203 protein-coding genes, 4 tRNA genes, 1 pseudogene and 1 riboswitch (1 of these 209 cut by a window edge) are annotated in these 229,606 nt (G+C 59.4%); of the genes and pseudogenes, 108 read left to right on the forward strand and 100 right to left on the reverse strand.

Annotated elements, in window-relative coordinates:
* Positions 1-1,035: 1,035 nt before the first annotated feature.
* Positions 1,036-2,316, forward strand: coding sequence for a hypothetical protein (locus AAHA41_RS02860; protein ID WP_049045575.1), 1,281 nt, complete (start codon positions 1,036-1,038; stop codon positions 2,314-2,316).
* A gap of 3 nt (positions 2,317-2,319) precedes the next feature.
* Positions 2,320-3,429 (forward strand): hypothetical protein, encoded by a 1,110-nt coding sequence (locus AAHA41_RS02865; RefSeq protein WP_323092137.1) that lies wholly within the window; start codon positions 2,320-2,322, stop codon positions 3,427-3,429.
* 164 nt (positions 3,430-3,593) lie between these two features.
* Here the strand turns inward: AAHA41_RS02865 and AAHA41_RS02870 are convergent, their stop codons facing one another.
* Both AAHA41_RS02870 and cysS read right to left on the reverse strand, forming a co-directional pair.
* On the reverse strand, positions 3,594-4,235 hold the full coding sequence (locus tag AAHA41_RS02870; protein WP_323070818.1) for a hypothetical protein: 642 nt from the start codon (positions 4,233-4,235) through the stop codon (positions 3,594-3,596).
* Between the two features lie 118 nt (positions 4,236-4,353).
* On the reverse strand, positions 4,354-5,730 hold the full coding sequence (gene cysS / locus AAHA41_RS02875; protein WP_041208491.1) for a cysteine--tRNA ligase: 1,377 nt from the start codon (positions 5,728-5,730) through the stop codon (positions 4,354-4,356).
* 212 nt (positions 5,731-5,942) lie between these two features.
* On the opposite strand from cysS, the gene AAHA41_RS02880 reads away from it, so the two are divergent.
* The 3 genes and pseudogenes from AAHA41_RS02880 to lpxH all read left to right on the forward strand — a co-directional run bounded on the left by AAHA41_RS02880 (position 5,943) and on the right by lpxH (position 7,878).
* Positions 5,943-6,440 carry a peptidylprolyl isomerase gene (locus AAHA41_RS02880; protein ID WP_033115878.1) on the forward strand — a complete coding sequence of 166 codons (498 nt, stop codon included), beginning with the start codon at positions 5,943-5,945 and terminating at the stop codon, positions 6,438-6,440.
* Positions 6,430-7,086, forward strand: a pseudogene (locus AAHA41_RS02885) (DUF4269 domain-containing protein); the annotation flags it as partial. The gene AAHA41_RS02880 and the pseudogene AAHA41_RS02885, both read left to right, overlap by 11 nt.
* Positions 7,087-7,143: 57 nt before the next feature.
* Entirely contained in the window at positions 7,144-7,878 is a 735-nt protein-coding gene (lpxH, locus tag AAHA41_RS02890) for a UDP-2,3-diacylglucosamine diphosphatase (protein ID WP_323070834.1), read from the forward strand.
* A gap of 118 nt (positions 7,879-7,996) precedes the next feature.
* On the opposite strand, the gene AAHA41_RS02895 is transcribed toward lpxH, so the two are convergent.
* On the reverse strand, positions 7,997-10,075 hold the full coding sequence (locus AAHA41_RS02895; protein ID WP_323070819.1) for a methyl-accepting chemotaxis protein: 2,079 nt from the start codon (positions 10,073-10,075) through the stop codon (positions 7,997-7,999).
* Between the two features lie 358 nt (positions 10,076-10,433).
* Here AAHA41_RS02895 and AAHA41_RS02900 point away from each other — a divergent pair, with 358 nt between their 5' ends.
* Positions 10,434-10,682: a GlsB/YeaQ/YmgE family stress response membrane protein gene (locus AAHA41_RS02900; RefSeq protein WP_042031142.1), complete on the forward strand. Its 249-nt coding sequence runs from the start codon at positions 10,434-10,436 to the stop codon at positions 10,680-10,682.
* Between the two features lie 71 nt (positions 10,683-10,753).
* On the opposite strand, the gene AAHA41_RS02905 is transcribed toward AAHA41_RS02900, so the two are convergent.
* Entirely contained in the window at positions 10,754-12,154 is a 1,401-nt protein-coding gene (locus AAHA41_RS02905) for a sensor histidine kinase N-terminal domain-containing protein (RefSeq protein ID WP_323070835.1), read from the reverse strand.
* A complete protein-coding gene (gene tctD / locus AAHA41_RS02910) occupies positions 12,150-12,824 on the reverse strand; it encodes a transcriptional regulator TctD (protein ID WP_201929896.1) in 675 nt (224 codons plus the stop codon). Before tctD ends, AAHA41_RS02905 begins: the two co-directional genes overlap by 5 nt.
* A gap of 221 nt (positions 12,825-13,045) precedes the next feature.
* Between tctD and AAHA41_RS02915 the strand changes: the two genes are divergently transcribed.
* The 3 genes from AAHA41_RS02915 to AAHA41_RS02925 are packed head-to-tail and all read left to right on the forward strand — an operon-like array spanning position 13,046 to position 16,017.
* Complete coding sequence (locus tag AAHA41_RS02915; RefSeq protein WP_323070820.1) at positions 13,046-14,032, forward strand: tripartite tricarboxylate transporter substrate binding protein; 987 nt, start codon at positions 13,046-13,048, stop codon at positions 14,030-14,032.
* An 11-nt stretch (positions 14,033-14,043) separates the two neighbouring features.
* The gene (locus AAHA41_RS02920) at positions 14,044-14,475 is read left to right on the forward strand and encodes a tripartite tricarboxylate transporter TctB family protein (RefSeq protein WP_041208499.1); all 432 of its coding nucleotides are present in this window, start codon (positions 14,044-14,046) and stop codon (positions 14,473-14,475) included.
* 9 nt (positions 14,476-14,484) lie between these two features.
* Entirely contained in the window at positions 14,485-16,017 is a 1,533-nt protein-coding gene (locus tag AAHA41_RS02925; protein ID WP_042031146.1) for a tripartite tricarboxylate transporter permease, read from the forward strand.
* 280 nt (positions 16,018-16,297) lie between these two features.
* On the opposite strand, the gene AAHA41_RS02930 is transcribed toward AAHA41_RS02925, so the two are convergent.
* The 11 genes from AAHA41_RS02930 to AAHA41_RS02980 form a co-directional block, all read right to left on the reverse strand.
* Positions 16,298-16,384, reverse strand: a tRNA-Leu gene (locus AAHA41_RS02930).
* A 41-nt stretch (positions 16,385-16,425) separates the two neighbouring features.
* Positions 16,426-16,499: transfer RNA gene (locus AAHA41_RS02935), tRNA-Cys, on the reverse strand.
* A gap of 35 nt (positions 16,500-16,534) precedes the next feature.
* Positions 16,535-16,610, reverse strand: a tRNA-Gly gene (locus AAHA41_RS02940).
* A gap of 180 nt (positions 16,611-16,790) precedes the next feature.
* Positions 16,791-17,345, reverse strand: coding sequence for a CDP-diacylglycerol--glycerol-3-phosphate 3-phosphatidyltransferase (gene pgsA / locus AAHA41_RS02945; RefSeq protein ID WP_041208501.1), 555 nt, complete (start codon positions 17,343-17,345; stop codon positions 16,791-16,793).
* 223 nt (positions 17,346-17,568) lie between these two features.
* Positions 17,569-19,422, reverse strand: coding sequence for an excinuclease ABC subunit UvrC (gene uvrC, locus AAHA41_RS02950; RefSeq protein ID WP_323070821.1), 1,854 nt, complete (start codon positions 19,420-19,422; stop codon positions 17,569-17,571).
* Positions 19,423-19,551: 129 nt separating this feature from the next.
* Positions 19,552-20,196 (reverse strand): UvrY/SirA/GacA family response regulator transcription factor, encoded by a 645-nt coding sequence (gene uvrY / locus AAHA41_RS02955; RefSeq protein ID WP_033112896.1) that lies wholly within the window; start codon positions 20,194-20,196, stop codon positions 19,552-19,554.
* A gap of 212 nt (positions 20,197-20,408) precedes the next feature.
* A complete protein-coding gene (kdsB, locus tag AAHA41_RS02960) occupies positions 20,409-21,158 on the reverse strand; it encodes a 3-deoxy-manno-octulosonate cytidylyltransferase (RefSeq protein ID WP_323070822.1) in 750 nt (249 codons plus the stop codon).
* Positions 21,155-21,343 carry a Trm112 family protein gene (locus tag AAHA41_RS02965; protein ID WP_005347033.1) on the reverse strand — a complete coding sequence of 63 codons (189 nt, stop codon included), beginning with the start codon at positions 21,341-21,343 and terminating at the stop codon, positions 21,155-21,157. The genes kdsB and AAHA41_RS02965 overlap by 4 nt, the downstream gene beginning before the upstream one ends.
* Before the next feature lie 121 nt (positions 21,344-21,464).
* Complete coding sequence (gene lpxK, locus AAHA41_RS02970) at positions 21,465-22,460, reverse strand: tetraacyldisaccharide 4'-kinase (protein WP_323070823.1); 996 nt, start codon at positions 22,458-22,460, stop codon at positions 21,465-21,467.
* Positions 22,460-24,223, reverse strand: coding sequence for a lipid A ABC transporter ATP-binding protein/permease MsbA (gene msbA / locus AAHA41_RS02975; RefSeq protein WP_323070824.1), 1,764 nt, complete (start codon positions 24,221-24,223; stop codon positions 22,460-22,462). The genes lpxK and msbA overlap by 1 nt, the downstream gene beginning before the upstream one ends.
* Positions 24,224-24,661: 438 nt before the next feature.
* Entirely contained in the window at positions 24,662-26,878 is a 2,217-nt protein-coding gene (locus AAHA41_RS02980; protein WP_323070825.1) for a DNA internalization-related competence protein ComEC/Rec2, read from the reverse strand.
* A gap of 27 nt (positions 26,879-26,905) precedes the next feature.
* On the opposite strand from AAHA41_RS02980, the gene AAHA41_RS02985 reads away from it, so the two are divergent.
* Together AAHA41_RS02985 and AAHA41_RS02990 are read left to right on the forward strand one after the other, a co-directional pair.
* A complete protein-coding gene (locus AAHA41_RS02985; RefSeq protein WP_042031164.1) occupies positions 26,906-27,424 on the forward strand; it encodes a DUF2062 domain-containing protein in 519 nt (172 codons plus the stop codon).
* Positions 27,418-27,915 (forward strand): DUF2062 domain-containing protein, encoded by a 498-nt coding sequence (locus AAHA41_RS02990; RefSeq protein WP_104014464.1) that lies wholly within the window; start codon positions 27,418-27,420, stop codon positions 27,913-27,915. Before AAHA41_RS02985 ends, AAHA41_RS02990 begins: the two co-directional genes overlap by 7 nt.
* A 77-nt stretch (positions 27,916-27,992) precedes the next feature.
* Here AAHA41_RS02990 and AAHA41_RS02995 read toward each other — a convergent pair whose 3' ends face one another.
* The 9 genes from AAHA41_RS02995 to glpT form a co-directional block, all read right to left on the reverse strand.
* Entirely contained in the window at positions 27,993-29,183 is a 1,191-nt protein-coding gene (locus AAHA41_RS02995; RefSeq protein WP_323070826.1) for an amino acid aminotransferase, read from the reverse strand.
* Between the two features lie 144 nt (positions 29,184-29,327).
* Positions 29,328-30,269: a hypothetical protein gene (locus AAHA41_RS03000; RefSeq protein ID WP_323070827.1), complete on the reverse strand. Its 942-nt coding sequence runs from the start codon at positions 30,267-30,269 to the stop codon at positions 29,328-29,330.
* A gap of 183 nt (positions 30,270-30,452) precedes the next feature.
* Positions 30,453-31,325 carry an HTH-type transcriptional regulator HdfR gene (gene hdfR, locus AAHA41_RS03005; RefSeq protein WP_323070828.1) on the reverse strand — a complete coding sequence of 291 codons (873 nt, stop codon included), beginning with the start codon at positions 31,323-31,325 and terminating at the stop codon, positions 30,453-30,455.
* The gene (locus AAHA41_RS03010) at positions 31,325-31,696 is read right to left on the reverse strand and encodes a DUF413 domain-containing protein (protein ID WP_033112906.1); all 372 of its coding nucleotides are present in this window, start codon (positions 31,694-31,696) and stop codon (positions 31,325-31,327) included. The genes hdfR and AAHA41_RS03010 overlap by 1 nt, the downstream gene beginning before the upstream one ends.
* 300 nt (positions 31,697-31,996) lie before the next feature.
* Positions 31,997-32,479, reverse strand: a complete 483-nt coding sequence (gene eco, locus AAHA41_RS03015) for a serine protease inhibitor ecotin (protein ID WP_033112907.1) — start codon at positions 32,477-32,479, stop codon at positions 31,997-31,999.
* 219 nt (positions 32,480-32,698) lie between these two features.
* A complete protein-coding gene (gene glpQ, locus AAHA41_RS03020; protein ID WP_156853439.1) occupies positions 32,699-33,787 on the reverse strand; it encodes a glycerophosphodiester phosphodiesterase in 1,089 nt (362 codons plus the stop codon).
* A 95-nt stretch (positions 33,788-33,882) separates the two neighbouring features.
* Positions 33,883-35,370 carry a glycerol-3-phosphate dehydrogenase gene (glpD, locus tag AAHA41_RS03025; RefSeq protein ID WP_323070829.1) on the reverse strand — a complete coding sequence of 496 codons (1,488 nt, stop codon included), beginning with the start codon at positions 35,368-35,370 and terminating at the stop codon, positions 33,883-33,885.
* A 294-nt stretch (positions 35,371-35,664) separates the two neighbouring features.
* Positions 35,665-36,423: a DeoR/GlpR family transcriptional regulator gene (locus tag AAHA41_RS03030; RefSeq protein WP_033112910.1), complete on the reverse strand. Its 759-nt coding sequence runs from the start codon at positions 36,421-36,423 to the stop codon at positions 35,665-35,667.
* A 102-nt stretch (positions 36,424-36,525) separates the two neighbouring features.
* Positions 36,526-37,881, reverse strand: coding sequence for a glycerol-3-phosphate transporter (gene glpT / locus AAHA41_RS03035; protein ID WP_323070830.1), 1,356 nt, complete (start codon positions 37,879-37,881; stop codon positions 36,526-36,528).
* A gap of 491 nt (positions 37,882-38,372) precedes the next feature.
* Here glpT and AAHA41_RS03040 point away from each other — a divergent pair, with 491 nt between their 5' ends.
* The 4 genes from AAHA41_RS03040 (at position 38,373) to AAHA41_RS03055 (ending at position 43,354) form a co-directional block, all read left to right on the forward strand.
* Positions 38,373-39,221: an MIP/aquaporin family protein gene (locus tag AAHA41_RS03040; RefSeq protein WP_033112912.1), complete on the forward strand. Its 849-nt coding sequence runs from the start codon at positions 38,373-38,375 to the stop codon at positions 39,219-39,221.
* 54 nt (positions 39,222-39,275) lie between these two features.
* Positions 39,276-40,778, forward strand: a complete 1,503-nt coding sequence (gene glpK / locus AAHA41_RS03045; RefSeq protein ID WP_033112913.1) for a glycerol kinase GlpK — start codon at positions 39,276-39,278, stop codon at positions 40,776-40,778.
* A gap of 196 nt (positions 40,779-40,974) precedes the next feature.
* Positions 40,975-42,951, forward strand: coding sequence for a methyl-accepting chemotaxis protein (locus tag AAHA41_RS03050; RefSeq protein WP_182925727.1), 1,977 nt, complete (start codon positions 40,975-40,977; stop codon positions 42,949-42,951).
* A gap of 184 nt (positions 42,952-43,135) precedes the next feature.
* A complete protein-coding gene (locus tag AAHA41_RS03055; RefSeq protein ID WP_104014458.1) occupies positions 43,136-43,354 on the forward strand; it encodes a hypothetical protein in 219 nt (72 codons plus the stop codon).
* Positions 43,355-43,434: 80 nt separating this feature from the next.
* Here AAHA41_RS03055 and AAHA41_RS03060 read toward each other — a convergent pair whose 3' ends face one another.
* Complete coding sequence (locus tag AAHA41_RS03060) at positions 43,435-44,337, reverse strand: LysR substrate-binding domain-containing protein (RefSeq protein WP_124240886.1); 903 nt, start codon at positions 44,335-44,337, stop codon at positions 43,435-43,437.
* 193 nt (positions 44,338-44,530) lie between these two features.
* Here AAHA41_RS03060 and AAHA41_RS03065 point away from each other — a divergent pair, with 193 nt between their 5' ends.
* The 7 genes from AAHA41_RS03065 (at position 44,531) to AAHA41_RS03095 (ending at position 50,383) form a co-directional block, all read left to right on the forward strand.
* On the forward strand, positions 44,531-44,929 hold the full coding sequence (locus tag AAHA41_RS03065) for a DUF6404 family protein (RefSeq protein WP_323070831.1): 399 nt from the start codon (positions 44,531-44,533) through the stop codon (positions 44,927-44,929).
* On the forward strand, positions 44,916-45,278 hold the full coding sequence (locus tag AAHA41_RS03070) for a VOC family protein (protein WP_323070832.1): 363 nt from the start codon (positions 44,916-44,918) through the stop codon (positions 45,276-45,278). The genes AAHA41_RS03065 and AAHA41_RS03070 overlap by 14 nt, the downstream gene beginning before the upstream one ends.
* 305 nt (positions 45,279-45,583) lie before the next feature.
* Entirely contained in the window at positions 45,584-46,513 is a 930-nt protein-coding gene (locus tag AAHA41_RS03075; RefSeq protein ID WP_104014454.1) for a hypothetical protein, read from the forward strand.
* Positions 46,514-46,684: 171 nt separating this feature from the next.
* Positions 46,685-46,981, forward strand: coding sequence for a putative quinol monooxygenase (locus tag AAHA41_RS03080; RefSeq protein WP_201965955.1), 297 nt, complete (start codon positions 46,685-46,687; stop codon positions 46,979-46,981).
* Positions 46,982-47,027: 46 nt separating this feature from the next.
* Entirely contained in the window at positions 47,028-47,831 is an 804-nt protein-coding gene (dkgB, locus tag AAHA41_RS03085) for a 2,5-didehydrogluconate reductase DkgB (RefSeq protein ID WP_323070438.1), read from the forward strand.
* A 546-nt stretch (positions 47,832-48,377) separates the two neighbouring features.
* The gene (locus AAHA41_RS03090; protein WP_323070437.1) at positions 48,378-49,556 is read left to right on the forward strand and encodes an MFS transporter; all 1,179 of its coding nucleotides are present in this window, start codon (positions 48,378-48,380) and stop codon (positions 49,554-49,556) included.
* Positions 49,557-49,711: 155 nt separating this feature from the next.
* Positions 49,712-50,383 carry an NAD(P)H-dependent oxidoreductase gene (locus tag AAHA41_RS03095; protein WP_005359664.1) on the forward strand — a complete coding sequence of 224 codons (672 nt, stop codon included), beginning with the start codon at positions 49,712-49,714 and terminating at the stop codon, positions 50,381-50,383.
* Positions 50,384-50,509: 126 nt separating this feature from the next.
* Here AAHA41_RS03095 and AAHA41_RS03100 read toward each other — a convergent pair whose 3' ends face one another.
* The 8 genes from AAHA41_RS03100 to AAHA41_RS03135 all read right to left on the reverse strand — a co-directional run bounded on the left by AAHA41_RS03100 (position 50,510) and on the right by AAHA41_RS03135 (position 56,975).
* Complete coding sequence (locus tag AAHA41_RS03100; RefSeq protein ID WP_005347058.1) at positions 50,510-51,106, reverse strand: DoxX family protein; 597 nt, start codon at positions 51,104-51,106, stop codon at positions 50,510-50,512.
* The gene (locus AAHA41_RS03105) at positions 51,103-51,897 is read right to left on the reverse strand and encodes a putative DNA-binding domain-containing protein (protein ID WP_323070436.1); all 795 of its coding nucleotides are present in this window, start codon (positions 51,895-51,897) and stop codon (positions 51,103-51,105) included. The genes AAHA41_RS03100 and AAHA41_RS03105 overlap by 4 nt, the downstream gene beginning before the upstream one ends.
* Positions 51,890-52,747 carry a DUF692 domain-containing protein gene (locus AAHA41_RS03110; RefSeq protein ID WP_323070435.1) on the reverse strand — a complete coding sequence of 286 codons (858 nt, stop codon included), beginning with the start codon at positions 52,745-52,747 and terminating at the stop codon, positions 51,890-51,892. The genes AAHA41_RS03105 and AAHA41_RS03110 overlap by 8 nt, the downstream gene beginning before the upstream one ends.
* Positions 52,735-53,067: a hypothetical protein gene (locus AAHA41_RS03115; RefSeq protein ID WP_323070434.1), complete on the reverse strand. Its 333-nt coding sequence runs from the start codon at positions 53,065-53,067 to the stop codon at positions 52,735-52,737. Before AAHA41_RS03115 ends, AAHA41_RS03110 begins: the two co-directional genes overlap by 13 nt.
* Positions 53,060-54,025, reverse strand: coding sequence for an MBL fold metallo-hydrolase (locus AAHA41_RS03120; protein ID WP_182925737.1), 966 nt, complete (start codon positions 54,023-54,025; stop codon positions 53,060-53,062). The genes AAHA41_RS03115 and AAHA41_RS03120 overlap by 8 nt, the downstream gene beginning before the upstream one ends.
* Positions 54,026-54,137: 112 nt before the next feature.
* Positions 54,138-54,248 (reverse strand): cytochrome bd-I oxidase subunit CydX, encoded by a 111-nt coding sequence (cydX, locus tag AAHA41_RS03125; protein ID WP_043849476.1) that lies wholly within the window; start codon positions 54,246-54,248, stop codon positions 54,138-54,140.
* A 16-nt stretch (positions 54,249-54,264) separates the two neighbouring features.
* Positions 54,265-55,404, reverse strand: a complete 1,140-nt coding sequence (cydB, locus tag AAHA41_RS03130) for a cytochrome d ubiquinol oxidase subunit II (RefSeq protein WP_323070433.1) — start codon at positions 55,402-55,404, stop codon at positions 54,265-54,267.
* Complete coding sequence (locus AAHA41_RS03135; protein ID WP_323070432.1) at positions 55,404-56,975, reverse strand: cytochrome ubiquinol oxidase subunit I; 1,572 nt, start codon at positions 56,973-56,975, stop codon at positions 55,404-55,406. The genes cydB and AAHA41_RS03135 overlap by 1 nt, the downstream gene beginning before the upstream one ends.
* Positions 56,976-57,097: 122 nt before the next feature.
* Here AAHA41_RS03135 and AAHA41_RS03140 point away from each other — a divergent pair, with 122 nt between their 5' ends.
* A complete protein-coding gene (locus AAHA41_RS03140; RefSeq protein WP_323070431.1) occupies positions 57,098-58,516 on the forward strand; it encodes a PLP-dependent aminotransferase family protein in 1,419 nt (472 codons plus the stop codon).
* Positions 58,517-58,585: 69 nt separating this feature from the next.
* On the opposite strand, the gene AAHA41_RS03145 is transcribed toward AAHA41_RS03140, so the two are convergent.
* Entirely contained in the window at positions 58,586-59,224 is a 639-nt protein-coding gene (locus tag AAHA41_RS03145) for a tellurite resistance TerB family protein (protein ID WP_323070430.1), read from the reverse strand.
* Positions 59,225-59,372: 148 nt separating this feature from the next.
* Between AAHA41_RS03145 and AAHA41_RS03150 the strand changes: the two genes are divergently transcribed.
* Both AAHA41_RS03150 and rsmS read left to right on the forward strand, forming a co-directional pair.
* A complete protein-coding gene (locus AAHA41_RS03150; RefSeq protein ID WP_041208541.1) occupies positions 59,373-59,840 on the forward strand; it encodes an acyl-CoA thioesterase in 468 nt (155 codons plus the stop codon).
* Positions 59,841-59,933: 93 nt separating this feature from the next.
* Positions 59,934-60,089 (forward strand): pleiotropic regulatory protein RsmS, encoded by a 156-nt coding sequence (gene rsmS / locus AAHA41_RS03155; protein ID WP_005337582.1) that lies wholly within the window; start codon positions 59,934-59,936, stop codon positions 60,087-60,089.
* 74 nt (positions 60,090-60,163) lie between these two features.
* Here rsmS and AAHA41_RS03160 read toward each other — a convergent pair whose 3' ends face one another.
* Positions 60,164-61,006, reverse strand: coding sequence for a LysR substrate-binding domain-containing protein (locus tag AAHA41_RS03160; protein ID WP_203117750.1), 843 nt, complete (start codon positions 61,004-61,006; stop codon positions 60,164-60,166).
* Positions 61,007-61,115: 109 nt separating this feature from the next.
* Between AAHA41_RS03160 and AAHA41_RS03165 the strand changes: the two genes are divergently transcribed.
* Together AAHA41_RS03165 and AAHA41_RS03170 are read left to right on the forward strand one after the other, a co-directional pair.
* On the forward strand, positions 61,116-61,646 hold the full coding sequence (locus tag AAHA41_RS03165; protein WP_323070429.1) for a nucleoside deaminase: 531 nt from the start codon (positions 61,116-61,118) through the stop codon (positions 61,644-61,646).
* Complete coding sequence (locus AAHA41_RS03170; protein WP_323070428.1) at positions 61,639-62,913, forward strand: cyanate transporter; 1,275 nt, start codon at positions 61,639-61,641, stop codon at positions 62,911-62,913. Before AAHA41_RS03165 ends, AAHA41_RS03170 begins: the two co-directional genes overlap by 8 nt.
* Before the next feature lie 82 nt (positions 62,914-62,995).
* On the opposite strand, the gene rluF is transcribed toward AAHA41_RS03170, so the two are convergent.
* Positions 62,996-64,012, reverse strand: a complete 1,017-nt coding sequence (rluF, locus tag AAHA41_RS03175; protein ID WP_198506003.1) for a 23S rRNA pseudouridine(2604) synthase RluF — start codon at positions 64,010-64,012, stop codon at positions 62,996-62,998.
* 435 nt (positions 64,013-64,447) lie between these two features.
* The gene (locus tag AAHA41_RS03180; RefSeq protein ID WP_040067818.1) at positions 64,448-64,816 is read right to left on the reverse strand and encodes a VOC family protein; all 369 of its coding nucleotides are present in this window, start codon (positions 64,814-64,816) and stop codon (positions 64,448-64,450) included.
* Positions 64,817-65,147: 331 nt separating this feature from the next.
* On the opposite strand from AAHA41_RS03180, the gene AAHA41_RS03185 reads away from it, so the two are divergent.
* From AAHA41_RS03185 to gloA, 9 genes are all read left to right on the forward strand, one after another.
* Positions 65,148-68,291 (forward strand): DUF3427 domain-containing protein, encoded by a 3,144-nt coding sequence (locus AAHA41_RS03185; protein ID WP_323070427.1) that lies wholly within the window; start codon positions 65,148-65,150, stop codon positions 68,289-68,291.
* Positions 68,292-68,441: 150 nt separating this feature from the next.
* Positions 68,442-69,023: an electron transport complex subunit RsxA gene (gene rsxA, locus AAHA41_RS03190; RefSeq protein WP_042031202.1), complete on the forward strand. Its 582-nt coding sequence runs from the start codon at positions 68,442-68,444 to the stop codon at positions 69,021-69,023.
* A 2-nt stretch (positions 69,024-69,025) separates the two neighbouring features.
* Positions 69,026-69,604, forward strand: a complete 579-nt coding sequence (gene rsxB / locus AAHA41_RS03195) for an electron transport complex subunit RsxB (RefSeq protein ID WP_279010801.1) — start codon at positions 69,026-69,028, stop codon at positions 69,602-69,604.
* Between the two features lie 2 nt (positions 69,605-69,606).
* The gene (rsxC, locus tag AAHA41_RS03200; protein WP_323070426.1) at positions 69,607-72,057 is read left to right on the forward strand and encodes an electron transport complex subunit RsxC; all 2,451 of its coding nucleotides are present in this window, start codon (positions 69,607-69,609) and stop codon (positions 72,055-72,057) included.
* A 44-nt stretch (positions 72,058-72,101) separates the two neighbouring features.
* On the forward strand, positions 72,102-73,154 hold the full coding sequence (rsxD, locus tag AAHA41_RS03205; protein ID WP_041208552.1) for an electron transport complex subunit RsxD: 1,053 nt from the start codon (positions 72,102-72,104) through the stop codon (positions 73,152-73,154).
* A gap of 43 nt (positions 73,155-73,197) precedes the next feature.
* Positions 73,198-73,830, forward strand: a complete 633-nt coding sequence (gene rsxG, locus AAHA41_RS03210) for an electron transport complex subunit RsxG (RefSeq protein WP_033113576.1) — start codon at positions 73,198-73,200, stop codon at positions 73,828-73,830.
* A gap of 27 nt (positions 73,831-73,857) precedes the next feature.
* Complete coding sequence (locus AAHA41_RS03215; protein ID WP_182927977.1) at positions 73,858-74,610, forward strand: electron transport complex subunit E; 753 nt, start codon at positions 73,858-73,860, stop codon at positions 74,608-74,610.
* A gap of 16 nt (positions 74,611-74,626) precedes the next feature.
* Positions 74,627-75,268, forward strand: a complete 642-nt coding sequence (gene nth, locus AAHA41_RS03220) for an endonuclease III (RefSeq protein ID WP_323070425.1) — start codon at positions 74,627-74,629, stop codon at positions 75,266-75,268.
* A 56-nt stretch (positions 75,269-75,324) separates the two neighbouring features.
* Positions 75,325-75,738, forward strand: coding sequence for a lactoylglutathione lyase (gene gloA, locus AAHA41_RS03225; protein ID WP_005337610.1), 414 nt, complete (start codon positions 75,325-75,327; stop codon positions 75,736-75,738).
* 84 nt (positions 75,739-75,822) lie between these two features.
* Here the strand turns inward: gloA and AAHA41_RS03230 are convergent, their stop codons facing one another.
* Complete coding sequence (locus AAHA41_RS03230; protein ID WP_041208982.1) at positions 75,823-76,698, reverse strand: OmpA family protein; 876 nt, start codon at positions 76,696-76,698, stop codon at positions 75,823-75,825.
* A gap of 253 nt (positions 76,699-76,951) precedes the next feature.
* On the opposite strand from AAHA41_RS03230, the gene AAHA41_RS03235 reads away from it, so the two are divergent.
* Positions 76,952-77,872, forward strand: coding sequence for a hypothetical protein (locus AAHA41_RS03235; protein ID WP_225628421.1), 921 nt, complete (start codon positions 76,952-76,954; stop codon positions 77,870-77,872).
* Positions 77,873-78,213: 341 nt separating this feature from the next.
* Here AAHA41_RS03235 and katG read toward each other — a convergent pair whose 3' ends face one another.
* Entirely contained in the window at positions 78,214-80,400 is a 2,187-nt protein-coding gene (gene katG, locus AAHA41_RS03240; RefSeq protein ID WP_323070424.1) for a catalase/peroxidase HPI, read from the reverse strand.
* A 401-nt stretch (positions 80,401-80,801) separates the two neighbouring features.
* Entirely contained in the window at positions 80,802-81,983 is a 1,182-nt protein-coding gene (locus AAHA41_RS03245) for a DUF1615 domain-containing protein (protein WP_042031603.1), read from the reverse strand.
* 257 nt (positions 81,984-82,240) lie between these two features.
* Between AAHA41_RS03245 and AAHA41_RS03250 the strand changes: the two genes are divergently transcribed.
* Positions 82,241-83,275, forward strand: coding sequence for a sterol desaturase family protein (locus tag AAHA41_RS03250; protein ID WP_323070440.1), 1,035 nt, complete (start codon positions 82,241-82,243; stop codon positions 83,273-83,275).
* Between the two features lie 124 nt (positions 83,276-83,399).
* On the opposite strand, the gene carB is transcribed toward AAHA41_RS03250, so the two are convergent.
* The 3 genes from carB to dapB all read right to left on the reverse strand — a co-directional run bounded on the left by carB (position 83,400) and on the right by dapB (position 89,262).
* The gene (carB, locus tag AAHA41_RS03255; protein ID WP_033113583.1) at positions 83,400-86,624 is read right to left on the reverse strand and encodes a carbamoyl-phosphate synthase large subunit; all 3,225 of its coding nucleotides are present in this window, start codon (positions 86,622-86,624) and stop codon (positions 83,400-83,402) included.
* A 20-nt stretch (positions 86,625-86,644) separates the two neighbouring features.
* Positions 86,645-87,781, reverse strand: coding sequence for a glutamine-hydrolyzing carbamoyl-phosphate synthase small subunit (gene carA, locus AAHA41_RS03260; RefSeq protein WP_323062800.1), 1,137 nt, complete (start codon positions 87,779-87,781; stop codon positions 86,645-86,647).
* Between the two features lie 668 nt (positions 87,782-88,449).
* Positions 88,450-89,262 (reverse strand): 4-hydroxy-tetrahydrodipicolinate reductase, encoded by an 813-nt coding sequence (gene dapB / locus AAHA41_RS03265; protein ID WP_320656181.1) that lies wholly within the window; start codon positions 89,260-89,262, stop codon positions 88,450-88,452.
* A 333-nt stretch (positions 89,263-89,595) separates the two neighbouring features.
* Here dapB and AAHA41_RS03270 point away from each other — a divergent pair, with 333 nt between their 5' ends.
* The 4 genes from AAHA41_RS03270 to serA all read left to right on the forward strand — a co-directional run bounded on the left by AAHA41_RS03270 (position 89,596) and on the right by serA (position 93,892).
* On the forward strand, positions 89,596-90,921 hold the full coding sequence (locus AAHA41_RS03270; protein WP_041208560.1) for a Na+/H+ antiporter NhaC family protein: 1,326 nt from the start codon (positions 89,596-89,598) through the stop codon (positions 90,919-90,921).
* Between the two features lie 118 nt (positions 90,922-91,039).
* Positions 91,040-91,636: a 5-formyltetrahydrofolate cyclo-ligase gene (locus tag AAHA41_RS03275; protein ID WP_323070423.1), complete on the forward strand. Its 597-nt coding sequence runs from the start codon at positions 91,040-91,042 to the stop codon at positions 91,634-91,636.
* 161 nt (positions 91,637-91,797) lie between these two features.
* Entirely contained in the window at positions 91,798-92,451 is a 654-nt protein-coding gene (rpiA, locus tag AAHA41_RS03280) for a ribose-5-phosphate isomerase RpiA (RefSeq protein ID WP_043849490.1), read from the forward strand.
* Between the two features lie 208 nt (positions 92,452-92,659).
* Positions 92,660-93,892, forward strand: coding sequence for a phosphoglycerate dehydrogenase (gene serA, locus AAHA41_RS03285; RefSeq protein ID WP_323070422.1), 1,233 nt, complete (start codon positions 92,660-92,662; stop codon positions 93,890-93,892).
* Between the two features lie 119 nt (positions 93,893-94,011).
* Here serA and AAHA41_RS03290 read toward each other — a convergent pair whose 3' ends face one another.
* A complete protein-coding gene (locus tag AAHA41_RS03290; protein ID WP_033114340.1) occupies positions 94,012-94,392 on the reverse strand; it encodes a diacylglycerol kinase in 381 nt (126 codons plus the stop codon).
* A gap of 144 nt (positions 94,393-94,536) precedes the next feature.
* On the opposite strand from AAHA41_RS03290, the gene AAHA41_RS03295 reads away from it, so the two are divergent.
* Positions 94,537-95,604 carry a 3-deoxy-7-phosphoheptulonate synthase gene (locus AAHA41_RS03295; protein ID WP_201908035.1) on the forward strand — a complete coding sequence of 356 codons (1,068 nt, stop codon included), beginning with the start codon at positions 94,537-94,539 and terminating at the stop codon, positions 95,602-95,604.
* Between the two features lie 539 nt (positions 95,605-96,143).
* On the opposite strand, the gene AAHA41_RS03300 is transcribed toward AAHA41_RS03295, so the two are convergent.
* The 3 genes from AAHA41_RS03300 to AAHA41_RS03310 form a co-directional block, all read right to left on the reverse strand.
* A complete protein-coding gene (locus AAHA41_RS03300) occupies positions 96,144-96,929 on the reverse strand; it encodes an ATP-binding cassette domain-containing protein (RefSeq protein WP_323070421.1) in 786 nt (261 codons plus the stop codon).
* Positions 96,916-97,923 carry a vitamin B12 ABC transporter permease BtuC gene (btuC, locus tag AAHA41_RS03305; protein WP_323070420.1) on the reverse strand — a complete coding sequence of 336 codons (1,008 nt, stop codon included), beginning with the start codon at positions 97,921-97,923 and terminating at the stop codon, positions 96,916-96,918. Before btuC ends, AAHA41_RS03300 begins: the two co-directional genes overlap by 14 nt.
* Before the next feature lie 102 nt (positions 97,924-98,025).
* The gene (locus AAHA41_RS03310; RefSeq protein ID WP_323070419.1) at positions 98,026-98,760 is read right to left on the reverse strand and encodes a transporter substrate-binding domain-containing protein; all 735 of its coding nucleotides are present in this window, start codon (positions 98,758-98,760) and stop codon (positions 98,026-98,028) included.
* A gap of 112 nt (positions 98,761-98,872) precedes the next feature.
* Between AAHA41_RS03310 and AAHA41_RS03315 the strand changes: the two genes are divergently transcribed.
* Positions 98,873-99,229, forward strand: coding sequence for a DMT family protein (locus AAHA41_RS03315; protein ID WP_005302630.1), 357 nt, complete (start codon positions 98,873-98,875; stop codon positions 99,227-99,229).
* A 59-nt stretch (positions 99,230-99,288) separates the two neighbouring features.
* On the forward strand, positions 99,289-100,428 hold the full coding sequence (gene tapW, locus AAHA41_RS03320) for a type IVa pilus ATPase TapW (protein ID WP_323070418.1): 1,140 nt from the start codon (positions 99,289-99,291) through the stop codon (positions 100,426-100,428).
* Between the two features lie 66 nt (positions 100,429-100,494).
* Here the strand turns inward: tapW and AAHA41_RS03325 are convergent, their stop codons facing one another.
* Positions 100,495-100,944, reverse strand: coding sequence for an isoprenylcysteine carboxylmethyltransferase family protein (locus tag AAHA41_RS03325; protein WP_104014424.1), 450 nt, complete (start codon positions 100,942-100,944; stop codon positions 100,495-100,497).
* A 175-nt stretch (positions 100,945-101,119) separates the two neighbouring features.
* Here AAHA41_RS03325 and alr point away from each other — a divergent pair, with 175 nt between their 5' ends.
* Positions 101,120-102,346, forward strand: a complete 1,227-nt coding sequence (gene alr / locus AAHA41_RS03330; protein WP_104014423.1) for an alanine racemase — start codon at positions 101,120-101,122, stop codon at positions 102,344-102,346.
* Positions 102,347-102,402: 56 nt separating this feature from the next.
* On the opposite strand, the gene AAHA41_RS03335 is transcribed toward alr, so the two are convergent.
* The 7 genes from AAHA41_RS03335 to AAHA41_RS03365 form a co-directional block, all read right to left on the reverse strand.
* Positions 102,403-103,347 (reverse strand): TerC family protein, encoded by a 945-nt coding sequence (locus AAHA41_RS03335; protein WP_041208571.1) that lies wholly within the window; start codon positions 103,345-103,347, stop codon positions 102,403-102,405.
* A gap of 301 nt (positions 103,348-103,648) precedes the next feature.
* On the reverse strand, positions 103,649-104,644 hold the full coding sequence (oppF, locus tag AAHA41_RS03340) for a murein tripeptide/oligopeptide ABC transporter ATP binding protein OppF (RefSeq protein ID WP_323070417.1): 996 nt from the start codon (positions 104,642-104,644) through the stop codon (positions 103,649-103,651).
* Complete coding sequence (locus AAHA41_RS03345; RefSeq protein WP_323070416.1) at positions 104,645-105,625, reverse strand: ABC transporter ATP-binding protein; 981 nt, start codon at positions 105,623-105,625, stop codon at positions 104,645-104,647. It abuts the gene before it with no gap.
* A gap of 99 nt (positions 105,626-105,724) precedes the next feature.
* Positions 105,725-106,636, reverse strand: coding sequence for an oligopeptide ABC transporter permease OppC (gene oppC / locus AAHA41_RS03350; protein WP_041208573.1), 912 nt, complete (start codon positions 106,634-106,636; stop codon positions 105,725-105,727).
* Between the two features lie 14 nt (positions 106,637-106,650).
* Positions 106,651-107,571 (reverse strand): oligopeptide ABC transporter permease OppB, encoded by a 921-nt coding sequence (gene oppB, locus AAHA41_RS03355; protein WP_041208574.1) that lies wholly within the window; start codon positions 107,569-107,571, stop codon positions 106,651-106,653.
* 96 nt (positions 107,572-107,667) lie between these two features.
* Positions 107,668-109,287: an ABC transporter substrate-binding protein gene (locus tag AAHA41_RS03360; protein WP_323070415.1), complete on the reverse strand. Its 1,620-nt coding sequence runs from the start codon at positions 109,285-109,287 to the stop codon at positions 107,668-107,670.
* A gap of 279 nt (positions 109,288-109,566) precedes the next feature.
* Entirely contained in the window at positions 109,567-110,202 is a 636-nt protein-coding gene (locus AAHA41_RS03365) for a YchE family NAAT transporter (RefSeq protein WP_033114327.1), read from the reverse strand.
* 754 nt (positions 110,203-110,956) lie between these two features.
* Here AAHA41_RS03365 and adhE point away from each other — a divergent pair.
* Positions 110,957-113,620 carry a bifunctional acetaldehyde-CoA/alcohol dehydrogenase gene (gene adhE, locus AAHA41_RS03370; RefSeq protein ID WP_071911112.1) on the forward strand — a complete coding sequence of 888 codons (2,664 nt, stop codon included), beginning with the start codon at positions 110,957-110,959 and terminating at the stop codon, positions 113,618-113,620.
* A gap of 453 nt (positions 113,621-114,073) precedes the next feature.
* On the opposite strand, the gene AAHA41_RS03375 is transcribed toward adhE, so the two are convergent.
* The 3 genes from AAHA41_RS03375 to AAHA41_RS03385 form a co-directional block, all read right to left on the reverse strand.
* Positions 114,074-114,814 (reverse strand): YebC/PmpR family DNA-binding transcriptional regulator, encoded by a 741-nt coding sequence (locus AAHA41_RS03375; RefSeq protein WP_005337681.1) that lies wholly within the window; start codon positions 114,812-114,814, stop codon positions 114,074-114,076.
* A gap of 101 nt (positions 114,815-114,915) precedes the next feature.
* Positions 114,916-116,682, reverse strand: a complete 1,767-nt coding sequence (gene aspS, locus AAHA41_RS03380) for an aspartate--tRNA ligase (RefSeq protein WP_005361614.1) — start codon at positions 116,680-116,682, stop codon at positions 114,916-114,918.
* A 32-nt stretch (positions 116,683-116,714) separates the two neighbouring features.
* On the reverse strand, positions 116,715-116,966 hold the full coding sequence (locus AAHA41_RS03385) for a zinc ribbon domain-containing protein (RefSeq protein WP_005337686.1): 252 nt from the start codon (positions 116,964-116,966) through the stop codon (positions 116,715-116,717).
* Between the two features lie 162 nt (positions 116,967-117,128).
* Here AAHA41_RS03385 and AAHA41_RS03390 point away from each other — a divergent pair, with 162 nt between their 5' ends.
* From AAHA41_RS03390 to AAHA41_RS03415, 6 genes are all read left to right on the forward strand, one after another.
* Positions 117,129-117,977 carry a DUF72 domain-containing protein gene (locus tag AAHA41_RS03390; protein ID WP_323070900.1) on the forward strand — a complete coding sequence of 283 codons (849 nt, stop codon included), beginning with the start codon at positions 117,129-117,131 and terminating at the stop codon, positions 117,975-117,977.
* Positions 117,978-118,321: 344 nt separating this feature from the next.
* Positions 118,322-119,068, forward strand: a complete 747-nt coding sequence (gene cmoA, locus AAHA41_RS03395) for a carboxy-S-adenosyl-L-methionine synthase CmoA (protein WP_033114322.1) — start codon at positions 118,322-118,324, stop codon at positions 119,066-119,068.
* Positions 119,065-120,042, forward strand: coding sequence for a tRNA 5-methoxyuridine(34)/uridine 5-oxyacetic acid(34) synthase CmoB (gene cmoB, locus AAHA41_RS03400; RefSeq protein ID WP_323070901.1), 978 nt, complete (start codon positions 119,065-119,067; stop codon positions 120,040-120,042). Before cmoA ends, cmoB begins: the two co-directional genes overlap by 4 nt.
* Positions 120,043-120,094: 52 nt before the next feature.
* The gene (locus AAHA41_RS03405; protein WP_033114320.1) at positions 120,095-120,883 is read left to right on the forward strand and encodes an ATP-dependent zinc protease; all 789 of its coding nucleotides are present in this window, start codon (positions 120,095-120,097) and stop codon (positions 120,881-120,883) included.
* A 3-nt stretch (positions 120,884-120,886) separates the two neighbouring features.
* Positions 120,887-122,425 carry an inactive transglutaminase family protein gene (locus tag AAHA41_RS03410; protein ID WP_042031232.1) on the forward strand — a complete coding sequence of 513 codons (1,539 nt, stop codon included), beginning with the start codon at positions 120,887-120,889 and terminating at the stop codon, positions 122,423-122,425.
* Positions 122,426-122,428: 3 nt separating this feature from the next.
* Positions 122,429-123,394, forward strand: a complete 966-nt coding sequence (locus AAHA41_RS03415; RefSeq protein ID WP_033114318.1) for an alpha-L-glutamate ligase-like protein — start codon at positions 122,429-122,431, stop codon at positions 123,392-123,394.
* A gap of 452 nt (positions 123,395-123,846) precedes the next feature.
* Here AAHA41_RS03415 and AAHA41_RS03420 read toward each other — a convergent pair whose 3' ends face one another.
* Positions 123,847-124,449, reverse strand: a complete 603-nt coding sequence (locus AAHA41_RS03420) for a peroxiredoxin C (RefSeq protein ID WP_033114317.1) — start codon at positions 124,447-124,449, stop codon at positions 123,847-123,849.
* 145 nt (positions 124,450-124,594) lie between these two features.
* On the opposite strand from AAHA41_RS03420, the gene AAHA41_RS03425 reads away from it, so the two are divergent.
* The 3 genes from AAHA41_RS03425 to AAHA41_RS03435 all read left to right on the forward strand — a co-directional run bounded on the left by AAHA41_RS03425 (position 124,595) and on the right by AAHA41_RS03435 (position 126,633).
* Entirely contained in the window at positions 124,595-125,503 is a 909-nt protein-coding gene (locus AAHA41_RS03425) for a hydrogen peroxide-inducible genes activator (protein ID WP_042031235.1), read from the forward strand.
* Positions 125,504-125,684: 181 nt separating this feature from the next.
* On the forward strand, positions 125,685-126,131 hold the full coding sequence (locus AAHA41_RS03430; protein WP_323070902.1) for an NlpC/P60 family protein: 447 nt from the start codon (positions 125,685-125,687) through the stop codon (positions 126,129-126,131).
* Between the two features lie 325 nt (positions 126,132-126,456).
* Positions 126,457-126,633 (forward strand): hypothetical protein, encoded by a 177-nt coding sequence (locus tag AAHA41_RS03435; RefSeq protein ID WP_104014414.1) that lies wholly within the window; start codon positions 126,457-126,459, stop codon positions 126,631-126,633.
* Between the two features lie 96 nt (positions 126,634-126,729).
* Here the strand turns inward: AAHA41_RS03435 and dsdC are convergent, their stop codons facing one another.
* Positions 126,730-127,680: a DNA-binding transcriptional regulator DsdC gene (dsdC, locus tag AAHA41_RS03440; RefSeq protein ID WP_323070903.1), complete on the reverse strand. Its 951-nt coding sequence runs from the start codon at positions 127,678-127,680 to the stop codon at positions 126,730-126,732.
* Positions 127,681-127,902: 222 nt separating this feature from the next.
* On the opposite strand from dsdC, the gene dsdX reads away from it, so the two are divergent.
* Entirely contained in the window at positions 127,903-129,240 is a 1,338-nt protein-coding gene (gene dsdX, locus AAHA41_RS03445; RefSeq protein WP_323070904.1) for a D-serine transporter DsdX, read from the forward strand.
* Between the two features lie 16 nt (positions 129,241-129,256).
* Complete coding sequence (locus AAHA41_RS03450; protein WP_323070905.1) at positions 129,257-130,588, forward strand: D-serine ammonia-lyase; 1,332 nt, start codon at positions 129,257-129,259, stop codon at positions 130,586-130,588.
* Between the two features lie 76 nt (positions 130,589-130,664).
* On the opposite strand, the gene icd is transcribed toward AAHA41_RS03450, so the two are convergent.
* Both icd and AAHA41_RS03460 read right to left on the reverse strand, forming a co-directional pair.
* The gene (gene icd / locus AAHA41_RS03455) at positions 130,665-131,918 is read right to left on the reverse strand and encodes an NADP-dependent isocitrate dehydrogenase (RefSeq protein ID WP_033114311.1); all 1,254 of its coding nucleotides are present in this window, start codon (positions 131,916-131,918) and stop codon (positions 130,665-130,667) included.
* A 170-nt stretch (positions 131,919-132,088) separates the two neighbouring features.
* Complete coding sequence (locus AAHA41_RS03460) at positions 132,089-132,961, reverse strand: AraC family transcriptional regulator (protein WP_323070906.1); 873 nt, start codon at positions 132,959-132,961, stop codon at positions 132,089-132,091.
* Between the two features lie 129 nt (positions 132,962-133,090).
* Between AAHA41_RS03460 and manA the strand changes: the two genes are divergently transcribed.
* The 3 genes from manA to AAHA41_RS03475 all read left to right on the forward strand — a co-directional run bounded on the left by manA (position 133,091) and on the right by AAHA41_RS03475 (position 137,604).
* The gene (gene manA, locus AAHA41_RS03465; protein ID WP_323070907.1) at positions 133,091-134,290 is read left to right on the forward strand and encodes a mannose-6-phosphate isomerase, class I; all 1,200 of its coding nucleotides are present in this window, start codon (positions 133,091-133,093) and stop codon (positions 134,288-134,290) included.
* Positions 134,291-134,516: 226 nt separating this feature from the next.
* Positions 134,517-135,056, forward strand: a complete 540-nt coding sequence (locus AAHA41_RS03470; protein ID WP_323070908.1) for a hypothetical protein — start codon at positions 134,517-134,519, stop codon at positions 135,054-135,056.
* Between the two features lie 907 nt (positions 135,057-135,963).
* Positions 135,964-137,604, forward strand: a complete 1,641-nt coding sequence (locus tag AAHA41_RS03475) for a methyl-accepting chemotaxis protein (RefSeq protein ID WP_104014407.1) — start codon at positions 135,964-135,966, stop codon at positions 137,602-137,604.
* A 151-nt stretch (positions 137,605-137,755) separates the two neighbouring features.
* Here the strand turns inward: AAHA41_RS03475 and AAHA41_RS03480 are convergent, their stop codons facing one another.
* Positions 137,756-137,902 carry a hypothetical protein gene (locus tag AAHA41_RS03480; protein ID WP_165791294.1) on the reverse strand — a complete coding sequence of 49 codons (147 nt, stop codon included), beginning with the start codon at positions 137,900-137,902 and terminating at the stop codon, positions 137,756-137,758.
* A 559-nt stretch (positions 137,903-138,461) separates the two neighbouring features.
* Between AAHA41_RS03480 and AAHA41_RS03485 the strand changes: the two genes are divergently transcribed.
* From AAHA41_RS03485 to AAHA41_RS03495, 3 genes are all read left to right on the forward strand, one after another.
* A complete protein-coding gene (locus tag AAHA41_RS03485; RefSeq protein WP_323070909.1) occupies positions 138,462-140,357 on the forward strand; it encodes a PTS fructose transporter subunit EIIC in 1,896 nt (631 codons plus the stop codon).
* Between the two features lie 241 nt (positions 140,358-140,598).
* A complete protein-coding gene (locus AAHA41_RS03490; RefSeq protein WP_323070910.1) occupies positions 140,599-141,351 on the forward strand; it encodes a DNA/RNA non-specific endonuclease in 753 nt (250 codons plus the stop codon).
* Between the two features lie 282 nt (positions 141,352-141,633).
* Positions 141,634-142,737, forward strand: a complete 1,104-nt coding sequence (locus AAHA41_RS03495; protein WP_323070911.1) for an ElyC/SanA/YdcF family protein — start codon at positions 141,634-141,636, stop codon at positions 142,735-142,737.
* An 84-nt stretch (positions 142,738-142,821) separates the two neighbouring features.
* Here the strand turns inward: AAHA41_RS03495 and AAHA41_RS03500 are convergent, their stop codons facing one another.
* The 7 genes from AAHA41_RS03500 to cyoA all read right to left on the reverse strand — a co-directional run bounded on the left by AAHA41_RS03500 (position 142,822) and on the right by cyoA (position 149,671).
* Positions 142,822-143,196 (reverse strand): DUF805 domain-containing protein, encoded by a 375-nt coding sequence (locus AAHA41_RS03500; RefSeq protein ID WP_323070912.1) that lies wholly within the window; start codon positions 143,194-143,196, stop codon positions 142,822-142,824.
* 60 nt (positions 143,197-143,256) lie between these two features.
* Positions 143,257-144,627 carry an MFS transporter gene (locus AAHA41_RS03505; RefSeq protein WP_201929512.1) on the reverse strand — a complete coding sequence of 457 codons (1,371 nt, stop codon included), beginning with the start codon at positions 144,625-144,627 and terminating at the stop codon, positions 143,257-143,259.
* A 167-nt stretch (positions 144,628-144,794) separates the two neighbouring features.
* Positions 144,795-145,688: a heme o synthase gene (gene cyoE / locus AAHA41_RS03510; protein ID WP_042031260.1), complete on the reverse strand. Its 894-nt coding sequence runs from the start codon at positions 145,686-145,688 to the stop codon at positions 144,795-144,797.
* 11 nt (positions 145,689-145,699) lie between these two features.
* A complete protein-coding gene (locus tag AAHA41_RS03515; protein ID WP_033137864.1) occupies positions 145,700-146,029 on the reverse strand; it encodes a cytochrome o ubiquinol oxidase subunit IV in 330 nt (109 codons plus the stop codon).
* On the reverse strand, positions 146,030-146,644 hold the full coding sequence (locus tag AAHA41_RS03520) for a cytochrome o ubiquinol oxidase subunit III (RefSeq protein ID WP_043849519.1): 615 nt from the start codon (positions 146,642-146,644) through the stop codon (positions 146,030-146,032).
* Positions 146,645-146,648: 4 nt separating this feature from the next.
* Positions 146,649-148,625, reverse strand: a complete 1,977-nt coding sequence (gene cyoB, locus AAHA41_RS03525) for a cytochrome o ubiquinol oxidase subunit I (protein ID WP_323070913.1) — start codon at positions 148,623-148,625, stop codon at positions 146,649-146,651.
* Positions 148,626-148,627: 2 nt separating this feature from the next.
* Complete coding sequence (gene cyoA, locus AAHA41_RS03530) at positions 148,628-149,671, reverse strand: cytochrome o ubiquinol oxidase subunit II (RefSeq protein WP_082044032.1); 1,044 nt, start codon at positions 149,669-149,671, stop codon at positions 148,628-148,630.
* Between the two features lie 614 nt (positions 149,672-150,285).
* Here cyoA and AAHA41_RS03535 point away from each other — a divergent pair.
* Positions 150,286-152,211, forward strand: a complete 1,926-nt coding sequence (locus tag AAHA41_RS03535) for an NAD(P)-binding protein (protein ID WP_323069751.1) — start codon at positions 150,286-150,288, stop codon at positions 152,209-152,211.
* Positions 152,208-153,413 carry a c-type cytochrome gene (locus AAHA41_RS03540; protein ID WP_323069752.1) on the forward strand — a complete coding sequence of 402 codons (1,206 nt, stop codon included), beginning with the start codon at positions 152,208-152,210 and terminating at the stop codon, positions 153,411-153,413. Before AAHA41_RS03535 ends, AAHA41_RS03540 begins: the two co-directional genes overlap by 4 nt.
* A gap of 87 nt (positions 153,414-153,500) precedes the next feature.
* Here AAHA41_RS03540 and AAHA41_RS03545 read toward each other — a convergent pair whose 3' ends face one another.
* The 3 genes from AAHA41_RS03545 to AAHA41_RS03555 all read right to left on the reverse strand — a co-directional run bounded on the left by AAHA41_RS03545 (position 153,501) and on the right by AAHA41_RS03555 (position 155,438).
* On the reverse strand, positions 153,501-153,830 hold the full coding sequence (locus AAHA41_RS03545; protein WP_323069753.1) for a DUF3634 family protein: 330 nt from the start codon (positions 153,828-153,830) through the stop codon (positions 153,501-153,503).
* Between the two features lie 126 nt (positions 153,831-153,956).
* Positions 153,957-154,940 carry a nucleoside hydrolase gene (locus AAHA41_RS03550; protein WP_323069754.1) on the reverse strand — a complete coding sequence of 328 codons (984 nt, stop codon included), beginning with the start codon at positions 154,938-154,940 and terminating at the stop codon, positions 153,957-153,959.
* Positions 154,941-155,144: 204 nt separating this feature from the next.
* A complete protein-coding gene (locus AAHA41_RS03555) occupies positions 155,145-155,438 on the reverse strand; it encodes a hypothetical protein (protein WP_019446630.1) in 294 nt (97 codons plus the stop codon).
* A 212-nt stretch (positions 155,439-155,650) separates the two neighbouring features.
* Here AAHA41_RS03555 and AAHA41_RS03560 point away from each other — a divergent pair, with 212 nt between their 5' ends.
* The 12 genes from AAHA41_RS03560 to AAHA41_RS03615 all read left to right on the forward strand — a co-directional run bounded on the left by AAHA41_RS03560 (position 155,651) and on the right by AAHA41_RS03615 (position 166,432).
* Positions 155,651-157,096, forward strand: a complete 1,446-nt coding sequence (locus AAHA41_RS03560; protein ID WP_215801545.1) for a coniferyl aldehyde dehydrogenase — start codon at positions 155,651-155,653, stop codon at positions 157,094-157,096.
* Between the two features lie 11 nt (positions 157,097-157,107).
* Complete coding sequence (locus tag AAHA41_RS03565) at positions 157,108-157,698, forward strand: TetR/AcrR family transcriptional regulator (RefSeq protein ID WP_215801547.1); 591 nt, start codon at positions 157,108-157,110, stop codon at positions 157,696-157,698.
* A complete protein-coding gene (locus AAHA41_RS03570; protein ID WP_323069757.1) occupies positions 157,679-158,197 on the forward strand; it encodes a hypothetical protein in 519 nt (172 codons plus the stop codon). Before AAHA41_RS03565 ends, AAHA41_RS03570 begins: the two co-directional genes overlap by 20 nt.
* A gap of 17 nt (positions 158,198-158,214) precedes the next feature.
* On the forward strand, positions 158,215-159,399 hold the full coding sequence (locus tag AAHA41_RS03575) for an iron-containing alcohol dehydrogenase (RefSeq protein WP_043849526.1): 1,185 nt from the start codon (positions 158,215-158,217) through the stop codon (positions 159,397-159,399).
* 176 nt (positions 159,400-159,575) lie between these two features.
* Positions 159,576-159,836, forward strand: a complete 261-nt coding sequence (locus AAHA41_RS03580; RefSeq protein WP_323069758.1) for a GNAT family N-acetyltransferase — start codon at positions 159,576-159,578, stop codon at positions 159,834-159,836.
* Positions 159,823-160,413: a nucleotidyltransferase family protein gene (locus AAHA41_RS03585; protein ID WP_323069760.1), complete on the forward strand. Its 591-nt coding sequence runs from the start codon at positions 159,823-159,825 to the stop codon at positions 160,411-160,413. The genes AAHA41_RS03580 and AAHA41_RS03585 overlap by 14 nt, the downstream gene beginning before the upstream one ends.
* 71 nt (positions 160,414-160,484) lie before the next feature.
* The gene (locus tag AAHA41_RS03590) at positions 160,485-162,308 is read left to right on the forward strand and encodes a SulP family inorganic anion transporter (RefSeq protein WP_033114283.1); all 1,824 of its coding nucleotides are present in this window, start codon (positions 160,485-160,487) and stop codon (positions 162,306-162,308) included.
* A gap of 121 nt (positions 162,309-162,429) precedes the next feature.
* Positions 162,430-163,776, forward strand: coding sequence for an MATE family efflux transporter (locus AAHA41_RS03595; RefSeq protein WP_201929504.1), 1,347 nt, complete (start codon positions 162,430-162,432; stop codon positions 163,774-163,776).
* Between the two features lie 11 nt (positions 163,777-163,787).
* Positions 163,788-164,399, forward strand: coding sequence for a hypothetical protein (locus AAHA41_RS03600; RefSeq protein ID WP_323069762.1), 612 nt, complete (start codon positions 163,788-163,790; stop codon positions 164,397-164,399).
* Positions 164,400-164,671: 272 nt separating this feature from the next.
* Positions 164,672-164,887, forward strand: coding sequence for a DUF465 domain-containing protein (locus tag AAHA41_RS03605; RefSeq protein WP_041208625.1), 216 nt, complete (start codon positions 164,672-164,674; stop codon positions 164,885-164,887).
* Between the two features lie 240 nt (positions 164,888-165,127).
* Positions 165,128-165,787, forward strand: coding sequence for a DUF480 domain-containing protein (locus tag AAHA41_RS03610; protein WP_041208627.1), 660 nt, complete (start codon positions 165,128-165,130; stop codon positions 165,785-165,787).
* Between the two features lie 87 nt (positions 165,788-165,874).
* The gene (locus AAHA41_RS03615) at positions 165,875-166,432 is read left to right on the forward strand and encodes a HutD family protein (protein WP_323069763.1); all 558 of its coding nucleotides are present in this window, start codon (positions 165,875-165,877) and stop codon (positions 166,430-166,432) included.
* Between the two features lie 84 nt (positions 166,433-166,516).
* Here AAHA41_RS03615 and azu read toward each other — a convergent pair whose 3' ends face one another.
* Complete coding sequence (azu, locus tag AAHA41_RS03620; RefSeq protein WP_041208630.1) at positions 166,517-166,957, reverse strand: azurin; 441 nt, start codon at positions 166,955-166,957, stop codon at positions 166,517-166,519.
* Between the two features lie 271 nt (positions 166,958-167,228).
* Between azu and AAHA41_RS03625 the strand changes: the two genes are divergently transcribed.
* The 15 genes from AAHA41_RS03625 to AAHA41_RS03695 all read left to right on the forward strand — a co-directional run bounded on the left by AAHA41_RS03625 (position 167,229) and on the right by AAHA41_RS03695 (position 185,959).
* On the forward strand, positions 167,229-168,275 hold the full coding sequence (locus tag AAHA41_RS03625) for an FAD:protein FMN transferase (RefSeq protein ID WP_323069765.1): 1,047 nt from the start codon (positions 167,229-167,231) through the stop codon (positions 168,273-168,275).
* Positions 168,276-168,431: 156 nt separating this feature from the next.
* A complete protein-coding gene (locus tag AAHA41_RS03630) occupies positions 168,432-170,078 on the forward strand; it encodes a response regulator (protein WP_042031275.1) in 1,647 nt (548 codons plus the stop codon).
* Between the two features lie 61 nt (positions 170,079-170,139).
* Positions 170,140-171,102: an ion channel gene (locus AAHA41_RS03635; RefSeq protein WP_042031276.1), complete on the forward strand. Its 963-nt coding sequence runs from the start codon at positions 170,140-170,142 to the stop codon at positions 171,100-171,102.
* Positions 171,103-171,217: 115 nt separating this feature from the next.
* Positions 171,218-172,024 (forward strand): exodeoxyribonuclease III, encoded by an 807-nt coding sequence (xthA, locus tag AAHA41_RS03640; RefSeq protein ID WP_323069766.1) that lies wholly within the window; start codon positions 171,218-171,220, stop codon positions 172,022-172,024.
* Between the two features lie 134 nt (positions 172,025-172,158).
* Positions 172,159-172,590 carry a DUF296 domain-containing protein gene (locus AAHA41_RS03645; protein ID WP_041208634.1) on the forward strand — a complete coding sequence of 144 codons (432 nt, stop codon included), beginning with the start codon at positions 172,159-172,161 and terminating at the stop codon, positions 172,588-172,590.
* An 8-nt stretch (positions 172,591-172,598) separates the two neighbouring features.
* Entirely contained in the window at positions 172,599-173,177 is a 579-nt protein-coding gene (locus AAHA41_RS03650; protein WP_041208635.1) for an ECF transporter S component, read from the forward strand.
* Entirely contained in the window at positions 173,177-173,878 is a 702-nt protein-coding gene (locus tag AAHA41_RS03655; protein ID WP_323069767.1) for an energy-coupling factor transporter transmembrane component T, read from the forward strand. The genes AAHA41_RS03650 and AAHA41_RS03655 overlap by 1 nt, the downstream gene beginning before the upstream one ends.
* On the forward strand, positions 173,875-174,693 hold the full coding sequence (locus tag AAHA41_RS03660; protein WP_323069768.1) for an energy-coupling factor ABC transporter ATP-binding protein: 819 nt from the start codon (positions 173,875-173,877) through the stop codon (positions 174,691-174,693). The genes AAHA41_RS03655 and AAHA41_RS03660 overlap by 4 nt, the downstream gene beginning before the upstream one ends.
* On the forward strand, positions 174,680-175,420 hold the full coding sequence (locus AAHA41_RS03665; RefSeq protein ID WP_323069769.1) for an ABC transporter ATP-binding protein: 741 nt from the start codon (positions 174,680-174,682) through the stop codon (positions 175,418-175,420). Before AAHA41_RS03660 ends, AAHA41_RS03665 begins: the two co-directional genes overlap by 14 nt.
* 129 nt (positions 175,421-175,549) lie before the next feature.
* Positions 175,550-176,812 (forward strand): efflux RND transporter periplasmic adaptor subunit, encoded by a 1,263-nt coding sequence (locus AAHA41_RS03670; protein WP_323069771.1) that lies wholly within the window; start codon positions 175,550-175,552, stop codon positions 176,810-176,812.
* Positions 176,813-176,821: 9 nt separating this feature from the next.
* Entirely contained in the window at positions 176,822-179,932 is a 3,111-nt protein-coding gene (locus AAHA41_RS03675; protein WP_323069772.1) for a multidrug efflux RND transporter permease subunit, read from the forward strand.
* Positions 179,933-180,082: 150 nt separating this feature from the next.
* Entirely contained in the window at positions 180,083-180,583 is a 501-nt protein-coding gene (locus tag AAHA41_RS03680) for a hypothetical protein (RefSeq protein ID WP_323069774.1), read from the forward strand.
* Positions 180,584-180,855: 272 nt separating this feature from the next.
* Entirely contained in the window at positions 180,856-182,388 is a 1,533-nt protein-coding gene (locus tag AAHA41_RS03685; RefSeq protein WP_323069775.1) for an efflux RND transporter periplasmic adaptor subunit, read from the forward strand.
* A complete protein-coding gene (locus tag AAHA41_RS03690) occupies positions 182,385-185,525 on the forward strand; it encodes an efflux RND transporter permease subunit (protein ID WP_323069776.1) in 3,141 nt (1,046 codons plus the stop codon). The genes AAHA41_RS03685 and AAHA41_RS03690 overlap by 4 nt, the downstream gene beginning before the upstream one ends.
* Positions 185,526-185,596: 71 nt before the next feature.
* Positions 185,597-185,959, forward strand: coding sequence for a copper-binding protein (locus tag AAHA41_RS03695; protein ID WP_323069777.1), 363 nt, complete (start codon positions 185,597-185,599; stop codon positions 185,957-185,959).
* A gap of 103 nt (positions 185,960-186,062) precedes the next feature.
* On the opposite strand, the gene AAHA41_RS03700 is transcribed toward AAHA41_RS03695, so the two are convergent.
* The 5 genes from AAHA41_RS03700 to AAHA41_RS03720 form a co-directional block, all read right to left on the reverse strand.
* On the reverse strand, positions 186,063-186,980 hold the full coding sequence (locus AAHA41_RS03700) for an iron-siderophore ABC transporter substrate-binding protein (protein WP_323069810.1): 918 nt from the start codon (positions 186,978-186,980) through the stop codon (positions 186,063-186,065).
* Between the two features lie 85 nt (positions 186,981-187,065).
* Positions 187,066-187,869 (reverse strand): ABC transporter ATP-binding protein, encoded by an 804-nt coding sequence (locus AAHA41_RS03705; protein WP_323069778.1) that lies wholly within the window; start codon positions 187,867-187,869, stop codon positions 187,066-187,068.
* The gene (locus AAHA41_RS03710; protein ID WP_323069779.1) at positions 187,869-188,906 is read right to left on the reverse strand and encodes an iron ABC transporter permease; all 1,038 of its coding nucleotides are present in this window, start codon (positions 188,904-188,906) and stop codon (positions 187,869-187,871) included. Before AAHA41_RS03710 ends, AAHA41_RS03705 begins: the two co-directional genes overlap by 1 nt.
* 7 nt (positions 188,907-188,913) lie before the next feature.
* Positions 188,914-189,930 (reverse strand): iron ABC transporter permease, encoded by a 1,017-nt coding sequence (locus AAHA41_RS03715; RefSeq protein WP_139434447.1) that lies wholly within the window; start codon positions 189,928-189,930, stop codon positions 188,914-188,916.
* Between the two features lie 176 nt (positions 189,931-190,106).
* Positions 190,107-190,910 (reverse strand): siderophore-interacting protein, encoded by an 804-nt coding sequence (locus AAHA41_RS03720; RefSeq protein ID WP_323069780.1) that lies wholly within the window; start codon positions 190,908-190,910, stop codon positions 190,107-190,109.
* A gap of 322 nt (positions 190,911-191,232) precedes the next feature.
* Here AAHA41_RS03720 and AAHA41_RS03725 point away from each other — a divergent pair, with 322 nt between their 5' ends.
* Positions 191,233-192,750 (forward strand): HD domain-containing phosphohydrolase, encoded by a 1,518-nt coding sequence (locus AAHA41_RS03725; protein WP_323069811.1) that lies wholly within the window; start codon positions 191,233-191,235, stop codon positions 192,748-192,750.
* A gap of 79 nt (positions 192,751-192,829) precedes the next feature.
* Here AAHA41_RS03725 and AAHA41_RS03730 read toward each other — a convergent pair whose 3' ends face one another.
* Entirely contained in the window at positions 192,830-194,095 is a 1,266-nt protein-coding gene (locus AAHA41_RS03730) for a TIGR03503 family protein (RefSeq protein WP_323069812.1), read from the reverse strand.
* Positions 194,092-194,826 carry a DNA polymerase III subunit epsilon gene (gene dnaQ / locus AAHA41_RS03735; protein WP_041208654.1) on the reverse strand — a complete coding sequence of 245 codons (735 nt, stop codon included), beginning with the start codon at positions 194,824-194,826 and terminating at the stop codon, positions 194,092-194,094. Before dnaQ ends, AAHA41_RS03730 begins: the two co-directional genes overlap by 4 nt.
* 52 nt (positions 194,827-194,878) lie before the next feature.
* Between dnaQ and rnhA the strand changes: the two genes are divergently transcribed.
* A complete protein-coding gene (rnhA, locus tag AAHA41_RS03740; protein ID WP_219270864.1) occupies positions 194,879-195,343 on the forward strand; it encodes a ribonuclease HI in 465 nt (154 codons plus the stop codon).
* Here the strand turns inward: rnhA and AAHA41_RS03745 are convergent.
* Positions 195,331-196,053 (reverse strand): methyltransferase domain-containing protein, encoded by a 723-nt coding sequence (locus AAHA41_RS03745; RefSeq protein WP_041208657.1) that lies wholly within the window; start codon positions 196,051-196,053, stop codon positions 195,331-195,333. The genes rnhA and AAHA41_RS03745 overlap by 13 nt on opposite strands.
* 72 nt (positions 196,054-196,125) lie before the next feature.
* Here AAHA41_RS03745 and gloB point away from each other — a divergent pair, with 72 nt between their 5' ends.
* Both gloB and AAHA41_RS03755 read left to right on the forward strand, forming a co-directional pair.
* Positions 196,126-196,890 carry a hydroxyacylglutathione hydrolase gene (gene gloB, locus AAHA41_RS03750; protein WP_043849546.1) on the forward strand — a complete coding sequence of 255 codons (765 nt, stop codon included), beginning with the start codon at positions 196,126-196,128 and terminating at the stop codon, positions 196,888-196,890.
* 70 nt (positions 196,891-196,960) lie between these two features.
* The gene (locus AAHA41_RS03755; RefSeq protein ID WP_043849547.1) at positions 196,961-198,511 is read left to right on the forward strand and encodes a LysM peptidoglycan-binding domain-containing protein; all 1,551 of its coding nucleotides are present in this window, start codon (positions 196,961-196,963) and stop codon (positions 198,509-198,511) included.
* A 383-nt stretch (positions 198,512-198,894) separates the two neighbouring features.
* Here the strand turns inward: AAHA41_RS03755 and astE are convergent, their stop codons facing one another.
* Both astE and AAHA41_RS03765 read right to left on the reverse strand, forming a co-directional pair.
* The gene (gene astE, locus AAHA41_RS03760; protein ID WP_323069781.1) at positions 198,895-199,920 is read right to left on the reverse strand and encodes a succinylglutamate desuccinylase; all 1,026 of its coding nucleotides are present in this window, start codon (positions 199,918-199,920) and stop codon (positions 198,895-198,897) included.
* Between the two features lie 272 nt (positions 199,921-200,192).
* Positions 200,193-200,402, reverse strand: a complete 210-nt coding sequence (locus AAHA41_RS03765) for a DUF1127 domain-containing protein (RefSeq protein ID WP_005337823.1) — start codon at positions 200,400-200,402, stop codon at positions 200,193-200,195.
* A gap of 527 nt (positions 200,403-200,929) precedes the next feature.
* On the opposite strand from AAHA41_RS03765, the gene AAHA41_RS03770 reads away from it, so the two are divergent.
* Complete coding sequence (locus AAHA41_RS03770) at positions 200,930-201,823, forward strand: DNA replication terminus site-binding protein (protein WP_323069783.1); 894 nt, start codon at positions 200,930-200,932, stop codon at positions 201,821-201,823.
* Between the two features lie 110 nt (positions 201,824-201,933).
* Here AAHA41_RS03770 and AAHA41_RS03775 read toward each other — a convergent pair whose 3' ends face one another.
* Together AAHA41_RS03775 and AAHA41_RS03780 are read right to left on the reverse strand one after the other, a co-directional pair.
* A complete protein-coding gene (locus AAHA41_RS03775) occupies positions 201,934-205,770 on the reverse strand; it encodes a DEAD/DEAH box helicase (RefSeq protein ID WP_323069784.1) in 3,837 nt (1,278 codons plus the stop codon).
* A gap of 513 nt (positions 205,771-206,283) precedes the next feature.
* Positions 206,284-206,373, reverse strand: a tRNA-Ser gene (locus tag AAHA41_RS03780).
* A gap of 379 nt (positions 206,374-206,752) precedes the next feature.
* Between AAHA41_RS03780 and AAHA41_RS03785 the strand changes: the two genes are divergently transcribed.
* Complete coding sequence (locus tag AAHA41_RS03785; protein WP_323069786.1) at positions 206,753-207,664, forward strand: L,D-transpeptidase family protein; 912 nt, start codon at positions 206,753-206,755, stop codon at positions 207,662-207,664.
* Positions 207,665-207,688: 24 nt separating this feature from the next.
* The gene (locus AAHA41_RS03790; protein WP_323069788.1) at positions 207,689-208,675 is read left to right on the forward strand and encodes a DUF481 domain-containing protein; all 987 of its coding nucleotides are present in this window, start codon (positions 207,689-207,691) and stop codon (positions 208,673-208,675) included.
* 65 nt (positions 208,676-208,740) lie between these two features.
* Here the strand turns inward: AAHA41_RS03790 and AAHA41_RS03795 are convergent, their stop codons facing one another.
* The 4 genes from AAHA41_RS03795 to AAHA41_RS03810 all read right to left on the reverse strand — a co-directional run bounded on the left by AAHA41_RS03795 (position 208,741) and on the right by AAHA41_RS03810 (position 212,933).
* Complete coding sequence (locus AAHA41_RS03795) at positions 208,741-210,156, reverse strand: DASS family sodium-coupled anion symporter (protein ID WP_323069790.1); 1,416 nt, start codon at positions 210,154-210,156, stop codon at positions 208,741-208,743.
* 224 nt (positions 210,157-210,380) lie between these two features.
* Complete coding sequence (locus AAHA41_RS03800; RefSeq protein ID WP_041208669.1) at positions 210,381-211,106, reverse strand: MaoC family dehydratase; 726 nt, start codon at positions 211,104-211,106, stop codon at positions 210,381-210,383.
* Positions 211,107-211,349: 243 nt separating this feature from the next.
* The gene (gene rlmF, locus AAHA41_RS03805) at positions 211,350-212,294 is read right to left on the reverse strand and encodes a 23S rRNA (adenine(1618)-N(6))-methyltransferase RlmF (RefSeq protein ID WP_323069791.1); all 945 of its coding nucleotides are present in this window, start codon (positions 212,292-212,294) and stop codon (positions 211,350-211,352) included.
* Between the two features lie 150 nt (positions 212,295-212,444).
* Positions 212,445-212,933 (reverse strand): NlpC/P60 family protein, encoded by a 489-nt coding sequence (locus AAHA41_RS03810; protein WP_033114246.1) that lies wholly within the window; start codon positions 212,931-212,933, stop codon positions 212,445-212,447.
* 275 nt (positions 212,934-213,208) lie between these two features.
* Here AAHA41_RS03810 and AAHA41_RS03815 point away from each other — a divergent pair, with 275 nt between their 5' ends.
* Both AAHA41_RS03815 and AAHA41_RS03820 read left to right on the forward strand, forming a co-directional pair.
* A complete protein-coding gene (locus AAHA41_RS03815; RefSeq protein WP_323069792.1) occupies positions 213,209-213,928 on the forward strand; it encodes a 4'-phosphopantetheinyl transferase superfamily protein in 720 nt (239 codons plus the stop codon).
* Positions 213,928-214,776, forward strand: coding sequence for a tetratricopeptide repeat protein (locus AAHA41_RS03820; protein WP_323069793.1), 849 nt, complete (start codon positions 213,928-213,930; stop codon positions 214,774-214,776). The genes AAHA41_RS03815 and AAHA41_RS03820 overlap by 1 nt, the downstream gene beginning before the upstream one ends.
* A 132-nt stretch (positions 214,777-214,908) precedes the next feature.
* On the opposite strand, the gene AAHA41_RS03825 is transcribed toward AAHA41_RS03820, so the two are convergent.
* Together AAHA41_RS03825 and ribB are read right to left on the reverse strand one after the other, a co-directional pair.
* The gene (locus tag AAHA41_RS03825; RefSeq protein ID WP_033115038.1) at positions 214,909-215,151 is read right to left on the reverse strand and encodes an Lpp/OprI family alanine-zipper lipoprotein; all 243 of its coding nucleotides are present in this window, start codon (positions 215,149-215,151) and stop codon (positions 214,909-214,911) included.
* Between the two features lie 225 nt (positions 215,152-215,376).
* Complete coding sequence (ribB, locus tag AAHA41_RS03830; protein ID WP_321149268.1) at positions 215,377-216,030, reverse strand: 3,4-dihydroxy-2-butanone-4-phosphate synthase; 654 nt, start codon at positions 216,028-216,030, stop codon at positions 215,377-215,379.
* Between the two features lie 106 nt (positions 216,031-216,136).
* A riboswitch (FMN riboswitch) is annotated at positions 216,137-216,292 on the reverse strand.
* Between the two features lie 229 nt (positions 216,293-216,521).
* Here ribB and purU point away from each other — a divergent pair.
* Positions 216,522-217,358 (forward strand): formyltetrahydrofolate deformylase, encoded by an 837-nt coding sequence (gene purU / locus AAHA41_RS03835; protein ID WP_323069794.1) that lies wholly within the window; start codon positions 216,522-216,524, stop codon positions 217,356-217,358.
* 67 nt (positions 217,359-217,425) lie between these two features.
* On the opposite strand, the gene AAHA41_RS03840 is transcribed toward purU, so the two are convergent.
* Together AAHA41_RS03840 and cls are read right to left on the reverse strand one after the other, a co-directional pair.
* Complete coding sequence (locus AAHA41_RS03840; RefSeq protein WP_323069795.1) at positions 217,426-218,688, reverse strand: DUF945 family protein; 1,263 nt, start codon at positions 218,686-218,688, stop codon at positions 217,426-217,428.
* Between the two features lie 103 nt (positions 218,689-218,791).
* Positions 218,792-220,273, reverse strand: a complete 1,482-nt coding sequence (cls, locus tag AAHA41_RS03845; RefSeq protein WP_041208679.1) for a cardiolipin synthase — start codon at positions 220,271-220,273, stop codon at positions 218,792-218,794.
* Between the two features lie 95 nt (positions 220,274-220,368).
* Between cls and AAHA41_RS03850 the strand changes: the two genes are divergently transcribed.
* On the forward strand, positions 220,369-220,911 hold the full coding sequence (locus tag AAHA41_RS03850; RefSeq protein ID WP_323069796.1) for a DUF1439 domain-containing protein: 543 nt from the start codon (positions 220,369-220,371) through the stop codon (positions 220,909-220,911).
* An 8-nt stretch (positions 220,912-220,919) separates the two neighbouring features.
* Here AAHA41_RS03850 and AAHA41_RS03855 read toward each other — a convergent pair whose 3' ends face one another.
* Positions 220,920-221,360: a GNAT family N-acetyltransferase gene (locus AAHA41_RS03855; protein WP_042058211.1), complete on the reverse strand. Its 441-nt coding sequence runs from the start codon at positions 221,358-221,360 to the stop codon at positions 220,920-220,922.
* Positions 221,361-221,631: 271 nt separating this feature from the next.
* On the opposite strand from AAHA41_RS03855, the gene AAHA41_RS03860 reads away from it, so the two are divergent.
* The gene (locus AAHA41_RS03860; RefSeq protein ID WP_323069798.1) at positions 221,632-222,372 is read left to right on the forward strand and encodes a lytic transglycosylase domain-containing protein; all 741 of its coding nucleotides are present in this window, start codon (positions 221,632-221,634) and stop codon (positions 222,370-222,372) included.
* Between the two features lie 80 nt (positions 222,373-222,452).
* On the opposite strand, the gene aqpZ is transcribed toward AAHA41_RS03860, so the two are convergent.
* Together aqpZ and AAHA41_RS03870 are read right to left on the reverse strand one after the other, a co-directional pair.
* Entirely contained in the window at positions 222,453-223,142 is a 690-nt protein-coding gene (gene aqpZ, locus AAHA41_RS03865; protein ID WP_139396534.1) for an aquaporin Z, read from the reverse strand.
* Positions 223,143-223,416: 274 nt separating this feature from the next.
* A complete protein-coding gene (locus AAHA41_RS03870) occupies positions 223,417-223,626 on the reverse strand; it encodes a DUF1653 domain-containing protein (protein WP_043851261.1) in 210 nt (69 codons plus the stop codon).
* 387 nt (positions 223,627-224,013) lie between these two features.
* Here AAHA41_RS03870 and AAHA41_RS03875 point away from each other — a divergent pair, with 387 nt between their 5' ends.
* Positions 224,014-225,228: a pyridoxal phosphate-dependent aminotransferase gene (locus tag AAHA41_RS03875; protein ID WP_043851260.1), complete on the forward strand. Its 1,215-nt coding sequence runs from the start codon at positions 224,014-224,016 to the stop codon at positions 225,226-225,228.
* Between the two features lie 63 nt (positions 225,229-225,291).
* Here the strand turns inward: AAHA41_RS03875 and AAHA41_RS03880 are convergent, their stop codons facing one another.
* On the reverse strand, positions 225,292-226,767 hold the full coding sequence (locus AAHA41_RS03880; protein WP_042031335.1) for a YfcC family protein: 1,476 nt from the start codon (positions 226,765-226,767) through the stop codon (positions 225,292-225,294).
* A 163-nt stretch (positions 226,768-226,930) separates the two neighbouring features.
* Positions 226,931-228,124, reverse strand: a complete 1,194-nt coding sequence (fabV, locus tag AAHA41_RS03885) for an enoyl-ACP reductase FabV (RefSeq protein ID WP_323069799.1) — start codon at positions 228,122-228,124, stop codon at positions 226,931-226,933.
* A 299-nt stretch (positions 228,125-228,423) separates the two neighbouring features.
* On the opposite strand from fabV, the gene AAHA41_RS03890 reads away from it, so the two are divergent.
* Both AAHA41_RS03890 and AAHA41_RS03895 read left to right on the forward strand, forming a co-directional pair.
* Complete coding sequence (locus AAHA41_RS03890) at positions 228,424-229,317, forward strand: sugar ABC transporter substrate-binding protein (protein ID WP_225628368.1); 894 nt, start codon at positions 228,424-228,426, stop codon at positions 229,315-229,317.
* An 8-nt stretch (positions 229,318-229,325) separates the two neighbouring features.
* Positions 229,326-229,606, forward strand: the 5' end (the start) of a protein-coding gene (locus AAHA41_RS03895; RefSeq protein WP_323069801.1) for a hypothetical protein. 469 nt of this gene lie beyond the right edge of the window; 281 of the gene's 750 nt are visible here — the first part of the coding sequence; its start codon is at positions 229,326-229,328; the stop codon falls past the right edge of the window.

Below are 229,606 nucleotides of genomic sequence, written 5' to 3' on the forward strand. Positions count from 1 at the left end.
ATGGAGTGGGAACACACGAAACTGGACACCGATAGGAGCCGTGATGCTGAACCCAGAGCGGTCAGAACCAGAAGAAAAACAAGCGGCTTAAAACAGGGTTACGCGACAACTATCTTGAAAAACGCCGCGGGTGAGCGGTAGGGTGCAATAAGCGCAGCGCATTGCACCAAGGTAACCATCCCCTCTCCCCCTGCGGGAGAGGGCTAGGGTGAGGGGTCGCCAACCCCGTTGGCATGACTTCACCAGCAGGCTCGGTAGGGTCGATTAGCGTAGCGTAATCGTCCGCGGTCACCATCCCCTCTCCCTTTGCGGGAGAGGGCTAGGGTGAGGGGTCACCAACCCCGTTGGCATGACTTCGCCAGCAGGGTCGGTAGGGTCGATTAGCGAAGCGTAATCGTCCGTGCTAACCGCACCCCTTGCAGGTGAAGCCCATGGCGCAATCCGCCAAGCCTGACGCTATAAGCAAACCCGCGTCGAATTGAGGTGCAATTCACTTCGTTCATTGCACCCTACGGTATGGGACAAACAGGATCACCTCGGCGAACAACAGGGGGCAACAGCCAACCCGCCGCCCCGAAGCCAGTTAACAGGCGTAGGGTGCAATAAGCGCAGCGCATTGCACTGCGGTAACACTCCCCAGCCTATTCGGGACAAAGATCGGGCGGGTTGTTAGCTCAGAGCCAGCCCCTCGCCCACCCCATGGCGAGAGCTGATTGTCGCACCTATGCAACAAGTGCCATCGACATAGTTGCATAGGTGAAAAAATCATAGCGAATACAGCTGCAAGCGGCAGATATCCCTATCGGGAAACGTCTTTATATTGAAGACCCGATAGTGAGTATTTCAACGTGATAACACCTTATTTTTCGAACGTCCGATTACGCTTCGCTAATCGAAGCTACAGTTCTAAAAACCTTATTTCATGCATAGAGTAGGAATTACAAATTTTAAAAACTCATGAGTTTTTTCATGTAAGACTAAAATCATCTTCAATATATATTAAACACTTCAAGTCACTGAGGGATACAATTAAAAATGAAGGGCGAAAAAATTGCTGAATTTTCATATGATTTACATAGCGCACTCGGAGAATATGAAACACCAGAGTTAGACTATTTGAAACAGCTTGGTATGGCTTCAACACTCGCAGTCCATATCAGAGGATTAGGTGAGATTCAATATGAAACACTAAAACTCGCGTCATATCATTATTTTAAAATACCATCATATGCACTTGATAGTGTTCTTAACATTCTAGCTGAACTAGAGTTCATTGATATTATTAGCGCCAAGAAAAGAATCGTATCAATAATACCTAAGATACCTCACTTTAAAAGCATTTATAGTATAATAGGTGATTATGCAGATACGGATGATTTAAATGAAAATGAACTCACTATGCTTGCGATATTAAATCAACTGTACAATAAGCCCGAAAATAAACAAAAACTAATAAACAGTATATCATCAGATAAGTCAATTATTGACTCATGCTTGAAATACAGTGAGGCAGGTGGATTATCAATAACAAAAAAAGCTAGAGGCAAAGAGATCTTGCTTAGTCCATTCTATTTTGCTGATAACTTGGATGGCTTGGCAGACCTAACCGCTAAATCCGGTTCTGGAAAAATATCACACGTACTTGGCAAGTTGAAAGCTAACCAAGGTTGGCCATTATCTATCCTTCTAAAAAATGGGGAAATTGGTGGTCAGCATCTAGATGCCGTCGAAATGTCTCTAGTACAAGAAATGGCATCGGAAGGTATTTTGAAACCACCATCAATCAAATTCGGCACCTCCCATATTGAACAATTCGTATTCACTCCAAATCCAGGCAAAACTAGACTCAATGCAACAAACCGAGAAATATATGAGCGTGCTATGGCACTTGTTTCTTGTGTAAGAAAGGGACAGTTAATGCCTGACCAGTATCGGATTAGATACCCTGTAGCATTACTAAAAAGTTTACGTTCTAAAGGCTACTTAAACAGTAACTCTGAAGCCAATGAACAATATAAAAATTTAGTATTCATGAAAGTTTGTACATTACAACCTACAACTAGCAACATGTATAAGTTGGTTCTCATAAGAACCGAGGAAAATCTTAACTCATTAGATATTGCCATAAAGTTACTAGAAACCGGTGAGTTGGCAACTTTAGAAGTAAATAAAGATGCTAAGATAGCTTTCTCAAAGGATGAAAGTTACATTCAATCTATTATCTCTTCTTCTATGCTAAGACAACGCAAAAAAATTGATATTGCGGAAGAGGCCAAGTATGAAATGGACCAACTACTACTAAATTTGGATGTATAATTTATGGCCATCTTAGATAAAGACATATTGCAAAAAGAGAAAGCGATTCGTTACTGTATTGCGAACGGAGTACTACCCTACCTTGAAGTTATTGTTAACAACGTCAGAGAAATAACTGATATAAAAACCGTAATTACTGATATCGATGTTCTAGGGGTTGAGGTTTCACGGAGAGGTAAAATAAAGAAAACTTTATTTGACTGTAAAACAGTTGGAAAAATGAGCGCTATTAATAGAGCTTTCTGGGCTAGTGGTGTAATGGCTTACACTGGATGTGATGAAGCTTACGTAATATTAAATAAAAAAGCATCCGAAGCCCATAGATTAAGTGCAAAAACAATTAATGTTCATTTGTTTAAGGAGGAAGATTTTGATGTTTATGCCACATCAGCCAATATAAATTACCTTAATCAGTTCTATTATTCATATAATATATCAAGCTGGCATTCATTTTATGCTTCATTTACCAAAAATGAAGCATTGAAATCCCTCGGTGAATACATCAATGCAAAACTCCCTCTAGAAAATGATAGTGTAAAATCCTTAAGAGAATTATTGGGCATAATGAGAAGTGTTAAAGGAGAGCTTGATCCTAGTAAGCCTGAGCATATGGCCATATACACATCTCTAATTTTAAGTTTTCTATTGGTGATGGCTCCAATATCATCTCAAATGTCCGATGTATTTGATGAAAACATGTCAAAAGCCTCATACGAGCACATTCTAAGGTATTATATTTGGGGGGGGAGAGAGAGTTACATTCAACGCAGAGAATTAAAAAATGCATTTCACGTTGCCACAGGTGCAAGAAGTGGTGAATTAGAACTACCAGGCTGGGATGAATTTGTTCTTGTCTCACGTGGTTTTCTTGATGCTCATTCACAGCTTCGTGATGCACTGATCCCTTGTCGGGAGTTGTCTCTAAGATATTTATCAAAAGAATCTAAAGAGAACGATCGATATTTATCTAGAAAATTGAGAGAATCAAATCGAGTCAAACAATTTATGATGGCCTCATCAGGCTATTTATATAAGGCGACTGGACTTCCCAAAGACTTTCATGAGAACTTGAAAGCATCTCTGTATCTTGTGGATACATCTGAGAGCCAGTGAACTATAAATTGCATTCCAACCTGTACCAAAAGACTATTACTAACGCATTATCCACCCGCTCTAACAATTATATGAAAAAGGGCAAGTAATTAATAAAAAACCGCAGCCTTGAGCTGCGGTTTTTATTTCTATTCCCCAAACACTTTCTCTCTCAAGCCAAAACCCTATTTCCCCAACCCCTTGCACTGCTCTCCCCCTGCGGCGGGATAGGCGGTGAGCGTCTCATAGAGGGCGGCGCGCAGGCTGCCGGATTGGCAGAAATCACAGCTGCCGCCAGCGTCGATATCGGTGATGCGGGCGCCTTGCGGCCCGTCCAGTACCAGATAGGTGCTGACAAAACGGTAGGTGCCGCTGGGGGCGTCGAGCGGGGTGCCCGGCTCGCCAAAGGTGAAGCGCACCTTGACCTCGCTGCGATCCCGGCTGCCGGCGATGGCGCGCGACGAGAGGATCTCCGAGCCCAGCAGGTTATCCCAGGCGTTGGGCAGGAAGGGGTTGCCCTCGACAAAGGGGGGCTTCTCGTCGGGGGCCTCGCGGGTGGCTATTTCGCGCGCCTTTGAGGCGGCATTGAGCAGGCAGAGCAGCTCGGGGGAGACGATAGTGGGCAGCGCGCCGCCAAGATCGCTCTGATAGAGGCCGCTCGGTTTGACTTGGCGCTCCCAGTCGAGAAACTGGGCCACCTTGGCCTTGGCACGGGCACTGGCGGCCGGATCGAGTTTGCCGCTGGTGGTGGTGCCCGCATGGGCCGGGGCGATCAGGGCCGCCGCAGAGAGGGCCAGTGCCAGCACGGGCCCGCTGGATATCTTCATGGTGCCATCTTCCTTATGTTCGCTTGCATGGGCCGCGCCTTGAACAACGCGCCGGGCCCTGAAAAAAAGAGCGCAGCCCAAGGGCTGCGCTCTGCGTCAGATCGTCAACCGGCGGCCCTTAGGCACGGCGCCAGCTGGTCTTGCCGGCGCTGTCTTCCAGCACGATACCCATCTCGGTGAGACGGTTGCGGGCGGCATCCGCCGCAGCCCAGTTCTTGTCGGCACGGGCCTGATTGCGCTCGGCGATCAGGCGCTCGATCTCGGCAACCTCTTCGTCCGCTTCGTCACCCTTGAGGAAAGCCTCGGGATCTTGCTGCAGGATGCCGAGCACGGCGCCCAGCTCGCGCAGACGGGCGCCCAGCGCGGCGGCAACGGCCATGTCTTCACCCTTCTGGCGGTTGATCTCGCGCACCAGATCGAACAGGGCGGAGTAGGCTTCCGGGGTGTTGAAGTCGTCGTCCATCGCCTCTTTGAAGCGCGCCACCTGTTCGTCGCCACCGGCAGCAGCGGCCACCGGCAGATCGCGCAGGGCGGTGTACATGCGCTCCAGCGCGGCGCGGGCTTGCTTCAAGTTATCTTCCGAGTAGTTGAGCTGGCTGCGGTAGTGGCCAGACATCAGGAAGTAACGGACGGTTTCGGCGTCGTAGTGGGCCAGCACGTCGCGGATGGTGAAGAAGTTGCCAAGGGATTTGGACATCTTCTCTTTATCCACCATCACCATGCCGCTGTGCATCCAGGTGTTGACGTAGTCGCCACCGTGGGCGCAGCAGGACTGGGCGATCTCGTTCTCGTGGTGCGGGAACTGCAGGTCGGAGCCGCCGCCGTGGATGTCGAAGTGGTTGCCAAGGTGCTTGGAGTTCATGGCGGAGCACTCGATGTGCCAGCCAGGACGACCCGGGCCCCAGGGGCTTTCCCAGGTCGGTTCGCCGGGCTTCGACATCTTCCACAGCACGAAGTCTAAGGGGTTGCGCTTGGCATCGACCACGTCAACGCGGGCACCGGCTTGCAGCTGCTCCAGATCCTGACCGGAGAGCTTGCCGTAGTCGGCGTAGGATTCGACGATAAACATCACGTCGCCGTTATCCGCCACGTAGGCGTGCTCTTTTTCCAGCAGGGATTGCACCAGCTCGATGATCTCTTCGATGTGCTGGGTGGCGCGCGGTTCGATATCCGGGCGCACCATGCCGAGGGCGTCGAAGTCGGCGTGCATGTCGCCGATCAGACGCTCGGTCAGCTCGTCGCAGGTCACTTGGGTCTCGGCGGCACGCTTGATGATCTTGTCATCCACGTCGGTGATGTTGCGCACGTAGGTGAGGTCGTAACCGGCGTAACGCAGGTAGCGAGCCACCACATCAAAGGCGACGAAGGTGCGGCCGTGGCCGATATGACAGTGATCGTAGATGGTGACACCACACACATACATGCCCACCTTGCCCGGGTGGATAGGTTTGAATTCTTCTTTTTGACGAGTGAGTGTGTTGTATATCTTCAGCATCTTATAACCACTGCCTGTGAGTAAAATGGTTGGTCATGATACCCCGTTCAGGGGCAGAAAACGAGGCAGAAAACGTGGCCAATCCCGCCTGCCAGCACGGTTACGGCGCCAGAGAGACTATGCCGCCAGCCCCTGATGGGCTAGAATTGCCACCACTTTATGCCATACACCTGCGGGCACTTCGTCGTCCGCATCAAATGAAAGGACATATCATGGTCACTCTGCACACCAATCACGGCGACATCACCCTCACCCTGAATGCTGAAAAAGCCCCGGAAACCGTGGCCAACTTCCTGCAATACTGCCGTGACGGTCACTACGACAACACCATTTTCCACCGCGTCATCGACGGCTTCATGATCCAGGGCGGCGGCTATGCCCCGGGCTTTGAAGAGAAAGACACCCGCGCTCCCATCAAGAACGAAGCGGCCAACGGTCTCTCCAACAAGATCGGCACCATCGCCATGGCCCGCACCATGGAGCCGCACTCTGCCAGCGCCCAGTTCTTCATCAACGTGAACAACAACGACTTCCTCGACTTCAAATCCGCCACCACTCAGGGCTTCGGCTACTGCGTATTCGGTGAAGTGACCGCCGGCATGGACGTGGTCAACAAGATCAAGGGCGTCAAGACCGGTAACTACGGCCGCATCCACCAGGACGTTCCGACCGAAGACGTGGTGATCACCAAGGTGACCCTTGCTGACTGATCTCTGCCGACTCGGCACTGACAAAACTGCGGCCCCGGCCGCAGTTTTTCCATCTGCCTCCCCCACTGCCAGTCCAAACTGGCGCCGCCTCGACTATCTGGCCCACGGCAACCCGCGCCAGCGCTCGGCCCATGCCCTGCTCACCGCCGGTTTGTGGGATGAGCTGGCAGCGCAGTGCACCGATCTGGCGCTGGTGAGCACGCTGGCCATCGGCCTCGATCGGCCGGGCAGCGATCTCGATATCCTCTGCCAGCATCCAGCTCCCGCCGAGTTTGCCGCAAGGCTCGAGGCTCAAGGTTGGCTGGCAAGCGCCAAAGGCGACAATGTCTGGCTGCTGGAGCGCACCTTTCCCTGCCTCGACCAGCACAGTGTCGATAGCGATTGCGACAAGAGCGAGGCCAGCTGGCCGGTGGAGCTCTACGTCACCCCCGCCCCCATCGAGACGCAGAATGGCTGGCGCCACCTCACCCTGATGGCGACTTTGCTACAACGCTTTGGCGATGCTTTCTATCAGGAGGTATTGCGCCTGCGCCTTGAAGAGGGATTGAAAGGGGAAGCAGCCATGTGCCGGTTACTGGGGCTGGCGGGCGAACCTTATGCAGCGCTGCTGACACTGGAGGGGCAGGGTCTGGCTCATCTGGTGTGGCCCGCGACTGTCGCGACTCCCGAAGCGGATGCAGCCACCAGCAGCCACGCCCCGGCCATGCGCACCCTCTTTATCAGCGACATTCACCTGTGCAGCGATCGGCCCGATATGACCGCCGCGCTGGTGCACTTTCTGGCCAAGGAGGCGGTGGGCGCCGATGCCCTCTATGTGCTCGGCGATCTCTTCGAGTTCTGGATTGGCGACGATGACCCCAATCCGCTCCATCAGCAGATGGCCGACGCCTTTCTGGCCCTGAGCCAGCAGAATGTGCCCATCTACTTTATCCACGGCAACCGCGACTTTCTGCTGGGCCAAGAGTTTGCCAAACGCGCCGGCATCACCCTGCTGGGGGATCCGTGCGTGATCGAACTCTATGGTGAGCGGGTGGTGCTGAGCCACGGCGATCTGCTCTGCACCCTGGATGAGGGGTATCAGAAGTTTCGTCGCATCACCCAGCTCAAGTGGCTGCGCTGGCTGTTCCTGCGCCTGCCGCTCGCCCGCCGTCAGGCCATCGCCCGCAAGATGCGTGGCCAAAGCCAGATGGAGAACGCCCACAAGAGCCAGCGCATCATGGATGTGACGCCTGCTGCCGTTGACGAGATGCTGCGCCAGCACGGCTGCAAGGTGATGATCCACGGCCACACCCACAGACCCGCCATCCACCACTTCCAGCTCGATGGCGCGCCAGCCCGCCGTATCGTGCTGGGAGACTGGTTCGAGCAGGGCTCGGTGCTGGTCTGCCGCCCCGGTGAGCAGTTGCTGGAGACAAGGCCGCTGGCAGCCGCGAGCTGACAGCAGGTTCACAAGGCATCCGTAAAGAGAGGGGCGCGTCAGCAGTGACGCGCCCCTTGTTGTTTTGTTGCGGCAGCTCTACCGGTGCCCCCCCGAAACGCTGCACGCCGAGGTTGTGTTAGCGGCTGAAGTTGGGCTCCAGCGCATAGTGCTTGAAGCAGGCCTCCAGATTGCTGCGAATGGCAGGTGTCACGTTGATGAACTCCAGCCCGTAGACCTCGCCTTCCGCCTCCTGTTTCGACCACATCACTCTGGCGGTCACAGCCAGCGGTGTCTGGTTGCGATAGAGGTCGATGGAGGGTTTGGGGGTGTAGATCTTGAGCTCGACTTGCGCTTTTTTGGGTAATTCGAGGGACTGTACGGTACGCAGGCGCAGACCGGTCACGCTGAAGTCCTCGGTAATCGATTCATGGAAGCCGCCAGCGGCCTCGACCTTCACCATCATGTGCTGATACATACGGGGGGCGCCGCGCAGCTCGTGTTCGGCGCGATCGACGCTGCTGGCCGCCTCGAAGCGGAACTGCTCCATGATATCGCGCAGCTGGCTCGACTCTTCGTACAGGGTGCGGCTGATGATCCCGGTGGTCTGTACCTTCTCGGTATTCTCGGAGAGGGCGTGCAGCAGATCGTGCAGATGGGTATTGAGAGAGGCGAGCTTGTGCATCTGTTCGTCACTGGTGGTACGGATCTGGTCGGCGGCCCCGACGCTGCGCTCAATCTCGCCCATCAAGCCATTGATGGACTGGCTCGCCTCGTGGGCCTTGTCCATGGTGAGGTGGGTGCGGGCAATCACGCTCTTCACCGTGGTTTCGTTCTCGCCGATAAGCTGGCTCAGGGTGGTGACAATTCCGTTGATCTCTTTGGTCGCCTGTCCGGCATGGTTGGCCAGCTTGCGCACCTCGTCAGCCACCACCGCAAAACCGCGACCATGTTCACCGGCACGGGCCGCTTCGATGGCAGCGTTGAGGGCCAGCAGGTTGGTCTGCTCGGTGATGGCAGTGATGGACTGGGTGATCACCTGGATCTTCTGGCTTGCCTCGCTCAGCTGGCGAGTCTTCTGCTCGGCCTGCTGCGCTTCGGTCACGGCGCGGCGCATCTCCTCGATATTCTCGCTCATCACCCGGGTGCTGTTGTTGGCACTCTGGTAGGCCAGTTCGGCCTGCTGCCCGACCTGAGCGGCCAGACCCGATACCGCCTCGGCCGCGCAGGAGAGATCGTTGCTGGCCCGGCTCACCTCACCGGAGTGGTGCTGCTCGGTCTGGGCCGCATCCGTGATGGTTCTGGAGATATCGGAGATCTGATAGGAAGATTGAGCCAGTTGGCGGGTACGCAGGTCAATCTGGCGCATATGACCGCTAAGCTGCTCGGCCATCATGCGCATGGTGCCCAGTACGCTGTTGCCACCAAAGCGGGTCTCGATCCTGACGGTCAGGTTGCCGGCAGCGATCTCGGCAGCGACCCGGGCGGCATAGTCCGGCTCGCCCCCCAGAGTGCGCATCAGATGGCGGTACTGGAGCAGGTAGGCCATTGCTACAAAGAGCAGGGAGACCAGCCCGGCCCCGAGGCTTATCCAGAGTGACAGGGCCTTGGCCTCGTCCCGACTGGCGATGGCGCTGGCTATACGACCGTCAAGCTCGTGGGAGATGCGATCGAGCTTCCCGGCGCCATTCTCGACCATGGCATCAAACCCGTCCGGACTGGTCATGATGGCGTTGCCTGCCTCCCGCCCCTTCTGGACATAGGCGTTGACCATGACGATCCCTCTCTCCTGCAGCTGCCTGACCACGTCCTGCATTGGCAGGATCTCGTCGGTGAGATCCGGCAGGGTACGAGCCAGTGTATCGAGATTTTTCAACGCATCATCACGATAGGTAGCTGCCTCGGCGATCCCCTCTTCGGTATCGCCGGTCACCGAGGCATCGGTCAGAAACTGCTGGATCTGCACCAGATCAAATCGGGTTGCCTGGAAGGTCGATTGAGCACGCTCCAGGAGGTCAACCTTCTCCTGGGCTCGCAGCTGGGTTTGACTACTCCAGATGGAGACCACAGAGGCCACCAGCAGCGGCACCGCCACCAGTATGCCCCCCTTGATCATCATCCACTTGACGGAGCTCCCTCTCACCGGTTTGTGCGAGGCGATAGCAGCCTCTTTCAGCTCGAAGGTGTTGTTGTGCAAGAGTCCTTGTGCAATGGCCATGGCGTCACCTCATGTGGTGGCAAATGGAAGAAGTCCTGTCAGCAGGACACCCGTAGCAGAGTGCCAAGCTCCTGTTTTCCAACGAGCAAACACCATGCCAGCCATTTTCCGGGCTTGTTTCGGTTATTTATTGTCAAAACGCTAAATAAGCCCCGGCGGTCACTCCCGGGTTCACCATAATGCAATGCAACTTGCAAAAGCGGCGTCAGTGCGTTGCCAATTGAGAGCAAGCTCAGTGATATACCTCCTGCGTCATAACAAGTCCGACAGCTTGTGACCAGCCAAGGGGTTGGAGCCCTTCGCATCGCCAGCCGCATCCCTATAATGTGCCCCTCACATAAACAGAGAGGAGTAACTCATGGGTTTCATCACCTGGATTATTTTGGGATTGCTGGTTGGCATGCTGGCCAAGTGGATCATGCCGGGCCGCGACGGTGGTGGCTTCTTCATGACCGCCCTGCTGGGGATTGTCGGCGCCATGGTCGGCGGCTATGTGGGCACCCTGCTGGGTCTGGGCTCGGTGACCGGCTTCAATATTTCGAGCATTGCCATCGCCACCGTGGGTGCCCTTATCGTCCTGTTTGTCTTCAACAAGATCCGCAGCTGACAACCCAACGCCATCTTATGTGTAGATAAACAGGGCACCGCGAGGTGCCCTCTCTTTTTGTATCACCTTCACTATTTTGCCAGCGGCAAGACCAGCCTCGCCAGCAAGCCCCCCAGCTGAGTGGCAGGCAGCAGCACCACCTCGCCGTGATGGTAGTGGGCGATATCGCGTACCAGCGCCAGACCCAGCCCCGCCCCCGGCTGTTCGCTCCCCTGCTCGAGGCGCTGAAACGGCTGCCAGACCCGCTCTGCCAGCTCGGGAGCAATGCCGGGGCCGCTATCCTCTACCTCCAGCCAGATCTGCCCGTTGCTTCGCACCACCCGCGCCGTCACAGTGCCGTGGGGCGGGGTGTATTTGATGGCGTTGTCGAGCAGGTTGGCACACAGCTCCCCGAGCAGCAGCGGCTCCCCCGCCACCATGATAGCGGACACCTCCCCCTCGTAACCGAGATCGATCCCCTTGCTGCGGGCCTGCGGCAACCGTGACAGACAGGCCTGCTGCACCAGCGCCGTCAATTCGATGGGATCCCGCAGGCGCAGCCCGGAGCACTCGTCCGATTTGAGCCGGGCCAGCAGCAGGAGCCGCTCGGTCAGGGCGATGGTGTGATCGAGCCGCACTGCCATGGCATCGAGACTTTCGCTCATCAGGGCGGGATCGCCACTGCCGCGCGCTACCTCAACCTGGGTTTTCAGGATGGTGAGCGGGGTGCGCAGCTGATGGGCGGCATCAGCACTGAAACGTTCCTGCCGGGCCACCAGCTGACGCAAGCGGGCCAGCTGGCGATTGAACGCCTGCACCAGCGGCCGGGTCTCCTGCCAGGGGAGCAGATCCGGCAAGGGGGCGAGCGTGGCGGCATCGCGGAGCAGGATCTCCCGCGATAAACGACGCATCGGGGTGAGCAGCCGCTTGAGCAACAGATAAGCGAGCAGCAGGGTAAGCACCACCAGCGCCCCCTGGGTCAGCACGGCCGACCAGAGCAGCTGCTGTGCCAGTTGCTGGCGGCCGAGCAGGGTCTCCGCCACCGTGATGCGGGCCATGCCGGTGACGCCCCCCTCGCCTACCGGTTGCAGCAGCATCACGGCGCGGATTGGCGCCTCCTGATAAATTTCGTCATAGAAGTAGGCGAGCGCCGGATAGCGGTCGGTCAGCGGCGTACCAACAGGCATGGGGGGCAGGTCATCAAAGCCGGAGATGACCCCATCGTCGATGCCGCGCACCTGATAGAAGAGGCGATCGCGCATGTTGCGCTCGAAGCTGTCGAGCACCACGTAGGGCACATCCACCTTGAGAACACCATCGTTTGCCGTCAGCCGCTCGGCGACGGTGCGGGCCGAAGCGAGCAGGGTGCGATCATAGGCCGAGGTGGCCGCCGCCAGCGCACCGTAGTAGCTGTACCAGGCTGAGGCGGCCCAGAGGATCAGCAGGGGGCCCCCCAGAAACAGCAGCAGCTGATGGAGCAGGGAGCGACTAATGGGAGGCCTCCGGCGCCGCTTCCAGCAGATAGCCCAGCCCGCGCAGGGTGGTGATCACCACCCCGCTACCCACCAGCTTTTTGCGCAGCCGGTGGATATAGAGATCGATGCTGTCGAGCCCTACCTCGTCATCGAGATTGAACACCTGCTCGAACAGCTGCCCTTTGGCGACGGGGCGCCCGTGGCGGTACATCAGCGCGGTCAGCAGCGCCTGCTCGCGCGGAGTCAGAGCCAGCCGGGCATCGGCCAGCAGAAAATAGCCGTCGGGGTGCAGGGTCAGGCGTCCCAGTCGCAGCTCGGCGCCGCCACTTTCGCTGCGCCGCAGCAGGGCCCGCAGCCGGGCATCCAGCTCCCCCAGATCGAATGGCTTGGCCAGATAGTCATCGGCACCGGCATTGAGGCCGCAGATCCGCTCCTCCACCGCGCCGCGGGCGGTGAGCAGCAGCACCGGCACCCCCTGCCCCCGGCTGCGCAACCGGCCGAGTACCGCCAGCCCGTCGAGCTTGGGCATCTCGATATCGAGCACCGCCAGCGCGTACTTTTCGTGGCGCAGCAGATGATCGGCCCGGGCGCCGTCAGCCACCCAATCCACTGCGAAACCGGCGCTGGTGAGCGCCCGCGACAACCAGTGGGCCAGTTCGTGATTGTCTTCTGCCAACAGCAAGCGCATCCCTATCCCCTTGTTCTTAACGACGGCGTGCAACCACAGTGCTGCAACTGCATCCATTCACTCTGCCTGAGCGGAACAAGGTGCGATCACGGTCACACTCCCGCCAATTGGTCAGCGATTGAAAGGTGAATGAAAGGTTGTTGTTTTAACAATTTCGCATCACTTCGTCCATCGACGGAGTCACACCGAGAAAAAACAACGACAAGATGGAGCACACAACCATGAAGCAACGCACACGTCATGCCCTCGCCCTGCTGACCCTGCTCGGCGCCCTGCCGCTGCAGGCGGCCGAGAGTGTCACCGCCCCGAGCCGTACCGAATGTATCGCACCGGCCAAACCGGGCGGTGGTTTCGATCTTACCTGCAAGCTGCTGCAGGTGAGCCTGCAGGAGACAGGCACCATCGACAAACCGATGCGGGTCACCTATATGCCGGGCGGGGTCGGTGCCGTGGCCTACAACGCCATCGTGGCGCAGCGCCCTGCCGAAGCGGGGACTGTGGTCGCCTTCTCCGGTGGCTCCCTGCTCAACCTCTCCCAGGGGAAATTTGGCCGTTACGGGGTGGATGATGTGCGCTGGCTGGCGGCGGTGGGTACCGACTACGGCATGATCGCGGTGCGCCATGATGCCCCCTATCAGAACCTCAAGGATCTGGTGAATGCCATGGCAAACGACCCCAACAGCGTGGTCATCGGGGCGGGAGCTTCCATCGGCAGTCAGGACTGGATGAAGACGGCGCTGCTGGCCAAGCAGGCGGGCGTTGATCCGCACAAGATGCGCTACGTCGCCTTTGAAGGGGGCGGCGAGCCGGTCACTGCACTGCTGGGCAACCATGTGCAGGCGGTCTCCGGCGATCTGAGCGAGATGGTGCCCTATATCGGTGGCGACAAGCTGCGGGTGCTGGCGGTGTTCGCCAAAGAGCGGCTGCCCGGCAAGCTGGCCACCATTCCTACCGCCAGGGAGCAGGGTTATGACCTGGAATGGCCGGTGATCCGCGGCTTCTATGTCGGCCCCAAGGTGAGCGACAGCGAATACCAGTGGTGGAAAGAGACCTTCGATCAGCTGGTGAAGACCGACACCTTCAAGGCGCAGCGGGATCTGCGCGGCCTGTTCGAGTTTGACCTGACCGGGGATGCCCTCGACAGCTACGTCAAGACCCAGGTGGCGCAATATCGCGAGCAGGCCAAGGCCTTCGGTCTGGCCAAATAGGAGCCGCAGCCATGAGCGATCGCATCTTCGCCGCCATCTGGCTGCTGCTCTGTCTGGCGGGGGCCTCCCTCGCCTGGCAGTACCAGAGCGAATACAGCTATGAGCCGCTGGGGCCACGTCCCTTTCCGCTCGGGATCCTCGGCCTGATGGCACTCTGCGCCCTGCTCCTGCTGCGCCGCCAGCCGGACACCGTCAGCTGGCCGCCGCTGCGTACCCTGCGCCACCTCGCCATCATGGTGGCGGCACTGGCCGGTTACGGCGCCAGCTTCGAGTGGCTGGGATTCCCACTGGCTACCGCCCTGCTCACCTTTGTGCTGGGGCGCCTGTTTGGCGCCTCGGCCAAAGCCGCCCTGCTCTCCGGCATCGTCGGCGGGCTGGTGCTCTATTTCGCCTTTGACAGGCTGCTGGATGTCACCCTGCCCCTCGGCGTCTGGTTCTCTTAAGGAGTCAATATGGATACCTGGATGTACCTCTCCCAGGGCTTTGCGGTGGCACTCACCCCGGAGAATCTGGTGATTGCCCTGATCGGCTGCTTTGTCGGCACTGTGGTCGGTCTGCTGCCGGGCCTTGGCCCCATCAACGGCGTCGCCATCCTGTTGCCGCTTGCCTTTGCCCTGAAACTGCCCCCCGAATCGGCGCTTATTCTGCTCGCCACCGTCTATATCGGTTGCGAATATGGCGGGCGGATCTCCTCGATCCTGCTCAACGTACCGGGAGATGCCGCCGCCATCATGACCGCGCTGGATGGCTACCCCATGGCCCAGCAGGGCAAGGCGGGAGTGGCCCTCTCCATCTCGGCGGTCAGCTCCTTTGTCGGCTCCATGCTCGCCATCGGGGGGATCATTCTGTTCGCCCCGGCGCTGGCGCGCTGGTCGCTCGCCTTTGGGCCGGCGGAATATTTCGCCCTGATGGTGTTCGCCATCGCCTGCCTTGGCAGCATGATGAGCCAGAACCCGCTCAAATCCTTTATGGCGGCGCTGATTGGGCTCGGGCTCGCTACCGTCGGGGTGGATGCCAACACCGGCATCTATCGCTTCACCTTCGACAGCGTGCACCTCTCGGACGGGGTGCAGTTTATCGTGGTGGTGATCGGCCTCTTCTCGGTGAGCGAGATCCTGCTGATGCTGGAGCACACCAGCGGTGGCGGCAAGCTGGTGCGCACCACCGGGCGGATGCTGTTCAACTTCAAGGAGCTGGTCTATTGCACCGGCACCATGCTGCGCTCCTCCACCATCGGCTTTTTCGTCGGCATTCTGCCGGGCGCCGGCGCCACCATTGCGAGCGCCATCACCTACATGAGCGAGAAGCGGCTGGCGGGGCCCAATGCCAAATTCGGCGAAGGGGATATTCGCGGCGTGGCAGCGCCAGAGGCGGCCAACAATGCGTCAGCCTGCGGCTCCTTTATCCCCATGCTCACCCTGGGGGTGCCGGGGTCGGGCACCACGGCGGTGATGATGGGGGCGCTGACCCTCTACAACATCACCCCGGGCCCCACCATGTTCACCGAACAACCCGATGTGGTGTGGGGATTGATCGCCGCCCTCTTGCTGGCCAACGTCATGCTGCTGGTGATGAACATCCCCATGGTGGGTATTTTCACCCGCATGCTCTCTATCCCGCTCTGGTTTCTGGTGCCCGCCATCGCCAGCGTCTCGGCAGTGGGGGTCTATGCGGTGCACAGCACCACCTTTGACCTGCTGCTGATGGTGGGCCTCGGGGTCTTTGGCTACCTGCTGCGTAAAATGCACTTCCCCATGTCACCGCTCATTCTGGGCTTCGTGCTGGGTGAAATGCTGGAGCAGAACCTGCGCCGTGCCCTCTCCATCAGCAATGGCGACACCGCCATCCTGTGGAGCAGCAGCATCAGCCAGACCCTGCTGGTGCTGGCGATCGTGGTGATCGCCCTGCCCCCGCTGGTTCGCCTGCTGCGCCGCCGCAACACAGTCGTGGCCGCCACAGATGCCAGCGCAGAGCAAAGCTCCTGATAACCGGGGTGTTCTGCACACAAATGCAAGAAGGGCCCCACCATGTGGGGCCCTCTTGTTTCATCTAACAGCACAAAGTTGTGCCAGAGGTCATGACCAAAGAAAGCTGCCAGATAAAGCCCGTCAACAGGCTGGACGATGCCACGTAAAAGGATGCACAGATTGCTGTTCGCAAAAATAGAGCAGCCGAACCGAAAAGCGCAGTGGACACATTGGCGACATTCGGACAAAACAAAAAGGCCGCTATTGCTAGCGGCCTTTCGTAACTCTTTGATTTTAATGGTGCCCGAGGCCGGAATCGAACCGGCACGACGCGAACGTCGAGGGATTTTAAATCCCTTGTGTCTACCGATTTCACCACTCGGGCACCGTAATCGGTATCAAGCTCGCGCCGCGGGCTTGTCAATATGGAGGCACGTTCCGGAGTCGAACCGGACTAAACGGATTTGCAATCCGCTGCATAACCGCTTTGCTAACGCGCCATGCAAAAGAGAGTTGGCTCTCTATTGTCTGAATTTGGAGCGGGAAACGAGACTCGAACTCGCGACCCCGACCTTGGCAAGGTCGTGCTCTACCAACTGAGCTATTCCCGCATCGGTCTGGCTGACTGCCTGACTACGAGGACGCATTCTAGCGATGTTCCCCGTCCAGTCAACCAGAAATATTTAATTAACTGATCGTTCGGGCGTTTTTTGCCCTTTTTGCACACTTTTAGCGCCTTTGACCGTTTCTTGTCTGATATTGCGAGAAACGGCCTGTTACTGCCTGATAACTCAGAAGCTGGAGTGATGGGTCAGATCGCTCCACGCCGCCTTCATGTACTGGAACATGGACCAGAAGGTGAGCACGGTAGCGACATAGAGCAGCACGTAGGCCAGCCACACCATCCAGACGTTGTACTGCCAGATAAGACCGGTCAGCGACACCATCTGGATCATGGTCTTCCACTTGCCGATCCAGCTCACCGCTACCGAAGAGCGCTTGCCGAGCTCGGCCATCCACTCGCGCAGGGCGGAGATGATGATCTCGCGACCAATCATGGTCATGGCGGGAATGGTGACCCAGATGGTGTTGTAGTGTTCGACGATGATGACCAGTGCAGTGGCCACCATGATCTTGTCGGCAACCGGATCGAGGAAGGCACCAAAGGCGGTGGATTGATTGAGCTTGCGGGCAAGATAGCCATCAAACCAGTCGGTGGCAGCGGCCAGAATAAAGACGATGGCAGCGGCCAGATAGGACCACTGGTAAGGCAGATAGAACAGGATGACGAAGACGGGAATGAGCAAAATCCGGAAAAACGTCAGCATGTTAGGTATGTTTGTCATTATTTTCAGCCACTTCTTGTACGTCGCTACATAGTGCGCCAAAGCCGATTTGCGATGCAACCGCACTGACGCCCGTCTTGGTCTTTTTTAATCCATCAACCCTTTCGCAATACCGCGCCATTATGGCATTTACGGCCCCCCTGCGTCACGGCTCTTGTGCATCAAGGAGTTAGCGAACGTTCCCGGTTAATCATCACATGAAAAAAACAGTGTCATTCAACACTCAGGCTGAACGCAGGCCATCGTGGATGGCTTGGGCCAGCTCCTGACTGATGCCGGGCACCTTGGCCAATTCATCCACACTCGCCTTTTTCACCTCCTGCAAACCGCCCAGATATTTGAGCAGTGCCTGACGTCGCTTCGGCCCCACTCCCGGAATATCCTCCAGCGTGCTGCTGGTGCGGGCTTTAGCCCGTCTGGCCCGGTGGCCGGTAATGGCAAAACGGTGGGATTCATCGCGAATATGCTGAATAAGGTGCAAAGCGGGCATATCTGCCGGCAAATGCAACTCTTCGTGGCTCTCCCCCATGATGAGCGTTTCCAACCCCGCCTTACGGGTGACCCCCTTGGCAATGCCCACCAGCAGCGGATATTTGCCGCCGAGGAACTCCAGCTGGCGCGCCAGGATCTCTTCGGCGCGGCGCAGCTGGCCGAGGCCGCCGTCGATAAAGAGCACGTCCGGCACCTTGTCCGGCTCCTGCTGTTTGCCAAAACGGCGCTCCAGCGCCTGCTCCATGGCCGCGTAGTCATCGCCGCCGGTGATGCCATCGATATTGAAGCGGCGATATTCGGAGGAAAGCGGTCCCTCCCGGTTGAACACCACACAAGAGGCAACCGTGCGCTCCCCCATGGTGTGGGAGATATCGAAACACTCCATGCGGGCAATGGGGCGCTCCAGCTCCAGCAGCTCTTCCAGCTGGTCGTAGCGGGCGGTGATGGTGCTCTTGTGGGCAAGCCGCGAACGTAGCGCCGTCTCGGCATTGATGGAGGCGAGCTTGATGAAGCGGGCCCGCTCGGCGCGAGTGCGGCTCACCACCCGCACCTTGTAACCGGCGGTCTGACTCAGGGTCTCGGCGATGACGTTCTCATCCTCCAACGCCACGTCGAGCAGCACCTCGCTCGGGATCTGCCGTCCCCCCTGCCCCGACAAATAGAACTGCAGCAGGAAGGATTGCACCACCTCGTCGAGCTGGGTATCGGCCGGCACTTTCGGGAAGTAGCTGCGCGAGCCGAGCACCTTGCCCTGACGGATAAAGAGCACGTGAATACAGGCCGCCCCCTGTTCGAAGGCGACCCCCACCACATCCAGCTCGTCCAGCACGTTGCCACTCACCGACTGCTGCTCGGTGACCCGACGCAGCGCCAGGATCTGATCCCGATAGCGAGCCGCCTCTTCAAAGCGCAGATCACCGCTGGCGGACTCCATCTTGCCCACCAGCTCGCCAATCACCTGCTGGTTCTTGCCCGCCAGAAACAGCTTGGCCAGCTCCACCTGCTGGGCATATTCGGCCTCGCTCACCAGTCCGGGCACGCAAGGGCCAGCGCAGCGCTTGAGCTGATAGAGCAGGCAGGGACGGGTGCGGTTGGCGTAGACTGCATCCTCGCACTGGCGCACCGGAAAGATCTTCTGCATCAGGTGCAGGCTCTCGCGCACTGCGCCACCGGAAGGGTACGGGCCGAAGTACTCCCCCTTGATCTTGCGGGCACCGCGATGCACGCCGATGCGCGGATGCTGATGCGCGGTGATGATGATCCAGGGGTAGGATTTGTCGTCCCGCAGCAGCACGTTGTAGCGGGGCTGGTACTGCTTGATCAGGTTGTGCTCGAGGATCAGCGCCTCGGTCTCGGTGTGGGTGACGGTGACCTGGATATCGGCGATCTGGCGCACCAGAGTACGGGTCTTGATGCTGTCGACATTGGCCCGAAAGTAGGAGGCGAGCCGTTTTTTCAGATCCTTGGCCTTGCCCACGTAGATGACGGTGCCGCCGCTGTCATACATGCGGTAGACGCCGCTCTGGTGCGTCACGGCGGCGAGAAAGGCTTTGCTGTCAAAAAGGGGCTCGGGAGAGAGGGTCATCGGCAACTCGACTCAACGGATGAAGGCAAAAAGACGGGGGAGAGCATACTGCGCCCACTCATGAAAATGCAAAAGGGGGCTAAAAAGCAAAAGGCGGCAAATGCCGCCTTGGTGACCACACTCCCCCGCTTACAGGGTGTCGGCATCCAGCATGCCGTAGCGAATGGCCAGATGGGTCAGCTCCACGTCACCGTTGATCCCCAGCTTGCTGAACAGGCGGTAACGGTAGCTGTTGACCGTTTTCGGGCTCAGGTTGAGCTGCTCGGAGATATCGGTCACCTTCTGCCCCTTGGTGATCATCATCATGATCTGCAGCTCCCGCTCGGAGAGGGACTTGAAGGGGTTCTCGTCCGCCGAGGCAAACTGGCTCAGGGCCATCTGCTGGGCAATCTCCGGGGAGATGTAGCGTTGACCGGAGTGCACCAACCGGATCGCCTGAATCATCTCGTCCGGCCCGGCCCCCTTGGTCAGGTAACCAGCGGCGCCGGCCTGCATCACCTTGGTGGGGAAGGGATTTTCTGAGTGGATGGTCAGCACTATGATGCGCACATCAGGGCGGATCCGCAGAATTTTGCGGGTCGCTTCCAGACCACCAATACCCGGCATGTTCATGTCCATCAGGATCACGTCCGGATGGTGCTGACGACAGAAAGCAACTGCATTTTCGCCACTCTGTGCTTCGCCTACCACCTTGATCCCGCGAACATCTTCCAGAATGCGTCTTATCCCTGTACGCACCAGCTCATGGTCATCGACCAGGAATACATTTATCACCCAAACACCCCGTTTTTTATCTCGTTTTGGCCGCCCGGTTAGGGTTAACAGGGCGTCTTGCATCATAACCAAACTCGCCGCTTTGGCAAACCATGCACGCCAAAAGTTTGATAAAGCGCATTTATAGTGTTTGTAATCAGATAATTATCGAGATACTCAAAACAAAAAACGGCGTCTTGCGACACCGTTTTTCTTATCTTCAGCCTGCCGGATCAGCCCGCCAGGAAGGCTCGCACCTTCTCCAGATCGGCCTGGGTATCCACGCCAACCGGTGGCGCTTCCAGTGCCTGAGCCACGTGGATCTTCTCCCCGTACCAGAGCACCCGCAGCTGCTCCAGCGCCTCGACCTGCTCCAGCACGCTCGGCGCCCAGTCCACATAACGCTGAATGAAGCCGGCGCGATAGGCATAGATGCCGATATGACGCTGGTAATGATCGCCAATCTGCTCATGGCTGTTGGCAAAGCGCTCCCGATCCCAGGGGATGGTGGCGCGACTGAAGTAGAGGGCGTAGCCATCCTTGTCAGTCACCACTTTCACTGCGTTCGGATTGAACGCCTCTTCGGCATCCTTGATCGGCACCGACAAGGTCGCCATCGGCGCCGTGGCAGCCGCCAGATTGTCGGCAACCTGACGAATGATGGCGGGTGGAATGAGCGGCTCATCCCCCTGCACATTGACGATGATGGTATCGGCAGCAAAACCGTAGTGACGGCACACCTCGGCCAGACGCTCGGTGCCGGACTGGTGATCCGGTGAGGTCATGCACACCTCGACGCCGGTGCTCAGCAGTGCCTGCTGCACCCGCTCGTCATCGGTGGCGACGATCACCCGATCGGCACCGGATTGCAGCGCTTTTTCCACCACGTGCTGCACCATGGGCTTGCCATGGATGTCAGCCAGCGGTTTGCCCGGCAGCCGGGTGGAGGCGTAGCGGGCCGGAATGACGACGACGAAGCTCATGACGGCAGCTCGTCGCTATTGAGCGGACGGGCACGGTTCTCCAGCAGCACCGGGATCCCCTCCTCCAGCGGATAGGCCAGCTTGTCAAAGCGGCAGACCAGCTCATGCACGGCCTTGTTGTAGTGCAGCTTACCCTTGCAGACCGGGCAGGCGATGATGTCGAGCAACTTGATGTCCAAAGCCAAAACGATACTCCTTCAACGATGTCGCGCTGGCGGCTTCATCACGCCAGCGATGGATGTCGAGCAACCAGCTATTCCATACGGGGCATATCAACCCCCTGCTCCCTCGCCGAGGCGAGAGAGATTAATCTTGCGCCTTGATCGCGCCCTTCCCCTTCATCCCCAGCTTGTGCAGCAGGGCATCGAGCAGGGAGGCGGGCAACTCGGCGCTGACCGGCAGATACCACCAGTTATCGAGGGCAAACGGGCGGCACTTGACCGCATCCTTTTCGGTCATCAGCAGCGGCTTGCTGGCAAAGCGACCCACCAGCTCATCCCGATCGAAGGGGTGGTGATCGCCGTAGGCTGCCTGCTGATCCAGCTGATAACCGAGCCCTTCGAGGGTGGCGAAGAAACGGGGCGGATGACCGATCCCCGCCAGCGCATCAACCGGGCCTGCGAGAGGGGCTGCCAGCGGCGCATCATCGCATACCCGACGCGGCGCGTCGGCGACCAGTTGCATGGGGTACTCCCCCTTGCCCGGCTCGCCGCCGTTGCAGATGATGGCGTCCACCCGTTTGAGACGGGTGACCGGCTCGCGCAGCGGCCCCATCGGCAACAGGCAGGCGTTGCCGAAACGGCGCGCTCCGTCCACCACCACCAGCTCGATGTCGCGGGCCAGCGCATAGTGCTGCAGGCCGTCGTCGGTGATGATGATATCCACCTCGCCGCTCTGCTCCAGCAGTCGTACCGCATCGGCCCGTTTCGGGGCGACCACCACGGGACAGCCGCAGCGCCGGGCAATCAGCACCGGCTCATCCCCCGCCTGCGCTGTGGTGCTGGCTGCATCGAGCCGATAGGGATAATGGGGCGCCTTGCCGCCATAACCACGGCTCACCACCCCGGGGCGATAACCGCGTGCCTGCAACTGCTCTACCAGCCAGACCACTACCGGGGTCTTGCCGTTGCCGCCCACCGAGATATTGCCCACTACGATCACCGGCAAGGAGGAGCAATACCCCTTTAGCCAACGGTGGCGATAGGCGTAGCGGCGGGTGCCGCTGATGATGGCAAACAGCAGGGCAAAAGGGGCCAGCAACCAGCGCCAGCCACTTTTGCGATACCAGAGCCGTTCCAGCATCAGGCCTTGTTTCCTGCATTGCCAAACTGAATGGCGCGCAGCTGGGCATAAGTGCCGCGCTGCTCCATCAGTGCTGCGTGGTTGCCACGCTCGACGATATGGCCTTCGTCGATCACCAGGATCTCGTCCGCCTTCTCGATGGTGGAGAGGCGGTGGGCGATCACCAGCGAGGTACGCGCCTTGCACAGCTCATCGATCGCCGCCTGAATGTGGCGCTCGGACTCGGTATCGAGGGCCGAGGTGGCCTCATCCAGCAAAAGAACCGGCGCATCGCGCAGCAGGGCGCGGGCGATGGCCACACGCTGGCGCTGACCACCAGAGAGGGATGCACCGTTCTCGCCAACCACAGTGTCGTAACCGTGGCTCATCTTGCTGACGAACTCGTCGGCATGAGCAATACGGGCGGCCTGCTTGATCTCGTCGAGGCTGTATTTCTCTTCCGCGGCGTAGGCGATGTTGTTGGCCACCGAGTCGTTGAACAGGTGGACATGCTGGGAGACCAACGCGTACTGCTTGCGCAGCTCGCTCAACTTGTATTCGCGGATGTTGACGCCGTCGAGCAGGATCTCCCCCTGATCGATGTCGTAGAAGCGGGTCAACAGGCTGGCAATGGTACTCTTGCCTGAGCCGGAACGGCCCACCAGCGCCACCGACTTGCCAGCCTCCACCTTGAAGCTGACGTTGTGCAGCGCCGGGGTGTCCTTGGTCGGGTAGGTGAAAGTGACGTTGCGAAACTCGATCTCGCCACGAGCACGATCCAGAGTGCGGGTGCCGGTATCCTGCTCCGGCTCGGTGTCGAGCAGGCCAAACAGGCTGTGGCAGGCGGTGATGGCGCGCTGGAACTGGTTGTTGACGTCGGTCAGGCTTTTCAGTGGCTTGAGCAGCATCATCATGGAGGTAACCATGACGGTGAAGGTACCGGCTGTCAGCTCACTGCGCACGCTGTCGATGGTGGCCACATAGAGGAAGGCCGCCAGCGCGATAGAAGCCACCATCTGCACCACCGGGCTGCCGATGGCATCAGCTGCGACCATCTTCATGGTCTGCTGGCGCATGTTGTTGCTGACCTGGAAGAAGCGTTTCTCTTCCACCTTCTGGCCACCAAACATCAGCACCTCTTTGTGCCCCTTGAGCATCTGCTCGGTGGAGGTGGTGATATCACCCACCGCATGCTGGATATGGCGGCTGATCTGGCGGAAGCGACGGCTGATAAGGCCGATGATGATACCCACCAGCGGGCCCACCACCAGGAAGATCACCGACAACTGCCAGGAATACCAGAACATCAGGCCGAGCAGGCCAACCACGGTCGCCCCTTCCCGCACCAGGGTCACCAGGGTGGTGCTCGCCGCCGAGGAGACTTGACTCGCGTCATAGGTCACCTTGGAGAGCAGGTGGCCGGTGTTCTGGCGGTCGAAGAAGCTCATCGGCATCGCCACCAGATGGTTGAACACCTGCTGTTGCAGCTTCATTACCACGTGGTTGCCGACCCAGGCCATGCAATAGTTGGAGAGGAAGTTGGCGACACCGCGCAGGGCCACGATGCCAAGTACGAAGAAGGGCATCCACTTGAGCACGGTCGGATCGTTGCCATTGATCCCCTTGTCGATCAGCGGCTTGATGGAGTAGACGAAGGTGGTGTCGACGGCGGCATAACCCAGCATCCCTATGACTGCACCGATAATACCTAACTTGCGGTCACGGACATAACCGAGCAGGCGCTTGAATACTGGCCAGCTACCTTGTGAAGTTTCTTGTTGCATGAATAGCCGTTGGTAATGGAAATGACGGGGTATTCTAGCCAAACAGTAGACATCCACCAAGCGCCACCATACAGATAGCAGGGATTCGCCCCCCAATCAGGGATAAGATGCCTTCATCACGCCCCGATTATCCCGCATATTCGCCCTTTCATATGACGGCCGGCCGTGCCACGGAGCACGCGGGCTAAGCTTGCACCAACCCGGCCCCCTCACAGCCTCTGGATCCCGGCTCCATAGAGGCCGCGGCCGACCGGCAACATCACTGCGGGGCTATTTGGCCACCCAGTATTGGTCACTCTGGCTCACAAGGCTCGACTCGCTGCCCGTTGATTGTTTCACCAGTAAGACTGCATTCCATTTCAAACATAGAAATTTGCAACAATATGGTCGGTGCAAGAGGGTGCCAGCGGGAAAAACGAGTGGCAGACACAGCTCCGCTCAAGGTGATGGGTCAGGCTTATCTCCCCATACTCTTGGCTGCCACCAGTTGCCGGCTTGCCGGTACCAGGGGCCATGATCCCGCTCGGCTTTGACCTGCAGACCATCTGCGACCGGCTCGATCACCACCTCCCCGCCCAGACCGGTCACCCATTGGGTCGCCCCCTGATAACGAGCGACTACCTCGGGACGGGGAAAGCCCCACTGGTTCATGAAGCCGGCGCTGTGCACCACATAACGAGGCGCCACGGCGGCGACAAAAGGCGGGGTGGATGAGGTGCGACTGCCGTGGTGCGGGCTCACCAGCAAGGAACTGGTAAGCCCGGCCCCCTCGAGCGCCACCAGACGCTGCTCCGCCTGCCGCTCGATATCGGCGCTCAGCAGCACGCTGCGCTCGCCATCGCTGATGCGTACCACGCAACCATCGTTGTTGTGCCCAGCCCCGGGCTGTTCTGGCCAGAGCACGCGAAACTGCAACCCTTGCCATGACCACGCCTGACCGCGCTGGCAGAGGGTGGTTGACGGGGTGAAAGGGTATGAGGATAGCTCGCTGCGCACCGTCAGGGCGCTGAGCAGCCGCTTGCGGTTGCCCGCATGATCCCGATCCTTGTGGCTGATGATGAGACGATCGATGACCCTGATACCGAGGTGGCTCAAGGTGGGCAGGATCACCGCATCCGCCATGTTGTAGCCGCCGGGATAGCGATCGCCGGTATCATAGAGGATGGCGCGCTCCCCCTTGCTGATGAGCACGGCCAACCCCTGCCCCACATCGAGCACCCGCACCTGCCAGCGCGGCGGCGCCGGCCAGAGAAAGAGCGTCAGGGCCAGCAGCCCCGGCAGCGAGAGCCAGCGGGCCGCCCGCCACTGCCAGCAGAACCAGAGCAACAGCAAGAGCGTGCTCACCGGCAGCCACCAGCCCGGCAGTGGCCACCAGAGCTGGACTCGGGAGGCGAGCATATCGAGCAGGGTGAGCACCCACTCCAGACCGAGATTTGCCAGCCAGAACAGGCCGTAGGCGAGCGCGCCAGAGAGCGGCGCCAGCAGCACGCCGATCAGCGCCAGCGGGATAATGACGATGCAAAAGAGCGGTACCGCCAGCAGGTTGATCACCATGGCGAGCGGCGCAATCCCCTCAAATAGCGCCAACTGCAGCGGCAGCAGACCGAGCAGCATCCAGAGCTGGATCTGCCAGAGGGTTGGCTTTTCATGGCAGTAACCGACCAGCAGCAAGATAGCGACCGCCAGAAACGAGAGCCAGAAGCCGGCCGAGTAGAGGGCAAAGGGATCCCAGAGGGTCAGCACCACAAAAGCCCAGAGCCAGATGCGATAGGCCGGCCACTCCCGCCGTCGCCAGCGCAGCACACTCCAGACCAGTACCATGATGAGGGCCCGCTCGGTCGCCACAGCAAACCCCGCCAGCCAGCTGTAAGTGGCGGCAAACAGCAGCGACACGCAGATCGCTCCACGCAGCCCGAACAAACGGCCCAGCCACCAGCCGAGCACCGCCACCAGCGCAATGTGCTGGCCAGAGATGGCGATGATGTGGGTCAGCCCGCTGCCGCGAAACAGGCTCCACTGCTCATCGGTGATGCCACTCTGTTCGCCGAAGGTGAGCGCCGCCAGCAAGGGTCCCTGCGAAAGAGGTCGCCAGCTCGCGTTGGCCGCCGCCAGCCAGCGCTCGCGCAGTCCGGGCGCCACCGGCGCGATATGGATCACCCGGCGCAGGTTGCCGGTAGCCGTAATGCCCTTGCCAAGCAGCAGGCGACGACCATCCATCCCCGCCTCGTTGGCAAGGCCGTGGGCCGGCTTGAGAGTAGTCACCAGCGTCAGTTCACTCCCCGCCGTCAGGGGCGGTAACGACTGATAAGCATTGACCCGGATCAGGGGGGATGGACGGAGCTGCCGACCATCCAGTTCATGGACGCTGAGAGTCAGCCGGACAAATTTCTCCCCTTCGGACTCTGCACTTTGCAACTGTGCGGTTATGATATGGCTCGTTTTTTTGTCAAGCAGCTCCAGCCAGGCCAGATGATACGAGAGAGTGGCCTGCATCCAGAGGATGCCCAGCAGCAGAAACAGCAGCCGCCACGCGCGGCAACAGGCAAGGGGAACCAGCAGGGACAGCAACAGGCCCCCCCATGCAAGTGAAGGTAACCATAGCCAGAGCAGTGAGGAGCTTGCCCCGAGGGCAAACGACAACAGACGCAGATCCATGGTGCAAGTATTTAGCAAGGTTTCAATATGCCCAAACGACTCATCAAACGCTGGATGCCCGACCCGCAAACCCTGAAAGAACACAAGCACTTGCGCCTTTTTGGTCGCCTGCTGCTCGATGCCAATCTCTGGCATCTCAACCGGCGCTCGGCCGCGGGCGCCTTCGCCGTGGGGCTGTTCATGGCCTGGGTGCCGCTCCCCTGCCAGATGTTGCTGGCCGCCGGGCTCGCCATCGCCTGCCGGGTCAATCTGCCCCTCGCAGTGGCGCTGGTCTGGCTCTCCAATCCACTGACCATTCCCCCCATGTTCTATGGCGCCTATCTGGTCGGTTGCCAGTTGCTGGGGCAAACCTCGCAACATGTCGACATCCAGTTCACCTGGGCCTGGCTGGTATCGGTATTTGAAACCGTCGCGCCGCCGCTCCTGCTGGGCTCGCTGGTGCTGGCCCTGCTGAGCTCGCTCATCGGGTACGCCGTGATCCGCACCTTCTGGCGCATCAGCACAGTGCGTCAGTGGCAAAAACGCAAGGTGGCACGCCCATGCTGAGTCGCTGGTTCTCCCGTTTCAAAATCGATCCCGATACCCTGCGCAAGCAGAAGTGGTTTGCCTTGTTTGGTGAGCGACTGCTCGCTCCCGCCCTCTGGCAAGGGGGCACTCGCGCCCTGAGCGGCGCCGTGGCGGCCGGCATCTTCGCATGCTGGTTCCCCATCCCGATGCATTCGCTCATCGCAGTCGGGCTGGCGCTGGCGTTCAGCCTCAACCTGCCGCTGGCGCTGCTGGCGGTCTGGTTCAACAACCCGCTCACCCTCCCCTTCATGTACCTCTATGCCTATCGCACCGGCTGTCTGGTGCTGCACAAGACGCCGGAGCCTTTCCATCTCACCTGGACCCTCCACTGGCTGGAGCAGGAAGCGGCAACTCTTGTTCCCCCCTTCCTGCTCGGCAGCATGCTGCTGGCGGTGCTCACAGCATTGCTGGGTGGCGCCCTCACCTTGCTGGTGCTTCAGCTGCGCCGCTGGTTGCAAGGCGCTCGCTGAGCAGCTCACCCGGCTGGATCAAAAAAGCCCGTCACTGGCGTGACGGGCTTTTTCAGTAGTGCGGTTAACGGCTGGCGTTACAGCACCTTGGCGATGGCATCGCAAAGCGGATCTATGTTGGCGCGGGTGATACCGGCCACGCTGATCCGGCCGGAGCCGACGATATAGATGGCAAACTCGCTCTTGAGGCGCTCAACCTGATCTTTGGAGAGACCGGAGAAGGAGAACATGCCGTTCTGCTCGCGGATAAAGCTGAAATCCTGATCCACACCGCGCGCAGCCAGTTTCTCCACCAGCAGCTCGCGCATCTCGCGAATGCGCACCCGCATGGCCGCAACCTCTTCCACCCACTCGGCATAGAGGGCCGGATCGCTCACCACGGCAGTAACGACGGCGGCGCCGTGTGACGGCGGGTTGGAGTAGTTGGCACGAATGACGGTCTTGACCTGGGTGAAGGCGACGTCGGCGATCTCCTTGGTCGCACTGACCAGAGTGAAGGCGCCGACCCGCTCGTTATAGAGGCCAAAGTTCTTGGAGAAGGAGCTCGCCACCAGCAGCTCGTCGTGGCACTCGGCGAAGATGCGCAGACCTTCGGCATCCTCTTCGATACCGCGGGCAAAGCCCTGATAGGCGAAGTCAAACAGCGGCAGCCAGCCGGCGGCAGCACTCTGCTTGGCCAGCGCGCGCCACTGTTCGGCAGTGGGGTCGATACCGGTCGGGTTGTGGCAGCAGCCGTGCAGCAGCACCAGATCGCCAGCCTGCACTTCAGCCAGCGAGGCCTGCATGGCGGCAAAGTCGAGCCCCTTGGTGGCGGCGTCGTAGTACTTGTACCACTTGACGGTCAGACCCGCGGCCTGGAATACGCTGACGTGGTTGGCCCAGGTGGGATCGGAGATCCAGATGGTCTTGGCCAGACCATTGCGTACCACAAATTCGGCAGCGATACGCAGGGCACCGGTACCGCCCGGCGCTTGGGCGGTCTTGGCGCGGCCGCTGGCGACCAGCGTGGAGTTCTGCCCGAACAGCAGCTGCTGCACGATGCGGCCATATTCGATATTGCCTTCAATACCGAGGTAATTCTTGGTCTTCTCGTCGGTCAGCAGCTTCTGCTCGGCTTGCTTGACGCAGTGAAGAATGGGGGTGGCACCGGTCTCATCCTTGTAGATCCCGACCCCCAGATTGATTTTGTGGCTGCGAGAGTCGGCGCGGAAGGCTTCGGTCAGGCCCAGGATCGGATCCGCTGGGGCGGCAACAACCTTTTCAAACATGGTATTCCCTGTATTCCGTTGAGTTCATTGGGTGGCAAAGCGGCGTGGTAAACAAAAGCGCTCATCCGCGAGCGCTTCGTCAACTCTTTATATCACCGCGTTCCGTGGGGGAAAACCGCTTTTTGGCCTGCTCTGGCGGGGATTTCAACCAACGGCATGCCACTCGGGGGCAAGGGCACACACCTCGGCCGACAAGGCACCATTGGACTCAACCAAACCGTTACAAATTGCCAACAAGGATTTGGGGATCCGGCTCGGTTCCCAGCGGGGAGCTTCCCCGAGCGTAGTAGCGTAGGTGGTGATGATGGGAGCAAGCGTTCTGGGCAGCCACCAGCTCGGCGGACGACTCAAGCGCTGGGCCAGCGCCACCACCCTGTCGACCCCGGCGGGATCGAGCGAGGTCAGGTGGCTCCACTGCACATTGGGCGGCAGGGCAGCGATCACCTGTTGCAGCGCCAGCTGGGCAGTCGCCGGCGCCCACACCAGCAGAGTACCGGCAGGCAGTTGTAGCTCGGCAAAGGCACCGACGCTGTCGGTGGTAACCACCCGCAACAGCTCCCCCTCCCCCCACAGGATCTTGCCAAGGCCGGTCAGGGTACGCTCGGGGAGTGCTATCTCACCGAGGGCCTGCAGCCAGGGAGCGGCATCGAGCAGGGTGCCACCGCTGAAAAAGAGGCTGAACGGCTGGGCTGCGCGCAGGCGCAGCAGCTGATCGGCGCAGAGCCGGATCCCCTTGTCTTCGAAGTCGATCTGCTCGTTGGGGGTGAAGTTCACCTCGCTCTTGCGATAGAGCGCGGCAAGCACCCGTTCGTTGACCAGCTCCCCCAGCTGCCACCCCTGCCCGTGCAGCCACTCCTCCGGCGCAGGCGGCGCCGTGGCGATCTCCGCCAGCATCAGTTCTCGAGTCAAATAGCGGCGCCCGGCCGGGGTCAATTCATAGCTGTGGTTGCCGTGGGCAAGCAGCAGCTGGTTATCCTTGAGCAGACCAAGCAGCGGTTGCCATTGCCGGCCGCGGATCACCGCAGGCGAACACTCAAGCAGCTGTTGCGCCAACGCCCGCCATTCGGGGTGACTAAAGTCGATCATGTGCACTTCATCCCTGTAAATCGCATCCCTGTAACTGGCTGACAGACAAAGAGCCTGAAAAGGTACAATTACCGGCAGATGACGCCAACCTTTCTGCGTCAATTACGTGACCTCTCCCCCGCCTTTGCGCCAGAAATAGACAGCCCACCGGAAGGTGGGCTGTAACGGAAGATAAAGCAGAAGCTATTCGGCGGTGAGCCGCAGTTCGGCATCGTGCCAACCGAGCGGCAGCGTCAGCAGCTGATCGATCAGTTCGCGGCGATCTGATTTCTCCAGATAGGCGAGATAGAGTGGACGGCTCAGCGGCTGCCCCCCTTCTACCAGATGCAACGCCCCTTTCTCGAGGAAGGGGCTGACCATGCGCCGTGGCAGATAGGCGGCACCGCCGTTGGCCAGCACAAATTGCAGCGCCATGCTGGCAGAGCTGGAGTGCAGCACCGGGGTCTTTTGCAGGCTCTGCAGCCGGCTCGGCTGCGGCTCAAAGCTGGTACCCCAGTCGAGATGGATGTGGGGCATCTGCATCAGGTTGTCGGCATTGGCCGCCGGATCCCGGCTCACCAGCTCGAACACCAGCTCCCCGATGGGATGCAGGGCGATCTCGTCGATCTTGGTCGGCTCGGAGAGCAGAGCCAAATCGAGGGAGCGCTCCAGCAACTGACGGCAGAGGTGTTCGCGGGAAGCCGTTTCCAGCCGCACCGCCAAGCCGGGCGCCAGCGCATAGATGTGGTTGAGCCAGTCATTGAAATCGAGCTCCCAGAAGACGGCGGGAGCACCGATAGCAAGCTGCTGGCTGAAACCGGGCGAGAGCGCCACATCCTGTTTGGCACGACCGAGGGTATGGAGGATGGCATCTGCATAAGGCAGCAGACGCTCGCCGGAGGCGGTCAAACGGATGTTGTTGCGATGACGGGCAAACAGACTGACCCCGAGTTGCTGTTCAAGCTGGCGGATCCTGAAACTCACCGCCGACTGGGTCAGATAGAGATTTTCAGCAGCCCGGCCAAAGTGCCGGGTCTTGCTCACCTCGATAAAGGTCCGAAGCAGCTCGGTATCCATTAATCGATGGACTCGTCACTGCCACCGCCGCTGCCACCGCCGACATCAAAGCTGCCGCCACCGCTGCTCTCTTCGCTGGCGCCGCCAACGACGGTGCAGAGACGGTGAACACGCTTGGGCCCGATCACCTTGAGGTACTTGAACCATACCTTGGCGTGGGGGTTGGCACCGGCAGCACCGGATTTAACCTGCTCGATGAAGGCTGCCTCTACATCGTCACGGGGGGCAAGGGTGCCCTGATAGAGTGACAGCATGGCTGTGCCGTATTTTTCCAGACTATCCGCTTCGGCCACAGTGAATTCGCCACTGCGACGCAGGCCACGGGGAAAATGTTTGAAGTCGTTGAAACGCTTGTCTGATTCGAAGCTCATAATGCTCTTTTTTTCTGGTTAGTTTGACCTTTGCGGGCAAGTATCATCAGGCCATCGCCGAGTGCAAAATCAATTTTCTTACTATGTTAATAAATATCTTTCATCGAAGCTGCATTATCCGTCAGACAGGGCCGATTTTGCGGGGAAGCACACAAAAATCGTTGATAAATAACAGGCTTATGTAAAATTTCGTAAACATTGCCGGGCTGTTTTCAGATAAATCGGGCAAAAAATAAAGCGCCATACGGCGCTTTATTTGTTTCGTCAGGTGAACCAGCTGAACGTTTGGTGCAAAGATCGTTACTCGATCATGGCCGGCTGTGCCAGGTTGTCGGCACGCCACAAACGGTAGCGCACTTCGTACTCCTGCGGCACATAGATCACGAACGGCAGCTTGGAGTTGTAGTTCACAAAGAAACCCTGACCATAGATTTGGACGAAGGTCTCTTTCTTCTGACCATCCGGGCAAGCCATCAGGGTGCTGATGGGGTCGGAGACCTGACCCAGTTGCAGATAGTTGTAGCCCCAGCCCTTGACGCTGTGCTGTTCCAAGTTGCCCGCAAAACGCGGCACGTTGCAGTCAACCATCATCTTCTTGCCGACCTGCAGCTCGACCATCATGTCGGCTTCGTTCTCGACTTCAGGCAGGCGGATCACCACACGTTCCTGATTCACGTCAGCGGCTGGGAACATGCTGATATCGAATTTTTTCGGCTCGGCGGCGAAGGCATGGCCACCCAGCAACAAGGCGCCCAGCAGGCTAAAACGCAATACGGTTTTCATCTGTACCTCTTGGGGTTGGTTCAACGCCGCTAGACTAACCGCTCTGCCGATTTCATGCCAGCGCTCTGCAACGTAAAAAGCACGTAAAATGATGCAGATCCGGCACCCGATGACGTGATTTGGCTATTTTCTGACACCGCGCACACTCCCTTGCTGCTCCCGCTAAATAAAAAGCGAGGCCATCTGGCCCCGCTCTGAATTCAAATGGCACTTTGCCAACTATTTCCGTGTCCCTTCATGGGCTTGGATAACGGCAACCGCCTTGTCGGGGAAGTCGCTGAACACCCCGTCCACATCGGCCTGATAGAGGAAGATGTTGAGCAGATCGGTAAAGTCCTTGGCATAGGCTGGGATCTGTCCCTCATCCTGACGGAAGGTGTAAGGATGCACCTTTAGGCCGGCCGCGTGAGCCTCTTTTACCATGCCGGTGAAGGTCGGTTTGCCCAGGGTACCCGGCTCCGGCACTATCATCGGCTTCCACGGGCCGATCCCCTCGGCGTAGCTGGCGATCTCCTTCATGGCGCCCGGCTTGAACATCCAGTCATAGCTGTAGGGGGTTGCCTTGCCCTTGGCGTCATAGACCATGGTCTCGTTCCAGTCGGTCTCGGCCATCAGCTGCACCAGTTTGAGATCCATGCCCATGGCGGGCATCAGCTCGCTGTTGATGCGCTTGAGCTCGTTGGTATCGAAACACTGCAGATAGACCTTGTCATCCTTGCTGGTGTAGCCGTACTCCTTGAGCACCTTCAGCACCGCCTTGGAGATGTCCTTGCCCTCGTGGCGGAACAGCCAGGGCGCTTTTATCTCCGGATAGATACCGATGTTCTTGCCGGTGCTCTTGTTGAGCCCCTGGATCATCTCGATCTCTTCCTGGAAGGTATGGATCTTGAAGCTCGACTTCCACAGCGGGAAGCGGGCCGGATAGACCGGCACCTGCTTGCCGTCCACCAGCTGGAACGGCTCGGTCATGCGCAGGGAGCGCACTTCATCCAGGGTGAAATCCACCACATAGTAGCGCCCATCCGGGCGTGCCCGGCCGGGGAAGCGCTCGGCCACATCGGTGATGCCGTCTAGGAAGTGATCGTGCATCACCACCAGCTGGTCATCCTTGGTCATCACCAGATCCTGCTCCAGATAGTCAGCTCCCATGCCGTAGGCCAATGCCTTGGACTCCAGGGTGTGCTCGGGCAGGTAGCCGGAGGCGCCCCGGTGAGCAATCACTATCTTGCCTTCATCGGCAGCCAGAACAGGTAATGAGAGGGATGCCCCAAGGCTTAGCGCAATGAGGGAAACGGTGAGTTTTTTCATATGTGACACTCTTTATTATTGTGTGTAGGTAGTTGTTATATCAGAGGTTTATTGCAGTTATAGGAAGGGCGACGCAGGGCCGCCCTTCAGAGGATTCAGCTTGCTTTGCGCAGGCCGTGGTGATGGTGTGCCAGCCACTCACCCAGTTGCTGTTGCTCGGAATCGGACAGGCGCAGCCCCAGCTTGCTGCGACGCCAGAGGATATCTTCCAGAGTGCAGGCCCACTCCCGCTCGATAAGGTAACGCACCTCAGATTCGTATAGTCCGGCACCAAAGTGCTGGCCACGGGGCTCCTTGAGCCAGAGCCGGGCATGGGCGCCATAGGCTTCGGCGATGCGCAGGGCGCTGCGATCATCGAGCCAGTCAAACTCCAGCGCAAAGGCGCGTGCCAGCTCGCGAACCGAGCAGTCGAACTCACCACCGGGCAGCCGGCTGTTGGCGGTCCAGTCATCCCCCATCTGGCTGAACCAGGGTTTGAGCTTGTTGCAGGCAGCCTGCGCCAACTTGCGATAGGTGGTGAGCTTGCCGCCAAATACCGAGAGCAGCGGCGCGCCGTCGGATTCACCGGAGAGTTCGAGGGTGTAGTCGCGGGTCACCGCTTGCGGCGAGTCGGATTCGTCATCGCACAGCGGGCGCACCCCGGCGTAAGTCCAGATCACATCTTTCGGGGCGATCTGGCGGGTGAAGTGGGCGTTGACCACCTTGCACAGGTAGTTGATCTCGGCGTCGCTGATCTTCGCCTCGCGCGGACTGCCCTTGTGCTCCACATCCGTAGTGCCGATGAGGGAGTAGTCCTGCTGATAAGGGATAACGAAGACGATGCGGTTGTCCTCGTTTTGCAGGATGTAGGCCTCTTCGCGCTCATGGATGCGCGGCACTATCATGTGGCTGCCCTTGATGAGGCGAATGCCGCGCGGGGATTTCTCGTGCAGGCTCTCGTCATAGAAGGTCTTGACCCAGGGGCCGGCCGCATTGACCAGACCGCGGCAGGTGACGCTGAACTGCTCGCCCCCTTCCCGTTCCAGAGTCAAGGTCCAGTGCTTGGAGCCGCGCTCCGCCTTGACGCAGCGGGTGCGGGTCTGCACGTCGGCCCCCTTGTCGCGCGCCATCATGGCATTGAGCACCACCAGCCGGGCGTCGTCGACCCAGGCGTCCGAATACTCGAATCCCTTGTTGATTCCGGAGGTGAGGCCATCTTGCGGTAGGAAGCGCACGCCACAGCTGCCCTTGAGCTTGTCGCGCTTGGCCAGATTGTCATAAAGGAAGAGGCCGGCGCGGATCATCCAGGCCGGACGCAGATGCGGGCGGTGCGGCAGACGAAAGCGCATCGGCCGAGCGATATGGGGTGCCATGCCGAGCAGCACCTCCCGCTCCGCCAGCGCCTCTTTCACCAACCGGAATTCGTAATGTTCGAGATAGCGCAGACCACCGTGGATCAGCTTGCTGGAGTTGGAAGAGGTGGCTGAGGCGAGATCCTGCGCCTCGAACAGGGCCACTTTCAAACCCCGTCCTGCCGCATCAGCTGCAATGCCTACCCCGTTGATGCCGCCACCAACGACGACCAGATCATAATGTTCGCTCATGTTCACCTACTTTCATTTTTATGATTGCTATAACAGTAATGTTTGATTTCGCTCATTTTAGAACATAAAAAAACATCAAACGAACATTTAGTTGTAAAAGTGTGATCACAATGTGCAGCCAAACAGTCTTGGCGCTTCGCGTTGGGCAATGAAAGGAGGTGTTGCCAATACCATGGCAATGACATTCAAAAAACGAAGGGGAGAAGAGCAGGAAGGCAATACCCCAAAGGGGGTGAATAACGAAAGGGAGGCCGCCCGACAGGGCGACCTGAACTCCACAACACAGGCGCTATATCAGCAGATATGGCAGGCGACCTGATGCTGGGCCATCAACCTTGTCAACTTCTCGGGCGGCTCCTGATCGGTAAAGAGCGCGTGAACCTGATTGATGTTGCCGAGGTTGACCATGGCGTTGCGACCAAACTTGGTGTGGTCAGCGGCCAGAAAGACCTGGCGGGAGTGGGCGATGATGGCCTGGGCAATCTTCACCTCGTGATAGTCGAAATCGAGCAGGGAGCCGTCGTTGTCGATACCCGAAATGCCGATGACGCCATAGTCCATGCGAAACTGACCGATAAAGTCACGGGTTGCCTCCCCCACGATGCCACCATCCCGGTTGCGGATCTCGCCACCGGCGATGATGACGGTGAAGTCATCCTTGGCCGTCAGAATGCTGGCCACGTTGAGGTTGTTGGTGACAATGCGCAGCTCGCGGTGATCGAGCAGGGCGCGGGCAATAGCTTCGGTAGTGGTGCCGATATCGATAAAGAGGGAGGAGCCATCGGGAATATTGGCGGCGACCTCGCGGGCGATACGCTCTTTCTCCTTGAGCTGCATCACTTTACGGGCGCTGTAGGCGGTATTGACGGTACTCGAATGCAGGGAGGCACCGCCATGATGGCGCCGGATCTTGTTCTGCTCGGCGAGATCGTTCAGATCCCGGCGAATGGTCTGGGGACTGACATCAAAATGGGTCACCAGATCGTCGGTCGAGACAAATCCCTGCCGCGTCAGGACGTCCAGGATCTCCAGATGTCGTTGGGTTTGCTTCACGCTTGCACTCCGATGATGAGACGAAAAAAGGCCCCGGCAGGTACGGGGCCTTTTGGCAGTTTACCCGATCCCCTTGGGGATCAATAAGCTGAGGATCACGTTTTATGCCTTATGAGCCTCGGCTCTGGCTGCCACGGCAAGGTTCTCGTGCTTGAGGGTCATCGCCAGCAGGATGATGGAGAGCACGCAGGATACGGTCAGCACCATAAAGCCGCCGTCCCAGCCAAAGTGGTCAACGGTGTAACCCAGCATGGCGTTGGCCGCCACGGCACCGCCCAGATAACCAAACAGACCGGTGAAACCAGCTGCAGTACCGGCCGCCTTCTTCGGTGCCAGCTCCAGCGCATAGAGACCGATCAGCATGACAGGGCCGTAGATGAGGAAGCCGATGGCCACCAGTGCCAGCATGTCGACGGTCGGGTTGCCAGCCGGGTTGAGCCAGTAGACCAGCACGAACAGGGTTACCAGCACCATGAACAGGATACCGGCCGGCGCACGACGGCCCTGGAACATCTTGTCAGAGATCCAGCCGCACAGCAGGGTGCCCGGAATACCGGCCCACTCATAGAGGAAGTAAGCCCAGGAGGATTTGTCGACGCTGAAATCCTTGGCCTCTTTCAGGTAGGTTGGCGCCCAGTCCAGCACACCGTAACGAATGAGGTAAACGAAGGCGTTGGCAATCGCGATGTACCACAGCAGTTTGTTGTGCAGCACGTACTTGACGAAGATCTCCTTGGCGGAAAACTCCTGCTCATGGCTCTCATTGTAATCCTTGGGAAAATCGTTCTTGTACTCTTCGATGGGCGGCAGGCCGACCGATTGCGGGGTATCGCGCATTACGAGGAAGGCGATCACCGCGATGGCCGCCGCAGCGGCTGCCGGGACATAGAAGGCACTGCGCCAGTCGTTGAACCAACCCATCCCCAGAATAAACAGCGGGCCAATCATGCCGCCACCCACGTTGTGGGCCACGTTCCAGACCGAGACCACTTCGCCCCGCTCTTTCTGTGACCACCAGTGCACCATGGTACGACCACAGGGCGGCCAGCCCATGCCCTGTGCCCAGCCGTTCAGGAACAAGAGCACGAACATGATGCCGATGCTGGAGGTGGCCCAGTGCATGGTACCCATCATGAACATCAGCGCAGCTGACAGCAGCAGGCCGGCAGAGAGGAAGTAACGGGCGTTGGAGCGGTCAGATACGTTCCCCATCAGGAACTTGGAGAGACCATAGGCGATGGACACCCCGGAGAGGGCAAAGCCGAGATCTCCGCGGGAAAAACCCTGCTCGACCAGGTAGGGCATGGCCAGACTGAAGTTTTTCCGCACCAGATAGTAGCCGGCGTAACCGAAGAAGATCCCGAAGAACACTTGCCAACGCATGCGTTTGTAGAAGGGGTCGACCTTGTCGGCCGGGAGCCTGTCGATGTGCGCCGCAGGCCTGAAGAGACTAAGCATGTTCTGCTTCCTTATTGTTGTTATGGGCTGTTGAGGGTGCCCTTGAACAGTCAGACGAATCAGGTGAGTCCATTGATTCGTAAGCGAGCCAATTGTGCTCATATGCGCTCATAAGTTCTGTGATGCATGCTCAAATATTGCAGTTTTATTACAAAAAAAAGCTCCAAATGAGAAAACGCTCATCAAGCGTCATCCCTTGTACAGCAAGGGTTAGCGACTACCTCATAGGGGGTATTATGGAGATTACATATTGCTTTACGTCACATTTTCTTAGCAATGAGTGGGATCTTGTCCACATTTCCCATGGCGGGGGGATGGTGAAATTTATGGGAAGGTTTATTTTCTCTCACGTCCGAGAACGAGCGAAAACGAACATAACGTTTGCGCAAGAAGAATAAAGAACAAGGAAACGTTTTCGGTCGCAATGGATAGCCACAATAAAGATAAAACGGAACATCAAACCTCTACGGGTGGATACCTAAGGAATACTTATGAGCATACAAAGACCCAATACCCTGCTTGGCGAGTGCATCGCCGAGTTTATCGGAACCGGCCTGCTGATCTTCTTCGGCGTCGGATGTGTCGCCGCACTGGTACTGGCGGGAGCCAACTTCGGGCAGTGGGAAATTTCCATTACCTGGGGTCTGGGCGTTGCCATCGCCATCTATGTGACCGGCGGTATTTCGGGGGCCCACCTCAACCCGGCCGTCACCCTGGCGTTGATGACCTTCGCAGGTTTTGACAAGCGCAAAGTCGTGCCCTACATCATCGCCCAGATCGCCGGCGCCTTCTGCTTCGCCGCGCTGGTCTACTTCCTCTATAGCAACCTGTTCACCCAGTGGGAAGTGACCCACAACGTGGTGCGCGGCAGCGTCGAGAGCCTCGGCACCGCCGGGATCTTCTCTACCTATCCCAATGGCGCCATCTCCAACCTGCAGGCCTTCACCGTCGAGCTGGTGATCACCGCCGTGCTGATGCTGGGCATCATGGCGCTGGGTGACAACAACAACGGCGCTCCCAAAGGCTTTGCCGCCGCCCTGCTGATCGGTATCCTCATCGCCGTGATCGGTGCCTCTCTCGGCCCGTTAACCGGTTTTGCCATGAACCCGGCTCGTGATTTTGGCCCCAAACTGTTCGCCTTCCTGGCCGGCTGGGGTGATGTGGCCATGACCGGTGGCCGTGATAACCCCTACTTCTGGGTCCCCATCCTTGGCCCTATCGTCGGTGCCCAGATTGGTACTGCCCTCTATGTCAAAGTGCTGGCTCCCTGTGTACCGGGCAACCGTGTTGCCGCCACCGAGCAAGCTGCCCAAACCGCCAAAGAAGAGGCCGCCGCCTAAGAGCGCCCCTCCCCAACGTGTAAAAACGTGGAAAATAAAAACGTGGAGAACATCATGTCTGCTGAAAAGAAATATGTCGTCGCTCTGGACCAGGGTACTACCTCTTCCCGCGCCATCGTCTTTGATCAGGATGCCAATATCGTTGGCACCTCCCAGCGCGAATTCACCCAGCACTACCCGAAAGCGGGCTGGGTAGAGCACGACCCGATGGAGATCTGGGCAACCCAATCCTCCGTCTTCACCGAAGTGCTGGCCAAGACTGGCCTTCGCAGCGAAGAGATCGCCGCCATCGGTATCACCAACCAGCGTGAAACCACTGTCGTGTGGGAAAAGGCCACCGGCAAACCCATCTACAACGCCATCGTCTGGCAGTGCCGCCGCACCGCAGCCATCTGTGAAGAGCTGAAAGCGCGTGGTCTGGAAGAGTACGTGCGTGAAAACACCGGTCTGGTACTGGATGCCTACTTCTCCGGTACCAAGGTGAAGTGGATCCTCGACAACGTGGAAGGTGCCCGCGAGAAGGCGATGAACGGCGAGCTGCTGTTCGGCACCATCGACACCTGGCTGGTGTGGAAAATGACCAACGGTGAAGTGCACGTCACCGACCCGACCAACGCCTCCCGTACCATGCTCTACAACATCCGCGACCTGAAGTGGGATCAGCGCATGCTGGACGAGCTGGGCATCCCCATGTCCATGCTGCCGGAAGTGAAACCCTCTTCCGAGGTGTATGGCTACACCACCCGTGGCGGCGGCTCCCGCATCCCCATCGCCGGTATCGCCGGTGACCAGCAGTCCGCCCTGTTCGGCCAGCTCTGCTTCGAAAAAGGGATGGCCAAGAACACCTACGGCACCGGCTGCTTCATGCTGATGAACACAGGTACCGAGCCGGTTCGCTCCAGTAACGGCCTGCTGACCACAGTCGCCATCGGCCCGAAAGGGGAAGTGAACTACGCGCTGGAAGGTGCGGTGTTTATGGGCGGCGCTACCATCCAGTGGCTGCGTGACGAGCTCAAGATCATTCACGATGCACGCGACACCGACTACTTCGCCTCCAAGGTTGGCGATACCAACGGCGTCTATCTGGTACCGGCCTTCGTCGGTCTGGGCGCGCCCTACTGGGATCCGTATGCACGCGGCACCATGGTCGGTCTTACCCGCGGCGCCAACCGCAACCACATCATCCGTGCCGCACTGGAATCCATCGCCTATCAGAGCCGCGATGTGCTGGATGCGATGCAGCAGGACTCCGGCATCAAGCTGGCAGCCCTGAAAGTAGACGGCGGCGCGGTAGCCAACGACTTCCTGATGCAGTTCCAGTCCGACATGATGCACACCCCGGTGGTGCGCCCGACCCGTATCGAGACCACCGCCATGGGTGCCGCCTTCCTGGCAGGTCTGGCCGTCGGCTTCTGGAAAAGCTCGGACGAGCTGGAAGACAAGTTCAGCGTGGACCGTGAGTTCATCCCGCAGATGGACCGCGACGACCGTGCCAAACGCTACAGCGGTTGGAAGAAAGCGGTCGAGCGTTCACGCCGCTGGGCTGAAGAGGAGTGATCGGATAACCGCGCCCCGTTGACCTGAAAAACAAGAGAGGCCGACACTCATGTCGGCCTCTCTTTTTAGCTCTATCTCCCCTCTCCATCCCCTGTCGATATTCACTTATGCACTCGGCACAACTTAATTGAGTTGTTTATCTATAATTTGCTTCTGGGTCGCATCTGCGACCTGTTTTTTACAGGAGCTAGGGATTATGGACAGAGCGATAAACCGATTTTCACTTAACTTCCTCTGGTCAGGACTCGGGATCAGAACCCGGATCCTCTCCGGTGTCGCCATACTGATGGTCATCGCCATCAGTTGTATCACCCTGATCCTGGAACAGATCTCCCACACTCAGGCGCAGCAGCGGGTCGAGCGCTATGAGCTGCCAAGCAGCGTGGATCGTATCGCCAACCAGCTCACTGCCGAGCTGACCCACCACTTGACCGAAGCACAGGCACTGGCCAGCAACAGCTTCGTCATCGACTGGCTGGCTCAGGGTATGCCGGCAGCAGAGTGGCCCAAGATGGAGCACTACTTTCAGGCACTGCAGCAGCGCATTGGCGGCAATGTCTTTATCGCGCCGCTCCAGACCAATACCCTGATCAACTTCAGCGGCGGCCCCACCGCCCAGAAACAGCTGCATGAGTCAGATCTGAAAGATGACTGGTTCTACGGCTTTCTCAAACGTAAGCACCCCTACGAGCTGAACCTCGATATCTCGGACTTTGACAAGCGCGCCTCGCTCTATATCAATACGGCTGTCACGTCCGAAGGCAAGACGCTGGCGGTGGCGGGCACCTCCATCAATATGGATTCACTGCGCAAGCTCATCAGCAGCTACCGGATCGGCAAAAGCGGTCAGGTCTATCTGGCCGACATGAACGGCTCCATCGAAATCCACCCTGATCAGGAGCAGGAGGATGCGGCCCACCATCAGGCTGCGTTTCTCGACACCGTCAAACAGCTCATTCCCAACGCCCATGAACAGGTTGCCGTCCAATCCCTTGCGCAGAATGGTGAAACCTACCTTATCGCGGTGCGTTACATACCGGCGCTCAACCGCATACTTATCGGCGAGATCAATGGTGCTGAACTGGAGGAGGGACTGCATGAATCCCGTCAGCTCATCATCATTGTCTCGCTCGCCATCGGCACCCTGGCGATGCTGGCGTCGGCCTGGCTCGCCCACTCCATCAGCCGCCCCATTCGCCAAGCCGCCGATGGTATGCACCACATCACTGCTGACCGGGATCTGGCAACCCGCCTCGACTTCTCGGACGAGTCGGAGCTCGGGTTGATGGCCCAGAGCTTCAACCGGCTGATCCAGAGCCTGAACCAGAGTTTCTACCGCTTCCAGCAATCGGGCAGTGCCCTGTCGGCCCAATCCTCCCAGTCACTGCATCAGGCGCAAGCGCTGGCGGGTGAGGCGTGCCAGCAGGCACAGAGCATTCAGGAGCTGACCAACGTGGTCGCTCTCATCGGGGATAATGCCGAACAGATAGCCAGCCGCTCCATGGGGGTCAACGAGGTGACCCACCATATCGCCGGCCATATGCGCACCATCGAGCAGGATGTCACCCAGAGTGCCAACCGGCTTGAGACGCTGCGCAGCAGCATCAGCACCTCCTCAACCCTGCTCGATGAAGTGGTCAAGGACAGCAACGACATTACCCAGATCATGAACCTCATTCGCGACGTCTCGAACCAGACCAACCTGCTGGCTCTTAACGCCGCCATCGAAGCGGCCCGGGCGGGCGACATGGGACGCGGTTTTGCCGTGGTGGCCGACGAGGTGCGCCAGCTGGCAGTGCGCACCCAGACCGCAACCAAGGATGTACAGGATCTGATCCTGCGCCTGCAGGAGGGTACCCGGCAGGCCAGCAACTCGATGACCGACTCGCGCACCTTGAGCGAAGAGGGATACAACCGGATGAGTCAGGCCAAGGAGGTACTGATCGATGCCACCAGCCAGATCAATCAGGCGGCACTCGAGATCAACGAGATAAGTGCGCTGGCCCAATCCCAGCATCAGCAGATGGGGCAGGCCAAGGCCGCCCTCGACGAACTGGCCATGGTGGCTGAGCATCAGCGCGAGCATGCAGAGGAGAGCAATGCCGCCAGTCGCGAGCTGTTCGAGCTGGCAAAAGCGATTGATGAGCAGATCCGTCAATACCGCATTCGTTGACCTGCCAGCCTCTCATGCAAATGAAAACGCCACCGCAAGGTGGCGTTTTCATTTTGCGAATCATTTTGCTAGCGCTCTCATAACAGGAATAACGATAAAAACTACAACCTATTGATTATTAACATGAAAAAAGATGGAACAGCGGTTGCTTAGTGATATCAGGCTCAATAAGAGGAATGAGATCATGAAACCGACCAGCACCCGCACCACCCAAGAAGAGAATGCACTGACCCCCCGCGAAGGCACCTTTCTGATGATGGTCGCCCAACTGGTGGTCCTGACCACCATCGTTCTGGCCGCTACCCTGGGCGGGCTCTCATGGCAGTGGACCCTGCTGCTGGCCGTTCCCCCCGTCATCGGCGGCGCCCTGCTTAGCCGGGTCTTTGGCAAGCTGCCGCGCTAAACCGGTCCCCCCACCTTCCCGCAAAACGGCCGACCCTATGTCGGCCGTTTCTCTATCCGGCCATAAATGCCATTCATCGGCTAGAGGGTATGGCTGCCCAGCTGCTCTTTGAGAAAATCGAGCCAGACCCGCAGCCGGATATCACGCTGGGCATCGGAATAGAAGACCGCATTGATGGGGCGCGAGGCGCCGCTGTTGCTGCGTGCCAGCACCTCCACCAGCGCCCCGCTCGCCCGATCCGGCCCGGTCATAAAGTCCGACAGACAGACGATACCCTGCCCCGCCAGCGCCAGCTGACGCAAGGTTTCCCCGCTGCTTGCACGCAGGCTGGGAGTAATGGGAAAGCGATCCCCCTGCTCGGCACTCAATAGCGGCCAGTGGTTGAGGTGATCGGGATGCAAAAAGCCAAGCAGCTCGTGGCCGCTCAGCAGATCTGCCGGTTGGCGCGGGGTGCCGCGCTCGCTCAAATAGCCGGGAGAGGCCAGCAAGCGCAACCGAGAGCGGCCAAGGGGCAACGCGCGCAAAGAGGAGTCGCTCAGCTCGCCGATACGGATGGCCATGTCTACCCGCCGCTCCATCAGATTGATAAAGCCCTCCGAGCTGTGCAGTTGCAGCTCGATGGCAGGATAACGACGTCGAAACTCGCCGATAATGGGCACCAGCCGATGGAGGATAAAAGGCGTGGCCGCATCGACCCGCAATATGCCCTCCGGCTGTTCGCGGCGCATCAGTAGCAGCCCCTCCGCCTCGCTCATCTCGGTCAGGATCTTCACCGCCCGCTGATAAAACCAGCTCCCCTCCTCGGTCAGGCTGACCCGCCTCGTGGTGCGATTGAGCAAAACGGTTGAGAGCTTCTCCTCCAGCCTTTTGATGCCGCGGCTCACCACCGAGTTATCCATACCGAGGTTCTCCGCCGCCTGGCGAAAACTGCCCGCCTCCACCACCGCCACAAACAGGGTCAGTTCATCAGAATGGGTCTTCATTGCTGTTATCCGGACAAGAGTAATGGGCCTTTATAGGCGTAGCCGCTCTGTATTGGCAAGCGTTGCCTGATGTATTCGGGCTGCCACAACCGAGAGATAACGTGATGGCCAGCTCAAACTCTGCTCGGTGTTTGCCGGTAGAATGGGACCATGTTGGTTCGTATGAAACCGAATAGACACAAGGACGAACACGATGACATTTGAAGAGCGGCTGGCCGCTGCCCATCAGGAACTGGCAAGCAAAGGGGTATGGCATGCCAACTACAATCCCCCTTTGTGCAGGCTGCTGCGCAGATTTGGTTATCCCGTCAAACCGCCTCAGTATGAAGGTTGGCTAACCAACTTTCTGGTATTCGGGGTCGGCGTTGGTCTGGTATGGGGCACGATGATGTGGTTTTTTAGCTGGCAACCCATGGCAATGGATCTGCTATTTGCCCTGCGCCAAACAACCCTGTTCGCGGGATTCTTCGGCTTGACCATGGCATCTTGGCTCTGGCTACGGCACAAGCAGCTGAAACTGACTCCGTGGGAGCAACTGACTAACCCCGCCGATGCTGATGATGAGGAAGAAGAGCTGAATGAAATCCCATGAAAAACTGAACTATGTGGAGTTTGCTGCGCGAGATCTTGCCGCGACCAAGGCCTTCTTTCAGACCGTATTTGGCTGGCAATTTGTCGATTACGGCCCCGACTACTGCGCCTTTGCCAATGAGGGGCTGGATGGCGGCTTCTATCGGGCAGATCAGTGCAACCTGACAGCTCAGGGCGGCGCTCTGCTGGTCTTCTACAGCGCCGATATTGAAGCGACTCAAGCCAAGGTGAGCCAACACGGAGGCACCATCAACCGCCCTCTTTTCGATTTTCCCGGTGGCCGTCGTTTCCACTTCGTTGAGCCCAGCGGCAATGAGTTTGCCGTCTGGTCCGAGACTGCCAGCGCCTGATACCATAGGGCGAAGAGTAATTAATCTCCGCCCCCTATCCATTCGCCAAACCAGCCGTTATCTCTTTCAGCCACCTAAAAACGACTAAAAAACCACCAGCTCTGTGAGCTTGCTACTGTTTATCAAGGGGAAAAAATGGATTACCATTTAGTATCGAGAGTCACGACAAAGATATATGTAAAAGGACACATTAGACATAATATTACAACTCAGGACGTATATTTTTTGAGTTATCAAACATTGCTAGTGCTGATTACTAACAAAGATGAATAACTACTAATAAAAAACGGGAGAATTATATATCAATGTCAGAAGTTAAAAAAATAATTCTATACGCTATTCTACCTGCACTGATTGCAGGCTTATTTGCTGTTGCACCTAAAATATATGATGAGATAAGCGAACCAAAGGCACAGCTTAGTTACTCCATCATTCAGGGGCCACTGCTTGAAGTGAATGGTGTGTTTAAGTCGATCGCATCAATACAAGTAGAGAACATAGGAAAAAAGGTTCTATCCAATGTCGAAACACATATTAAAACCAGAGCAAACATTGATGCCCTTAATTTAGACAAAACTACAGGCTTAGAACCTAACATATCAAAATCAGAAGATACAATCATCAGATTTAATAAGATGCACCCGAATGATCACTTTACATTATCCCTAATGCTATCTTCTAAAGACAAGATTATGAACCCAGAGATAGCTTTACGTAGTGATGAGGTTTTGGGAAGTTTGAGTAATAAAAAAAGAGAGGATTCAACTCTAGGATCTATTTTAAGTGGTTTTTTAGCTGCTTTATCAGTATTTGTAATGTCGATTCTGCTAATAGTAAAATCTAAATCTAGCTCTTCTTTCTCTATGTTAAATGAAAAGTCACACACCTTGTTTTATATAGCAGCGAAACTCGGTTTGTCACAGTTAATAAACAATGTTACCGTATCCAACAATGAACTGACTTACTTAAGATTTTCCGACCTACTATTCTATTTAGCTACGCATGACAATGAAAAAAGAAATCTTGTAATAAAAGGATTAAAAGCGCTACTGTTAATCGATGGAATGTCTACGTCATCCCGCAGGCAAATCGAACGTCATTTGAAAAATCTCGAAGGAAACTTATATAACAGCGAAGAGATAAATGATATTTGTAGTATGTCAAAAGAAATAAATGACCCTATATCCTTAAGAAATAAGATCGACATCGTGATTGACAAAGTCAATGTAGTCTGAAATTAATTCAGCCTTAATGTATAGATCTAGTTATTCCCTGACACCGACTTTGTCGGTGTCATTTATCTTCCCATTGCTGCTCTTATCTCAATACTGTTTTGCGACCAGCGCCCTGTTTCCAGCACGTCACGGCAGGCATACTGACCCTTCGTTTTTGCCAAGGAGGTTCAGATGTCATCACCCGTGATTGTGATTGCCCAGCTTGAAGCCAAACCCGAATATGCCGAGCAGTTTCGTGCCGCCCTTGAGCCGCTGATTGCGGCCACCTTGCTGGAGAAGGGCTGTCAGCACTATCAGCTGCATCAGGATCTGGACAATCCCCACAGCTGGATGCTCTACGAGGTGTGGGAGAGCGAAGCGGCCCTTACCACCCATCAGGGCCAGCCCCACTTTACCGAGTTTGTCGCCAAGGCCGAGCCCTGGTTTGCCAGCAGCACCATTCGCCGCTATCAGCCGCTGGACGCCTGATCCGCCGCGCCACTGAGCGCCCTTTGCAACCCGTTTGAGGAGTAGCATGATGAAGATGCCCAACCTGGGTCTTGGAACCTTTCGCCTGACCGGCCAACCCCTGCGCGACTCTCTGTTGCAAGGGCTGGAACTTGGCTACCGCCATATCGACACCGCCCAGATCTACGCCAACGAGGCCGAAGTGGGCCAGCTGATGCGAGAGAACGGCGTGACCCGCCAGGATATCTATCTGACCACCAAGGTGTGGACCAGCGAATTCGGGCCGGGCAAGGTGATCCCGAGTCTTGAGGTGAGCCTCGAAAAACTGGGCACCGACTATCTGGATCTGGCGCTGATCCACTGGCCCTCCCCCAAGGATGAAGTGCCGATGGCGGTCTATCTGGAGCAGCTGGCCGAGGCCAAAGCACAAGGCCTGACCCGCGAGATCGGGGTCTCCAACTTCACCGTGGCCCAACTCAAACAGGCCATCGAGATTTTGGGGCCGGGCGCCATCGCTCACCAGCAGGTGGAGATCCACCCCCTGCTGCAAAACCGCAAGGTGGTGGAGTTCTGCCATGCCAACGGCATCGCCATCACCGCCTATATGCCGCTCGCCTATGGCAAGGTGCTCACCGAGCCGCTGCTGATGGAGATCGGCCAGCGCCACGGGGTATCGGCGGCGCAGGTGTCGCTGGCCTGGCTGCTGGCGCAGGAGATGACGGTGATCCCGAGCTCCACCAAGCGGGAGAATCTCGCCGCTAACCTTGCAGCCCTCAAGGTTAAACTCACAGCCGAAGAGATGGCCGCCATCGCCATCCTGGAGCGGGGCGAGCGCTGCGCCAACCCGGACTTTGCGCCGGATTGGGATTAAACAGGAAAAGATACATAGGCTCTCTCGCTTCGACGGCGGGTACCGGCAACCCTCACAAACCTATTGCAACCACAAGCTATCCCCTCTCCCTACGGGAGAGGGTCAGGGCGAGGGTAAGCGACCTCCCCCTCATCCCCAACCCTTCTCCCGCAAGGGGAGAAGGGAGCAAATCACGCTCAATGACATTCTTCAGCACCAGCGGGAGGCATCATGCCTCCCGTTTTTTTGCCCTTTAATCTCACTCGTTGCTCACTCCCGCACACACAGCAGGTTCAGCCAACCCTGTCGCCTTCCATTGCTCCTCCACCATTCCCTATTTGTGCCCTACTCGCTCAGCACGCTTTATCTCTGCTCTCCAGTCACTTCGCACTCCACTCTCTTCCCCCCTCTTTGCGGCCACTTTTGTCTCTCCCATTCCCCTCCTACTCATCGCCATTGCTGCTGATTTGGCAAAAGTAATTTGCTGTCACCATCATTTTTGCCAACAAACCGCCTAGGCATACTGGCGCCATTCTCCCGTCGGGAGTCCCTAACCAAGGAGTTGTTATGCCACTGGCGTTATTTGCCCTTACCTTAAGTGCCTTTGCGATCGGCACCACCGAATTTGTGATTGTGGGGCTTATCCCCACCATCGCCGAGCAGCTCATTGTCTCGCTCCCCTCGGCGGGCCTGTTGGTCAGCCTCTATGCCCTTGGCGTAGCCATCGGCGCCCCTGTGCTCACGGCGCTCACCGGCAAGGTGCCGCGCAAGTGGCTGCTGGTAGGGCTGATGGCACTCTTTACCGCCGGCAACTTGCTGGCCTGGCAGGCACCGGGTTACGAGAGCCTGATTGTGGCCCGTATCCTGACCGGATTGGCGCACGGGGTCTTCTTCTCGGTGGGCAGCACCATTGCCACCGGCTTGGTCGCCAAAGAGAAGGCGGCGAGCGCCATTGCCATCATGTTCAGCGGCCTTACCGTAGCGCTGGTGACCGGCGTACCGCTCGGCACCTGGATTGGTCAGGTCTTTGGCTGGCGTGAAACCTTTCTGGTAGTAAGCCTGCTCGGCCTCGTCGCCATGGTGGGCAGCCTGCTGCTGATCCCGAACAACTTGCCCAAGGGGGCGGCCTCAACCATCCGCGAACAACTTTCGGTACTGACCAAAAAGCCGCTGCTGCTGGTCTACGCCAAAACCGCCCTCGGTTACGGCGGCGCCTTCACGGCTTTTACCTTCCTCGCCCCCATCCTGCAGCAGGTGAGCGGCTTTAGCGCCGGTGCGGTGAGCCTGATCCTGCTGGTCTACGGGGTATCGGTCGCCGTCGGCAATATCTGGGGCGGCCAGCTGGCCGACAAGATAGGCCCTCTGCCTGCACTGAAGTTGCTGTTTGCCGGTCTGGCGCTGGTGCTGCTGGCCCTCACCTTCACCGCGCCGCACCCGGTGCTGGCGGTGCTCACCGTGCTGGTGTGGGGCGCCTTTGCCTTCGGCAACGTGCCGGGTCTGCAAGTACTGGTGGTGAAGCAGGCCGAACTGCACACCCCCAAGGCGGTGGATGTGGCATCTGGCCTCAATATCGCCGCCTTCAACGTCGGCATTGCGCTCGGCTCCGTCGTCGGTGGCTTGGTGGTGGAGCACCTCGGCCTGATGCACACCCCCTGGATCGGCGCCCTTATCGTGCTGCTGGCCTACGGGCTGACCCATGTCAGTGAGCGCCGCGAAGCCGTCCGGCTCGCCGCCTGTCAGGCATAAGCTGCGCCAGCAGGCGTCACGCAAGAGCGTGGCGCCTGCTGCAATCGGCGCGGCAGGCTTCTATGCTGTGACACAGCGTTAACCCGGCAACCATTTCAGCAACTGTTTCAGCAACCAAGCCTGTCACCCTCGCATCATTTGCCACGGAGTCTGTTATGAAGGTGCTTATCGTCTATGCCCATCCCGAACCCAAAAGTTTCAACGGTGCCCTCTTCTGCCACGCCATCAGGGCGCTGGAGCAGGCGGGCCACACAGTGATGACCAGCGATCTCTATGCCATGGGCTTTGATCCCGTCTCGGATCGGCGTAACTTCACCGCCGCCAGCGATCCCGATTTTCTCAAGCTGCAGCTTGAAGAGCTGGCTGCCACCGAGCAGGGCAGCTTTGCCCCGCAGCTGGAGCAGGAGATGCAAAAGCTGGAGGCGGCCGACCTGCTGATCTTCCAGTTCCCGCTCTGGTGGTTTGGCCTGCCCGCCATTCTCAAGGGGTGGGTGGACCGGGTCTTTGCCATGGGGCGGGTTTATGGTCAGGGCCATATCTACGAGAGCGGCAAGTTTCGCGGCAAGCGGGCGTTGCTGAGCCTGACCACCGGCGGCCCTGCCGAGACCTATCTGCCCGACGGCTTCAACGGCGATATCGACGGGGTGCTGCGCCCCATCCAGCGCGGGATCCTGCAATTTGTCGGCTTTGACGTGCTGCGCCCCCATATCTGCTATGCCCCGGTGCGGGTCTCGCAAGAAGAGCGGGAAGCCTGGCTCGCCCAGTGGGCCGAGCGCCTTGGCCAGATTGAGCAGGAGTCCCCCATCGCGGTTGGCCGCTACCAGTAACGGCTGACGCAGCTGACACTCCCCCCCACACAGCACAAAAACAGCGAGCGGCCCCCGGCCGCTCGCTGTTTTTCACGCTCTGTCGTTATGGTTTTTGTTATCCGTGGGCAAGCCTTATGCCGCCTGTTACACGCCTGCTTTGCCGGTCACGGCACGCTTGAGCCAGTAGTCGAGGCTGACGTAACGGCCCCCGCCGTAAACCAGCAGCACCAGCAGCATCACAAAGTAGGTAGCGGCAAACTCCATCCCGTTGTTGAGCATCACGGGATCCCCAAGCTCGGTGATGTAGTTGTAGCGACCGGGGAAGTTGGCAGCCAGCCACTCGATAAAGCCGTTGAGGCGCAAGGTGGCCTCCATGCTGCCGGTGGCGATGGCGTCCCAGCCGTGCTTCCAGTGCACCATAGCGCTCGCCACGCTCATCAGGAAGATGGTGGGAATGGCCATGATGCGGGTAAAGAGGCCAAGGGCGATGCAGATGCAGCCCAGCACCTCGGTGCCCGCCGCCAGAAAGGCGAGCAGGGTCGGGAACGGCAGGTTGAGTCCCCCTTCCGAGACCGGCGCACCAAACCAGGCGACGGTGCCGGCAAAGCCCATCACCTTGGAGTGGGCCCCCACATAGATGACCGGAATGAGATAGAGACGAATGGCCAGCAGGGCCAGAAAATCGAGCCGCTTGCACTGGGCCACCGCCCGCTCGTACCACTGGATCAGGGTGTTGTTCATGGGAATTCTCCTTGGTGTTTGCTAAATGAGGGCAAGGGAGTGCCGGGCTGGCGCTCACCGACGGGCAGGGTAAGCAGTCCCAGCCGGTGAAAATGGCGTGCCCACTTGATCAGATCAAAGTCGCTGCGAACCTGTTGCACCTGTTGCTGGAACGCGGCTTGGCTAATCCCCGGCTGCTGTTGCAGCAATTGGATCAGCGCCACGTCCCATTCGCGCAACCGCTGGGTCACCACCTGATGATCCGGACTGCGAAACAGGCCATAGAAGTGGTTGCCCTGCCGGGTCGGCACCACGCCGCTGCGACGAATGGCAAAGGGGAGCTCTAGCAGTTGCAGGGTAGGGTTGAGCACTAGCGAACTCTCCGCCGTCACCTCCTCCCCCGGCAACACTTGCGGCACCACCCCTTGGTCAATCTCGACACAGAGGCAGGCCCACTCATACTCCAGCAGCGCCAGCCGCTGCCTAGGCCAGTTGAGGGAACCCTCGCCGTGGCGATGCTGCACAAAGCGGACAAACTCGGTGGCGATATGGTGAAACTCGGGGGCCTCGGCGCCGTGCGCGATAACAAAGCCCTCCACCAGCTGCCCTCTGTCCACCGGCGCCCAGTGAGCGTGGGTGAGCGGAAAAGCGCTCTCCAGCACCGATTCAACATTGGCGCGCACACTGCGGGCATAGTGGCTGGCGATGCCATCCTGCGGCAGCCGCACCCGGCTCGCCAGCCAGGCGGTCTGCTGCTGCATCCGCTGCGGGGCCGTTTTGGGTGCGCTGATAAGAGATAACCGTCTATCCATAGCGCACCTCCCGCACCTGACTGTCGATCGCCTCGCAACAGGCGCCGTGCACCCGCGCCAGCTCGGCCTCCAGGTCTGCCAGCGGTGGCAGATGGTGATCCCGCTCCAGCAGCAGAGGGCGCAGGCCGTGGGTCTGTACCGTATAACGGGCCAGCGCTACCACCGCCTCGCACACCGGTTTGCCATGGGTATCCAGCAAGGTGCCGTCTGCCTCTTCCAGATGACCTGCGATATGGAAGTAGCGGATCGCGTGACTCGGCAGCCCGGCGATCATCCGCTTGGGGCAGTAACCGTGGTTGCGGCTGTTCACAAAGACGTTGTTGATATCGAGCAGCAGCTCGCAGCCGCTGCGCGCCACCAGCTCGGCGAGAAAATCCTCCTCCGGCATCTCGTGGTCATAGCCGTGGTAGTAGGAGATATTTTCCAGCACCAGCTGGCGGGCCAGCGCCTCCTGCACCTGCGCGATCCGCTCTGCCAGATAGGGGATGTTCTCCCACTGGCGCGGCACCGGCAGCAGTTCGTAGAGATAACCCTGCTGGTCGCGGGAAAAGCTCAAATGCTCGCTGTAGATATCGATGCCGAACTCATCCAGAAAGGTGCGGATCTGGCCGAGCAAGGTGCGATTGAGGGGCTGGCAATCACCGAGGGAGAGGCTGAGGCCGTGGGCCACCAGCGGGTAACGCTCGGCCAGCTGATGCAACTGCGCCCGCCTAGCGCCGCCGATAGCCATCCAGTTCTCCGGCGCCAGCTCGAGAAAATCGATGCCGGGGCGGACGGGGCCGGAACAGAGCGCATCCAGATGCTCCTGCCGCAGCCCGATCCCCCGACTGCGGGAGCTTATTGGCCGCATACCCCCTCCGTCATCTTGCTGCCGTTGTTGGAACCGGATCTGTCGCTATCAATCCCCTCTCCCCCTACGCCACACTTGCCGTCGCGAGCGCGCACCAGCCGCCCCTGTGGGTCACTGTCGAGGGCTTGCTTTTCAAAGCGCTTCTCGGTGCCGCACTTGCCCGCCGCACACTTGCCGCCGTGCTGTTCGCTGGGGGCGGCCTTGACCGGCGCATCGCTCGGGGTGGCCGCCAGCGCCAGTCCCGGGGTCAAGGCAATCAGGCTGGTCATGGCGATGGAGAGGGTCAGTTTGTTGGTTTTGTTGCTGCTTGGGTTACTCATGAGTGGACTCCTTGACGGATGAAACTGGGTAGCTGGAGAGATCGCGGGCAGCAATCACCTGACCGCGGAACTGCGACTTGACGATGTCGAGCGCCTCGCTCTTGCGGCTCAGCCCCAACCCCATCCAGTGGTTGAGCACCAGCAGCTTGGGATTCACCTCGGCGGCAATCTTGGCCACCACCGATGGCTTGGCATGAAGCGAGGCGGAGACCGGATCGGCCCCCTCGTGGATGGCGAGCGGCATCACCAGAATGTCGGCGCCCCGGGCAAAATCGAGGAAGGCGGGGTTGGAACCGTTCTGATCCGCCGAGATGACGATGCTCCCCTCGGCACTCTGGATCCGGTAGGCCAGACAGGGCACGTCACCGTGGGGGATGCCGAGCGCGGTGATGGTCAAGCCATCCTGCTGATAGACGGTGTGGGGTTTTGGCCCCCGATAGGGGACATCAATCAGGGTGATGGGGAAGAGGCCATCGGTGCCATCCTTGAAGCCGCTCAGGTAGGCATAAGCTCCCTTCTCCTTGTTGAAGAGGGCGTCAAAATAGCCGCTCATGCTGGGGAAGGCCGAACCTGCCTCGGGCCCCGCCAGATCCAGCGGATCGCTGCGCTCGAAGAAGTAGGCCCCCTTGAGCAGGGCGGGCAGGTCGGTCACATGGTCGGTGTGAAAGTGGGTAATGCCGATAAAATCGACCTCTTCGAGCTTGGCCCCTGCCTGACCGAAGCGCAGGTAAACGCCGCCACCGGCATCGATCAGGATGCGGGATTTCCCCTTCCACCAGATCACCTCGCTGGAGGAGGCACGCTGATCGTCGGAGATGGGGCCGCCGCTACCGAGCACCTGCAGGGTGAAGTTCTTGTCCAGTGGCGTTAGTTGTACGCCCTGGCTGGCGGCACCCGCCGGCGCGGCGGCAAGGGCGCAGCCGATGGCCAGCGCCACCGCTTTCAATGTCTGTTTCATATTGATTACCTGTCGGTTGAGTGACAGTCCGCGACTGTCAGTGAAGTGGCAGGGTGGGTGATCGGGCTGCGCCACTGGCAGCCCGACCGGGCATGCGGGTCAACCCCGCAGATCAGCTCTGGTCGCGGTCAGCCGCTTCCCAGCGCGCTTCCAGCCAGAGCAGATTGCACAGCCCCAGCAACAGGGCAAAGCCGAGCCCCAGTATCCAGGTGAAGTACCACATGGCGTCCTCCTTATGGTCAGTAGAGTTGATGGCCGTCGCGCTTGATGCGGGCGCGGTCGAGCTTGCCGCGCACCACCCGATAGACCCAGCCGGTGTAGCCGAGGTTGACCGGCATCAGCACCAGCACGATGCCGAACATGATGGCCAGGGTCTTGTAGCTGGAGGTGCCATCCCACAGGGTCAGGCTGCTCGCGGCATCAAGGGTTGAAGGGAGCACGAAGGGGAAGAGCGAGATGGCCGCCGAGCCGAGCATGGCGATGCAGGCCATGGCGCTTGCCACCAGAGCCAGCCGTCCGCGCTCCAGCCAGGCGGCGATGCCGCTCGCCAGCGGCGCCAGCGCGCCAATCACCGGCACCAGCCAGAGCAGTGGCTGCTCGTGGTAGTTGCGCAGCCAGCCGGCGACATGGGGGGTGACCCCTTTCATCAGCGGGCTCAGCACCGCATTGCCGTCAAAGGGCTGACCCGCCAGACCGCTCAGCTGATAGCCCTGCAGATCCACCAGATGCCAACCGGCCAGCAGGTAGAAAAAGGTCACCAGCGGGGCCAGCAGGATGGCGATACCCCGTGCGCGCAGGGCGGGCGTCCCCGTTACCTTGGCCTGCAAGAAGCTGGCGCCGTGCAGCAGCAGCAAGGTGATGGCGGTGGCCAGCACCGAGAGCAGCCAGCCCCAGTGGAAGGTGAACGCGCCGTAGTGCAGACGCAGCGCCGTGTCGAAGCGAAACGGCAAGCCCTGCATCACCAGACCGATGGCGGCGCCGAGGATCAGGGTCGGTATCAGGCCCCCCGCCACCAGCGCCCGATCCCACCAGCGGCGCCATAGCGGGTCGGTCAGCTTGCTGCGGTAGTCAAAGCCGACCGGGCGCAGAAAGAGGCCGAGCAGCAGCACCACCATGGGGATGTAGAGCACCGAGAAGGCGGCGGCATAGACCAGCGGCCAGGCGGCGAACAGGGCGCCGGCACCGGCGATGAGCCACACCTGATTGCCCTCCCACACCGGCCCCACGCTGTTGATCACCAGCCGCCGGTCGTCGTCATCCTGCGAGACCACCGGCAGCAGCATGGCGATGCCGAGATCGAAGCCATCCATCACGATAAAGCCGACCATCATGAAGAGCAGCAGCGCCCACCAGATGAGTTTCAGAGTTGCGTAATCCATCAGGCGATCCTCGCAAGTTCGGGTTGTTCACCGCTGTAGCGGCCGGTATGGAGAATGGCGGGCCCCTTGCGGATCACCCGGCGCAGCAGGAACAGCTCTACCACCAGCAACAGGGTGTAGATGGAACAGATGGCGATGAGACTGAACCAGAGCTGGCCCGGGGTAAGCAGGGAGACCGAGGCCGAGACCGGCAGCACGTCGCTGATGGTCCAGGGCTGGCGACCGAACTCGGCCACAAACCAGCCCGCCTCGATGGCGATCCAGGGCAGCGGAATGCTCCAGAGCAGGGTCTTGAGCAGGCGTGGCGAGTCTTGCAGCCGGTTGCGGCAGAGCTGGACAAAGCTCACCACCATCAGCCCCAGCATCACGACGCCGAGCCCCACCATCAGGCGGAAACCGAAGAAGAGCGGCGCCACCTGCGGGATGGAGTCCTCCACTGCTTTGGCAATCTCCGCCTCCCCCGCCTTGGCGATATTGCTGGCATAGGGGGTGAGCAGCAGACCGTAGCCGAGATCCTTGCCGTGCTTGGCAAACAGCGCCCGGTTTTCGGCCGAGTCGTTACCGGCACGGATCTGTTCGAGCGCACCGGACGCCACCATGCCGCTGCGAATGCGCGCCTCGTGCTGCACCTTGAGATCCTTGATGCCGGTCACCGCCTCATCGAGGGATCGAGTGGCGATGATCCCCATCAGATACGGGATCTTGATAGCGGCGTGAGTGGTCTCGGCAGCCTGATCCGGGAAGCCAAACAGGGTGAATGACGCAGGCGCCGGCTCGGTGTGCCACTCCGCCTCGATGGCGGCGAGCTTCACCTTCTGCACCTCACCGGTGCGATAGCCAGACTCATCCCCGAGCACGATGACCGAGAGGATGGCGGCCAGCCCGAAGCCGGAGGCGATGGCAAAAGAGCGCAGGGCGAACTGCACCTCGGTTTTGCGCAGCAGATACCAGCTGCTCACCCCCATCACGAACATGGAGGCGGCCACATAGCCCGCCGCAACGGTGTGAACGAACTTCACCTGCGCCACCGGGTTGAGCAGCACGGCGGCGATATCCACCAGCTCCATCCGCTGGGTCAGCAGGTTGAACTCGGCCCCCACCGGGTTTTGCATCCAGCCGTTGCCGATCAGGATCCACAGTGCCGAGAGGTTGGAGCCGAGCGCCACCAGCATGGTCACCAGCAGGTGCTTGCCGCGAGAGAGCTTGTCCCAACCGAAGAAGAAGAGCCCCACCAGGGTCGATTCGAGGAAGAAGGCCATCAGCCCCTCGATGGCCAGCGGGGTGCCGAAGATGTCCCCCACGTAGTGGGAGTAATAGGCCCAGTTGGTGCCGAACTGGAACTCCATGGTGATCCCCGTGGTGACCCCCATGACGAAGTTGATGCCAAACAGTTTGCCCCAGAAGCGGGTGATGTCCTGATAGATCACCTTGCCGGTCATCACATAGGCCGACTCGGCGATCACCAGGATCCAGGACAGCCCCAGGGTGAGGGGGACAAACAGGAAGTGGAACAGGGCCGTGGCGCCAAATTGCAGGCGCGACAGGCTGACCACGTCATCCGGATTGATCATGCGTCACTCTCTTTTGTTGTATTTGCCTTGCACGTTTCATGCAGGACAAGTACACCACGGGTCATGACACCTATAACAGATGCAGTTATAGTGAATAGCACCTATAACAGTTGATCCAGATCATGCCTCTTTACCAACAACTGGCCGAACGCCTGAGCCGCGAGATCGATGACGGTATCTGGCAACCGGGGGAGCGCATCCCCTCCATTCGCCAGAGCTGCAAGACCCACAACCTGAGCCCGATGACGGTGCTGCAGGCCTATCAGTTGCTGGAGAGTCAGGGGCGGATCCTCGCCCGTCCCCAGTCCGGTTACTACGTCAAGGCTGCCTCGCCAAAGGTGGCGCGCCACACCCCGAGCCAAACCCACTACAGCGGCTCGGTGGATATCAACGATCTGGTGTTCGAGGTGTTGCAGGCGAGCAAATCGCGGGCACTGGTGCCCCTTGGCATGTCGGTGGCCGACCCGACCCTGTTCCCCCATCCCCAACTCGGGCGGGCGCTGGCCAGCTGTATGCGCAAGCTCGACCCCTTCAGCACGGTGGCCGACCTGCCCCCCGGCAACGAGGCGCTGCGCCGCGCCATCGCCCAGCGCTACGCCAGCGACGGGGTTGCCATCAACCCGCAGGAGATCATCATCACCACCGGCGCCATGGAAGCGCTCTCCCTCAGTCTGCAGGTGCTGACCGAGCCCGGTGACTGGGTGGTGGTGGAGTCCCCCACCTTCTATGGCGCCCTGCAGGCCATCGAGCGGCTGAAGCTCAAGGCGGTGGAGATCCCGGTGATCCCCGGGGTGGGTATCGATCTGGCGCTATTGGAAGACGCCCTCAACCAGATGCCGATCAAGGCGTGCTGGCTGATGGGCAATGTGCAGCACCCGCTGGGCCACACCATGCCAGATGCGCACAAACGGGGGCTGATGGCACTGCTCAACGCCCACAAGGTGCCGCTGGTGGAGGATGACGTCTATGCCGAGGTCTACTTCGGCCGCGAGCGCCCCAAGCCCATCAAGCACTGGGATCAGCGCGGTGACAGCCTGCTCTGCAGCTCCTTCTCCAAGTGTCTGGCGCCGGGCTTTCGGGTCGGCTGGGTGGTGGCGGGGCCCCATGCCGAGCGGATCCAGCGGCTGCAACTGATGTCCACCCTCTCCACCAATGTGCCAAGCCAGCTGGCGCTGGCCGAGATGCTGCGTCAGGGCGGGGTCGATGCCCACTTTCGCCGCCTGCGCCACACCCTGGCCCAGCGCCAGCAGCAGATGCGGGCGGCGCTGCAGCGACTGTTGCCCAGCGAAGTGCGGATCTCCTCCCCCGATGGCGGCTACTTTCTCTGGCTGGAGTTCCCGCCCCGCCTCGACAGCCGCACCCTCCACGCCATGGCGCTCGACTGCGGCTTCTCCATCGCCCCCGGCGCCCTCTTCTCCAGTCAGGGGCAACACAACCACTGCCTGCGCCTCAACAGCTCCCATCCCTGGAGCGAGCAGCTGGAGCAGGCACTCCACCAGCTTGCGGGCCTGATAAACCGGCAGCTGGAAACAGAGGGGTGATCGCCAAAGCGCAGAAACAACAACGCCCCTTGAACGGGGCGTTATCGGCAATCCATGGCGGTGAGGGTATCAGGCGGGGGCGTTAAGCTGGGCCACCTGCCGCTCGATGCTGCTCTTGAGGTTATCATCGAGCTTGAGGGCGCGCGCCAGTTCGTCGAGATAACCGCGCTCCATAAAGTGATCCACCTCGATGGCGAGCAGGGAGGCAAGATAGACCTCGGTGGCCAGCTCCATGTCGGTCACTTCCCGTGCCAGCGCGTGGGGATCGAGGGGGCGGGCCAGCTCGGCGTCAATCCAGCGGGCAGCATCGCTCTGGCCCTGCTCGGTCAGGTACTCCTGAATCTTCTGGCGCTCGGCGCCGTCGATATGGCCGTCGGCCCGGGCTGCCGCCACCATGGCGCGCACCAAGAGAGCCGAGCGGGCATCCAACGCATTGCCTGCCAGAGTGCTGACGGGATGGGTCGGCTGGGCGGGCGCCGCCTGCTGGGCCTGCCAATCCTGATAGAGCTTGTAGGCCAGTCCGCCAAGGGCCGCAGCGCCGCCCACGGCAGCGGCCTTGCCGCCATATTTGCGCATCTTCTTGTTGCCCAGCAGCAGACCGAGCGCACCACCGGCCAGCGCCCCCTGCATCTGCCCCTTGCGCTTGTCACCGCCTTCGTTGAGCCAGCCTTTGCCAGCCCCCAGCAACTGTTCCAGCATCTGTTTCATGGTGTCACTCCTGCGGGTCAAAAAAGTGAAATCGGGATGAATAGAGCCAGATAGTGACCCCGCCCCCCTGAATCGGGGATGAACCCTTGACCGGGCAGGCCGATGGGGCAAAGCTCAGGGAAACTCTTCAGGCAATAAGGATGTGACTGTGCCCAATCGCGAACTGACCCTGCAATTTCTGGCCGAACCCTCCGACGTCAATTTCGGCGGCAAGGTCCACGGCGGCATGGTGATGAAGTGGATCGATCAGGCGGGCTATGCCTGCGCCGCTGGCTGGTGCGGCGGCTATGCGGTGACCGTCTATGTGGGGGGGATCCGCTTTTTGCGCCCCATCCAGATTGGCCAGCTGGTGGAGGTGCACGCCCAGGTGATCCACACCGGCACCACCAGCATGCATCTGGCGGTGGATGTCTACAGCCGCCACCCCACCGAGACCGAGCGCCACAAGACCACCCACTGCATCATCATCTTCGTGGCGATGGATGAGCAGGGCAAACCGACCCCGGTGCCCCAGTGGCAGCCGCTGAGCGAGAGCGATCTGCAGTTGCAGCAGTACGCCAAAAAGCTCATCGCCCTGCGCGAGGAGATCGACAAGGAGATGCGCCAGCACCTCTGACCCTGATGCCTCACAGCCCGACAGAACGGGCGCTTTCGGCCAACGGCGGCGCCCCTGTATAATCCCCCTTTTCCCGCAACCGGAACCCTGCCCATGTCACTGGAAACTGCCCCGCCCGAGGTAAAACTCGCGGTGGATCTGATTGAACTGCTGGAAACCAATGAGCTGGCCCCCGAGCTGGTGCTGGCGGCGCTGGCCATCGTAAAAAATGACTACGAGCGCAAGCTGGCGGAGGGGAAGGATCACTGATCCCTCCCCGTTCTTTTCTGCCTTATCTTTCCGACGTCAGTTGTTCCCCACAGAAGTTTTCCCCACATAGCCACTCACTGCGGCCCCATCACCTCGTCACAGAGGGCGATCAGGGCCGAACTCAAGCGGCTGAGCGGTTCACCCCCCTCCTTTGCCGCATGGAGCGCCAGCTCCACCGATGCAACCTTGGGCCACTGGGTCAGGGCCAGCTGATCGGCGGGCATCAGCCGTTTGGGCAGCAAGCTCACGCCAATGCCTGCGCTCACCGCCCCCTGCAAACTGGCGAGACTGGCGCTGACATAGGCGATACGCCAGCGCCGCCCCAGACCATCGAGCGCCTCGGTCATCTGCTGGCGATAGAGCCCTTCGCTCGGGAAGGCGACCAGCGGCAGCGGATCACGCCCCTTCGCCGGCCAGTCGCGACTATCGACCCACACCAGCGGCTCACTCCAGCTGGCGAGCGGCGAGCCCTGTCCGCGCACCTGCTTGACCAGCGCCAGATCCAGCTCCCCCGCCGCGAAGCGCTGCCAGATGTGATGGCTCAGGCCGCTCTCCACCTCCAGCCGCACCTCGGGGTAGTCGCGGGCAAAGGCGGCCAGCACCGGGGTGATGGCACCGGCGGCGAAATCCTCCGGCACTCCGAGGCTGAGGGATATGCTCCCCTCGCTCACCTGCTCCTCGGCCTGCGCCAGCAGCGCCAGAATGCGGCGGGCCAGCCCCAGCAGCTGCTCCCCCTCGGCCGTCGCCACCACCTGCCGACCGGAGCGGTCCAGCAGCGGGCAACCGATCTGCTGTTCGAGCCTGCGCATCTGCTGGCTGATGGTGGATTGGGTCAGATGGACCCGTTCACCGGCCCGGGTGAAGCTGCCGGTGTCGATAATGGCGACAAAACTGCGCAGTAACAGGGGATCCAGCATGGGTTTCTCCATTTATAAAACCACTGAAACTCATTTTATCATTTAATTTCCAAATGATTTATTTCGCCGCTAGGCTGGCATTTGTTCAGTCAAATCAGGGTTTTTCATCATGTCTGCGCCCCTTGTTGCCTCTGCCAACGCCCGCCCGATCCCCTCATCAACCACTCTCCCGACTCATCAGCGCTGGCTGGAGCAGGCGGTGCAACTGGCCAGAGCCAATCACCGGCAGGGTGGCCGCCCCTTCGCCGCCCTGCTGGTGCGCGATGAGCAGCTGGTGGCGAGCGCGGTCAACGGCATCCATCTGGATGGGGACCCGACCCGTCACGCCGAGCTGGAGGCGCTGCGCAAGGCAAGCCAGAGCGGGCCGCTCGCGGGCAGCATCGTCTATGCCAGCGGTCACCCCTGCCCCATGTGCCTCGGCGCGCTGGTGATGAACGGCATCGCCGCCGTCTACTACGCCTTTGATAACGCCGATGCAGCGCCGTTCGGCTTTGACAGCACTGCCGCCTATCAAAAGCTGGCGCTGCCGCTGGCACCGCCTCCTCTGCCGCTGGTCAAGCTGGCCGTCACCATGACAGCAGCGGATCTCTACGGATCCCAGTTAAAACAAGCCACACAAGCAGCGCCTGATCATGAGTAAGGGGACAAGCGAACGCCCGGCAGAGGCGAGCCGCCAGCAGTTTGCCCTGCTGGTGCTGGTGATCCTGACTGGCCTTAACCTGCGCCCCTTTCTTACCGCCATCGGCCCGCTGAGCGGCGAGATTGGCCGCGCCCTGTCGCTCGGGATGGATACCCTGGCCTGGCTCACCCTGCTGCCACTGTGGCTCATCGGGGTCGGCGTGCTGCTCACCCCGCGCCTGCGCAGCCTTGCCAGCGCTACCACCCTGCTGGGGCTGGCCCTGTTGCTGCTCGCGGCGGGCAGTGCCCTGCGTTTTGATGCCCAGAGCGGCGCCCTGCTGATCACCACCGCCGCGCTCTGCGGCCTGGGTTCAGCGCTGGTGCAGGGGGTGCTGCCCGCCCTTATCAAGCAGCACTTTGCCCGCAAGGTGCCGCAAGTGATGGGGCTCTTCTCTGCCTGCATGATGGGGGGCGGCGCGCTTGGTGCCAGCCTCACGCCACGGTTGGCGGCGAGCCTCGACTGGTCGCAGGCGCTGGCGCTCTGGAGCCTGCCGCTGCTGCTGGCCCTCGGCTGGCTGATCGGCAAGGTGCGCCTGCCGCACACGGCCACCAGCCACGCGCCTCACGGCGAGCAGCGGCTGATCACTCTGCCCCGCAGCTGGTTGCTGATCGTCTGCTTTGGCATCATCAACAGCGGCTACGGCATAGTCGTGGCCTGGCTGGCCCCCGCCTATATGGCGAATGGGTGGAACGCTGCGCAGGCTGGCGAGCTGGTCGCCTGGTTGGCACTGGCGCAGACTGCCAGCGGCCTCGGCTTGCCGCTGCTGGCCGCCCGCAGTCTGGATCGGCGGCCATGGATGGGGCTGGCGATTGCCATGCAGCTGGCGGGATTTGGCGGCCTCTGGCTGGCGCCAGCCAGTGCCCCGATCCTCTGGTGCATGCTGTGCGGCGCCGGTCTTGGCGGCAGCTTTTCGCTGATCATGGTGATTGCGCTCGATCACCTGCCCGACCCGCGCCGCGCGGGCACCCTGAGCGCCCTGATGCAGGGCTTCGGCTTTATGCTGGCGGCCACCGGCCCCTGGGTGGCGGCACTGCTCTATCACTATGTGGGCGACTTTGCGGCCGCCTGGCAGTGGCAACTGGGAGGATTGCTGCTGATGAGCCTGCTGGTAGTGCGCCTCGACCCACGCCACTATCCCCGCGTTATGCGGTTACCGACCACCAGCGAGCCTACCCTTTCGGCGTCCCTCCCGGCCTGCGCTGCGGCCCAAAGCAACACACCGGCCTGAGGCCGGTGTGTTGGAGATAATAGTGTTGGGGATAACCGTATTGGGGATAACAAGATAGGCTGACGCTACTCAGGGGAGCAACTCAGCGCCCCTTCTTCTGCCGTCCGCTGTTAGCGGTGCGCGGCTTGCCTGCGGCCGGTTTGCCACCCTTGGGTGCCCCTTTGCCAGCACCGCCCTTGTTGGCAGCCCCTTTGCCCGCGCCACCCTTGCCCACCGGCAGCTTCTTCTCGAAGGCTTCCGGGCCCGGCACATTGGGACGCCCGCCAATCTCGTGATCGTCATCGCGGCGCGGCTTCTTGCCTTGGGCCGGCTTGGCGCTTGGCGCCGCAGGAGCCTTGGCCGCCTTGGGTTTGTCGCCTTTGGCCGGTTTCACCTCGGAGGAGGAGTCCTCAATCAGCTTGAACAGATCGATCAGCTCGTCGTCGGTCAGATCGCGCCACTCGCCCACCGGCAGACCCTTGAGGCTGACGTTCATGATGCGGATGCGCTCGAGCTTGGTCACTTCAAAACCGAAGTGTTCGCACATACGGCGGATCTGGCGATTCAGCCCCTGCACCAGGGTGATGCGAAAGACGAACGGCGCCTCTTTCTTCACCTTGCACTTCTTGGTCACAGTACCGAGGATCGGCACCCCGGCCGCCATGCCGCGCACAAACTCGTCGGTCACCGGCTTGTCGACGGTCACCAGATACTCTTTCTCGTGATCGTTGCCCGCCCGCAGGATCTTGTTGACCAGATCGCCGTGGTTGGTGAGAAAAATCAGCCCCTGCGAATCCTTGTCGAGACGCCCGATGGGGAAGACCCGGGTGCTGTGGTTGACGAAATCGACGATGTTGTCCTTCTCGCCCGCCTCTGTGGTACTAACGATGCCCACCGGCTTGTTGAGGGCGATCAGCACCAGACTGTCCGCCTCGCGCGGCTCGATCACCTGACCGTTCACCTTGACCAGATCGCCAACCTGCACCTGATCACCGATCCCGGCCCGCTTGCCGTTGATAAAGACATGGCCCTGCTCGATAAAGCGGTCGGCCTCGCGGCGCGAGCAGATACCGCTCTCGCTGATGTATTTGTTCAGGCGCATGGATTCGTTAGCCAGCATGAGTCACCTGCCAGAGGGGCTGAACCCCATCCTGTTGTACGGTTGCGTGCGTCGGCCATGCCGGACACATGATCTGCGGCATCACCCTCTCCACTACGTCGATTTTTTGCATACGGCTCCAATTTCAACGAGGCCAATGCCGGCCCATCCGGCAAAAAAGTGCGACACATTACCACATCGCCCGCCACAGCACGCCGGATTATCGCCAACTCCGACGCACCGGCGACACAATTGCGGGCCAGCTCACAGCACAAGGCCCCGCATCAGGGGCGATGGGGCAAACGGGGTTTGCCCGATTTCATGGCCAATAAAAGAGTCAGCAGTGGCGAGACAGGGGAGTACCGGAAGAGGCAAACGAGGGCATGGTTGCGCCCCGACCAGCGGCCGGGGCCAGCGGTTGATACGCCAACCCAGCTCCCCTCTGCCGCGGCGGACTCAGGGGTAGCGACTGATCTCGATCAGGTTCTGATCCGGGTCGAGGAAGTAGATGGACTCTATCGGCCCGCAGGCGCCACTTTTGGTCACCGGCCCCTCGACAATCTCCACCCCGTGGCAGGCCAGCTGAGTCATCACCTGCTCCAGCGGCCAGCGGGTGATAAGGCAAACGTCCCCCGATCCCACCTGCGCCCGGTTGCGCGGCTCCTGCCCAAGCAGTTGCAGATTGATCTTCTGGTTGCCAAACCCCACCGCCCGGCGCCCCGCACCGAAGGTGATGGCCTCCATATTGAGCACCGAGCTGTAAAACGCCACGGCGCGCTCGATATCACTTACCGTCAATACCAGATGGTCGATATGGCTGATCATGATTCCCTCCTGGTGCTGATGCCGGCAAGGCTGCCGGTGGTGATAAACATGCAGCCAGCCAACCCGGCTGTCCGCCTTGCCAGCTGCATCCCCGCTCGTTTGCCATAGACATCACAGATACAGGAACGCCCCGCTAGCCCCTCCATCATACCGGGCCAAAGCACCCACGACTGTGGTATGGCGCGCAAAGAGAGGCATTAGCTCCCCCTTTATCTGGGCTCCCTACACCAGCTCCAATAAATGCCTATAGGAATAACAGCTTACTGATTTCGCTACAAAAAATGGTACTCTTGTCAGCCTCGTCCCCTATTTCATGCAAGGTCAGAGCGCGATGCAACAATGCGGTATTTATGAACAGCTCATTACTCAACTGCTGACATCTCGACTCGACCGCGAGCGCTTTTACGTAGGGGAACGCCAACTTGAGCCTGCCGAAGCAGCAGTTTGGTTATCAAGATTTCTGAGCCGGGTTTTGGAATATGCGGTGGGCTCGGTTACTGGAGAGGATCAGCTGCAACGGCAGATTGAGCTGGCTAACCAGTTATTGCTTTGGCTAAAGGATCGCACCCAAGACCCAGACTTTATTGGCGAGAACCTCATCGATAGTCAGGGGAAAATTCTGACCGCGCTCTACCAGTTAGATAACCCCATCTCAGCCAATTTAAAGCAATATGCCGAAGATATTTTCCCTCTGACCGGTCTAACGCAAAGTGAGCTGTTCTGCGGCAGCAATGCGGGTTTGTCGATGGAGTCGGAGATTAAACGGGAGATATTATCGGCAGATAGCATCTGCTGGCTGGTCTCATTTATCAAATGGGCAGGTATCCGTATTTTCCGTCATGAGCTGGAAGAGTTCACCCGCAGCGGCCGCCAATTAAAAGTAATTACTACCTCTTATATGGGGGCAACCGACGCCAAGGCAGTTGAATTTTTAGCCAGCCTCCCCAATACCGAAGTCAAACTCAGCTATAACACCCAGCGCGAGCGGTTGCATGCCAAGAGTTATCTCTTTTGCCGAAATACCGGCTTTCATACCGGCTATATAGGTTCATCCAATCTCTCTCACTCTGCCCTCACCAGTGGCTTGGAGTGGAACCTAAAAATCACCTCGCAAGAGATCCCTCATATTATCGAGAAATCCCTGAGTACCTTTGAGACCTATTGGGAATCCGATGATTTTGAGCTGTTTGATGGCAAGCTCGAAAGCCGCAAGAAATTACAACATGCCCTGCAAGAGGCCCGTGGCGATGGGGACAAAAATAACCCGGCCTATTTCTTTGATATCGCGCCGTTTCCCCATCAACAGGAGATCCTTGAGCAATTGGCGATGGAGCGCACTTTACACCAGCGCTTCCGTAACTTGGTAGTTGCGGCCACCGGTACAGGGAAAACCCTGATCTCCGCTTTTGATTTTGCGCGTTTTCTGAAAACCAAACCCGACGCAAAGTTCCTGTTTGTCGCCCACAAAGAGGAGATCTTGCGCCAAGCATTAGCCTCGTACCGCGGTGTGCTCAAGCAATCCAATTTTGGCGAACTCTTGGTCGGCGGTGCCGTGCCTACTCACTACCGTCAGCTATTTGCCTCGGTGCAATCATTGAATAACCAGCTGGCTAATTTACGTCTTAGCCCAGACTATTTCGATTACATCGTCATCGATGAGGTTCACCATATTGCTGCGGTCAGTTATCGTGGTCTGCTCGCCGCCTTTGAACCTCACATTCTGTTGGGATTAACCGCAACGCCAGAGCGCCATGATGGCGGCGATATTCTCGCTGACTTTTGTGGTGTCATCGCAGCGGAGATCCGTTTACCAGAGGCCATCAATCGTCGCCATCTCTGTCCGTTCCAATATTTTGGTATCGATGATGATACTGACTTGCGCCAAGTGACTTGGAAAAATGGTCGTTATGACATCACAGAGCTCACCAATATCTACACCCATAATCAACAGCGGGTGCAGAAAATAGTCCAAAGCCTCTATGAGATCGTCACCGATATTACCAAGATCAAAGCGCTGGCATTTTGTGTGAGCCGCGAACATGCCGATTTTATGTGCAAGGCATTTTTATTGAAGGGCATCAAGGCTGACATCCTCACCAGCGATAACCGAGACGAGCGTCATAGCAAACAACAGGATTTGCGTACCGGCGTTATCAATATTCTCTGCGTGGTAGACATCTTCAACGAAGGTGTTGATATCCCAGAAGTCGATACCTTGCTGTTTTTACGACCAACGGAAAGCCTCACCATTTTCTTGCAGCAATTAGGGCGGGGCCTGCGGCTGGCGAACGATAAAGAGTGCTGTACCGTGTTGGATTTTGTTGGCAATGCTCGCGCAGAGTATGACTTTGCCCAAAAATTCCGGTCTCTGGTGGGTAAAACCAATAAGGCGATCAGCCACGAAATCAAACAAGGCTTTCCCCATGCCCCATTGGGTTGCCGCATCGAACTCTCAAAACAGACCCAAGAGTTAATTCTGAGCAATATCAAGAAGGCGACTCTCAATACCTCGCGCCTCATGGGCCTGATCCGCCGTTTCTCACAGGATTGCGATTTACCGCTGACACTGGCGAACTTTTTGAAGTTCTACCCTCACATCAGCCTTGAGGAGATCTACAAGCGCGGCAATTGGAGCACCTTGGTCAAACAAGCCCGCAACCACACTGTTTCTGAAATGAGCGATGAGAAGCTATCTACCCTCTACACCCGGGCCATCAAAACCCGGCTATTGGGCTGCGATGCGCTCCATTACTTGAACTTCTTACAAACCTTGGTGGAAAGCACCTTTACCTTAACGGCTGAGCAGGATGAGCGGATGGCTTTGATGTGCCATTACGACTTCTGGCAACAAAGCGGACCCAACGCCGGCTTTAGCTCCTTGGCGCACAGCCTGAAACAACTCAATCAACCAGAGTTGAGGGCCGAGCTTGCAGATCTGTTGCCCATGCTGATCAACCGGGTGCAACACGAGCAACTGGCCATGCCTGACCTTCCCGGCAATCCACTGCAACTGCATGCCCGTTATGCCAGAGAGCAGGTACTGGTTGGCTTTGGCGCGACCACCTTCGCGCAGCAACCCACGGCTCGCGAAGGGGTCTATGTCATCGCAGAGCAAAATATCGAGTTGCTGTTCGTGACCTTGAACAAAACGGAGCAGCACTTCTCCCCCACCACCCGTTATCACGACTACGCCATCAACGAGTCGCTGTTTCATTGGCAGAGCCAAAACAGCGCTCGCCCAGAGCGGGGTAAGGGGCTGAGTTACATAAACCACAGGGCAGAGGGTAAGCGCTTGTTTTTGTTCGTTCGTGAGCAGAGCAAAGATGAATTTGGCCGCACCCTTGGCTTTGTGAACTTTGGTGAGGTGGAGTACGTATCCCACAGCGGCAGCCAACCGATGAACATCAAATGGCGCCTAATGACCCCAATGCCGCCGTTTATGTGGAAAGAGGCTGCCAAGCTCGCGATTGGCTAACCGCTATGAGTGGCGAAAAAGCCGACGAGATCTCGCACAGATCCACGCTGATATTGGCCATTTGACTAATAACCATGCGGCCTTGCGGTTGTTTAACGTGCCCTAACATCAGATAATGTTGCGGCCTTCAAACCGGATACCCGACCTTCGATGACTGAATACCTGCTTTTATTGATCGGCACAGTGCTGGTTAACAACTTCGTGCTGGTGAAATTCCTCGGCCTCTGCCCCTTTATGGGGGTCTCGGGCAAGCTGGAAACCGCCATCGGCATGGGGCTCGCCACCACCTTCGTGATGACCCTGGCCAGTGCCTGCTCCTATCTGGTGGAGCACTACATTCTGGTGCCGCTGGAGATCGCCTATCTGCGCACCCTCGCCTTTATTCTGGTGATCGCCGTGGTGGTGCAGTTTACCGAGATGGTGGTGCGCAAAAGCAGCCCGACCCTCTACCGCCTGCTGGGGATCTTCCTGCCCCTCATCACCACCAACTGCGCGGTGCTCGGGGTGGCGCTGCTGAGCATCAACGAGCGTCATGACTTCGTGCAGAGCGTGATCTACGGCTTTGGCGCCGCCACCGGCTTCTCGCTGGTGCTGATCCTGTTTGCCGCCATGCGCGAGCGTCTGGTCGCCGCCGATGTGCCCGCGCCGTTTCGCGGGGTCTCCATTGCCATGATCACCGCCGGTCTGATGTCTCTGGCCTTTATGGGCTTTACCGGCCTCATCAAGATATAACCATGATCCATATTCTTTTTGCCATTCTGGTGCTGACCCTGCTAGCGCTGGCGTTCGGGATTATCCTGGGCTTTGCCGCCGTCAAGTTTCATGTGGAAGCAGACCCCATCGTCGATCAGCTCGATGCCCTGCTGCCCCAGACCCAGTGTGGCCAGTGCGGCTATCCCGGTTGCAAACCCTACGCCGAGGCGGTTGCGGGCGGCGATCAGATCAACAAGTGCGTACCCGGTGGCGAGGCCACCATGCGCAAGATTGCCGACCTGATGGGGGTCGAACCCCAGCCGCTGGGCGGCAGTGACGAGGCCGCAGTGCCGGTCAAAAAGGTCGCCTTTATCCACGAAGATCAGTGCATCGGCTGCACCAAGTGCATTCAGGCCTGCCCGGTGGACGCCATCGTCGGCGCCACCAAGGCGATGCATACCGTGATTGCCAGCGAGTGCACCGGTTGCGATCTCTGTGTCGATCCCTGCCCGACCGACTGCATCGAGATGATCCCGGTGCCCACCACGGTCGATAACTGGAAGTGGGATCTCAATAACGTGCATGTTCCGGGCAAGATTCCGGTCAAGTTGGTGGAGTAACCATGCAGTCTTTACTTGAACGCATCAAAGCCGGGAATATCTGGGACTTTCACGGTGGTATTCACCCCGCCGACAACAAACTGCAATCGAGCCAGAGCCCGGTCGAGCAGGCAGGTCTGCCGCCGCGCCTGATCATTCCGGTGCGCCAGCACGCAGGCGCCGCTGGCGACCTGCTGGTGCAGGTGGGTGACAAGGTCAAGAAGGGTCAACCGCTGACCCGTTACGCCAAGGGGCGGGTGGTGCCGGTGCACGCCTCCACCTCGGGCACCATCACCGAGATTGCCAACCACACGGTCGCTCACCCTTCGGGGCTTGACGATCTCTGCGTCATCCTCACCCCCGATGGCGAAGATGAGTGGGGCGAGCTCGACGGCAAACCCGATTACTGGAATCTGGAGCGGGGCGAACTGCTCGAGCGCATCCAGCAGGCGGGCATTGCCGGTCTTGGCGGCGCCGTCTTCCCCACCCACAGCAAGCTCGACGGCCGCGGCCAGCTCACCGAGATCCTGATCGTCAACGGGCTGGAGTGCGAACCCTATATCACCACCGACGATCGGCTGATGCAGCAGTACGCCGATGAGATAATGGATGGCATTCGGGTGCTCAAGCACCTGCTCAAACCGAAACTCACCCTGATCGGGGTAGAAGACAACAAACCCGAGGCGATCACCGAGCTGACCCGTCACGCCACCGACGAGGATGTGCTGGTCAAGACAGTGCCGACCAAGTACCCCTCGGGCGGTGCCAAGCAGACCATCGAGCTGCTGACCGGCCGTCAGGTGCCCAAGGGCGGCCGCGCGGTCGATATCGGCATCATGGTGCTCAACGTTGCCACCGTGTTTGCCATCAAGCGCGCCATTATCGACGGCGAGCCGCTGATCGAGCGGATCGTTACCCTCACCGGCGACAGCTTCAAGAAGCCCGGCAACGCCTGGGTGCGCCTCGGTACGCCGGTGCGCTGGCTACTGCAGCGCTTCGAGCTGCAACCGGAGGCGGATCAGCGGGTGATCATGGGGGGCCCCATGATGGGCTTTACCCTGCCCCACGCCATGGTGCCGGTAGTCAAGGCGACCAACTGTCTGCTCGCGCCGACGCAAGCCGAACTACCCGCACCCGGCCCGGAGCAGGCCTGCATCCGTTGCAGCGCCTGTGCCGATGCCTGCCCGGCCAGCCTGCTGCCGCAAGAGCTCTACTGGTACAGCAAGGCCAAAGAGTACGACAAGGCCGAGAAGCTCAACCTGATGGACTGCATCGAATGCGGTGCCTGCGCCTGGGTCTGCCCGAGCGAGATCCCGCTGGTGCAGTACTACAAGATCGCCAAGGATGACATTCGCGAAGCCCGCGCCGAGGCCGAAAAAGCCGAGCGCGCCAAGCAGCGTTTTGAAGCCAAGCAGGCCCGTTTCGAGCGGGAGAAAGCGGCCCGCGAAGCGCGCCACGCCGAAGCCGCCGCCCAGCGCCGGCAGGCGATGACTGCCGCTGGCGGGGAAGATCCGGTTGCCGCCGCGCTGGCCCGTATCAAGGCCAAGCAGGATGCGCCCATCACCGCCATTGCGGCCACCGCCGAGGGTGTGCCCGACAACAGCGCCGTGATTGCCGCTCGCGAAGCGCGCAAACGGGAAGCGGAAGCGCGCCGCGCTGCCAAGCTGGCGGAGAGTGCAAACAGCGAAACAGCTGCTGCGCCGCAATCCGCCGAGGCGGTTGACCCATCCAGCGATCCCAAGAAAGCAGCCATCGCCGCGGCTCTTGCTCGTGCCAAGGCCAAGAAAGCGGCTCAGGCTGGCGATGCTCCTGCTACAGATAGCGCGGCCGAAAGCCAGCCTTCAGCAGAGGCCGATCCGAAAAAAGCAGCCATTGCCGCCGCCATTGCCCGTGCCAAGGCCAAAAAGGCTGAGGCGAGTGGCGAGCCGGTAAGCACAGCCAACAGCGCGACAACCGACGCAGACATCCAAAGCGATGCGCCATCTGCGGCCAGCGAAGCGGTCGATCCCAAAAAGGCCGCTATCGCCGCGGCCATTGCCCGGGCCAAAGCCAAAAAGGCGGCCCAGCAGGGTGACAGCGCTGAGGGCTCTCTGACTGCAACCGCAGGCACCAACGAAACGGCTGCAACCCAAAGCGATGAACCATCTGCGGTCAGCGAAGCGGTCGATCCCAAGAAAGCCGCTATCGCCGCAGCCATTGCCCGCGCCAAGGCCAAGAAGGCGGCCCAGCAGGCAGCTGAACAAGGTGAGCCAATGCAGGAAGCAGAAGGGGCTCGCGGTGAGCAAGTACTCGCCGAGCCGGTGAGCGAGGCCGTGGCCGAACCGGCCGTTGCCGAGGCGAGCGTTGACCCGAAGAAGGCAGCCATCGCCGCTGCCGTCGCCCGCGCCAAGGCGAAAAAACTGGCTGCTGAAGCGGCCAGGGCCAGTGGTGCCACCCCGGATGAGGGATCATCATCCGACGCCGAGCCGCGCTGATGCTCGCTGGCCCATCGTTAAACAACGAGGTAATGCACTAATCCATGTTCAATATCGCGACTGCGCCGTTTGCCCATAACCGCAAACAGACCCGAACCCTGATGCTGCTGGTGATCCTGGCCTGTGTGCCGGGCTTGCTGGCCCAGACCTGGTTCTTCGGCTGGGGCTCCTTTATCCAGATCCTGATTGCGCTGGTAACCGCACTGGTGAGTGAGGCGTTGGTGCTCAAGCTGCGGGGCCGCCCCGTCAAACCGGCCCTGATGGATGGCAGCGCCGCCCTCACCGCCGTGCTGATCGGTCTCTCCCTGCCACCGCTGCTGCCGTGGTGGATGATGGTAGTGGGCACTGCCTTCGCCATCATCATCGCCAAGCAGCTCTATGGCGGGCTGGGCCAAAACCTGTTCAACCCGGCCATGGTGGCCTACGTGCTGCTGCTGGTCTCCTTCCCGGTGCAGATGACCAGCTGGCTGCCGCCAGAGAGCGTGCGCGCCTACAGCCTCGGCTTTGGCGATGCCGCGTCGGTCATCTTCACCGGCTTTAGCCTCGACGGCTACAGCATGGCCCAGCTCAAGCAGGGGGTGGATGGCCTCACCATGGCGACCCCGCTCGATACCCTGAAAACCGGCCTGACTCAGGGGCTCACCACCGGCGAGATCCTGAGCGGCCCGCTGTTTGAGGGTTGGGGTGGCATCGGCTGGAGCTGGGTCAACCTCGGCTATCTGCTGGGCGGCCTCTTCCTGCTGCAGCAGAAGGTGATCAACTGGCGCATTCCGACCGCCATTCTGGGCTCCCTGCTGGCGGCGGCGACCCTCGGCTACCTGATGAGCCCGGATGCGACCGCCACGCCGATGTTCCACCTCTTTAGCGGCGCCACCATGCTGGGGGCCTTCTTTATCGCCACCGATCCGGTCAGCGCCTGCACCACCCCGCGCGGCCGCCTGGTCTATGGCGTGCTGATCGGGGTGCTGGTCTACATCATTCGCCGCTTTGGCGGCTATCCGGATGCCTTCGCCTTCGCCGTGCTGCTGGCCAACCTTTGCGTGCCCTTTATCGACAGCCTGACTCGCCCGAAAGTGTATGGAGCCCGTCGCCAATGATGTTTCTGCCCTCTTTTCCCATCACAGCTGACGGAGCCCGGACATGTTAAAGAGCATGCGCAAGAACGGCCTGATCCTGGCCATGTTCGCGCTGGGCTGCACCGCACTGGTGGTGCTGACCAACGAGTTGACCAAGGACAAGATCGCCCACCAGCAGCAGCTGGAGAAGTTGCAGACGCTGGAAGCACTGCTGCCTGCCGGCAGCTATGACAACGATCTGGTGACCAGCTGCAAGCTGGTGACCAGCAGGAAGTATCTGGGCAGCGATCAGCCGCAGGCCCTCTATACCGCCAGCAAGAATGGCGTGGTGACCGGCTATGCGCTGGAGGCGATCGCGCCGGATGGCTACAGCGGTGCCATCCGCATCGTGGCGGGCTTTGATGCCAAGGGCACCGTCAGTGCGGTGCGAGTGCTCGCTCACAAAGAGACCCCCGGCCTTGGTGACAAGATCGAGCTGAAAAAATCCAACTGGATCAACAGCTTTACCGGAAAGTCCCTGACCGCCGACAATGAATCCGAGTGGGCAGTGAAGAAGGATGGCGGCGAGTTCGATGCCTTTACCGGTGCCACCATCACCCCCCGTGCCGTGGTCAAGGCGGTGAAAAACCTGCTGAAACTGCAGCACGAGCACCCGGAACTGCTCAGCAACGCCCCGGCTTGTCCGGCCGCACAATAAACCGGAGTCGACCCCGTCATGACACAGATGGAACAGATTGAAACGGGCACCGCCCCGATCGCCGAGCTGGAAAGCCGCAAGGGCGAGCTCAAGGAGCTGATGGTACAGGGGCTGTGGAAGAACAACCCCTCGCTGGTACAGGTGCTGGGTCTGTGCCCTACCCTCGCCGTCTCCTCCACCTTTACCAATGCGCTGGGGCTGGGCCTTGCCACCATGGCGGTGCTGGTCTGCTCCAACCTCGCCATCTCGCTGGTGCGCAACTGGGTGCCGAAGGATATCCGCATCCCGGTCTACGTGATGATCATCGCCTCGCTGGTGACCAGCGTGCAGCTGCTGATGAACGCCTACACCTATGGTCTCTATCAGGCGCTCGGCATCTTTATCGCCCTGATTGTCACCAACTGCATCATCATCGGCCGCGCCGAGGCGTATGCCTCCAAGAACCCGCCGCTGCTGGCGGCCCTCGACGGTCTGATGATGGGGCTGGGCTTTACTCTGGTGCTGCTGGTGCTTGGCACCATGCGCGAAATCATCGGCATGGGCACCCTGTTTGATGGCGCCGATCTGCTGCTGGGCGAGTGGGCCAAGTCCCTGCGCATCGAGCTGTTCCATTCCGATGCCAGCCTGCTGCTGGCCATTCTGCCGCCGGGCGGCTTTATCGGGCTGGGGCTGCTGATCGCCGCCAAGAACGCCATCAACGAGTGGCGTGACCGCAAGCAGGCGACCACAGTGGCTCACTGCAATGTGCCCCCCGTCCGTGCCCGGGCGACCCAGCTATGACACCACGGAAGGCTGCATGAACAACCAGAAACGCAGAGAGATACTGGAGCGACTGCGGGAGCACAATCCCCACCCCACCACCGAGCTCAACTTCAACTCGCCGTTCGAGCTTTTGATCGCCGTGCTGCTCTCGGCGCAGGCAACCGATGTCAGCGTCAACAAGGCGACCGACAAGCTCTATCCGGTGGCCAACACCCCGCAGGCGATGCTGGATCTCGGGGTGGAGGGGCTCAAGAGCTACATCAAGACCATTGGCCTCTTCAACACCAAGGCCGAGAACGTCATCAAGACCTGCGCCATCCTGCTGGAGCGCCATGGTGGCGAGGTGCCGGAGAACCGCGAAGCGCTGGAAGCCCTGCCCGGTGTCGGCCGCAAGACCGCCAACGTGGTGCTCAACACCGCCTTTGGCTGGCCCACCATCGCCGTCGATACTCATATCTTCCGGGTATCCAACCGCACCGGCTTTGCGGTGGGCAAGAATGTGGATCAGGTGGAGGAGAAGCTGCTCAAAGTGGTACCCGCCGAGTTCAAGCTGGATGTCCACCACTGGCTCATCCTGCACGGGCGTTACACCTGTCTGGCTCGCAAGCCCCGCTGTGGTTCCTGTATCATCGAGGACTTGTGCGAGTACAAAGAGAAGGCCTATCCCGAGAACTGATAGCCTCGCAACCGAGATTGAAAGCAGTACACATCACCAACCCGGAGAACTGAGCAATGAGAATTCTGCATACCATGCTGCGTGTCGGCGATCTGCAACGCTCCATCGACTTCTACACCCGCGTCCTTGGCATGAAGCTGCTGCGCAAGAGCGAGAACAGCGAGTACAAGTACACCCTGGCCTTCGTCGGTTACGGTGACGAGAAAGATGAAGCGGTGATCGAGCTGACCTACAACTGGGGGGTGAGCGAGTACGAACTGGGCTCCGCCTACGGCCACATCGCGCTGGAAGCGGACGACATCTATGCCACCTGCGAAGCGCTGCGCGCCGCCGGAGCCAAGATCACCCGCGAGCCGGGCCCGGTCAAAGGCGGCACCACCGTCATCGCCTTCGTCGAAGATCCGGACGGTTACAAAATTGAACTGATTGCCAAGAAAGATGCCGGTACTGGCCTCGGTGACAGCTTCTAAGCTGCCCTAATCCCGCTGCCGAATGGCAGGATCAAAAAAGAGCGCATCTGCGCTCTTTTTTATGCCTCTTTGCCGGGGACAGCACTAGATCTCGCCATTGCGCCCCATGCTGATGACCACCCGCCGGTTCTTGGCACGACCCTGCTCGGTTTCGTTGGAGGCAACGTGCTGCTTCTCGCCATGCCCCTCCACCGAGATCTTGCCGGGATCGAGCCCCAGATCGACGAACACCTTCTTGATGGCATCGGCCCGCTTTTCCGAGAGTTTCTGGTTGGTCCAGCGCCCGCCATAGCTATCGCTGTAGGCGTCGATCACCACCACATCGATGCTCTTGTCCGCCTTGATATATTCGCCGATCATCGCCAGCCGTCGTTTGGATGAGATGGAGAGCTGATCGCTGTTCTTGTCGTAGGTGAGCACGCTAAAGGCGATATCGTTGAAGCTGTAGGGCAGCAGCCCGCTCTGACAGTCAAGGAACGCCTGATATTTGACCCGGAAGTTGACCGACGAGAGCGACACCCGCACCGGCCGGTTCTGGCGATACCAGTCCCGATACTGGAAAGTTGGCATGTTGCCCCCCTCCAGCTCGTCGAGCATGGTCCAGGCAGTCTGTCCCTCAACCAGCCCATCAAACTGCTGATAGAAGTGGAGCTGGCTCACTTCCCGCCCCGCAATGCCGGGGCGCCAGACCGGCGGCATAATGCCAAGGCTCACCGTCTCGGTTCTGGCCTGTGGCCGTTTGCCCTTGAGCTCGAAATCGAGATTGATCTTGCGCCCGGCGCGGCTGACAAAGGCCCCCGTTCCCCAGTTCGGGATCGGGTGTTCGAGGCGGCACTCAATCTGGGTATCGGAGGTCAAACGCCAGACGGATTGATCCAGACCGGCACCGAATTCGGTCACCCCAGCCTGTACTTGCATACTCACCGATATGCTGATCAACCCCAACTTCCAAGCGTCCAACGGCTTGTCCTCCACACGATCTCATATGGAGTATCGGCCGCGGACAGGCAACCTTTAGCGGCAAAACTGCAAAGGGCTGCCGCTGGCGGCAACCCCTTGCCTCTGCTGAAAAAAATCGGGATAGCAGTGGCAATCGCAGCATCTGATGCGCGCCAACGGCGGCGGATCTCGCTACAGTAGAGCCAGAGTGACAGGATGTCGCCGTGCAGGAGCAAGACGCATGTTCAGACCCTTCCCGACCTTGTGGCCCCTTATGCTGGCCATGCTCGGCAACGCCGCCCAGAGCGCAACTCAGGATGAAGAGTGGGCACAGCAGCGGGCCAATGCCGTGCTCTCCCTGATGAGCTTTACCGTGGTGCCGGATATCACCGCCAGCGATCTCTCCCTCGGCAGCGGCAGTGGCCAGTCGGCCGCCCTCAGCATGGCCCAGCTGGGCGGTGGCGCGACCATGAGCGAATCGTTCCCTATCTATCTGGAAGGAGCCCTCGGCTTTAGCCGCTACGATCCCCAGTTTGTCATGAGCAACGGCAGCGAGAGCCGCACCATCCCCACCCGCTGGAACAGTGCCACCGCCTCGGGCGGCGTTGGCTGGGATATCTCCCTGCACAGGGATAAACAGGGCGGCCACTGGGTACTGCGCCCCATCGCCAATGTCTCGCTGGGCACCATGGCCAGCGATATTCGCATCGGCAACTGGCTGCTCGATCGTACCAAAGGCTACTCCCTCGACTTTCTCGAAAACGGTCAGCTCAATATGTACGGGCTGGGTGGCTCGCTGATGGTCGATTACGAGCTCTTCTCCAAAACTCAGGATATCGATGCCGAGCTGCGTTACTCCTACCAACACCTGCAGAGTTTTGGCAATACCTCGGAGAGTGTGCGTGGCAGCGCCGAGGCGGAGAACCTCGGCCTCTATCTGCGCCGCCGGGCGCCGGTGTTTGACTGGACCCTGCTCGATCGCCCGCTGCGCTATGTGATGGAGGGGGCGCGCACCGAGTACCTCGGCGAGCAGCGTGGCCTGCTCGGCTTCAATGCCCTCAATTCGCTGGGGCTCGGCCTTGAGATAGACAGCAGCAAGTACCACATCATCGTCAGCCGCACTCGGCTGGTCGCCCGCTATATGTTCAGCAACAACACCCGCGGTTATTCGGTCGGACTGGCCATGAGCTTCTGAGCTGAGCGGGATATGCGCGGGATAACAGAGAGATCGGGCAGCCTTTTCCGGGTGGATTCCCGGCCACCAGCATTGCTGTAACACGATTCTGGAGGCGGCAGCAGCCCGGATAGCGCCGAATTAATAAAGTAAAATGTTTATTAATTCTACGCTATTCAGCCTGCAAGGGAGCGACCTGAGGAGCAAACCGGCCTTCATCCGCTCGAAAGGGCTGACAAACCGCCCCTCCGATCTGATGACAAAAGGTGATCGGGCCACAAAATGCCCCTTTTCACTCTCTCTGTTGCCGCCAATAAAAACGCCAGCCTTGCGGCTGGCGTTCTCATTGGGGTTGAAGCGACTTATTTCAGATCGAAACGGTCGTTGTTCATCACCTTGACCCAGGCCTTGACGAAGTCGCGGACGAACTTCTCCTTGCCGTCTTGCTGGGCATAGACCTCGGCGTAGGCGCGCAGCACCGAGTTGGAGCCAAACACCAGATCAACCCGGGTGGCGGTCCACTTCACCGCGCCGCTCTGACGATCCACGATCTGGTAGCTGTTGCGGCCAGTCGGCTGCCAGCTATAGGCCATGTCGGTCAGGTTGACGAAGAAGTCGTTGCTGAGCACCCCGACCCGGTCGGTAAAGACGCCGTGGGCCGAGCCGCCGTGGTTGGTGCCAAGCACCCGCAACCCGCCGACCAGCACCGTCATCTCGCGGGCGGTGAGTCCCAGCAGCTGGGCACGGTCGAGCAGCATCTCCTCCGGCTGCACCTTGTAGTGCCCCTTCTGCCAGTTGCGGAAACCATCGTGAACCGGCTCGAGGAAGGCGAACGACTCGGCATCGGTCTGCTCGGCGCTGGCATCGCCGCGACCCGGCGCAAAGGGGACGACGATATCAACGCCGGCCAGCTTGGCCGCCTGCTCCACCGCTGCGCTACCGCCCAGCACAATCAGGTCGGCAATGCTGACCGGCTTGCTCAGGGTGGCCTGCAGGGCGATCAGGGCATTGAGCACCTTCTCGAGGCGAGCCGGTTCGTTGCCTTCCCACGCTTTCATCGGCGCGAGGCGGATGCGGGCACCGTTGGCCCCGCCGCGATAATCAGAGCCGCGGAAGGTGCGGGCACTGTCCCACGCGGTGGCGATCAAATCGGCTGGCGCCACGCCGCAGGCCAGCAGTTTGGCCTTGAGCTCGCTCACCTCCTTGTCGGAGAGCTGGTAATCCACCGCCGGAACCGGATCCTGCCATACCATGACTTCGCTCGGCACTTCCGGCCCCAAATAGCGGCTGCGCGGCCCCATGTCGCGGTGAGTCAGCTTGAACCAGGCGCGGGCAAAGGCGTCGGAGAAGAGCGCCTGATCCGCGGCAAAGCGCTCGGAGATCTCCCGGTATACCGGGTCAAAACGCAGCGCCATGTCCGCATCGGTCATGATGGGATTGCAGCGGATGGAGGGATCTTCCACATCCACCGGGCGATCTTCCTCCTTGATGGCGACGGGCTCCCACTGCCAGGCACCGGCCGGGCTCTTCTTGAGCCACCAGTCGTGGCCCAGCAGCATCTTGAAGTAGCCGTTGTCCCAGCGGGTCGGGTTGCTGGTCCAGGCCCCTTCAAGGCCGCTGGTCACCGTATCGCGGCCGATACCGCGGCTTTCGTGGTTGATCCAGCCCAGCCCCTGCTCGTGCACATCGGCCCCTTCGGGAGCAGGCCCCAGTTTGGCTGCGCTGCCGTTGCCGTGGGCCTTGCCGACGGTGTGACCACCGGCGGTGAGCGCCACTGTCTCTTCGTCATTCATCCCCATGCGGGCAAAGGTGACGCGCATGTCGTGGGCGGTTTTCAAAGGATCCGGGTTGCCATCCACCCCTTCCGGGTTGACGTAAATCAGCCCCATCATCACCGCTGCCAGCGGGTTCTCCAGATCCCGTTCGCCGCTGTAACGGCTCCCTTCGCTACCGCTCGGCGCCAGCCACTCCTTTTCGGAGCCCCAGTAGACATCTTTTTCCGGATGCCAGATGTCCTCGCGGCCACCGGCAAAGCCGAAGGTCTTGAGCCCCATGGATTCATAGGCGACGTTGCCCGCCAGGATCATCAGGTCAGCCCAGGAGATCTTGTTGCCGTACTTCTGCTTGATCGGCCACAGCAGACGGCGCGCCTTGTCGAGGTTGCCGTTGTCTGGCCAGCTGTTGAGGGGAGCGAAGCGCTGGTTACCGGTGTTGGCACCGCCGCGCCCGTCGGTAGCGCGATAGCTGCCGGCGGAGTGCCAGGCCATGCGGATCATCAGGCCGCCGTAGTGGCCCCAGTCGGCCGGCCACCAGGGCTGGCTGTCGGTCATCAGGGCATGCAGATCGGCCTTGAGGGCATCGTAATCGAGGCTGTTGAAGGCGTCTGCATAATCGAAAGTCTCATCCATCGGATTGGTCTTGCGGTCATGCTGATGCAGGATGTCGAGGTTGAGGGCATTGGGCCACCAGACTTGATGCTCCTGGCTGGCAGAGGTATTGGCACCGTGGGCAAAGGGGCACTGACCGGCCCCGCTAGCGTGTTTGTCCATCTTCAGATCCTCATTGTGGTCATAATGACGGCGAAACCCTTCGCTTCGCAGTTGAGACTAGCCTACCCCCCACCACCCACTTAAAAAACCGAATAAAAAAGTTCAATTCAATCTGGTTTTACGATTGAACTATCTCGTCACCGGATAACAAACAGAACAATGCAGGCACTGGCAGAGTAGTCATTGCATAGATCACACAAGCTTGTTGAACCCACTGTTAACATGTGGCCATTGCACACCAGCCGACAGCGTTGAAATGGACTTCACACCTGTGAGGCGTCCCGTACCTCATGAGGTGGCCATGCTCAGCAAAGTGGCCCGAAATGCCAGCAGATCATCACGCGGTAAGCTGAAGAGCGGAAACAACAAGGGCGGCCAATTGGCCGCCCTTGTTGTGTTTCTTAGCGAATGGTCGCCATCTGCCGCACGCAGCGCTGCTCCCTGTCATCCACCCGCTTGGCAAACCAGGCGGTGGTGAGGTTGCGGGTGATCTTGGGGCTTTTTAGCTGAATACCCGGCAGGATGGCGCGGGGCAACCGCTTGCCCGCTTTCTGGTCTGCCAGCGTGAACACGCGATGATAGAGGTCGCTCTGGCCAAATTCGGCGGTATCGCCGAGTTTGAGGCTCTGGTGGATCGCCTGCTGACTCATGTTGATCCGGCTGGCGATGGTATAGACCGCGAGTTCCGTCTTGCCCGGCAGGTCGGAGTCATAGCGGATCAGATCGCCATCCAGAGCCAGTGTAGTACCGCTCAAACGGCTGACAGCGGCCTGAAAGGCGGCGTTGCGACTGGCATACCAGCCGGCGTTGAAGTCGGCGAAACGGTAGAGGGTATCGGGGTACTCCGCCTCATAGCCGAAGATATGTTTGGTACCAAACCAGATACCACCGCGGCGGGTAAAGACTTCGTGGCGGATGGACTCCTTGACCGGATAGGGATAACCGCGGGTATTGGCCTCGGCAAAGGCGATGCTCACCTGCATCGGGCCGCCGGTGTGCACCGGGTTCATGTTGCCAAACAGGGTCTTGCCCATCGGCAGCATGCTGATCATGTCCTCGAAAATTTCGCTCATCTCCCGCTCGGTACGAAGCGCATCGATGCGCTCGGCATAGCTCTTGCCAGTCGGCGAGTTGATGGAGAGCGCGGCACGCACCATAAACTCGGGGATCAGCAGCTTGGCCGCCCGCGAGTTGATCTCCTTCCAGGCGATCTTGCCAAGGCCCGGCACCACGGGGTCGGCCTGATAGGTCGCCTCCTGCTCCGCCACCGCCAGCACGGTACAGACGTTGTGATCGTTGACTGTCACCCCCTGGGTGGTGAGCGCCGTCACCACGTCGTTGGCCCACCCCTGCTTGTCGACCACATGGCGGGGCAGAAACCTCACGATGCGGCTCTTCATGTCCGCCGGCTTGCGCGGCTGCATGGCTGGCGGGGTCGCCTTTTTGGCGGGCACTGTCGCGCCCGTTGTGTCGCTCGGTGCAGGGGCAGAAGCGGGATCGCTGGCACAGCCGGCCAGCAGCAAGGGGATCAGCAGCGCCAGCGTGCGCATGGCGGGGGAAACAGAAAAGAGAGAGAGCGTCATCGGATATCCGGTACTGAGGCTGGAGGCAAACCCGCCCGGCGGCGGGCGCACACATGATGGCTCATTGTAGAGAATTGATCCACAAGGCTAAAGTCCCATCGCCTCGCCCCTCTCCCTGACCAGACAGGGGTTGCCGCAACAGGAGCGCCCCCATATATGACCAGATAACAGGTATGACCCGACAACAGACATGGGCTTTTATCGAGAGTTGTTTACATTTAGAATGCCGCCGCCAGGATGCTCACGGTATGGACCCTATGGATACGCTCGCCCATCTCTTTGCTTACGTGCAGCAGTGGCTGCTCACTCCGATCTGGCACTGCCTGACCGGACTGCTTGATTTCAACGGGCGGCTTGGGCTCCCCTTCCTGCTGATATCCGGCCTCATTGCCTACCTCCTCTATCGTATGCGCCGGCGCCAGCAAGGCCCGGCAGTGGGCAGTTTCGCCGGTTTTCTCGGCGGCCGGGCCATCTGGCTGCATCCCTCCGCCCTGCTCGATTATCAGTATTATCTGGTGCGCGCCCTGCTCCATGTGGCCCTGATCGTGCCGATCCTGACCCTGCTTAACCCCTGGCTTTTGCAGGCAACAGATGTTACCTCCGCGCTCACCCGTCTGTGGGGTGAACGTCCCCGTCTGGCCGAGGCGAGCTGGCTGATGATGCTTTATGGTCTCGGGGTATTTCTGGTCAGCGATTTCGTCCACTACTGGCTGCACCGTGTCTTTCACAGCCGCTGGCTGTGGGAGTTTCACAAGGTGCACCACAGCGCCACCGTGCTGGTGCCGCCGACCGCCAGCCGCATTCATCTGGTGGAAAAGCTCGCTGAAATCCTGCTCAAGGGGAGCGCGCTCGCCCTCTACTCCGGTGCTTTCTACTGGCTGTGCGGCGGCTCCGTGCGCCCCTACACCCTGTTTGGGGTGGGCTATCTGGTGCTGATCTTCAACTCGCTGGCCGCCAATTTGCGCCATAGCCATATCTGGCTGTCGTTTGGCCCGCGGCTGGAGCATATCTTCAACAGCCCGGCCCAGCACCAGATCCACCACAGCCGGGATCCCCGCCACTTCAACCACAACTTCGGGATCAACCTGTCGCTGTGGGACTGGTGGTTCGGCACTCTTTACGTCACCAACCACCAACCAGAGCCCCTCACCTTCGGGGTCGGCCCGAAAGACAATGTGCGCTACAGCCGTCTGGGTGCGCTGATCCTGCGCCCCTTTCTGGTCACGGCCCGCAAGCTGTGGCATGCCCTGCCCCGTCCTCGCAGTCGCAAGCCGCAGCCTGATTTACGGTAGTTACGCTCTTCGCACCATAAGTCCAGTCCTCGCAGCACCCAACCCGTCGTTATAAAAAAGCCCCCGCCATTGCTGGCGGGGGCTTGTCATCTATGTGGTGCGAGCATGGCTCGCTTGCAGAGCGTTAGCGATTGTTCACCCGCTCGTGCAGCTCCTGCACCGAGTTGACGCTGGCTGTGGCATCAACGCTGATGGCCATGCAGGTCGCGAATGCCTCGTTCATGGTGGTGGTATACGCCACCTTGTTCTGCAGGGCGGCGCGGCGCAGCTGCTTGGAGTCCTCAATAGCCACCCGCCCTTCGGCGGTGTTGACGATGTAGGTGTACTCGCCATTCTTGATGCGGTCGAGAATGTGCGGGCGACCTTCGTGCACCTTGTTGACCAGACGCGGGTTGATGCTCGCTTCGCCCAGCGCGACAGCAGTGCCGTGGGTGGCATCCAGCTCGTAACCCAGCTCCAGCAGCTTGGCGGCCAAATCGACCACCTGCGCCTTGTCACTGTGACGCACAGACAAGAGGGCACGACCCTCTTTCGGTACGGCGTGGTTGGCACCCAGCTGCGCCTTGGCATAGGCCTCGGCAAAGCTGCTGCCCACACCCATTACCTCACCGGTGGAGCGCATCTCCGGCCCCAGCAGCGGGTCAACCCCCGGGAACTTGGCGAACGGCAGTACCACCTCTTTCACCGAGTAGTAGGGCGGGATGATCTCTTTGGTAAAGCCCTGCTCTTTCAGGCTCTGACCGGCCATCACGCGGGCGGCAATCTTGGCCAGCGGCGCACCGGTCGCCTTGGAGACGAACGGCACGGTACGGGCGGCACGCGGGTTCACCTCGATGAGGTAGATGTCATTGCCCTTGACCGCGAACTGCACGTTCATCAGGCCGATAACGCCGAGCTCCAGCGCCAGCTTGCGCACCTGCTCGCGGATCTCGTCTTGAATCTTTTTGGACAAGGTGTAGGGCGGCAGGGAGCAACCGGAGTCACCGGAGTGGATACCGGCCTGCTCGATGTGCTCCATGATGCCGCCGATGACCACATCGGTGCCGTCGCAGATGGCATCCACGTCCAGCTCGGTCGCATCGTCCAGGAAGCGATCCAGCAGTACCGGCGATTCGTTGGAGACGCTCACCGCCTCGGCGAAGTAGCGACGCAGGTCGGTCTCGTCGTAGACGATCTCCATGGCGCGGCCACCCAGCACGTAGGAGGGGCGAACCACCAGCGGGTAGGTGATGCGCTCGGCCACCACGACCGCCTGCTCCAGCGCGGTGACAGTACCGTTTTCCGGCTGCTTGAGACCGAGGCGCTCGACGGCAGACTGGAAGCGCTCGCGGTCTTCGGCGCGGTCGATGGCATCCGGGCTGGTACCGATAATCGGCACGCCGTTGGCTTCCAGTGCGCGGGCCAGTTTCAGCGGGGTCTGGCCACCGTACTGGACAATCACGCCCTTGGGTTTCTCGATGCGCACGATTTCCAGCACATCTTCCAGGGTCACCGGCTCGAAGTAGAGGCGATCCGAGGTATCGTAATCGGTGGAGACGGTCTCCGGGTTGCAGTTGACCATGATGGTCTCGTAACCGTCTTCGCGCAGGGCCAGCGCCGCGTGTACGCAGCAGTAGTCAAACTCGATGCCCTGACCGATACGGTTCGGGCCGCCACCGATGACCATGATCTTGTCGCGGTCGGTGGGGTTGGCCTCGCACTCTTCGTCATAGCTGGAGTACATGTAGGCGGTGTTGGTGGCGAACTCGGCGGCGCAGGTATCGACCCGCTTGTAGACCGGGAAGATGTTGTGGCGGGCACGCAGCTTGCGCACTTCCCCTTCGGCCACACCGAGGATCTTGGCCAGACGGGCATCGGCAAAGCCCTTGCGCTTGAGGGCGCGCAGGAAGTCGGCATCGAGACCGGCCATGCCGCGCTCTTTTACCTCTTCTTCCAGCTTCACCAACTCTTCAATCTGCACCAGGAACCAGGGGTCAATCTTGGTCAGCTTGAAGATGCCGTCCATGGAGAGGCCGGCGCGGAAGGCGTCGGCGATATAGAAGATACGCTCAGCACCGGCATCCTGCAGCTCGTGACGGATGCGGGTCAGGGAGTCCGGGGCGTTCAGATCCACCATGGGGTCGAAGCCCGCCTTGCCAGTCTCGAGACCGCGCAGCGCCTTGTGCAGGGACTCCTGGAAGTTGCGGCCGATGGCCATCACTTCGCCGACCGACTTCATCTGGGTGGTCAGACGGTCGTTGGCACCGGCGAACTTCTCGAAGTTGAAGCGCGGCACCTTGGTCACCACGTAGTCGATGGCCGGCTCGAAGGAGGCCGGAGTACGACCGCCGGTGATGTCGTTCATCAGCTCGTCCAGGGTGTAACCGATGGCGAGCTTGGCGGCAATCTTGGCGATGGGGAAACCGGTCGCCTTGGAGGCCAGCGCGGAGGAGCGCGACACCCGCGGGTTCATCTCGATGATGACCATGCGGCCATCTTTCGGGTTGATACCGAACTGGACGTTGGAGCCGCCGGTCTCGACGCCGATTTCGCGCAGCACCGCCATGGAGGCGTTGCGCATCAGCTGGTACTCCTTGTCGGTCAGCGTCTGGGCTGGTGCGACCGTGATGGAGTCACCGGTGTGAATACCCATGGGGTCGAAGTTTTCGATGGCGCAGACGATGATGCAGTTGTCGTTGCGATCCCGCACCACCTCCATCTCGTACTCTTTCCAGCCAATCAGCGACTCGTCGATGAGCAGCTCTTTGGTCGGTGAGAGATCCAGACCGCGCTCGCAGATCTCGACGAACTCTTCGGTGTTGTAGGCGATGCCGCCACCTGAACCACCCATAGTGAAGGAGGGACGGATGATGCAGGGGAAGCCCACCATCTGCTGCACGCCCCACGCCTCTTCCATGTTGTGGGCGATGCCGGCACGCGGGCACTCGAGGCCAATGCTGCGCATCGCCTTGTCAAAGCGGGAGCGGTCTTCGGCCTTGTCGATGGCATCGGCAGTGGCACCGATCATCTCGACACCGAACTCGGCCAGCACGCCGTGTTTTTCCAGCGCCAGTGCGCAGTTGAGCGCAGTCTGGCCGCCCATGGTGGGCAGGATGGCGTCCGGGCGCTCTTTCTTGATGATTTCGCGCACCACTTCCCAAGTGATGGGCTCGATGTAGGTGGCGTCCGCCATCTCCGGGTCGGTCATGATGGTGGCCGGGTTGGAGTTGACCAGAATGACGCGGTAGCCCTCCTCGCGCAGGGCTTTGCACGCCTGGGCACCGGAGTAGTCAAATTCGCAGGCCTGGCCGATGACGATGGGGCCGGCGCCGAGGATCAGGATGCTCTGAAGGTCGTTACGTTTTGGCATGAAACTCTTTCCTCTTTTCCTTAGGCGCGATACTGCTTAATCAATTCAATAAAGTGGTCAAAGAGACCGGCACAATCGTGCGGGCCCGGGCTCGCCTCGGGGTGACCCTGGAAGCTGAAGGCCGGACGGTCGGTGCGATGGATGCCTTGCAGCGACCCGTCGAACAGGGAGACGTGGGTGGCGCGCAGGCAATCCGGCAGGCTGTTCTCATCTACCGCAAAACCGTGGTTCTGGGCGGTGATCATCACAGTGTTGTCGTCCAGACTCTTGACCGGGTGGTTGGCGCCGTGGTGGCCAAACTTCATCTTGACGGTCTTGGCGCCGGAGGCCAGACCCAGCAGCTGGTGACCCAGACAGATGCCGAACACCGGCGTGTTGGTATTAAGGAAAGTCTTGATGGCGTCGATGGCGTAGTCGCACGGCTCGGGGTCGCCGGGGCCGTTGGAGAGGAAGATGCCATCCGGGTTCAGCGCCAGTACCTCGGCAGCCGGAGTCTTGGCCGGCACTACGGTCAGGCGGCAGCCACGGTCCACCAGCATCCGCAGAATGTTGCGCTTGACGCCGAAGTCGTAGGCCACCACGTGGTATTTCAGCTGGTCAGCAGCCGGGGTGACGTGCCCCTTGCCAAGCTGCCAGCTGCCTTCGGTCCAGTTGTACGCCTCACCAACCGTCACCTCTTTGGCCAGATCCATCCCCTTCAGACCGGGGAAGGCGCGGGCCTGTTCGAGAGCATAGGCTTCATCGACCTGTTTCCCGGCCAGAATGCAGCCAGCCTGAGCGCCTTTCTCGCGCAGGATGCGGGTCAGTTTGCGGGTGTCGATGTCGGCGATGCCAACGATATTGTGAGACTTGAGGTATTCGGAGAGGGATTGCTGATTGCGGAAATTGGAGGCAAGTATCGGAAGGTCCCGGATGATCAATCCCTGAGCATGGATTTGACTGGACTCTTCATCTTCGCTGTTGGTGCCGGTGTTGCCTATATGGGGGTAAGTGAGGGTGACTATCTGACGGGAATAAGAGGGATCGGTGAGGATTTCCTGATAGCCCGTCATCGACGTATTGAAAACCACTTCACCAACGGAACATCCCTCGGCGCCTATCGACACGCCTTTGAATACAGTTCCATCTTCCAGCACTAGCAATGCAGTGTGATTCAAGACAACCTCCAGTTATTTAGCTTTAAATTCAGCAATTTACCTGGGTGTTGCGGGCTCGGTTCCGGCCTTGGACAGGACTCGAACCCGGCAGATTTCTGGCAAATTGGGCGCATTCTACTTAAAAAAAGTGGCATTTCAACGTCTTTTCTCAGACAGAATGCATCTAAATTCAATAAAAAAGCAACATTACCCATTATCTATGCACTCAATTGCTTTTCAAGCCCCTGCAGCAAAAGAAAATTTGAAACCAGACCAAAAAAACTTCGAAAACCACGACAAAATAGACGAGATACAATCTTAAACCCTTTAAAAACAACATATTAAAAAACACCATAAGAACAACCAAAGTGCGAATTCGTGCCTTCTGCGTGTAGTTTTGTTGACGCCAAAAACAGCAAACGTTTTTCTGTGTTTGAATTTTTAGTCCATTTGGAGTGATGTGAAAAAATGGCTGTGGACGCCGTAAACGCACCAAAGATTGTTACCTTGTGATGACATTTCAAGGCAACAAAAGGAGTGGGAAAAATGAAATGACTGTTTTTGCCTGACTGAATCAAAAAAAGCACACTAACCAGTGTTTGTGTAACTTTTTGCTCAGCAAACAGCAAAAACCCCGGCAAGCCGGGGTTTGGTCAGACAGGATAATCAGACAGAAGAAAGCGGAAGAATTACTTCAGATTGAGCACATCCTGCATGTCATAAAGACCGGCGCCCTGCTGACGCAGCCACTTGCCGGCGCGCACTGCACCATTGGCAAAGGTCAGGCGGCTGGAGGCCTTGTGGCTGATCTCCACCCGTTCGCCGATATCGGCAAACATGACGGTGTGCTCACCCACCAGATCGCCGGCGCGGATGGTGGCAAAGCCGATGGTGTTGCGATCCCGCTCGCCGGTGATCCCCTCGCGGCCATAGACGGCGCACTCTTTCAGATCCCGGCCCAGCGTCTTGGCAACCACCTCGCCCATGGAGAGGGCGGTACCGGACGGCGCATCCACCTTGTGGCGATGGTGGCCTTCGATGATCTCGATGTCGGTATAGTCGCCCATCACCTTGGCGGCCTGCTCCAGCAGTTTGAACACCAGATTGACCCCGACCGAATAGTTGGAGGCGAACACGATACCGATCTGCTTGCCTGCCTCTTTAAGGGCTGCCTTACCTGCCTCGTCAAAGCCGGTGGTGCCAATCACCATCTGCTTGTTGTGGGCCTGCGCAAAGGCCAGATTGGCCAGAGTCACCTCGGGACGGGTGAAGTCGATGATGAGGTCGAACTGGTCGCGCACCTTGTCGAGGCTGTCGCTAATCGCCACACCCAGATGACCCAGCCCGTTGAGATCGCCCGCATCCAGACCGATCACCGCCGACCCCGGCCGCTCCAGCGCAGCGCCAACCACCACCCCTTCGGTGTTGGTGACCGCCTCCAGCAGCACCTTGCCCATACGACCATTACAGCCCATCACGGCCACACGGATCGGATTGTCCATCTCCACCCTCTCATCTCTTTTAATTATGGAAAGAGACCGTTTTACCAGCCTGCGTCTGCTTTGAAAAGCCCGCCGTGCGCCAGCTGACCACGCCGACAAATAGACAGATTTTTCTTTTAAATCCGAATATTTAACGGATTTAATCATAACAGCCAAATCGACCGACAAAAAACCTTATCCATCTGGACGTCTATCTTGACCGGGCGGGGTTGACTCACTACTGTGGGCCCCCCGATGCGGCAGGATGCCCGCGCTGTTTTCCCCCTATCCCGATCCGATAAAGGCACAAAGCAGTTCACGACAGGAGGTCATTGTTCAATTTCAGAGGAACACATGATCCAGACCCAACCCAGTGCCAGGGCCTTGCTGCCGCTACTGGTCTTTCTCGCACTCTTTATCGGTACCGGTACCTGGCTGACCCTGCAAGGGGTCGAGTTCGCCTTCTATCAACTGCCCGCCCCTGTTGCCGCCCTGCCAGCCGTGATGCTGGCGCTGCTGCTTGGCAAAGAGGGCTTCAACAGCAATCTGGAGACCTTCTTCAAAGGGGTCGGCCACAGCAACATCATGGCGATGTGCCTCATCTATCTGCTGGCGGGCGCCTTTGCCAGCGTGGCCAAGGCCACCGGCGGCGTTGACGCCACCGTGGCGCTCGGTCTGTCGCTTATCCCCGGCTGGGCCCTGCTGCCTGGGCTGTTCCTCATCTCCGCCTTTATCGCCACTGCCATGGGTACCTCCATGGGCACCATAGGTGCCGTGGCGCCGGTGGCCCTCGGTGTGGCGCAGGCTGCCGGTATCGATCCTGTGCTGATGGCAGGCACCATCCTCTCCGGCGCCATGTTTGGCGACAACCTCTCCATCATCTCCGACACCACCATAGCGGCCACCCGCAGTCAGGGGTGCGAGATGAAGGACAAGTTCCGCGAGAACTTCAAGATTGCCGCCCCTGCCGCCATTGCGGTGATCCTGCTCTATCTGGCGCTCGGCTCCGTCGGCGCGGCGCCCGCCAAGGCCGGTGCCGTTGACCTGCTCAAGGTGATGCCCTACCTGCTGATCCTCGGTCTGGCGCTCTCCGGCATGAACGTGTTCGTGGTGCTGGGGATCGGCATTGTCGCCGCAGGCGCCGTAGGCATGATTAATGGCTACGCCATCGGCCAGTTCAGCAAGGATATCTATCAGGGCTTTACCGGCATGCAGGAGATCTTCCTGCTCTCCATGCTCATCGGCGGCCTCGGCGCCCTGATGGAGCGTCAGGGTGGTCTGGCCTGGATCAGCGATCGCATCGGCGCCCTGATTGCCCGCTTTACCCGCAGCCACCATGGCGAGCAGAACGAGAAAGCGGCCGAACTCGGCATCGCCGGGGTGGTGAGCCTCACCAACCTCTGCACCGCCAACAATACCGTCGCCATTATCGTTGCGAGCAAGGTCGCCCGCGATCTGGCAGAGCATCACGGCGTCACCCCGCGCCGCGCCGCCTCCATGCTGGATATCTTCTCCTGCGTGATCCAGGGTCTCATCCCCTGGGGGGCACAGGCGCTGCTGCTGGGCTCCATCTTCGCCCTGTCACCGCTGGCGGTAGTGAGCATGAGCTTCTACCCGATGGCGCTGGCACTGGCCGCGCTGGTCGCCGTCTTTGTCAAACACCAGATGCGCCAGCGTTGATCCTGTGGGTACCGGCCCTCGTCGGTACCCGCTTTTCACCCCGTCCCCACGAGAGAATATGTTAAGGTAAGGGCCATGTACGCCCTGCCGTCCATTGCAGTCAGCCCGGAGGTTCCCCATGCAAGAGTCCCAGCCCGAACGTCAATCTCTTCGCCAACTGGTACGTCAACGCAGAAAGAGCCTTAGCCCGCTCGAACAGCAGCAGGCAGCCCAACAGCTGCTGGCCCAGTTCAAACAGCACCCCGAGATCCTCGCCGCCAAGCGCATTGCCCTCTATCTGGCCAATGACGGGGAGATCAATCCCCTGCCCGCCATCCACTGGCTGTGGGCCCAGCAGAAAGAGGTCTATCTGCCGGTGCTCCACCCCTTTACCCCCGGTCACCTGCTCTTCTTGCGCTACACCGCCACCAGTCCCATGGTGCGCAATCGCTACGGCATCGAAGAGCCCGAGCTGGATATGCAGCAGGTGGTGCCCCACAGCACCCTCGACCTCATTTGCACCCCGCTGGTCGCTTTCGATGGCGACGGCAATCGCCTCGGCATGGGGGGCGGCTACTACGATCGCACCCTCGCCATCTGGCATGAGCACAGAATGGGCCCCAAGCCGCTGGGGATTGCCCACGACTGTCAACAGGTGGAGGCGGTGCCGCAGGAGGTGTGGGATGTGCCGCTGCCGCAGATCATCACCCCGAGCCGCTGCTGGCGCTTTGAATAAGCTGTTTTTGGCCAGCAGCCTCGGCTTTGTGCGCGCAAACGCAGAATAAACAGGCAAACGATTTACTTTCTGCCCCTTTTTGCCCCGGAACGTGAGCAACATGGTCGCGACGGGCTACGGGGTTGGATATAATGCGCCCGCTTTTTTCTTAAGGAACGATCATGACTCAAGATGAAATGAAGAAGGCGGCCGGTTGGGCTGCGCTCAAGTATGTGGTTCCCGGCACCATCGTCGGGGTGGGCACCGGCTCTACCGTCAACCACTTTATCGACGCGCTGGCGACCATGAAGGACGAGATCAAGGGGGCAGTATCCAGCTCCGTGGCCTCTACCGAACGCCTCAAAGGCTTCGGCATCACCGTGTATGATCTCAACGAGATCGACGCCCTCTCCGTCTACGTGGATGGCGCTGACGAGATCAACGGCACCCGCGACATGATCAAGGGCGGCGGCGCAGCCCTGACCCGCGAGAAGATTGTCGCTGCCGTGGCCGACAAGTTCATCTGCATCATCGACAACACCAAAACCGTCGACGTGCTGGGCAAGTTCCCGCTGCCGGTCGAGGTGATCCCCATGGCCCGCGAATACGTGGCCCGCGAAATCCGCAAACTGGGCGGCAATCCGGTCTGGCGTGAAGGCGTGGTCACCGACAACGGCAACCACATCCTGGATGTGAAGGATATGGCCATTACCGATGCCAAAGGGCTGGAAGTACAGCTCAACGCCATCGTTGGCGTGGTCACCAACGGCCTGTTCGCCCACCGTGGCGCAGACGTGGTGGTGATCGGCACCCCGGAAGGCGTGGTTATCCAGTAATCCCCCTGTGGATGCAAGACGGCGCCTCATGGCGCCGTTTTTATTTATTCCTCAACAAGTTGCAAAGCTCCGTTTACAACAATCGTTGATAACTTCAAAGAATTTGACTTTCGTCACAAATATTCCCTCTCCCAAACGTTTTTGCTACTTTACGGTTTTCTTCGCACACCAAATCTGCACTTACGTTTGCACATACAGAGGGATCGTCATGACCGCCAAGTTTTCATTGGACAAGGATAAAATCAAGGTACTGCTGCTGGAGGGGGTTCACCCCAACACCGTAGAGACCTTTCGTGCCGCAGGTTACAACAGTGTGGAGTATCTCAAGACCTCTCTCTCCGAAGAGGAGCTGATTGAGCGGGTTCGCGACGTCCACTTTATCGGGCTGCGCTCGCGCACCCAGATCACCGAGAAGGTACTCGACGCCGCCAGCAAACTGGTCGCCATCGGCTGCTTCTGCATCGGTACCAACCAAGTCGAGCTGGAAGCTGCCCAGATCCGCGGCATTCCGGTTTTCAACGCCCCCTTCTCCAACACCCGCTCGGTGGCCGAGCTGGTACTGGGCGAGATCCTGCTGCTGCTGCGCGGCATCCCCGAGAAGAACGCCAAGTGCCATCGCGGCGTGTGGGAGAAGCTGGCCAACCGCTCGGTGGAGGCGCGCGGCAAGAAGCTCGGCATCATCGGTTACGGCCACATCGGCACCCAGCTTGGTATCATCGCCGAGAGCATCGGCATGAAGGTCTACTACTACGACATCGAGAACAAGCTCTCGCTGGGTAACGCCATTCAGGTGCCGAGCATGGTCGAGCTGCTCAATATGTCTGACGTCATCAGCCTGCACGTGCCGGAAACCGCCTCCACCAAGAACATGATCGGTGCCGAGCAGCTGCGGATGATGAAACCGGGCGCCATCTTTATCAACGCCGCCCGCGGTACCGTGGTGGATATCGATGCCCTGGCTGACGTCATCAAGAGTGGCCATATTGCCGGCGCCGCCATCGACGTCTTCCCGGTCGAGCCCAAGTCCAATGACGAGGAGTTCCAAAGCCCGCTGCGTGGGCTGGAGAACGTCATCCTGACCCCGCACATCGGTGGCACTACCCATGAAGCGCAGGAGAACATCGGGCTGGAGGTGGCCAACAAGCTGGTCAAATACTCCGACAACGGCTCCACCCTCTCTGCCGTCAACTTCCCGGAAGTGTCGCTGCCGGGCCACAAGGGCTCCAGCCGCCTGCTGCACATTCACCGCAACCAGCCGGGCGTGATGAACCAGATCAACCAGATCTTCGCCGAAGAGGGGATCAACATCGCCGGTCAATACCTGCAGACCAGCAGCCATATCGGTTACGTAGTGATCGACGTGGAGACCGAGCACAGCGAGAAGGCGCTCGCCAAGCTCAAGGAGATCAACGGCACTATCCGTGCCCGGATCCTCCACTGATAGACCCTGATCTGCGCAGCAAAAAGCCCGTCGTGATGACGGGCTTTTTTATGTTGCAGAGCCTAAATCGTGTTCGCTCCCTTCTCCCCTCACGGGAGAAGGGGGACAAGATATGTGCCCTACCACAATCCCAACAGATTGCGCCCCACCAGCGCCCCCCACACCAGCGCATTGAGAGCCAGCGCGATAAAGACGGCGGCAGAGCCCAAATCCTTGGCACGGCCGGAGAGCTCGTGATGCTCGGGGCCGATGCGATCGACCACCGCCTCGACGGCGGAGTTGAGCACCTCGACGATCACCACCAGCCAGCTGATGATGATAAGCAGCAGGATCTGGTTGAGGGAATCGCCAATCCAGAACGCCAGCGGCATCAACAGCAGGATCAGCATCAGCTCCTGCCGAAATGCTGCCTCGTTGATCCAGGCTGACCTGAGTCCTTTCATGCTGTAACCGGCTGCATTGATGATGCGGGTGACCCCGGTTGCCCCTGGCTTTGCCACGCTATCTACCTCATTTGGAATCGATTTTGGCTTCACATCCTATCAGAGCCCCCCAAGGTTTCAATCGGTGGACTTTTGCTTTATTTTATCCCTTTGCATTTTCGCCCCCTGCGGCTGACACCACCCACTCGAGACTTGAGTTGTATGTCCATTCACACAGATGAATTGCGCACCCGTCGCCTGGAGTCACTGATCACTCCGAGCGAGCTTGCCCACGCGTTTCCGATCACCGACACCGTTGCCCAGAATCTGCTGGATGCCCGTCGCGAAGTGGAGGCCATTCTGGCCGGAGAAGATCAGCGCCTGCTGGTCATTGTCGGCCCCTGCTCCATCCACGATCCTGCGGCCGCCCGCGAATACGCCCAGCGCCTCAACGCCCTGCGCGAGCAGTATAAAGAGAGCCTCTGCATCGTGATGCGCACCTATTTCGAGAAGCCGCGCACCATCGTCGGCTGGAAAGGGCTCATCAACGATCCGCGCCTCGATGGCAGCTTCGATGTCAACGAAGGGCTGAAACTGGCGCGCAAGCTGCTGGTCGATATCAATGAGCTCGGCATGCCCACCGCCACCGAATTCCTCGATATGGTGACCGGCCAGTACATTGCCGACCTCATCACCTGGGGCGCCATCGGCGCGCGTACCACCGAATCCCAGGTACACCGCGAGATGGCCTCCGCCCTCTCCTGCCCGGTTGGCTTCAAGAACGGCACCGACGGCAATACCCGCATCGCCATCGATGCGGTGCGCGCCGCCCGCCACAGCCACATCTTTTACTCCCCGGACAAGGACGGCAAGATGACCATCTACCGCACCGCCGGCAACCCCTTTGGTCATGTGATCCTGCGTGGCGGCCACCGCCCCAACTACGACACCGCCAGTATCGACGAAGCGTGCGAAGCGCTGGCCGATGTGGGCCTGCCGGAGCGACTGGTGGTCGATTTCAGCCACGGCAACAGCATGAAGGATCACCGTCGCCAGCTGCTGGTGGCGCAAGATATCTGCGATCAGCTGCGCCGCGGCCGCACCGGCATCGCCGGTATCATGGCCGAGAGCTTCCTGGTGGAAGGGCGGCAGGATGTGGAGAACGGCTGCGCGGCCACCTTCGGCCAAAGCATCACCGATGCCTGCCTGTCATGGAGCGACACCGAAACCTTGCTGACCATGCTGGCCGAGGCAGCGCAGGTTCGGTTGAACAAAGCAAAACTGCGGTAACAGCTGCGGTATCACGCTTTGGCCAGAGCATCACCGATGCCTGTCTATCTTGCATGGAACGACACCGAAACCCTGCTGACCATGCTGGCAGAAGCGGCGCAGGTACGCCTGAGCAAGCTAACTCGCTAACCCGCGTTACCCGAGATACACAAAGGGCCGGATATCCGTGATATCCGGCCCTTCTTTTTTGCCTTGCCAACCTTATCCGTTCGCACAATCCCTCTGGTCAGATCGGGCACCCCGCTCACAGGGCCCGCCACCGCCTGCAAACGGCCGACTCACTGCCAACACGATGGGCATAAATTTAATTTATTGATTTTCCCTACATGACCAAACTTTTGCTTATACCGAGCCATTGACCACTCAGACTGCTCCCGATTGGTCGCTGCGACCCGGCAGAGAGCAACTCCCGCTCAAGGGGATTAATTGGCAACCGGCACAAGGTGGGAAATCGTGAAGCTGGGAGCCCCGGCAACAGGGCAATACAGGCAAACAGAGTGCACACGCCGCAGAGACGCCCTTGTCGGCGCCTGCGTCACTCACAGCGTGGGCATAAACCAGACCCGCCCCGCCGCTTCGATGCGGTCGGTGCGGATCTGGAATACCTGCTCCAGCAGCGCCTCATCCACCAGCTCGACGCCCCCCTCGCGCACCACGGTGCCCTGTTGCAGGCAGAGAATGCGGTCGGCCCAGTCGATGGCCAGATTGATATCGTGGATGGCGAGCACCACCAGCAACCCCTGCCCGGCCAGGGTTTTCAGCAGCCGCAATAGCGCCAGCTGATGATGCAGGTCGAGCCCCGCCAGCGGCTCGTCCAGCAGCAGCACCTTGCCTGCCGGATTAAGGCTCGGCCACACCTGCAGCAGAGTGCGGGCAATCAGCACCCGCTGCTGCTCGCCTCCCGACAACCGGCTGAAATCCCGAGCCAGCAAGCCATCCAGCTCCAGCGCCTGACACAAGGCGGTGATCGCCTCGTTCTGCCTGCTGGCCGGGGTGGTCTCGGCGAGACCCAGACTCAGCACCTGAAACACCGGAATATGAAACAGCTGCGGCTGGCGCTGGGGCAACATGGCGCGCCGCTGCGCCAGCTCCGGCCAACTCAGATCCGCGATCGGCTCGCCGCCGATCTGCACACTCCCGCCAGCTGGCAAGATGCCGGCCAGGGCGCCAAGCAGGGTCGATTTGCCGCTGCCGTTGGGGCCGAGCAGAGCCACCAGCTGGCCGCCCTGCCAGCCGATATCGAGGGGGGCGAGCCGGTTGGCGACGGTGAGCCCCTGCGCGGCCAGCAGGGGAAGGCTTGGGCGCAGTGCATCACGAGGCAGCATGGGCATCTTGTCTCAGCAGCAGATAGATAAAGAGCGGCGCGCCGACCGAGGCGGTGATGACGCCGATGGGCAGCTCGCCGGCATTCAAGGCAGAGCGAGCCACCAGATCGGCGGCCAGCAGCAGGGCCCCGCCGCCGAGCGCCGAGGCGGGCAGCAGGAAGCGCTGATCGCTGCCGCCACAGAGCCGCAGCAGATGGGGCACCACCAGCCCGACAAAACCGATGACGCCGCACAGGGATACCGCCAGTCCGGTGAGCAGGCAGACCGCCAGCACCAGCCGCACCCGCATCCTGTCCACATCCAGCCCCATCAGGCGGGCCTGGGTCTCCCCCAGCAGCAACTGTTGCAGCACCTTGCCCTGGCGGCAGAGCCAGAGCAGGGTGAGCGGCAACAGCAGCCACCACCAGCCAAGCTGCTGGCTGCCATAGGAGAGGCTGCCCATCATCCAGAACATGAACTCACGCAGCGAGCTGTCGTCGGCAAAATAGAGCAGCCAGGTCATGGCAGCATTGGTGAGAATACCGATGGCGACGCCAAACAGCAGCAATCTGGCATGGCCGAGCCGCGCGCGCCGCGCCAGCCGAATGAGCAGTATGGTCACCAGCAGGGCGCCGCCAAAAGCCGCCAGCGACAGCCCCCAGCCGGGCAGATAGACGCCGAGCGCTTTGGCCACCGCCATCGCCACCATGGCGGCCAGTCCAGCTCCGCTCGAGACGCCAAGCAGACCGGGTTCGGCCACCGGGTTGTGCAGCATCACCTGCAGCACGGCGCCACCACAGGCCAACGCCGCCCCTGCCAGCAAGGCCAGCAGGGCGCGCGGCAGACGCAGCTCCAGCAAAATGCGCTGCTCAAGCTCCCCCAGCGGCTGCCAGGGCAGCAGCACAAATTCACCCCAGGCAAGGGAGAAGAGAAAAAGCAGCAGGGTCAGCAGCAAGAGGCCAAGCAGCCAGCGCCGCTGCCAGCGCTGCTGACGTGCAACAAGTGAGAGATACAAGCAGGTTCCCCACAACGAAAGAGGGTTTCTCCCCCGGCTGGCCACTCTGGCCGCGGAGGAGAATCGAGAGGGGGAATAATAACAGCGCCGTGCCACCCGAGGTCAAGGCTGATAGGGTCTGGCGATTTGCTGGATCTCGCCATTTACCACCAGCGTTTGCAATGCCTGCGCCAGCGGCAACTTGAGCTCCTGATAGGGTGAGCGTTTGCTCATCCCCAGATACAGGGTGATGGGACGGGCTGGCCGGTAAGTGGCTTTGGCCAGGGCAAGGGCCGGTTCGCGGCTCAGGGCGTAATCGACCTGACAGTCGGTGCCAATCATCAGCGGCAGGTGGCCGCGCTGCACCATCCGCAGCAGCTGATCTTCGGTAGCGACCCCGTGCTTGTCGAGCCGGATGTCGCTGTCGAACGGTTCAAAGTAGGCGGAGTTGAGCACGAATCCCACCTTGACGCCCAGCAGGTGACTGTATTGATCGAGCCGGGCCACCTGCTCGCGCTTGCCATAGAAGGCGGGCCAGCACTGGTAGTAGGCCGGTTGCAGGTAATCGATAAATTGTGCCCGCTCCGGGGTATGGGCCAGCCCAATCATCAGATCGACCTGTCCGGTCTGCATCTGCTTGAGCGCCCGCCCCCAGGGCACCCGTTTCACCTGCAGCCGGATGCCGCTCTCCTGCTCCAGCCGGTGCAGGATCTCGATATCGATCCCCTGCAGCTGACCATCTGACTGCAAAATGCGAAAGGGGGGCCAGACATCGGTCGCGACCGTCAGCGTCGGCATCGCATTAACCCACCCCGCGGCAAACAACAGTAACAGCACAATCCTGTATAACTTGCCCATTCCGCACCAACCTCGCACGGCTCATCCTGATTGCTTAAAAATACCCTGCCCCACCGCGTATGAAAACTATCGGTTCAGGGATAAAATGCGCCGAATTTGCGAGGAGAACCCAATGAACCCGATTTTCACCAGTATCGGTCTGCTGCTGTGCAGCAACGTCTTCATGACCTTCGCCTGGTACGCCCACCTCAAGAGCATGAATCACAAACCCTGGATCATCGCCGCCCTGGTGAGCTGGGGCATCGCCCTGTTCGAATACCTGCTGCAGGTGCCCGCCAACCGCATCGGCCATACCGTGCTCTCCGTGGGACAGCTCAAGATCCTGCAGGAGGTGATCACCCTCACCGTGTTTGTCCCCTTCTCCATCTTCTATCTGAAAGAAGATCTGAAATGGGACTACCTGTGGGCCGGGCTCTGTATTCTGGGCGCGGTCTTTTTTGTCTTCCGCGAGAAACTGACCGGCGCCTGAGGCTGTACACTCAAGGACATTCGAAGTAATGGCATCTGCTTGATAGACGAGGCAAAACCATGGAATTGCGAGACATGTTACAGACCCTGGCCAAACAGGATGGCTCCGACCTCTATCTGTCGACCGGCGCCCCCCCCTGCGCCAAATTCAACGGGGTGCTGCGCCCCCTGAATGAGACACCGCTCAACCCGGGCGATGTGGCGGCCATTGCCGAGGCCATCATGGACAGGGAGCAGAAGGAGCAGTTCGAGCGGGAGCTGGAGATGAACCTCGCCATCTCACTGCCGCAGATCGGCCGTTTCCGGATCAACATCTTCAAGCAACGCAACGAAGTGTCGCTGGTGGCGCGCAACATCAAGACCGAGATCCCCCGCTTCGAAGATCTGAAACTGCCCCCCGTGCTACTCGACACCATCATGGAGAAGCGCGGACTGGTGCTGTTTGTTGGCGGTACCGGCTCGGGTAAATCGACCTCGCTGGCGGCGCTTATCGACCATCGCAACCGCAATAGCGGCGGCCACATCATCACCATCGAAGATCCGGTGGAGTTCGTTCATCGCCACCGCAAGAGCATCATCAACCAGCGGGAGGTCGGCGTGGATACCCGCAGCTTCCACGCCGCCCTGAAAAACACCCTGCGTCAGGCACCCGACGTCATCCTTATCGGCGAAATTCGCGACCGCGAGACCATGGAGCATGCGCTGGCCTTCTCCGAAACCGGCCACCTCGCCATCTCCACCCTGCACGCCAACAACGCCAACCAGGCGCTGGACCGCATCATCAACTTCTTCCCGGAAGAGCGCCGCCCCCAGCTGCTCAACGACCTTGGCAACAACCTCAAGGCGTTTGTCTCCCAGCGGCTGGTGAAGACCACCGATGGCGGCCGCCGGGCCGCGGTAGAGATCATGCTGGGCACCCACACCATCCGCGACATGATCAAGCGCGGCGAGTTTGGCGGCCTCAAGGAGGTGATGGAAAAATCCAAGGCCCTCGGCATGGTCACCTTCGACAGCGCCCTGTTCGATCTGGTGGTGGAGGGAGTGATCGACGAGGAGGAGGCAGTGAAGAACGCCGACTCGGCCAACAACCTGCGCCTCAAGATCAAGCTATGGAAGGAGAAGGGCCAGATCGCCAGCAGCAGCGATGCCACCGGCTGGAGCCTCGAACCGACCAAGGACGAGAAGGGCGACCATTTCTAACCCCGTTTATCTGCCGGCAACGCTTCCGCTGCGCCGGCAATCCCTCCCCTCAATCTGCTCACCGCCTTAACACCAGCGCCGCACCTGCTGGCAATAGCGAGCATACTCTTCGCCGAACCGGGCACGGAGCAGCCGCTCCTCCGGCATGATCTGGAAACGGGTCAGCCAGAGCGCCAGCAGTGCCGGGCCACCCCAGACCCAGACTCCCCCAAGATAGCAGCCCCAGGCGGCCAGCCAGCAGAACAGCCCCAGATACATGGGATTGCGGCTGATGCGATAGACGCCACCGGTAACCAGATGACGGGTTTCATGCGGCCGGGTGGGACTGACGGTGGTCTTGTGATGCCTGAAGCGAAACAGGGCGCCAAAGCCCATGATGGCCCCCGCAACAAACAGAAGGGCGATGAGGGCCCACATCCCCATTCCGGGGTGTGTCTCTCCCCTGACCCACCACATGGCGGCGGCACAGCAGACAAACACCAGTGGTGGTGGCAGGCGCAACTCCAGATTGACCATTTTTTTCCCCTGAAAAGTGTCGGAACAACCACGCCTGCGGTAGACTCAATCGCTTGTCCAAGTCTGCCGAGAGTGACAAAGATCATAATAATAACAACAAGTTGACGTTGAGCTACAGCCAATGTGGCCAACTCGACCCACACTATCCTCACGCGAACAACAAAAAGGAACCACCATGCACAAGAAAACACTGCTGGCCACCCTGATCCTCGGCCTGCTGGCCGGGCAAGCGGTTGCAGCCCCCTACCTGCCGCTGGCCAGCGATCACCGCAACGGCGAAGTCCAGACCGCCAGCAATGCCTGGCTGGAAGTCGATCTCGGCGCCTTCGAGCACAATATCCAGACCCTCAAGGATCGCCTCGGTGACAAGGGGCCGAAGATCTGCGCCATCATGAAGGCGGACGCCTACGGCCACGGTATCGATCTGCTGGTTCCCTCGGTGGTGAAAGCGGGTATCCCCTGCATCGGTATCGCCAGCAATGAAGAAGCTCGTGTCGCCCGCGAGAAGGGCTTCACCGGTCGTCTGATGCGGGTACGTGCCGCCACCCCGGACGAAGTGGAGCAAGCCCTGCCCTACAAGATGGAGGAGCTTATCGGCAGTCTGGTGAGTGCCCAGGGCATTGCCGATATCGCCCAGCGCCACCACACCACCATTCCGGTGCATATCGCGCTCAACTCCGCCGGCATGAGCCGCAACGGTATCGATCTGCGGCTGGCCGACTCCAAGCAGGATGCGCTGGCCATGCTCAAGCTCAAGGGGATCACCCCGGTCGGCATCATGACCCACTTCCCGGTGGAGGAGAAAGAGGACGTCAAGATGGGGCTGGCCCAGTTCAAACTGGACTCCCAGTGGCTGCTGGAAGCGGGCAAGCTGGATCGCAGCAAGATCACCATCCACGCCGCCAACTCCTTCGCAACACTTGAAGTACCGGACGCCTACTTCGACATGGTGCGCCCGGGTGGCCTGCTCTACGGTGACTCCATCCCCTCCTACACCGAGTACAAGCGGGTAATGGCATTCAAGACCCAGGTTGCCTCCGTCAACCACTACCCGGCCGGCAACACCGTCGGTTATGACCGCACCTTTACCCTCAAGCGCGACTCCTGGCTCGCCAACCTGCCGCTCGGTTACTCCGATGGCTATCGCCGCTCCCTGAGCAACAAGGCCTATGTGCTGATCCAGGGCCAGAAGGTGCCGGTGGTCGGCAAGACCTCTATGAACACCATCATGGTGGATGTGACCGACCTCAAAGGGGTGAAACCCGGTGACGAGGTGGTGCTGTTTGGCCGTCAGGGAAATGCCGAGGTGAAACAGGCGGATCTCGAGGAGTACAACGGCGCCCTGCTGGCGGACATGTACACCATCTGGGGCTACACCAACCCCAAGAAGATCAAGCGTTAAGCTAATCTCTGCCATGAAAAAGGGCTCCCGCGGGAGCCCTTTTGCTTGTTTGCCAATTATGCCGTTTTCTTGCGGGTCACCCAGAGGCTTAACCCCATGGAGGCCAGCAGGATCAGCGCGACCACGCCCAGTGCGATGCCGGTCGGGATCTTGAAGATATCCAGCAGCAGCATCTTGACCCCGATAAACATCAGGATCAGCGCCAGGCCGTATTTGAGCAGGGCAAAACGCTCGGCAACGCCCGCCAGCAGGAAGTACATGGCACGCAGACCCATGATGGCGAAGATGTTGGAAGTGAGCACGATAAAGGGATCCGTGGTCACCGCGAAGATGGCCGGAATGCTGTCTACCGCAAAGATAAGGTCGCTCACCTCTACCAGCACCAGGATCAGCAGCAACGGGGTGGCATAGCGCACACCGTCACGCCAGACGAAGAAGTTCTCCCCCTCCAGCGTCTCGGTCACCTTGAAGCGACGGCGCATCCAGCCCAGCAGCGGGTTGTTGGCCAGATCGGGCTCCTTGTCGGCCGCCCACAGCATCTTGGCACCGGTCAGCAGCAAGAAAGCGCCGAACAGGTAGAGGATCCAGTGGAACTGCTCGATAAGCCAGCTACCCGCAAACACCATACCGGCCCGCATCACGATGGCACCCAGTACCCCGTAGAGCAGCACCCGGCGCTGCAGCTCGGCCGGAATGGCAAAGTAGCCGAACAGCATCAGCCAGACGAAGACGTTGTCCACCGCCAGCGCCTTCTCGATGAGGTAGCCGGTGAGGAACTCCAGCCCCTTCTGGTTGGCAATTTCACGGCCTGCGCTGTGATCCAGCCAGAGCCAGATGGCCAGGTTGAACAAGAGCGCCACGCTGACCCAGATAAGGGACCAGATACCCGCCTCTTTGAGCGACACCTTGTGGGATTTGCCACCACCGACAAAGCGTATGTCTATCCATAACAGGACCAGCACTATGCTGAAGAAACCGGTCCACATCCACCATTCACCCATATTCACTTCTCCCAAAAACGACAAAACCCACGACCGAGAGGCGTGGGTTTGCGTTTTGAGCAGATACACCTTGCCTCTCGGCAAGGTCTCACTTACAGCCAATTTTCATCGACTGCCCGGCTGCCGGGTGCACTGCAGGAAATGGGTGCACCGTAATGACGACAAACCAGCGAGAAGTTACTCCCCTTGTTGCGCGGATATTAACAGCGGTAAAAGATAACGCCAAGAGGCATCTTCACCCTGACAGCAAAAAAACGGGGCGCTGTATGAGCGCCCCGTTTTTCCGTTGCGACCAGCGCAATCAGAGCGGATCCACCTTGAGGCAGGAGACGGCGTGATCGAAGTTGCCCTCCAACACAGGGCGGGTCTTGGCACACTCGGGGCCCGCCACCGGACAGCGGGTGCGGAACACGCAGCCTGACGGCGGATTCATCGGCGATGGCAAATCCCCTTCCAGGATCTGGATCACCTTGTTGCGCTCCAGCTCCGGATCCGGGATCGGCACCGCCGACATCAGCGCCTTGGTGTAGGGGTGCAGCGGATTGGCAAAAATCTCCTTGCGGGTCCCCAGCTCAACGGCGTTGCCCAGATACATCACCAGCACCCGGTCGGAGATGTGTTTGACCACCGACAGGTCGTGGGCGATGAAGATAAGCGACAGCCCCATCTCCTTTTGCAGCGACTTGAGCAGGTTGACCACCTGCGCCTGGATAGAGACGTCGAGCGCCGACACCGGCTCATCGCAGATGATCATCTTGGGCTCGAGGATCAGCGCCCGGGCGATACCGATCCGCTGGCACTGGCCGCCAGAAAACTCGTGTGGATAGCGGTTGACCAGGTTGGGCAAGAGCCCCACCTTACTCATCATGGCGCGCACCTTCTCCTTCACCTCTTCCCGTGGCAGGTTGGGATAGAAGGTGATGAGCGGCTCGGCAATGATGTCACCGATGGTCATGCGCGGGTTGAGGGAGGCCAGCGGATCCTGGAAAATCATCTGGATCTCTTTACGCTTCTCGCGCAGGGCATTCTGGTCGAGCTGGGTAAGATCATCACCCAGCCACACCACCTTGCCCGCCGTCGCCGGCACCAGACCGATGATGGCGCGGGCGAAGGTGGACTTGCCGCAACCGGACTCACCCACCACCCCGAGGGTTTCCCCTTCGTAGAGGCGCAGGGTAACGCCATCGACCGCTTTCAAATCGGATGGCTTGGCCCATGGCCACGCCTTGCCACTCTTGATACTGAAGTGCACCTTGAGGTCAGACACTTCCAACAGCAATTTCTTCTCGGCACCCATTTAGTTGGCCCCCTTGTTCATGGCATCCGATACCCAGTGACAGGCACGCTCCCGGCCGTCATTGAACGGCGTCAGGATTGGCGACTGCTGGCCGCAAATATCGCTCACCCGGTGGCAACGCTCCTGGAAGGGGCAGCCGGTGGGCAGACGCAGCAGGTTGGGCGGATTGCCCGGAATGGTGGGCAGCACTTCCCCTTCGGTATCGAGACGGGGAATGGCGCGCAGCAAACCTTCGGTATAGGGGTGGCTCGGGCGATAGAAGATATCGTCCACCTTGCCGTACTCCATGGTACGACCGGCATACATCACCAGCACCTTGTTGCAGATACCGGCGACCACGCCAAGGTCATGGGTAATCATGATGATGGCGGTGTTGAACTCGCGCTTGAGCTCATTCATCAGGGTCATGATCTGGGCCTGCACGGTCACGTCGAGCGCGGTGGTCGGCTCGTCGGCGATCAGCAGTTGCGGGCGGCAGAGCAGTGCCATGGCGATCATCACCCGCTGGCGCATGCCGCCGGAGAACTCGTGAGGATACATCCCCATCCGCTTGCGCGCTTCAGGGATCTTCACCGCATCCAGCATCCGCACCGACTCCTCGAACGCCGCCGCCTTGTTCATCCCCTTGTGCAGCATCAGCACTTCCATCAGCTGATCCTGCACCTTCATGTATGGGTTGAGCGAAGTCATGGGGTCCTGGAAGATCATGGCAATCTTCTCGGAGCGGATCTTGTTGAGCTTGGACTCGGGGAGGTTGAGGATCTCTTCGCCCTGAAATTTGGCGGAACCGGTGATCACGCCGTTCTTGGCCAGCAAGCCCATGATGGCAAACGCGGTCTGGGATTTGCCGGAGCCGGACTCGCCGACGATCCCCAGAGTTTCACCGGCAGAGAGAGAAAAGTTGAGGTCGTTGACCGCCACCACATTGCCATCCGGGGTCTTGAACTCGACCCGCAGATCTTTTACATCCAGTAATTTCATAAAAACTCCTTATCGATCTTTCGTGACGTTTTCCTGTCGATCCGATTCGCTGTCAGCGATGGGTGGCCGCGCTCTTGCGGCAGCCACTTGCCACCTTGATTAGCGATCCTTCGGATCGAGGGCGTCACGCAGACCATCCCCGAGGAAGTTGAAACAGAACAGGGTCACCACCATGAAACCGGCGGGGAACAGGAGTTGCCAGATGGCCACTTCCATCGACTTGGAGCCTTCATCCAGCAGAGCACCCCAGCTGGTCATGGGCTCTTGTACGCCCAGGCCAAGGAAGCTCAGGAAGGATTCGAACATGATCATCCCGGGCACCAGCAGGGTGGCGTAGACCGCCACGATCCCCAGCACGTTGGGTACGATGTGACGGGTGATGATCTTCCACTTGGAGACGCCGCAGACGTGGGCCGCCTCGATGAACTCCTTGCTCTTGAGGCTCAGGGTCTGGCCACGGACAATCCGCGCCATGTCGAGCCAGCTCACCGCCCCGATGGCGATAAAGATGAGCGCCAGATTGCGGCCAAAGAAGGTGACCAGCATGATGACGAAGAACATGAAGGGGAAGGCGTTGAGGATCTCCAGTACCCGCATCATCAGGCTGTCGACCCGACCGCCGATAAAACCGGAGGCGGCGCCATAGAGGGTGCCGATGATGACCGCCACCATGGCCCCCATGATGCCGACCATCAGGGAGATGCGGCCACCCAAGAGGGTACGCACAAATAGATCGCGGCCCAGACTGTCGGTACCGAAGTAGTGACCCGCTTCGATGTCCGGCGCACTCTGCATGGCACCCCAGTCGGGATCGTCAAAGGTGTACTGGGAGAGGTGCGGCCCGACAATGACCGCCAGACCGATGATGGTCAGGATGATCAGGCTGGTGAGCGCCGCCTTGTTGCGCAGGAAACGACGACGGGCATCCTTCCACAGAGAGCGCCCCTCTACCACTTCCACTTTCTGCGCGAACGCCTCGACGGCTTCGCGTTTTTCTGTTGAAACAACCATGATGCACTCCCGAATTAGTAACGGATCTTGGGATCGATAAAGGCGTAGAGAATATCGACCACAGCGTTAAAGGTGATGGTAAGGGCACCGACCAGAATGGTCAGACCGAGCACCATGGAGTAATCACGGTTAAGGGCACCGTTGACGAACAGCTGACCGATCCCCGGCAGACCGAAGATGGTTTCGATCACCACGGAGCCGGTGATGATGCCGACAAAGGCCGGGCCAAGATAGGAGACCACCGGCAGCATGGCCGGGCGCAGCGCGTGCTTCAGGATGATATGGCGCAGCGGCAGCCCCTTGGCTCGGGCGGTGCGGATGAAGTTGGAGTTCATGGTCTCGATCATGCTGCCACGCATGATCCGCGAGATGGCGGAGATGTAGTACATCATCATGCCAAACACCGGCAGCACCATAAACTGTACGCCACCACCCTGCCAGCCACCGGCCGGCAACCAGCCAAGATGGATACTGAAGATAAGCACCAGCAAGGGCGCCAGCACAAAGCCCGGGATCACCACCCCGGCCATGGCCGACGACATCAACAAATAGTCGATGATCGAGTTCTGTTTCAGCGCCGCTATGGTGCCGAAAGTGACCCCCAGAGTGACGGCAAAAATAAAGGCGAAGGTACCGATCTTGGCGGAAACCGGCAGCGCCTGGCTCACCAGATCGTTGACGGTAAAGTCCTTGTACTTGAAGGAGGGACCGAGATCACCCTGCACAAGGTTGCCCAGATAGGTGAGATATTGCATCCCGATCGGCTTGTCGAGGCCATATTTGGCTTCAATGTTGGCCATTACTTCGGGGGGGAGCGAGCGCTCGCTGCTAAAGGGGTTACCCGGGGCGAAACGCATCATGAAGAAGGAGACGGTGATCAAGACCAGCAGAGTCGGGATCGCTTCCAGTAGACGTTTAAAAATGAATTTCAACATAGACAATTCCTGTCCTGTACTGCTTCCAAAGGGTCGCGGTTGTAATAAAGGCCCGCCGTCTGGCGGGCCTGCTTGTTATGCGACTTGTAACGAAAATCAGTGAGCGATGATGTACATGTCTTTGCTGTAGAGGTTATCCAGCGGGTTGGCCGGGTAGCCGCCTACATAGGGTTTCACCATACGGGCAGTCACGTACTGATAGATGGGGGCAATCGGCATGTCCTTGGCCAGGATCTCTTCAGCCTGAACATAGAGCTTGTTGCGGGCAGCCACATCAACCTGATCGCGAGAGGAGTCCATCAGCTTGTCAAACTCCAGATTGGAGTACTTGCCGTCGTTGTTGCCGTGGGTGGTCTGCATCAGATCCAGCATGGAAGAGGCTTCGTTGTAGTCGGCAATCCAGCCGGCACGACCCACATCAAACTGACCCTGCTTCTTGGTCTCCAGATAGGTTTTCCACTCCTGGTTGACCAGGCTTACCTGCACGCCCAGCTTCTTCCACATGGAGGCAACGGCGACCGCTACTTTCTTGTGGTTGTCGTCGGTGTTGTAGAGCAGCTCGAACTTCAGCGGCTTGCTGGCATCGAAACCGGCCTCTTTCAGCAACTCTTTGGCCTTGGCATCGCGCTCGGCCTGGGTCATCTTCGACCATTCCGGAGCCACCGGCTTGAAGCCATCCACAAAGTCCGGCACCAGGGTGTAACCCGGCGTCTGGCCCTGACCCATCACCTTGTCGGCAATCACGTTACGATCGATGGCATAGGAGAGCGCAGTACGCACACGTACGTCATCAAATGGCTTCTTCTTGAAGTTGTACTGGTAGTAGTAAGTACCAACGTAGCCAGTCACCTTCAGCTCATCCGGCTTCTCTTTCTTCATCTGCTTGAAGCGCTCGATGGGCATCTGGTAAGTCATGTCCACTTCGCCGGCCAGATAGCGGTTCAGATCGGAGTTGGTGGACTGGATCGGCAGGTAGGTCACCTTGTCGATCACGGTCTTGGCGTTATTCCAGTAGTTGGGGTTGCGCACCACATCAACCCGCTCGTTCACGACCCAATCTTTCAGCTGATAGGCACCGTTGGATACCATGTTGCCGGGCTGGGTCCACTTGTCACCAAACTTCTCGATCACCTTCTTGGGTACCGGGTAGGTGGTGGTGTGGGAGAGCATGCTGACAAAGTAAGGAATGGCTTTCTCGAGCTGCACCTCGAAGGTGTAGTCGTCCACCGCTTTCACGCCCAGAGTGTCGGCAGGTTTCTTGCCGGCAATGATCTCGGAAGCGTTGACGATGGTCGGGATCTCCAGATACCAGGAGTAAGGAGAGGCGGTTTTCGGATCGACTGCGCGTTTGAAGGCAAATTCGAAGTCGTGGGCAGTGACCGGATCACCGTTGGACCACTTGGCATCTTTACGCAGATGGAAGATGTAGTGTTTGTTGTCCTTGGTTTCCCAGGATTCGGCTACCGCAGGCAGGATCTCGCCTTTGGGACCGGAGGCAACGAGACCTTCAAACAGGTCGCGCAGGATATTGGATTCGACCGTTCCTTCGGTCTTGTGCGGGTCAAGGGTCGCGGGCTCGGAGCCGTTGCCTTTTACCAGCTGCTGAACATCAGCCAGCTTGGTTCCCGCCGGGACATCGGCAGCTTGTGCCATATTGATGCCACCAAACAGTGCAGCCATCAGCAATGTGTTAATAATTGTTTTTTTATGAGTCATTTCCATACTCCAACAAGAACATTCCATGCGTTCATTTAAGTGGCGGGCATTGACCCCGCTCCCAGCATAATTCCCTGCCAATTCCGATATTGCAATAGATATTGTCAGGACAATCATTACTTTCCGGTCAAAAAACCAGCTGCCAGCCTGTTTTTCAGAATGAAAATGCCAACGACATGTTCATTTTTTAAACAAGCGTCCGATTCTAAAAAACGGTGTCCAAAAAGCAACCAATAAAAAGCCGGTCACGAGGACCGGCTTTCATAAAACAGACCTGGCTCACATCAGGCTGGGGAAGACACCCTTGATACCCGCCACCATGATCTCGATACCGAGCGACATCATGATAAGACCCATGATACGGGTCACCACGTTGATACCGGTATTACCCATGATTTTGAACAGCAGCGGGGCGGCGCGGAAGATTAGCCAGGAGCAGAAGGAGAAGACCACGACAACAACCGACATGCCGAGCAGCTGCTGCCAGTGGCTCTGGCTGGCATAGACGATGACCGAGGAGATGGCGCCCGGGCCTGCCATCAATGGCAACGCCAGCGGAACCACGGCGATCGATTCACGCACTGCCAGTTCGCCCTTCTCCTGTTTGTTGTGCTTCACCTCGCCCAGCTTGCCCTGCAGCATCGACCAGGCGATCAGGGTAATCAGCGAGCCACCGGCGATACGGAACGATGCCAGCGAGATGCCGAAACCGTCGAGGATCAGCTGCCCCATATACATGGAGACCAGCAAGATGATCATCACCGCGATATTGGCGGTGGTGTTGGTCTTCATCCGTTCAGCCTGGGTGTAGTGGCTGGTCAGGCTGACAAAAACCGGCAGCAGACCCAGGGGGTTGATGATTGCGAACAAACCGACAAAAAACTTCAGATACAAAGAGACGTCAATTGCTGCCATAGGCGCCTTCCAAACGTGTGCAGGGCCCATCGGGCCAGTCCATTAATTTCGCGCGTAAATTTACATCATCCCCAGAGCGGGCACCAATCAAATAATCTCACCATTTACAGGGTTTTTTGGTTAGTTTCGCTAATGCATGGTCGCAACGTGGCATAAACTGGTGCCAACTTGCGCAAAAGGGCTCGATTGCCACCCAACACTTGTCTATGCGCCCATATCCTGGCTTATCGTCTTTGCTGCGATGGCAAAGATGGCACCGAACGGCCAGCAGCCATGCCCCAAAGATCGCTGTCACAGCCATCAATTGGATTAGTCATGGATTAAAACAACATGCAATTTCGTAACAATTGGGGTTTCAGGAGAGGTTGGATGGTGACTTCGTAACCACAACGTTCATGTTTTATAACCTGAAGCGCCTCTTTCACCTCCTGCAAGCTGGCTAAACCTTATTTAACCATTTGATACAAAGCGATTATTACCGTCTATTTACAATCCTCTTTGCTTCCTTCAGGATGCACATTCCGATAACATCCATCAAACATGGATCATGAAATAAAATTTCTTTTGTTCTTTTGTTACACATGATCCAGATCAAGTTTTTCTGAGTCAGCCCCGCTCTATAATCGACTCAGAAAGCGATTTAGTAAGGCATGTGAAAAAGCTGTTGCAACGATACCGCCTTGACAGGGCGACTATAATTGCCGGGCATTGCCAACGTCTTACTAAACAGTTTTCAAATAATCAGGAGATAAACATGGCAGTAACCAATTTGGCTGAACTGGATGCACTGGTCGCCCGCGTTAAGGAAGCACAGCGTGAATTCGCCAGCTTCTCTCAAGAGCAGGTAGACAAGATCTTCCGTGCCGCCGCCCTGGCCGCCAACAACGCCCGTATCCCCCTGGCCCAGATGGCCGTGGAAGAATCCGGTATGGGTATCATCGAAGACAAGGTTATCAAGAACCACTTCGCCTCCGAATACATCTACAACAAGTACAAAGAAGAGAAGACCTGCGGCATTCTGAGCGAAGACACTCAGATGGGCACCATCACCATCGCCGAGCCGGTAGGTATCATCTGTGGTATCGTTCCGACCACCAACCCGACTTCCACTGCGATCTTCAAATCCATGATCGCGCTCAAGACCCGCAACGCCATCATCTTCTCCCCGCACCCCCGTGCCAAGAACTCCACCAATACCGCAGCCAAGCTGGTACTGGATGCAGCTGTTGCCGCCGGTGCACCGAAAGACATCATCGGCTGGATCGACCAACCGTCCGTTGAGCTCTCCAACGCCCTGATGAAACACGACGACATCAACCTGATCCTGGCCACCGGTGGCCCGGGCATGGTGAAAGCAGCCTACTCTTCCGGTAAGCCTGCTATCGGTGTAGGTGCCGGTAACGTGCCTATCGTTATCGACGAAACCGCCGACGTGAAGCGTGCCGTTGCCTCCATCCTGATGTCCAAGACTTTCGATAACGGCGTGGTCTGTGCTTCCGAGCAGGCGGTCATCGTTGTTGATGCCATCTACGACCAGGTTAAAGAGCGCTTTGCATCCCACAAGGGCCACGTGCTCTCCAAAGAAGATGCTGACAAGGTACGTAAAGTCATCCTGATCAACGGTGCCCTGAACGCCAACATCGTTGGCCAACCGGCCACCAAGATTGCCGAGATGGCAGGTGTGACTGTGCCGGCTGATACCAAGATCCTGATCGGTGAAGGCGTCAAGCTGTGTGCAGAAGACGAGTTTGCTCACGAGAAATTGTCCCCGCTGCTCGGTATGTTCCGTGCAAGCAGCTTCGAAAACGCCGTTGATATGGCCTGTGACATGGTCAACATCGGTGGTATCGGCCACACCTCAGGTCTGTACACCGACCAGGACCGCAACGCTGACCGAATCAAGTACTTCGGCGACAAGATGAAGACCGCGCGTATCCTGATCAACACTCCGTCTACTCAAGGCGGTATCGGTGACCTGTACAACTTCGCAATGGCACCGTCCCTGACCCTGGGTTGCGGCTCCTGGAGTGGTAACTCCATCTCCGAAAACGTGGGTCCGAAGCACCTGATCAACAAGAAGACAGTCGCAAAACGGGCAGAAAACATGCTGTGGCACAAACTTCCGAAATCCATCTACTTCCGTCGTGGTTCCCTGCCGATCGCTCTGAGCGACCTGGAAGGTAAAAAGCGTGCCATGGTCGTGACCGACCGCTTCCTGTTCAACAACGGCTACGCCGATGAGCTGGTCAGCCTGCTGAAAGCACAGAATATGGAAGTGGAAGTGTTCTACGAAGTAGAAGCTGACCCGACCCTGGCTGTGGTTCGCAAGGGTGCCGAGATGGCCAACTCCTTCAAACCGGACGTAATCCTGGCGCTGGGCGGTGGTTCACCGATGGATGCTGCCAAGATCATGTGGGTGATGTACGAGCACCCGAACACTGCGTTCGAAGATCTGGCCATGCGCTTCATGGACATCCGCAAGCGTATCTACAAGTTCCCGAAAATGGGCGTGAAGGCCGAACTGGTCTGTATCACCACCACTTCCGGTACCGGCTCTGAAGTCACTCCGTTTGCAGTAGTAACCGATGAAGTCTCTGGTCAGAAGTATCCGCTGGCTGACTACGAGCTGACCCCGAACATGGCCATCGTTGATGCCAACCTGGTCATGGGTATGCCGAAGTCCCTGTGTGCCTTCGGTGGTATCGATGCAGTGACTCACGCCATGGAAGCCTATGTTTCCGTACTGGCCAACGAGTACTCCGACGGTCAGGCGCTGCAAGCCCTGAAAATGCTGAAAGAGTACCTGCCGTCCAGCTACCTGAACGGTGCCAACGACCCGATCGCTCGTGAGAAGGTGCACAATGCTGCCACCATCGCCGGTATCGCGTTCGCCAACGCCTTCCTGGGTGTGTGCCACTCCATGGCTCACAAACTGGGTGCCGAGTTCCACATTCCGCACGGTCTGGCCAACGCCCTGCTGATCAGCAACGTCATCCGCTACAACGCGAACGACAACCCGACCAAGCAGACTGCGTTCTCCCAGTACGACCGTCCGCAGGCTCGTCGTCGTTACGCCGAAGTCGCTGACCACCTGGGTCTGACTGCTGCCGGCGACCGCACCGCTGCCAAGATCGAGAAGCTGCTGACCTGGCTGGACGAGCTGAAGGCTACCCTGGGTATCCCGGCCTCCATCCGCGAAGCTGGCGTTGCCGAGGCTGACTTCCTGGCCAAGGTTGACCAGCTGTCCATCGAAGCCTTCGATGACCAGTGCACCGGCGCCAACCCGCGCTACCCGCTGATCAGCGAGCTGAAGCAGGTTCTGCTGGACTCCTACTACGGCCGTCCCTTCACCGAAGCCGCTCCGGTAGCTGCTGCACCGGTTGAAGCCAAAGCCGAAGGCAAGAAGAAGTCCAAGTAATCTCGCCTGAGTAGAAATAGAAAGCCCGCGCACTGCGCGGGCTTTTTTTTATATGTGCTGTCCCCCTGCACTCCCCCACTCTCCTCCCCGACCTGACAACCCGTTCCCACTCTCATCCATCAGGTAATCCATACCACAGCCCCCCCTGGTTCTGGATTGGGCTGCCGGTACAAAATGTGCGAACAATCCCTGCTGTTCTTCTCCATCAGACAAACAACACTGGCCCTGTCGAGGGTATCCGCAAGCCACTGATACAAGAGCTGAATAGAAATAGGAAGAGACAAGAGGGGAAATTCGGAGAACCTGCCGGAGTGTGATAGCCGGGCGTGAAGATGAATGCTGGCCACTAGCTGTTTCACTGATGAAACAAACAAGGCAATGTCTGTTTCACCTTTGCGACAATAAAAAAATGGCAGCCATCTGGCTGCCATTTTCAAGAAGTGCGGGGAGCGATTACAGGGTCGCTGCCACTTCGTCGGAGATGGAACCGTTGTGGTAAACCTCCTGCACGTCGTCCAGATCTTCCAGCATGTCGATGAGGCGCATCAGCTTGGGCGCAGTCTCGGCATCCAGCTCCGCTTCGGTGGAGGGGATCATGGTCACTTCGGCGCTCTGGGCCTTGAAGCCGGCAGCTTCCAGACCGTCCAGCACAGTACCGAAGTCGTTCGGGGTGGTGTACACCTCGATGGTGCCATCCTCTTCGGTCACCACGTCATCGGCCCCCGCTTCCAGCGCGGCGTCCATCAGGGCATCTTCGTCCACGCCCACGAAAGTCAGCAGACCTTTCTTGCTGAACAGATAGGCGACGGAGCCGTCGGTACCCAGGTTGCCACCGCACTTGCTGAAGGCGTGACGCACTTCGGCTACGGTACGGTTGCGGTTGTCAGTCAGACACTCAACCATGACGGCAGAGCCAGCCGGGCCGTAACCTTCGTATACGATGGTCTCGAGCTGCTCGCCATCGCCACCACCGGCGCCACGCTGAATGGCACGGTTGATGGTGTCGCGGGTCATGTTGTTGGTCAGGGCGGCAGTCACCGCAGCACGCAGACGCGGGTTGTTGGCCGGATCGGCATCACCCAGACGCGCGGAGGTAGTGATTTCGCGGATCAGCTTGGTGAAGATCTTGCCACGCTTGGCATCCTGAGCGGCCTTGCGGTGTTTGATGTTGGCCCATTTACTGTGACCTGCCATAGAGACTCTCCGTTATATTTTTGAAATTTCAGTAACACACGTCATTGCTAACGCAAGGGGAACAGGGAGGCCGCTACGCGACCTCCGGTGCCCGGAAGGGCTTACTCATCACCCTTGACGGTGGTTGCAATCGCCAGCTCGCCCAGTTGGGCGGCGTTGGCAAGGCTGGGGGCGTCGGTCATCAGACAGGCGGCCGCAGTGGTTTTCGGGAAGGCAATGACGTCCCGAATGTTTTCAGTGCCGGTCAGCAGCATGCTGAGACGGTCCAGACCGAAGGCCAGACCGGCGTGCGGCGGGGTACCGTACTTCAGAGCATCCAGCAGGAAGCCGAACTTCAAGCGCTGCTCGGCCGGGGTGATCCCCAGGATGTCGAATACGGTGGACTGCATCTCGCTGTTGTGGATACGGACAGAGCCGCCACCCACTTCGTAGCCGTTGATCACCATGTCGTAGGCGTTGGCGTAAGCACCCACCGGATTGGCTTTCAGCTCGGCCGGGCTCATGTTGCTCGGCGCGGTGAACGGGTGGTGCATGGCAGCCAGACCGCCTTCGCCATCTTCCTCGAACATCGGGAAGTCGATAACCCACAGCGGCTTCCAGCTGTTCTCCAGCAGACCCAGATCACGGCCCACTTTCAGACGCAGGGCGCCCATGGCATCGCAAACCACTTTCTTGGAGTCGGCACCGAAGAAGATGATGTCGCCGTCGGCCGCACCGGTACGAGCCAGGATCTCGCGCACGATGGCGTCAGAGAGGAACTTGGCAACCGGAGACTGCACGCCTTCGATACCGTTGGCCGCTTCGTTGACCTTCATCCAGGCCAGGCCCTTGGCACCGTAGATGCCGACAAACTTGGTGTACTCGTCGATCTGCTTGCGAGAGAGCTCGGCGCCGCCCGGCACTTTCAGGGCAGCCACACGGCCTTTCGGATCGTTGGCGGGGCCGGCGAACACGGCGAACTCGACAGCGGTCAGCAGATCGGCCACATCGACCAGCTCCATCGGCAGACGCAGGTCCGGCTTGTCGGAGCCGTAGCGACGCATGGCTTCGTCGAAGGTCATGATCGGGAAGTCGCCCAGATCCACGTTCAGGATGTGCAGCCACAGTTTGCGGATCATCTCTTCCATCACTTCACGCACCTGCGGTGCGGTCATGAAGGAGGTCTCCACGTCGATCTGGGTGAATTCCGGCTGGCGGTCGGCACGCAGGTCTTCGTCACGGAAGCACTTGACGATCTGATAGTAGCGATCGAAGCCGGACATCATCAGCAGCTGCTTGAACAGCTGGGGAGATTGCGGCAGAGCGTAGAACTTGCCCTTGTGCACGCGGCTCGGCACCAGATAGTCACGGGCACCTTCCGGGGTGGCCTTGGTCAGCATCGGGGTCTCGATATCGAGGAAGCCGTGCTCGTCCATGAAGCGGCGCACGAAGGCACTGGCCTTGGCGCGGGTCTTCAGGTACTTGGCCATCTCGGGACGACGCAGATCCAGGTAGCGATACTTGAGGCTGATCTCTTCGCTGTTGACCTGGTTGAAGTCCAGCGGCAGCGGCTCGGCACGGTTGATGATATTGAGCTCGTGAGCGAACACTTCGATGGCACCGGTGGCCATGTCGCTGTTGCGCTGGGACTCGGGACGGGTGCGCACTACACCTGTCACCTGGATGCAGAACTCGCCGCGCAGCTCGGAGGCCAGGGCGAACGCTTCCGGTTTGTCCGGATCGAAGAACACCTGCACGATCCCTTCGCGATCGCGCATGTCGATAAAGATCAGACCGCCGAGATCACGACGACGATGGACCCAACCGCACAATGTAATGGTCTGCCCGGCATGGGCCTCATTGACCTGTCCGCAATAGATAGAGCGCATGGACTTCTTCCTTCGAAATTGTAGAGAGACGGTTAACCTTGGGCCGCCGGGCACGACTGGCAAGCACCGTCTGTCTCACAGCTGGCCAGATTCTTTTTCTTACCCGGTTTGAAATCAGTCTCGTACCATCCGGTTCCCTTGAGCCGGAAGCCTGCCGCCGATATCAGCTTGACCAGATTCGGCTTGCTACAGGCCGGACAGTCGGTCAGGGGGGCATCGGAAAGCTTTTGCAGTTTTGCCAATTCATGGCCACAGACGTCGCAACGATATTCGTAGATAGGCATGGGTCACAAGAAATTGAAAAACAAAAGGGCTGGCATTATAGAGGAAAACCCCCTTTTGGGTAAAATGGCCAGCAGCCTCCTTTCACCAGTTTTTTGCTCTGGATGGCAAAAAGTGGCAAAAAAAGGGGCCCGAATTCACCAAGATCAGAGAGAGACGTCGCCATGAGCCTCTATTTGGGCCTGCCGCAGTGGTCCCACCCCGCCTGGCCCGGCCAGCTGCTGGGTCTGGGCGCCAAGCCCGCCGAGCACCTCGCCCACTACGCGACCGTCTTCAACTCGGTGGAGGGCAATACCACTTTCTACGCCCTGCCGACCCCCGATACGGTGCAGCGCTGGGCTGATGCGGTGCCTGACCACTTTCGCTTCAACTTCAAGTTTCCACAAACCATCAGCCACCAGAGCGATCTGGTGAGCGCAGACAAACAGGTTGCCGACTTTATCCACCTGCTTGCGCCGCTGAACGACAAGCTGGGACTGCTCACCCTGCAACTGCCTGCCCGCTTCGGCCCGGAAGGGCTGCCCCGGCTTGCGGCCTTTATCGAACGGCTGCCGCGGACGTTTCGCTACGCCCTCGAGGTGCGCCATCCCGACTTCTTCGCCAAGGGGGAGGCCGAACGGGCATTGAACCGGCTGCTGATGGAACAAGGGGTCAACCGGGTGATGCTCGACAGTCGCCCGCTCTTCTCGGTACCCGCCACGACAGCGGCCCTGATTGATGCCCAGGGCAAAAAGCCGCGCCTGCCGGTGCATCTGCTGGCCACTGCCAACGCCCCCATGGTGCGCCTGATTGGCCTGCCGGATCCGGCGGCCAACCACCCCTTCCTGCCCAGCTGGATACCCCATTGGCGCCAATGGCTGGCCGAGGGGAAGGATCTTTACCTCTACATCCACACCGCCGACAACGCCCAAGCCCCCGAACTGGCCCGTCAGGTAAGCCGTCTGCTGGGGCAAGAGATGACCCCCTGGCCGGGGGAAAACGATCGCGCGCGGCAGGGAGTGCTGCCCTTTTAACCAGTGGCACAAGCAACCCTCGCAGAGCCCCGAAAACGCAGTAAAAAAAGGGCGATTTTTGTGGTTTGGCGGGGCCCGGCGTCAAGACAAATGGCCGTCAATCCTCTACACTAGCGCCCCATGCAAGGAGCCCTGTCACCGTTACTGTTAATCAGTGGTAACAAATGACTCGGCTCTGGATAAGGGTCCGGAGATGACCCCTACGAACAGGACCGGTCACCAGGAGCTCATGACCGGCCACCCCGTTCGTAAACAGGTGATGAGCCACCCCCAGACGGGTGCCACCCAACGATTCAATTGAACAAAGCAGTCGGCCGATATGCCGGCTGTCAGGTTGCGCCAGCATGCATACCAAAGATCAAATATTTGCCGCCCCCATCGCCCGTTTGGGTGATTTCTGCTTTGACGAACAGGTCGTCGATGTCTTTCCCGACATGATCCAGCGCTCGGTGCCGGGTTACAGCAACATCATCTCCGCCATCGGCATGATGGCCGCCCGCTACGCCCAACCCGAGAGTCGGCTCTATGACCTCGGCTGTTCGCTGGGCGCCGCCACTCAGGCGATGCGCCGCCATATCAGCCAGCCCGGTTGCCGCATCACGGCGGTGGATCTCTCCCACCCCATGATCGAGCGCGCCCGTGCCCACCTCTCCGGTTTCAAATCCGAAGTGCCGGTGGAGCTGGTGGAGGCGGATATCTGCGACATCGAGATCGAGAACGCTTCCGTGGTGGTGCTCAACTTCACCCTGCAGTTTGTCGAGCCCGAGAAGCGGGCTGCCCTGATCCAGCGCATTCACGACGGTCTGCGCCCGGGCGGGATCCTGATCCTGAGCGAGAAGTTCCGCTTCGAAGACGAGCCGGTCAACGAGCTGCTCATCGACCTGCACCTCGACTTCAAGCGCGCCAACGGTTATAGCGAGCTGGAGATCAGCCAGAAGCGCACCGCCCTCGAGAACGTGATGCGCACCGACAGCTTGCCGGTGCATCAGGCCCGCCTGCGCGACGCCGGTTTCGTCCATCAGGATCTCTGGTTCCAGTGTTTCAACTTCGGCTCCATGATTGCCATCAAATCCAGCGACGCCCAGCCATGATCGACTTTGCCAACTTCTATCAACTGATCGCCAAGAACCGGCTGAGCCACTGGCTGCATACCCTGCCCGCCCAGCTGCACGCCTGGCAACACGATAACCAGCACGGCGATCTGCCGCGCTGGAACCGCGCCCTCAACAAGCTGCCGGCAGTCGCCCCCGACCACGTCGAGCTGAAAAGCCGGGTCGAAATCGGCTCGGCCGAGAGCCTGGGTGAAGGGGAGCGCAAGAAGGTCGAGAGCCTGCTGCGCCACTTCATGCCCTGGCGCAAGGGGCCGTTCACCGTGCACGGCATCCATATCGACACCGAGTGGCGCTCCGACTGGAAGTGGGATCGGGTCTTGCCCCATATCAGCCCGCTTGAAGGCCGCTACGTGCTGGATGTGGGCTGCGGCAGCGGATATCACCTCTGGCGCATGGTGGGTGAAGGGGCCAGGCTCGCGGTCGGCATCGATCCGAGCCCGCTGTTCCTCTGCCAGTTCGAGGCGATTCGCCACTTCGCCGGCAACGACCAGCGTGCCCACCTGCTGCCGCTCGGGATTCAGGAGCTGCCGGAGCTGCGGGCGTTTGACACCGTCTTCTCCATGGGGGTGCTCTATCACCGCAAATCCCCCATCGAGCACATCGAGCAGCTGCGCAACCAGCTCAAGGATGATGGCGAGCTGGTGCTGGAGACGCTGGTGATTGACGGCGGTGTCAATGATGTGCTGATGCCCACCGACCGCTACGGCAAGATGCGCAACGTCTGGTTTATTCCATCCAGCGCCGCCCTCAAGCTGTGGGTCGAGCGCTGTGGCTTCACCGACGTGCGGATTGTCGATGAAAATATGACCAGCACGGACGAACAGCGTCGTACCGACTGGATGATTAATGAATCCCTGAGTGATTATCTGGACCCAGACAATCCGGCACTCACGGTAGAAGGACATCCGGCACCGAAACGTGCCGTACTGATTGCCAAAAAGGCCAAAGACTAGCCGATGGCGGCTGTGGAAGTTACACTGACCCAATTCCAGGAAGCACAGTTAAATGAATGACATGAAAAGCAAATTAAAAGGAATGACCCTGCTCTCCCTGCTCAGTCTCGGCGGGTGTGTCAATATGGAAAAAGCGCCCCAGGTTCCTGCACTGACACTGGCCGAGTTGCGTAGCGAGCTGAGCCAGAGCGAGCAGCGCCTGCAAACATCCATGGAGCAGCAACAGAAGCAGTATGTGCAGCAACAGCACCTGCTGGTTCAGCTCAATACAGATGTCACCAATATGAAAGAGTCCGTCAAACAAGTAGATCACAAGATCGCCGCCCTCCCCTCCGAGCCGCCCAAGCCGATGGCGGTACCAGCCGAGAAGTGTCCGGTGCCCAATCAGGGTCACACCATCGATGGCAAGCTGATGGTGGGTGAAGCGGAGTGGATCTGGGTGGATGCCGCCAATGACGCCTTCCAGGCCCGGGTCGATACCGGTGCGACCACCTCCTCCATCAGCGCTCAGGAGATCACCATTTTCGAGCGCAACGGCAAAAACTGGGTTCGCTTCCTGCTGAGCCATCAGGACGCCGACGACAAGATCCAGATCGAAGCGCCGCTGGTACGCCACGTGCGGGTACGTCAGGCCTCTGCCGACGATCTCGACCGCCGTCCCGTGGTCCGTCTGACCGTGCGCATCGGCGACATGACCGAGAAGGCCGAATTTACCCTGAAAGATCGTAGCGACATGGCCTTCCCCGTGCTGCTGGGTCGTGAATTCCTGAAAGATATCGCTGTGGTCGATGTGGCCCGCGAATATATCCAACCCAAACCCAAGCTCAAGGATGTGAAATAATCCATGGTTTCCCGTAAGCCGTTCTATTTGCTGGTAGCCCTGCTGTACATTGTCGGCCTGGGGATGACGATCTATCACCACATCGCGTTGGACGTTCCGCTCACGCCCGGTGAAAAGCGCCAGATCTGGTCTATCGAAGCCAAGCTGGAATTTGAAGCCACCGGTGAGCCGGTGATCGCCTCCCTGGCCATTCCGGGTACCCAGCCCGGCTTTACCCTGATGAACGAAAACGCCGCCAGCCCCGGCTACGGCCTCTCCTTCGTCGAGAAGGATGGCGATGCGCGCGCCGAGTGGTCGATCCGCACCGCCTCCGGCCGTCAGGAGCTCTACTACCGCGTCGACATGATGGCGGATGCCCACGCCAAACCGGCTGCCAACCCGCAGCCGCCCGCCATCGAGAAGCAGATCGAGAGCGAGCCCTACGCCACCGCCATGAAGCAGATCCTGGAACGTGCCCAGGAGCGCTCTGCCGACGGCTACACCCTGACTCGCGAGATCATCAAGGAGATCGAGAAGCAGGAGCAGAACGCCGAGCTGCTGAAAAAGCACAAGAGCCGCGCCAACCTGATCGCCGAGCTGCTCAACAATGCTGACGTACCGGCCCGCGTCGTCCACGCCCTGAGCCTGGAAGATGGTCGCCGTCGTCAGGAGCTGGTCGATTACCTGCAGGTGTTCAACAGCCCGACCGACTACAAGCTGTTCAACCCGCAGACCGGCGAACAGGGCCGTCCTGGCAACCTGCTGCTGTGGGAATACAACTCCGGCTCACTGCTGGATGTGACTGGCGGCCACAACTCCAAGGTAAGCTTCTCGATGATCGAGCAGGAGCAACCGGTGAGCGTGGCGCTGGCCCAGAAGTTTGAAAAGTCAGAGATGATGAACTTCTCCATCCACAGCCTGCCGCTGGAAGAGCAGACCCTGTTCAAGGGCTTGCTGCTGATCCCCATCGGCGTACTGATGGTGGTGTTCCTGCGGGTCATCGTCGGGATCAAGACCTCAGGTACCTTTATGCCGGTGCTGATCGCGGTCGCATTTATCCAGACCCAGCTGATCACCGGTCTGGTGGGCTTCCTGCTTATCGTCGGTACCGGTCTGGTGATCCGCTCCTATCTATCGCGGCTCAACCTGCTGCTGGTCGCACGGATATCGGCCATCATCATCATGGTTATCTCGTTGATCGGGGTCTTCTCGGCGTTCGCCTTCAAGCTGGGGCTGACCGACGGCATGAAGATCACCTTCTTCCCGATGATCATCCTCTCCTGGACTATCGAACGGATGTCCATCCTGTGGGAAGAAGAGGGTCCGAAAGAGGTATTCCGCCAGGGTGGCGGCTCCCTGCTGGTGGCAGTCATCGCCTATCTGGCCATGGATAACGAGCTCATTCGTCACCTCACCTTCAACTTCCTCGGCCTGCAGCTGGTACTGATGGCGACCGTGTTGTTGATGGGTAACTACACCGGCTACAAGCTGAGCGAGCTCAAGCGCTTCAAGCCGCTGGTGGACGAGATGCGTTCCGGTGCCACCCCGGGTAAGGACAAGTAACAGATGTGGTTCTGGGAAAAGTACACCACCCCGTGGAGCCTGTCGCAGGCAGGCATCCTCGGCATGAACAAGCGCAACCACTCCTACATCAGCCGCTACAATCCGCGCAGCCTCTATCCGCTGGTGGATGACAAGCTGCAGACCAAGCGTATCGCGCTGGATGCGGGCGTCACGGTGCCGGAACTGATCGGCACCATCCGCGCCCAGCACGATGTGGGTCGCATCACCGAGCTGGTCAAGGATTGGCCGGGCTTCTGCATCAAGCCGGCGCGCGGCTCCGGCGGCAAGGGGATCCTGGTGATCCTGCGTCAGGAAGATGGCCTCTTCTACAAGCCCAACGGCAGTGCCAGCAACGGTCAGGATCTGGAGCGCCATGTCTCCAACATTCTGGCGGGGCTCTATTCGCTCGGCGGCAAGCCCGACGTGGCGCTGGTCGAAGGCCTCATCAACTTCGATGACGTGTTCGACGGCTACTCGTTTGAAGGGGTGCCCGATGCCCGGGTGATCATCTTCAAGGGCTTCCCGGTGATGGCGATGATGCGCCTCTCCACCTCGGCTTCCGATGGCAAGGCAAACCTGCACCAGGGTGCTGTGGGCGTGGGTCTCTGCCTGCGTACCGGCCGCGCCCTGCGGGCGGTGCAGTTTGGCAATCCGCTGCGCCACCATCCGGATACCGGCCTCGACCTTTATGAGCTCAAGGTGCCCCATTGGGATACCCTGCTGACGCTGGCCGCCTCCTGCTACGAGATGTCGGGTCTGGGCTATATCGGTACCGACATGGTACTCGACAAGTTCCGCGGCCCCATGCTGCTGGAGCTCAACGCCCGCCCGGGTCTGGCCATTCAAATCGCCAACGGCCGTGGTCTGGTGCCCAACCTCAAGACCATCGAGAAGCTGGGTCAGGTGAAGATGAACGTGGAGCAGCGGGTCAACTTCGCCAAGGAGCACTTCGGCGTCTTTGACGAATAGCCGCTGATGCCCGCAAACAAGCGCGCCCATGGCGCGCTTTTTTTATCCTTTGCATTTCTCTGCGGGCAAGCCACTGCGCACCGCCCAACTCTCGCAGCCATGCCGCTTGCCCACGATCCTCTTGCTGATAAGGGCCAACACGGCGCTTCACTATCGCCTATTCCGGCGACGCTTCTGCCCCCTCCCGGACTCATATTGTTGCAAATTAAGATGAGAAATCTTTATATCCGTTGCGTAGGTGAAACAATTTCAGCGCCAGATAGCGGCCCGACGCGCCATGGCCTGCTGGGAACTGCGCCCGATCTCTTGCCCGACACAGTCATTCCGGGCTCCTGCCATGGGCAATGAGCAAGACCCGCATGACCTTGCGCTATGAACATCGGAGCAATGAATTGCAGATATAAAAAAACCGGTGCCTTGGCACCGGTTTTTCAAGCAGAGAGCTAACTCTATTACAGGGAGTCAGCGTTCTCGGACAGGTACTTGGCAACGCCGTCCGGAGAGGCTTGCATACCTTTTTTGCCTTTTTCCCACTGAGCTGGGCACACTTCACCGTGCTCTTCGTGGAATTGCAGGGCGTCGACCATGCGCAGCATTTCGTCGATGTTGCGGCCCAGCGGCAGATCGTTGACAACCTGGTGACGCACAACACCGTTCTTGTCGATCAGGAAGGAGCCACGGAAAGCAACACCGGCTTCCGGATGCTCAACGTCGTAGGCTTTGCAGATTTCGTGCTTGACGTCGGCGATCAGCGGGTACTTGACCTGACCGATACCACCATCTTCCACCTTGGTGTTGCGCCATGCGTTATGGGAGAACTGGGAATCGATGGAAACACCGATCACTTCCACGCCACGCTTCTGGAACTCTTCATAGCGGTGGTCGAAGGCAATCAGCTCGGACGGGCAAACGAAGGTGAAATCGAGCGGATAGAAGAAGACAACGGCAGCTTTGCCTTTGATGTGGGATGACAGGGTGAAAGTGTCAACAATCTCACCATTACCCAAAACAGCTGCAGCGGTAAAATCGGGTGCGGGACGGCCTACCAATACCATATTCAATTCCTCTTTATGTGAAGTGAACAATCCAGTCAGGATTGGGCTACCTAGAGCCAAGTCCGTCTAATTCAAGCGACAAACTATATACCCGGTGGTAGATTAGTAAATCAAATTAAATAGATAGCATTAATCGGGTTTTTCTATGCAACGTTGGCCCAGCCTCAAACAGCTGCAATATCTGGTTGCTCTCGACGAGCACAAAAACTTCAATCGCGCCGCCAAGGCCTGTCATGTCAGTCAATCGACCCTGAGTACCGGGATCCAGACGCTGGAGGACATGATGAACCTGCAACTGGTGGAGCGTGACCACAAGAGCTTCATTATGACCCCGGTCGGCATGGAAATCGTCGAGCGAGCTCGCAATTTGCTCTCCGATGCGCGGGATCTGATGGAACTTGGCCTCAATCAGGGTGGGGTGATGCAGGGCACAGTGCGCCTCGGCTGCATCCCCACCATTGCCCCCTTCCTCCTGAGCAAGCTGCTCAAAGAGTGCAGCAAGGCCTATCCTGATCTCGAATTGTTGCTGCGGGAAGATACCACCAGCAATCTGCTCAAACAGCTTGAGCAGGGTCAGCTCGACCTGCTGATCCTCGCACTGCCCATCGAGATTGGCGGCTTTCACTGCAAGACGGTCGGTCAGGATCCCTTCCACATGGTGATGCCCGCCAGCATGGCGGCCGGTCTGCACACCCCGTTCGACTACAAGGAGCTGCCCAACCAGAGCATCTTCCTGCTGGAGCGGGAGCACTGTCTCACCGAGCATGCGGTGAGCGCCTGCCGGCTGCGGGACAAGAGCAAGATCAACCCGTTCGCCGCCACCAGCCTGCACACTCTGGTGCAGATGGTGGAGGCGGGTCTTGGCACCACCTTCCTACCCCAGATGGCCATCGATGCCGGTATTCTCGACAACTCCGATCTGGTGGCCATTCCGCTACCGGGGGAGCACCCCTACCGCGAGATCGGGCTGGTGTGGCGCCCCAGCACCACCCGGGTGCAGACCTTCTACAAGCTGGCCGAGCTGCTCAAGCCGCTGATCAGCCCCGCCTCCTGACCTGTGACGCCAGACCCCAAACGCCAGCCACCGTGCTGGCGTTTTTTTGCAACAAAACGACCATTTTTGTCACATGTAGCTAGGTATCTGACCAATACCTTGTTTATGATGGAAAAGTTGTCGTGCCGAACGTGTCCTGTCGCACCTGTTTTGCCACGTTTGTTCTGGAGAATGTGCCCCGATGTACCGTCCGTTGCTGCTGATCCTGCTGACCCTGCTGCTGGCCGCCTGTTCCAGTACGCCTGAGCCGCCGCCTCCGCGCCAGAGCAGCGCCTTCGACGGCTTCTATCAGCAGTGGCGCGGTGTCCCTTACCGGATGGGCGGCACCAGCCGCGCCGGGCTCGACTGCTCTGCCTTCACCCAGCTCGCCTACAACCAGGTGCTGGGGGTCAACCTGCCAAGAACCACCGAATCCCAGGCCAATATCGGCCAACACGTCGATCGCTACCGGCTGCAGCACGGCGATCTGGTCTTCTTCAAGACCGGCTGGCAGCAGTATCACGTGGGTGTCTACACCGGTGCCGGGGAGTTTATCCACGCCTCCACCAGCAAGGGGGTGATCCGCTCGCGGCTCGACAATGTCTACTGGAACAGCCGCTACTGGCAGGCACGCCGCCTCACTCAGTAATTTTCCAACCATACAGCCCGCAACAGACAAGAGAGGGGCGCAAGCTTTCTGGCCCCTTCTGTCGCTATCCGGCTCAATTCTCGCCCGTTTTATAACCCAATTGACCCCAAAACCTGATCTTCACATCTTTTTGTGATAAGGTGGTGGCCAATTTTTGACACCTTCGCTCCTTTCTCGACCGCTATCTGTCTGAATTGACACTTATAACGGCGAAAAACAGGGAGATCCGCAGACAAGGCGCAAGGTGCCTGCGACCGGGCCCGTTCAGGGTGTGGAGCCATCGCAGCCGCAGTATCAATCGTCAAATTGATAAGGAGATCGTGCAATGAAACAGTACCAAAGCTGGCTTGGACAATATCTGATGAGCCGCCGCGACGGTGACCACGCCATGGCATCCGAGCTTGCCAGCTCCATCTGCGAGTTCTGGCAGCAGCAAGGGGATGAGACCGAGCTGGACAAGTGGCAGCAGATTTACCAGCACCATCTGGAAAGAACCACCTGATCCTTCGACTATTCGCCTTGCAGCACCGCGCTGCAAGGCGCTTGTTTATCCCCTCCCCCAATAACCCCTGTTTTGTGTTTCCAGCAACCGGCCTCATCAGGCCGATGCGGTCTCTTGCGCCGTTTGCTGCGCCCACTCGATAAACGCCTGGATCTTGGGACACTGGCGATTGGGCAGGGTCGCAATGTAGTAACGCTGCTCGCACTTCACCTCACGACCCGAAAACGGGGTCACCAGTTCGTTGCGCGCCAACCGCTTGCTCACCAGATTCTTACGTCCCATGGCAATGCCCCCGTGGTTCATGGCGGCGATGATGGCGAGATCGGAGCGATCAAAGCCCATATTTAGCCGGCATTCTGCGAGGCTCACTCCGTGGTGGCGTGCCCAGCTCTCCCACTCATCGCCATCGGAGTCATACCCCCAGGCCTGCCGATCGTGCAGCAGCCGACAGTGCTGCAAGTTGCCGGGATTCTCCAGCAAGTTGTGTTGCATGGCATATTCGGGGCTGCAAACCGGCACTATGTACTCATCCATCAGATGGTGGATGGCGAGCCGCTCCGGTACCTTCTCATCGAAGTAGAGGGTCAGATCAATGCCATAACCGTGCAGATTGATGTTCTCGTTGCCGGTCACAATGTTCAACTCGATCTGGGGATGCAGTCTTGAGAAGTCGGCCAGCCTTGGCACCAGCCAGCACTGGGCGATGGAGGGCCGTGAATAGACGGTCAGAGTGCCCGAAAGCTCCTGATTTCTGATCTCCAGGATCTCCTGATTGATGAACTCCAGCGATGACTTGAGCGCCCAGAACACCCGCTGCCCTTCCGCCGTCAACACCACCTTGCGATGGAAACGCTCAAAGAGCTGAAAGCCCAGCTCCTCCTCCAGCGCGCTGATCCGGTGGCTAACGGCGCTGGGACTGAGGGATAGCTCGTCAGCCGCCATGGCAAAAGAGCCGTGGCGCGCTGCCGCCTCGAAGGTGTGCAGCTTGGCCAGCTGGTAGCCATTCAGCAGCTTGTTGCGCGATATGTAGTGATCCGCGATATACATTCAAACTCCTCTCACCGGTTCACGTACATCATACCGCGCAGCCCCCCTTTCCAGATGCAATGAAAAGACCCAATAAACACCATTTACAGAAAATGTGACCAATAAGGCTATTTTGCATCACCTCAGCTCACCCAAGTGGTCGATTTCATCATTTGTCAGCCCCGCCTCATTTTCATTCAATAGCGCATAAACAATCACACACAACAGATGTCGAGGCGCAGTATGAGTTCAGAGGTATGGGTCATCGCTACCTTGCTAAGTAGCATCGTTCTTATCGTGATCACCATAGTGAAGGGCAAGATCCACCCCTTTCTTGCCCTGCTGCTGGCCAGCTTCTATGTGGGCACCCTGATGGGAATGGAGCCCCTCAAGATGGTCAGCGCCATGGAAGAGGGGATTGGCGGCACGCTCGGCTTTCTCGCCGCCGTCATTGGCCTTGGCACCATACTCGGCAAGATGATGGAGGTGTCGGGCGCGGCGGAGCGCATCGGCCTCGCCCTGCAGAGATGCCGATGGCTTTCGCCGGATGTCATCATGGTGCTGGTTGGTCTGGTATGTGGCATCACCCTGTTCGTCGAAGTTGGCGTGGTGCTACTGATCCCGCTGGCCTTCTCCATCGCCCGCAAGACCAACACCTCGCTGCTCAAGCTGGCCATTCCGCTCTGCACCGCCCTGATGGCCGTGCACTGCATCGTACCGCCGCACCCTGCTGCCCTCTATGTCACCAATCAGCTGGGCGCCGATGTGGGATCCGTCATCGTCTATGGTCTGGCAGTCGGCCTCTTTGCCTCCCTTATCGGCGGCCCCCTGTTCCTCAAACTGCTGGGCAACCGGCTCCCGTTCAAGGGGGTACCCGATGCCTTTGCAGACATCAAGGCCCGCGATGAAGCAACTCTCCCGACCTTGAGCGCCTCACTCTTTACCGTGCTGCTGCCCATCCTGCTGATGCTGGCCAAGACAGTGGCCGAGCTCAACATGGATCACGCCAGCCACCTCTACACCGTGCTGGAGTTTATCGGCAACCCCATCACCGCCATGTTTATCGCAGCCTTCACCGCCTACTACGTGCTGGGGATCCGCCAGCAAATGAAGATGGAGGGACTGCTTAACAAGACCGAGGAGTGCTTCTCCTCCATCGCCAACATTCTGCTCATCATCGGTGCGGGTGGCGCCTTCAACGGGGTGCTCAAGGCAAGTGGCCTGGGCGATAGCCTGGCCACCATCCTCTCCCAGCTGGATATGCACCCCATTCTGCTGGCCTGGCTGGTTGCCATCGTGCTGCACGCCGCCGTGGGCTCCGCCACCGTCGCCAGGATGGGGGCCACCGCCATCGTCTCCCCCATCATGGTGCACTACCCGAACATCAGCCCGGAGATCATGACCCTGGCCATCGGCTCCGGTGCCATTGGCTGCACCATGGTGACTGACTCTCTGTTCTGGCTGGTCAAGCAGTATTGCGGCGCAACCCTGAACGAAACGCTCAAGTACTACACCACCGCCACCTTTGTCGCCTCCCTGATGGCGCTGGCCGGTACCTTCCTGCTCTCCTTTATCGTGTAACAAGACCGAGAACACTATGAAAAACATCGACGTACAAAAGCTCACAGCGCAATTTCCACTGGTGCAATCCCTGATCGCGCTTGAGCCAGTCACCTGGTTCAACCCCAACGCCACCACTCTGGCTGCCGGTCTGCCCTATGTGGGGCTCGATAACAACAATGTGGCGGACGCTTCCGCTCGGCTGGCCCGCTTCGCCCCCTACATGTGCGAAGCCTTCCCCGAGACCCGCGCCAGCAATGGTATTCTGGAGTCCGACATCGCCGCTATTCCGGCGATGCAGGCCACGCTCAACCAGCGTTACGGTGTTGAAGTCACCGGCAGGTTGCTGCTGAAAAAAGACAGCCACCTGCCCATCTCCGGCTCCATCAAGGCGCGCGGCGGCATCTACGAGGTGCTGGCCCATGCCGAGCAGCTGGCCATCAAAGCCGGTCTGCTGCGAGAAGAGGATGACTACCGCAAGCTCTTTAGCGACGAGTTCCGCCAGTTCTTCAGCCAGTACAGCATCGCGGTAGGCTCCACCGGCAACCTTGGCATGTCCATCGGCATCATGAGCGCCAAGCTGGGCTTTACCGTCACCGTCCACATGTCTGCCGACGCGCGGGAGTGGAAAAAACGCAAACTGCGTGAACATGGCGCCATTGTGGTCGAATATGCCGAAGATTACGGGGTTGCGGTAGAACAGGGGCGCAAAGAGGCCGAGCGCGATCCCAACTGCTTCTTTATCGATGACGAGAACTCCCGCACCCTGTTCCTCGGCTACTCGGTGGCGGGCGAGCGGGTGAAAAAGCAGTTCGACCAAATGGGCATCAAGGTGGATGCCGACCACCCGCTGTTCGTCTACCTGCCCTGCGGCGTAGGCGGCGGCCCGGGCGGGGTGGCCTTTGGTCTCAAGCTCGCGTTCGGTGATCATGTCCACTGTCTGTTTGCCGAGCCGACCCACTCCCCCTGCATGCTGCTGGGGGTTCACACCGGGCTGCACGATGCCATTGCGGTGCAGGATCTGGGCATCGACAACCTTACCGCAGCCGATGGCCTCGCGGTGGGGCGCGCCTCAGGTTTCGTCGGCCGCGCCATGGAGCGGCTGCTGGCGGGCTTCTACACCCTGAGCGATCAGGAGATGTATGACCTGCTGGGACTGCTGGCGCGCGATGAGCGGATCAAGCTGGAACCCTCTGCGCTGGCCGGCATGGCTGGCCCGTGGCGAGTAGCGGCCGATCCGGCATGGCAAACTGCGCAGGGACTGGACGCGGCAACCATGGCCCGCGCCACCCATCTGGTGTGGGCCACCGGCGGCGGCATGGTCCCGGCCGAGGAGATGGCCAAGTATCTGGCTGCGGCCAACATCTGATCCTCTTCACTCATTCGAGATAAGAAAAACCGGCGCTTCTGGCGCCGGTTTTGTCTTTTCTGGCAAGCAGAAGACATTACATCTGGTCGATCATGTCCTGAGCAAACTGGGAGCAGGAGCGCAGGGTGGCACCTTCCATCAGACGCTCGAAGTCATAGGTGACGGTCTTGTTGCGGATCGCCGCTTCCATCCCCTTGATGATAAGATCGGCCGCTTCGACCCAACCCATGTGGCGCAGCATCATCTCGGCGGAGAGGATCAGCGAGCCCGGGTTAACCTTGTCCTGACCGGCATATTTCGGTGCAGTACCGTGAGTTGCCTCGAACAGAGCCACGCCGTCACCAATGTTGGCACCCGGTGCGATACCGATACCGCCAACCTGAGCAGCCAGCGCATCGGAGATGTAATCACCGTTGAGGTTCATACAGGCGATAACGTCGTACTCGGCCGGACGCAGCAGGATCTGCTGCAGGAAGGCGTCGGCGATGACATCCTTGATGACGATGGTCTTGCCGGTTTTCGGGTTCTTGAAGGAGCACCAGGGGCCGCCGTCGATCAGCTGGGCACCGTACTCGTTCTGGGCCAGAGCATAACCCCAATCCTTGAACGCACCTTCGGTGAACTTCATGATGTTGCCCTTGTGCACCAGAGTCACGGAGTCGCGATCGTTGTCGATGGCATACTCGATGGCGGCACGCACCAGACGCTCGGTACCGGCCTTGGACATCGGCTTGATGCCGATCCCGCAGGACTCGGGGAAGCGAATTTTCTTCACGCCCATCTCGTTTTGCAGGAAGGCGATCACCTTGTTCGCTTCGGCGCTGTCGGCCTTCCATTCGATGCCGGCGTAGATGTCTTCGGCGTTTTCGCGGAAAATCACCATGTCGGTCAGATCAGGACGCTTCACCGGGCTCGGGGTGCCGTCGTAGTAACGCACCGGGCGCAGGCAGATGTAGAGATCCAGCTCCTGACGCAGAGCCACGTTGAGAGAGCGGATACCGCCACCGACCGGCGTGGTCAGCGGGCCCTTGATGGCCACGCAGTATTCGCGAATGAAATCGAGGGTTTCAGCCGGCAGCCAGGCACCTTCGCCATAGACATGAGTCGACTTCTCGCCGGTGTAGATCTCCATCCAGGCGATCTTGCGCTCGCCCTTGTAGGCTTTCTCGACCGCAGCATTCACCACATTCAACATGGCCGGGGTTACGTCAACACCGATGCCATCCCCTTCGATAAACGGAATGATCGGATGGTTGGGAACCTGCAGCTTGCCGCTGGCGTCGACTGTGATTTTCTGGCCCTGGGTCGGGATAACTACTTTGCTTTCCATCGGCATCTCCTAACTTCCGTTTGTTATCAACTTGTTTGTTGCGCGCGGCCATCTTAGCCCATTCATTTTCATAATAAAATGGCGAGCTCGCATGTCAGACCAAAGAGGTAGCCCCTCTTTGACAGTGGCGATTGCATCCCGGCCGCGCCCTGTTTCGGCCCCCGTTTTTATCACGCCAGCTCATGACTCTGGTTCTGGGGCTGGCTCAGGGAACGATACTGGGTTGGGGTCAATCCCGTCTTCTGTTTGAACACCCGGCAAAAGTAATTCACGTCGCTGTAACCGCAACGGCTCGCCACCTCTTCAAGGCGAAAACGGTACTTTTTCAGCATGAATTTGGCCCGATCGATCCGTACCCAGCTGATGTAATCGGCCAGGCGCATATGGCCCTGCTCGCGAAACAGGTGCGAGAGGTGGCTGGCCGAGACGTTGAAGCGGTGGGCGATGGAGTCGCGAGTGATGGGGCGGTGAAAATTTTCCTGGATATAGATGCAGATCCCGTGGAAGAGATCTGCCCCCCGCGGTCGATCTGTGGCAGAGGCGATCAGCAGTTGCCGAGCACTCGACAACAACGCCTGCAGCAGATGGTCGTCGGTGGGGGAGCGACCGGGATCCTCGGCCAGCACGTTGAGCGCAGCCAGTATGTGTTCGATGACGTGGCCGGCCCGGGCCATGATGCTGTGCTTTTGCACATCGAAAAAATCGGGGTCTTCCCGTCGCTTGCTCACCAGACTGAAGCCGAGCTGGCGCTTGCCAAAGAGCAGGCTCAACACCGAGCAGTCGGTGGTCCAGAGCGGCTTGTTCCAGCCGTTGGGGGGAATATAGAGCGCCTGTCCCGGCAATACGCTGATCTCCCTGACCCCCTCCTCCATGTCCCAGATCTGGTTGAGATACTCGCCGCTGAACACCAGTTCGAGGCGGGGAAAATTGACCTGATAGCTGAAACCGGGGGGCACCCCCTGTTCACTGGCGAACCAGATTTGGTCAAATGGAACCTGTTCGCTCAGGGCTCCGTCGAGCAGTTGGTTGAAGATGAGAGACATGGTGATCCTGATCAAGAGAGAGGCAAGCGGTTGCGGCGCGCACGACCGCCCATGTTATAGTCCGGTCCACAGCAGCAATGCCACCCTTTTCTGCACCCGATTTTCTTCAAACTAGACGAGGCGTCCCTTATGAGCAGTAGCGATCTGCCCTCCTTTCTGTTGATGCAAAACCCGATTCAAGGCTATGACTGGGGCAGTCATGACTCCCTCACCACCCTGTTTGGCATTGCCAATCCCGAGGGCAAACCCCAGGCCGAGCTCTGGATGGGCGCCCACCCCAACGGCTGCTCCGACGTAGTCGTGGCGGGCCAGACCCAGAAGCTCTCGACCCTGATCGAGCGCGCCCCCGCCGCCGTGCTGGGTGAGGCTACCCTCGCCCGTTTTGGCAGCCTGCCATTCCTGTTCAAGGTGCTGTGCGCCGAGAAGGCCCTCTCCATTCAGGTGCACCCGAGCAAGGCTCAGGCCGAAGCGGGCTTTGCCAAAGAGGAGGCCGCCGGCATCGATATCAAGGCGAGCAATCGCAACTACAAGGACCCGAACCACAAACCCGAGCTGGTGTTTGCCCTCACCCCCTATCAGGCAATGAACGGCTTTCGCGCCATCCCGGCCATTCTGGCGCTGTTCGAGCGGGTCAATCTGCCGGTCATCGCCGAGCTGACCGCAGCCCTTGCCGCCAGCCAGAATGGAGCGGGCCTGCAGCACTTCTTCCACCAGCTGCTGGTACTGGAAGGGGCGCGCAAGGAGGAGGCGCTGGCGGGACTGCTGGCCTTTGCCAGCGAGCATCAGGATGAGGAGACCTTTGCCCTCATAACCAGTCTGGCGGCCCAGTATCCGGGCGACGTCGGCCTCTTCTCGCCGCTGCTGCTGAACGTGGTGACCCTCAAGCCCGGGCAGGCGATGTTCCTCGATGCCTGCACCCCGCACGCCTATGTACGCGGCACCGGCCTCGAGATCATGGCCAACTCGGACAACGTGCTGCGTGCCGGCCTCACCCCCAAATACATCGATGTGGCAGAACTGCTGGACTGTACCCGCTGCCTGGCCAAACCGGACGACCAGATCCTGCTTGCTCCCCATGTTGAAGGATCGGTGCAGCACTTCGAGGTACCGGTACCTGACTTCACCTTCAGCGTCTATCCGGCTGGCGAGCACCAGCTCACTACCGCCAGCGCCGAGATCCTGTTTGCCATCGATGCCACCGTGATCCTCAAGCGCGGTGATGAGACGCTGCGTCTCGAGAAGGGCCAGTCTGCCTTTATCCCGGCCGCCACCGGCAGCTACCAGCTGCTGGCCGAAGGGCGGGTCGCTCGCGCCGGCAACCGCAGCTAAGGCGCAAACGCCATTACCGAATAAACGAAGGGGCCATCATCGATGGCCCTTTTTCTTGCGAATCAGTTCATTGCGCAGTTTTCCGCAGAAAAGCAGACTCCATTCGGATACGACTTTTACTGCCAAAATTCTTGATGTGCAGCATAAATTCACCACATTCCTCTTTCGCTGCGCCCAGCGTTGACTATGATGCCCGTTTAACCACCCCCTTTTTCCGGAGACCGCCATGACCCTTCCTCGTCAACCGGCACAGGTCAGGAGCCACACCATGAAATCCGGCACTGCACTGCTGCTGGCACTGCTGGGCAACCCGGTTTATGCCGCTTGCGATGACGGCGTTGCCATCAAGCATGCCAAGGCGTTCTGGGAGCATCACCGGAACTTCTATTACACCGATCCAGCCAGGATCAAAGAGTTGCTGACCCCGGACTTTTTCAGCGTGCTGAGCCGCGAGGCCGAGTGCAATGCCGACGGGGAGGTGTGCGCCATTGATGCCGATCCCTGGACCAACGCGCAGGATGGTGATGTGGTTGAGCCCATCACCTTCAGTGCAACCAGCAGCAGCGACAGCACGGTGGCCGTGACCATGCAATATCATCTGGCGATGACAGATACCCGGCAGGAGCCGCAGGAGGTCACCCTCCAGCTGCAAAAATCGGGCGATCAACGCTGCTTTTTGCTCGACGACTTTATCCCCCCGGGCGAAGGCTCTCTTAAAAAGCAGCTGCAGCAGTGGCAGTTGCAAAATGATGGCGGGCAACAATAAATAGCCACGGAAGGGCTGTGGGGTAAGGCCAGCGCTCCCGGCGCTCAATGAAAAGGGGCTGATATTCCCTATCCCTCACACAACATATATGAACTATTTGGCAAGCCGCTCAGTTTTTCGGTATGCCTCTCCTCTGCTTACTCTCTTTTGGCGGCTCGGCTCCGCCATCGCTCCTTGAACCTCACACTAAACTCAACCCTGCTGCGCTTCCCACTGGCCGTCAGTGCTTGATTAACTCCTGATTCAGAAAGCTCACTCTGCTGGAGGAAAATATTGGGCGTCCGCTCAAACAGGAATGATATCCGGATCATCTGGATAATATGAGGAGAGAAAAATAATAGTGCACTCCTTATCTCTTTTATTTATCGGTTCCAATAAGAACCAAAATCACCATGGAGATAGCTCGCCGATGCATTTTTTCATGCCATTTAATAGATGTCGTCATATGTCATGACGGTACAACCACGAAGCAAGCCTCAGTGAAATGAAAGAGTTCTCTTTTGATTTACCAAAACCTGCTCGCCGTCATTTCACTTAGCAGATAAATAGTGTCAAACGGACATGACCAGCCAATGCCCATCAGCAATCCAAAAACACAAAGCCATTGAATTAAAAAGAAAAACCACAACAAAACTTGATAGCCATGACCACGCTGGATTTAAAAATACAAAGTGATTCGACAAAAATAACTAGATAGTTCTATCAAGAATAAAAATGACTACTGATGGATCTGATATTTATTTTTGGCATGTCAGCCAAACACGGTTGATGTCAGAAAATGAACATTTCATTTCCCATGTGATTAATCTCGCTTTTATTTGATTTATTTTTAAGGTATCACATCCCGTGGTCGATATAAAAATTCACATATCGATTTCCTTGAAAAATGATAGATACAAGAGGCCATATGCTGACAAAAATGACAATAGGGCAAAAGCTGATAATGGCGTTTACCACTCTCGCATTGTTGATGCTGGGGTTTGCCTGGTTTGCCACTGCGCAACTATCCAATATTTACCGTGATGCCAGCGAGGTCACTGATAATATTGTCCCCTCCATCCGGGCATCCAGCCAGATGCACGTGGCCTTGCTGGATGCTCGCCGTGCCGAGCTGAACATGGTGATCGATGCACTGGGTAATGATTCCGCCTCCCTCAGCAACAGCACACAGAATTTCGAGGCGGCAAAAAACCAGTTCACTGCCGCCGAACAACGGTATGGATCTATGCCTTTTGTCTCGGAACAAGATCGCAATATCTTCGCCGACCTGCAGGCTGCTGCAGCCAAATACTTCTCCGTCCATGACAACCTGCAAACGGCCATCGTACAGGGCGACATGGTTCGGGTGCAGTCGTTGATCAAAAATGAGTCTCGTACAGCACTTGAACAGGCCGGACAGGATGGTCTGGAACTACGCAAGGAGAACGATCGGGTCGCCAATCAACTGACCAAACAGAGTGAGGCTTCCTATGAGCGAGCCAAACTGCTGAGCACTACGATCGGTGCGCTAACCCTGCTGTTCGTGATTATTGTGGCCTGGCTGCTGATCCGGCAGATCCGCAATCCGGTGATGACCCTGCTGGAGCAGACCCGCCAGGTGGCGGCAGGCAATCTCACCAGCCAGCTCGATATGCAATGCTTCTCCCATGACGAGCTGGGCAAACTGGCCCAGGGATTCAACGAGATGCAATCCAATCTTCGCATGCTGGTCAACGAGGTCTCTGGCTCGGTGGTGCAGCTGGGAGCTGCAGCCGAAGAGATCAGCGCGGTGGCACTGCAATCGGCCAACAACATGGGGGCACAGCAGCATGAGCTCAACCAGCTGGCCACCGCCATGAACGAGATGCAGGCCACGGTACTCGAGGTTGCCCGCAACACCAACGACGCCGCCAGCGCAGCAACCTCCGCCAGCGACACTGCCGCACAGGGCAGCGAGACCGTCAATGACTCCATCGGCAGGATCGAGAAAGTGGCTACCGCCATCGAAGAGACGGCTCTGGTAATCCGCCAGCTGGGTGATGACAGCCGAAATATCGGCATGGTGCTTGAGGTGATCCAGGGGATTGCCGAGCAGACCAACCTGCTGGCACTGAATGCAGCAATCGAGGCCGCACGGGCAGGTGAACAGGGTCGTGGTTTCGCCGTGGTCGCCGATGAAGTACGCACTCTGGCCAAACGCACTCAGGACTCCACCTCCCAGATCAATCGCATCATCTCCGAACTGCAACTGCGCGCCAACGAAGCGGGCGTCACCATGCAGCAGAGTCAGGATATGATGACGGAGACGGTTCATACAGCCCGCGAGGCGGGTGCCGCCATTGGCGAGATCAGCAGCTCGGTCAATAGCATTTCCCATATGAACATCCAGATCGCTACCGCAACCGAAGAGCAGGGAGCTGTCAGCGAGGAGCTCAACCGCAACGTGGTCAATATCAGCAACGCCTCGGAAGAGGTCGCCACCGGCGCCAAGCAAATGGCTCAGGCTTGCAACGACCTCAACCTGCTGGCAAGCCAGCTGCAGGATGTGGTGCGCAAGTTCCGGATCTGACGACCACTCCCCGAGGGCAAGTCAATCTGACGCGTTCCCCAAATAAACAACCCCGCAGCGTACAAGCGCTGCGGGGTTGCGTTATTACGCAGAGTTGCCGATAGCAGAACCGGACTGTGGCTCTTGTCGGCTCACACGATAAATTGAGCGGTTACCCTACCTCTTCTTCCTGATAGTCACCGGAGCGCTCCTGCTGCAGTGCATCGACTCTCGCCTGCCACTTGTTGTGGGCTTGCTGCTGCAGCTGACGCTCCAGCTCCTGGCGCATGGTGTCGACCTCTTGGTCTAGTTTTTCCATCAGAATATCTCCTTGTTTTAGCGAGTCACACATGTTGAACGCGACTCAGGGCTGACGGCACTTGGCCAATGTATCACCTGTTTCGACAACCGGATCCCGCCAACTGCCCAATCAAATAAACGATTGCTTTTAGCTGAACCAATCGAATATTTGGGCTGGTCATCACTCTCTCCCCCTCCCTTTGCTCCTCACTCTCGTCACGACATTGCTCAGCGGGACCCTCACCCAAATCCTGTTTTTTGCCGCTCTCTTCACACTTTTTATGGCTGTCCCACTCACACAAATCTCCATCTGCAGGATTGCAAGAATGGCGTCACTCAAACAGAGATTAATAATGAATGGCAAATCAAGTCATTGTTTATAAATGGTTTTACTGATTCATCATGGTTAAACCCAAGGCTGTGTAAATTGCGAGCAGGGTCACAGGGCGGAGGATGTCACACAAAAATCCAGTAAACGGCACATTTGTCCGATTTCGACGAGGGGGCAACGGGAGAACAATATTCCAGTCAACCCAATCCCCACCCAGCGAGCTCAGGAACGGAGCCAGGAGAGTGCAATGTTACCCACCATAACCAACGGCAGACTTATCTGTCTGGAGCTGAAGGCCACCAGCAAGGAGGCCCTGTTCGACGAGATGGCGCAGATGCTGGCGCGCGATGGCGCCGTCTCTGACCAAGAGCAATTTGTCAAAGATGTCTGGGCCCGCGAGCAACTCGATTGCACCGGGTTCGAGCAGGGGGTGGCCCTGCCCCACGCCAAGAGCGCGGCAGTCAGTCGCCCGGCTATCGCCATCGGTGTCAGCAAGCAAGGGATCGAGTACGGTGCCGAAGATGGCAAACCGACCCAGTTGATATTCATGATCGCCTCCCCGGATGGCGGCGCCAACCACCACATCGAGGTGCTGGCCGAGCTCTCGACCCGTCTGCTGGAGCCGGGCTTTATCGAGCAGATGAAGGCAGCCTCCACCACAGAACAGGCGCTGGCCCTGCTCACTCAAGGCCCGAGCGTTGCAAAACCGGCCCCGACCGCCAAACCGGCAGCCACTACACAGGTTGAACCCACCGAGCGCACCTTCAAGGATCGCCTCAACACCATGAAGCAGCACCTGCTGTTTGGTACCTCCCACATGATCCCCTTTATCGTGGCGGGCGGGGTATTGCTGTCGCTGTCGGTGATGATGAGCGGTAAAGGCGCGGTGCCGGAAACGGGCTTCCTCAAAGACATGGCCACCATGGGTATCGCCGGCCTGACCCTGTTTACTGCCGTATTGGGCGGCTACATCGCCTACTCGCTGGCTGACAAACCGGGTCTGGCGCCTGGCATGATCGGCTCCTGGATTGCCGTTCAGCACTATCAGACCGGTTTTCTCGGCGCCATTCTGGTGGGCTTTATCGCCGGCTTCGTGGTCAATCAGCTCAAACGGATCAAGTTGCCGGACTCCATGAGTTCCCTTGGCTCCATCTTCATCTACCCGCTGATCGGTACCTTCCTGGTGTGCGGCATCGTGATGTGGGGGATCGGCGCCCCGATCGCCGCCATGATGGAAGGGATGAACCACTGGCTCTCCAGCATGGCGGGCTCAGGTAAAGTGATGCTGGGTGCCATCCTGGGTGGCATGACCGCCTTCGATATGGGCGGCCCGGTCAACAAGGTTGCTACCCTGTTTGCCCAGACTCAGGTCAACACCCAGCCCTGGCTGATGGGCGGCGTCGGTATCGCCATCTGTGTGCCGCCGCTGGGCATGGCACTGGCCACCTTCATGTCTCCGAAGCGTTACAAGAAAGAGGAGCGTGAATCCGGCAAAGCGGCCGCCATCATGGGCATGATCGGTATCAGTGAAGGGGCCATCCCGTTCGCCGCCGCTGACCCCGTCCGCGTTATCCCGGCCATCGTGGCAGGCGGCATCGTCGGCAACATCACCGGCTTTATGATGCACAGCATCAACCACGCCCCCTGGGGTGGCTGGATTGTGCTGCCGGTGGTGGAAGGCAAGATGGGCTATATCCTCGGCACCATCCTCGGCGCCCTGACCACAGCCGTCATCGTCAACATTCTGAAAAAACCGGTGAGTGAAGAGGAAGAGGTCACCACCACAGATAGCGACTATCAGGTGATTGAAGCGGAAGGTGAAGCGGACGTACTGGCCATCACCGCCTGCCCGTCCGGCGTAGCCCACACCTTCCTCGCCGCCAAAAGCCTGCAGAAGGCCGCCGCCAAGCAGGGGATCAAGATCAAGGTCGAAACCCAGGGCGCCAACGGCATCATCAACCGCATCACCGCCAAGGATGTCGCCAACGCCCGCTGCGTCATCTTCGCCCACGACGTGGCGATCAAGAACCGCGAGCGCTTCACCGATATCGAGGTCATCGACGTGAAGACCAAGGAGGCGATCCACAACCCGGAAGCACTGCTGGCCCGCACGCTGGCAGACAAGGGAGAGCAGGCGGCCTGAGCCGACTGACCCTCGCAATCTTGTACCCAAACAAGGGGCCCGCTGTGGGCCCCTTGTTTTTAGCCTCAATCAACTCTCCATCATCTCATGGCGAAAGGCGTTGATTTAAAACACATTAGCCATCCACGCGACAGATCTTGGCGAGACGTCACAAATCCGGAAAGTGTCATCAAGCTGCAATTGAAGCTCCTTCTAGATGTGTATCAAATGATGCTGCCTACTAAACTGGAGCATCACAAAAATGATAAAAATCAATAAATTGGTTCTGGCTGTCACCCTCTCCCTCGGCACTGCACCGCTCTTTGCTGCGGGCTTTGTCTGCGGGGAACACATGCGCTTTGGCACCCCCTCCGAAGCGGATCAGAAACTGTGCCGCGACGGCTATGCCGCAGGCTACAACTACGACCACAAGGTCTCCGAGTGGGTGTCTTACCGGATGACCGCCCAGAGCGCACAGGGCAAGATCAAGCGCAAGGATGCCTTTGCCGAGGACAAGGAGGTGCCGGTCGCCTATCGCGCAACCCTGTCGGACTACAAGGGATCTGGCTACGACCGTGGCCATCAGGCTCCCGCGGCCGACATGGCCGCCACCGATATCACCATGAAGCAGAGCTTCCTGCTGACCAACATGACACCCCAGCTGCCAGCCCTCAACCAGAAGGCGTGGCGCATTCTGGAGGAGAAGGCACGCCAATGGGCTATCAGCCGCAAGGATGTACAGGTCATCACCGGCCCCATCTTTACCGGCTCTGAAGAGTCCATCGGTCAGGGTGTGACGATCCCGAGCGCCTACTACAAGATCGTGATGGATCCGGCCAAACTGCAGGCCATCGCCTTTATCATGCCGCAACAGGATATTCCCGTTAACAAGATCGCCGACTACCGGGTATCGGTGCGTGAGGTGGAGGAGCAGACTCACCTCAACTTCTTCAGCGATATGCCCGAAGAGCAGCAGGAGACACTGGAAGCGCATGTCTCCCCGATGTGGAACTAACTCAAAGTTAGATAGATTGAGAATCAACCTATACAGTTAACAGATAGGTTGGGGGGCCAATGCTCCCGATGGCAGGGGGAAAACCGCTCCCCCTGCCCTTCTGGAAGAGCAGCCGGGAACGCGGTTCATCCCCCACGACTCGCCCCGACTCACAGTTTGGCGCCCAGATAACTGCTATATTGCCCGCCTGTTTTGGTACTAACCGACTGAATTGACGCGACTTTGCTTGGCGCTGCCAACTGGCGACGCGCAGTGGCAATCAGCCCGACCGAGGAATCTTCGATGAAACAGACCCTTCTCGCCCTGACGCTGAGCGGCCTGCTGGCTCTCTCCCCCCTCGCCCTGCAGGCGGCCGAAAGCTCGATGCAGATAGAGAGCGACCTCAATACCCTGGTGAGCAAGCGCCAGGTAGTGGACATGCTGCTGGCCGAAGCGCAGCAGATCTACAAATCGCCGGCCAAGATCTCCCACGCCGGCTTTACCGCCAAGATGCCGAGCAACATGGAGCTGGTCACCAACCGACTGCTGGCGGCATACAAACTCGAACCCTATCGCACCGACCTGCTCATCTCGGCGGCCAACGCCCAGATCTACAACGGCAATATCGATCGCGCCATCTCGCTGCTGGAGCAGGCGCAGGCGGTCGCCCCCGATGACCTCGACATCAACAGCTACCTCGCCATCTGGCAGCTGGTGAAGGGCAACAAGGAGGCGTCGCGCACTGCCCTGGCCAAGGTGGCAGATCGCAACGGCGGGCGCGCCGCCGATCTGGACAAGATCATCGCAAGGGTACAGCGGGTCACCACCATGGCGCTGCAGGCCGAGCTGACCGAGGATCAGCTCAAGGCAAGCAAAGAGGGTAAACGCGCCATCGTCACCCTGGGTTATGCCCTCAACCCCGACGGCACCATGGACCGGATCCTGCTGGGCAGACTGCAAGCCACTCTCAAGCTCGCCAAGGCGGATCCCGATTCGCTCATCATCCTGACCGGCGGGGTGCCGCAAAACCACCAGACCGAGGGCAAGCTGATGGCCGACTGGCTGGCCAATCACGGCATCGACCGCAGCCGCCTCATCGAGGAGAACTACGCCACCAGTACGGTGGAAAATGGTCTCTACAGCGCCTATGCCCTCGCCCGCCACCAGATCAACTATGCGGTGCTGGTGAGCTCCGCCAGCCATGTCCGCCGCGGTCAGGCGGTGCTTGAAACCGCCTGCGACCAGACCGGCCCTGCCGGATTGCAGGTGGTGAGCGTCAGCTTCCCCGACAAGCCGCTCGAGGATCTGGCAAGCGTGAGCCAGAGCGAGCAGCTCGGCATCTACCGCGATGTGCTGCGAACCTACGGCATGTGGAGCTACCGCTCGGCGCCGCTGATTGAACGCTAACGAACCTGCAATCAGCCCAAGTCACTGAAACAGAGAGGGAGGCATCTTGCCTCCCTCTTTCGTTTGTACGTTTCACCACACCTGTCAGCTGGCGATAAAGCCCTGCGAGGGGCCCGCTTTGGGATCATCGCCGAAGCGGTTCGGCCCCTGCTGGCCGTTGCAGACCATAAAGTAGATAAGCACCAGGGTGCCGATAACGGGGATAAGGCCGATCAGCAGCCACCAGCCGCTGCGGTCGGTGTCATGCAGACGGCGCACCGCCACGGCGAGGGACGGGATCAATACTGCCAGCGAGTAGATAGAGCTCAGGATCTCCTTGTCGCTGCCAATCAAGCGATCCACCATCCCCACCAGCAGCATGAAGACGACGTTGCAGAGCACGAACATCCAGTATTCGGTGCGACGGGCCCGCCCGCTGAATACCGCATATTGCTTGAGTACCGAGATATACCAGTTCATTTCGCCTCCAGACTGTTTTCAAAAACAAGTAGTTGCAGATCCGAACCGAGCTTAGCGCGATCAGTGCCAGCCGTCGATGACCAGCAGCTCCAGATCCCGACGGCTGATGCGCTTGCTGTCCACCTTGACATAGACAGAGCGCTCGGAAGCAGCCAGCAGCACGTCGCTCACCCCGTCGCAGGCGCGGATCTTCTGCTCCAGAGCCGTATTGGCCTCCACCCCTTCCGGCAGCACGATGCGCAGACTGCTCACGTAAGGGGGCTCCTGCATGGTGAGGCTGACCCCGAGCCAGAGCAGCGCCAGTGCGGCGCAGCCGCCAAACACCAGCGAGGCGCCACCCAGGCTGTAGAGCAAACCACCGAGACTGCCGCCGATGGCCACCCCGATAAACTGGCTGGTGGAGTAGATCCCCATGGCGGTGCCCTTGTAGCCGGGGGGCGACTCCTTGCTGATGAGGGATGGCAGCAGCGCCTCCATCACGTTGAAACCGATGAAGAAGATCTGCAGGCCGGCGAGCAGGCCCCACAGCTGCAGCCCGCTTTGCCAGAGCACCAGCTCGGCGATGAGCATCACCAGCACGCAGATCTGGAACACAAGCTTCATCTTTCTGCGCTTCTCGGCATAGATGATGAACGGCACCACGCTGACGAAGGCAATCAGCATGGTGACCAGATAGGCCTGCCACTGGCTGTCGCGAGGCAAGCCGGCACGCTCCAGCAGCGGCGGCAGCGCCACGAAACTCGACATCAGCAGGGTATGTACGCAGAGGATGCCGAAGTTGAGCTTGAGCAGGCGCGGGTTGGTCAGCACGGTGCGCATCCCCCCTTTCACCATGCCGGACTCGCGATTGAGCAGGTGGTCGCTCGGAGTCGGCACCAGCCAGAGGGTGACGGCGATGCCCGCCAGCGCCAAAAGGGCGATCAACCAGAACAGGCCGGAGAGCCCCAGCGCATGGGTGATAAGGGGACCGGTCACCATGGCGATGGCGAAAGTGATGCCAAAGCTCACCCCGATGAAGGCCATCGCCTTGGTGCGGTTCTGCTCGCGGGTGAGATCCGACAAGAGCGCCATCACGGCAGCGGAGATGGCGCCGCTCCCCTGCAGGGCGCGGCCGAGGATGACCCCCCAGATGGAGTGAGTCAGCGCCGCGATCACGCTACCGAGAGCAAACATCAGCAGGCCGCCGACGATGAGGGGCTTGCGGCCCACCTTGTCGGAAAGCAGGCCAAACGGGATCTGGAACAGCGCCTGGGTCATGCCGTAGATGCCAATGGCAAGGCCAATCAGCGCCTCGGAGGCCCCTGCGAGAGACATGCCGTAGGTGGTCAACACCGGCAGCACCATAAACATGCCGAGCATGCGCAACGAGAAGACGGAGCCGAGCGCCCAGGTGGCACGGCGCTCGCCCCTCGTCATGGTGAAATCATTCATGATGGCCTCGATAGGTCAGAGAAAAAGAAGAGCAACGGGGTGGCAGACAGGTGCCATGCCACACCCGATATACGGGAAAAGTGCCCGACGGGGCGGCCCCATAATAACAGAGCCGGGAAAGTTCCCGGCTCTGGATTTCATGCATTTTAGGGGGGCAAGTCACACTATCAGGGCAGCATGCTCACCAGCACGGGAGCTGCTTCCGGTTGGAAATCCACCGACATCATCACGCTGAGACAAGTGATGGTGACGATGGAGAACATGAACAGCTTGCGGGCCCAGAGTGCATCATCCACCAGCTGCTTGTAGCCAGACAGCGCCATCCCCAGCCACCAGACGCTTACCGCGGTGGCCACCACCAGATACTTGTAGCCGGCATAACCGCCGAGGAACAGCATCAGGGTCGGCACCATAAAGGCCAGGATGTAGAGGGTGATGTGGAGCTTGGCCACCGGGATCCCCTTCACCACCGGCAATACCGGGATGTTGGCCGCCTGATAATCCTTGAAGCGGAAGATGGCGATCGCATAGGAGTGCGGCATCTGCCACAGGCTGAAGATCGCCAGCAGGATCAGCGCCCCCGAGTCGAACTGACCGCTCACCGCACAGTAGCCGATGACAGGTGGCGCGGCGCCGGAGAGACTGCCTACCAGGGTGCCGTAGACCGAGTGACGCTTCATGTAGAGGCTGTAGACCCCCACATAGACAATGAAGCCCAGCACCGCCAGCAGGGCGGCCAACGGATTGGCCGCCCAATAGAGCAGTGCAATGCCCGCAATGCCGAGCGCGGTGGCGTACCAGAGCGATACGCCGGGAGCGATCAGACCCTTCACCAGAGCACGGTTCTTGGTGCGCTCCATGATGCAGTCGATGTCCCGGTCGATGTAGTTGTTGAACACGCAACCGGAGGCGACCACCAGTGATACACCGGCCATGGTCAGAATGAACAGGGGCAAGTCCATGCTCCCCTTGGAGGCCAGCAGGAATCCCCCGATAACCGAGATGAGGTTACCGAAGATGATGCCCGGCTTGGTCACTTGCAGGTATTGCTTCATCATCATTGCCAGCCTGCTCAGTGGACCATCATGTTGATGTTGAGGTTGTACATGATCCACAGGGAACCCACGATCACGATGGCGATGATGAGCACGGTAAAGACCAGTGCCACCAGATTCCAACGCTCCTCGGACGAGGTATTCATGTGCAGGAAGTAGACCAGATGGACGAAGATCTGCACCACCGCCATGCCGACCACAGTGGCCAGCACGGTCCCGTGGGAGGCGGAGCCATCCATCACCATCCAGAACGGGATCGCGGTCAGAATGACTGACAGCACGAAGCCGGTCAGATAGCTCTTGGCGCTGCCGTGGCTGGCGCCGTGATTGTCAACGGAATGACTCATTTACATTGCCCCCATCAGATAGACCACGGTAAAGACGCAGATCCACACCACGTCGAGGAAGTGCCAGAACAGGCTCAGGCACATCAGGCGGGAGCGGTTGCGATCGGTCAGCCCCTTCTTGGCCACCAACACCATCATCACGATGATCCAGATAAGGCCGCTGGTCACGTGGATACCGTGGGTACCGACCAGGGTGAAGAAGGCGGAGAGGAAAGCGCTGCGATCCGGGCCGTAGCCCTCGGCGATCAGGTGATGGAATTCGTAGATCTCCATCGCGATAAAGCCGGCACCCAGCACGAAGGTCACCAGCAACCAGCCGTTGACGGCGGATAGCTGGTTCTTGTTCATCGCCAGCATGGCAAAACCGAAGGTGATGCTGCTAAAGAGCAGCAGCATGGTTTCGCCAAACACGAACGGCAGCTCGAAGATATCCTTGCCGCTCGGGCCGCCGGCGGTGCCGTTGACCAGGACTGCATAAGTTGCAAACAGGCATGCAAACAGGATGCAGTCACTCATCAGGTAGATCCAGAAACCGAATACCTTGTTGGCACCGGCATCGTGGTGCCCATGGTCATGGGCACCGTCGTGAGTGTGATGTAGAACGTCGGTCGCCATTGCTTCACGCCACCTTGTTGATATTTTCAAAATGCTGACGTTCGATCCGCTCGATCTCGTCAACCTGCACGTAGTAATCCACGTCGTCGTTGAAGCTGTGGATGATCCAGCTCGCAATCATGCCGATGAAGCCGACGATGGCCATCCACCAGATGTGCCACACCATGGCAAAACCAAACACGGTGGCAAAGCCTGCGATGATGACCCCGGCCCCGGTGTTCTTGGGCATATGGATCGGGTCGTAGTGCTCGGGTTGCTGATAGGCAGAACCGTCCTGCTTGGCTTCCCAGAAGGCATCCAGTCCCTTGATCTTCGGCTCGATGGCGAAGTTGTAGAAGGGCGGCGGGGAAGAGGTTGCCCACTCCAGGGTGCGGCCACCCCAGGGGTCACCGGTCAGATCGCGGTTCTGCTCGCGGTCGCGGATGCTGACCACCAGCTGGATCACCTGACACAACACACCCACGGCAATCAGCGCGGCACCACAGGCAGCCACTACCAGCCAGCCATGGAACTGGGGATCCAGATGCTGGCTGACGCGACGGGTCATGCCCATGAAGCCCAGCACGTAGAGCGGCATGAAGGCAACGAAGAAGCCGACAATCCAGAACCAGAAGGCGCGCTTGCCCCACACATCGTTGAGCTTGAAGCCGAACGCTTTCGGGAACCAGTAAGTGATACCGGCGAAGCAGCCAAACACCACGCCGCCGATGATGACGTTGTGGAAATGGGCGATCAGGAACAGGCTGTTGTGCAGCACGAAGTTGGCCGCCGGTACCGAGAGCAGTACCCCGGTCATGCCGCCGATGCTGAAGGTGATGATGAAGCCGACGGTCCACAACATGGGCGAGGTGAACTCGATACGACCGCGGTACATGGTAAACAGCCAGTTGAAGATCTTCACCCCGGTCGGGATGGAGATGATCATGGTGGTGATGCCGAAGAAGGCATTCACGTTGGCGCCGGAGCCCATGGTGAAGAAGTGGTGCAGCCAGACGATGAAGGAGAGCACGGTAATGGCGACGGTCGCCCACACCAGCGAGGTATAACCGAACAGCTTCTTCTTGCTGAAGGTGGCCACCACTTCGGAGAAGATCCCGAACACCGGCAGCACCAGAATGTACACCTCGGGGTGACCCCAGGCCCAGATCAGGTTGATGTACATCATCATGTTGCCACCCATGTCATTGGTAAAGAAATGGGTGCCGAGGTAACGGTCGGCGGTGAGCAGGGCCACCGTGACGGTCAGGATCGGGAAGGAGGCGATGATCAGGATGTTGGCGCACAGAGCCGTCCAGGTAAACACCGGCAGGCGCATCATGGTCATGCCCGGGGCGCGCATCTTGATGATGGTGGCGAAGAAGTTGACGCCGGTCAGCAGGGTGCCCAACCCCGAGATCTGCAGACTCCAGATCCAGTAGTCGACCCCGACCCCCGGGCTGTACTCCAGCCCCGACAGCGGCGGATAGGCCAGCCAGCCGGTCTGGGCAAATTCACCAACCCCGAGGGAGATGTTGATCAGCACCACGGCGGCGGCGGTGAACCAGAAGCTCACGTTGTTGAGGAAGGGGAAGGCCACGTCACGGGCGCCGATCTGCAGCGGCACCACAATGTTCATCAGACCGATAACCAGTGGCATCGCCACGAAGAAGATCATGATGACGCCGTGGGCGGTGAAGATCTGGTCGTAGTGATGGGGTGGCAGAATGCCGTCGCTGCCGGCCGAAGCCATCACCTGCTGGGTCCGCATCATCACCGCATCGGCGAAGCCGCGCAGCAGCATGACCATGCCGAGGATGAGATACATGATCCCGAGGCGCTTGTGATCCACCGAGGTGAGCCACTCTTTCCACAGATATTGCCACTTGCCGAAATAGGTGATGAGACCGGCGACAGCCAGCCCCCCCAGAATGATTCCGGCCACCGTCACCATGATGATGGGTTCATGGTACGGAATGGCGTCGAGCGTTAATTTTCCAAACATCGTTATTCCTCGGATCCCGCTTTCACAGAGTTGTCATCCATTGCCATCTTCATATGGCCGGCATGATCCATGTGTTCGTCTTGCGCCATGTCGCCATGGTTCATCTGTGAGTGATCCATCCCCTGATGGGTCATGGTCTCCCCCTGCGCCATGGGCATCTCGTGGGTCATCCCCTGATGCTGGCCGTGCTTCATGTCCCCCATGAACTTGTTGATCAGAGTGACAAACAGTTTCGGATCGGCACTGGAGAAGTACTCCACCGGATGGAACTCGCTCGGTTTGGCCAGCGCATTGAACTGATCCATGGTGATCAGCTGTTTTGGCGACGCCTTTACCTTGGCAACCCAGGCATCAAAACCTGCCTGATCCGGTGTAGCGATGGCATTGAACTTCATGCCCGAGAAACCGGCACCGCTGTAGCTGCTGGAGATGCCGTCATACTGGCCTGGCTCGTTGGCAATGAGGTGCAACTTGGTCTGCATACCTGCCATCGCATATATCTGGCCGCCCAGACGCGGAATGAAGAAGGAGTTCATCACGGTATCGGAGGTGACCCGGAAATTGACCGGCGTATTGACCGGGAACGCCAATTCATTAACCGATGCAATACCCAGTTCTGGATAGACAAACAACCATTTCCAGTCGAGGGAAATAACATCGACCTGAATCGGTTTCACCGTGGAATCCAGCGGTTTGTAAGGATCCAGTTCGTGAGATGTTTTCCAGGTAATGGTGGCAAGAATAACGATAATAATAACGGGAACGGTCCAGACAACCGCTTCAATCTTGTTGGAGTGAGACCAGTCAGGGGTATATTTGGCGTCGGTATTCGAAGCTCTGTATTTACGAGAAAATACCACGGCCATAATAATTACAGGGATCACCACGATTAACATCAGGCCAAGGGCCGTCAGTATCAGTGATTTCTGTTCCAGACCAATCTGCCCTTTGGGGCTCATCAGAGCCATGTCACAGCCAGTCAGCATGCCGGCGGCCGCGAGCAACAGCAAAGCACCCAAACCCCTCTTTAATGCAAAAGGTTTCATGCAGCGTCCTTTATCTTCGCAAGGCTAAAGTTGTAAAAAAAACGCATCATTCTGAACAAAACCTGACTATGTGAACAACATGAAAAATTAATCTCGATGTTGTTCCCAGGTTGGCGTTTGCATGTAACAGTTGTTAACCCGTGACCAATAACCGGCTGCATAAAACAAGCTGATCATTAATTCATCGCATCCTGCTTTTATTTCAATCAGCTTGGCACCAGAGCTAGAGAACCGCACACAATTAACCTTGTACTATTCATGGTCAAATAACGGGATTTGAACTATCTGCATAAAATACATGCACTATTTCCGCACTGTTTTTGTGCCCTCTGGAAATATGAAAAACGTAAAGGAACTCAATCAAAACCATAATTAATCAAACTGAATTCAAATTAATTCCATGAATTCGGCAAGGTTTTGTCTCATAAATATGCAAAGCGGAGACATCTACCCCTGTTTTGGCCATTACAAGCTTCATCATTTTGTTTAATAAGTTATTATCAAAGCCATGGACTCTACCGGGATATGACGGTAGGTTGCGTCCCCTTGCTGCTTGCCAGCTACCATTTCAGCTCTGTGCTTTTTTTTCAACGCTTCAAACAACAGGGATTGCCATGAGCATCACACGCAGAGATTTTCTCAATGGCGTCGCCATCACCATCGCAGCAGGCATCGCCCCCATCAACCTGCTCAAGGCTGCCGAAGGCGGCAGCGCGCTGGCTGACAAGACGCTGGTCTACCCGCCCGCCCTCACCGGCCTGCGCGGCAACCACCCGGGCTCTTTCGAACCGGCCCACAGCATCGCCCGCGATGGCAAACAGTATGACTTTGCCAATGTTCCCCTAGAGGGGGAGTACGATCTGGTGATCGTCGGCGCCGGCATCAGCGGTCTGGCCGCCGCCTGCTTCTATCAGCAACTGCTCGGCGCGGATAAAAAGATCCTCCTGCTCGACAACCACGATGACTTCGGCGGCCACGCCAAGCGCAACGAGTTCACCACTCCCGATGGCCTGCGGCTGGGCTACGGCGGCAGTGAATCCCTGCAATCACCGCGCTCGGTCTACAGCCCGGTGGCGCTCGGTCTGCTCAAGGCACTGGAGGTCAACATCGACGAGCTGGCCGCCGGTTTCCAGCAGAGCTTCTATCCGGATCTGGGGCTCAGCCGTGGCGTCTATTTCGACGAGAAGCACTTTGGCGTCAACAAGATAGTGAACGGTGATCCGGGCCATAACGTGGCGGATGACATCCCGCGCGATCGCCTGAATGGCCGTCCGCTGGCGGAGTTTATCGGTGACTTCCCGCTCGATGATGCCGACAAGGCCGCCCTGCTGGCCTTGCACGAGGAGAAGACCGACTACCTGAGCGGCATGACCCGCGAGCAGCAGGATGAGTGGATAACCCGCAACAGCTACACCACCTTCCTGCGCGACAAGGTGGGTCTGAGCGAACGAGCCATCACCTACTTCCAGCAACGTACCAACGATTTTCAGGCTGTCGGCATCGATGCTACCGCCTGCGCCGACGCCCGCCTCTGTGCCCTGCCCGGCTTTGGCGGCCTCAACCTGACGCCGCTCGATGCCGAGGAGCAGGCTGAGCTGGACGATCCCTACATCTTCCACTTCCCGGATGGCAACGCCGGTCTCACCCGCCTGATGGTGCGCAAGCTCATCCCGCAGGTGGCACCGGGTCACACCATGCAGGATGTGGTGCTGGCCAAGTTTGACTACAGCAAGCTCGATCTGCCGGAGCACAAGGTGCAGCTGCGCCTTGGCAGTACCGCCCTGCAGGCGAAAAACGTGCGCCTCGCCGATGGCAAGCTGGCAGTGGACGTCACCTATATCAAAGAAGGGAAACTGCACCGGGTGCGCGCCAAACAGTCGATCATGGCTGGCTACAACATGATGATCCCCTACATGGTGCCCGAGATGCCGGAGCCCCAGAAAGAGGCGCTGCGCCAGAACGTCAAGGCACCGCTGGTCTACACCAAGGTGGTGATCAAAAACTGGCAAGCCTTCGTCAAGCTGGGGGTGCACGAGGTCTACTCCCCGGCAGCCCCTTACAGCCGGGTCAAGCTGGACTATCCGGTCAGCATGGGTGGCTATGAGCATCCCAAGAGCCCGGATCAGCCAATGTGCCTGCACATGGTCTATGTACCAACCCTGCCGGGCAGCGGCCTGTCGGCCCGCGAACAGTCCCGCAAGGGGCGCGCCATGATCCTCGGCATGCCCTTCGAGCAGCATGAACAGATGATCCGCGAACAGCTGCAAGGGATGCTGGGCAGCGCCGGTTTCAACCATGAGCAGGATATCCTCGCCATCACGGTCAACCGCTGGTCCCACGGCTACTCCTATGTCACCAATACCCTGTTTGATGACGAGGAGCAGTGCGAGAAGTGGATCGAGCTTGGTCGCAAGCCGGTCGGCAACATCACTATCGCCAACTCGGATTCGGGCTGGAGCCCCTACGCCCACGCCGCCATTGACGAGGCGTGGCGCGCCGTCAACGAGCTGGTCGCCATGACCAAGGGAGGTGCCCAATGAGCCGCGCCCTGTCACTGACTGCCAGCGCCCTGCTGCTGGCGCTGCCCGCCCTTGCCGCCCACGCGGCACCCGCCATGTCGGCCGGTGAGTATGTGGCCAAGCTGGGCGATTGCGCCGCCTGTCACACCAGCGAGGCAAGCAAACCGCTGGCTGGCGGCAAAGGGTTCCCGACCCCCATCGGCACCGTGTTTGCCACCAACATCACCCCCGACAAGAGTCACGGCATCGGCAATTACAGCCTGCCGGAGTTCATCAAGGTGATGCGCGAAGGGGTGGCTCGTGATGGGCATCGCCTCTATCCGGCCATGCCCTACACCGCCTACGCCAAGATGAGCGACGAGGATCTCACCGCCCTCTACCACTACCTGATGCAGGATGTGCAGCCGCTGGCGATAGCCAACAAGGAGAGCGACATTCCCTGGCCGCTCAATATGCGCTGGCCGCTGATGGGGTGGAACTGGGTCTATCACGACGACAGCCGCTTCACCCCGGTCGCTGGCAAGAGCAAGGAGTGGAACCGCGGTGCCTATCTGGTGCAGGGTGCCGGTCACTGCGGCAGCTGCCACACCCCGCGCGGGCTTGGCATGCAGGAGAAAGCGCTGACCGAGGCGGATCCCGTCTACCTGAGCGGTGCCGCCCTCGACGGCTGGTATGCCCCCGATATTCGCGGCAGCCGCTACGACAAGCAGGCGCTGATCGACCTGCTGAAAACCGGCCGCAGCCAGCATCAGGCGGTCGCAGGCCCGATGGCGGAAGTGATCACTCACAGCAGCCAGTATTTCAGCGACGCCGATCTGGCCAGCATCGCCACCTACCTCACCGACCTGAAAGAGGAGCCGGCGGTAGCGAAAGGTGCCCGCGCCTATGCCAGTGCCGGCGGCAAGGCGGACTACGCCATGTACTGTTCCACCTGCCACGGGGTCGATGGCAAGGGCAATGACCACGTCATCCCCTCGCTGGTAAACAACCGCACCGTGCTGGCGGACGATCCGGCGAGCCTGCTCAACGTGCTGCTGCATGGCGCCGAAACGCCCGTCACCCGCGGTCATCTCGGCTACCACATGCCGGGTTACGGCTGGACCATGGATGACGAGCGGATCGCCGAGCTGGTCAATACGTTGCGCGCCTCCTGGGGCAACGAGGGGCAGGCGATCAAGGCTGCTGCCGTCAAGGCCCAGCGCGAGCTGCACGGCAAGGAGTAAGGGCAAGCCGCTCTCGCTTGGCCAAGCGCCATAAAAAACGGGCCTCCACTGGAGGCCCGTTTGCTATCTGATGCACTCGGACTGCTTTTACCCTTTGCGCGGCTTGGCGCCCGGGGCGGCGACGTGACGATAGTCGCCATAGGGGAAGATATTGCGAAAACGCTGGGCCACCGGCTCGGGAATGGAGCGGGAGAAGACCAGCTTGACCCCGTCGCCATCGCGATGTCCCACAATGCGCCCACGCACTGTTTCGTGGCGCAGGATCTGCTTGGCATGCTCAATAAAGGCGGGCGATACCTTGCCCTGCTTGACCACCACCTTGCCGGGTGTAAGGCGGATCTCGAACAGGGCACCACGCCCCAGCTTCATCAACCACCAGATCAGGGCTATCGCCACTATCAAGGAAATCCAGGCCATCCCAATCCCTCCTAACGTCTTGATATCAGACAGTATAAGCGCCTGAACGCCGCGATTGTTTGGCGGGGATCACAGCCACAACGCAACGCGCGCCACCAAGGATCACCGCCAGACCGTCGGGGACGTTTAACGGCGCTTGCCCCAGGCCACCAGCGTCTCGCGATAGAGGGCGAGCAGCGCCTCATCACACACAGCCACCCCGACCTGCTGCGGACGAAAATCGGCCCAGCCATCGTGGGAGTGGCGCTTGCCATCGAACTTTTGCAGAGTATGACCGATGGCCGGGCCACTGTTGATCACCCGCACCGGCCCCTCACGCAGGGTAAAGAGAGTCGGGTCAATGACATAGGCGATGGCGGACGGGTCGTGGACATGGCAGCCGGAGAGCCCCAGCTTCTCCGAGTAAAAACGCAGGTAGAAGCGGCTCACATCCCACAGGAACTGGCCCGGCTCGCCCGCTTCGTCACGCAGCGCATCGAGATAGTCGCCGCTGAAAAAGCTCTGCTGGGTCACATCCAGCCCGATGATCACCACCGGCCAGTCGGCAGTAAAGACCCGGTCGGCAGCATCGGGATCATCGTGGATATTGGCCTCGGCATAGGGGGTGACGTTGCCGCGATGACCATTGATACCAAAAGCGCCCCCCATCACCACAACCTGTTTCACCAGTGAAACAATCTCGGGCGCCTGCTGCAGCGCCAGCGCCAGATTGGTCAGGGGCCCGATGGTAACGAGAGTGATCTCCCCCGGCGCCGCTTTGACCGCCTCGACAATGTACTGCCAGGCGGGATGGGGATCGGGCGCAATACTCACCTCTCCCGCCTCCAGGTCACCAAAGCCGCTCGGGCCGTGAACTATGGTGGTGGGGCCGACCGGTTCGCGCAGCAGCGGGGAGGCAGCGCCTTTGGCCACATCCGCTTTCATGCCGTACTTCTGCTTGAGCCAGAGGGCGTTGCGGGTGCCATTGGCGATGGTGGCGTTGCCAAAAACTGTGGTGATGGCGAGCAGCTCGATGGCGGGGTGCGCCTCGGCAAAGAGGATGGCCATGGCATCGTCGATGCCCGGATCGGTGTCGAGAATAATCTTGTGAGTCTGGATCTTGTCAGTCATATGACCTCCCTGCAACGACAAAAGGGGGAGTCTACCGGGCTCACCGTCCTTTATCCCGGCAGGGGATCACACCCTGAACCTTTGTTTGCACTTTCCGGTATCGCATCAACGATCCACAACCCACACAACAAAAAATGGCGCGGCCACTTGGGCCGCGCCAGTACGATTCATTATCTCATTGTGCAGGAACCAGGTTCCCGCCACTCAGCGTTTACGGTGCCAACGCGGCGAGGTGGACTTCTCTCCCCAGGGAGTCACACAGGGGAGCAGAGCCCCTTCAATCACCGCATCGCAGCTGGCCAGCGCCTCGGCAATCTTCTGATGCAGCACCCGCAACACCTTGCCTTCGTGCTCGGCCAGCGAGTGGCCGGCGGCAAAGAACTCCGGCTGATACTGCAGCGCCAGCTTCTGGGCAAATTCGTAAGTGTTGAAGCAATCCGGCATCCGCTCAACCACATCTTCAAGCCGGGTCAACAAGCTGTTCAATTCCCTGGTCATAGTGCTCCCTCCGTGCATGTGAATAGCCAATAACTACCTCTTATTGGATAAGCCACCAACGAGCAAACCACAAAAGTGTGGGGAGGAACACAGTTCTCTCTTGCGTCCAGCTGCCGGTGACAGAGGCAGATGATGCCAGCTTTACACTTGCGCAACAAACGACTAGATTTAGACCGACCAATCAGTCGGTTGTTTTTCAGACGGAGAAGATCATGGGAGTCGCACCGCATCAGCACAGTCCGGAGGATATCCTCGCCATCAAGCTGGCCCTGCCCGAGCAGTTGGAGCGGCTCAAACGGGCGAGCCGGGAACACCCCATGCCGACGCTGGCCGAGCGGCGAACCCAGCTGACCAAACTCAAGCGGGCGCTGCTGGCTCACAAGGAGCAGCTCTGCACGGCGCTGGCGCAGGATTATGGCCAGCGCAGCCACTACGACAGCCAAATCGCCGACATTCTCCCCTGCATCATGCAGATCAACTACACCCAGAAGCGGCTCAAGCGCTGGATGCAGCCCCATCGTCGCCATGCCGGTCTGCTGCTCGCCCCCGCCAAAGTGGAGGTACACTTCCAGCCGCTCGGGGTGGTCGGCATTATCGTGCCGTGGAACTTTCCGGTGATGCTGAGCCTTGGCCCGCTCATCACCGCCATCGCGGCAGGTAACCGGGCGATGCTGAAGCTTTCCGAGTTCACTCCCCATACCAACGCCGTACTGCGAGCCCTGCTCACCAGCACCTTCAATGAGGACGAGATCGCCGTCATCGAGGGAGATGCCCAGATGGCGGCCGCATTCAGCTCGCTCCCCTTCGATCACCTGCTGTTCACCGGCTCCACCATGGTTGGCAAGCTGGTGATGGCCGCCGCCGCGCCCCAGCTCACCCCGCTCACCCTTGAGCTGGGTGGCAAGAGCCCTTGCCTCATCGCCCCCGACATGCCGGTTGAGACCGCCATCGAGCGGATGATCTTCGGCAAGAGCCTCAACGCCGGCCAGATCTGCGTTGCCCCCGACTATGTGCTGCTGCCCCGCAGCGAGGTGGAGAACTTTATCGCCGCCTATCGCAACCACTTTGCCAAGCTCTACCCTGCCGGGCTCGCCAGCCCCGACTACGGCGCCATCATCAACGATCGCCAGTATCAGCGGCTGGTCAGCTGGCTCGATGAGGCCAAACAGGCGGGAGCCCAGCTCCACCCCTGCGCCACTCCGGCGCGGGATGATCAGCGCCGCCTTCTGGCCCCGCATCTGCTGACCGGGGTGCCGGGCCACTGTCAGGTGATACAGCAAGAGATCTTCGGCCCGCTGCTGCCGCTCATCCCCTACGACACCCTGGAGGAGGCGCTCGCCTATATCGCCGAACGGCCCCGCCCGCTGGCTCTCTACCTGATGAGCTTCGATCCCGAGCTGCAGGCGCGGGTGACCCGGGAGACCCACTCCGGCGGAATGGCCATCAACGAGAGCCTGTTCCAGGTGGCGGCCGATGATGTGCCGTTTGGCGGCATCGGCGCCTCCGGCATGGGCCACTACCACGGGCACGAGGGCTTTCTCACCTTCTCCAAGGCGAAAACCGTGCTGACCCGCGGCAAGTTCACCACCGGCTCCCTGATCCATCCGCCCTACAACAGCTGGATCCAGAAGCTGATGATGGCTTTCTTCCTGCGTTGACGGAGCCCGCCATGACCGACAAGCGCCGCCAAATTCTGGATGCCGCCCTCGCCCTCTGCGCCGAAGATGGTCTGCAGGGGGCAGCCACCGCCCGCATTGCCAAGGCGGCCGGGGTCGCCAACGGCACCCTGTTCCACCACTTTCCGAGCAAGGAGGCACTCATCCTCCAGCTCTATCAGGATGTGAAGGCCCGGATGGGCGCTGCCATCTGCGAAGCCGATCCCGAGCTGGCACTGCGCGAGCAGATCCACCACTACTGGCAGCAGGCGATGAGCTGGATGCTGGCCCATCCCAACGAGCTCAAATTTGTGCTGGGTTTCTTTCACTCCCCTCTGCTGGCCCGCCCGGCCCGCAGCCAGATCTTGAACGATGCTCTGCGCTTTCTGCCCACCCTGCTGGCAAAGGGGCAGGCCAGCGGCGAACTGATGCAGGCCCCCGCGCCACTGTTGCTGGAGGTGTGTCAGGGGCAGTTCCTCGCCTGCGCATCACTCTTTGTCGATCAACCCGAGCTTGGGCAGGATGCCCACTGGCAAGCCAGTGCCTTTGCCCTCTTCTGGTCAGCCATCTCAGGAGCCAACCCCTATGACAACTCCGACCGTTGAATCTCTGGCCGCACTGGGCCGCCGCCTCTGGATCACCACTCTGCTCTGGGTGGTGGGCCGTACTCTCTGCCGCGCCGCCCGTATCGACGAGGCGGTGCGCCGCGAACTGGCCCCCTTGCCGGATGGCCTGGCCATTCGCCTCGAGGTGGGGGGGCTTGCTTACGCCATGAACATGCATAAAGCAGGAGGGCGCTGGTATCCCGGTGCGCCAGCTGCACCCCATGCCACCATCCATCCGCTGCGGGTGCGCTTCAAGCACCCCAATATCGCGTTTCGCGCCTTGAGCTTTCGGCTCGGGGTCAATCAGGCGTTCAGTGAAAACCGGCTGCTGGTAGAGGGGGATCTGACCACCGCCATGCATCTGGTGCGGGGGCTTGAGCAGTTGCAGTCCCTGATCCTGCCTGCCTTTATCGCGCGGCCGCTGCTGCGCCACTATCCGGCCCAGCACAACAAGCTTGGCCGTGCCTGCAATATCTATCTGGGTCTGGTAACCGGCTGAGCGCAAGGAGCCTTGATATGAGCCGCTATTACGATTTTTTCTGTCCGGTCAAACTGCTGGCCGGAGAACAGGCGCTGGAGCAGCTGGCCAGCGAACTGGCAAGCCTTGGTGCTCGCCGCCCGCTGCTGCTGACCGACAAGGGGGTCAATGCCACCGGTCTTGCCACCCTGCTGGCCAATGTACTGGCCGAGGGGGAGCTGCCGGTCGCCGCTATCTGGGACGAGATCCCGGCTGACTCCTCCACCGCAGTGGTGGAGCGGATCGCCAAACGCTACGCCGAGCTCGATTGCGACAGTCTGGTGGCACTGGGGGGCGGCTCGGTCATCGACACCGCCAAGGCGGCCAATATCCTGGCATCCATGGGCGGTGAACACCTGCTCGACTACTCGGGCGCGGGCTGCCTCACCCGTCCTCTCAAGCCGCTGGCGGTGGTGCCGACCACAGCAGGCACAGGTTCCGAGGTAACGCTGGTGGCGGTGATCAAGGATGAGGCGAGCGGGCGCAAGGTGCCCTTCACCTCCCCCTTCCTGCTGCCGCAGCTGGCGGTGCTCGACCCGCGTCTGACTCAGGGACTGCCCCTCAACATCACCGCCGCCACCGCCATGGATGCCATGACCCATGCCATCGAGGCATTTATCGGCACCGCCAAAAACCCGGTGAGCGATGCGCTGGCCCTGATGGCGGTAGAGAAGATCGCCAATGCCCTGCCTCTCATCCTCAAGGATCCGCAAAACAAGCAGTTGCGGCTGCAGCTGGCTGAAGGTTCCACACTGGCGGGCATGGCCTTCTCCAACTCCATGGTGGGGCTGGTGCATGCCCTCGGCCACAGTCTGGGGGCGCGCTGCCATCTGCCCCACGGCCTGTGCATGAACCTCTTCCTGCCTACCGTGCTCGACTACAACCGCCCCGAGGTGGATAACGAGTTGGCCCGCCTGCTGCTGCCGCTGGTGGGGGCCGAGCGCTTTGCCGCCACCCCGGCCCACCAGCGGGCCGAGGCGACCATCACCGCCATCCGTACCCTGCGCGATACCCTGTGGCAGGCGGTCAAGCTGCCGCGAACCATGAGCGAGGCGGGGGTAAGCGATCGCTCGCTGCTCGGGGAGATACGGGATCTGGCCGTCAACGACGGTGCCATGCTGTTCAATCGCAAGGATGCCGACCGTGAGCAGTTGCTCACTCTGCTGGAGCGGGCCTGGGCCTGAATCACGCAGACAAAAGATACCCGGCAGAGTGCCGGGTATCTTTTGAGCAGGATCCCGATATGACACAGAGAGGAGACATCAGGGGAGGATATTGACCCCATGCTGCCGTTATCTGTTCTATACCTTGGCTAACAGTTATTGTGCAGACAGCCATCTTCATGCCAGAGGTGCCCACCATGAGCGACATCATTCATCAGGCCAACCAGCAGCAATTCACCTGTATGGTGGAGGGAAAGGAGTCGAGATTGCGCTACCGGCGCCTCGATGCCAAGACCATCGATGCCTACAGCACCTTTGTCCCCCCCGAGCTGCGGGTGCAGGGGATTGCCGATCAGCTGGCCCGCGCCCTCTTCAACTGGACTCAGGCAGAGGGGCTCACTATAGTGCCCAGCTGCAGTTACATTGACGTCTGGTTACGCCGAAATGCCAATAGTTGAGCCATTAGATCCCAAGCAAGAACACGCCTTCCAAGCCAACACCGAAGCGCTGCTGCGGGCCGATCCGCAGCGGATGGCCTGCCTGCAGGCTGCCGCCGAGCTCAATCTGCCCGACTGGGCGCTGGGGGCCGGCTTTATCCGCAACCTCATCTGGGATCATCTCCACCACAAAACCAAGCCCACCCCGCTCAACGATATCGACCTTATCTACCTCGATAGCAGCGACCCGCAAGGGCTGGCCGAAGCGGAGCACGAAGCCTGGCTCGCCAAACGGCTGCCCGGCCAACAGTGGGAGGTGCGCAATCAGGCCCGCATGCACACTCGCCAACTGGTAGCGCCGTTTACCAGCAGCATGGAGGCGCTCAGCCACTGGGTCGAGGTGCCCACCTGCATCGGCGTGCGCCTGACCAAAGATGGCGAGTTCGAGTGGCTTGCCCCCTATGGCTTTGCCATCAACTGGTCGTTGCAAGTGAGTGCCAACCCCAGATGCCGCCAGGACAAACAGATCTTCACCCAGCGCATCAAGGAGAAGCAGTGGCAGACCCTCTGGCCTGACCTTCAGGTAAACTGGCCATAACCTGATTGCAATCTTTCGATAACCTTGGGCACACTAGGGTAAAAGCTGGTTGTAACTCAATGGGTTAAATAATGCGCGACTTCTTCTCTCTCGAACGCTGGCTACCGGGCCTAGCCGCCCTGTTGCAATACCAGCGCGCCTGGTTGATGCCTGACCTTCGCGCTGGACTCTCGGTCGCTGCGGTGGCCCTGCCCGTGGCCATTGCCTATGCCGAGCTCGCCGGGGTCGGCGCCATCGTCGGCCTCTACTCCTGCATCCTGCCCATGCTGGTCTATGCCCTGTTCGGCACCTCCCGCCAGCTGATCGTCGGCCCGGATGCCGCCACCTGTGCGGTCATCGCCGCCGTGGTGACGCCGCTGGCCGCTGGCGACCCGACCCGCCACTGGCAGCTGGTGATGACCATGACCGCTATGACCGGTTTCTGGTGCCTGATTGCCAGTCGCTTCAAGCTGGGGGTGCTGGCGGACTTTCTCTCCCGCCCGATCCTGATGGGGCTGCTCAACGGCGTGGCCATCACCATCATGGTGGGCCAGCTCTCCAAGATCTTCGGCTTCACCTTCAGCGAGCGCTATCTCATCGAGCGGATCGCCAACGGCACCACCTACATCACCCAGACCCATCTGCCTACCCTGGCCATGAGTCTGGTGGCACTGGCCACCCTGCTGCTGGCCAAACGCTTCCGGCCAGCCTGGCCCTCCTCCATGGTGGCCATGGTGATCACCGCCGCACTGGTGTGGGCACTCAACCTCGGTCAGTACCATATCGCCACCTTGGGCAAGGTGGGCTCTGGCCTGCCCGCCTTCCAGATGCCAGAGTTTCCCCCAGGACTGATGCGGGAGCTGGTGTTGCCGGCCCTCAACCTCGCCATGGTGAGCTTCGTCTCCATGATGCTGACTGCCCGCAGCTTTGCCGCCAAGAACGGCTATGAAATCGATGCGGACAAGGAGTTCCGGGCGCTCGGCATGGCCAACCTCGCCTCTGCCATCTCCCAGGGCTTTGCCATCAGTGGCGCGGATTCGCGCACCGCGGTCAACGACGCCAACGGCGGCAAGAGCCAGCTGGTCTCCATCATCGCCGCCGGGGTGATCGCTCTCATCACCTTCTACCTGACTGCGCCGCTGCAATACATCCCGACCGCTGCCCTCGGGGTGGTGCTGGTGATGGCATCCCTGTCGCTCACCGACTTTCGCGGCCTCTGGGCGCTGCGCCACTCCGACCGCGCCGCCTTCTGGCTGGCGCTGGTCACCTTTATCAGCGTGCTCACCATGGGGGTGATCCCGGGGATCACCCTCGCCGTGTTACTGGGGCTGTTCCAGTTCCTGCGCAATGTGATGCGTCCCACCGACCAGCTGCTCGGCATGGATGACGAAGGGGTGGTGCGCACCCTGGGGGACAACGAGCAGGCCAAGGCGATCCCGGGCATTCTGGTCTATCGCTTCAACTCGCCGCTCACCTACTTCAACGCCCCCTACTTCAAGCGGCGAGTCATGGCCCTGCTGGTGCAGGATCCCCACAATCCCAAGTGTCTGGTGATCGATGCCGTCGCCTGCTTTACCCATCAGGACATCAGCGTAATGAGCATGGTGGGAGAGCTGCACAAGGATCTGAAACGACGCGGCATTCATATGGTGATGGCGGGGCGCCACGGCCAGATGACCCACTGGCTCAAGCAGGCGGGAGTGCGGGTGGGCGACGAGGGGATCATCCTCTGCCCGGATATGTATCAGGCGCTGCGCATGACCCGCTGCTACCGCGAGCCGGTGTTCAGGGATGACGACGTGGTCGAAAGCACCACGGATGCCATCCTCTCCCGCTGGCCACAGGATGATGCCCTGCCCGACTCGGCGCGTCTTACCCTCCCCTGCGAGCAGGAGGCGGGCACCACGCCGGCCTGATCCGCCGGCTAGCTCCTCTGGCCGGAGAGTCTCCGGCCAAGGATTGCACCCGCTCCGCGCTTGGTGTTAAATGCCCGACCAGATGGCACCAGATCGTGCCGTCCCAGCTGTTGGACATGCCATGCAAACTCAATCCCACGCAGGCCCGGGCACGCTCTTTGCGCTGACCTGGCCGCTCTTTATCGATCTCGCCCTCCACTTTCTGACCGGCGCACTCAACACCTTCATGGTGGGACATGTCTCCTATCAGGGGGTCGCGGCACTGGCGGTCGGCAATCAGGTGTTCGATCTGGCCATCACCCTGTTCAGCTTCGTCAGTATCGGTACCAGCGTGGTGATCACCCAGTATCTGGGGGCTGGTGACAGGGAGCGCAGCCGGGTGGTGATCCACACCGCCATCGGCTTCAACCTGCTGATCGGTCTGGTGGCGGCTGTCGGCGTGATGGCCGGTGCCAGTACCATGCTGGCGCTGATGAACCTGCCAGCCAACCTGATGAGCGATGGCACCCTCTACCTGCAGATCATCGGCCTCTGCCTGCTGCCGGAAGCGGCGGCGCTCTGTCTGGCAGCGACGCTGCGCGCCCACGGCCATACCCGTCAGGCGATGTATGTGACTCTCATCGTCAACCTCATCACCTTTGTCGGCAACCTGCTGCTGCTCTACGGCTGGTTCGGCCTGCCCCAGATGGGCGTGGCGGGTGTTGCCATCAGCACAGTGGCCGGGCGTCTGGTTGGCGTGGTGATGCTGGTCTGGCTGGTGGCCCGCAAAACCGGCATTCACCTCAAGATCAGCGACATCGTTCACCCCAGCCGGGAGATGCTGGGCAAGGTGCTCCATATCGGCCTGCCTGCCGCCGGCGAGAACCTCTCCTGGATGCTGCAGTTCATGGTGGTGACCGCTTTTGTCGGCCTGCTGGGGGACAAGGCGCTGGCAACCCAGTCCTACTTCTTCCAGATCTGCCTGTTCATCCTGCTGTTTGGCCTCTCCATCGGTCTTGGCAACGAGATCATCATCGGCCATCTGGCGGGCGCCAGACAGTTTGACCGGGCCTATCAACAACTGCTCAAGAGCCTCAAGCTCGGGCTCGCGGTCACCTGCGTCATCGCCGTGGCGGCGGCGCTTAATGGCCGCACCATCATCAGCCTCTTTACCGATGACCCCGACATCATCACCCAGGTGGCGCAGCTCTTTCTCATCAGCCTCATCCTCGAGCCAGGCCGCACCTTCAATCTGGTGGTGATCAACGCCCTGCGCGCGACGGGTGATGCCCGCTTCCCCCTCTACATGGCACTGCTCTCCATGTGGGGAATTGCCGTACCCCTTTCCTATTTCCTTGGTATCATGCAGGGCTATGGACTGGTAGGCATCTGGCTGGCGCTGGCCTGCGACGAGTGGGTTCGCGGTCTGGCCATGTTCTGGCGCTGGCGCAGTCGTCGCTGGCAAAACAAAATCCTAGTTGAAACATAAGCGGAATCAGAATGAAGAAAATCGGACTCTTGCTGACTGCCCTGCTGCTCAGCCCTCTGGCCATGGCGCAAACCGCGCCCGCGGCCCCCAAGACTCAAGCCACCATGACCTGGTATGTGGCCCCCATCGTCATCGATGAGAACAGCGAGGCCCAGAAGGCGCTGACCAAGGATTTCATGGCCCAGATGATCAAGACCATCAAGATCAACGAGTATCAGACCGGCAAGACGGTGGGCAACACCAAAAATCCCAAGTGGCTGATCCGTACCAAGCTGATCCCCGCCAGCAATGAGCCGCTGGTCGGCAAGAAGCACCCGCAGGGGCTCACCTACGGCAAGGGCAACCCGACTCAGGAGATCATCGGTGAGCTGCTGATGAACGGCACTCTGGTGGCCCACATCGGGCAGGGCTGGCGTGAGCCGATTGTTGCCAATACCCCGGTGGCCGAACGCCTCTCCGTGGCCAACTACCGTTACGCCGTTGGCGATCAGGCCAAGTCGCCGGATCTCGAAGAGCTGGCCGCCCAGATCGGTTTCGAAGCGGGCAAGGTGATCCATCGCGACGGCAAGCCATTGCCTGAAAAGAAAAAGAAGAAAGAGCAGACTGACAAGGATAAGGGGTGATTCCCCTCATCACTGAAAAGGGGCCACAAGGCCCCTTTTTGCTCTCTGCCGCTCGCCGACCTCATGCCAGTGATGTGATCCGAACCACGTTTTGGCCCATGCCTTGAATTGAAAACTCATTTATTCCGAATCAATTCAATGCCTTAAAAATAGCCTTTCAAGTATATCCAATCATTGCCCCTAAATTCGATCATGATCACGTTTATCACCGTCGCTAAGGGGTAGCTTGGTCTTACAGGCACAATCAAACGAAACCAAGGAGGCTCCATTACATGTTCCCAGAGTACAGAGAACTCATCTCGAGACTGAAGAGCAGTGATGTCCATTTCCAGAAGAAGTTTGACTTGCACAACGACCTGGATGAGGAGATTAGGAAGCTGGAAAAGCATCACGCCAGTGACTACAGCTCCGAGGTGAAGGATCTGAAAAAACAGAAACTTAAACTGAAAGAGGAGATATACGAGATCCTCAAGCAACATCCACAATAGATGCCTCGACGAATATCAGGATAAGCAACTTATCCTTCAGCCCGGCCAGAGAGCCGGGCTTTTCATTACCCACTCAACCTCACTCCATGCCAAGAAATAGCAATCAAATGGCTCCTCCTGCTGGCGACGCTTTCGCCAACCCCTCTGCACGCTCGCAAAAATGGCGGACAAAACTGGACGGAGCAGAGGTCATGGCTAAGATAGGGGCTCTTGATATCGCGATTTGCTAGGGAGTAGGAAATGGAGTTAGTACTTGGCCCGTTGGAGGCCCGTGTCATCGGGTGCCTGATTGAAAAAGAGATCTGCACCCCGGATCAATATCCCCTCTCCCTCAATGCACTGGTCAACGCCTGCAACCAGAAGAGCAACCGCGAGCCGGTGCTGGAGCTTGCCGAGCTCGACATCCGCGCCGTGGTTGACGAGCTGATCCGCCGGCGACTGGTGGTCAATACCGCCGGGTTCAACGCCCGGGTGCCCCGCTATCAACACAGATTCTGCAACACCGAATTTGGCGAACTCAAATTCAGCGCTCAGGAGCTCGGCATCATTTGCGAACTGCTGCTGCGTGGCCCGCAAACCCCGGGTGAACTGCGCTCGCGCACCAATCGACTGTGCAGTTTTGATGATGTAACCGAAGTGGATGCGGTGCTGACCCAGCTTATCGAGCGCGGCCCCTATGTGGTCAAGCTGCCACGTGAACCGGGCAAGCGCGAATCCCGCTACGCCCATCTTTTTAGCGGTGAAGTGGATATTCAGGCGATGATGGAAGCCGCTCCGGCAGCAGCCTACGCCTCTCCTGCGGCGGATCGCCTGAGCGAGCTGGAGCAGGAGGTGAGCGAACTCAAGAGCCGTCTCGCCGCCATGGAAGCCAGGCTGGCGGCGCTGGATGGTCAGGGCTGATACCCTGCCACGCCAACCGTCTATTTATCAGGGAGCCGGGGCCAATCCCCCCGGCTCCCTCTGTTTTTTCATGCTGAGGAAGTGCCCGTGATCACCCTGATCAAAGAGTCTGACCACCAGAAGATGCCCTGGAAAAACAAGCAGGGTACCACAGCCCAGATCCTCATCTCCCCCAAGGGAGCGAGCCTAGACAAGCTCGACTTTGACTACCGGCTCAGCACAGCCCCCATCAAGGAGGCTGGTCGCTTCTCTACTTTCCCGGGTTATCAGCGCATTCTGCTGCCGGTGAGCGGCGCCGGCTTCGTACTGAACGGCCACCCCTATGCCCCCTTTGAAGCGGCGCATTTTGGCGGTGATGAGGAGACCCACTGCGAACTGCTGAAAAAAGAGGTGACCGACCTCGGCCTTATCTACCACCCGGACAGGATTGCGGCCAACGTACGGGTATTGAACCTCCCCTTTCCGCTGACCCTTACCCTCGAGCCAGAGAAAACCTACCTCTGCCATCTGTTGAGCGGCCAGCTCACGGTGCAGGGGCAAGTGGTCGCTATCAACGAGACGCTGGTGGTGAGTGGCGAGGAGAGCATTCACTTCGACTGCCAGAAGAAGAGCACCATTGCCTTCTTTACCCTGCAAGGGAAGTAGCGGCGGGACAGCAAAAGAGCATGAAAAAGCCGGGCTATCCCGGCTTTTTCTATTCAGACGCCCGGCGCGATGCCGGTCATAGCCTTAGTTCACCTTGAAGGTGCCCTTCATCATGGCAAAGTGGCCAGGGAAGGAGCAGAAGAAGGTGAGATCCTTGCCGGCCAGACCGTCGGTCTTGAAGGTCACGCTGGTGCTCTCGCCACCGCCAATCAGCTTGGTGTGAGCCAGTACGCGGGGGTCATCCTTGGGCAAATAGTTGTTCTCGGCACCAGCGCTCATCCCGGCGGTCGCCACGGCCTGATAGTCGGCAGTAGTGGCCAGCACCCAGTTGTGGCCCATGCCGGTAACCGGCAGTTTACCGGTGTGGTTCAGGGTGACGGTTACCTCTTTGCAAGTCGCAGGTACGCTCATCTCCTTGAGGTTGTACTGCATGGCATCATTGCCCTCGATGACCAATGCGCACTCATCGGCCAGTACCGGGGCAGCCAGGGTACTCAGAAACAGCAGGGTAATCGCCTTTTTCATTATCTTCTCCTTTGATTGGCAATGAATGGCAACAGGTTTGCGCAACACATCTTCAAGAATGCACGCAAAGATGCTGTCAAAATCGACCTTTATTTTACTCGCCTGTATTCAATCGGCTATGAATTTAGCCCGAAGCTGTGGGCCAGCTCACCAGAATAAGCAAAGTCTGTTTAATTTTTTCCGCCATTTTCTCCGGGCAGGGCTCGCCCGTCGCCAACCCCTTGGCTAAGCTAGCGCCCCGACCAGCCCTTCGCCAACAAGAGACCTGCTGATGATGGCCATAACCCCCGCTACCGCCCTGCGCTGCCTGCTGCTGACCCTGCTGCTGGCGCTCACCGGCTGCCAACCCCAGCCCCCGGCCCAAACCCGCATTCAGGGCAAAACCATGGGCACCTACTATGTGGTCACCCTGAGCGATCCCTTCCCCGGTGGCGAACCCGCGCTCAAGAGCGAGGTGGAGAACCTGCTGGCCAGGATGAATAGCGAGATCTCCACCTATGACCCCGACTCGCTCATCTCCCGCTTCAATCAGGGGCCAGCCAACACGCCGTTCGTCATCCCCGCAGCCATGGCCAAAATCGTCCGGCAGGGGATCGATGCAGGTCACCTGACCAATGGCAAGCTTGATGTCACGGTCGGGCCGCTGGTCAATCTGTGGGGCTTTGGCCCGGACAAGCGCCCCGTCAAGCGGCCAGATGACGCGGCCATCGCCGCCGCCCGCCACAAGGTGGGGATCGACAAGCTGACCCTGACGCCACAGGGGGATCACTTCCTGCTTGAGAAGTCTATCCCGGAGCTCTATCTCGACCTCTCCACCCTCGGTGAAGGGGCTGCCTCGGATGAAATCGCCGCCCTGCTGGAGAGCAAGGGGGTCAACAACTACCTCATCGAGGTGGCGGGTGCGGTGCGCAGCAAGGGCCACAACAGCAAGGGCTCGCCGTGGCGAATCGCCATCGTCGAGCCCTCCGATCAGCCGGGTGCCTTCTCCGACATCGTCATCCCCAACGGCATGGCACTCAGCACTGCCGGCAGCTATCGCAACTACTACGAGCTCGATGGCCAGCGCTACTCCCATATCATCGACCCCGCCACCGGCCAGCCCATCACCCATAAGCTGGTCTCGGCAAGCGTCATCACCCCCACTGCGCTGGAGGCCGATGCCCTCGATACCGCCCTGATGGTGATGGGCCCCACTGAGGCGATGGCTTTTGCCAAGGAGCAGAAGCTTGCGGTCTATCTCATCGTCAAAACCGACAAGGGATTCGAGGCCATCCACACGCCCCAATTTGCCCCCTATCTGGCAGAGAAGAAAAAATAAAAAGAGAGGGCCCACAACCGGGCCCTCTCTGTTTCCCAACGTTTCTCCCACGACGACAGCAGAGCAAGGTATACAAACGGCAACTTGGCCAATTGCCTCTTCAGCCGCTTTGGTGGCACACTTTCCCCATCAGCCCGTAGCGCCTCGACCAGACAGATGCAGATACCGGATACCGAGCCCGAAAAGAAAAGCCCAGCCAAGCCCCAGCGCATTCTGATGGTCAACGAGCAACGCTCGTTTCAGGTCATGATGAAGGCGATGCTGATCAATATCGGTATCAGCAACATCACCTTCTCCAACAGCGCCGAGGATGCGCGCCGCCGCTGCCAGAAGGGCAGTTTTGACATCTATCTCATCGATTACGATCTGGGGGTCGGCGAGAATGGCCGCCAGCTGCTGGAGAGCCTGCGGGATCAGCACCTGGTTCCTCCCCAAAGCGTGGTGATCATGGTGAGCGGCGACAGCTCCCGCGCCATGGTGCTGAGCGCGCTGGAAGCCGAGCCCGACGAATACCTGATGAAGCCCTTCTCCCAGGAGCAGTTCTCGTTTCGCATCAAACGGGCCCTCGCCCGCCGTCAGGCACTCGCCAGCGTGTTTAGCGCCATGGCGGAGGATGACCTGCCCGCGCTGATTACCGCCTGCGCCGAGCGGGCCGATACGGTTCCACGCTATGCCAACTACTGCCGCTGCCTGCAGGCCGATACCCATCTCAAGCTGGGGCAGGCTCAGGAGGCGCGATCCCTGATGCGCCAGCTGCTGGCCGGGCAGGAGAACAGCTGGGCCCGCCTGACGCTGGGCAAGGCGTGCAACACCCTGGGGCTCCATGAAGAGGCGGTCAGCCACCTGCAGGCGACTCTGAAGAATACCCCCCTGATGGTGGAGGCTTACCGCTGGCTGGCAGAGTCCCAGCTCGCTCTTGGCAACGATGAGGTCGCCCAGCAGGAGCTCAAGCGGGCCGTCGACATCTCGCCCCAGTCAGTCCAGCTTGCTCGCCGACTGGCCGAGGTGTGCCTGCTGCGCCACGACTACGCTCAGGCCAAGGATGTACTGCTCTCTCTCATCGACCTGTCGCGCAACTCGATTCACCGCACCCCCCACTATCTGGGGGCCTATATCCAGACCCTGACCCTCTACGCCCTCAACAGCAACGACAGCTACCACATCGCCAACCTGCAAAAGCAGGTCAACTCAGCCCTGTCGCGCATCCGCGATTCGCTGATGATGTCGGAGTTCAACTACCCGGTGTTCGAGCAGATCTGTCAGGCGCGGGTGCAGATTGCGCTGGGAGAGCTGCTCAAGGGCAAGAAGATGCTCTATCGCGCCAACCAGAACTGGCTCGACGAACCGGCCACCATGCCCCCGACCCTGCTCGGGGAGACCATCCTCGCCCTCTATCAACTCGGCGAGTTCGAATATGCCGAGAGTCTGCAAAGCCTGCTGGCCGAGGATGAGGATCACCTGCTCACCACCTGTATTCAGGCGACCCGGGATGACAAGACAGTGCTCGAGCGCCGTCAGCGCTACCAGCAGCTCAACGAATTGGGCATCAAGGCCTATCAGGCGGGCGAGCTGGAACAGGCGCTCGGTCACTTTCGCGAGGCGCTGCGCCGGGCCCCAGCCAACACCGGTGCCGCCCTCAACAAAATTCAGGTGTTGCTGCAACTGATGCAGAAAAACCGCAAGAGCCCGGAGTTTGGTACCGAGTGCAAGGACACTCTGGACATGCTCGACGGCATCCCCCTCAACCCCGCCCAGCAGGATCGTTTTCGCAAGCTGCGTCAGGAGTTCAACCAGTTCAGCTGACCCCGCACTCCCCTTGGGGCGCCTATGCTGAAACCAGACTGGCAGCAGAGGGGAAACAAGGATGGCGATATGCCGTTATCTGGTGGCCGATGGTCGCCACTGCAACGAGGAGGCTGGCGAGCACGATCTCTGCCACTGGCACGACCCGCATACCAATAAACAGGATCCCCACACCGCAGAGGCGCTTGAGCAGTATGTCCGTGCTGGCGGCCTCTGCCACGGCTTGCAGCTGGCCCGCGCCAATCTGGCCGGTCTCAATCTGGTCAACAAGGGGTCCAAACAGGGATTTTTGCTGGAGCAGTGCAACCTCTATCGCGCCAACCTGCGGGGTGGTCACCTCTACGGCCTGCGCATGAAGGGGGGAAGCCTGATGAAGGCCGATCTCAGCGATGCCAACCTGCACTGCGCCATCCTTGATGACGTCAACCTGCTCGGCATTCGCTGGCACAATACCCGACTCGACAACATGCAGACCGGCAAACGGGTAATGCAGGATCGCAAGGGGCGTCGCGAGCGGGATCCCGAGCAGGCCAGAGTCTGGTTCAAGGAGGCCGAAGAGACCTACCGGGATCTGCGCAAAGCCTCCGAGGCGCAGGGGATCTTCACCATGTCCGGCAACTATATCCAGCAGGAGCTCACCATGCGCCGGCTGCAACTGCCGTTCTGGTCGAGTCAGCGCTTCACCTCCTGGATAGTCGATCTGTTCTGCGGTTACGGTGAAGCCCCGATGCGGGTGGTGCTCTTCTCCCTGCTGCTCATCTTTATCTGCAGCATCTTCTACTTCTTCTTTGGCCTGAGCTTCAACGGCAACCATCTCGCCTATCACCCGGGCGCCCCCTTCGAGCAGAACGCCATCTTTCTGCTGGAGTGCCTCTACTACAGCGTGGTCACCTTCACTACCTTGGGCTACGGCGACTTCACCCCCATCGGCCTCTCGCGCCTCTTTGCCGCCTTCGAGGCCTTCACCGGCAGCTTCACGCTGGCGCTGTTTGTGGTGGTGTTTGTCAAGAAGATGACCCGCTGACGCCTCTCCCTGCCAGGCGGGCCGGCCACTGGCGCAGGCCCGCGCCCCGAACTTGCATCCACCGCCGATTCCTAGTCCAATAGCGACTTATAAAAATGACATGAGCATCCCGGACATGAAGATCATCTCTTTCAATATCAACGGCCTGCGCGCCCGCCTGCACCAGCTGCAAGCCATCATCGACAAGCACCAGCCCGATGTGATCGGCCTGCAGGAGATCAAGGTGCACGATGAAGCCTTCCCGCTGGCCGATGTGGAGGCCATGGGTTATCACGTGGAGTTTCACGGCCAGAAGGCCCACTACGGGGTCGCCATCATGAGCAAGCAGAAGCCGGTCAAGGTGGAGAAAGGTTTCCCCACCGATGATGAAGAGGCCCAGCGCCGGATGATCATGGCCACCTTCGAGCGCGAAGATGGCTCCCTCATCAAGGTGATGAACGGCTACTTCCCGCAGGGTGAAAGTCAGGATCACGAGACCAAGTTCCCGGCCAAGCAGAAGTTCTACGAGGATCTGCAGCACTACCTCGAGAGCAATCACACGCCGGACGACCAGCTGGTGCTGATCGGGGATATGAATATCTCCCCCACCGATCTCGACATCGGCATCGGCGAAGCGAACCGCAAGCGCTGGTTGCGGGATGGCAAGTGCTCCTTCCTGCCCATCGAGCGCGAATGGATGGAGCGGCTGAAAGGGTTTGGCCTGACCGACACCTTCCGCGCCGCCAATCCCACCGAGTGCGAGCGTTTCTCCTGGTTTGACTACCGCTCAAAGGGCTTTGACGAGAACCGTGGCCTGCGCATCGACCTCATCATGGCCTCCGATGCTCTCAAGGACAAGGTGACCGAGACCGGCATCGACTACGAGCTGCGCGGTATCGACAAGCCTTCGGATCACGCCCCCATCTGGGCCTGCTTCGCCTGATGTGGCGCCGGATGCCGCAATGATATCGCCAAACTGTGAAGCGGCTCGCGGTTGCCTGCGATAAAAGGGCGTAAACAGCCTATCCAGACAAGGTGCCTCAGGGCACCTTCTTTTTGCAGCAAGGAGTGCCAGCAGTGACCCCAACTCACCTTCCTCTCTCCCCCGCCCGTTTTCTGGCCCTGCGCCTGCTGCCGGGGGAGGATCTTATCGCCGGATTGCGCGCCCAAATGGCCCGACACGGCCTGCAGGCGGCCTGGATCGCCGGGGCGGTCGGCAGCCTGACCCACGCCAACCTGCGCTATGCCGCCCAGCCCGATGGCACCCTGCTGGAGGGGGCCTTCGAGGTGATCGCCCTTGGCGGCACCCTGGATCCGGAGTGCGAACACCTGCATCTCTCCATCTCTGACGAGCAGGGATTGATGCGCGGCGGCCACGTGCTGCCCGGTTGCCGGGTGCGCACCACCCTCGAGCTGGTAGTCGGAGAGCTGGAGGCGTACCGTTTTGGCCGTGCCCCCTGCCCCCAATCCGGTTATGAAGAGCTGCTCATTACCCCCAGAACCTTGTGAGGATCACTATGTCCGTCAGTAAACTCTCCAGCTACAACCTGGCTTTTATGGTCATCTGCATCGCCATCAACATGGTGGCGGGACAGGCCGTCTCCATGCTCAAGCTCCCCATCTTCCTCGACTCCATCGGGACTGTGCTCTGCGCCATTCTGGCGGGTCCCTGGATGGCGATCGCCACCGGCCTGCTCACCAACCTGCTGTGGGGCCTGCTCACCGGCCCCATCGCCGCGGCCTTTGCCCCGGTCGCCATGATGATTGGCCTCAGTGCCGGTCTGCTGGCGCGGGCCGGCTGGTTCAACAATCTGCCCAAGGTGGTAGTGAGCAGCGTGGTGATCACCCTGGCGCTCACCCTGGTGGCCATTCCTATCCGCTCCTACCTGTTTGGTGGCGCCACCGGCAGCGGTGCTGATTTCGTGGTTGCCTACCTGCACGCCATGGGGAGCGATCTGCAGGAGTCGGTCGCCGTCACCGTGCTGGGTACCAACCTGCTGGATAAACTGCTGACCGTGCTGATCGCCTGGGGGCTGGTACGCCGCCTGCCGCAGCGCACCCTGCGCCACTTCCCGCAGATGGCCGCCGTGCGCTGATGCACCCGTTTACCTCCCTCGCACTCTGGCTCTGGTTTTCGGTCACGGCCAGCGTGCTGCCGCCCCCTTGGCTCTGGGGGTGGAGCCTGCTGCCGCTGCTCGTCCTGGTGCTGCTGCCGGGTGCCCGCGCCCGGCTCAAGCTGGTGCTGGCGGTAATGCTGCCGCTGGGGCTGGGGCTCTATCTGGTGCACGGCCCCTGGTTGCGGATCCTGCTCGGCATGCCAGCGGTTCCAGCCAGCGAAGCGTTTCCCATTCTGCCCCTCTGGTGCCGGCTGCTCGCCTGTCTGGCCAGCGCCCAACTCTGGCTGTGGGCGGTCTCGACCGAGCGGTTTGTTCATGCGCTTTTTGCCAGCCGGCTGCCCATTGCCCTCTCCTACCTCTGCTGCGGCCCGCTGCTGCTCAAAGAGCAGCTCGGCCACCAGCTGCGCACTATCAGGGAGGCCCAGCTAGCCCGCGGCGTACCCTTTGACGGCAATCCGCTGGCCCGGCTAAAGGCCACGCTCCCGCTGCTCTCGCCGCTGGTCGGGCAGGCATTGAGCGAGCTGGCCACCCGCAGCATGGCACTGGATCTGCGCGGCTTTCGCAGCCAACCGACTCGCACCCGCATGACGGAGATCCCGCAGCAACGTTATGAGCCGCTACTGCGCTATCTGTTGCTGTTGCTGGTAGTGCTCGAGATTGTCTGGAGGTGGTGGCCATGATCTCGCTGCAAGGGGTGACCATCGGCCATGCGGCCCACCCTGACCACTTTCAACTGGGCCCACTCGATATCAAGCTGAAAGAGGGCGATTGGCTGGCCATCCTGGGTGGCAACGGGGCAGGCAAATCCCTGCTGGCCCAGCTGCTGGCGGGAGGCTGGTCCCAGCTGCACCTCGACACGCTGGCGGGAGAGGGCGTCATTCTCGGGCAGCCCCATGATAGCGGCCAGCTCAATCACCATGCGGCTGTGCGTCAGTGGGTACAGCAATCTCCCTACCTGCAATTTTCCGGCTGCTGCTTTTCGGTCGCCGATGAGGTGGCCTTTGGCCCTGCCAATCTCGGGTTGCTGCCCGATGAGGTCAGCCAGCGGGTATCCGATGCCATGGCGCTCTGTGACTGCGAGGTGCTGGCAGCCCGCCATCCCCTCGACCTGTCGGGAGGCGAAGCCCAGCGCGTGGTGCTGGCCTGCGCCCTGGCGATGGCTCCCAAGCTCTTGATCCTCGATCAGGCCTTTAGCCGTCTGACCCCGGCGGCAACCCAAACCATGCTGCGCCAGATCCGCCGCTACAGCGAGGAAAGCGGCTGCAGCGTCATCTTGCTGGAACAGCGGCTTTTTCCGGCCGCTCACTTATGCGAGCGATTCCTGCTGCTCGACCATGGCCGCCAGCTGGCCTGCGGTGAGCTGGGCGAGGTGCTGCCCCATCTGCCCGGGCGGGTGATCCTGCCGGACTCCCTGCGCGAGACGCTACAGGTGCGCGACCCGCGCCATCACCCCTACCCCTTGGCCATGTTGCGGGAGTTTTATGCTGAGCTTTGACCACCTCTGCTTCTCATGGGCACCGGACAATCCCTGCCTGCACGACATCACATTGCAAATTGCCAGTGGGGAACAGGTCGTCATCGTCGGGGATAACGGCGCAGGCAAGTCAACCCTGCTGCGACTGGCGGCGGGTCTGCTGGCCCCCACCTCGGGCACGGTGAGCTGGCAACAACAGGCGCTCTGCAAGCAGCGAGCACTGGCCCGTGCCAGTCAGATCGGCTTTCTGTTTCAGGAGTCTGAGCGTCAGCTGTTTCACAGCCGGGTCGAGGATGAAATCGCCTTTGGCCTGCGCCTGCAGAAACTGCCGCGCGAGGAGATCCGGCTGCGGGTCGCCACCGCGCTGGAAGAGTGCGAGCTGACAACGTGGGCGGCCTCCCATCCGCTCGATCTCGATGCCGGTCAGCGGCGCATGGTGGCGGTGGCCTGCCTCCATGCCATGCAGCCCGCCTTGCTGCTGCTCGACGAACCGAGCCGGGATTTCGATCCCCGCTGGCTGGCCATTCTGGAACGCTGGCTGGCCAGCGAGCGGGCAAAGGGCACCACCATAGTGGCCATCAGTCACGACGCCGAATTTGTCAGACGCAACTTCACTACCCTGATCGAGCTGAAAACAGGGCGTCTGGTTGGCCACGGCCACACCAGCGAACGACTTGCAGCCCTCAACGGTTACCGCCCCCACCACAGTAGTGCCATGCTGCTGGCCGCGCTCGACCAGCACAGCTAACGCCCTCTTTTTCCATCAAAACAGCACGAAACCTCGTCACTTGGGGACAAATTGTCCCCTTGAGAAGGTTCGGTTCAAGGTTGCCCGCCTATCATCCCCCTTCCACCCCAAGAGAAGCTGTTTTTTATCATGACGTTAATGATCCAGATGGAGAAAAATACCGGACACCCTCGCCGCTATGATGCCAGCAAAGAGACTGGCAGGGCTGGTGCAGATGCCCCGCTCAAGCGCGCCCTGCTGACTCTGGCGCTGATCGGCGGACTGAGCGGTTGTGGCGGTGAATCCACCCCGGCGGCCCAGAGTGTTCCGGCCTTCCCTGTCGTGGTCAATGAAGTGACCCTGACCGATGTGCCGCTCACCACCGAGATGGTGGGCGAGACCGCCGGTTTTCGTGAAATCGAAGTGCGTTCGCGGGTGAGCGGCATTCTGCTCAAACGCACCTATGTCGAGGGCCAGCCGGTTACCGCCGGTCAGCAGCTGTTCCTCATCGACCCCGAGCCCTACAAGGTGGCCCTCGAACAGGCCAAGGGCGCCCTTGCCCAGGAGCAGGCCCGTCTCAACAAGGCGCGCGCCGATCGGGATCGCATCATCCCGCTGTTCAAGCGTCAGGTGGTGAGCCGCAAGGATTATGACGATACCCTCGCCAACTACGAGGCGGCCGTCGCCAGTCTGCAGGCCGTTCAGGCCAAGGTCAAAGAGGCCGAACTCAACCTCAGCTACACCGAGGTGACCGCCCCCATCGACGGCATGGCGAGCAAGAGCTCCCAGTCAGAGGGGAGCCTTATCTCCACCAGCGGTGACAGCAGCCTGCTGACCACCATCACCCAGTACAACCCGCTCTACGTCAACTTCTCCTACTCGGAGCAGGATCGCCTCAACTTCGAGAACTCGGTGAAAAAAGGGTTGATCGAATCCAAGGATGCCACCAACTGGCGCACCCACATCCGTCTGGCTGACGGCTCCGTCTATCCCGAGGCGGGCAAGCTCAACTTCTCCGACAACCGGGTCGATCCGCAGACCGGCACCATCCGTGCCCGTGCCATCTTCGACAACAAAAATGGCGTGCTGATGCCGGGCCAGTTCGTCCGCATGACCATCGATCTGGGCACCCGCAAAAACGCCATCGTGGTGCCGCCGCGCGCCATCGTTCAGTCCCAGGCTGACCGCATGGTGATGGTGGTGGATGCCGACAACAAGGTCGTTCCCCGTCCGGTCAAGCTGGGCGCCGTGGTTGCCGATGGCGTGCTGATCGACAGCGGCCTTGAGCCGGGCGAGCACTACATCGTCGAGGGGCTGATGAAGGCCCGCCCCGGCAGCGTGGTCAAGCCGGTCTCTGCCGAAGAGATGCAGGCCATCAGTGCCAAGCTGGTTCGACAGTCCGCGGCCAAGTAAGGAGTTCGCATGTTTTCCAAGTTCTTTATCGAACGCCCCATCTTCGCCAGCGTGATTTCGATCATTATCGTGCTGGGCGGACTGGCGGCGATGCGATCGCTGCCCATCGAGCAGTACCCGCAGATCACCCCGCCGGTGGTCTCGGTGACCGCCTTCTATCCGGGCGCTACCCCGGAGGTGATATCCCAGACCGTTGCCGCGCCGCTTGAACAGCAGATCAACGGCGTGGAGCAGATGATCTACATGCAGTCGGGTTCTGCCTCCAACGGTCAGATGAACCTCAACGTCTACTTCGAGATCGGCACCGACCCGGATCAGGCCACCATCAACGTCAACAACCGGGTCTCGGCCGCCATGGCCCAGCTGCCGGAAGAGGTGAAAAAGCAGGGGGTAACGGTCAAGAAGAAGTCCACCGCCATCCTGCAGGTGGTCACCCTGCAATCGCCAAACGGCTCGTTTGATACCACCTATCTGTCGAACTACGCCCTGCTCAACATCATCGACGAGCTCAAGCGGATTCCCGGCATCGGTGATACCACCTTGTTTGGCGGTACCGACTACGCCATGCGCATCTGGCTGCGGCCGGATCGACTGGCCCAGCTCGAACTCACCCCGAGCGATGTGATCGGCGCCATTCGCGAGCAGAACACCCAGTTTGCGGCGGGCAAGATCGGCGCCCAGCCTACCTCGGCTCCGGTCGATTTCACCTACACGGTGCAGACCAAGGGGCGCCTCGAGGACGTCAAGGAGTTCGAAAACATCATCGTTCGCTCCATGCCTGACGGCTCCAAGATCCGGGTGAAGGATGTGGCGCGGGTCGAGCTCGGCGGCAAGGATTATGACGTACTGGCACGGGCCAACGGCAAACCGGCCATCGGTATCGCCACCTACCTGCAACCGGGCGCCAACGCCGTGGCGGTGGCCGGTGCGGTGCACGACACCATGGAGCGGCTCAAGGCCCGCTTCCCGCAGGATGTGGAGTACCAGATCCCCTACGACACCACCGAGTTCGTGAAGATCTCCATCGAGGAGGTGGTCTACACCCTGTTCGAGGCGATCGTGCTGGTGTTCGTGGTGGTCTATCTGTTCCTGCAGAACTTCCGCGCCACCCTGATCCCCTGCATCGCGGTGCCGGTATCGCTGATCGGTACCTTCGCCGGCATGCTGGTGCTGGGCTTCTCCATCAACCTGCTCACCCTGTTCGGCATGGTGCTCGCCATCGGTATCGTGGTGGATGACGCCATCGTGGTGCTGGAGAACGTCGAGCGGATCATGCAGGAGAAGAAGTGTTCGCCCAAAGAGGCCGCTATTCTCGCCATGCAGGAGGTCTCCGGCCCGGTGGTCGCCATCGTGCTGGTACTCTGCGCCGTATTCCTGCCGGTCGCCTTTATGGGCGGTATGACGGGGGTGATGTACAAGCAGTTCGCCATCACGGTTGCCGTGTCGGTGGCCATCTCCGGTCTGGTGGCGCTGACTCTCTCTCCGGCTCTCTGCGCCGTGTTGCTCAAAGAGGGGCACCACAAACCGGCCCGTTTCTTCGTCTGGTTCAACGACAAGTTTGATCAGCTGACCCGTGGTTATGTGCGTGGCGTGGCCTTCCTCAACCGCCGGGTGGCCGTGGCCTTTGGCATCATCGCCGTTCTGCTGATCTCCATCTACGGCCTCTTCCTCAAGGTGCCGGGCGAGCTGGTACCGAACGAAGATCAGGGTTACCTCATCTCCGCAGTGATGCTGCCGGATGCCGCCGCCATGACCCGTACCCAGGCGGTCGCCAACCAGTTCGACAAGATCGCCATGGCCAACCCCAACGTGAAGGATGTCATCACCTTCTCGGGCTTTGACATCCTTTCCAGCGCCATCGTCAGCAACAGCGGCCTCACCTTCATTACCCTGAAGGACTGGAGCGAGCGCAAAGAGGCGGGCGCCGACTCCTTCTCACTGGCCAAGACCCTGCAGGGGATGAGCATGATGGGGCTGGCTGACGGTTTTGTCGCCTCCTTCAACCCGCCGCCCATTCAGGGGATGTCCACTACCGGGGGTCTTGAGGGGTATCTGCAGAATCGCGGCTCGGGCAATGCCCAGGAGTTCTCGGCCGAAGTACAGCGCTTCCTCGAAGCGGCCAAGGAGCGCCCGGAGTTTGCCAGCGTAACCACCACCTACCGCGCCAACGTGCCGCAGGTCTATCTCGACCTGGATCGGGAGAAGGCCAAGGCACTGGGGCTGCCCATCAACGCGGTGTTCGACACCATGCAGGCCACCTTTGGTCAGGTCTATGTCAACGACTTCAACCAGTTCGGCCGTACCTACCGGGTACAGTTGCAGTCCGAGGCGGACTACCGCGCCAAGAAGAGCGACATTCGTAACGTCTATGTCCGCTCCAACAAGGGGGAGATGATCCCGCTGAGCAGTCTGGTCACGGTGCGTGACGCCACCGGCCCCGAGCTGGTCGAGCGTTTCAACATCTTCCAGGCGGCCAAGATCATGGCGCAGCCGGCGCCGGGCTACAGCTCGGGTCAAGCCATCGCCGCGCTGGAAGAGGTAGCCAACAACACCCTTGGCAACGACGCCAAGCTGGAGTGGACCGGCTCCGCCTATCAGGAGAAGGCGGCGGCCGGCAGTGCAGGCATGGCCTTTGGCTTCGGCATCGTGATGATCTTCCTCATTCTGGCCGCCCAGTATGAGCGCTGGAGCCTGCCATTTGCGGTGATCACCGCGGTGCCGTTCGCCCTGTTTGGCGCCCTGCTGGCCACCTGGCTGGTGGGTCTGACCAACAACGTCTACTTCCAGATCGGTCTGGTGACGCTGGTCGGGCTGGCGGCCAAGAACGCCATCCTGATCGTGGAGTTCGCAGTGATGAAACATGAAGAGGGGATGAGCCTCATCGAGTCGGCACTGGAGGCAGCACGCCTGCGTTTTCGCCCCATCGTCATGACCTCGCTCGCCTTCATCCTCGGCTGTGTGCCGCTGGTCACCTCCAGCGGCGCCGGTGCGGCGAGCCGTCACGCCCTCGGCTGGCCGGTCATCGGCGGCATGCTGGCCGCGACCTTTATCGCCATCTTCTTTATCCCGCTCTTCTTCCGCCTCATCATGCGAGGCTCGGAAAAAGGAGCAAAACAGTAAAGACACGCCTGTTGCCCTGCTGATAACCCCTACCCCCGCACCTGCGGGGGTATTTTTATCCCATTGCCCATGACGCCAAGGTGCGCACCTTGACCTTATCCCTGTGGCAAGGTTTACAGTCCAACCATCTGCTCCAGAAGGATATCCAGTTTGTCACTCATCCAGCTTGCTGCAAGATTGCCCTGCGTTGCTCTGGCCCAGCTGTTGCTGGCGCTGCTGCTCGTGTGCAATCTGACTCTCTGCATTAGCTGGCATGCTTCTCCCCCCTCCTCCGAGACGACCCAAAACAGCCCCCTGCCGATGGTGATGTTCGATTCATCCATGGCGATGGCGGATGGCGAGATCTCTCATGCAATGGCCACCATGGGTCACCCGGGCGATGGCATGATCCTCTCCTGCCATCAGGGGGACGATGGGTCAGCCATGGGCGATGAGTGCCAGATGCAAACTGGCGTCAATGCCCTCTCCTTCGGGGCGATGGCTCTGCTGGGGGTACTGGTCGCCCTGCTGATCCTCCCCCTGCTGCTTGGCAACAACTTCTCAGCGTCACTGCTTGATAACTGGTTGCGGGATCCCTTCCTGCGATCCCGTGGTACCCATCCCCCCTCCTGGCCACGCCGACACCTGATGTTGTCGGTGCTGCGACACTAGAAAGATCTTCTCTTGCGGCAGCGGCAAGCCTCGGCTTGCCCGTATCCTGCCGCCTTGCCTGACCCTGTGCCCCGGCCAAACCGGCCCGCTCACAGGGAGCCGTGCGCGCTGATACAGCTGCGCCCCGTTTGCCGCCAATCCCTCGGGTGATGCCTTGTCCATCTCCCGTCCGGCGGCGTGCACAAGAGAAGATATATGATGTCACTTGCCCCTGTTACCGGCCTTATCGCCGCCAAAAACCTTGCCACCCAGCCACTAAGTGGAGGTGTGCGATGAGCCAGAAACTGCTGGTATCGGCCCTGCTGCTGGCCCTCGGTGCCGGTGGCGGCTACTGGGCCGCCAAACAGACCACCGCTGACACCGTGGCCAAGGAGAAAACGCCGCTCTACTGGGTCAACCCCATGGATCCACGCGACAAGCGCGATGCTCCGGCCAAGGACAACATGGGGATGGACTTTATCCCCGTCTATGAGGAGCAGGAAAACGGCTCGCCGGGCACCGTCACCATCAGCCCCGAGATCCAACAGAACCTTGGGGTGCGGCTCGCCAAGGTGGAGAAGCTCCCCATCCACCAGCAGATCGAGACGGTGGGCTACGTCGGCTATGACGAAGGCCGACTGGAGGCCGTCAACGCCCGCATGGCAGGCTGGATCCGCACCCTCGCCATCAAGAGCGAGGGGCAGCAGGTGAGCAAGGGGAGCCTGATTTACGAGCTCTACGCTCCGGATCTGGTCAATGCCCAGCACGAGTACCTACTGGCACTCAACACAGCCAACCCGCTGCTGCTGCGCGCCGCCGAGGGCAAGCTCAAGTCCCTGCAGGTGCCGGCAGATCAGATTGCGGCCCTCAAGCGCACCCGTCAGGTGCAGGAGACGGTGCGCATCTATGCCCCCATCAGCGGCTATGTCTCCGAGCTGAAGGTGCGCGAAGGCCAGTATGTGGAGCCCGCCGCAGCGCTCTTTAACATCAGCCCCCTCAAGCAGGTGTGGGTGAGCGCCGAGGTATTCGAACGTCAGGCCGCCCAGCTGAAGGTGGGGGATCCGGTCACCATGACCCTCGACTATGCCCCCGGTCGCAGTTGGCAAGGTAAGGTGGATTACCTCTACCCGACGCTGGATGCCACCACCCGCACCCTCAAGGTGCGGCTGCGCTTCGCCAACCCGGATGAGTTCCTGAAACCCAATATGTTCGCCAAGGTGACGATTCAGGCGGGCAAGGGAGAGCCGCAATTGGTAGTGCCGAGCGAAGCGGTGATCCGCACCGGCAGTCAGGATCGGCTGGTGCTGGCGCTGGGGGATGGCAGCTTCAAGTCGGTTGCCGTCACCCTAGGCCCCCAGTTTGACGACAAGGTGGCCATCAAGGCAGGGGTAGAGGCTGGGGATAACATCGTCAGCTCGGCCCAGTTCCTGCTCGACTCCGAGTCGGCCATCGATTCGGACTTCCAGCGCATGACGGCGGTACGCCCAGCCCAAGTGTGGACTCAGGGCGAGGTTGAAAGCATCGATCTGGCCAACCGTACCCTGATGGTCTCCCACCAGCCCATCCCCGAGTGGCAGTGGCCCACCATGGAGATGGAGTTCACCGTCGCCGACGGGGTCGATATAAGCAAGCTGGCCGAGGGACAGACCCTCCATCTGCAAGTAATGCAGGAGGGGGATGAGTACCGCATCACCACCATCCATCAGGAGCAAGCGCCGACAAGCGGCGACAAAGCCAAGCCAGCAATGGATGAGATGCAGAAGATGGAAGGCATAGAGCATAGCCAGCATCAGATGGCGATGCCCGAGGTGGAGAAGAAGTCATGATCCCTGCCATCATTCGCTGGTCCATCGGCAACCGCTTTCTGGTGCTGCTATTGACCCTCATGCTCACCGCCTGGGGGCTCTGGTCGGTCAAACAGACCCCGGTGGACGCCCTGCCAGATCTCTCCGACGTGCAGGTGATCATCAAGACCTCCTACCCGGGCCAGGCACCGCAGGTGGTAGAGGATCAGGTGACCTATCCGCTCACCACCGCCATGCTGGCGGTGCCGGGGGCCACCACGGTGCGCGGTTACTCCTTCTTCGGCGACTCCTTCGTCTATGTACTGTTTGACGACAACACCGACCTCTACTGGGCCCGTGCCCGGGTGCTGGAGTATTTGAGCCAGGTCGCGCCCAACCTGCCCGCCTCCGCCCGCCCCCAGCTCGGCCCCGATGCTACCGGGGTGGGCTGGGTCTATCAGTACGCACTGGTTGACAAGACCGGCAAGCACGACCTCAGCCAGCTTACCTCGCTGCAGAACTGGTTCCTCAAGTACGAGTTACAGACGGTGGACGGGGTCTCCGAAGTCGCCACCGTGGGCGGCATGGTGCGCCAGTATCAGGTGCGGGTCGACCCGGACAAGCTGCGCGCCTACGGCATCCCGCTCTCCCTTATCGAGACCGCCATCAAGCAGGGCAATCAGGAGACTGGAGCCTCCGTCATCGAGATGGCGGAAGCGGAGTACATGGTGCGCTCCAACGGCTATCTGAAAAGCGTCGAGGATCTGAAGCAGATCCCGCTCGGTACCAATGTGCGCGGCGCCCCGCTGCTGCTGGGTGACGTGGCGGATGTGGTCACCGGGCCCCAGAGCCGGCGCGGTCTGGCCGAGCTCAACGGTGAAGGGGAAGTGGTGGGTGGCATCATCGTCATGCGCTACGGCGAGAATGCCCAGCACACCATCGACGGGGTCAAGGCGCGGCTCGCCCAGCTGAAAAGCAGCCTGCCAGAGGGGGTCGAGGTGGTCACCGTCTACGACCGCTCCGACCTTATCCAGCGCGCCATCGACAACCTCTCCGGCAAGCTGGTGGAGGAGTTCGCTGTGGTGGTGCTGGTCTGCCTCGCCTTCCTGTTCCACCTGCGCTCGTCGCTGGTGGTGGTCATCACCCTACCCATCGCCATTCTGGTGGCCTTTATCGTGATGCACCTGCAGGGGATCAACGCCAACATCATGTCGCTGGGCGGCATCGCCATCGCCATCGGCGCCATGGTGGATGGCGCCATCGTGATGATCGAGAACGTCCACAAGCACATGGAGCGGGAGGCGCTCACCGACAAGAACCGCTGGCGCATCATCACCGAGGCGAGCATCGAGGTAGGCCCCGCCATCTTCTTCTCCCTGCTGATCATCACCATCAGCTTCCTGCCGGTGTTCGCGCTGGAGGCGCAGGAGGGGCGGATGTTCCATCCGCTCGCCTTCACCAAGACCTACGCCATGGCCGCCGCTGCGGCGCTCGCCATCACGCTGGTGCCGGTGATCATGGGTTACTTCATCCGTGGCAAGGTGCTGGCGGAGCAGGCCAACCCGCTGAACCGCTGGCTAAGCCAGGGCTATGTGCCACTGCTCAAAGCCGTGCTGGCCCATCCGAAAACCACCCTGGCCATCGCCGCAGTGGTGACGGTGGTGGGCTTCTGGCCGCTCAAGTATCTGGGCTCCGAGTTCATACCGCCGCTCGATGAGGGGGACATCATGTATATGCCCACCACCGCGGCCAATATCTCGGTGGGCAAGGCGCGGGAGATTTTGCAGCAGACCGACAAGCTCATTCGCACCGTGCCCGAGGTGCAGAACGTGTTCGGCAAGGCAGGGCGCGCCGAATCGGCCACCGACCCCGCCGATCTGGTGATGATGGAGACCAGCATCCAGCTCAAGCCACGCGACCAGTGGCGTCCCGGCATGACCCCGGAGAAGCTCAAGGAGGAGCTGGATTCCCTTATCCGCTTCCCCGGCCTCACCAACGCCTGGGTGCCCCCCATCAAGACCCGCATCGACATGCTGGCCACCGGCATCAAGACCCCGGTCGGCATCAAGATAGCGGGACCGGATCTCAAGGTGATCCAGCAGCTCGGCCAACAGCTTGAGCAAATCGTCGGCAAGGTGGAGGGCGCCTCATCGGTCTACGCCGAGCGGGTGGCGGGCGGCCGTTACGTCAAGGTGGATATCGACCGGCTCAAAGCGGCCCGTTACGGCCTCAACATCGCCGATGTGCAGGCGGTGCTCGCCACCGCAGTGGGCGGCATGGAGGTGGGCCAGACCATCGAGGGGCGCGAGCGCTACCCCATCAACCTGCGCTATCCCCAGAGCTATCGCGACTCGGTGGCAAGCCTCGAGTTGCTGCCGGTGGTCACTCCGAGCGGCGCACGTATCGCGCTGGCGGACGTGGCGCGGGTTTACATCAGCGATGAGGCCCCCATGCTGCGCAGTGAAAACGCGCGTCTCAACGGCTGGGTCTACGTCGATATTCGCGGCCGCGATATCGGCTCCTTCGTCGATGAGGCCAAGGCCGAGGTAGGCAAGCAGCTGGTGCTGCCGGCGGGCTACGCCCTCACCTGGTCTGGCCAATACGAGTACATGGAGCGGGCCAAGGCGCGCCTCGCCTACGTGGTGCCGCTCACCATCGCCATCATAGTGCTGCTGCTCTATCTGGCGTTTCGCCGCGCTCAGGAGGTGCTGCTCATTCTCACCACCTTGCCGCTGGCGGTAGTGGGCGGGATCTGGACCCTCTGGCTTCTCGACTTCAACCTCTCGGTGGCGGTCGGGGTGGGCTTTATCGCTCTGGCCGGGGTAGCGGTGGAGACCGGCGTCCTGATGCTGGTCTACCTCAACCACGCCTGGGATGACCTCGTGGCCTGCGGCAAGCCGGACAAGGCGGGGCTGCACCGGGCGGTGATCCACGGCGCCGCCCTGCGCCTGCGTCCCAAGATGATGACGGTGGTGACCATTATCGCTGGCCTCTTGCCCATCATGTGGAGCCACGGCACCGGCTCCGAGGTGATGCAGCGCATCGCCGCCCCCATGATTGGCGGCATGGTGAGCGCGCTGGTACTGACCCTTTTGGTACTGCCAGCAGCCTACTACCTGTGGCGCAGTCGCACCCTGCAGCAGCAGACCACCGCGGATCAGCAGGAGTCATCACACTGATGAACAGACCATTTTCAAGCGGACAAACAGCAACCCCGTTGCAACTCCATAAGCTAAACAAGGAAACCAGGATGAACTACAAGACGCTGACACTGACCCTGCTGATGGGCCTCGCTACCCAAACCAGCCTGCAGGCTGCCGAGATGATGAACCATCAAGGCCACGACATGAGCCAGATGGGGCAAATGGAGGGCATGAACGAGATGGGCGACATGATGATGACCAAGGGGGTCATCACTCGCATCGACGCGGCCAACGGCAAGGTCGGCATCAAGCACGAGACAATCGACAACCTCAAGATGCCCGCCATGACCATGGTCTTTCGGGTGGCTGACCCGGCCCTGCTCAAGGATCTGAAGATGGGGGATGCGGTGCGCTTTCACGCCGAGAACCCGGGTGGCAAGCTCACCATCACCCAAATCCAGCCGCAGTAAATGCCCGGCTCGCTCCGGGCCGCACGGATAAACAAAGAGGGAGGCATCGGCCCCCCTCTTTGCTTGGTCAACTTTTTGGTCAACCCCAGCGGTGCGATGGCACTCAGCTGCGGGTTGCCAGCAACTGCTCCACATCTGCAATTACCTGCAATGCCGCCTGCGGGCCGCCGCTCGAAGTCCAGAGCGACCCGTCCACGGCGCCAAAGCGCTTGGCCTTGATCACCGGCAGCTGCTGGAACGCCGGAGTCTGCTCCGCCTGACGCATGGCATCCACCGCATCGCCGGTAGCACTCAGGGTACCGATCACCAGCCAGTCGGCATCCAGCAGATTGAGGGACTCAAGACTCAGGGGTGGCGAGTGAGGGGCGCCGGTACCCTGCTGCTTGCTTGGGCGTACCAACCCCATCGACTCCACCACGCTGCTGGCAAAGGTGCCCTGATACATGAAGCTCGGCCCCTTGGGATTCCAGCGCACTATGCTGATGCTCTCCCCCTGATGGTTGGCCAGCTTGCTGCGCGCCTCTACCAACCGTTCTTCATAACGCTTGAGGAAAGCCTCCCCCTCCTTGTCGCGGTTGAGGGTATGAGCGGTGCGGCGGAACATATCCTGCCACGGTTCGCCCCACTTGCCGGTGACCACGGTCGGCGCGATTTCGCCCAGCAGGGTCAGCAGCTCTGGACGGGTCTGGCCGGTCAGGATAAGGTCGGGCTCCAGCGCAATCAGCGACTCCAGATTGGGGCTGTCGAGATCGCCGATCACCTTGATATCGCTTACCCCTTTCTCCAGCAGGTAACGTGGCATGGTGGGCTGGCCGCGACCATTGACGGCACCGATTGGGGTGAGCCCCAGGGTCAGAGCGCTGTCGAGATCGAACTCGCTCAAGGTCACCACTCGCAGTGGCTTGACCGGCACCTGCACCTGTTGGCCAAACGCATCGGTCACTTCACGCATCTCCTGCGCCTGAACCAGCGGCGTGGCCAGCATCAGGATGGCTGTTGCCAGGGCGGCAAAACGCTTCATCATCTCACTCCTATGTTGTGCTGCTTGCATGCAAGTCAGCGGTGGGAAGGTTCGCGAAACAGGCCGATGCCGGTTTCGCTCAATCTCAACTGGCCGACCGCCATTGGCAGGCGTGGTCATGGCGGCGCGGCACGATAATGGGCGCCCCGTCACCCGGTGCATGCAGAATGTCGACACTGGTCTGGTAGAGCCGGTCGATGAGCCCCTTGGTCACCACCTCCCGGGCCGGGCCCATGGCGGCAATGGTGCCTTCGCCGATGGCGATCAGCTCGTCACAGTAGCGGGCCGCCATCGCCAGATCGTGGATCACCAGCAGCACGGTTTTGCCCTCGGCGGTGATGCGGTGGATTGCCTCCATCACCTCGGTCTGGTGGCCAATATCGAGGGCACTGGTGGGCTCGTCGAGCAACACCATGTCGCTGTCCTGCGCCAGGATCATCGCAAGCCACACCCGCTGTGCCTGCCCGCCGGAGAGGGACGCGGCGCTCTGCTGCCAGATCTCCTCAAGCTGCATTCGCTCGCAGGCGCTGCGCACCATACGGGCATCCTCCTCGCCCCACTGATTGAACCAGCCCTGATGGGGGTGACGGCCATACTGCACCAGCTGCTCCACCAGAATGCCGGCAGGCAGAGTCGGCCGCTGGGGCAGATAGGCGAGCTCCCGCGCCAACCCCTTCATGGGGTAGCTGGCGAGCGGCTTGCCCTTGAGCAGGATCTCGCCGCGTTGGGCTTTCATCTGGCCGGAGAGCAGTTTGAGCAGGGTCGATTTGCCGCAGCCGTTGGGGCCGACGATCCCCACCAGCTTGCCTCTCGGCACGCTGAAGGAGATGTCCCGCAAAATGGGGGTCTGCTGATAGGCGAAGTGGAGGCGATTTACGGTGAGCGTCATCAGTCAGCCCTCTGGCGATCGTTAACAAGAAGAAACAGCAGCAACAGGCCACCGAGAATGCGGGTCATGATGCCGGTCGCCACCTCGTGGGGGCTGGCCAGCACCCGAACCAGGGTATCGCTGGCAAGCAGCAACAGGGCGCCGCTGAGCGCCGCCAGCCAGAGCGGCACCACCCGGTCTTTCACCAGCCAGGAGGCAAGAATGGGGGCCGCCATGGCGATAAAGACCACGGGGCCGCCGATGGCGGTGCCGAGCGCTGCCACCAGAATGGCCTGCACCAGAACGCCCAGCTGCACCCGATCGCCGTTGACGCCAAGCCCTCTGGCCATCTCGGGGCCAAAGCGCAGCACCGCCAGTGAGCGGGAGAGATAGACGATCCAGGGGCAGAGCAGCAGCAACAGGATGGCGATGGGGGTGATGGTGCTGTACCCCACGGCGATAAAGCTGCCCATGTTCCACAGATAGAGGGAGCTCAGGTGCAGCAGGGCCTGGGTGGACATCACAAACTGGCCGAGCGCCTCGAACAGCTCGGAGAGGCCGATACCGATCACCACGAACAGATAGCCCTGTTCACCCGGTTTGCGGCAGAGGGCATAGAGCACCAGCGCCGCGAAGATGGCGCCGATGGGGGCAGCCCACCAGGGCCAGCTGCCTATCGTCAGGTAGAGGGAGAAGACGATGATGGCCAGAGAGGCCCCGTTGTTGACCCCCACCATGTCGGGTGTGGCCAGCCGGTTGCGAACCAGAGTCTGCACCAGACAGCCCGAGAGCCCCATGGCCGCCCCCGCCACCACAACCCCTAGGATGCGCGGCAGCCGGATCTTGAACAAGGTAAGCTGCTCAAGCCGCGTCCCCTCCCCCAGCAAGGTGTTGACTACCCCGGCGAAGCCGATCTTGCCGCCGCCAACGCTCAGGGCCAGCAGGGCCAGCGCCAGCAGCACCACGGCCAGCAGCGCCAGCCAGCGCCAGCTTGGCAGATGGATCAGCAAAGAGCGGTTGCCGGCCCGCAGGCAGAGCATATCGGTAGGTGCACGCATCAGCCCCTCACTTGACGGTCAGCAGGGTACGAAAGCCCCCGCGATGGACGATGGCGATCAGCACTGGTGCGCCAATCAGGGCCAGAATAACCCCGTTGGGCAACTCGAACGGCTGGATCAGCCAGCGCGCCAGAATGTCGGCCAACAGCAGAAACAGCATGCCGAACAGGGCGGAGAAACAGACCTGCACCGACAGCTTCACCGGCTCTACCAGTCGGCCACAGTAGGCAGCCAGAAAGCCGACAAAACCGATGGGGCCGGCGATGGCGATGGCACTGGCGGTAAACAGGGTGGCGGCCAGCAGCACGCCAATCCGCACCCGGTTGGGGCGGATCCCCAGCGCCTGGGCCTGACTGTCTCCCATCTGCATCAGGGTCAGCTGGCGACAGAGCAGCAAGGTGATAACAAACGCTGCCAGCACGAAGGGCAGCACGGCTATGATGGCATCAAGATTGGCCGCCGACAGGGAGCCGAGGTTCCAGAAGCGGTACTGCTCCAGCACCATCTTGTTGGAGAGCAGCAGAAAGCTGGAGAGACCGCCGAAGGTAGCGGAGAGCGCCACCCCGACCAGAATGAGCTTGAGCGGGTTGGAGCGGCCAATCATCATGCCAAGCCCCAGCACAATCACGTTACCCAGCAGCGCGCCGAGTCCGGCCCAAAGCAGATAGCCGTAGGCGGACTCCACCCCGAACCAGGTAAGCCCCACCACCAGCGCAAAGACGGCCCCGGCGTTGACCCCCAGCAGACCGGGCTCCGCCAGCGGATTGCGGGTCGCACTCTGCAACAAGGAGGCAGCCAGAGATAACGAGGCGCCGACCACCATGGCGCAGAGGGTGCGCGGCAGTCGCAAGGTATTGAGCACCATGGCGAGTTTCTCGTCACTGACCCACAGGGGATTGTGCGTCAGATACCCGAATACCTCGCGGGCACCATAGACGCCGGCCCCGGTGGCCAGCGAGAGGCAAAACAGCGTGCAGAGAAGGAACAATGCCAGCCAGAACAGAGGGGTCTGGTACTTAACCACCCTTTACGACTCCTTGCGTTGGGGTCCGACAACATGCAGCCAAACCGACGTGAAAACAGGGCGCTCTTGTGTCAACGGAAATAAAAACGCCGCCCGGACAAATACCCGGACGGCGCAATACTAAATGCAAATCATTTTTATTTGCAAGTTTTGATGTGTGGCAGGATCTCTTCTGCTCAGCTATCCATCACATCATGGCGGGTCTGATGATAGGCCTCTTCACTCTTGCCTCTGCGCCAATAAGGAACCGCGTAGAGCGACTGGCGATCCACCTCGAGCACGGAACGAAAATGGCGACGCAGCGGCAGCACCAGCGCCTCTTCCCCGCCTAGCCAGAAGAAACCGCCATCCCGAGAGAGAGGCAAGGCCTGCACATGCTCCAGAATACCGCTGGTTGCAGGCTCTCCCACAAACCAGTGACAGTGTACGCCGACCGGCAGTATCAACGGCTGGGCATCCGCCTGATCCGGCAACAGGATGGCAATCTCCCCGCGGACATCGGCAGGCATCACTTCGCACATAGCCATGATGGCGGGCAAGGCGGTGAGATCGCCCACCAGACAGTAGTGCTCTGCCGGTTGCAGCATGGGGTTGGGGCCACCCGGCCCGGACAGGATCACCTTATCCCCCGCCTTGACGTGGGTAGCAAAAGCACTGGCTGGCCCGCTATCGCCATGAAGAACAAAGTCGATATCGAGATCCAGCTCATCGCGGCGAAATGCACGGATGGTGTAGGTACGGATGACCGGCTTGTCCGCCGGATTGCTCCAGCGCGGGCCACCCGCCGTCATGGCTGGCATGACGGGTTCGCTCTGATGAGGCTGAGCCAGCATCACCTTGATATGGGCGCCCCCGCAGGTAAAGGGATAATCGGCCAGTTCACGGCCGCCAAACGTGATGCGCCGCAGATGAGGGGTAAGTTGTTGCACTCGCTTGACCGTCACCGGACGGGGGCGATTGGGAGGCAGGCTCTGGGTCACGAATAAACTCCTCTTCGAATCAACCTGCATGCTACCCTTAAATAGGAATAATTATCAAATAAGATATATTCTCGTCTTTATCCTTGACCAGAGCCGGATTGGCTTTTTCCCTCTTGCGGCTCAACCGGGCGAGGGACACAAGGTGGTGCATTGGGACACCTTGATTCACAACAGAAAGCCCGCACCTCACCTGGATTAGCCAAAGGGTTCCATTTGCTTATTTCGACCATAGTTTTGCGAGATCAAATTTTATTTCTCAATAAGTTTCCTATCCTTAGTTGAGCAGTTAATGTAAGCACAGGATGCCAAACAGGATTGTATGATGGATGACGAAATCCTGATTATTGATGACGACGATCTTGCTCTCACCGATGTGCAGCAAGCGGGCTGGAAAGTGATGATCGTTGACGATGAACCCGAGGTTCATCGCATCACCAAGATCACCCTGAACAAGTTCGAGTTTGACAATCGCCCCATCGACTTTCTGCACGCCTATTCCGCAGCACAAGCCAAGGAGCTGCTGGCGACTACGCCGGATGTCGCCCTGCTGCTGCTGGATGTGGTGATGGAGGTCGACCATGCCGGTCTCGACGTCGTCAAATACGTCCGTGAAGATCTGCAAAACAAGATGGTGCGCATCGTGCTCAGAACCGGCCAGCCCGGTCAGGCACCGGAAGATGACGTTGTCACCAACTACGACATCAACGACTACAAGGACAAGACCGAGCTTACCTCCCAGAAGCTGCGAACCCTGCTGCGTGCCAGTCTGCGTTCATATAGAGATATCCGCACTCTGGAAAGCAACCGACAGGGGCTCGAAAAAGTTATTGAAGCCTCCAAGGGAATTTTCGAGAAGCGGGCCCTGCGCCAATTTGTTGAGGGAGCACAAGAGCAGCTGAGCGCCCTGCTCCATCTGGGTGAAACCCAGATCTACGATGTAAAACAATACACCTACGAGGTAAAGGATCAGCTGCTTGAACCCCTGCTGCCGGGCCATGCCGCGATGCGACTGACAGACGCTCCCGAGATCCTGCGCCAGGCCATGGCACAGAGCAGCAACGTCTACAGCACCAACCAGATGGTGCTCTACTGCCAGAACCCGCGTCACCACCTGCTGTTCCATATCGAGACAACGCGCCAGCTCAGCCAGATCGATACCAGCCTGCTCACGCTCTTTACCGAAAACATCATAGTGGCGCTGGAGAACATCCGTCTCAACGAAGTGATCGCCGATAACCAGCGCGAAATCATCTACCGCATCGGTGAACTGGTCGAAACCCGCTCCAAAGAGTCGGGACTGCATGTCAAACGGGTCGCGCTCTATACCGAGCAGTTCTGCCATCTGCTCGGGATGAGCGAAGAACAGAGCGAGTTGATAAAACGCGCCTCACCGCTGCACGACATCGGCAAGGTCGGCATTCCTGATGCCATCTTGCACAAGCCGGGCAAGCTCACTCCGGAAGAGTGGGAAATAATGAAAACCCATGCCCAGCTTGGGCAGGACATGCTCTCCGGCAGCGACTTGGCACTGTTCCAGATCGGCGCCACCATAGCGGGCAATCACCATGAAAAGTGGAATGGCTGCGGCTATCCACGTGGTCTGAAAGGGGCGGATATCCCGCTGGAGGGGCGTATCGTGGCGCTGGCCGATGTGTTCGATGCGCTGGGGTCTGATCGCTGCTACAAGAAGGCATGGCCGCTGGAAAAGGTGCTGGCTCTCATCGAAGAGGAGAAGGGGCAACACTTCGATCCCCAGCTGGTCGAGCTGATGATGGCCAATCTCGACAAGTTCCTCGAGATCCGTGAGCAGAACAAGGATGTCTATATCGGCGAACACTAGCCCTGCTTTCCCAACTAACATTCGAAAATGCATAATAAAAAACCGCCCAAGGGCGGTTTTTTATTATTTGAACTTGCCGTTACTGCTCTGGCAAGTTGAGATCCAGCTTGGCGGCGGGTTGTTCTGCTTGCTGACTTTCCGCTTGAGCTGCTGCCAGAGCGCGTTTCAACGCCTTGCGTTTTTGCAGGATAATAAACCCGACCCCGCCCAGAATAACCAATAGCCCGCCACCACCGGCCAGCGCCCAGATCAACCAGCCCATTCCCCCCTTCTCCTCCGCTTTCTCGGTCGCTTTGGCGCTGGAGGTTGGCTCGGCAGCAGAGACCGGCGGCGGAGGTGGAGGTGCTGGCGGAAAGACATTGAAGGTTTTCACCGGCATAGCGATCTTCACTTCACGGCCAAGGCGGGTGGTGCCGTAGAGCGCGGCCTCTACCTGATATTGTCCAGGCTCCTTGATGACGGAAAAATCGACATCCAGTTTGGGCGCTGTCGCCACCTCGCTGAACGAGTAGTAGCCACCGGTCTTGCTGGTGACTGTGCCCTTGAGCGCCACAGAGGCGGGATCCAGCTCGTCACGGTCGACCAGCAGTGACAACTTGGCACCCAGCTCTTCGGAGGGAGGCGCCAGATTGTAGGTAAAGGGATAAGGGTAGAGCAGCACTTCCTGATAACGGGCCCGGACAAACACCTGATTGCCGGTACTGAACATGGCGCGGTATTTGCCCGCCGGAATATCCTGCAGGATCGCCTCCGCCGTCATGACGCCATCACCCGGCACCTCATCAAGCCCCTTGCCATCGTCAAGGTAGTGGCCAATCTCTTGATCGAGCACCGTATTCTGCTTGCCAGCATCGCTGAAGGATTGCAGTTTGACCTTCATCCCCAGATCGGAGAGGTAGTACTTGTCCTTGGGGGGCTGGCCATCGATCGAGAGCCACGCCTTGAGCTTGACCACCTCCCCCTGATAGAGCTGCATCGGCAAGGCGGCGATGTCCATCCGGATATCGGAGAGGATCCGCACCCGGTTGTCGGGATCCACCTCGCCAATCGCCTGCCACGGGCCCGGCATGGGATCGCGCAGGGTAATGAGGTCATGCTCCGGCAGTGCCAACCAGCCCACATCATCCGGTTTGACCTTGCCCACGTAGAGCTTGCTGCCATCTGGGCGCACCAGGATCACCGAGGGGGAACCCGGCTTGCGCTTGATGATAAAGGTGATCTCCTTCACCCCATAATCGATGCGAAAGCGGTTATCCAGCAACGGAATATCGGAAGGGGCAAATACCTCGGTCGCCGAAGCGCCGAGCGACCCCAGCAGTAAAAAAGAGGCCAGCCACTTGCTCATTGCCGCCACAGACAGCTCCCTCCCTTCTTCTGCACCAGATCCAGTCTCGCTTCGTGCAGCGCCTGCACCTCTTCCCCCGCTCTAATCACCTTGAGCGCCGGTCGGTTGCTCTCCAGGCGGCGGATGCTGGTGTCCTGACTGCTCTCGTTTTCACTGCTCTCGGTGGCCAGATTGAGTTTGGTCTGGCCGCCGGTCATCAGCAGGTAGACATCCGCCAGGATCTCCGCATCGAGCAAAGCCCCGTGCAGAGTACGGTGCGAGTTGTCGATACCGTAGCGATCGCAGAGCACATCCAGGTTGTTGCGCTTGCCCGGGAAGAGATCCCGCGCCATCGCCAGGGTATCTGTGATGGTACAGATATCGGCCGTCTTGAAGTTGAGTCCGAGCTTGCTGAACTCGTAGTCCATGAAGCTCACGTCAAACGGCGCATTGTGGGCGATCAGCTCGGCGCCGCGGATGAACTCGAGGAACTCGTCGGCAATCTGGCTAAAAGAGGGTTTGTCGCGCAGGAACTCGTCGGTAATCCCGTGAACCTGAATGGCTTCCGGGTCCACCAGCCGATCCGGCTTGATATAGACGTGGTAGTGGTTACCGGTGAGCTTGCGGTTGATCACCTCCACACAGCCGATTTCGATGATGCGGTGGCCAAGGTAAACAGGGCCGCCACCGGTATTCATACCTGTGGTTTCGGTATCCAGGATGATCTGGCGATTCAGTTGGGGTGTGTTCATGATCCAATCTATGTCAAACTTCGGCTTTACTCGCTAGTTTACCCCAAGCCTCATGTTAAAACAGATTGATTTATATACGGATGGTTCCTGCCTCGGCAACCCGGGCCCGGGCGGTTATGGCGCCGTGATGGTCTATGGCAAGCACCGCAAGGAGATTGCAGCCGGCTTTCGCCTCACCACCAACAACCGGATGGAGCTGATGGCCGCCATCATGGGCCTGCGCACCCTCAACGAGCCTTGCAAGGTACGCCTCACTACCGACAGCCAGTATGTCCGTCAGGGGATCACCCAGTGGATCATCGGCTGGAAGAAGAAGGGGTGGATGACCGCCAACCGTCAGCCGGTCAAAAACGTCGATCTCTGGAAAGAGCTGGATGCGGAAGTGAGCCGTCACCAGATCGAGTGGCTCTGGGTTAAAGGGCACTCGGGCCATCCGGAGAACGAACGCTGTGATGAACTGGCCCGCGAGGCGGCCTGCGGCAAGGATCTGGCCGAGGATACCGGCTACCAGCCCTGACGGGCCATGCCCGGTGTGGCGAGGGACTTTGGCAGCTGCCAGCGGCGGCGCACCGGGATCAGCGGAAAGCGCCGTTTACGGGCGGCAATCACATAGACAGAAGCAAACGCCCGGCAGTAGTCCCGTCCCACACTCTCCTGCCACCAGCTGTGCCAACTCTGTTTGCCCATAAACGAGTAACCGAAGCGCTCGTCAAACATCACCTCGCACCCCAGCAGATGGAGCCAGTCGGTGACCCGCCCGGGGGTAAACATCCGCGCCGACCAGGGCACCTTGCGCCGCAAAAAAGGGATGCAATGGCCGATGCCCACCAGACTCATGGGGTTGTAGCCACTGATAATCAGCCAGCCATCGTCGGTCAGCACCCTTTCGGCTTCGCGCAACACCTGATGGGGATCGGCCGAAAAATCGAGGCAGTGAGCAAGCAGACAGGCATCGACACTGCCGGTACGCACCGGCAATGCCAGCGGATCGCCATACATGTCGAGCAGCCGTCCTTCGGAAGCGACGCCCACCTGATGGCGAATGGATGAGCGTTTGCAGGAGAGTTCGGCGCTCAGGGCGCCAATCTTGAGCAAATGATAGCCAAACAGGTTGGGACACCAGCTGTCGAGCCGCTCCTGGATCTCGGCGGCAACCCAGTCCCCCATAGGCAACGCGGACCAGCTGGTCGGGATCTCGATTTGTTGTTCGGTACGTGCCACCTGCATAATAGGGCTCAACTCGCGGTTTCGAACGCCATCCTGTTATATAAGATACCCTCCCTAAAGAGAAGCAGACTCATGTATCCAGTGATCACAGTTCCTGCCTTTAATGACAACTACATCTGGTTGATTAGACACGAAAATCACTGTCTGGTTGTCGACCCGGGCGAAGCGGCCCCCGTGCTGGAGCGGCTCTCGGCGCTGGGGCTGGTGCTCGATGCCATCCTCCTGACCCACCATCATCACGACCATGTAGGCGGGGTTGGCGAACTGCTCGAACAGTTCCCCCATGCCCGGCTATATGGCCCCAAACTTGACCCCATGCCGGCCCACCATGGTCAGTGGCTCGAAGATGGCGATCAGATCAACTGGCACGGTCTTGCCCTCGAGGTGATCCATGTGCCCGGCCATACCCGCGGCCATATCGCCTACCATGGCAACGGCATGCTCTTTTGCGGTGACACCCTCTTCTCGGCCGGTTGTGGTCGCCTCTTTGAAGGGACGCCGGAGCAGATGTATCACTCGCTGCAACGGCTCGCCGCCCTGCCCGATGACACCCTCATCTATTGCGCCCACGAATACACTCTGTCAAACCTGCGCTTCGCCTATGCGGTCGAGCCGGACAACCCGGCGATCCGTGATCAGATCGGGCTGATCAGCAAACTGCGGCAACAGGGGCTGCCAAGCCTGCCCAGCCGACTGGGGGATGAGCGCAGGTTTAATGTTTTTCTGCGCTGCGAGCTCGATTCAGTGAAATTTTCTGCTGAAAAGCAGGGGCTAAAATGCGTGGAAAATCCGGTAGATACCTTCACGATCCTGCGCCAATGGAAGGATGTTTTTTGAACAAACCTTGATCAGGGGGGGATTGCCCCTTATGATGCGAGCTGTTTTTCTTAAAAATGACCGGAACGAGATGAAGGTACGAACGGCCTTATTGGCAGCGCTGTTGCTCAGCGGCTGCCAAAACCTGAGCCATCAGGATGACCGGGCGCTAACGGCAATCGAGCCGATCAAGTCCCCCCAGGTCAACAAAAAAGCGCATAAAAAACACTCTTCACGATTTCTGTTTGGCGATGAACAGCTGGACGAAATGGAAGATACGGACAATCTGTGGGTGCGTATCAGCGATGATATGCAACTGGAAACTCCGGACAATGCGCGCATCCGCCAACAACGTGAGTGGCTGTTGCGCAATGATAAGCATCTGGCGACCATTGCCAGCCGGGCTGAACCCTACCTCTATCTGATGGTAGAGGAGATTGAACGGCGTGAGCTGCCAATGGAGCTTATTACTGTCCCGATGATCGAGAGCATGTTTGATCCTCATGCCCGATCCCGCAGCAATGCCGTCGGTTTGTGGCAGTTTGTGCCCGCCACCGGCAAGAACTTCGGTCTGCGCCACGACAACTGGTATGACGGACGGCGCGATGTGCTGGCCTCCACCAATGCGGCGCTCGACTATCTGGAGTACCTGAACCGCTTCTTTGATGGTGACTGGCTGCAAACGCTGGCCGCCTACAATGCCGGTGAAGGACGGGTTCGCAACGCCATCCAGCGTAACCAGCGTGCCGGCAAGCCGACCGACTACTGGTCGCTCGACCTGCCCCGCGAAACCCAGATGTATGTGCCCAAGATCCTGGCCATGGCTGACATGATCAGCAATGCCGACAAGTACAACGTCCAGCTGCCGGTGCTCGCCAACGAGCCGAAGCTGCGGGTGGTGGAAACCGGCAGCCAGATCGATCTGAACGTGGCGGCCCAGCTGGCCGGTGTGCGCACCTCGCAGCTCAAGGAGGTCAATCCTGCCCTGAGCCGTGGTGTGATGTCGCCGCGCGGCCCCTACCGCCTGCTGGTACCGGTTGAATATGCCGATACCCTGGAGCTGGCACTGGCCGATCTGCCCAAGAGCGAGCGTATCCGTACCCGCTCCTATCAGGTCACCAGTGGCGACACCCTGTCACGCATCGCCCAGAATCACGGCGTCAGCGTGAGCGAGCTGAAACTGGCCAACAATCTGCGTGGCAACAGCCTGCGTCGCGGTCAGCGTCTGGTCATTCCGACCAGCGGCCATGCCGTCAGCAGCAAGGCCAGTGCGGCCCCGCAGCAGCTGGCCAGCCGTGGCAGCAGCCAGAAAAGCAAGGTGAGCTACAAGGTGCGGGCAGGTGACAACCTGTGGAGCATCAGCCAGGCGCACGGCGTCTCCCACGAGGAGCTCGCCAAGTGGAACGGCCTGAACGCCAAGTCGGCCCTGAAGCCGGGCATGCAGCTGGTGGTCTACCCCAAGGGTGGCAAGCAGAGCGGCAAGTCGATGGTCTATCAGGTTCGCCGTGGTGACTCCATCTCCTCCATCGCCGCACGCTTCCAGGTCGCCATCAACGATGTGATGCGCTGGAATCAGCTCGACAAAGGGGATTACCTGAAGCCGGGCCAGGAGATCACCCTGTTTGTGAAGAACAACAGCTGATCCCCCGCCAACGCCATTAAAAAACGGAGCCAGTCGATGACTGGCTCCGTTTTTTTATCCCCTTCACTCGCCATGACACAGTTCGTGCTCTTCATCCCGATAGGGCCGGACAGCGCGGAATCGCTGCCACATCCATCAGATCGGCCAACCCCTTGAGCGGCCTTGCAGGCACTCTCTGTGGCCTTCGCGGAGAGCTTGCTGGTCACTATAAGCTGGATTTATGGCATTTCCCAAAATGCCCAAACTTTTGCTTATACTGCACCGCTCATCCCATGGCATGACCAAATCGGCCAAAAGAGAGCGGAAAAACCCATTCGCCCGATCGTCAGCATACGATTCACTCCCGCCCCTCTCCCCCCGCAACCAGGGGGCTATTGCACGGCTTATTCCCAGAGCCGGGTCGGCACTACCAGCAACACGGTGCGCTGACCAATCGCCACGTTGGCATTGGGGAAGACCACCGCCTCGCGCGGCTGCTCGACGGTGTAGCGCTGCTCGCCATCCTCGGCCAGCACGAACCCTTGCGGGAATTCGGTAAAGTTGTCGACATCGCTGGCGAACAGGAAGCGAAATTGCTCCGATTTTTTGGTGATCACCCGATCGATGGCAAACAGGGTGAAATCATCCGCCCGCCACGGCTCCAGCGCCACCTCGTCCTGGCTGACCAGCTCCTGCAGCGCCTGCCGGGTTTCGATAAAGCGGGTCATGTCGTTCTCGCCAAATGGCCGCACCTTGCCCAGCTCCACCGTGAAGGCGTGGGCGCCGTGCTGGTGGGAGCTGTAGTAGCTGAAGGTGGTGGTCGGGCTGGCGGAGAGCAGTATGGTGCGCACCCCGCAGGCACCGAGGAACTGCACCTGCTCGCGGCAGTGGGGCCGCTCGTGGGGGAATGGGTAGACGGCAAACTTCTCGTGGCGCGAACCGCGAATGGCGGTGTGCAGGTCGTAGTGGTAGCGGGGGCGGGCCGGATCGGCAAAGAAGCGGCTCACATACTGCTCGAGACGCATGGCACGGATCCGCTCCCGGTTGCAGAGCCCCTCCCCCTTGCTGTGGGCGCCGGAGAAGAGCCGGTTCATGTTCTCCTCCACCTCCCGCAGCCCGAGGTTCATCGCCGCCGGATTGCCAAACAGGAACAGCACCCGATGGCGGGCGGTCAGCTCACCAGAGAGCAGACGGCTCAGCAGCTGGTTGCAGATCTCGATGGGGGCGGTCTCGTTACCGTGAATACCGCAGGAGAGGACGATATCCTTGCGTCCTCCCGGCTGGCCGCCCGCTCCGCTGGCAGGCTCCAGACAGATGACACCGGTATCCCAGACGCTGACCCGCGTGCCGTCTGGCAGCGCAAAATCAAAGGGGTCGAGCTGCCACTCGTGGCTGCGGGTCATGGCCAAAAAATCGTGCTGGGGAATCATCCGTCTCACCCTCTTGCGCTGGAATACTATGGCCGGATTATACGCAAGGCGTTGCGGCTTAAAACCGATTTTTAAACAAATTCAAACATTAACGATACAAATCGCGGCAAGGTAAAACGGCAGCACCGGGCGGAGCAACAGAGGGATATAAAATAGGGGAAGAGAGAGCAATAACGGGGCAAACAACAGCAGGGTTGACGGGGTGACCTGATGTCACCCGGCCGTCAGCATACAAGTATCAGCAGATAGACAAGGCATCCATGCCCGGCTGATCAACCACGCCAGAACGGCTTGGTGGTCTCTTGATAACGGTCAGCTTCGTTCAGGCCGATGTCTTTGAGCAGGTACTCGGGCAGCTCGGAGAGCTGGCGACGGCTGCGGCTGCGCTCCAGCCAGGTCAGAACGGTCATTTTAACGCGAGCAACCAGATTCAATTGGCTGGAATGCTGGTAACCGGTTTCGGTATAAGTCATGTTGGCCATGATGTGGCTCCTCTGAATATTTGTTTACGCACTGGGCTTCAATTTGATGCGCAAAGCTTAGTCAGGGAGTCAGACCGACTCAATTGACGAATTTTGATACGTTACATTAGTAAATCTAATGTCTAAAAACGGCAGGATTTAATTTTAATGCTTTGATTTTAAACAACTAATTATTTTAACGGTTGGCCAGCAGAGTCGCACAGCATATTGTGCTGCATGGCACCCATCTATATATGCATTTTACTGCTTTACATATGCAGGGACGAGCAAGGTGTGAACAGCTGGCAACAGCGGAGTTACACGAAATTGTTAATTTAATGATCTTGTGGCGATCTTTATTTAACACCCTGAAACATAAATAAAACCATCACCACATCCCCATTCAGAGGCGCACATTGCCCCCTCCCCAAAGTGCCTCTTGGCACTCCAGCCGCATGCTGGTATGTTTATTTATACAGTAGTTTTGCTACCCGCAGCTGATGTCATATCTGATGTCGTCAACAGCGGGTCAGACCACAGGATCATCGATGGATACCTTTACCCCTACCGCCGCCCTGCGTCAACAGATGGAGGCCATTGAAGCCTCTCTGGAGCAGCTGGCCACCCTGCTCGGCCAGCTCGAACTGCAGGAGGCCCATGTCTATCCCCTCCCCCCGGTGGCGCAGGGCGAAGAGCACGACCCCATCAGCCAGATTGAGGTGGGTTACCTGAGCGGCGACGAGGCACTGGCCGCCACCTTGTCAGCCTATCGGGATCACAGCGCCCGCCCCGGCTGCTCCACCAAGGCCACCCGTCGTCTGCCGGGCTGGCTGCGCTTTCCCACCGCAGCCGCTCCGCTGATCCAGCCGCTGGTTGAGGAGATCAATCAGCGCAAGCTCGATTTCAAGGCGCTGGTGCAGCAGGCGGGCGGACGGGACGAGAAGTTCGAGCTGGTACATACCGCCCTGCCCGGGGTGATCACCCTGCAGGTCTACCGCAAGCTGACGTGGCTACATGGAGAGCTCCACTCCCTCGGTTTTACCTGGGCTGACAAGCAGACCATCAATCGCCTCACGCGCGAACAGGTGCTGGAGATGCTGGAGCGCAGCCGCCGCTACATACCGGCCCTCTCCAACAACGAGGAGTGGAGCAAGATGGTGGATCAGGAGGTGTACGACATTCGCCGCCTGCCCGCCGATGCCGAGCTGCGGATCCGCCGCCCGGTCAAGACCCACCCGATGATCAACCTGCTCTGGCAGGATCGCACCCCGCGCAAGCAGCAGATCAAGGCGAGCCTGCCGCTGCTGCTCTGCTCGGACAGCCCGCCCGCGGTCACCCATCTGGGCAATTATCCCCCCAAGAGCCGGCAGGCGCGGCGGGATCGCAAGATTGGCGGCGAGCCCATCATCGAGCGGCTGCATCTCTACCTCTATCAGGGCTGACGCGACGAGCCTGCTAAAACCGGCATGCAGAAACGACAGAGGGGAGCACATCGGCAAGATGTGCCCCCCTCTTTCATATGGCATGGCCATGTCGCAGGTGATACAGCGGATCAGCTCATCAGCAGGGCCCGCAGGCTCTCCACATCCAGCCCGCGCACTTCCGACTGGCCGCTCAACAGACCATCGGCGAGCGCCCGCTTCTCGTCGTGCAGGGCGACAATCTTCTCCTCCACCGTCTGCTCGCACACCAGCCGATAGACGGTCACCGGCTGGGTCTGGCCCATCCGGTGGGCCCGATCGCTCGCCTGATCTTCCACCGCCGGGTTCCACCAGGGATCGAGGTGCAGCACGGTATCGGCCTGGGTGAGGTTGAGCCCCGTCCCCCCCGCCTTGAGGCTGATGAGAAACAGCGGTACCGCCTCGTGGCGAAAACGCAGGATGGAGTCCTGCCGTGCCTTGGCCGAACAGCCGCCATCCAGATAGCAGTAGTCCCAGGACTTCTGCTCGATGCGGGCCCGCAGCAGGCTCAGCAGATCGACAAACTGGCTGAATACCAGCACCCGATGACCGCCATCGATCGCCTCCTCCAGCAGCGCCATCGCCTCATCCAGCTTGCTGCTGGTCTGCGACCACTCGGGCATCACCAGCTCCGGCGAACAGCAGAGCCGGCGCAGTCGGGTTAACCCGCTCAATACGTGCATCAGGGCACGGCCATCGGCACTTTGCACCTGCTGCACCACCTCGCGCCGGGTCGCCTCGTAGAGCTGACGCTCCTCGGGGGAGAGGCTGATGTGGTGAATGATCTCGGTCTTGTCCGGCAGCTCGGTCAACACCTCCTGCTTGAGGCGGCGCAGGATAAAGGGGCTGATCACCGCCCGCAGCAGCGCCATGTGCTGGGGATCCTTGACCGCCTTGCCAAAGCGACGCTTGAACTCGCCAAGGCTGCCGAGCAACCCCGGGTTGATAAAGGTGAAGAGACTCCACAACTCGCCCAGATGGTTCTCGATGGGGGTGCCGGAGAGAGCGAGGCGGAAATCGCCGTCGAGCTGGAACAGCAGCTTGGCGCGCTGGGTACCGGCGTTTTTGATCTGCTGCGCCTCATCGAGCACCATGGAGGACCAGCGCCGCGCCTTGAGCGCCTCCGCCAGACTGCCGAGCATGCCGTAGTTGATGAGGATCACCTGCCCCGCTTTGGCATCGCGAATAATGCGCTCGCGCTCGGCGGGATTGTCAAAGATCACCACCTCCAGCTCGGGGGCGAAACGGGCGACCTCCTCCTGCCAGTTGGTGACTACCGACTTGGGCACCACCACCAGCGCCGGCCCCAGATGCTGGCGCATCCGCAGGACGATCAGGGCCTGCAGCGTCTTGCCAAGCCCCATGTCATCGGCCAGACAGGCGCCAAAGCCGTGATGGGCCAGGGTCGCCATCCAGCGCACCCCCTCCTTCTGGTAATCCCGCAGCGCGGTGAGCAGCTCGGGCGGACAGGCCACCTCCTGCTGCCACTCCTGCTGCAGGGATTGCCACGCCGCGTCCCCCTCGGTGGTGATAACCGAGAGCAGACGGGTGAGCGGATAAGCCAACTTGTGGTTGATGCGCTGCTCGTCGTCGAGCATGGCCCCCAGCATGGAGAGCCGCTCCACCAGCTTGTCGCTCAGCATCAGGCTGGTCTTTTCGTCGAGCTGGACAGTGCGCTGGCCCGGGGTCAGCTGGCGCAGGATCAGGCGCAAGTCGAGGATCTGGTGTTCATCAAGGGCGAGCGCCCCCTCTACCTGAAACCAGTCCTGACGCCGTTCGATACGCAGGCTCAGGGCCGCCTCATCGAGACTCTTGAGGCGCGCACTGTCCTGATGCCAGTGAATGACCACGCCGGCATCCACCAGCTCGGGCAGGGCATTGACCAGCGCCAGTGCCTGCTCTCCTTCGAGGCGCCACTCGCTGCCGGGCAGATCGATGGGAAGCTGATTGCGCAGCAGCTGAGCCTGCCCCTTCTCGGCGGCGAGATCGCGCTGCCAGTAGTGGTTGCCCTTGATCCCCTGACGGATGATGGTCTCCCCCTTGCCCAGAGGCTGGGGAGGCAGCTCGTCAAAACGGGTCACCAGCTTGACCGCCAGCTGACCATCCTGCCAATCAAGTTGCACCGAAGGAATGCCCGGCCAGGGGGCCAGTTCGGCATTGCCGTGCAATCCCTCAACCTGGCTGTGCCAGGGCAGCTCGGCGATCCCGTCCAGGGTGAGCTGCAACTCGCTCATCCCCTCGGCGGGCAGCAGCGGGATGGATTCGAGCGCCGGCAAGCGGTCGAGCAGCGGCTGCGGGGTGAGGATGAGCTGCCACAGATCCTGCGCCAGCGGCATGATGTGCGCGCCGCGCGCGGCTGCAGCGGGGATCAGCAGAGCGCTCATCCCCTCTTCGGTCGCCACAATTTGCAGCAGCGGCGCCGTGATGGCGAGCTGCAGCTTCTGCCCCTTGGCGTTGAACAGGCGCGGATGGTCGGCGAGCGGCGCCCAGACATCCCGGGGCAAGCGCCCCATCACCCGCGGCAGGGTGCGTACCACCGCCCAGTCGTACTCATCGAGCAGGGCCGCATATTGGGTGGAGAGCAGGGTGGGATCGACCCGGCGGCCCGCCGTCCACTCCCCCTTGGTGCTGAGCTTCTGGATCTTGCACTCCAGCTCGGGGCCATCGGCGTGGAGCAGCCACACCAGTCGCTCCTGCGGCTTGCGAACGCCACTGGCGCGGCCCAGCCCCTGCAGCCAGTTGAGCCAGCTGGCGGAGGCGGCGCCCTTCTCCTCGCCGGCATCCTCTTCTTCCGCGTCATCATCGGCATCGCTGCTGCGCAGCTGGCCCAGCGGCGCCCCTGTGGCCGCCTCGCCCAGCAGCAGGCGCAGCAGATCCTGACAAAACGCCATCAACCGGTGATGGGGTTCGGCATCGAGCAGGTGGGAGAGATCCCACTTGTGCAGCATAGCCACCTGCGGGCTCTGGGCGCCGTGACGGGCCAGCGCGCAGAGATCGAGCCAAAGGTAGCCCCAGTGCAGCTCCTCTACCGGCAGTTGCAGGGTATCGAACAGCCCGACCGCCTGACCGTGCCGCTCCCCGGCCCACTGGCTAAGCAAGTCGGCCAGCAGCGGAAACTGCCCGCCGAGGCTGCGCTGCCACTTCTTGCGCTGCTCGCTGGCGATAACGGGGTCAGCCTGTTGCAGCCAGCCAAGCCAGAGCAGGGCACTGAAGGCTCGGGGCCACTGCCCCTCATGACCCTCGGCCTGCCACTGACCAAGGGCCGTGAGCAGCCGCTCACCCAGCGGGCCGCTCTCTCCTTGCGAGGCAACCGCCTGCAAAGCAGGCCACAAGAGGCTGGAGTCGGAGCTCTCGCCATCACCGCAGAGCCAGCGCCACTCCGCCTCGAATGCCCGCCCTTGCACCTGTACCTCGGGGGCACAGCGGGTCAGTGCACTCGCCAATGGCCAGCGCTCTTCATAGGGGGCATCGAGCAAGAGTTGCAGCGAGAAGTGCTCCAGCAGCAGTTGCTGCCAGGCGGGGCTGGAGCCAGCCAGCAGCTGATGGGCATCGGGGGTATCGAGCAGGGTAAGAAGCTCGCCGGGAGAGAAGAAGGCCGGGATCTCGCCCGCCTTGCCCCGGCACAGTTCGCGCACCACTCCGTGAACCAGATCCTGACCGGTCACCGAGGAGACCCGGCTCCAGTCAGGAGCGGCGCACACACCGGCCCGCACGCCCAGGATCAGCGCCAGCGTCCCCTCGGCAGTCAGGCTCCACTGCTGCTCCCCACGCAATCTGACCAGGCCGGCATCATGGAGCCGGGTCAGGTGGCTGGCGAGCTCATGGCCCGCCTCCAGCGTCTCTTGTAACAGACGGGTACTGGCGACACGCTGCAGTTGCAAGGTACTGAGCAGGAGATAACTATCCGAAGAGAGGGTGGAGGCAGACATCAAAACTCACGGGCAGATGCAAAAGCGGAATTTTAACGGTAAAGCGCCGGCCACTCGACCCTTTACAGTGAAATAACTCAAAAAAAAAACGGCCATCCGTGATGACCGTCGAAAGTAACGAAGGAAATAGCCGGATTTACCAGTTATCTCCCACAGCGGGAAAATCGGGAGCGCTAGCCCCTAATTCGTGGAGCCAATGCTAGAGGTTGGCGCTTCAAAAAGCTTTGAAGCGGATCACAGTTGAAAAGGATTTCTGAAAGCGCTTTCAAATTTCAAGCAGGAAAATAGCAGAGTTCAAGCCAAATGAGTCACAGTGCGACCAGAAACCATAGTGCTGATCGCCTGTTGGTTGACGGCACCATCTTTGATGTTATCAACCACTCATCTTGCCCGGATAACTCCTTTCAACACCAGAAAACATCAAATGCAGCCCGGGTAAGCAAAACAAAAAACCCGCAGAGCCATAAGCTATGCGGGTTTCAGGTATTTCCCGGACTGTTCCGAGTCACGATTTGGCGGAGAGACAGGGATTCGAACCCTGGGTGGCATTGCTGCCACAATTGATTTCGAGTCAATCCCGTTCGGCCACTCCGGCATCTCTCCGTAGGATGATTTTTTACCCAAGCAAGGGGAATAATGCAATGAAAATTTCTTACTTATCAATCGAATGAATGCTTTTTAGCCAGCCATCACCCCCACTCTCCATGCAAACCCTGTCGACACCAAACAAGCCAGACAGGATTGTCTGGCCAGATAAAAAGATTCATCCATCTTGTCCTGTTCGCGATTCGAGTCAGTTTTTCGCGGTTTATCAGCCCCTTGCGACAAAATGGGTGACAGACGCCGCTTTTGGCTGGTTTACTGTCGCCTCAACGCGCTTTTGTCGCAAATAGCCTTGCGCAACAAGGCCAAAAAAGAACAGAGATAACTGTCGGGGCATTAATCGCAATCACCTTGCCCCACGCCAACCGATGGAATACCGATGCCGATAAAACCCCTCCTCTTTCTGCTGCTGGCCCTGATGTCTGCACTCCCCGTACAGGCCAGAAGCTATCCTCTTCCATCGACTGGCAGCCGCCTGATTGGTGAGCTGGAGGATTACTTCATCCAGCAGGATGAGTATCTGGAGCTGGTTGGTAAACATACCCAAATTGGTTTTTTGGCGCTGCTTGAAGCAAATCCCGGTGTTGATCCCTATTTACCCAAGCCGGGCACCCGCTTGACCCTGCCGACCCAGATGCTGCTGCCCGATGTCCCGCGCGAGGGGATCGTCATCAATCTGCCCGAGCTGCGCCTCTACTACTTCCCGAAAGGGAAGCAGGAGGTGATCGTGCTACCCATCGGGATCGGCGACATCGGTCGCGAGACACCCGAGATGACCACCACCATCATCGAGAAGACACCGGATCCGAGTTGGGTACCCGGCCCCATGGTGCGCAAATCCTGGCTGGAGCAGCAGGGGATCACGCTGCCAGCGGTTGTACCACCGGGACCTGACAATCCTCTCGGCAAATTCGCCATGCGCCTCGGTTATGGCAAACGGGACTATCTCATTCACGGTACCAATAAGGATTTTGGTGTAGGCCTGCGGGTAAGTGCAGGCTGTATCCGCCTGCGACCTGACGATATCGAGGCACTGTTCAAGATGGTACCGATCGGTACGCCGGTGCGGGTCATCAATCAACCGGTCAAGGTCGCCATCGAAACGGATGGTCGTCGCTGGCTTGAGGTGCACTCTCCTCTGTCACGCACGGAAGAGGAGATGGAGCAGGGCGCACCTCTTGTTCTCACCCCGGAGGTGGAACAATTTATTGCGGCCCCCGAAGTAAAACAGAGTGCAGTCGCTGAGACTCTGGCACTGAAGAATGGCTTGCCCAAGCCCATCAGCGGCTGACACTGCGCGGAGTCGCCCCAAACCATGAGATACCTGCTGCTCTTTTTGCTGCTCTCCTGCCCGCCGCTTTGGGCCAAAGACATCCTATGGATGCAAAATGGTGATCGCCTAACCGGTACCATTGAAGAGATCACCGACCAGTCGGTACGGATTGCCCTGCCCTATAGCGGGTCAGTGACCGTCAAACGTGATGCCATAAAACGCTGGCGACTCGAAAAGCAGGAGAAGCCCAAGGCGACAGCCAAGGGCGGCATAAAACTGTTCGAGGATGGGAATGATGAGCGCAATGCCTGGCTCTGGAGCGGCAGCGGCGATCTCAACGTCAAGATCAGGGACAACGACAAGAAGACCAACAACGTCAACGTCAAAGGCACGACTGAAGTGGCCAATCTCGACTGGCGTTACACCCTTTCGGGAGAATATAACTACGAGACCTCCAACAACGTCACCGATAGCCATGACTACAAGGTGACGCCCACCCTCGACTATTTCTTCGATCAACACTGGTTTATTCGCAGCTCGGTCAATGCCGAATATGACATGCTGGCCGACTACTATTTGAAACTCGACTTTGGTTCGGGCCCCGGTTATCGATTCTGGAATGACAAAAAACGGCGACTCGAGCTTATTGCCCAAGGCGGTATGCAGCGAGCCTACTATCGCAACAATGAGCTGTTGAGCATCTTTTATTCAAGCTCACATACCATCAGCTATCCCATCGGGGAACTACTCTGGGACTACCGCCAACCGCTCTCCTTCTGGCAGCAGCCATTCGAGCTGTTCAGCAAAGGAAGCTATACCAAGTATCTGGCTCAACCCTCCCCCTATATCACTCTCAACCAGGATATATCTGGCAGCATTGGCATGCGTTACTACTTCAACGACCACCTGCGCCTCTCATGGAGCACTGAAGTCGAACGAGAGGAAGGGGAGTTAAACCTGGGCCCGTTCAGCCAATCTCTCAACAAGACCGATTACAAGCACCTCCTCAGTCTGGGTGCCAGTTTCTAGGCCCCAAAAATAAAAAGGAGGAGCCAAATTGGCTCCTCCTTTTTATTAGACCAACAGAGTGGCAACTAGATCAGCCCCCAGGCAGCGATTTGATAGATCCACAGCATCGCCAACACTGTGCCCACCATCCCCATAATGACGCCGATCCGCACCATCTGACGGCTCTCCACTAGACCGGTGGAGTGGGCCAGCGCATTGGGCGGCGTACTGATGGGGAGCGACATGCCCAGCGATACCGAGATGGTCACCGCCAGGATCAGGGTATGACTGCCGCCCCACTCGGCAAGCTCCGGCATGCTGACCGCCAGTGCCGCCACCAGCGGCAGCAACAGGTTGGCTGTCGCCGTATTGGACATAAAGTTGGCCATCACTACCGCCAGCAAACACGCCCCGACCAGCACGGCGAGTGTGGAGTACTCATGGAACGGTATGTGAGTGATGAGACGCTCCGCCAACCCTGAGTCCTCCAGCGCCAGACCCAGCGCGATCCCGCCCGACACCAGCCAAAGCACATCGAGGGAGATCTTGTGCAAATCATCCTTGGTGATGATCCCTGTCGTCAGGAAGACGGCGACCGGGATCATGGCGACGACGTAGGAGTTCATGCCGTGCAGATCACCGAGCAGCCAGAGCACTATGGTGGTAATGAAGGTGAGATAGACTACCCAGGCCCGGGGCGTCTGCATGAAGCGCCCCTCGATTTTCAGCTCGATCTGTTTGAGCGGGCTCGGGAAGAAACGCCCCAGCAGAAACCAGCCAAGCAGCAGCAAGAGCGCGACGAAGGGCACCGCAAAACCCATCCACTGACCAAACGAGATGGCATGCTCGCCAGTAAGATACTTGAGAGCCACCGCGTTGGGCGGCGTACCTATGGGGGTACCAATTCCACCCAGATTGGCCGCCAGCGGAATGGCCAGCACAAATCCCACCTTGGCCGGATCCCGCTCCGGGAATACCGCCAGCACCGGAGCCAGAATGGCCAGCATCATGGCCGTGGTAGCGGTATTGCTCATGAACATGGAGAAGGTGGCAGTAATGAGCATCAGCCCCAGCATCACGACTCTGGGGTTGCGACCGAAGGGACGCAGCAGCACCCGCGCCAGATTCACATCCAGATGGTATTTGGTTGCAGCGATGGCCAGAAAAAAGCCGCCGAGAAAGAGCATGATGACCGGTGAGGCAAAGGTTGCCATCACCTCGGTCGACTTGAGTAGCGAACCAAACCCGGGCTCGCTCTTGCCTGCCGTCATGAACCAGAGCCCCTTGTCGGAGAGCAACAGCAGCTCCAGCACGATGATCAGCACAGAGGTAGCGAAGATGGGGATGGGCTCCAGGATCCAGCAGAGCGCGGCCAGCACGAAAATAGCGACCACCCGCTGCTCGACCACAGTAATGCCCTCGAGCGGGATCCAGTGCGACGGGATCAGCAGGATAAAGAGACTGAACAACAGTGGCAGAATAATCTTGTGATTGATGGGCACTATCGTCTCCAGAATAGGGATTGAGAAGTCGATAGTGGCATAACATGCTACCGTTTCAGGACACGGACTTGCCAAAATGAGAGCTGGCTAACCGCATACAACGCGATTTTGTGAGTCATATCAAGCACAAGCAGCGTCTCTGAACGTTCATGCCGCGCCTGATGGCCAAAATGAAAACGGGTTCGCTATTGCGAACCCGTTTGCTCATCGTCAACGAAGAGGGATCAGAAGTAGATGCGAGTCACCGACTCAATCACGCAACCCGGGCGCCGGATCCCTTCGATCTCCACCTTGATCTCCTTGAGCAGCTCAAGTCCGCCCTTGATGGGGGTAACCCGTGCCAGTTTGGTGCGAGCGCGGATGTTGCTCTCCACCTTGATGGGGTACGGGAAGCGCACCTGATCCAGCCCGAAGTTCACTACCATGCGAGCAGTTGGAAACTCGGGGGTGGACTCATCCACCGAGCCGGTCAGCTGTGGCAGTAGAGCCAGCGTCAAAAAACCGTGCGCAATGGTGGTCTTGAAGGGCGACTCGGCAGCCGCGCGCTCCGGATTGGTGTGGATCCACTGATGATCGCCGGTCACCGCGGCAAACTGATCGATCATCTGCTGGCTGATATGGAGCCACTCGCCGACATGGGTCTCTTCGCCGATCTTGCCCTGCAGCTCGGCATAGAGCGCAGCGGCTTCGCCTTCCAGCTCGATGGCAGGATCCTGCGCTACAGCAGGCTGACCGTTAGCCACCTGAGCCACGGTGTCGGCATTCTGCTGCTGTGCGTTCTGGGCTTCGCTTTGCAGGTCCAGCACCCGTCCCAGCAGAGGGTGAAGATGTGCCTTTTGCTGAAACTCACGCCAGTAGTCGCGGATAGCCGGAGAGAGCCAATCCTTGAGCTCAAAGGGGTGCTGCGCCAGAATTTCGCGCTTGCGCTTCAGAAAATCGACAACTTTCATGTTCCGATCCCTATGTGATTCAATGCCGGTAAAGAGGTCTAACCAGTCCTATTTTATTAAAGTTACAGCTGAAAGTGCAAAAAAATCTCGGCGTACACCTGTACCAAGGCAGAAGTCACTACTCATATCACATCAAAAAGCATTATCTACCAATGAGGAAATCGATTTCCAACAGAGATCTCGCCCTCACTTCTATCCCTGTGGCGATCAAAAAAGGCCCGCAACGGGCCTTGTTCAATCCGCTTAGCGCGGGGCTGACCACCATTCACGCATGCCGGCATCATCGAAGAAGGTCCAAGCCAACACCCGGCTCACCTTGTTGCCCTGCGCCATCTCAAGCACCCGAACCTGACGTGCCCCAACCCGGGTCAATGCCTTTTTGGCAACCGGCAGATTCTCCTTCTTGGAGACCAGCGAGCTGAACCAGAGGCACTGGCTGGCGAACTCCTTGCTCTGATTGATCATCCTGGTCAGAAACGCCGCCTCGCCCCCGTCACACCAAAGCTCGGCTTTCTGGCCGCCAAAATTGAGTACCGGCGCCCCCTTCACCTCTTTGCCCAGATTGCGCAGCTTGCGCTCGCTCACCTTGCTCGCCTCAGCCAGCGAGGCGTGGAAGGGAGGATTGCAAAGGGTCAGCGCAAAGCGCTCCCTCGGCCCTATGATGCCGCGAAAGACATGTTCGGCATTGCCCTGCAGGCGACACTCGATCTGGTTGCCAAGTCCGTTGCTTTTGGCCAGCAGAGCCGCCGCTTTCACCGATACCGGATCGATGTCGGAGCCGACAAAACGCCAGCCATATTCACGGCTACCGAGCAGCGGATAGATGCAGTTAGCTCCGACCCCGATGTCCAGCACCCTCACCCCCTTGCCGGCAGGTACCTTGCCGGCACTCTCGGCCAGCAGATCGGCAACCCGGTGCAGATAATCGACCCGCCCCGGAATGGGTGGACAGAGGTAACCGGCGGGCAGATCCCAGTGAACAATGCCGTAGTGGTGGGCCAGCAACGCCCGGTTCAGGGCCTTGACCGCAGCGGGATCGGCAAAATCGATGCTGAGATTGCCGTAGTCGTTGGTAAAGAGATGGGTGGCCAGCTCCGGAGTCTGTCGGCAGAGCGCCTCAAAATCGTAACCATCGAGATGGCGGTTGCGGGGATGGAGTCCGGATTTGCGGTCATTGCGGGATGTCATGCTGGGCCTGCCGAAGAAAAACGGGCCCACACTATAGTGATTTGGCCTGCGAAAGTCTAAATCGCAGCCATAAAAAACCGGGCTTCAGGAGCCCGGTTCAAGTGAGGTTGGAAAAACAGTCCGTACTGCGAGCCGTTTGTCCAGCCTGACTCAGATATCGATCCGGCGCGCTTGCCAGAACTTGCTGCGCCAGTATTGGCTGTCCAGCTTGGAGCGGGTTACACCGGCTCGGGTCGAAGCGTGGATAAACTCGCCATTCCCGACATAGATGCCGACATGATTGAGACGACGATTGATTTTGAAGAAGACCAGATCACCCTCGACCAGATCCTTCTTGGAAACACGAGTCCCTTCATGGACTTGGGAGCGGGTGTCTCGGGGTAACTCGACACCGACGGCATTGCGGAACACTTCACGGGCAAAGGCGGAACAATCGATACCACGCTGGCTACTGCCACCCATCCGGTACGGAACGCCACGCCACTCTTTATAAACTGTCAGGATTTCATTCACATCAGGTGTTTGCGAAGCTTCCGGTTCAATAACGGGTTCCATCATGGAAACTTCGATCTTGCTCGCGACCTCGGTTTGGGGTGCCGAGGCACAACCCACCATTCCGAGCGCGACCAGCAGTAGCATCAGGTGGCGCAATCCTTTATCCCCGCAAAAATAGAAATCTTGTTAAAATACGGCCCCGAAAGGCAATTAATAAGGCAACAGCACCCGACTATATCCAAGAATTCTATCGAGGCAAGTGAAAATCCCTATCGGGCTCACATTTTTGCAAGGAAATGCACGATTTTTCATAATTAATGTGATCATGGCCAAACAATATACAATCGCAAAAGCGGCCATCCGGCTCAGAGATAAGTGGCATTTATCCCTGCTTCATCACCCTTTTTAAGTGAAAAATTATGATCGCCACCGATCTTTTTTTGTTAAATCCGGCCCTGATTGCTCAGGAATTGCTCGCAACCCTGCCCGAGCTGTTATCGGCCGATGAACACCATATTTGGCAGCAAATGAGCCACAATTCGCGCCGTCAGGAGTATCTGGTCAGCCGGGCCGTGCTGCGCCAGCTTCTGGCACAGAGACTGGCCACTTCGCCATCCGCGCTGCAATTTAGCAACGGGGAACACGGCAAGCCGCAGCTGCAAGATGGGTGCTGGCATTTCAATCTCAGCCACAGTGGATCCTGGCTGGTGCTGGCGCTTTGTCAGCAAGGGCCGCTCGGGGTGGATATCGAGCTGGGTAAAAGACGGCACTCTCCCCTGCCCCTTGCCCGGCGGTTTTATGCACAAAGTGAATATGAGTGGCTCTGCGCCCTGCCGGAGAATGAGCAGGAGAGCGCCTTCTACCGGCTCTGGTCACGCAAGGAGGCCGTACTCAAGGCCCACGGTGGCGGCATCGCCGCAGGGCTTGAGAAAGTTCGCTTCATCCCTGACGAGGCGTGGCGCCTCGATAACCAGCTCGATGAACTGCACTATCAGGTTCAGGATTGGCCCTTTGCCAGTGGCTGGCTCAGCCTTGCCGCCGCCACGACTGCGGTCAATGGCTACCGGCTGGATGAGCGCTTGAATTGCCATCCCCTCACCCCCATGTTGTTCCAAACCCTTTCGGAAGAGTCCAACTGATGATCGTCGACATTACTCCCCAGAATTTTCACGCAGAACTGATCGATGCCTCCATGAAGAAGCCGGTCGTCATCTATTTCCATGCGCCGCAGATGCCGGAGTGCCAGGGTATGACGCCGTTGATCGAATCGCTGATTGGGCCTGCCAACGAACAGGTCACGCTGGCCAAAGTGGACATGAACAATCCACAGCTGCAACCGCTGGCCAGCCAGCTCGGCCTGCGCGCCTTGCCGGCACTGGTGCTGTTCCATCAGGGGCGCCCGGATGAACAGGGGATCATAGAAGGGCCGCAGGATGAAGCGACCCTGCGCCAGTTCTTCGCAGCCTTCGCGCCAAAAGAGGAAGAGGAGCTGTTTGCCAAGGGGCAACAGGCACTGGCCGATGGCCAGCCCGGCGAAGCTTATGCCCATTTGGGCAAAGCTCATCAGATCGCTCCGGAGCGCCACGACATCAGCCTCTGGCTCATTCAGGCCGCGCTCGATCTTAACCTGCTCGATGAAGCACAGGAGCGGCTCGGCAATATTCCGATGGTGGCACAGGATAGCCATTTCCATGCCCTGACCTCACGGCTGGCACTGGCTCTGCAAGCGGCGGACAGCCCTGAGCTGCGTGCGCTGGAAGCTCGCCATGCCGAAAATCCGGATGACTTTGCGCTGACGCAGGAGCTGGCGGTGCAATACAACCAGGCAGGTCGTCAGGAAGAGGCGCTGGGACTGCTGCTTGCCATCCTCAAGCGGGATCTCGCTTTTGGCGATGCCAGAAAGACCTATCTCGACATTCTGGCAACCATGGGCAGCACACCGGTGGCACAAAATTACCGTCGCAAGCTCTATAGCCTGCTCTATTGATCGAGTCTGAAGGAATGAAGAAGGGGCGTGCCGGGAGACCGGCATGACCTCTGGGGTCAAAAGGGAAAGCGGGGATGGGGAATTTCAGGCAAAAAAAAATGGCGCATAACTGCGCCATTTTTTTCGCATGGCTTACTTCTTGTACTTAGTAGCCATGTTGTCGATGCGCTGGTTAGCACGCATAGCTTCTTGCTTGGCTTCAGCAACATCAGCAGCGATCTTGGACTGATCAGCACGAACAGCGCTAACATCTTGAGCCAGCTGGTCAACTTTGTTAGACAGATTCTGAACGGAAGTTTCCAGTTCGCTAGTGTTTGCGCAACCACCCAGCAGAGCGGACAGACCAACAACACCTACCAACAACAATTTTTTCATTTTTAAAGCTCCCTTGAACTCGCCAGACGTTTAGCAAGCGGCGTGATTATGGCACAAAAAAATCATACTTTGCATAGTCCCCAGCACAGATAAATGCATTAAAACCCTCATTTTTTTTTGAATGAACAGTTTTTGTTCAGATTCGGCTAAAAAATGAGTGCCGCGTGATGAGGACACGGACAAAGACTAACCAAAATTTCCGCTTATTACAATTTCGTATGAGCCTCAGGCTGTTCGTTCTGACAGCAATTGGCGATATTGCACCAAATCTTCGATGGTGATCACGGGCATCCGGTGCTGACGACCGAATGAAATCAGGTCTGGCAAGCGGGCCATGGAGCCATCTTCCCTGGTCAATTCGCACAACACCCCGAACGGTTTCAGTCCGGCAAGCTGCATCAGATCGACCGTCGCTTCGGTGTGACCACGGCGCACCAGCACGCCACCGGTACGGGCACGCAACGGGAATACATGGCCAGGCCGGTTGAGATCACCCGGTTTGGCCCCATCGGCAATGGCGGCACGAATGGTAGTGATGCGATCAGCCGCCGAGACACCGGTAGTGACCCCCTGCGCCGCTTCGATGGTGACGGTAAACGCGGTCTGATAGTGGCTGGAGTTGGCCTCCACCATCATCGGCAGTTCGAGCTGACGCACCCGCTCGTCGGTCAGGCAGAGACAGACTATGCCGGAGCACTCGCGGATCATCAGCGCCATCTGTTCATTGGTCATGGATTCGGCGGCAAAAATGAGGTCGCCCTCGTTCTCCCGATCTTCATCATCGGCCACCAGCACACCCTGACCGGCCCGCAAGGCCGCCAGCGCCGCTTCGACACGGGCAATTGGATCACCGAATTCACTGAGTAGAGACTGATTCATGGTAAAGCTCCCAAACAAGAAAAGGACCAGAATCAGGGCATGGAAAGGCAGACAGGAATGGCCATGCAGCAGCCAGCCCCCGAGGAGGCAGAGAGTGCAATGTCTGTCTTATCCTCTTTCATCCGGACTATGACCGTCGGCTCCGGCATCTCACCGGATCTGCTGACCCCGCCCCGGCAGACCGGGGTCGGGCGCTCGCGGGCTCCCCGAGTCAGATCGGGATACCGCCGGTGGGGAATTTCACCCCGCCCTGAGAATAAGCGCTGACAGCCTAAAGAAAAGCGCCGGCAGATACCAGCCAAAAACCGGCTCAAGCTGAAAAACCTTTGCCAGTCGGATTCGATGTTCTCCCCTTTTCCCATCGCACTCCTCTTGTGGCTGTAGCGCTCACCGAATTTCTTTCTGGCCACAATTTGTTTGTGGCATAGTGCCCAAAAACGCGCAGCCTGCGCAGAGACAGGCGCCAACACCACAAACGGAAAATGACAGAGATGGAAAAGAAAATACTGCTAACGGATTGCCCGGACGCCAAGGGCCTCATCGCCAAGATCACCAACATCTGCTACAAGCATCAGCTCAACATCATCAAGAACGATGAGTTCGTGGATCACGAGAATGGCCGCTTCTTCATGCGTACCGAGCTGGAGGGACGTTTCAATGACGAGACCCTGCTGGCCGATCTCGATGATGCCCTGCCCGCTGGCGCCCAGCGCCGTCTGGTAAAGGCAGGCAAAAAGCGTATCGTCATTCTGGTCACCAAGGAGACTCACTGCCTCGGCGACATCCTGATGAAGAACTACGCCGGCGCGCTGGATATGGACATAGTCGCGGTGATCGGCAACTACGACACCCTCGCCGAACTGACCGGCAAGTTCGATATTCCGTTCCACACCGTCAGCCACGATGAGCTGAGCCGCACCGAACACGAAGAGCAGGTTCGCGCCATCATCGACAGCTATGCGCCGGACTACGTGATCCTGGCCAAGTACATGCGGGTGCTGACTCCGAGCTTCGTCGAGGCTTATCCGCGCAAGATCATCAACATCCACCACTCTTTCCTGCCCGCCTTTATCGGTGCCCGCCCCTATCGCCAGGCATTCGATCGCGGGGTCAAACTGATCGGCGCCACCGCCCACTTCGTCACCGACGATCTGGATGAGGGCCCCATCGTCGAGCAGGATGTCATCCATGTTGATCACACCTTCAGCGCCGATGACATGGCCAAGGCGGGCCGCGATGTAGAGAAGTCTGTGCTGAGCCGGGCGCTGGAGCTGGTACTGAACGAACGGGTGTTCGTCTACGGCAACAAGACTGTGGTGTTCAAGTAACAACACTCGATAGTCCGAAAACAACAAAGGCTCCCGCGGGAGCCTTTGTTGTTAGTGTGAAAACCGGTCAGAGTGGCAGGTCGTTGACCGTCATCGCTCCTTTGTCCAGCTTCAGCTCGGCATTGAGCTTTTGCTGATCGGCCTTCAGATAACCCATGGCTGTCAACTGCTCCAGCATAGGAGCCAGCTGCGGCACCGCCTTGCCCAGCTTGTCGCTGAGGGAGGCGTGGAGCTGACCACTCAGCGCCTGCATTCCCTCTTCGCCGTTGAAGAGCTTGTCCAGCGAGGTAGAGGCAAGTTTTACCTCTCCCTTCATGGCGGCCACTTCGCCATTGAACCTGGCGCTCAGATCCGCCAGCTCCAGAGTCGCGCCGCGCGCCAGCATCTTGTCCAGCGCTTGCTGGATCGCAGTATCCTCCCCCCCTTTGCCACCGGCAGCCTGCAACCCCTGATACCCTTCCAGATCCAGTCCGTTGAGGTGCAGCTCCAGATTACTGTCGGTCACCGCCAGCGAGTCTGTCTCGTTCTCCAGATTGAGCTTGGCCAGCTTCATCCGGTAGCTGCTGGAGAGGGTCTGGGCGTTGTCACCCTTGAGCTGGGTCTCGGTAGTCATGCCCTGCAGGGACACCTTGACGCCGTCAGGTAGTTGTATGGTCAGAGCAGAAAGGCTCATCTCGCTTTGCGGAGAGAGCCAGACCCCGCTGATCTCAGCCAGATCGGCGCTACCCTTCATCTCGGCCAGCACCAGATCCATCTTGCTCTGCTCTTCGTGCACCGTCATTCCCTGCCAGGTCATGGCGACATGGCCAGTCCCCTCCAGATCGCCGTGGAAATCACCGGTGAGCGGCAGGAAGTGGAACTCGTCCAGCCCCTGTTTCACCTTGAACTCGTCAGCCCAGAAACGGCTGCTGTTGCCCCGGGTCCAGAGGCTGCTGACCGACTCCAGGCCAAACTGCCACTGCTCCATGCCGAGCGCAGTGAAGACCGGCGCCAGTGAGCCCTGTTTGGTGTCGAGCAGGAAGTGGCTCTTGATATAGAGCGGCATGATGCGGCTCTTCACGGCAAACTCCAGCTCAAGGGGTTGCCCCCCTTCCAGCTCGCTGTCGAGCGCCGCCAGCTCCTGGGGAGTGACCACCAACTTCAGGACCCCATCACGGGTAAAGAGGTTGCTGCTACCGGGTTGCCACTGCAGATCCAGACCGCTCTCGTTTTCGACCTTGGCGATCTGCTCCGCCATGATGCGGTCGAAACTGTTGCCCGTGTACCAGCATGCAGCCAAACCACCACCTACCAGTGCCGCACCCACGGCAAGGACCACTATTTTTTTCATATATCCATGTCTCTCCAGGAGTTGTCGCTGCACTCTACGGGGCAAGCTCGGCACTAGGCAAGTCCGATCAGAGGCTCCGTCTGTAATCTTCTGTAACCGGCCATTACAACAAGGGACTGAAAAGGTAGAAGATATTCTCCATCACCCTCTTGTACCAGGGGCGTGCCTGCCAGCTGGCCAGCGTCATTGGCGTGGCTTCCGCCATGTAACCCTGCACCAGCTGAGTCATCTGGGCAACGAAGTGCGGGTTGTCTACCAGCAGGGTTACCTCGAAGTTGAGCCAGAGGCTGCGCCTGTCCAGATTGACTGTCCCAACCAGAGCAAAATCGTCGTCCACCAGCACGCTCTTGGTGTGGAGCAGACCGGCATCGTAGCGATAGATCTCCACCCCGGCCGCCAGCAGCTCCTCCATAAAGGCGTTGCAGGCATAGTTGGCCATGATGGAGTCGTTGCGAGCCGGCAGCACCAGCTGCACCTGTACTCCGCGCGCGGCCGCCGAGCTGAGCGCCGCAGCCAGCGGATCATCCGGCACGAAATAGGGTGTGGTCAGCACCAGATGGCTGCGCGCCTGATAGATGGCAAGCAGCAGGCTTTGCTGGATGCAGTCGCCGCCGACGAAGGGGCCAGACGGAATGAGCTGGGCGCGATAGTTGGTCTGTGGCCACACTTCCGGCTCGTGCTGCAGGCTGTCGAGCAACCGCTCGCCGGTCTCAACTTCCCAGTCCCAGACAAAGATGGACCACATCAGCGGCACTATGGGCCCCTGCACCCGGATCATGATATCGACCCACTGGCCGACCCCTGCATCCTGCTTGAAGAAACGGGGATCCACCATGTTCATTGAGCCGGTGTAACCGACCCGGTCATCGATCACCACCAGTTTGCGGTGCATTCGCAGATCCTGGCGCTGGAAGGGGATGCGCCAGGCACCGACCGGCAGTACTTCCACCAACTTGACCCCCGCCTTGCGCAGCTTTTTCGGCCAGCCCGAGCGGAAGAAGTGCTTGCTCCCCACCGAATCCAGCAGCAAACGACAATCCACGCCACGCTGGGCCACCTCCATCAGCGCTTCGCACACATCGTCGGCATCACCGCCGGGGTGCCAGATATAGAACTCCATATAGCAGGAGAGAGTCGACTTGCGGATGTCCTGAGCAATCTCGCGCAATATTTGCTCGGGTCTGCTGAGCAGGGTCATCCGGTTGCCGGAGAGCATCGGCATGGCGAGCCGCCCCTGGATGAGGTCGTGCAGCGGCTGCGCCTTCTCCCCCACTTCGCAGCAGTGCTGGGGGAAGAGACGAGCCAGCTGGCGGATCCAGATGGCATAAGGTCGATACATGGCTTGCGCCCGCTCACCGCGCCGCCGCCCCAGCTTGATCTCGCCAAACAGGACATAGAAACCGACCCCGGCAAAGGGGATGGCATAGATGAGGGCCAGCCAGGCCAGCGATACGCCGATGGGGCGCCGCTTCATCACCACCCGAATTGAAACACCGGTGACGATGACGGTGTGAAACAGCAGCAGTAACCAGCCGAGAAAACGGGAAAACAGCAGGTGGAGATCGTATTCGAGACCGTCGAGCAACGGGAACTCCTTCTAATCGACAAGGGGCGGTGGGCAGATCCCACACGGCAGGAATGGTATGCTGTAGGGCAAATCCATTCTATCAGGTCGCACGCATGATTCTGCAATCTATGCTGCTCAGCTTGGCCATGCTAGGCCAAGGCTCATATGACATCAATGAGCAACAGATAAACCAGTACCTGCAATCCCAGGTTCAAGTCGATAAACAGCTGGAGCTGCCCGGTATCATCAAGGCCCATGTGAAGCTTGAGCAGAGCGATATACAACTCGGCCGCCAGCGTCCGGATACCGCCCGGGTCTATGGCAAGGGCAAGCTCAAGATAGCCCTGCCCGACAACACCGAATATGACGCTCGCCTGCAGATGACCTATGAAGCGAGACCCCGTTACGACAAGAGCCAGAGTGCCCTGTTTCTCGACAACATGAAACTGGTGGAGTACAAGCTGGAGCCGGAGGCGGCGGAGAAGAAGTTTGGTCTGATGCTCGGCATGCTGCTGCAAAGCATGGAAAAAAGGCTTGAGAGCCAGCCCGTCTACAAGCTCAATGACAAGGATCCGCAGCAGGCATGGCTCAAAGAGAATCTGCTGGGGCTGGAGCTGTCACCGGGCAAGATCCACCTGCTTACCAAAGAACGCTGAACCCACGTTCAATTCGGGAGGGGCTGGGTGGTCTCCCGCACCAGCAGCTCCACCTGATATCCCTGTTGCTGTTGCCGCTCAAAAAGAGAGAAGAGAGAGCCTCGCAATCTGTGCAGTGGCAGATCGGCAAAACCGGCTTTGATGTAGAAGGGTTTCTCGAATGGCAAGGCCTGACACACCACCGGCTTGTCGTCGAGTCCGTCGCAGGCATGCTGCAGCAGGCGTGATCCCAGCCCGAGTGACTGATAGTGGGGCAGCAGACGAAAGCCACACAGATGGTAAAAATCCTCTTCGTCCCGCACCCTGACCGCCCCGACCAACCAGTGAGCATCGCGCACGACAAAGATCCGCTCGGCCAGATCCGGCACGTAGTGGGAGAAGGTCGTTTCGTAATAGTCCCTGATCAGAGAGAGGTCGGCGTCACAGTACTCTTCGAAGGTGAGTTCCATCGCCAGCGAGCTTGCCACAAACAAATCCTTTTGCAATCAATGAGTAGTGCCATGTGGTTGCTGCTAATCCGACCAGATGACGAGAGCAAGATAGCACGCCTTTCATTAACAAAAAAGTCGATATCCACCAGAGGCCAACGAGAGCAGAAGCAGCTCTGTTGCACACCGTGATCCCGCTCACCTGCCGGCAACGCTCACCCTGTTTTCCCGCTTGTTCTGCCCCCCTCATGATGCTTTACTCAACACACGCATAGAGGAAGGAGTTTGCGGTTTGAAAGCATGGAAGCTGGCAGGCCATCTGTTGTTGATCCCCCTGGCAGGATGGTGCGAAGCGCCGCCTCCTGCCGAGGTGGTTTTTCTGTCGGCAGCCCCCGTTCCGCCTCTGCGCCTGCCGCTTGCAACCCCCGAGGTACAGGCACAGGCACAGGCACAGGCACAACAGGGGAACAAGCAGATCCATGTTTACAAGTCTGTGCAGAAGAACGGCGTGATCCGCTACTCGGACATGGTGCCCGAGCAGGGCAACTACGAACTGCTGCTCTTTAACGACTGCTTCGCCTGCGACCCGAAATCGGACATCAACTGGCACACTACCGGGCTTTTTCTCTATGACTACGCCAGCACTATCAAGGCGGCGGCAGACACCTATCACGTAGAACCAGCCCTCATCCGGGCACTCATCCACGCCGAATCGGCCTTCAATCCGATGGCGATCTCTCGCAAAGGGGCCATGGGTCTTACCCAGCTGATGCCGGAAACGGCGCGGGAGCTGGGGGTTGGCAATGCCCTGCTGGCAGAGCAGAACATCTTCGGCGGGGTAAAATATCTGGCGGGATTGCTCAAGCAGTATGACGGCAACATAGCGCTGGCTACCGCAGCCTATAACGCAGGTTCAGGCGCCGTGCAAAAACATGGCGGCATCCCCCCCTACGCCGAAACTCGCGCCTATGTGGAGCGTGTCCAGCTGCTGCATCAGCGATACAAAGAGATGCTGCAGGCCAAGGGGCTATAGGCCCTCAGGTTTTTCCCACCGCCAGAAAACAAAAAACACGCCCTTGGGCGTGTCGATACCACACTTTGTTTCGCGAACGATTACTTCTGCTCAGCCGCCACCAGGCGATAAGCCAGCGCACCCAGAATGGCACCGACAATCGGGGCAACCCAGAACAGCCACAGCTGACCGATAGCCCAGTCACCGACAAACAGCGCAACACCGGTACTGCGGGCAGGGTTGACCGAGGTATTGGTCACCGGAATGCTCACCAGATGGATCAGGGTCAGGCACAGGCCGATGGCAACCGGAGCAAGCGCAGCTGGCGCACGGCTGTCGGTAGCGCCCATGATGACGAACAGGAAGAAGCCGGTCATCACCGCTTCGCACACCAGTGCCGCCATCATGCTGTAGCCGCCCGGAGAGTGCTCACCGTAGCCATTGGAGGCAAAGCCGGCGGAGAGATCAAAACCGGCCTGACCACTGGCAATCACATAGAGTACGGCAGCGGCGGCAATTGCCCCCAGCACCTGCGCCACTATGTAAGAGAGCACGCCGGAAGCCGGAAAACGACCGCCAGCCCACAGACCGATGGTGACTGCCGGGTTGAGATGGCAACCGGAGATATGGCCGATGGCATACGCCATGGTCAGCACGGTCAGGCCGAATGCCAGCGATACACCCAAGAGGCCGATCCCCACATGAGGAAAGGCTGCAGCCAGCACGGCACTGCCACAACCTCCCAATACCAGCCAGAAGGTTCCCAAAAACTCTGCTGCTACAGGTTTCACACTATGTCTCCCGATAAGATGAGATAAAAAGGCCCACAAAGGGGCCATGCGTTAACACGCGCAGCATTATGGGAGGAGCAATAGCCGATGCGAACCCGGTTACCAGCCGTAACAAAACGTGATTCAGGTCACAATTAGTTGATTAGTAGAGATATTTATCAGTAGCAAGCCACAAAGAGGCTGTTGCCAACAAGGAGCCTCATGCGACAACTTGTGACTCCAAAGACCTGTTCTGTCTATTTGTTGATCAACAATTCAGGGCCACACCAGCGGATCACTTGATCGGCGAAAATCGGCTGACCACCTGACCCTGATGCTCAATCCACTCCATGAACATGGCGACTGGACGGGCATAGACGGCGCCATCCTGCTCCGACTGATAGATCACCAGCTGCTCGCCTGTTTCGGTATGGCTGGCCAGGGTCAGCACCTGATAGTAACCCCCCTTGAAGTGACGATAGCGGCCGGGTGTGGGTGCATGCATGGGATACCTCTGCAGATGGAACAGGACGGGAAAGGAGAAATATGCGCTGGCCAGTGCCAGTTGTATCAGCTTTTTCTCGTCGGAAATGACGATGAAGAGGCTTTTTTACACAAGCCAATCGTGCCAGAGAGCGTGAAGATTTCAACACAGTAGAGTAGCTTTGTTAATCACTCCCCCATCTTTCACTGGTGAACCTTGCCAAGCACAAACGATCGTGCTGAATTTAACCTTTTAATAACTCTGTTTTGGGGCTAAAAATCAGGAATTTCTACTAAAAAGAAGATTGTTCTAGCATTCAATTCTGTGAAGAATAGGGGAAAAGATATTTGATACTAAAAATCGCCTTTTTCGCCAACGCGTCCCTGTGGGGAAGGAATCACTGTCACCATGTTCACTATCGACAAGTCGCACAAGCTCGATGATGTCTGCTATGACATCCGCGGCCCGGTGCATAAAGAAGCTCGCCGTCTCGAAGACGAAGGCCACCGCATTCTCAAGCTCAACATCGGCAACCCGGCCCCGTTCGGCTTTGATGCGCCGGAAGAGATTATCAAGGATGTGATCCTCAACATGCCCCAGAGCCAGGGCTACTGCGACTCCAAGGGGCTCTTCTCCGCCCGCAAGGCGGTGATGCAGTACTACCAGCAAAAAGGGATGCGCAAGGTCGACATCGACGACATCTACATCGGCAATGGCGCCAGCGAGCTTATCGTGATGGCGATGCAGGCGCTGCTCAACAACGGCGACGAGATGCTGGTGCCCTCCCCCGACTATCCGCTCTGGACCGCCGCCGTCACCCTCTCCGGTGGCCATGCGGTGCATTATCGCTGCGACGAAGGGGCCGACTGGTATCCGGATCTCGATGACATCCGCGCCCGCATCACCCCGCGCACCCGCGGCCTGGTGCTGATCAACCCCAACAACCCGACCGGCGCCGTTTACGGCAGCGAGTTCCTGCTGGAGGTGATCGAGATCGCCCGCCAGCACAACCTCATCATCTTCGCCGACGAGATCTACGACAAGATCCTCTACGACGATATCTCCCACACCAGCGTCTGCACCCTGTGTGACGATGTGATGGTGGTGACCTTCAACGGCCTCTCCAAGGCCTACCGCGCCTGCGGCTTCCGTCAGGGCTGGATGGTCATCACCGGCCCCAAAGGCCGTGCTCGCGGTTACATTGAAGGGCTGGAGATGCTGGCTTCCATGCGGCTGTGTGCCAATGTGCCGATGCAGCACGCCATCCAGACTGCACTCGGCGGCTACCAGAGCATCAACGAGCTGATCCTGCCGGGCGGCCGCCTGCGCAAGCAGCGGGACAAGGCGTGGGAACTCTTGAACGAGATCCCCGGGGTCTCCTGCGTCAAACCCAAGGGGGCGCTCTACATGTTCCCGCGCCTCGACCCCAAGGTGTATGACATTCGCGACGACCAGAAGATGGTGTTCGACCTGCTGCAACAGGAGAAGCTGCTGCTGGTACAGGGCACCGGCTTCAACTGGCCAGCGCCGGATCATTTCCGGCTGGTGTTCCTGCCCCGGGAAGAGGAGCTGGAGGATGCCATCGGCCGCCTCGCCCGCTTCCTCAAGGGCTACAAGCAGTAAGCAAGGCTCATGAAAAAGGCTCCCGCGGGAGCCTTTTTGTTCTCTGTCGTTTTGTTCGTACCATCAACCGTGCAGCAGGGCGCCAGCCACCAGTACCGCCATGGTGATGAGAGCCACCCCGATGATGAAGGGCAGCACCCAACGCACGAAGCGATCGTAGGGGATCTTGGCGAGCGCCAGACCCGCCACCAGATGGGCGGCGGTGGGGGCAAACAGGTTGATCCAGCCGGAGGCGGACTGATAGGCGGTGATCACCAGATCCCGCGAGATGCCGGAGAAGTCAGCCAGTGGCCCCATCAACGGCATGGAGACGGTCGCCAGCCCCGAGGTGGACGGGATGAAGAAGCTCAGGATGATGTGCACCAGATAGGCCATCAGGATGAAGACTGACGAGGAGAGTCCGCTCACCAGCCCCTCGGCCCAGTGCAAGATGGTGTCGATGATAACGCCATGCTCCATCACTACATAGATGCCGCGCGCCACCGCTACCACCAGCGCCACTCCGATGAGGTCTCGCGCCCCGTTGAGGAAGGTCGCCACATAGTTGGACTCCGGCATCCGGTTGATCAGCGCGATCAGGATAGAGGCACTGAAGAACAGGGTGGAGAGCTCGTCAAACCACCAGCCAAAGGTGGGCAGCGCATCGATCCCCAAATCCGACCAGGGCACCACCGCATAGATCATCAGCAGGAAGGTGCCGAAGAATACCAGCATGGTGAGCTTCTGCTTGCCGGTGAAGGCGAGGTTGCCGCTCTTCATCTGGGAGAACTCGTCGTCATAGACAATATCGGCCAGCACGGAGCGGGACTTGTCCTGCTGCACCTGTTTGGCGTAACGCATCACGAACCAGGAGGCGAAGATCACCAGCAGCAGCCACTGGATGACCCGCAGGCCAATCCCCTCCCCGATGGGAATGCCGGCAAAACCGGAGGCGATGCCGGTAGCAAACGGGTTGACGGTGGAGGCGAGCACCCCGACCCCGGAGCCAAGCAGGATAATCCCCGCCGCCACCATGCGATCAAAGCCCGCCGCCATCATCACCGGCACGATCAGTGCCCAGAAGGCTACCGTCTCCTCCGCCATGCCGAAGGTGGAACCACCAAGAGCAAAGAGAGCGATCAGCACCGGGATCAGCAGCCGTTCGCGCCCGGCAAAGCCGCGCACGATGGCTCCCACCCCGGCATCCAGTGCCCCGCTCTGCATGGTCACCGCGAGAAAACCACCGATGATGAGCACGAACAGTGCGACGTCGGCCGCCTTGTGAAAGCCCTGAATGGGGGCCTTGAGCACATCGAATACCCCCTGCGGATGAGAGGGCAACTCGGTGTAGCTGCCGGGCACCGGCAACAGTCGCTCATCGCCGCTGTAGTCAGCCACGGCCGCGGCCGCCACCGGCTGCTGGGTCTTGGCAGTCACATAGTTGTATTTGCCCGCCGGCAGCACCCAGGTGAGTGCCGCCATCAGGGCGATGATGATGAAAAGCAGGGTATAGACAGTGGGGAGTTGGCGCTTTTTGGGCGCTTCATTTGGAGTGGTCATAGCTTCCGTACCTCGGCAATGCCGTCATGTGATCCGATCACCGCCAGACTAGCGGGTTTGATATGGGAAAAAGGTGATCGCTGATAATAAAATTCCGTAACTTAGCGGTATTTTTGCCAAAAAAACAGGGCCCCGCGGGGCCCCGTTTTCACTTGAGTCAGACTCAAAGCTCGACTACGTCGAATTTCACGTCTGGATTCACATCCGCATCGTAATCGACCTCGTCCAGACCGAAGCCGAACAGACGCAGGAACTCCTGCTTGTAGCCGGTGTAATCGGTCAGCTCGGAGAGGTTCTCGCTGGTGATGGATGGCCACAGGTCGCGGCAGGTCTGCTGTACGTCTTCGCGCAGTTCCCAGTCATCCATGCGGATGCGGGCCTGATCGTCCAGCGCCATGTCGGAAGCGTAGAGACGGGTGCGCATCATGCGATCCACCTGCTCCATGCACCCTTCGTGAATGCCCTTCTCTTTCATGATCTTGAAGGCCATGGAGATATAGAGCGGCATCACCGGAATGGCGGAAGAGGCTTGAGTCACCACGGATTTCAGCACGGCCACGTGAGCGGTGCCGCCCTTGGCAGCCAGATCGCCACGGATGGCGACAGCGGCGCGGTCCAGATCTTCCTTGGCGCGGCCCAGGGTGCCATGCCAGTAGATTGGCCAGGTCAGATCGGTACCGATGTAGGAGTAAGCCACGGACTTGGCGCCATCAGCCAGCACGCCAGCATCGCGCAGGGCGGCCATCCACAGCTCCCAATCCTGACCGCCCATGACGGTGATGGTGTTCTGGATCTCTTCCTCATTCGCCGGCTCAACGGTGGCGGTGATGATCTGATCCTTGTTGGTATCGATGGCGGTGGTGGTATAGACCTCGCCGATCGGTTTGAGGGCGGAGCGCACCACTTCGCCGGTTTCCGGCATCTTGCGCACCGGAGAGGCCAGAGAGTAGACCACCAGATCAATCTGACCCAGATCCTGCTTGATGAGCTCGATCACCTTGGCGCGGCACTCGTTGGAGAAGGCATCGCCATTGACGCTCTTGGCGTAGAGGCCTGCCTCTTTGGCAGCCTTGTCGAAGGCTGCGGAGTTGTACCAGCCAGCAGTACCGGTCTTGGACTCGGTGCCCGCTTTTTCAAAGAAGACGCCGAGGGTGGCGGCGCCGGAGCCAAAGGCGGCAGCAATGCGGGAGGCCAGACCATAACCGGTGGAAGCGCCGATCACCAGCACCTTCTTGGGACCATTCTCGATGGTGCCCTGGGCTTTGGTATAAGCAATCTGGCGACGAACATTGGCTTCACAGCCAACCGGGTGAGTGGTGGTGCAGATAAAGCCGCGAACCTTGGGTTTGATAATCATATGGGGTCTCGGATCCGTTTAATGGATGAAATCGGGGCATAAGATACCTCATCTTGCCGCGATAAGGTGCTCTGATGTGTTGAACGGCGACAAAAATCCACCAGCCCACGACAGAAATGAAAGAGAAATAGCCTCCCAGAGCTTTGGTTGCCCCACGGCACATTCGGGCACTTGCCAGAAGCCGCTTGCCCGTCCATGGCTGGCATATACTTGGACAACATCGTGGCGCTGGATGATTGGCCCAACAGGGCGGAGGTAACATGACCAGATGTTGGCAAAGATGCTTGTTGTGGGCGGCTGTGGCACTGTTTGCAGCCAGTGAGGTATCAGCCAAACCGACTGTCGGCATGGTACTGAAATCGGTCCGCAACGAGTTTTTCATCGAGATGGCGAAAGGGGCAGAGACCTATGCTGCGGCCCACCCGGACGCCCTGACACTACAGCTAGAAGGCATCCAGCAGGAGGTGGATGTCACAGGTCAAGAGGCGATCATCCGCAAAATGATCGGCCAGAAAGTGGATGCCCTGGTGGTGGTACCGACCGATTCGGTCGCCATGCTGCCCGTTCTGATGGAGGCGATCCGCGCCGGCATTCTGGTTATCAACATGGACAACAAGCTCGATGACAGGGCGCTGGTGCTGGAAGGGGTCAATGTCCCCTTCGTCGGCCCAAGCAACTTTGCCGGTGCGCGCAGTGTCGGCGAATATGTCGCCAAAAAACTCCCGGCGGGCAGTAAAGTCGGGCTGATCGAGGGCCCACCCGGTGCCATCAACAGCCGGGCTCGCAGTGACGGATTCCGAGCCGCCCTGCGCGCTGCTGACATGGTTGTCGCCGGCGTGCGCAGCGGCTACTGGGACACAGCTCAGGGCAAGAGCGCCACTATCGATCTCCTCAAGGCAACCCCGGACGTCAAGGCGCTGCTCTGCGGTAACGACAATATGGCCATCGGTGCCGCCCAAGCCTTGGCTGAGCTGGGGCTCAAAGGCAAGGTGCTGATCGGTGGCTATGACAATATTCCGGGGATCCACCCCTATCTCAGCGATGGATCTGTGGTGGCAACCGCTGACCAGTATCCGGGCAAGCAGGCACAATATGCGCTCGACCTCGCCCTGAAAGCGCTGGCGCAGAAGATAACACAAGCCGATCTGCCCGGCATAGTGCAAACCCCTGTGGAGCTGGTCACACATCCTTAGGAGGCTAGATGAAGGGGTGGTGGGTATTGCTGCTATTGTGGTGCCAACTTGCATCGGCCGGGCCAGTGCTAAACATCTATGCCGATGCCTACCCCCCTTTCATTCAGGTTACCGGAGAACAGCTGAGCGGCCCTTATGTCGATGTCTTTGCCCGCTTGGCCAAGCAGCAAGGGATAGAAATTAATTTGCAAGCCAAGCCCATGCGGCGCCTGCTCAAGATAGTGGCCACCGAGCCAAACAGCTGCGGGCTTGGGGTGCACTTCTCGGCCGAGAATGCCGAAACCCTGCG

Source organism: Aeromonas sp. SER, from assembly GCF_038739615.1.
Lineage (GTDB): Bacteria > Pseudomonadota > Gammaproteobacteria > Enterobacterales > Aeromonadaceae > Aeromonas > Aeromonas jandaei.

What these genes read in the sequence shown, in the direction of transcription:
- AAHA41_RS03630 (WP_042031275.1), top strand. Translation starts at nt 168,432, where the DNA reads ATGCAGATACCGGATACCGAGCCCGAAAAGAAAAGCCCAGCCAAGCCC.
- AAHA41_RS03870 (WP_043851261.1), bottom strand. Translation starts at nt 223,626, where the DNA reads ATGCATGCACCCACACCCGGCCGCTATCGTCACTTCAAGGGGGGTTAC.
- AAHA41_RS03570 (WP_323069757.1), top strand. Translation starts at nt 157,679, where the DNA reads ATGACAACTCCGACCGTTGAATCTCTGGCCGCACTGGGCCGCCGCCTC.
- AAHA41_RS03610 (WP_041208627.1), top strand. Translation starts at nt 165,128, where the DNA reads ATGGAGTTAGTACTTGGCCCGTTGGAGGCCCGTGTCATCGGGTGCCTG.
- AAHA41_RS03160 (WP_203117750.1), bottom strand. Translation starts at nt 61,006, where the DNA reads ATGCTGGATCCCCTGTTACTGCGCAGTTTTGTCGCCATTATCGACACC.
- AAHA41_RS03555 (WP_019446630.1), bottom strand. Translation starts at nt 155,438, where the DNA reads ATGACCAGGGAATTGAACAGCTTGTTGACCCGGCTTGAAGATGTGGTT.
- tapW (WP_323070418.1), top strand. Translation starts at nt 99,289, where the DNA reads ATGGAATTGCGAGACATGTTACAGACCCTGGCCAAACAGGATGGCTCC.
- AAHA41_RS02895 (WP_323070819.1), bottom strand. Translation starts at nt 10,075, where the DNA reads ATGGCCATTGCACAAGGACTCTTGCACAACAACACCTTCGAGCTGAAA.
- AAHA41_RS03065 (WP_323070831.1), top strand. Translation starts at nt 44,531, where the DNA reads ATGACATTTGAAGAGCGGCTGGCCGCTGCCCATCAGGAACTGGCAAGC.
- AAHA41_RS03410 (WP_042031232.1), top strand. Translation starts at nt 120,887, where the DNA reads ATGGTTTCCCGTAAGCCGTTCTATTTGCTGGTAGCCCTGCTGTACATT.
- AAHA41_RS03140 (WP_323070431.1), top strand. Translation starts at nt 57,098, where the DNA reads ATGCCTCTTTACCAACAACTGGCCGAACGCCTGAGCCGCGAGATCGAT.
- AAHA41_RS03315 (WP_005302630.1), top strand. Translation starts at nt 98,873, where the DNA reads ATGAACCCGATTTTCACCAGTATCGGTCTGCTGCTGTGCAGCAACGTC.
- AAHA41_RS03575 (WP_043849526.1), top strand. Translation starts at nt 158,215, where the DNA reads ATGAGCCGCTATTACGATTTTTTCTGTCCGGTCAAACTGCTGGCCGGA.
- AAHA41_RS03360 (WP_323070415.1), bottom strand. Translation starts at nt 109,287, where the DNA reads ATGACTCATAAAAAAACAATTATTAACACATTGCTGATGGCTGCACTG.
- AAHA41_RS02925 (WP_042031146.1), top strand. Translation starts at nt 14,485, where the DNA reads ATGGATACCTGGATGTACCTCTCCCAGGGCTTTGCGGTGGCACTCACC.
- AAHA41_RS03545 (WP_323069753.1), bottom strand. Translation starts at nt 153,830, where the DNA reads ATGGCCTGGATTTCCTTGATAGTGGCGATAGCCCTGATCTGGTGGTTG.
- AAHA41_RS03345 (WP_323070416.1), bottom strand. Translation starts at nt 105,625, where the DNA reads ATGAAATTACTGGATGTAAAAGATCTGCGGGTCGAGTTCAAGACCCCG.
- nth (WP_323070425.1), top strand. Translation starts at nt 74,627, where the DNA reads ATGAACAACCAGAAACGCAGAGAGATACTGGAGCGACTGCGGGAGCAC.
- cyoB (WP_323070913.1), bottom strand. Translation starts at nt 148,625, where the DNA reads ATGTTTGGAAAATTAACGCTCGACGCCATTCCGTACCATGAACCCATC.
- AAHA41_RS03635 (WP_042031276.1), top strand. Translation starts at nt 170,140, where the DNA reads ATGGCGATATGCCGTTATCTGGTGGCCGATGGTCGCCACTGCAACGAG.
- AAHA41_RS03040 (WP_033112912.1), top strand. Translation starts at nt 38,373, where the DNA reads ATGAGCATACAAAGACCCAATACCCTGCTTGGCGAGTGCATCGCCGAG.
- dsdC (WP_323070903.1), bottom strand. Translation starts at nt 127,680, where the DNA reads ATGTATATCGCGGATCACTACATATCGCGCAACAAGCTGCTGAATGGC.
- rsmS (WP_005337582.1), top strand. Translation starts at nt 59,934, where the DNA reads ATGTCACTGGAAACTGCCCCGCCCGAGGTAAAACTCGCGGTGGATCTG.
- icd (WP_033114311.1), bottom strand. Translation starts at nt 131,918, where the DNA reads ATGGAAAGCAAAGTAGTTATCCCGACCCAGGGCCAGAAAATCACAGTC.
- glpQ (WP_156853439.1), bottom strand. Translation starts at nt 33,787, where the DNA reads ATGAAAAAACTCACCGTTTCCCTCATTGCGCTAAGCCTTGGGGCATCC.
- cyoE (WP_042031260.1), bottom strand. Translation starts at nt 145,688, where the DNA reads ATGATGATGAAGCAATACCTGCAAGTGACCAAGCCGGGCATCATCTTC.
- AAHA41_RS03490 (WP_323070910.1), top strand. Translation starts at nt 140,599, where the DNA reads ATGATAAAAATCAATAAATTGGTTCTGGCTGTCACCCTCTCCCTCGGC.
- AAHA41_RS03235 (WP_225628421.1), top strand. Translation starts at nt 76,952, where the DNA reads ATGCTGGCCATGCTCGGCAACGCCGCCCAGAGCGCAACTCAGGATGAA.
- AAHA41_RS02900 (WP_042031142.1), top strand. Translation starts at nt 10,434, where the DNA reads ATGGGTTTCATCACCTGGATTATTTTGGGATTGCTGGTTGGCATGCTG.
- pgsA (WP_041208501.1), bottom strand. Translation starts at nt 17,345, where the DNA reads ATGACAAACATACCTAACATGCTGACGTTTTTCCGGATTTTGCTCATT.
- glpK (WP_033112913.1), top strand. Translation starts at nt 39,276, where the DNA reads ATGTCTGCTGAAAAGAAATATGTCGTCGCTCTGGACCAGGGTACTACC.
- aspS (WP_005361614.1), bottom strand. Translation starts at nt 116,682, where the DNA reads ATGCGCTCTATCTATTGCGGACAGGTCAATGAGGCCCATGCCGGGCAG.
- cydB (WP_323070433.1), bottom strand. Translation starts at nt 55,404, where the DNA reads ATGGATTACGCAACTCTGAAACTCATCTGGTGGGCGCTGCTGCTCTTC.
- AAHA41_RS03310 (WP_323070419.1), bottom strand. Translation starts at nt 98,760, where the DNA reads ATGGGCAAGTTATACAGGATTGTGCTGTTACTGTTGTTTGCCGCGGGG.
- AAHA41_RS03070 (WP_323070832.1), top strand. Translation starts at nt 44,916, where the DNA reads ATGAAATCCCATGAAAAACTGAACTATGTGGAGTTTGCTGCGCGAGAT.
- AAHA41_RS03480 (WP_165791294.1), bottom strand. Translation starts at nt 137,902, where the DNA reads ATGGAAAAACTAGACCAAGAGGTCGACACCATGCGCCAGGAGCTGGAG.
- AAHA41_RS03825 (WP_033115038.1), bottom strand. Translation starts at nt 215,151, where the DNA reads ATGAAAAAATTGTTGTTGGTAGGTGTTGTTGGTCTGTCCGCTCTGCTG.
- AAHA41_RS03245 (WP_042031603.1), bottom strand. Translation starts at nt 81,983, where the DNA reads ATGACGCTCTCTCTCTTTTCTGTTTCCCCCGCCATGCGCACGCTGGCG.
- AAHA41_RS03250 (WP_323070440.1), top strand. Translation starts at nt 82,241, where the DNA reads ATGGATACGCTCGCCCATCTCTTTGCTTACGTGCAGCAGTGGCTGCTC.
- AAHA41_RS03095 (WP_005359664.1), top strand. Translation starts at nt 49,712, where the DNA reads ATGAAGGTGCTTATCGTCTATGCCCATCCCGAACCCAAAAGTTTCAAC.
- cysS (WP_041208491.1), bottom strand. Translation starts at nt 5,730, where the DNA reads ATGCTGAAGATATACAACACACTCACTCGTCAAAAAGAAGAATTCAAA.
- AAHA41_RS03425 (WP_042031235.1), top strand. Translation starts at nt 124,595, where the DNA reads ATGCAACGTTGGCCCAGCCTCAAACAGCTGCAATATCTGGTTGCTCTC.
- AAHA41_RS03485 (WP_323070909.1), top strand. Translation starts at nt 138,462, where the DNA reads ATGTTACCCACCATAACCAACGGCAGACTTATCTGTCTGGAGCTGAAG.
- AAHA41_RS03520 (WP_043849519.1), bottom strand. Translation starts at nt 146,644, where the DNA reads ATGGCGACCGACGTTCTACATCACACTCACGACGGTGCCCATGACCAT.
- gloA (WP_005337610.1), top strand. Translation starts at nt 75,325, where the DNA reads ATGAGAATTCTGCATACCATGCTGCGTGTCGGCGATCTGCAACGCTCC.
- AAHA41_RS03755 (WP_043849547.1), top strand. Translation starts at nt 196,961, where the DNA reads ATGAAGGTACGAACGGCCTTATTGGCAGCGCTGTTGCTCAGCGGCTGC.
- rsxG (WP_033113576.1), top strand. Translation starts at nt 73,198, where the DNA reads ATGTTAAAGAGCATGCGCAAGAACGGCCTGATCCTGGCCATGTTCGCG.
- AAHA41_RS03120 (WP_182925737.1), bottom strand. Translation starts at nt 54,025, where the DNA reads ATGAAACAGACATTGAAAGCGGTGGCGCTGGCCATCGGCTGCGCCCTT.
- AAHA41_RS03800 (WP_041208669.1), bottom strand. Translation starts at nt 211,106, where the DNA reads ATGAAAGTTGTCGATTTTCTGAAGCGCAAGCGCGAAATTCTGGCGCAG.
- AAHA41_RS03775 (WP_323069784.1), bottom strand. Translation starts at nt 205,770, where the DNA reads ATGTCTGCCTCCACCCTCTCTTCGGATAGTTATCTCCTGCTCAGTACC.
- astE (WP_323069781.1), bottom strand. Translation starts at nt 199,920, where the DNA reads ATGATTCCCCAGCACGATTTTTTGGCCATGACCCGCAGCCACGAGTGG.
- rluF (WP_198506003.1), bottom strand. Translation starts at nt 64,012, where the DNA reads ATGCTGGCTAACGAATCCATGCGCCTGAACAAATACATCAGCGAGAGC.
- AAHA41_RS03675 (WP_323069772.1), top strand. Translation starts at nt 176,822, where the DNA reads ATGTTTTCCAAGTTCTTTATCGAACGCCCCATCTTCGCCAGCGTGATT.
- AAHA41_RS03470 (WP_323070908.1), top strand. Translation starts at nt 134,517, where the DNA reads ATGACCCTTCCTCGTCAACCGGCACAGGTCAGGAGCCACACCATGAAA.
- AAHA41_RS02920 (WP_041208499.1), top strand. Translation starts at nt 14,044, where the DNA reads ATGAGCGATCGCATCTTCGCCGCCATCTGGCTGCTGCTCTGTCTGGCG.
- AAHA41_RS03080 (WP_201965955.1), top strand. Translation starts at nt 46,685, where the DNA reads ATGTCATCACCCGTGATTGTGATTGCCCAGCTTGAAGCCAAACCCGAA.
- dapB (WP_320656181.1), bottom strand. Translation starts at nt 89,262, where the DNA reads ATGGACAATCCGATCCGTGTGGCCGTGATGGGCTGTAATGGTCGTATG.
- AAHA41_RS03745 (WP_041208657.1), bottom strand. Translation starts at nt 196,053, where the DNA reads ATGCAGGTGGCACGTACCGAACAACAAATCGAGATCCCGACCAGCTGG.
- oppF (WP_323070417.1), bottom strand. Translation starts at nt 104,644, where the DNA reads ATGGGTGCCGAGAAGAAATTGCTGTTGGAAGTGTCTGACCTCAAGGTG.
- AAHA41_RS02880 (WP_033115878.1), top strand. Translation starts at nt 5,943, where the DNA reads ATGGTCACTCTGCACACCAATCACGGCGACATCACCCTCACCCTGAAT.
- AAHA41_RS03540 (WP_323069752.1), top strand. Translation starts at nt 152,208, where the DNA reads ATGAGCCGCGCCCTGTCACTGACTGCCAGCGCCCTGCTGCTGGCGCTG.
- AAHA41_RS03375 (WP_005337681.1), bottom strand. Translation starts at nt 114,814, where the DNA reads ATGGCAGGTCACAGTAAATGGGCCAACATCAAACACCGCAAGGCCGCT.
- AAHA41_RS03215 (WP_182927977.1), top strand. Translation starts at nt 73,858, where the DNA reads ATGGAACAGATTGAAACGGGCACCGCCCCGATCGCCGAGCTGGAAAGC.
- AAHA41_RS03855 (WP_042058211.1), bottom strand. Translation starts at nt 221,360, where the DNA reads ATGGAACTCACCTTCGAAGAGTACTGTGACGCCGACCTCTCTCTGATC.
- AAHA41_RS03710 (WP_323069779.1), bottom strand. Translation starts at nt 188,906, where the DNA reads ATGCGTGCACCTACCGATATGCTCTGCCTGCGGGCCGGCAACCGCTCT.
- AAHA41_RS03170 (WP_323070428.1), top strand. Translation starts at nt 61,639, where the DNA reads ATGAGTAAGGGGACAAGCGAACGCCCGGCAGAGGCGAGCCGCCAGCAG.
- alr (WP_104014423.1), top strand. Translation starts at nt 101,120, where the DNA reads ATGCACAAGAAAACACTGCTGGCCACCCTGATCCTCGGCCTGCTGGCC.
- AAHA41_RS03590 (WP_033114283.1), top strand. Translation starts at nt 160,485, where the DNA reads ATGCGCGACTTCTTCTCTCTCGAACGCTGGCTACCGGGCCTAGCCGCC.
- AAHA41_RS03685 (WP_323069775.1), top strand. Translation starts at nt 180,856, where the DNA reads ATGAGCCAGAAACTGCTGGTATCGGCCCTGCTGCTGGCCCTCGGTGCC.
- AAHA41_RS03405 (WP_033114320.1), top strand. Translation starts at nt 120,095, where the DNA reads ATGAATGACATGAAAAGCAAATTAAAAGGAATGACCCTGCTCTCCCTG.
- AAHA41_RS03725 (WP_323069811.1), top strand. Translation starts at nt 191,233, where the DNA reads ATGGATGACGAAATCCTGATTATTGATGACGACGATCTTGCTCTCACC.
- AAHA41_RS03275 (WP_323070423.1), top strand. Translation starts at nt 91,040, where the DNA reads ATGCAAGAGTCCCAGCCCGAACGTCAATCTCTTCGCCAACTGGTACGT.
- rsxA (WP_042031202.1), top strand. Translation starts at nt 68,442, where the DNA reads ATGACTGAATACCTGCTTTTATTGATCGGCACAGTGCTGGTTAACAAC.
- AAHA41_RS03325 (WP_104014424.1), bottom strand. Translation starts at nt 100,944, where the DNA reads ATGGTCAATCTGGAGTTGCGCCTGCCACCACCACTGGTGTTTGTCTGC.
- AAHA41_RS03730 (WP_323069812.1), bottom strand. Translation starts at nt 194,095, where the DNA reads ATGAGCAAGTGGCTGGCCTCTTTTTTACTGCTGGGGTCGCTCGGCGCT.
- AAHA41_RS03475 (WP_104014407.1), top strand. Translation starts at nt 135,964, where the DNA reads ATGCTGACAAAAATGACAATAGGGCAAAAGCTGATAATGGCGTTTACC.
- oppB (WP_041208574.1), bottom strand. Translation starts at nt 107,571, where the DNA reads ATGTTGAAATTCATTTTTAAACGTCTACTGGAAGCGATCCCGACTCTG.
- AAHA41_RS03185 (WP_323070427.1), top strand. Translation starts at nt 65,148, where the DNA reads ATGCAACAATGCGGTATTTATGAACAGCTCATTACTCAACTGCTGACA.
- AAHA41_RS03605 (WP_041208625.1), top strand. Translation starts at nt 164,672, where the DNA reads ATGTTCCCAGAGTACAGAGAACTCATCTCGAGACTGAAGAGCAGTGAT.
- AAHA41_RS03820 (WP_323069793.1), top strand. Translation starts at nt 213,928, where the DNA reads ATGATCGTCGACATTACTCCCCAGAATTTTCACGCAGAACTGATCGAT.
- AAHA41_RS03430 (WP_323070902.1), top strand. Translation starts at nt 125,685, where the DNA reads ATGTACCGTCCGTTGCTGCTGATCCTGCTGACCCTGCTGCTGGCCGCC.
- hdfR (WP_323070828.1), bottom strand. Translation starts at nt 31,325, where the DNA reads ATGGATACCGAGCTGCTTCGGACCTTTATCGAGGTGAGCAAGACCCGG.
- AAHA41_RS03300 (WP_323070421.1), bottom strand. Translation starts at nt 96,929, where the DNA reads ATGCTGCCTCGTGATGCACTGCGCCCAAGCCTTCCCCTGCTGGCCGCG.
- lpxK (WP_323070823.1), bottom strand. Translation starts at nt 22,460, where the DNA reads ATGCTGGAACGGCTCTGGTATCGCAAAAGTGGCTGGCGCTGGTTGCTG.
- AAHA41_RS03180 (WP_040067818.1), bottom strand. Translation starts at nt 64,816, where the DNA reads ATGATCAGCCATATCGACCATCTGGTATTGACGGTAAGTGATATCGAG.
- AAHA41_RS03515 (WP_033137864.1), bottom strand. Translation starts at nt 146,029, where the DNA reads ATGAGTCATTCCGTTGACAATCACGGCGCCAGCCACGGCAGCGCCAAG.
- dsdX (WP_323070904.1), top strand. Translation starts at nt 127,903, where the DNA reads ATGAGTTCAGAGGTATGGGTCATCGCTACCTTGCTAAGTAGCATCGTT.
- rlmF (WP_323069791.1), bottom strand. Translation starts at nt 212,294, where the DNA reads ATGACATCCCGCAATGACCGCAAATCCGGACTCCATCCCCGCAACCGC.
- AAHA41_RS03050 (WP_182925727.1), top strand. Translation starts at nt 40,975, where the DNA reads ATGGACAGAGCGATAAACCGATTTTCACTTAACTTCCTCTGGTCAGGA.
- carB (WP_033113583.1), bottom strand. Translation starts at nt 86,624, where the DNA reads ATGCCAAAACGTAACGACCTTCAGAGCATCCTGATCCTCGGCGCCGGC.
- lpxH (WP_323070834.1), top strand. Translation starts at nt 7,144, where the DNA reads ATGCGCACCCTCTTTATCAGCGACATTCACCTGTGCAGCGATCGGCCC.
- cyoA (WP_082044032.1), bottom strand. Translation starts at nt 149,671, where the DNA reads ATGAAACCTTTTGCATTAAAGAGGGGTTTGGGTGCTTTGCTGTTGCTC.
- AAHA41_RS03655 (WP_323069767.1), top strand. Translation starts at nt 173,177, where the DNA reads ATGCACCCGTTTACCTCCCTCGCACTCTGGCTCTGGTTTTCGGTCACG.
- katG (WP_323070424.1), bottom strand. Translation starts at nt 80,400, where the DNA reads ATGGACAAACACGCTAGCGGGGCCGGTCAGTGCCCCTTTGCCCACGGT.
- AAHA41_RS03810 (WP_033114246.1), bottom strand. Translation starts at nt 212,933, where the DNA reads ATGCTACTGCTGGTCGCGCTCGGAATGGTGGGTTGTGCCTCGGCACCC.
- AAHA41_RS03600 (WP_323069762.1), top strand. Translation starts at nt 163,788, where the DNA reads ATGAAGAAAATCGGACTCTTGCTGACTGCCCTGCTGCTCAGCCCTCTG.
- AAHA41_RS02870 (WP_323070818.1), bottom strand. Translation starts at nt 4,235, where the DNA reads ATGAAGATATCCAGCGGGCCCGTGCTGGCACTGGCCCTCTCTGCGGCG.
- AAHA41_RS03815 (WP_323069792.1), top strand. Translation starts at nt 213,209, where the DNA reads ATGATCGCCACCGATCTTTTTTTGTTAAATCCGGCCCTGATTGCTCAG.
- AAHA41_RS02980 (WP_323070825.1), bottom strand. Translation starts at nt 26,878, where the DNA reads ATGGATCTGCGTCTGTTGTCGTTTGCCCTCGGGGCAAGCTCCTCACTG.
- AAHA41_RS03495 (WP_323070911.1), top strand. Translation starts at nt 141,634, where the DNA reads ATGAAACAGACCCTTCTCGCCCTGACGCTGAGCGGCCTGCTGGCTCTC.
- AAHA41_RS02985 (WP_042031164.1), top strand. Translation starts at nt 26,906, where the DNA reads ATGCCCAAACGACTCATCAAACGCTGGATGCCCGACCCGCAAACCCTG.
- AAHA41_RS03270 (WP_041208560.1), top strand. Translation starts at nt 89,596, where the DNA reads ATGATCCAGACCCAACCCAGTGCCAGGGCCTTGCTGCCGCTACTGGTC.
- ribB (WP_321149268.1), bottom strand. Translation starts at nt 216,030, where the DNA reads ATGAATCAGTCTCTACTCAGTGAATTCGGTGATCCAATTGCCCGTGTC.
- kdsB (WP_323070822.1), bottom strand. Translation starts at nt 21,158, where the DNA reads ATGAGCTTCGTCGTCGTCATTCCGGCCCGCTACGCCTCCACCCGGCTG.
- dkgB (WP_323070438.1), top strand. Translation starts at nt 47,028, where the DNA reads ATGATGAAGATGCCCAACCTGGGTCTTGGAACCTTTCGCCTGACCGGC.
- dnaQ (WP_041208654.1), bottom strand. Translation starts at nt 194,826, where the DNA reads ATGAACACACCCCAACTGAATCGCCAGATCATCCTGGATACCGAAACC.
- AAHA41_RS03840 (WP_323069795.1), bottom strand. Translation starts at nt 218,688, where the DNA reads ATGAAAAAAATAGTGGTCCTTGCCGTGGGTGCGGCACTGGTAGGTGGT.
- cmoA (WP_033114322.1), top strand. Translation starts at nt 118,322, where the DNA reads ATGCATACCAAAGATCAAATATTTGCCGCCCCCATCGCCCGTTTGGGT.
- AAHA41_RS03075 (WP_104014454.1), top strand. Translation starts at nt 45,584, where the DNA reads ATGTCAGAAGTTAAAAAAATAATTCTATACGCTATTCTACCTGCACTG.
- AAHA41_RS03850 (WP_323069796.1), top strand. Translation starts at nt 220,369, where the DNA reads ATGATTCTGCAATCTATGCTGCTCAGCTTGGCCATGCTAGGCCAAGGC.
- AAHA41_RS03295 (WP_201908035.1), top strand. Translation starts at nt 94,537, where the DNA reads ATGTCCATTCACACAGATGAATTGCGCACCCGTCGCCTGGAGTCACTG.
- AAHA41_RS03690 (WP_323069776.1), top strand. Translation starts at nt 182,385, where the DNA reads ATGATCCCTGCCATCATTCGCTGGTCCATCGGCAACCGCTTTCTGGTG.
- cydX (WP_043849476.1), bottom strand. Translation starts at nt 54,248, where the DNA reads ATGTGGTACTTCACCTGGATACTGGGGCTCGGCTTTGCCCTGTTGCTG.
- rpiA (WP_043849490.1), top strand. Translation starts at nt 91,798, where the DNA reads ATGACTCAAGATGAAATGAAGAAGGCGGCCGGTTGGGCTGCGCTCAAG.
- rsxC (WP_323070426.1), top strand. Translation starts at nt 69,607, where the DNA reads ATGCAGTCTTTACTTGAACGCATCAAAGCCGGGAATATCTGGGACTTT.
- fabV (WP_323069799.1), bottom strand. Translation starts at nt 228,124, where the DNA reads ATGATTATCAAACCCAAGGTTCGCGGCTTTATCTGCACCACCACTCAC.
- adhE (WP_071911112.1), top strand. Translation starts at nt 110,957, where the DNA reads ATGGCAGTAACCAATTTGGCTGAACTGGATGCACTGGTCGCCCGCGTT.
- rsxD (WP_041208552.1), top strand. Translation starts at nt 72,102, where the DNA reads ATGTTCAATATCGCGACTGCGCCGTTTGCCCATAACCGCAAACAGACC.
- AAHA41_RS02990 (WP_104014464.1), top strand. Translation starts at nt 27,418, where the DNA reads ATGCTGAGTCGCTGGTTCTCCCGTTTCAAAATCGATCCCGATACCCTG.
- AAHA41_RS03000 (WP_323070827.1), bottom strand. Translation starts at nt 30,269, where the DNA reads ATGATCGACTTTAGTCACCCCGAATGGCGGGCGTTGGCGCAACAGCTG.
- AAHA41_RS03670 (WP_323069771.1), top strand. Translation starts at nt 175,550, where the DNA reads ATGACGTTAATGATCCAGATGGAGAAAAATACCGGACACCCTCGCCGC.
- AAHA41_RS03560 (WP_215801545.1), top strand. Translation starts at nt 155,651, where the DNA reads ATGGGAGTCGCACCGCATCAGCACAGTCCGGAGGATATCCTCGCCATC.
- AAHA41_RS03700 (WP_323069810.1), bottom strand. Translation starts at nt 186,980, where the DNA reads ATGAAGCGTTTTGCCGCCCTGGCAACAGCCATCCTGATGCTGGCCACG.
- AAHA41_RS03145 (WP_323070430.1), bottom strand. Translation starts at nt 59,224, where the DNA reads ATGAAACAGATGCTGGAACAGTTGCTGGGGGCTGGCAAAGGCTGGCTC.
- oppC (WP_041208573.1), bottom strand. Translation starts at nt 106,636, where the DNA reads ATGGTTGTTTCAACAGAAAAACGCGAAGCCGTCGAGGCGTTCGCGCAG.
- AAHA41_RS03335 (WP_041208571.1), bottom strand. Translation starts at nt 103,347, where the DNA reads ATGGGTGAATGGTGGATGTGGACCGGTTTCTTCAGCATAGTGCTGGTC.
- AAHA41_RS03165 (WP_323070429.1), top strand. Translation starts at nt 61,116, where the DNA reads ATGTCTGCGCCCCTTGTTGCCTCTGCCAACGCCCGCCCGATCCCCTCA.
- AAHA41_RS03060 (WP_124240886.1), bottom strand. Translation starts at nt 44,337, where the DNA reads ATGAAGACCCATTCTGATGAACTGACCCTGTTTGTGGCGGTGGTGGAG.
- AAHA41_RS03695 (WP_323069777.1), top strand. Translation starts at nt 185,597, where the DNA reads ATGAACTACAAGACGCTGACACTGACCCTGCTGATGGGCCTCGCTACC.
- AAHA41_RS03790 (WP_323069788.1), top strand. Translation starts at nt 207,689, where the DNA reads ATGAGATACCTGCTGCTCTTTTTGCTGCTCTCCTGCCCGCCGCTTTGG.
- rsxB (WP_279010801.1), top strand. Translation starts at nt 69,026, where the DNA reads ATGATCCATATTCTTTTTGCCATTCTGGTGCTGACCCTGCTAGCGCTG.
- AAHA41_RS03650 (WP_041208635.1), top strand. Translation starts at nt 172,599, where the DNA reads ATGTCCGTCAGTAAACTCTCCAGCTACAACCTGGCTTTTATGGTCATC.
- tctD (WP_201929896.1), bottom strand. Translation starts at nt 12,824, where the DNA reads ATGCGCTTGCTGTTGGCAGAAGACAATCACGAACTGGCCCACTGGTTG.
- AAHA41_RS03705 (WP_323069778.1), bottom strand. Translation starts at nt 187,869, where the DNA reads ATGACGCTCACCGTAAATCGCCTCCACTTCGCCTATCAGCAGACCCCC.
- cmoB (WP_323070901.1), top strand. Translation starts at nt 119,065, where the DNA reads ATGATCGACTTTGCCAACTTCTATCAACTGATCGCCAAGAACCGGCTG.
- AAHA41_RS03550 (WP_323069754.1), bottom strand. Translation starts at nt 154,940, where the DNA reads ATGACTGACAAGATCCAGACTCACAAGATTATTCTCGACACCGATCCG.
- AAHA41_RS03880 (WP_042031335.1), bottom strand. Translation starts at nt 226,767, where the DNA reads ATGACCACTCCAAATGAAGCGCCCAAAAAGCGCCAACTCCCCACTGTC.
- purU (WP_323069794.1), top strand. Translation starts at nt 216,522, where the DNA reads ATGGAAAAGAAAATACTGCTAACGGATTGCCCGGACGCCAAGGGCCTC.
- AAHA41_RS03625 (WP_323069765.1), top strand. Translation starts at nt 167,229, where the DNA reads ATGATGGCCATAACCCCCGCTACCGCCCTGCGCTGCCTGCTGCTGACC.
- AAHA41_RS03585 (WP_323069760.1), top strand. Translation starts at nt 159,823, where the DNA reads ATGCCAATAGTTGAGCCATTAGATCCCAAGCAAGAACACGCCTTCCAA.
- AAHA41_RS03765 (WP_005337823.1), bottom strand. Translation starts at nt 200,402, where the DNA reads ATGGCCAACATGACTTATACCGAAACCGGTTACCAGCATTCCAGCCAA.
- rnhA (WP_219270864.1), top strand. Translation starts at nt 194,879, where the DNA reads ATGTTAAAACAGATTGATTTATATACGGATGGTTCCTGCCTCGGCAAC.
- AAHA41_RS03505 (WP_201929512.1), bottom strand. Translation starts at nt 144,627, where the DNA reads ATGAATGATTTCACCATGACGAGGGGCGAGCGCCGTGCCACCTGGGCG.
- AAHA41_RS03420 (WP_033114317.1), bottom strand. Translation starts at nt 124,449, where the DNA reads ATGGTATTGGTAGGCCGTCCCGCACCCGATTTTACCGCTGCAGCTGTT.
- AAHA41_RS03090 (WP_323070437.1), top strand. Translation starts at nt 48,378, where the DNA reads ATGCCACTGGCGTTATTTGCCCTTACCTTAAGTGCCTTTGCGATCGGC.
- AAHA41_RS03460 (WP_323070906.1), bottom strand. Translation starts at nt 132,961, where the DNA reads ATGTCTCTCATCTTCAACCAACTGCTCGACGGAGCCCTGAGCGAACAG.
- AAHA41_RS03105 (WP_323070436.1), bottom strand. Translation starts at nt 51,897, where the DNA reads ATGGATAGACGGTTATCTCTTATCAGCGCACCCAAAACGGCCCCGCAG.
- AAHA41_RS03875 (WP_043851260.1), top strand. Translation starts at nt 224,014, where the DNA reads ATGTTCACTATCGACAAGTCGCACAAGCTCGATGATGTCTGCTATGAC.
- AAHA41_RS02865 (WP_323092137.1), top strand. Translation starts at nt 2,320, where the DNA reads ATGGCCATCTTAGATAAAGACATATTGCAAAAAGAGAAAGCGATTCGT.
- gloB (WP_043849546.1), top strand. Translation starts at nt 196,126, where the DNA reads ATGTATCCAGTGATCACAGTTCCTGCCTTTAATGACAACTACATCTGG.
- AAHA41_RS03660 (WP_323069768.1), top strand. Translation starts at nt 173,875, where the DNA reads ATGATCTCGCTGCAAGGGGTGACCATCGGCCATGCGGCCCACCCTGAC.
- AAHA41_RS02915 (WP_323070820.1), top strand. Translation starts at nt 13,046, where the DNA reads ATGAAGCAACGCACACGTCATGCCCTCGCCCTGCTGACCCTGCTCGGC.
- AAHA41_RS03665 (WP_323069769.1), top strand. Translation starts at nt 174,680, where the DNA reads ATGCTGAGCTTTGACCACCTCTGCTTCTCATGGGCACCGGACAATCCC.
- uvrC (WP_323070821.1), bottom strand. Translation starts at nt 19,422, where the DNA reads ATGACCCTCTCTCCCGAGCCCCTTTTTGACAGCAAAGCCTTTCTCGCC.
- AAHA41_RS03415 (WP_033114318.1), top strand. Translation starts at nt 122,429, where the DNA reads ATGTGGTTCTGGGAAAAGTACACCACCCCGTGGAGCCTGTCGCAGGCA.
- AAHA41_RS03010 (WP_033112906.1), bottom strand. Translation starts at nt 31,696, where the DNA reads ATGAGCTTCGAATCAGACAAGCGTTTCAACGACTTCAAACATTTTCCC.
- azu (WP_041208630.1), bottom strand. Translation starts at nt 166,957, where the DNA reads ATGAAAAAGGCGATTACCCTGCTGTTTCTGAGTACCCTGGCTGCCCCG.
- AAHA41_RS03580 (WP_323069758.1), top strand. Translation starts at nt 159,576, where the DNA reads ATGAGCGACATCATTCATCAGGCCAACCAGCAGCAATTCACCTGTATG.
- AAHA41_RS02995 (WP_323070826.1), bottom strand. Translation starts at nt 29,183, where the DNA reads ATGTTTGAAAAGGTTGTTGCCGCCCCAGCGGATCCGATCCTGGGCCTG.
- AAHA41_RS03055 (WP_104014458.1), top strand. Translation starts at nt 43,136, where the DNA reads ATGAAACCGACCAGCACCCGCACCACCCAAGAAGAGAATGCACTGACC.
- AAHA41_RS03115 (WP_323070434.1), bottom strand. Translation starts at nt 53,067, where the DNA reads ATGAGTAACCCAAGCAGCAACAAAACCAACAAACTGACCCTCTCCATC.
- AAHA41_RS03785 (WP_323069786.1), top strand. Translation starts at nt 206,753, where the DNA reads ATGCCGATAAAACCCCTCCTCTTTCTGCTGCTGGCCCTGATGTCTGCA.
- xthA (WP_323069766.1), top strand. Translation starts at nt 171,218, where the DNA reads ATGAAGATCATCTCTTTCAATATCAACGGCCTGCGCGCCCGCCTGCAC.
- AAHA41_RS03595 (WP_201929504.1), top strand. Translation starts at nt 162,430, where the DNA reads ATGCAAACTCAATCCCACGCAGGCCCGGGCACGCTCTTTGCGCTGACC.
- AAHA41_RS03385 (WP_005337686.1), bottom strand. Translation starts at nt 116,966, where the DNA reads ATGCCTATCTACGAATATCGTTGCGACGTCTGTGGCCATGAATTGGCA.
- AAHA41_RS03565 (WP_215801547.1), top strand. Translation starts at nt 157,108, where the DNA reads ATGACCGACAAGCGCCGCCAAATTCTGGATGCCGCCCTCGCCCTCTGC.
- serA (WP_323070422.1), top strand. Translation starts at nt 92,660, where the DNA reads ATGACCGCCAAGTTTTCATTGGACAAGGATAAAATCAAGGTACTGCTG.
- AAHA41_RS03135 (WP_323070432.1), bottom strand. Translation starts at nt 56,975, where the DNA reads ATGATCAATCCGGATGACGTGGTCAGCCTGTCGCGCCTGCAATTTGGC.
- AAHA41_RS03365 (WP_033114327.1), bottom strand. Translation starts at nt 110,202, where the DNA reads ATGGCAGCAATTGACGTCTCTTTGTATCTGAAGTTTTTTGTCGGTTTG.
- AAHA41_RS03435 (WP_104014414.1), top strand. Translation starts at nt 126,457, where the DNA reads ATGAAACAGTACCAAAGCTGGCTTGGACAATATCTGATGAGCCGCCGC.
- AAHA41_RS03535 (WP_323069751.1), top strand. Translation starts at nt 150,286, where the DNA reads ATGAGCATCACACGCAGAGATTTTCTCAATGGCGTCGCCATCACCATC.
- eco (WP_033112907.1), bottom strand. Translation starts at nt 32,479, where the DNA reads ATGAAAACCGTATTGCGTTTTAGCCTGCTGGGCGCCTTGTTGCTGGGT.
- AAHA41_RS03450 (WP_323070905.1), top strand. Translation starts at nt 129,257, where the DNA reads ATGAAAAACATCGACGTACAAAAGCTCACAGCGCAATTTCCACTGGTG.
- AAHA41_RS03110 (WP_323070435.1), bottom strand. Translation starts at nt 52,747, where the DNA reads ATGCGGCCAATAAGCTCCCGCAGTCGGGGGATCGGGCTGCGGCAGGAG.
- glpT (WP_323070830.1), bottom strand. Translation starts at nt 37,881, where the DNA reads ATGCTTAGTCTCTTCAGGCCTGCGGCGCACATCGACAGGCTCCCGGCC.
- AAHA41_RS03390 (WP_323070900.1), top strand. Translation starts at nt 117,129, where the DNA reads ATGAGCCTCTATTTGGGCCTGCCGCAGTGGTCCCACCCCGCCTGGCCC.
- AAHA41_RS03100 (WP_005347058.1), bottom strand. Translation starts at nt 51,106, where the DNA reads ATGAACAACACCCTGATCCAGTGGTACGAGCGGGCGGTGGCCCAGTGC.
- AAHA41_RS02860 (WP_049045575.1), top strand. Translation starts at nt 1,036, where the DNA reads ATGAAGGGCGAAAAAATTGCTGAATTTTCATATGATTTACATAGCGCA.
- glpD (WP_323070829.1), bottom strand. Translation starts at nt 35,370, where the DNA reads ATGAGCGAACATTATGATCTGGTCGTCGTTGGTGGCGGCATCAACGGG.
- AAHA41_RS03770 (WP_323069783.1), top strand. Translation starts at nt 200,930, where the DNA reads ATGGATACCTTTACCCCTACCGCCGCCCTGCGTCAACAGATGGAGGCC.
- AAHA41_RS03500 (WP_323070912.1), bottom strand. Translation starts at nt 143,196, where the DNA reads ATGAACTGGTATATCTCGGTACTCAAGCAATATGCGGTATTCAGCGGG.
- manA (WP_323070907.1), top strand. Translation starts at nt 133,091, where the DNA reads ATGAGCAGTAGCGATCTGCCCTCCTTTCTGTTGATGCAAAACCCGATT.
- msbA (WP_323070824.1), bottom strand. Translation starts at nt 24,223, where the DNA reads ATGCAACAAGAAACTTCACAAGGTAGCTGGCCAGTATTCAAGCGCCTG.